Origin of the sequence: Sporosarcina sp. USHLN248, from assembly GCF_037144575.1 — a bacterium.
Taxonomy (GTDB): Bacteria; Bacillota; Bacilli; order Bacillales_A; family Planococcaceae; genus Sporosarcina; species Sporosarcina contaminans.
On the sequence record NZ_JBBCZC010000001.1, the window covers coordinates 1 to 212,181 of the forward strand.

Annotated in this window: 200 protein-coding genes, 1 pseudogene, 2 CRISPR repeat arrays, 1 riboswitch and 3 other annotated features; of the genes and pseudogenes, 143 read left to right on the forward strand and 58 right to left on the reverse strand. The window is 41.2% G+C overall.

Annotation, left to right across the window (positions count from 1 at the left end; all coding sequences use genetic code 11):
* Positions 1–116: 116 nt before the first annotated feature.
* Positions 117–1,010, reverse strand: coding sequence for an accessory Sec system S-layer assembly protein (locus tag WFH04_RS00005; RefSeq protein WP_336821987.1), 894 nt, complete (start codon positions 1,008–1,010; stop codon positions 117–119).
* The gene (gene secA2 / locus WFH04_RS00010; protein WP_336821988.1) at positions 1,007–3,373 is read right to left on the reverse strand and encodes an accessory Sec system translocase SecA2; all 2,367 of its coding nucleotides are present in this window, start codon (positions 3,371–3,373) and stop codon (positions 1,007–1,009) included. Before secA2 ends, WFH04_RS00005 begins: the two co-directional genes overlap by 4 nt.
* 428 nt (positions 3,374–3,801) lie before the next feature.
* On the opposite strand from secA2, the gene WFH04_RS00015 reads away from it, so the two are divergent.
* Positions 3,802–4,845: a glycosyltransferase family 4 protein gene (locus WFH04_RS00015; RefSeq protein ID WP_336821989.1), complete on the forward strand. Its 1,044-nt coding sequence runs from the start codon at positions 3,802–3,804 to the stop codon at positions 4,843–4,845.
* Between the two features lie 167 nt (positions 4,846–5,012).
* On the opposite strand, the gene WFH04_RS00020 is transcribed toward WFH04_RS00015, so the two are convergent.
* Both WFH04_RS00020 and WFH04_RS00025 read right to left on the reverse strand, forming a co-directional pair.
* Positions 5,013–6,077 carry an LCP family protein gene (locus WFH04_RS00020; protein ID WP_336821990.1) on the reverse strand — a complete coding sequence of 355 codons (1,065 nt, stop codon included), beginning with the start codon at positions 6,075–6,077 and terminating at the stop codon, positions 5,013–5,015.
* A gap of 174 nt (positions 6,078–6,251) precedes the next feature.
* Entirely contained in the window at positions 6,252–6,884 is a 633-nt protein-coding gene (locus WFH04_RS00025) for a YigZ family protein (RefSeq protein WP_336821991.1), read from the reverse strand.
* Positions 6,885–7,026: 142 nt separating this feature from the next.
* On the opposite strand from WFH04_RS00025, the gene WFH04_RS00030 reads away from it, so the two are divergent.
* The 4 genes from WFH04_RS00030 to WFH04_RS00045 all read left to right on the forward strand — a co-directional run bounded on the left by WFH04_RS00030 (position 7,027) and on the right by WFH04_RS00045 (position 10,286).
* Positions 7,027–8,184 carry a sensor histidine kinase gene (locus tag WFH04_RS00030; RefSeq protein ID WP_336821992.1) on the forward strand — a complete coding sequence of 386 codons (1,158 nt, stop codon included), beginning with the start codon at positions 7,027–7,029 and terminating at the stop codon, positions 8,182–8,184.
* Between the two features lie 19 nt (positions 8,185–8,203).
* Complete coding sequence (locus tag WFH04_RS00035) at positions 8,204–8,878, forward strand: response regulator (protein ID WP_336821993.1); 675 nt, start codon at positions 8,204–8,206, stop codon at positions 8,876–8,878.
* Between the two features lie 309 nt (positions 8,879–9,187).
* Positions 9,188–9,775, forward strand: coding sequence for a nuclear transport factor 2 family protein (locus tag WFH04_RS00040; RefSeq protein ID WP_336821994.1), 588 nt, complete (start codon positions 9,188–9,190; stop codon positions 9,773–9,775).
* Positions 9,776–9,926: 151 nt separating this feature from the next.
* Positions 9,927–10,286, forward strand: a complete 360-nt coding sequence (locus WFH04_RS00045) for a YhjD family protein (protein WP_336821995.1) — start codon at positions 9,927–9,929, stop codon at positions 10,284–10,286.
* Here WFH04_RS00045 and WFH04_RS00050 read toward each other — a convergent pair.
* The 3 genes from WFH04_RS00050 to WFH04_RS00060 all read right to left on the reverse strand — a co-directional run bounded on the left by WFH04_RS00050 (position 10,255) and on the right by WFH04_RS00060 (position 12,823).
* Positions 10,255–10,803 carry a competence protein ComK gene (locus tag WFH04_RS00050; protein WP_336821996.1) on the reverse strand — a complete coding sequence of 183 codons (549 nt, stop codon included), beginning with the start codon at positions 10,801–10,803 and terminating at the stop codon, positions 10,255–10,257. The genes WFH04_RS00045 and WFH04_RS00050 overlap by 32 nt on opposite strands.
* Before the next feature lie 241 nt (positions 10,804–11,044).
* Positions 11,045–12,214, reverse strand: a complete 1,170-nt coding sequence (locus WFH04_RS00055; protein WP_336821997.1) for a M20 metallopeptidase family protein — start codon at positions 12,212–12,214, stop codon at positions 11,045–11,047.
* A 96-nt stretch (positions 12,215–12,310) separates the two neighbouring features.
* Positions 12,311–12,823: an antibiotic biosynthesis monooxygenase family protein gene (locus WFH04_RS00060; RefSeq protein ID WP_336821998.1), complete on the reverse strand. Its 513-nt coding sequence runs from the start codon at positions 12,821–12,823 to the stop codon at positions 12,311–12,313.
* 213 nt (positions 12,824–13,036) lie between these two features.
* Between WFH04_RS00060 and hemE the strand changes: the two genes are divergently transcribed.
* From hemE to WFH04_RS00080, 4 genes are all read left to right on the forward strand, one after another.
* Positions 13,037–14,077 (forward strand): uroporphyrinogen decarboxylase, encoded by a 1,041-nt coding sequence (gene hemE, locus WFH04_RS00065; protein WP_336821999.1) that lies wholly within the window; start codon positions 13,037–13,039, stop codon positions 14,075–14,077.
* A gap of 33 nt (positions 14,078–14,110) precedes the next feature.
* Positions 14,111–15,043 (forward strand): ferrochelatase, encoded by a 933-nt coding sequence (gene hemH, locus WFH04_RS00070; RefSeq protein ID WP_336822000.1) that lies wholly within the window; start codon positions 14,111–14,113, stop codon positions 15,041–15,043.
* A gap of 25 nt (positions 15,044–15,068) precedes the next feature.
* Positions 15,069–16,487, forward strand: coding sequence for a protoporphyrinogen oxidase (gene hemY, locus WFH04_RS00075; protein WP_336822001.1), 1,419 nt, complete (start codon positions 15,069–15,071; stop codon positions 16,485–16,487).
* Positions 16,488–17,032: 545 nt separating this feature from the next.
* Positions 17,033–17,899 (forward strand): glycerophosphodiester phosphodiesterase, encoded by an 867-nt coding sequence (locus WFH04_RS00080; RefSeq protein ID WP_336822002.1) that lies wholly within the window; start codon positions 17,033–17,035, stop codon positions 17,897–17,899.
* Positions 17,900–17,982: 83 nt separating this feature from the next.
* Here the strand turns inward: WFH04_RS00080 and yhfH (WFH04_RS00085) are convergent, their stop codons facing one another.
* Both yhfH (WFH04_RS00085) and yhfH (WFH04_RS00090) read right to left on the reverse strand, forming a co-directional pair.
* Positions 17,983–18,108 carry a protein YhfH gene (gene yhfH / locus WFH04_RS00085; protein WP_336822003.1) on the reverse strand — a complete coding sequence of 42 codons (126 nt, stop codon included), beginning with the start codon at positions 18,106–18,108 and terminating at the stop codon, positions 17,983–17,985.
* Positions 18,109–18,271: 163 nt separating this feature from the next.
* Positions 18,272–18,397 carry a protein YhfH gene (yhfH, locus tag WFH04_RS00090; RefSeq protein ID WP_336822004.1) on the reverse strand — a complete coding sequence of 42 codons (126 nt, stop codon included), beginning with the start codon at positions 18,395–18,397 and terminating at the stop codon, positions 18,272–18,274.
* Between the two features lie 416 nt (positions 18,398–18,813).
* On the opposite strand from yhfH (WFH04_RS00090), the gene lplA reads away from it, so the two are divergent.
* Positions 18,814–19,806 (forward strand): lipoate--protein ligase, encoded by a 993-nt coding sequence (lplA, locus tag WFH04_RS00095; RefSeq protein ID WP_336822005.1) that lies wholly within the window; start codon positions 18,814–18,816, stop codon positions 19,804–19,806.
* Here the strand turns inward: lplA and WFH04_RS00100 are convergent.
* On the reverse strand, positions 19,803–20,156 hold the full coding sequence (locus WFH04_RS00100; RefSeq protein ID WP_336822006.1) for a hypothetical protein: 354 nt from the start codon (positions 20,154–20,156) through the stop codon (positions 19,803–19,805). The genes lplA and WFH04_RS00100 overlap by 4 nt on opposite strands.
* Before the next feature lie 109 nt (positions 20,157–20,265).
* Here WFH04_RS00100 and WFH04_RS00105 point away from each other — a divergent pair, with 109 nt between their 5' ends.
* The 6 genes from WFH04_RS00105 (at position 20,266) to WFH04_RS00130 (ending at position 28,619) form a co-directional block, all read left to right on the forward strand.
* Positions 20,266–20,970, forward strand: a complete 705-nt coding sequence (locus WFH04_RS00105; RefSeq protein WP_336822007.1) for a response regulator transcription factor — start codon at positions 20,266–20,268, stop codon at positions 20,968–20,970.
* Positions 20,967–22,055, forward strand: coding sequence for a sensor histidine kinase (locus WFH04_RS00110; RefSeq protein ID WP_336822008.1), 1,089 nt, complete (start codon positions 20,967–20,969; stop codon positions 22,053–22,055). The genes WFH04_RS00105 and WFH04_RS00110 overlap by 4 nt, the downstream gene beginning before the upstream one ends.
* Positions 21,973–22,743, forward strand: coding sequence for an ABC transporter ATP-binding protein (locus tag WFH04_RS00115; protein WP_336822009.1), 771 nt, complete (start codon positions 21,973–21,975; stop codon positions 22,741–22,743). Before WFH04_RS00110 ends, WFH04_RS00115 begins: the two co-directional genes overlap by 83 nt.
* Before the next feature lie 24 nt (positions 22,744–22,767).
* The gene (locus WFH04_RS00120; protein ID WP_336822010.1) at positions 22,768–24,690 is read left to right on the forward strand and encodes an FtsX-like permease family protein; all 1,923 of its coding nucleotides are present in this window, start codon (positions 22,768–22,770) and stop codon (positions 24,688–24,690) included.
* 503 nt (positions 24,691–25,193) lie between these two features.
* Positions 25,194–26,747, forward strand: a complete 1,554-nt coding sequence (locus WFH04_RS00125; protein ID WP_336822011.1) for a fatty acid--CoA ligase family protein — start codon at positions 25,194–25,196, stop codon at positions 26,745–26,747.
* 174 nt (positions 26,748–26,921) lie between these two features.
* Positions 26,922–28,619, forward strand: coding sequence for a methyl-accepting chemotaxis protein (locus WFH04_RS00130; RefSeq protein WP_336822012.1), 1,698 nt, complete (start codon positions 26,922–26,924; stop codon positions 28,617–28,619).
* A 340-nt stretch (positions 28,620–28,959) separates the two neighbouring features.
* Here WFH04_RS00130 and WFH04_RS00135 read toward each other — a convergent pair whose 3' ends face one another.
* Positions 28,960–29,841 carry a LysR family transcriptional regulator gene (locus WFH04_RS00135; protein WP_336822013.1) on the reverse strand — a complete coding sequence of 294 codons (882 nt, stop codon included), beginning with the start codon at positions 29,839–29,841 and terminating at the stop codon, positions 28,960–28,962.
* 100 nt (positions 29,842–29,941) lie between these two features.
* Here WFH04_RS00135 and WFH04_RS00140 point away from each other — a divergent pair, with 100 nt between their 5' ends.
* From WFH04_RS00140 to WFH04_RS00170, 7 genes are all read left to right on the forward strand, one after another.
* Entirely contained in the window at positions 29,942–31,027 is a 1,086-nt protein-coding gene (locus tag WFH04_RS00140; RefSeq protein ID WP_336822014.1) for a citrate synthase/methylcitrate synthase, read from the forward strand.
* 77 nt (positions 31,028–31,104) lie between these two features.
* Positions 31,105–33,081, forward strand: coding sequence for a S9 family peptidase (locus WFH04_RS00145; protein ID WP_336822015.1), 1,977 nt, complete (start codon positions 31,105–31,107; stop codon positions 33,079–33,081).
* A 29-nt stretch (positions 33,082–33,110) separates the two neighbouring features.
* Positions 33,111–33,638 (forward strand): GNAT family N-acetyltransferase, encoded by a 528-nt coding sequence (locus WFH04_RS00150; protein WP_336822178.1) that lies wholly within the window; start codon positions 33,111–33,113, stop codon positions 33,636–33,638.
* Positions 33,639–33,772: 134 nt separating this feature from the next.
* Positions 33,773–34,489, forward strand: a complete 717-nt coding sequence (locus WFH04_RS00155; RefSeq protein WP_336822016.1) for an ABC transporter ATP-binding protein — start codon at positions 33,773–33,775, stop codon at positions 34,487–34,489.
* On the forward strand, positions 34,486–35,514 hold the full coding sequence (locus WFH04_RS00160; RefSeq protein ID WP_336822017.1) for an ABC transporter permease: 1,029 nt from the start codon (positions 34,486–34,488) through the stop codon (positions 35,512–35,514). The genes WFH04_RS00155 and WFH04_RS00160 overlap by 4 nt, the downstream gene beginning before the upstream one ends.
* Before the next feature lie 13 nt (positions 35,515–35,527).
* Positions 35,528–36,172 (forward strand): TetR/AcrR family transcriptional regulator, encoded by a 645-nt coding sequence (locus tag WFH04_RS00165; RefSeq protein ID WP_336822018.1) that lies wholly within the window; start codon positions 35,528–35,530, stop codon positions 36,170–36,172.
* A gap of 816 nt (positions 36,173–36,988) precedes the next feature.
* Positions 36,989–37,273: a late competence development ComFB family protein gene (locus tag WFH04_RS00170; RefSeq protein ID WP_336822019.1), complete on the forward strand. Its 285-nt coding sequence runs from the start codon at positions 36,989–36,991 to the stop codon at positions 37,271–37,273.
* An 18-nt stretch (positions 37,274–37,291) separates the two neighbouring features.
* On the opposite strand, the gene WFH04_RS00175 is transcribed toward WFH04_RS00170, so the two are convergent.
* A complete protein-coding gene (locus WFH04_RS00175) occupies positions 37,292–38,119 on the reverse strand; it encodes a flagellin N-terminal helical domain-containing protein (RefSeq protein ID WP_336822020.1) in 828 nt (275 codons plus the stop codon).
* A 117-nt stretch (positions 38,120–38,236) separates the two neighbouring features.
* On the opposite strand from WFH04_RS00175, the gene WFH04_RS00180 reads away from it, so the two are divergent.
* Positions 38,237–38,656, forward strand: coding sequence for a flagellar protein FliS (locus tag WFH04_RS00180; protein WP_336822021.1), 420 nt, complete (start codon positions 38,237–38,239; stop codon positions 38,654–38,656).
* 264 nt (positions 38,657–38,920) lie between these two features.
* On the opposite strand, the gene WFH04_RS00185 is transcribed toward WFH04_RS00180, so the two are convergent.
* Positions 38,921–39,697, reverse strand: a complete 777-nt coding sequence (locus tag WFH04_RS00185) for an enoyl-CoA hydratase-related protein (RefSeq protein ID WP_336822022.1) — start codon at positions 39,695–39,697, stop codon at positions 38,921–38,923.
* 136 nt (positions 39,698–39,833) lie between these two features.
* Between WFH04_RS00185 and WFH04_RS00190 the strand changes: the two genes are divergently transcribed.
* The 15 genes from WFH04_RS00190 (at position 39,834) to WFH04_RS00255 (ending at position 53,778) form a co-directional block, all read left to right on the forward strand.
* Positions 39,834–41,066 (forward strand): EAL and HDOD domain-containing protein, encoded by a 1,233-nt coding sequence (locus WFH04_RS00190; protein WP_336822023.1) that lies wholly within the window; start codon positions 39,834–39,836, stop codon positions 41,064–41,066.
* A 129-nt stretch (positions 41,067–41,195) separates the two neighbouring features.
* Positions 41,196–42,041, forward strand: a complete 846-nt coding sequence (locus tag WFH04_RS00195; RefSeq protein ID WP_336822024.1) for a DegV family protein — start codon at positions 41,196–41,198, stop codon at positions 42,039–42,041.
* 434 nt (positions 42,042–42,475) lie between these two features.
* Complete coding sequence (locus tag WFH04_RS00200; protein WP_336822025.1) at positions 42,476–43,855, forward strand: ATP-dependent helicase ComFA; 1,380 nt, start codon at positions 42,476–42,478, stop codon at positions 43,853–43,855.
* Positions 43,852–44,472, forward strand: coding sequence for a ComF family protein (locus WFH04_RS00205; protein ID WP_336822026.1), 621 nt, complete (start codon positions 43,852–43,854; stop codon positions 44,470–44,472). The genes WFH04_RS00200 and WFH04_RS00205 overlap by 4 nt, the downstream gene beginning before the upstream one ends.
* 11 nt (positions 44,473–44,483) lie before the next feature.
* Positions 44,484–44,903, forward strand: a complete 420-nt coding sequence (locus tag WFH04_RS00210) for a TIGR03826 family flagellar region protein (protein ID WP_336822027.1) — start codon at positions 44,484–44,486, stop codon at positions 44,901–44,903.
* A gap of 364 nt (positions 44,904–45,267) precedes the next feature.
* Positions 45,268–45,531 (forward strand): flagellar biosynthesis anti-sigma factor FlgM, encoded by a 264-nt coding sequence (flgM, locus tag WFH04_RS00215; protein WP_336822028.1) that lies wholly within the window; start codon positions 45,268–45,270, stop codon positions 45,529–45,531.
* A 26-nt stretch (positions 45,532–45,557) separates the two neighbouring features.
* Entirely contained in the window at positions 45,558–46,055 is a 498-nt protein-coding gene (locus WFH04_RS00220) for a flagellar protein FlgN (protein ID WP_336822029.1), read from the forward strand.
* 10 nt (positions 46,056–46,065) lie between these two features.
* A complete protein-coding gene (gene flgK, locus WFH04_RS00225) occupies positions 46,066–47,604 on the forward strand; it encodes a flagellar hook-associated protein FlgK (RefSeq protein ID WP_336822030.1) in 1,539 nt (512 codons plus the stop codon).
* An 18-nt stretch (positions 47,605–47,622) separates the two neighbouring features.
* Positions 47,623–48,519 (forward strand): flagellar hook-associated protein FlgL, encoded by an 897-nt coding sequence (gene flgL / locus WFH04_RS00230; RefSeq protein WP_336822031.1) that lies wholly within the window; start codon positions 47,623–47,625, stop codon positions 48,517–48,519.
* Between the two features lie 59 nt (positions 48,520–48,578).
* Positions 48,579–49,133 carry a DUF6470 family protein gene (locus WFH04_RS00235; RefSeq protein WP_336822032.1) on the forward strand — a complete coding sequence of 185 codons (555 nt, stop codon included), beginning with the start codon at positions 48,579–48,581 and terminating at the stop codon, positions 49,131–49,133.
* Positions 49,134–49,215: 82 nt separating this feature from the next.
* Positions 49,216–49,659 (forward strand): flagellar assembly protein FliW, encoded by a 444-nt coding sequence (gene fliW, locus WFH04_RS00240; protein WP_336822033.1) that lies wholly within the window; start codon positions 49,216–49,218, stop codon positions 49,657–49,659.
* A 1-nt stretch (position 49,660) separates the two neighbouring features.
* Positions 49,661–49,882, forward strand: coding sequence for a carbon storage regulator CsrA (gene csrA, locus WFH04_RS00245; protein ID WP_336822034.1), 222 nt, complete (start codon positions 49,661–49,663; stop codon positions 49,880–49,882).
* A gap of 275 nt (positions 49,883–50,157) precedes the next feature.
* Positions 50,158–51,204, forward strand: coding sequence for a flagellin N-terminal helical domain-containing protein (locus tag WFH04_RS00250; protein WP_336822035.1), 1,047 nt, complete (start codon positions 50,158–50,160; stop codon positions 51,202–51,204).
* Positions 51,205–51,676: 472 nt separating this feature from the next.
* The gene (locus WFH04_RS18295; protein ID WP_408020150.1) at positions 51,677–52,318 is read left to right on the forward strand and encodes a hypothetical protein; all 642 of its coding nucleotides are present in this window, start codon (positions 51,677–51,679) and stop codon (positions 52,316–52,318) included.
* Between the two features lie 1,298 nt (positions 52,319–53,616).
* A complete protein-coding gene (locus tag WFH04_RS00255) occupies positions 53,617–53,778 on the forward strand; it encodes a hypothetical protein (RefSeq protein WP_336822036.1) in 162 nt (53 codons plus the stop codon).
* Between the two features lie 421 nt (positions 53,779–54,199).
* Positions 54,200–54,503: direct repeats of the CRISPR family, unit length 33 nt; unit sequence GTCACTCCCTGTATGGGGAGTGTGGATTGAAAT.
* A 198-nt stretch (positions 54,504–54,701) separates the two neighbouring features.
* On the opposite strand, the gene cas7c is transcribed toward WFH04_RS00255, so the two are convergent.
* The 4 genes from cas7c to cas3 are packed head-to-tail and all read right to left on the reverse strand — an operon-like array spanning position 54,702 to position 60,024.
* A complete protein-coding gene (gene cas7c, locus WFH04_RS00260) occupies positions 54,702–55,625 on the reverse strand; it encodes a type I-C CRISPR-associated protein Cas7/Csd2 (protein ID WP_336822037.1) in 924 nt (307 codons plus the stop codon).
* A complete protein-coding gene (gene cas8c / locus WFH04_RS00265) occupies positions 55,610–57,241 on the reverse strand; it encodes a type I-C CRISPR-associated protein Cas8c/Csd1 (protein ID WP_336822038.1) in 1,632 nt (543 codons plus the stop codon). The genes cas7c and cas8c overlap by 16 nt, the downstream gene beginning before the upstream one ends.
* Positions 57,219–57,887 carry a type I-C CRISPR-associated protein Cas5c gene (cas5c, locus tag WFH04_RS00270; RefSeq protein WP_336822039.1) on the reverse strand — a complete coding sequence of 223 codons (669 nt, stop codon included), beginning with the start codon at positions 57,885–57,887 and terminating at the stop codon, positions 57,219–57,221. Before cas5c ends, cas8c begins: the two co-directional genes overlap by 23 nt.
* Before the next feature lie 13 nt (positions 57,888–57,900).
* A complete protein-coding gene (cas3, locus tag WFH04_RS00275) occupies positions 57,901–60,024 on the reverse strand; it encodes a CRISPR-associated helicase Cas3' (protein WP_336822040.1) in 2,124 nt (707 codons plus the stop codon).
* A gap of 544 nt (positions 60,025–60,568) precedes the next feature.
* A CRISPR array of direct repeats spans positions 60,569–62,099; the repeat unit is 33 nt; unit sequence GTCACTCCCTGTATGGGGAGTGTGGATTGAAAT.
* A 536-nt stretch (positions 62,100–62,635) separates the two neighbouring features.
* Here cas3 and WFH04_RS00280 point away from each other — a divergent pair.
* From WFH04_RS00280 to WFH04_RS00305, 6 genes are all read left to right on the forward strand, one after another.
* The gene (locus tag WFH04_RS00280) at positions 62,636–64,252 is read left to right on the forward strand and encodes an ATP-binding protein (protein WP_408020151.1); all 1,617 of its coding nucleotides are present in this window, start codon (positions 62,636–62,638) and stop codon (positions 64,250–64,252) included.
* Positions 64,239–64,931, forward strand: coding sequence for a response regulator (locus WFH04_RS00285; protein ID WP_336822042.1), 693 nt, complete (start codon positions 64,239–64,241; stop codon positions 64,929–64,931). The genes WFH04_RS00280 and WFH04_RS00285 overlap by 14 nt, the downstream gene beginning before the upstream one ends.
* Before the next feature lie 140 nt (positions 64,932–65,071).
* The gene (locus WFH04_RS00290) at positions 65,072–66,073 is read left to right on the forward strand and encodes a Bug family tripartite tricarboxylate transporter substrate binding protein (protein WP_408020152.1); all 1,002 of its coding nucleotides are present in this window, start codon (positions 65,072–65,074) and stop codon (positions 66,071–66,073) included.
* 54 nt (positions 66,074–66,127) lie between these two features.
* Entirely contained in the window at positions 66,128–66,577 is a 450-nt protein-coding gene (locus tag WFH04_RS00295; protein ID WP_336822043.1) for a tripartite tricarboxylate transporter TctB family protein, read from the forward strand.
* Positions 66,578–66,595: 18 nt separating this feature from the next.
* Positions 66,596–68,122 carry a tripartite tricarboxylate transporter permease gene (locus WFH04_RS00300; RefSeq protein WP_336822044.1) on the forward strand — a complete coding sequence of 509 codons (1,527 nt, stop codon included), beginning with the start codon at positions 66,596–66,598 and terminating at the stop codon, positions 68,120–68,122.
* Positions 68,123–68,367: 245 nt separating this feature from the next.
* On the forward strand, positions 68,368–69,969 hold the full coding sequence (locus WFH04_RS00305; protein ID WP_336822045.1) for a gamma-glutamyltransferase family protein: 1,602 nt from the start codon (positions 68,368–68,370) through the stop codon (positions 69,967–69,969).
* Between the two features lie 441 nt (positions 69,970–70,410).
* On the opposite strand, the gene WFH04_RS00310 is transcribed toward WFH04_RS00305, so the two are convergent.
* Together WFH04_RS00310 and WFH04_RS00315 are read right to left on the reverse strand one after the other, a co-directional pair.
* A complete protein-coding gene (locus WFH04_RS00310) occupies positions 70,411–72,408 on the reverse strand; it encodes a methyl-accepting chemotaxis protein (RefSeq protein WP_336822046.1) in 1,998 nt (665 codons plus the stop codon).
* A 556-nt stretch (positions 72,409–72,964) separates the two neighbouring features.
* Positions 72,965–74,938 (reverse strand): methyl-accepting chemotaxis protein, encoded by a 1,974-nt coding sequence (locus WFH04_RS00315; protein WP_336822047.1) that lies wholly within the window; start codon positions 74,936–74,938, stop codon positions 72,965–72,967.
* A 140-nt stretch (positions 74,939–75,078) separates the two neighbouring features.
* On the opposite strand from WFH04_RS00315, the gene WFH04_RS00320 reads away from it, so the two are divergent.
* From WFH04_RS00320 to WFH04_RS00410, 19 genes are all read left to right on the forward strand, one after another.
* Positions 75,079–75,783 (forward strand): gamma-glutamyl-gamma-aminobutyrate hydrolase family protein, encoded by a 705-nt coding sequence (locus tag WFH04_RS00320; RefSeq protein WP_336822048.1) that lies wholly within the window; start codon positions 75,079–75,081, stop codon positions 75,781–75,783.
* A gap of 160 nt (positions 75,784–75,943) precedes the next feature.
* Positions 75,944–76,312, forward strand: a complete 369-nt coding sequence (gene flaG, locus WFH04_RS00325; RefSeq protein WP_336822049.1) for a flagellar protein FlaG — start codon at positions 75,944–75,946, stop codon at positions 76,310–76,312.
* 15 nt (positions 76,313–76,327) lie between these two features.
* Positions 76,328–77,797 carry a flagellar hook-associated protein 2 gene (locus WFH04_RS00330; RefSeq protein ID WP_336822050.1) on the forward strand — a complete coding sequence of 490 codons (1,470 nt, stop codon included), beginning with the start codon at positions 76,328–76,330 and terminating at the stop codon, positions 77,795–77,797.
* Positions 77,798–77,855: 58 nt separating this feature from the next.
* On the forward strand, positions 77,856–78,257 hold the full coding sequence (fliS, locus tag WFH04_RS00335; RefSeq protein WP_336822051.1) for a flagellar export chaperone FliS: 402 nt from the start codon (positions 77,856–77,858) through the stop codon (positions 78,255–78,257).
* Positions 78,254–78,607, forward strand: a complete 354-nt coding sequence (gene fliT / locus WFH04_RS00340) for a flagellar protein FliT (protein WP_336822052.1) — start codon at positions 78,254–78,256, stop codon at positions 78,605–78,607. The genes fliS and fliT overlap by 4 nt, the downstream gene beginning before the upstream one ends.
* Positions 78,608–78,982: 375 nt before the next feature.
* Positions 78,983–80,449, forward strand: coding sequence for a methyl-accepting chemotaxis protein (locus WFH04_RS00345; protein WP_336822053.1), 1,467 nt, complete (start codon positions 78,983–78,985; stop codon positions 80,447–80,449).
* Positions 80,450–80,532: 83 nt separating this feature from the next.
* Positions 80,533–82,014, forward strand: a complete 1,482-nt coding sequence (locus tag WFH04_RS00350; RefSeq protein ID WP_336822054.1) for a methyl-accepting chemotaxis protein — start codon at positions 80,533–80,535, stop codon at positions 82,012–82,014.
* 348 nt (positions 82,015–82,362) lie between these two features.
* Positions 82,363–82,926 carry a ribosome hibernation-promoting factor, HPF/YfiA family gene (gene hpf, locus WFH04_RS00355; RefSeq protein ID WP_336822055.1) on the forward strand — a complete coding sequence of 188 codons (564 nt, stop codon included), beginning with the start codon at positions 82,363–82,365 and terminating at the stop codon, positions 82,924–82,926.
* Positions 82,927–83,671: 745 nt separating this feature from the next.
* Complete coding sequence (gene secA, locus WFH04_RS00360; protein ID WP_336822056.1) at positions 83,672–86,176, forward strand: preprotein translocase subunit SecA; 2,505 nt, start codon at positions 83,672–83,674, stop codon at positions 86,174–86,176.
* A 642-nt stretch (positions 86,177–86,818) separates the two neighbouring features.
* Positions 86,819–87,920 (forward strand): peptide chain release factor 2 gene (gene prfB, locus WFH04_RS00365; RefSeq protein WP_336822180.1). Its coding sequence is split into 2 segments (ribosomal slippage): positions 86,819–86,890 and positions 86,892–87,920, totalling 1,101 coding nucleotides; the frame shifts between segments, so codons are not numbered across the junction.
* 252 nt (positions 87,921–88,172) lie between these two features.
* Complete coding sequence (gene cccB / locus WFH04_RS00370; protein WP_336822057.1) at positions 88,173–88,505, forward strand: cytochrome c551; 333 nt, start codon at positions 88,173–88,175, stop codon at positions 88,503–88,505.
* Between the two features lie 466 nt (positions 88,506–88,971).
* Positions 88,972–89,658 (forward strand): cell division ATP-binding protein FtsE, encoded by a 687-nt coding sequence (ftsE, locus tag WFH04_RS00375; protein ID WP_336822058.1) that lies wholly within the window; start codon positions 88,972–88,974, stop codon positions 89,656–89,658.
* A complete protein-coding gene (ftsX, locus tag WFH04_RS00380; RefSeq protein WP_336822059.1) occupies positions 89,648–90,532 on the forward strand; it encodes a permease-like cell division protein FtsX in 885 nt (294 codons plus the stop codon). Before ftsE ends, ftsX begins: the two co-directional genes overlap by 11 nt.
* 126 nt (positions 90,533–90,658) lie before the next feature.
* A complete protein-coding gene (locus WFH04_RS00385; RefSeq protein ID WP_336822060.1) occupies positions 90,659–91,951 on the forward strand; it encodes a murein hydrolase activator EnvC family protein in 1,293 nt (430 codons plus the stop codon).
* A 152-nt stretch (positions 91,952–92,103) separates the two neighbouring features.
* Positions 92,104–92,754 (forward strand): hypothetical protein, encoded by a 651-nt coding sequence (locus WFH04_RS00390; protein ID WP_336822061.1) that lies wholly within the window; start codon positions 92,104–92,106, stop codon positions 92,752–92,754.
* On the forward strand, positions 92,751–93,347 hold the full coding sequence (locus tag WFH04_RS00395; RefSeq protein ID WP_336822062.1) for a redoxin domain-containing protein: 597 nt from the start codon (positions 92,751–92,753) through the stop codon (positions 93,345–93,347). Before WFH04_RS00390 ends, WFH04_RS00395 begins: the two co-directional genes overlap by 4 nt.
* Before the next feature lie 71 nt (positions 93,348–93,418).
* Complete coding sequence (locus tag WFH04_RS00400; protein ID WP_381482344.1) at positions 93,419–94,864, forward strand: S41 family peptidase; 1,446 nt, start codon at positions 93,419–93,421, stop codon at positions 94,862–94,864.
* Positions 94,865–95,758: 894 nt separating this feature from the next.
* Positions 95,759–96,928 (forward strand): PDZ domain-containing protein, encoded by a 1,170-nt coding sequence (locus WFH04_RS00405; RefSeq protein WP_336822064.1) that lies wholly within the window; start codon positions 95,759–95,761, stop codon positions 96,926–96,928.
* Between the two features lie 19 nt (positions 96,929–96,947).
* Entirely contained in the window at positions 96,948–97,211 is a 264-nt protein-coding gene (locus WFH04_RS00410) for a CsbA family protein (protein ID WP_336822065.1), read from the forward strand.
* 59 nt (positions 97,212–97,270) lie between these two features.
* On the opposite strand, the gene WFH04_RS00415 is transcribed toward WFH04_RS00410, so the two are convergent.
* Positions 97,271–97,582, reverse strand: a complete 312-nt coding sequence (locus WFH04_RS00415; RefSeq protein WP_336822066.1) for an AzlD domain-containing protein — start codon at positions 97,580–97,582, stop codon at positions 97,271–97,273.
* Positions 97,582–98,307, reverse strand: coding sequence for an AzlC family ABC transporter permease (locus WFH04_RS00420; RefSeq protein WP_336822067.1), 726 nt, complete (start codon positions 98,305–98,307; stop codon positions 97,582–97,584). The genes WFH04_RS00415 and WFH04_RS00420 overlap by 1 nt, the downstream gene beginning before the upstream one ends.
* 179 nt (positions 98,308–98,486) lie before the next feature.
* On the opposite strand from WFH04_RS00420, the gene WFH04_RS00425 reads away from it, so the two are divergent.
* From WFH04_RS00425 to WFH04_RS18430, 10 genes and pseudogenes are all read left to right on the forward strand, one after another.
* Positions 98,487–99,104, forward strand: coding sequence for a TVP38/TMEM64 family protein (locus WFH04_RS00425; protein WP_336822068.1), 618 nt, complete (start codon positions 98,487–98,489; stop codon positions 99,102–99,104).
* 127 nt (positions 99,105–99,231) lie between these two features.
* Entirely contained in the window at positions 99,232–99,381 is a 150-nt protein-coding gene (locus tag WFH04_RS00430; protein WP_336822069.1) for a hypothetical protein, read from the forward strand.
* A gap of 794 nt (positions 99,382–100,175) precedes the next feature.
* Positions 100,176–103,667 (forward strand): helicase-exonuclease AddAB subunit AddB, encoded by a 3,492-nt coding sequence (addB, locus tag WFH04_RS00435; RefSeq protein WP_336822070.1) that lies wholly within the window; start codon positions 100,176–100,178, stop codon positions 103,665–103,667.
* A complete protein-coding gene (gene addA / locus WFH04_RS00440; RefSeq protein WP_336822071.1) occupies positions 103,651–107,370 on the forward strand; it encodes a helicase-exonuclease AddAB subunit AddA in 3,720 nt (1,239 codons plus the stop codon). The genes addB and addA overlap by 17 nt, the downstream gene beginning before the upstream one ends.
* Entirely contained in the window at positions 107,367–108,545 is a 1,179-nt protein-coding gene (locus WFH04_RS00445; protein WP_336822072.1) for a DUF418 domain-containing protein, read from the forward strand. Before addA ends, WFH04_RS00445 begins: the two co-directional genes overlap by 4 nt.
* 119 nt (positions 108,546–108,664) lie before the next feature.
* Positions 108,665–109,564 carry a fumarylacetoacetate hydrolase family protein gene (locus WFH04_RS00450; protein ID WP_336822181.1) on the forward strand — a complete coding sequence of 300 codons (900 nt, stop codon included), beginning with the start codon at positions 108,665–108,667 and terminating at the stop codon, positions 109,562–109,564.
* Between the two features lie 74 nt (positions 109,565–109,638).
* Positions 109,639–110,013, forward strand: coding sequence for a YisL family protein (locus WFH04_RS00455; RefSeq protein WP_336822073.1), 375 nt, complete (start codon positions 109,639–109,641; stop codon positions 110,011–110,013).
* 39 nt (positions 110,014–110,052) lie between these two features.
* Entirely contained in the window at positions 110,053–110,175 is a 123-nt protein-coding gene (locus WFH04_RS00460) for a hypothetical protein (RefSeq protein WP_336822074.1), read from the forward strand.
* A gap of 190 nt (positions 110,176–110,365) precedes the next feature.
* Positions 110,366–111,823, forward strand: a complete 1,458-nt coding sequence (locus tag WFH04_RS00465) for an alpha-amylase family glycosyl hydrolase (protein WP_336822075.1) — start codon at positions 110,366–110,368, stop codon at positions 111,821–111,823.
* A gap of 313 nt (positions 111,824–112,136) precedes the next feature.
* Positions 112,137–112,442, forward strand: a pseudogene (locus WFH04_RS18430) (IS5/IS1182 family transposase); the annotation flags it as partial.
* 141 nt (positions 112,443–112,583) lie between these two features.
* Here WFH04_RS18430 and WFH04_RS00470 read toward each other — a convergent pair.
* Together WFH04_RS00470 and WFH04_RS00475 are read right to left on the reverse strand one after the other, a co-directional pair.
* On the reverse strand, positions 112,584–113,441 hold the full coding sequence (locus tag WFH04_RS00470) for a DegV family protein (protein ID WP_336822076.1): 858 nt from the start codon (positions 113,439–113,441) through the stop codon (positions 112,584–112,586).
* A gap of 26 nt (positions 113,442–113,467) precedes the next feature.
* The gene (locus tag WFH04_RS00475) at positions 113,468–114,277 is read right to left on the reverse strand and encodes a Cof-type HAD-IIB family hydrolase (RefSeq protein ID WP_336822077.1); all 810 of its coding nucleotides are present in this window, start codon (positions 114,275–114,277) and stop codon (positions 113,468–113,470) included.
* 212 nt (positions 114,278–114,489) lie between these two features.
* Between WFH04_RS00475 and WFH04_RS00480 the strand changes: the two genes are divergently transcribed.
* The 4 genes from WFH04_RS00480 (at position 114,490) to WFH04_RS00495 (ending at position 118,662) form a co-directional block, all read left to right on the forward strand.
* Positions 114,490–115,257, forward strand: a complete 768-nt coding sequence (locus tag WFH04_RS00480) for a prolyl oligopeptidase family serine peptidase (RefSeq protein WP_336822078.1) — start codon at positions 114,490–114,492, stop codon at positions 115,255–115,257.
* A 50-nt stretch (positions 115,258–115,307) separates the two neighbouring features.
* Positions 115,308–115,616 (forward strand): metal-sulfur cluster assembly factor, encoded by a 309-nt coding sequence (locus WFH04_RS00485; protein ID WP_336822079.1) that lies wholly within the window; start codon positions 115,308–115,310, stop codon positions 115,614–115,616.
* A 292-nt stretch (positions 115,617–115,908) separates the two neighbouring features.
* On the forward strand, positions 115,909–116,394 hold the full coding sequence (gene rraA / locus WFH04_RS00490) for a ribonuclease E activity regulator RraA (RefSeq protein ID WP_336822080.1): 486 nt from the start codon (positions 115,909–115,911) through the stop codon (positions 116,392–116,394).
* Positions 116,395–116,514: 120 nt separating this feature from the next.
* Entirely contained in the window at positions 116,515–118,662 is a 2,148-nt protein-coding gene (locus WFH04_RS00495) for an ATP-dependent Clp protease ATP-binding subunit (RefSeq protein WP_336822081.1), read from the forward strand.
* 479 nt (positions 118,663–119,141) lie between these two features.
* Here the strand turns inward: WFH04_RS00495 and WFH04_RS00500 are convergent, their stop codons facing one another.
* Positions 119,142–119,327, reverse strand: a complete 186-nt coding sequence (locus WFH04_RS00500; protein ID WP_336822082.1) for a DUF2929 family protein — start codon at positions 119,325–119,327, stop codon at positions 119,142–119,144.
* Between the two features lie 187 nt (positions 119,328–119,514).
* On the opposite strand from WFH04_RS00500, the gene WFH04_RS00505 reads away from it, so the two are divergent.
* The 3 genes from WFH04_RS00505 to WFH04_RS00515 all read left to right on the forward strand — a co-directional run bounded on the left by WFH04_RS00505 (position 119,515) and on the right by WFH04_RS00515 (position 122,151).
* Positions 119,515–120,447 (forward strand): beta-ketoacyl-ACP synthase III, encoded by a 933-nt coding sequence (locus WFH04_RS00505; RefSeq protein ID WP_336822083.1) that lies wholly within the window; start codon positions 119,515–119,517, stop codon positions 120,445–120,447.
* Between the two features lie 140 nt (positions 120,448–120,587).
* On the forward strand, positions 120,588–121,826 hold the full coding sequence (fabF, locus tag WFH04_RS00510) for a beta-ketoacyl-ACP synthase II (RefSeq protein ID WP_336822084.1): 1,239 nt from the start codon (positions 120,588–120,590) through the stop codon (positions 121,824–121,826).
* 106 nt (positions 121,827–121,932) lie between these two features.
* Positions 121,933–122,151, forward strand: a complete 219-nt coding sequence (locus tag WFH04_RS00515) for a YuzI family membrane protein (protein ID WP_336822085.1) — start codon at positions 121,933–121,935, stop codon at positions 122,149–122,151.
* Here the strand turns inward: WFH04_RS00515 and trpS are convergent.
* Positions 122,108–123,094, reverse strand: coding sequence for a tryptophan--tRNA ligase (trpS, locus tag WFH04_RS00520; RefSeq protein WP_336822086.1), 987 nt, complete (start codon positions 123,092–123,094; stop codon positions 122,108–122,110). The two genes, WFH04_RS00515 and trpS, sit on opposite strands and share 44 nt — an antisense overlap.
* Positions 123,095–123,149: 55 nt before the next feature.
* Positions 123,150–123,379 (reverse strand) — a binding site (T-box leader).
* A 167-nt stretch (positions 123,380–123,546) separates the two neighbouring features.
* Between trpS and WFH04_RS00525 the strand changes: the two genes are divergently transcribed.
* From WFH04_RS00525 to pepF, 5 genes are all read left to right on the forward strand, one after another.
* Entirely contained in the window at positions 123,547–124,752 is a 1,206-nt protein-coding gene (locus tag WFH04_RS00525; RefSeq protein ID WP_336822087.1) for a putative glycoside hydrolase, read from the forward strand.
* Positions 124,753–125,150: 398 nt separating this feature from the next.
* Positions 125,151–125,549 carry a transcriptional regulator SpxA gene (spxA, locus tag WFH04_RS00530; protein WP_336822088.1) on the forward strand — a complete coding sequence of 133 codons (399 nt, stop codon included), beginning with the start codon at positions 125,151–125,153 and terminating at the stop codon, positions 125,547–125,549.
* A gap of 410 nt (positions 125,550–125,959) precedes the next feature.
* Positions 125,960–126,613, forward strand: a complete 654-nt coding sequence (mecA, locus tag WFH04_RS00535) for an adaptor protein MecA (RefSeq protein ID WP_336822089.1) — start codon at positions 125,960–125,962, stop codon at positions 126,611–126,613.
* A 236-nt stretch (positions 126,614–126,849) separates the two neighbouring features.
* Positions 126,850–127,989, forward strand: a complete 1,140-nt coding sequence (locus WFH04_RS00540) for a competence protein CoiA (RefSeq protein WP_336822090.1) — start codon at positions 126,850–126,852, stop codon at positions 127,987–127,989.
* A gap of 50 nt (positions 127,990–128,039) precedes the next feature.
* Positions 128,040–129,863: an oligoendopeptidase F gene (pepF, locus tag WFH04_RS00545; protein ID WP_336822091.1), complete on the forward strand. Its 1,824-nt coding sequence runs from the start codon at positions 128,040–128,042 to the stop codon at positions 129,861–129,863.
* 629 nt (positions 129,864–130,492) lie between these two features.
* On the opposite strand, the gene WFH04_RS00550 is transcribed toward pepF, so the two are convergent.
* From WFH04_RS00550 to WFH04_RS00560, 3 genes are all read right to left on the reverse strand, one after another.
* On the reverse strand, positions 130,493–131,296 hold the full coding sequence (locus WFH04_RS00550) for a DsbA family protein (RefSeq protein ID WP_336822092.1): 804 nt from the start codon (positions 131,294–131,296) through the stop codon (positions 130,493–130,495).
* On the reverse strand, positions 131,293–131,685 hold the full coding sequence (locus tag WFH04_RS00555; protein WP_336822093.1) for a globin domain-containing protein: 393 nt from the start codon (positions 131,683–131,685) through the stop codon (positions 131,293–131,295). The genes WFH04_RS00550 and WFH04_RS00555 overlap by 4 nt, the downstream gene beginning before the upstream one ends.
* Positions 131,686–131,767: 82 nt before the next feature.
* Complete coding sequence (locus WFH04_RS00560) at positions 131,768–132,466, reverse strand: lytic transglycosylase domain-containing protein (protein ID WP_336822094.1); 699 nt, start codon at positions 132,464–132,466, stop codon at positions 131,768–131,770.
* Between the two features lie 146 nt (positions 132,467–132,612).
* On the opposite strand from WFH04_RS00560, the gene WFH04_RS00565 reads away from it, so the two are divergent.
* From WFH04_RS00565 to WFH04_RS00580, 4 genes are read left to right on the forward strand one after another with little or no spacing between them, the layout of a single operon-like run.
* Entirely contained in the window at positions 132,613–133,005 is a 393-nt protein-coding gene (locus WFH04_RS00565; protein ID WP_336822095.1) for a UPF0738 family protein, read from the forward strand.
* A gap of 16 nt (positions 133,006–133,021) precedes the next feature.
* Positions 133,022–133,723: a GTP diphosphokinase gene (gene yjbM / locus WFH04_RS00570; RefSeq protein ID WP_336822096.1), complete on the forward strand. Its 702-nt coding sequence runs from the start codon at positions 133,022–133,024 to the stop codon at positions 133,721–133,723.
* Positions 133,614–134,495 carry an NAD kinase gene (locus WFH04_RS00575; protein WP_336822182.1) on the forward strand — a complete coding sequence of 294 codons (882 nt, stop codon included), beginning with the start codon at positions 133,614–133,616 and terminating at the stop codon, positions 134,493–134,495. The genes yjbM and WFH04_RS00575 overlap by 110 nt, the downstream gene beginning before the upstream one ends.
* Entirely contained in the window at positions 134,495–135,397 is a 903-nt protein-coding gene (locus WFH04_RS00580; RefSeq protein WP_336822097.1) for an RluA family pseudouridine synthase, read from the forward strand. Before WFH04_RS00575 ends, WFH04_RS00580 begins: the two co-directional genes overlap by 1 nt.
* Here the strand turns inward: WFH04_RS00580 and prpE are convergent.
* Positions 135,391–136,131, reverse strand: a complete 741-nt coding sequence (gene prpE / locus WFH04_RS00585; protein WP_336822098.1) for a bis(5'-nucleosyl)-tetraphosphatase PrpE — start codon at positions 136,129–136,131, stop codon at positions 135,391–135,393. The genes WFH04_RS00580 and prpE overlap by 7 nt on opposite strands.
* 88 nt (positions 136,132–136,219) lie before the next feature.
* Between prpE and mgtE the strand changes: the two genes are divergently transcribed.
* A complete protein-coding gene (mgtE, locus tag WFH04_RS00590) occupies positions 136,220–137,593 on the forward strand; it encodes a magnesium transporter (protein WP_336822099.1) in 1,374 nt (457 codons plus the stop codon).
* Positions 137,594–137,628: 35 nt separating this feature from the next.
* Complete coding sequence (locus WFH04_RS00595) at positions 137,629–138,066, forward strand: hypothetical protein (protein ID WP_336822100.1); 438 nt, start codon at positions 137,629–137,631, stop codon at positions 138,064–138,066.
* A 331-nt stretch (positions 138,067–138,397) separates the two neighbouring features.
* Here the strand turns inward: WFH04_RS00595 and WFH04_RS00600 are convergent, their stop codons facing one another.
* The gene (locus tag WFH04_RS00600) at positions 138,398–138,958 is read right to left on the reverse strand and encodes a CotY/CotZ family spore coat protein (RefSeq protein ID WP_336822101.1); all 561 of its coding nucleotides are present in this window, start codon (positions 138,956–138,958) and stop codon (positions 138,398–138,400) included.
* A 129-nt stretch (positions 138,959–139,087) separates the two neighbouring features.
* Between WFH04_RS00600 and WFH04_RS00605 the strand changes: the two genes are divergently transcribed.
* From WFH04_RS00605 to WFH04_RS00635, 7 genes are all read left to right on the forward strand, one after another.
* The gene (locus tag WFH04_RS00605; RefSeq protein ID WP_336822102.1) at positions 139,088–139,486 is read left to right on the forward strand and encodes a hypothetical protein; all 399 of its coding nucleotides are present in this window, start codon (positions 139,088–139,090) and stop codon (positions 139,484–139,486) included.
* Positions 139,486–139,941, forward strand: a complete 456-nt coding sequence (gene spoVAC, locus WFH04_RS00610) for a stage V sporulation protein AC (protein WP_336822103.1) — start codon at positions 139,486–139,488, stop codon at positions 139,939–139,941. The genes WFH04_RS00605 and spoVAC overlap by 1 nt, the downstream gene beginning before the upstream one ends.
* Positions 139,935–140,939 carry a stage V sporulation protein AD gene (locus tag WFH04_RS00615; RefSeq protein WP_336822104.1) on the forward strand — a complete coding sequence of 335 codons (1,005 nt, stop codon included), beginning with the start codon at positions 139,935–139,937 and terminating at the stop codon, positions 140,937–140,939. The genes spoVAC and WFH04_RS00615 overlap by 7 nt, the downstream gene beginning before the upstream one ends.
* A gap of 9 nt (positions 140,940–140,948) precedes the next feature.
* On the forward strand, positions 140,949–141,311 hold the full coding sequence (spoVAE, locus tag WFH04_RS00620) for a stage V sporulation protein AE (RefSeq protein WP_336822105.1): 363 nt from the start codon (positions 140,949–140,951) through the stop codon (positions 141,309–141,311).
* Between the two features lie 79 nt (positions 141,312–141,390).
* On the forward strand, positions 141,391–141,522 hold the full coding sequence (locus WFH04_RS00625; protein ID WP_336822106.1) for a YjcZ family sporulation protein: 132 nt from the start codon (positions 141,391–141,393) through the stop codon (positions 141,520–141,522).
* A gap of 18 nt (positions 141,523–141,540) precedes the next feature.
* Positions 141,541–141,792: a stage VI sporulation protein F gene (locus WFH04_RS00630; RefSeq protein ID WP_336822107.1), complete on the forward strand. Its 252-nt coding sequence runs from the start codon at positions 141,541–141,543 to the stop codon at positions 141,790–141,792.
* Between the two features lie 79 nt (positions 141,793–141,871).
* The gene (locus tag WFH04_RS00635) at positions 141,872–142,183 is read left to right on the forward strand and encodes a hypothetical protein (protein ID WP_336822108.1); all 312 of its coding nucleotides are present in this window, start codon (positions 141,872–141,874) and stop codon (positions 142,181–142,183) included.
* Between the two features lie 55 nt (positions 142,184–142,238).
* Here WFH04_RS00635 and WFH04_RS00640 read toward each other — a convergent pair whose 3' ends face one another.
* The 3 genes from WFH04_RS00640 to WFH04_RS00650 all read right to left on the reverse strand — a co-directional run bounded on the left by WFH04_RS00640 (position 142,239) and on the right by WFH04_RS00650 (position 144,001).
* The gene (locus tag WFH04_RS00640) at positions 142,239–142,673 is read right to left on the reverse strand and encodes a GNAT family N-acetyltransferase (RefSeq protein ID WP_336822109.1); all 435 of its coding nucleotides are present in this window, start codon (positions 142,671–142,673) and stop codon (positions 142,239–142,241) included.
* A 3-nt stretch (positions 142,674–142,676) separates the two neighbouring features.
* Positions 142,677–143,192, reverse strand: coding sequence for a YjcG family protein (locus WFH04_RS00645; RefSeq protein WP_336822110.1), 516 nt, complete (start codon positions 143,190–143,192; stop codon positions 142,677–142,679).
* Between the two features lie 86 nt (positions 143,193–143,278).
* Positions 143,279–144,001: an alpha/beta hydrolase gene (locus WFH04_RS00650; RefSeq protein WP_336822111.1), complete on the reverse strand. Its 723-nt coding sequence runs from the start codon at positions 143,999–144,001 to the stop codon at positions 143,279–143,281.
* Positions 144,002–144,172: 171 nt separating this feature from the next.
* Here WFH04_RS00650 and WFH04_RS00655 point away from each other — a divergent pair, with 171 nt between their 5' ends.
* The gene (locus WFH04_RS00655; protein ID WP_336822112.1) at positions 144,173–144,736 is read left to right on the forward strand and encodes a phosphatidylglycerophosphatase A family protein; all 564 of its coding nucleotides are present in this window, start codon (positions 144,173–144,175) and stop codon (positions 144,734–144,736) included.
* 269 nt (positions 144,737–145,005) lie between these two features.
* On the opposite strand, the gene WFH04_RS00660 is transcribed toward WFH04_RS00655, so the two are convergent.
* Positions 145,006–145,449 (reverse strand): NlpC/P60 family protein, encoded by a 444-nt coding sequence (locus tag WFH04_RS00660; protein WP_336822113.1) that lies wholly within the window; start codon positions 145,447–145,449, stop codon positions 145,006–145,008.
* Between the two features lie 369 nt (positions 145,450–145,818).
* Between WFH04_RS00660 and WFH04_RS00665 the strand changes: the two genes are divergently transcribed.
* The 3 genes from WFH04_RS00665 to WFH04_RS00675 all read left to right on the forward strand — a co-directional run bounded on the left by WFH04_RS00665 (position 145,819) and on the right by WFH04_RS00675 (position 149,448).
* Positions 145,819–146,796 carry a TAXI family TRAP transporter solute-binding subunit gene (locus tag WFH04_RS00665; protein WP_336822114.1) on the forward strand — a complete coding sequence of 326 codons (978 nt, stop codon included), beginning with the start codon at positions 145,819–145,821 and terminating at the stop codon, positions 146,794–146,796.
* Between the two features lie 92 nt (positions 146,797–146,888).
* Entirely contained in the window at positions 146,889–147,407 is a 519-nt protein-coding gene (locus tag WFH04_RS00670) for a DUF1850 domain-containing protein (protein ID WP_336822115.1), read from the forward strand.
* Positions 147,400–149,448 carry a TRAP transporter permease gene (locus WFH04_RS00675; RefSeq protein ID WP_336822116.1) on the forward strand — a complete coding sequence of 683 codons (2,049 nt, stop codon included), beginning with the start codon at positions 147,400–147,402 and terminating at the stop codon, positions 149,446–149,448. The genes WFH04_RS00670 and WFH04_RS00675 overlap by 8 nt, the downstream gene beginning before the upstream one ends.
* 67 nt (positions 149,449–149,515) lie before the next feature.
* Here WFH04_RS00675 and WFH04_RS00680 read toward each other — a convergent pair whose 3' ends face one another.
* The gene (locus WFH04_RS00680; RefSeq protein ID WP_336822117.1) at positions 149,516–150,421 is read right to left on the reverse strand and encodes an AEC family transporter; all 906 of its coding nucleotides are present in this window, start codon (positions 150,419–150,421) and stop codon (positions 149,516–149,518) included.
* A gap of 179 nt (positions 150,422–150,600) precedes the next feature.
* On the opposite strand from WFH04_RS00680, the gene WFH04_RS00685 reads away from it, so the two are divergent.
* From WFH04_RS00685 to WFH04_RS00705, 5 genes are read left to right on the forward strand one after another with little or no spacing between them, the layout of a single operon-like run.
* Positions 150,601–151,812, forward strand: a complete 1,212-nt coding sequence (locus WFH04_RS00685; RefSeq protein WP_336822118.1) for a hypothetical protein — start codon at positions 150,601–150,603, stop codon at positions 151,810–151,812.
* Positions 151,813–151,833: 21 nt separating this feature from the next.
* A complete protein-coding gene (locus WFH04_RS00690; RefSeq protein WP_336822119.1) occupies positions 151,834–152,988 on the forward strand; it encodes a hypothetical protein in 1,155 nt (384 codons plus the stop codon).
* A gap of 15 nt (positions 152,989–153,003) precedes the next feature.
* A complete protein-coding gene (locus WFH04_RS00695; protein ID WP_336822120.1) occupies positions 153,004–153,903 on the forward strand; it encodes an ABC transporter ATP-binding protein in 900 nt (299 codons plus the stop codon).
* On the forward strand, positions 153,875–154,600 hold the full coding sequence (locus tag WFH04_RS00700) for a hypothetical protein (protein ID WP_336822121.1): 726 nt from the start codon (positions 153,875–153,877) through the stop codon (positions 154,598–154,600). The genes WFH04_RS00695 and WFH04_RS00700 overlap by 29 nt, the downstream gene beginning before the upstream one ends.
* Positions 154,601–154,614: 14 nt before the next feature.
* Positions 154,615–155,445 (forward strand): ABC transporter ATP-binding protein, encoded by an 831-nt coding sequence (locus tag WFH04_RS00705; protein WP_336822122.1) that lies wholly within the window; start codon positions 154,615–154,617, stop codon positions 155,443–155,445.
* Between the two features lie 34 nt (positions 155,446–155,479).
* On the opposite strand, the gene WFH04_RS00710 is transcribed toward WFH04_RS00705, so the two are convergent.
* Complete coding sequence (locus WFH04_RS00710) at positions 155,480–156,343, reverse strand: YitT family protein (RefSeq protein ID WP_336822123.1); 864 nt, start codon at positions 156,341–156,343, stop codon at positions 155,480–155,482.
* Positions 156,344–156,581: 238 nt separating this feature from the next.
* Here WFH04_RS00710 and WFH04_RS00715 point away from each other — a divergent pair, with 238 nt between their 5' ends.
* The 5 genes from WFH04_RS00715 (at position 156,582) to WFH04_RS00735 (ending at position 162,345) form a co-directional block, all read left to right on the forward strand.
* The gene (locus WFH04_RS00715; protein ID WP_336822124.1) at positions 156,582–157,694 is read left to right on the forward strand and encodes a mandelate racemase/muconate lactonizing enzyme family protein; all 1,113 of its coding nucleotides are present in this window, start codon (positions 156,582–156,584) and stop codon (positions 157,692–157,694) included.
* The gene (locus tag WFH04_RS00720) at positions 157,691–158,380 is read left to right on the forward strand and encodes a GNAT family N-acetyltransferase (RefSeq protein ID WP_336822125.1); all 690 of its coding nucleotides are present in this window, start codon (positions 157,691–157,693) and stop codon (positions 158,378–158,380) included. The genes WFH04_RS00715 and WFH04_RS00720 overlap by 4 nt, the downstream gene beginning before the upstream one ends.
* 400 nt (positions 158,381–158,780) lie before the next feature.
* Entirely contained in the window at positions 158,781–161,009 is a 2,229-nt protein-coding gene (gene helD, locus WFH04_RS00725) for an RNA polymerase recycling motor HelD (protein ID WP_336822126.1), read from the forward strand.
* A gap of 15 nt (positions 161,010–161,024) precedes the next feature.
* Positions 161,025–161,462, forward strand: a complete 438-nt coding sequence (locus tag WFH04_RS00730) for a GNAT family N-acetyltransferase (protein WP_336822127.1) — start codon at positions 161,025–161,027, stop codon at positions 161,460–161,462.
* A gap of 145 nt (positions 161,463–161,607) precedes the next feature.
* Positions 161,608–162,345, forward strand: a complete 738-nt coding sequence (locus tag WFH04_RS00735) for a sulfite exporter TauE/SafE family protein (protein WP_336822128.1) — start codon at positions 161,608–161,610, stop codon at positions 162,343–162,345.
* A 150-nt stretch (positions 162,346–162,495) separates the two neighbouring features.
* Here the strand turns inward: WFH04_RS00735 and WFH04_RS00740 are convergent, their stop codons facing one another.
* Entirely contained in the window at positions 162,496–165,561 is a 3,066-nt protein-coding gene (locus WFH04_RS00740; RefSeq protein ID WP_336822129.1) for a hybrid sensor histidine kinase/response regulator, read from the reverse strand.
* Between the two features lie 19 nt (positions 165,562–165,580).
* Positions 165,581–166,123 (reverse strand): RNA 2',3'-cyclic phosphodiesterase, encoded by a 543-nt coding sequence (thpR, locus tag WFH04_RS00745; RefSeq protein ID WP_336822130.1) that lies wholly within the window; start codon positions 166,121–166,123, stop codon positions 165,581–165,583.
* 127 nt (positions 166,124–166,250) lie between these two features.
* On the opposite strand from thpR, the gene WFH04_RS00750 reads away from it, so the two are divergent.
* Positions 166,251–167,048 (forward strand): HAD family hydrolase, encoded by a 798-nt coding sequence (locus tag WFH04_RS00750; RefSeq protein ID WP_336822131.1) that lies wholly within the window; start codon positions 166,251–166,253, stop codon positions 167,046–167,048.
* A gap of 11 nt (positions 167,049–167,059) precedes the next feature.
* Here WFH04_RS00750 and serA read toward each other — a convergent pair whose 3' ends face one another.
* Positions 167,060–168,646: a phosphoglycerate dehydrogenase gene (serA, locus tag WFH04_RS00755; RefSeq protein ID WP_336822132.1), complete on the reverse strand. Its 1,587-nt coding sequence runs from the start codon at positions 168,644–168,646 to the stop codon at positions 167,060–167,062.
* Positions 168,628–169,806 carry a pyridoxal-phosphate-dependent aminotransferase family protein gene (locus WFH04_RS00760; RefSeq protein WP_336822133.1) on the reverse strand — a complete coding sequence of 393 codons (1,179 nt, stop codon included), beginning with the start codon at positions 169,804–169,806 and terminating at the stop codon, positions 168,628–168,630. The genes serA and WFH04_RS00760 overlap by 19 nt, the downstream gene beginning before the upstream one ends.
* Positions 169,807–169,862: 56 nt before the next feature.
* Positions 169,863–170,089 (reverse strand) — a binding site (T-box leader).
* Between the two features lie 198 nt (positions 170,090–170,287).
* Positions 170,288–170,493: a binding site (T-box leader), on the reverse strand.
* Positions 170,494–170,637: 144 nt separating this feature from the next.
* Between WFH04_RS00760 and WFH04_RS00765 the strand changes: the two genes are divergently transcribed.
* Together WFH04_RS00765 and WFH04_RS00770 are read left to right on the forward strand one after the other, a co-directional pair.
* Positions 170,638–171,150, forward strand: coding sequence for a DUF3231 family protein (locus tag WFH04_RS00765; RefSeq protein WP_336822134.1), 513 nt, complete (start codon positions 170,638–170,640; stop codon positions 171,148–171,150).
* Between the two features lie 113 nt (positions 171,151–171,263).
* A complete protein-coding gene (locus tag WFH04_RS00770) occupies positions 171,264–173,330 on the forward strand; it encodes a prolyl oligopeptidase family serine peptidase (RefSeq protein ID WP_336822135.1) in 2,067 nt (688 codons plus the stop codon).
* A 304-nt stretch (positions 173,331–173,634) separates the two neighbouring features.
* On the opposite strand, the gene WFH04_RS00775 is transcribed toward WFH04_RS00770, so the two are convergent.
* Positions 173,635–174,612, reverse strand: coding sequence for a M23 family metallopeptidase (locus tag WFH04_RS00775; RefSeq protein ID WP_381481592.1), 978 nt, complete (start codon positions 174,610–174,612; stop codon positions 173,635–173,637).
* A 116-nt stretch (positions 174,613–174,728) separates the two neighbouring features.
* Here WFH04_RS00775 and WFH04_RS00780 point away from each other — a divergent pair, with 116 nt between their 5' ends.
* Positions 174,729–175,046 (forward strand): thioredoxin family protein, encoded by a 318-nt coding sequence (locus tag WFH04_RS00780; RefSeq protein WP_336822136.1) that lies wholly within the window; start codon positions 174,729–174,731, stop codon positions 175,044–175,046.
* Positions 175,047–175,090: 44 nt separating this feature from the next.
* On the opposite strand, the gene WFH04_RS00785 is transcribed toward WFH04_RS00780, so the two are convergent.
* Both WFH04_RS00785 and WFH04_RS00790 read right to left on the reverse strand, forming a co-directional pair.
* Positions 175,091–175,807 carry a glycerophosphodiester phosphodiesterase gene (locus WFH04_RS00785; protein WP_336822137.1) on the reverse strand — a complete coding sequence of 239 codons (717 nt, stop codon included), beginning with the start codon at positions 175,805–175,807 and terminating at the stop codon, positions 175,091–175,093.
* 16 nt (positions 175,808–175,823) lie between these two features.
* Complete coding sequence (locus WFH04_RS00790) at positions 175,824–176,105, reverse strand: AbrB/MazE/SpoVT family DNA-binding domain-containing protein (protein ID WP_336822138.1); 282 nt, start codon at positions 176,103–176,105, stop codon at positions 175,824–175,826.
* Between the two features lie 233 nt (positions 176,106–176,338).
* Between WFH04_RS00790 and WFH04_RS00795 the strand changes: the two genes are divergently transcribed.
* The 3 genes from WFH04_RS00795 to WFH04_RS00805 all read left to right on the forward strand — a co-directional run bounded on the left by WFH04_RS00795 (position 176,339) and on the right by WFH04_RS00805 (position 179,246).
* Complete coding sequence (locus tag WFH04_RS00795) at positions 176,339–177,196, forward strand: YitT family protein (protein ID WP_336822139.1); 858 nt, start codon at positions 176,339–176,341, stop codon at positions 177,194–177,196.
* Positions 177,197–177,261: 65 nt separating this feature from the next.
* Positions 177,262–177,404, forward strand: a riboswitch (SAM riboswitch).
* 92 nt (positions 177,405–177,496) lie between these two features.
* Positions 177,497–178,405, forward strand: coding sequence for a homoserine O-acetyltransferase MetA (gene metA / locus WFH04_RS00800; RefSeq protein ID WP_336822140.1), 909 nt, complete (start codon positions 177,497–177,499; stop codon positions 178,403–178,405).
* A gap of 139 nt (positions 178,406–178,544) precedes the next feature.
* Complete coding sequence (locus tag WFH04_RS00805) at positions 178,545–179,246, forward strand: YetF domain-containing protein (protein WP_336822184.1); 702 nt, start codon at positions 178,545–178,547, stop codon at positions 179,244–179,246.
* Positions 179,247–179,249: 3 nt separating this feature from the next.
* Here the strand turns inward: WFH04_RS00805 and WFH04_RS00810 are convergent, their stop codons facing one another.
* The gene (locus tag WFH04_RS00810) at positions 179,250–180,416 is read right to left on the reverse strand and encodes an NAD(P)-dependent malic enzyme (RefSeq protein ID WP_336822185.1); all 1,167 of its coding nucleotides are present in this window, start codon (positions 180,414–180,416) and stop codon (positions 179,250–179,252) included.
* Between the two features lie 254 nt (positions 180,417–180,670).
* On the opposite strand from WFH04_RS00810, the gene WFH04_RS00815 reads away from it, so the two are divergent.
* From WFH04_RS00815 to WFH04_RS00830, 4 genes are all read left to right on the forward strand, one after another.
* Positions 180,671–181,243 (forward strand): TetR/AcrR family transcriptional regulator, encoded by a 573-nt coding sequence (locus WFH04_RS00815; protein ID WP_336822141.1) that lies wholly within the window; start codon positions 180,671–180,673, stop codon positions 181,241–181,243.
* 51 nt (positions 181,244–181,294) lie between these two features.
* On the forward strand, positions 181,295–181,642 hold the full coding sequence (locus tag WFH04_RS00820) for a DMT family transporter (protein WP_336822142.1): 348 nt from the start codon (positions 181,295–181,297) through the stop codon (positions 181,640–181,642).
* The gene (locus WFH04_RS00825) at positions 181,642–181,956 is read left to right on the forward strand and encodes a DMT family transporter (protein ID WP_336822143.1); all 315 of its coding nucleotides are present in this window, start codon (positions 181,642–181,644) and stop codon (positions 181,954–181,956) included. Before WFH04_RS00820 ends, WFH04_RS00825 begins: the two co-directional genes overlap by 1 nt.
* 66 nt (positions 181,957–182,022) lie before the next feature.
* Positions 182,023–182,907, forward strand: coding sequence for an RluA family pseudouridine synthase (locus tag WFH04_RS00830; RefSeq protein ID WP_336822144.1), 885 nt, complete (start codon positions 182,023–182,025; stop codon positions 182,905–182,907).
* Positions 182,908–182,984: 77 nt separating this feature from the next.
* Here WFH04_RS00830 and WFH04_RS00835 read toward each other — a convergent pair whose 3' ends face one another.
* The gene (locus tag WFH04_RS00835) at positions 182,985–183,617 is read right to left on the reverse strand and encodes a spore coat protein (RefSeq protein WP_336822145.1); all 633 of its coding nucleotides are present in this window, start codon (positions 183,615–183,617) and stop codon (positions 182,985–182,987) included.
* Between the two features lie 168 nt (positions 183,618–183,785).
* On the opposite strand from WFH04_RS00835, the gene WFH04_RS00840 reads away from it, so the two are divergent.
* Complete coding sequence (locus WFH04_RS00840; protein WP_336822146.1) at positions 183,786–185,069, forward strand: glycoside hydrolase family 18 protein; 1,284 nt, start codon at positions 183,786–183,788, stop codon at positions 185,067–185,069.
* A gap of 80 nt (positions 185,070–185,149) precedes the next feature.
* Here WFH04_RS00840 and WFH04_RS00845 read toward each other — a convergent pair whose 3' ends face one another.
* Positions 185,150–185,290 carry a hypothetical protein gene (locus WFH04_RS00845; protein WP_336822147.1) on the reverse strand — a complete coding sequence of 47 codons (141 nt, stop codon included), beginning with the start codon at positions 185,288–185,290 and terminating at the stop codon, positions 185,150–185,152.
* Between the two features lie 305 nt (positions 185,291–185,595).
* Here WFH04_RS00845 and gdhA point away from each other — a divergent pair, with 305 nt between their 5' ends.
* The 4 genes from gdhA to WFH04_RS00865 all read left to right on the forward strand — a co-directional run bounded on the left by gdhA (position 185,596) and on the right by WFH04_RS00865 (position 189,770).
* The gene (gene gdhA, locus WFH04_RS00850) at positions 185,596–186,975 is read left to right on the forward strand and encodes an NADP-specific glutamate dehydrogenase (RefSeq protein WP_381481040.1); all 1,380 of its coding nucleotides are present in this window, start codon (positions 185,596–185,598) and stop codon (positions 186,973–186,975) included.
* 24 nt (positions 186,976–186,999) lie between these two features.
* The gene (locus WFH04_RS00855) at positions 187,000–187,191 is read left to right on the forward strand and encodes a hypothetical protein (RefSeq protein WP_336822149.1); all 192 of its coding nucleotides are present in this window, start codon (positions 187,000–187,002) and stop codon (positions 187,189–187,191) included.
* 282 nt (positions 187,192–187,473) lie between these two features.
* Positions 187,474–188,682, forward strand: a complete 1,209-nt coding sequence (locus WFH04_RS00860; protein ID WP_336822150.1) for an argininosuccinate synthase — start codon at positions 187,474–187,476, stop codon at positions 188,680–188,682.
* 593 nt (positions 188,683–189,275) lie between these two features.
* Complete coding sequence (locus WFH04_RS00865) at positions 189,276–189,770, forward strand: YdcF family protein (RefSeq protein ID WP_336822151.1); 495 nt, start codon at positions 189,276–189,278, stop codon at positions 189,768–189,770.
* 38 nt (positions 189,771–189,808) lie between these two features.
* Here the strand turns inward: WFH04_RS00865 and WFH04_RS00870 are convergent, their stop codons facing one another.
* Complete coding sequence (locus WFH04_RS00870) at positions 189,809–190,603, reverse strand: histidinol-phosphatase HisJ family protein (RefSeq protein ID WP_336822152.1); 795 nt, start codon at positions 190,601–190,603, stop codon at positions 189,809–189,811.
* Between the two features lie 92 nt (positions 190,604–190,695).
* On the opposite strand from WFH04_RS00870, the gene WFH04_RS00875 reads away from it, so the two are divergent.
* The 10 genes from WFH04_RS00875 to rlmN all read left to right on the forward strand — a co-directional run bounded on the left by WFH04_RS00875 (position 190,696) and on the right by rlmN (position 199,372).
* Positions 190,696–191,943 (forward strand): ATP phosphoribosyltransferase regulatory subunit, encoded by a 1,248-nt coding sequence (locus WFH04_RS00875; RefSeq protein ID WP_336822153.1) that lies wholly within the window; start codon positions 190,696–190,698, stop codon positions 191,941–191,943.
* The gene (hisG, locus tag WFH04_RS00880; protein ID WP_336822154.1) at positions 191,900–192,535 is read left to right on the forward strand and encodes an ATP phosphoribosyltransferase; all 636 of its coding nucleotides are present in this window, start codon (positions 191,900–191,902) and stop codon (positions 192,533–192,535) included. The genes WFH04_RS00875 and hisG overlap by 44 nt, the downstream gene beginning before the upstream one ends.
* The gene (hisD, locus tag WFH04_RS00885; RefSeq protein ID WP_336822155.1) at positions 192,532–193,806 is read left to right on the forward strand and encodes a histidinol dehydrogenase; all 1,275 of its coding nucleotides are present in this window, start codon (positions 192,532–192,534) and stop codon (positions 193,804–193,806) included. Before hisG ends, hisD begins: the two co-directional genes overlap by 4 nt.
* Positions 193,807–193,808: 2 nt before the next feature.
* On the forward strand, positions 193,809–194,393 hold the full coding sequence (hisB, locus tag WFH04_RS00890; RefSeq protein WP_336822156.1) for an imidazoleglycerol-phosphate dehydratase HisB: 585 nt from the start codon (positions 193,809–193,811) through the stop codon (positions 194,391–194,393).
* A gap of 12 nt (positions 194,394–194,405) precedes the next feature.
* Positions 194,406–195,122: a 1-(5-phosphoribosyl)-5-[(5-phosphoribosylamino)methylideneamino]imidazole-4-carboxamide isomerase gene (gene hisA, locus WFH04_RS00895; protein ID WP_336822157.1), complete on the forward strand. Its 717-nt coding sequence runs from the start codon at positions 194,406–194,408 to the stop codon at positions 195,120–195,122.
* Positions 195,119–195,883: an imidazole glycerol phosphate synthase subunit HisF gene (hisF, locus tag WFH04_RS00900; protein ID WP_336822158.1), complete on the forward strand. Its 765-nt coding sequence runs from the start codon at positions 195,119–195,121 to the stop codon at positions 195,881–195,883. The genes hisA and hisF overlap by 4 nt, the downstream gene beginning before the upstream one ends.
* Positions 195,880–196,512 (forward strand): bifunctional phosphoribosyl-AMP cyclohydrolase/phosphoribosyl-ATP diphosphatase HisIE, encoded by a 633-nt coding sequence (gene hisIE, locus WFH04_RS00905; protein WP_336822159.1) that lies wholly within the window; start codon positions 195,880–195,882, stop codon positions 196,510–196,512. The genes hisF and hisIE overlap by 4 nt, the downstream gene beginning before the upstream one ends.
* Positions 196,505–197,596, forward strand: coding sequence for a histidinol-phosphate transaminase (gene hisC, locus WFH04_RS00910; RefSeq protein WP_336822160.1), 1,092 nt, complete (start codon positions 196,505–196,507; stop codon positions 197,594–197,596). The genes hisIE and hisC overlap by 8 nt, the downstream gene beginning before the upstream one ends.
* A gap of 33 nt (positions 197,597–197,629) precedes the next feature.
* The gene (locus tag WFH04_RS00915) at positions 197,630–197,821 is read left to right on the forward strand and encodes a hypothetical protein (RefSeq protein WP_336822161.1); all 192 of its coding nucleotides are present in this window, start codon (positions 197,630–197,632) and stop codon (positions 197,819–197,821) included.
* 483 nt (positions 197,822–198,304) lie between these two features.
* The gene (rlmN, locus tag WFH04_RS00920; protein WP_336822162.1) at positions 198,305–199,372 is read left to right on the forward strand and encodes a dual-specificity RNA methyltransferase RlmN; all 1,068 of its coding nucleotides are present in this window, start codon (positions 198,305–198,307) and stop codon (positions 199,370–199,372) included.
* 38 nt (positions 199,373–199,410) lie between these two features.
* Here the strand turns inward: rlmN and WFH04_RS00925 are convergent, their stop codons facing one another.
* From WFH04_RS00925 to WFH04_RS00955, 7 genes are all read right to left on the reverse strand, one after another.
* Positions 199,411–200,835 carry a tyrosine phenol-lyase gene (locus tag WFH04_RS00925; RefSeq protein WP_336822163.1) on the reverse strand — a complete coding sequence of 475 codons (1,425 nt, stop codon included), beginning with the start codon at positions 200,833–200,835 and terminating at the stop codon, positions 199,411–199,413.
* Positions 200,836–201,155: 320 nt separating this feature from the next.
* Positions 201,156–201,536, reverse strand: coding sequence for a hypothetical protein (locus WFH04_RS00930; protein WP_336822164.1), 381 nt, complete (start codon positions 201,534–201,536; stop codon positions 201,156–201,158).
* A 104-nt stretch (positions 201,537–201,640) separates the two neighbouring features.
* Positions 201,641–201,961 carry a YflT domain-containing protein gene (locus WFH04_RS00935; RefSeq protein ID WP_336822165.1) on the reverse strand — a complete coding sequence of 107 codons (321 nt, stop codon included), beginning with the start codon at positions 201,959–201,961 and terminating at the stop codon, positions 201,641–201,643.
* Between the two features lie 72 nt (positions 201,962–202,033).
* The gene (locus WFH04_RS00940; RefSeq protein WP_336822166.1) at positions 202,034–202,348 is read right to left on the reverse strand and encodes a hypothetical protein; all 315 of its coding nucleotides are present in this window, start codon (positions 202,346–202,348) and stop codon (positions 202,034–202,036) included.
* 109 nt (positions 202,349–202,457) lie between these two features.
* A complete protein-coding gene (locus tag WFH04_RS00945) occupies positions 202,458–203,027 on the reverse strand; it encodes an SCO family protein (RefSeq protein WP_336822167.1) in 570 nt (189 codons plus the stop codon).
* Positions 203,024–204,442 (reverse strand): sensor histidine kinase, encoded by a 1,419-nt coding sequence (locus WFH04_RS00950; protein ID WP_336822168.1) that lies wholly within the window; start codon positions 204,440–204,442, stop codon positions 203,024–203,026. Before WFH04_RS00950 ends, WFH04_RS00945 begins: the two co-directional genes overlap by 4 nt.
* Positions 204,442–205,116: a response regulator transcription factor gene (locus WFH04_RS00955; RefSeq protein ID WP_336822169.1), complete on the reverse strand. Its 675-nt coding sequence runs from the start codon at positions 205,114–205,116 to the stop codon at positions 204,442–204,444. Before WFH04_RS00955 ends, WFH04_RS00950 begins: the two co-directional genes overlap by 1 nt.
* A 157-nt stretch (positions 205,117–205,273) precedes the next feature.
* Between WFH04_RS00955 and WFH04_RS00960 the strand changes: the two genes are divergently transcribed.
* Positions 205,274–206,023, forward strand: a complete 750-nt coding sequence (locus WFH04_RS00960; RefSeq protein ID WP_336822170.1) for a FixH family protein — start codon at positions 205,274–205,276, stop codon at positions 206,021–206,023.
* Positions 206,024–206,076: 53 nt separating this feature from the next.
* On the opposite strand, the gene WFH04_RS00965 is transcribed toward WFH04_RS00960, so the two are convergent.
* On the reverse strand, positions 206,077–206,634 hold the full coding sequence (locus tag WFH04_RS00965) for a manganese efflux pump MntP (protein ID WP_336822171.1): 558 nt from the start codon (positions 206,632–206,634) through the stop codon (positions 206,077–206,079).
* Positions 206,635–206,776: 142 nt separating this feature from the next.
* Between WFH04_RS00965 and WFH04_RS00970 the strand changes: the two genes are divergently transcribed.
* The 3 genes from WFH04_RS00970 to WFH04_RS00980 all read left to right on the forward strand — a co-directional run bounded on the left by WFH04_RS00970 (position 206,777) and on the right by WFH04_RS00980 (position 208,726).
* Positions 206,777–207,109, forward strand: a complete 333-nt coding sequence (locus WFH04_RS00970; RefSeq protein ID WP_336822172.1) for an ASCH domain-containing protein — start codon at positions 206,777–206,779, stop codon at positions 207,107–207,109.
* 9 nt (positions 207,110–207,118) lie between these two features.
* Positions 207,119–207,559 carry a DUF2269 family protein gene (locus WFH04_RS00975; protein ID WP_336822173.1) on the forward strand — a complete coding sequence of 147 codons (441 nt, stop codon included), beginning with the start codon at positions 207,119–207,121 and terminating at the stop codon, positions 207,557–207,559.
* Between the two features lie 315 nt (positions 207,560–207,874).
* Complete coding sequence (locus WFH04_RS00980) at positions 207,875–208,726, forward strand: GNAT family N-acetyltransferase (RefSeq protein WP_336822174.1); 852 nt, start codon at positions 207,875–207,877, stop codon at positions 208,724–208,726.
* Positions 208,727–208,773: 47 nt separating this feature from the next.
* Here the strand turns inward: WFH04_RS00980 and WFH04_RS00985 are convergent, their stop codons facing one another.
* From WFH04_RS00985 to WFH04_RS00995, 3 genes are all read right to left on the reverse strand, one after another.
* A complete protein-coding gene (locus WFH04_RS00985) occupies positions 208,774–209,952 on the reverse strand; it encodes a pyridoxal phosphate-dependent aminotransferase (protein ID WP_336822175.1) in 1,179 nt (392 codons plus the stop codon).
* A gap of 213 nt (positions 209,953–210,165) precedes the next feature.
* Positions 210,166–210,900 (reverse strand): hypothetical protein, encoded by a 735-nt coding sequence (locus tag WFH04_RS00990; RefSeq protein WP_336822176.1) that lies wholly within the window; start codon positions 210,898–210,900, stop codon positions 210,166–210,168.
* Positions 210,901–210,977: 77 nt separating this feature from the next.
* A complete protein-coding gene (locus tag WFH04_RS00995) occupies positions 210,978–211,976 on the reverse strand; it encodes an NfeD family protein (RefSeq protein WP_336822177.1) in 999 nt (332 codons plus the stop codon).
* Positions 211,977–212,181: the final 205 nt, after the last annotated feature.

Consider the following 212,181-nt stretch of genomic DNA (forward strand, 5'->3'; position numbering starts at 1 on the left):
GTGCGCCTGGAACGGAAAGCGACGGTTGTCAGGGGTTCCCCATTTATTCTCCAACCAGAAAGGGACTATCACAGAAAATCAGTTTTCACTGACTTTCTGGACAGCCCCTTTACGAATTATTGCGGAACGCGGATTGTCCAGCGGGAGAAATCTGGGTTCTCTTTTTGTACCATCTCTTTCGGGTAAATGAAAGTCCATGGTTTTGAAGTATTCGCTTTAACGGAAAGTGGTGGAAGTGCAAAAGAGCCTTTTGCGACGACATCGCCTGTTGCGTCCACTAATTCCAATGGAAGCTTTTCAATATTAATTTGCTTTGAATGGCCGTTGCGGATGAAGATGGAAGCTGCAATTCCACCGTCTTCTTGTTTCTTCACTTGGAAGCCGGCAAAGTTCACTTCGCGCGGTTTCAATTTTGGCATTTTGTCAACTACTTTAGATAGAGCATCTTTTTGTTCATCGGACAATCCTTTTTCCCAAGCAGGATCCAACTCTAATTTGTGCGGAACCATTGATTGGACGTTAAATGCTAACTTCCAATTTTCTGTCGGCGGCTCTTCGGCAAAAATGTTCTCCTTCGTGAAGACGAATACCCATGGGCGTGAACTTTTTCCTGGAATATCGCCTAACTCTTTTAAATCGAATTCCTGTGAAGCAAGCGTTTTACCGTCTTCATCTAAAAGCATTAATTCTACTGAACCAACAGAAATCGATTGTTCAAGAGAAGAACGGAAGAATGATTTAACGAGCCAGCTGCCGTTTGCAGGTTCAATGTCAATATCGATCCCTGACAATGAAATTTGGTTCGGTTTCAATGGTTCAAGCTCATTTGCTAAAAAGCGAAATACGTATTCCTGCTCTTGCGTAAGGTTCCATTGAGGATGAAGGGAAAGCTCTGTTTCAACTTCATCGGTCCCCGCAGACTGTGCAGCGCCCTCTATAATTTCCTGGGAATCAATTGTACTGTCTGCCCCTGTTTTTTCGGTTTTCTTAAACATAGAAAATAGTTTCATGATTCTTGGGCCTCCATTTGCTGCGAAATAAGCTTCATGAAGTTAATCACTTCAGATGCGATATTTCGGCGTAATTTCTGATAATGTGTTGCGAACAATTGCAATCCTTCCCGCTGGTAAATCCGCATAGGGTCTTCCTGTCCATAGGAGCGTAAACCAATTCCTTCTTTCAGGCGGCCCATGACGTCTAAATGCTTCACCCACATCGTATCAATATGACTTAACATCACTTGCGGAATTAATTGATTGACCTGTTCATTATCAGCGAAAGTATCAAGATATGCAAATAGCTCTGCAACTGGTTGCTCATATATTTTCAGTATATCTTGTGGTTTCTCCAAAGTGCGTGGCAAGTCAAACGGCTCCAATAGCAATCCGTTCAATGTCCGTTCAATTCGATCGAAGTCATACTGATCTGGTGTTTCATTCTCTGGACAACTATCGTATATGACAAACTCGACAGCTTCGGAAACCATCGTTTTCAACTGATCGAAAAGACCTTCGCCTTCAAGGACTTTATCACGCAATGAATAAAGGACGCCGCGTTGGTCGTTGATTACATCATCCAACTTCAAGTTGTACTCACGCATTGAGAAGTGTGCCCCTTCCACAATTCGTTGAGTGCGTTCCGTCAATTCATGGACTTCCGGATTTTCAACAAGCCCTTCTTCGTTCGTTTTCACTTTTTTCATGAATTTTTCCAGATCATCTTTGGCGAAACGTTTAAACATATCGTCTTCAAGGGAAATGAAGAACTGGCTCTCACCTTTGTCTCCTTGACGGCCGGAACGACCACGCAGCTGGTTGTCGACTCGGCGGCTTTCGTGCTTCTCTGTACCTAAGACGAATAAGCCCCCATTTTCTTCTACTCCTTCGCCTAACATAATATCTGTGCCGCGACCAGCCATGTTCGTTGCGACTGTAATATGTCCAGGTTGTCCAGCTTGGGAAATTAGATCAACTTCCTGCTCGACACTTTTTGCATTCAATAGATGATAATTTAAATTATATTTATCTAAATACTGAGCGACTTTTTCGGATTGTAAAATGGATGTTGTTCCGACAAGTACAGGTTGTCCCTTTTTATGACGTTTTGCCACTTCTTTCGCAACCGCTTCATACTTTTGCTCAATCGTTGCAAAAACCTTATCCGGAGAATCTATTCTCGCACGTGGACGATTTGTCGGAATTTGAATAACTTCCATATTATAGACTTCGCGGAATTCTTTTTCTTGCGTTTTCGCTGTACCTGTCATACCGCTTAGCTTTGGATACATTCGGAAGTAGTTTTGGATTGTAATTTGTGCTTGTGCTTTATTTTCATCGGTGATCGGCAGGCCTTCTTTCGCCTCAATCGCTTGATGGAGGCCATCGGATAGTGTTCTGCCTTCCATAATACGTCCAGTGAACATATCGACAAGCTCGATCTTTTCATCGCGGACGATGTAATCGACATCTTTTTTGAATATGACATAAGCACGGACTGCTTGGATCATATAGTGATAGAGTGTTTGGTGCTCCAAGTCATATAGATTATCAATGCCGAAAGCCTTTTCGACTTGCTCGATGCCTTCGTCAGTGAGGGAAGTGGCTTTTGTTTCATCGTCAAAATCAAAATGCACACCTTGTTTAAATCGCTTTGCAAGTCGCGCGGCGATAAAATGTAAATCGGGGTCCGCCTGCATCTTACCTGCGACAATTAAAGGTGTTTTCGCTTCATCGATCAAAACGCTGTCGACTTCATCGATAATGGCGAAATGATACGGGCGCTGCACTTTTTGAGAAGGATGCTGCACCATATTATCCCGCAAGTAGTCAAAGCCGAATTCTGTTCCTACTCCGTAAGTAATGTCTGCCAAATAGGCTTCTTGTTTCGCAGGTCCTTGCATCATCGGCACGTTCAAACCGACAGACAAACCTAAGAAACGGTGAATTTGGCCGATTTGTTCGTAGTCACGTTTTGCAAGATAGTCGTTCACTGTAATGACATGAACTCCTTTGCCTTCCAAAGCTCTAACATAAGACGGCAAGGAAGCGACAAGCGTTTTACCTTCACCAGTAGGCATCTCAGCGATATTGCCTTCCGTTAATACGAGGCCGCCGATCAGCTGTACGTCGAAATGGCGCATGCCTAATACGCGCTTGGATGCTTCGCGAACGACAGCAAATGCATCAGGTACGATTGCTTGCAGCGCTTCTCCTGCCGCTAACTGTTCTTTGAAAACTTCCGTCATATGAGCCAATTCTTCATCTGACATCGGTTCGTATTTTGATTCTAATTTATTTATCTGTTGGACAACTTTACGATATTTGCGAAGTTGTCTTTCGCTTGTTTGATTTGAACGCTTAAACATTGATAACATAATAATAGACGCTCCTTTATGTAACTTGATTCAGCAGAAGTCCCCACTTTTTGTGACGGGGATAAATACAAGACTATGTTTCAAATCAGAGGCAGTTCGACTCCTAACTGATTCAAGCTAAGCCTCCGGCCGATGTTACGGATAGTTTGGGAAGCTTCGAGCAGGCTCGAAAAAATCCGTACGTAATCATGCCTTGGCCTGTTTGATTCCAATGCGGATTCTGTTCTATTTTATCAAACAAAAACTGAAATGACTACCTTGAACAGGAATTGTATAATAATAGTATGGAATGTTGCAGAATAGAGGTCTTGTGAATAGGGTACAGTAGTGGCAAACTGGTCAAATAATAAAGTGGGATGCTTTCCTTTTCTAAACATGCTATAATACTTGTGGCTATCTAAATAATTGTTTTCTCGGGGAGGAAGGACATGTTATTCCTTGCTATGGCTGTTGCATTTGCAGCTTCCATTATACTTACTCCGCTCGTTATGAAATTGGCGTTTAGGATCGGCGCAGTCGATCGTCCGAACTATCGGAAAGTGCATGCAACCATCATGCCTCGTATGGGCGGCATGGCAATATTCGGCGCCTTCATGATCGGTTATTTGGTATTGCGCCCTTCAGACGAGCATGCAGTCGGAATTCTAATCGGAGCCGTTATCATTATTTTAACAGGCTTTCTGGATGATATGTTAGAAATTACCGCCAAAGCGAAATTAGCAGGCCAATTGGTTGCTGCTGGCGTCGCTGTTACATGGGGCGGCTTACAAATTGATTTTATTAATTTACCGTTTTTTGGCCAACTTGATTTTGGATACTTTAGCATTCCAATTACGATCATTTGGATTATTGGAATTACAAACGCTATCAATCTCATTGATGGATTGGATGGCTTGGCGGCAGGGGTTTCTACAATTACACTTATTTCAATGACTGTCATGGCAGTTTTAATGGGAAATGTGTTTGTTGTAGCAACGACTGCAATATTAGCCGCAAGCGCATTAGGGTTCTTATTTTTTAATTTCCATCCTGCCAAGATTTTCATGGGGGATACGGGATCTTTATTTTTAGGATATATGATAGCTGTTTTGGCCCTTTTAGGTTTTAAAAACATGACGGTCATATCTTTGATCATCCCAGTAATTATGTTAGGTGTTCCAATTTCGGACACATTCTTTGCAATTGTTCGCCGAATAAGGATGAAACAGCCTATTTCAGCTCCTGACAAATCGCATTTGCATCATTGCTTATTGCGTGTAGGCTTTTCGCATAGACAAACGGTGTTGATTATTTACGGAATCGCCATTTTATTTGGCGTAGCTGCTGTCCTTTTCTCGCAGGCGACTGTTTGGGGAGCGATTGTTCTCATTGTCGTCATGCTAATTGCGATTGAATTGTTCGTTGAAATTATTGGTTTAGCGGGCACGAATTATCGGCCATTATTGAATCTTGTCCGTATGATTGGAAAATAGTCAATGTAAAATCGGCGATGTACGAGCCTATCGTACATCGCCGATTTTTAGATTCGTTTGGCGGCAAGTATGTTTTGCATAACTGTATAAAGGGAAGCATTTCAGTATAAAGAAAAAGGCTATTCAGGATTGCTTAAAATCCTTAAATAGCCTTTTCTCATATTGAATTAATTTGAAAGATCATCTGAGCTATTTGCTGTTTCGTCTACCGACCCGATATTGCCATTACTATCAGTAAGAGCAGAAGAATCCGGAATCAACCCTAAATGCGATTTTAAAATTTGCCGGATGTTTTCTAAGTCTTGTTCATCTAATTTATAGTAATAGACACCTGTCGACCAATCATCGTAGCCTTTTATTGTAATCGCGTCAATATCAGGCATGCCGCCTTTACCATATTCCCAGAAAGACGTCATTTCTTTAAAGGTCATATCGGTTTTCATATTATCACCGACAGCATCGATGACATCGCCGTATTTCGTGATTGATTTGACGGATACCATTTCCTTAATGATTGCTTGAAGAATCATCTGTTGGCGTTTTCCACGTTCTAAATCACTATCTAACTTACGAGTTCTAGCGAGTGCAAGCGCATGTCTTCCATCAAGAACTTGAAGTCCTTTTTTCAACTGAATTGTATTTTTGTCATTTTCGTCTTTTTCAAGACGGTCATAAGGCACTTCAACTTCAATGCCGCCCAATGCATCGACAACTTCGATGAATGCATTGAAATTCATTTTAATATAGTAGTCGATTGGAATATCCAACATTTCCTCGACTGTTTCAATTGCAGCATGTGTGCCGCCAAAAGCATGTGCATGTGTAATTTTGTCGTTATATTTCACTTTTGGGATATAAACGTAAGCATCACGCGGAATGCTAAGCAGCTTCACAGATTTCTCTTCCGGATTGAACGTAGCGACAAGCAAAGCATCTGAACGGCTATTGGCGTCCCCTTGCATACGCTTTTCACTATCGTCTACACCAATTAATAAAATGGAAACATTGTCTTTGGCAGGTTCCACTTTTGCCTCAGCACGTAGCTCCGATTTCGGTGTTTCCGGCACAGCCTCGAATGCCCGGTCAACAGCCTGTTCCGCTTTTTGTTGCAACGACAGCGCGTAAGCCGCAATAAGTAAAAGAGCGGACAAGGAGAATAGCAAACCGACTTTTATGGCCAGTCGCTTTTTTGACGATTTCTTTTTAAATTTCTTAAAATCTTTTCTTTTCATATCTCGTAAGAGCCTCCAAGAAAATTGGCATTGGATTGCAAATCCGCGCCAACTTATTTAGCCATTATGATGGCTCGACAGTTAAACGGCATATCACAGTCGAAATGCCTATTTCATGCAACTATCAGTCAACTTTCATCATTATACTATTAAATATCTTTCTCGTATACTGTTTCACGCATCAAATTCAAGGAAGATTGTCGAATTCGCTGATATTTCTGCCTGGCCATTCGTCATTTCTGTAATCCAATCGTAAAATTTATCGGTTTCTGCCATTGGAACATACATGACGATGCGCACATTTTCTTCGTAAAGCATTTCTTTTAAAGGATATGGTGATTGCCGCAGTTCGTTTTCAACTTTACCAAGCCATGTATAGTCTATGGTGATATTGACGATTTGATGCAATTTACGTTCGACTACACCAGTTGCTGCGATCCCTTCGGTTGTAGCGCGTCCATAAGCTCGTATTAGGCCGCCTCCTCCTAATTTAATGCCTCCAAAGTAGCGGGTTACAACAACTGCCGTATCTTTTAACCCTTGCTTCTTTAAAACCTCTAACATGGGTACGCCAGCGGTCCCGGAAGGTTCTCCATCATCGTTCGCTTTTTGAATTTGATCGTGCTCTCCAATCATATATGCCGAGCAATTGTGAGTGGCGTTATGGTGCTTTTTTTTAATTTCCTGGATGAACTCAATTGCTTCCTCTTCAGTCTCCACCCGTCTTACATAGGTAAGGAACCGTGATTTCTGTATGACGATTTCACTTTCGCCTTCAAGTTTGACGGTACGATAATCCTCTCTCATTTGCTACACTCCTGTCACTTGTAATACAATCTTAATACGCAAATAGGTATATGATGATATAATATCAAAGTGTATAAGGAATTCAGGAATACTGCAACATACCCTATGTTGTACGATCGAGCAGGATGCGGGAGGGGTTGGATTGGCAGAGAAGACAATCGACATACAAAAATTGGAAAATATATTTGACAATATGGTTAATGTAATGGATAAGTCCAAAAATGATATTTTCACGATCAGTGAGCAAAGTCGTCAAAGTTACCATGACATGCGCAAAGAATTGGAAATCATAAAAGAGGACATTTCCCGGGTAATAACTGAGGGAGATTATTTAGAAGACATGACTCGCCATTCTCGCAGACGGCTCGCCGATGTGTCGAAAAACTTCTTGAATTATTCCGAGGAAGAAGTGCGCCAAGCTTATGAAGTTGCGAATGACCTTCTTGTCCGCCTATCGATCAATCGGATGGAAGAAAAACAGTTACGCGTCCGCAGAGACGAATTGGATCGCCGAATCGTCGCATTGCTTGAGACGATCGAACGAGCAGACCATTTAGTCAATCAAGTAACAACGGTCATTACATATTTGACTTCCGATTTGAAAAAAGTCGGTGAGGCGCTGGAAACTGCTCGTCAAAAGCAAGAATTTGCCATACAAATTATCCAGGCGCAAGAAGATGAAAGAAAGCGCCTCTCTCGGGATATCCATGATGGCCCGGCTCAAATGCTTGCAAATGTTCTGCTTCGCTCCGGCCTGATTGAAAAATCCTTTGTCGAAAAAGGCCCTCAGGCTGCCTTGTCCGAACTGAGTCAATTGAAGGAAATGGTGCGCAATGCCCTCCATGAAGTTCGGCGGATCATATATGATCTTCGGCCGATGGCGCTTGATGATTTAGGGCTAATTCCGACATTGCGAAAATATGTATCGACTGTTATGGAGTATGACAAAGGTGTTACGATCCATTTTATGAATAATGGACAAGAAAGACGATTTGATTCGAACATCGAAGTTGCCATTTTTAGACTTGTGCAAGAATCCATTTCCAACGCCGTAAAACATGGTAATTCAAGGGATGTTTGGGTGAAAGTAGAATGGCTTCGTGATACAATGAATATTGTCGTGAAAGATAACGGTAAAGGCTTTGATCAAAACGAAACGAAAGAAAAATCATTTGGTATTATCGGGATGCGCGAGCGAATTGAACTGCTTCGAGGCGAGATGAAAATTATGTCTACAATCGACAGCGGTACAACAGTGCTATTCCGTGTTCCTTTAGAAAAAAGTAACTTTGTTGAATAGGGATTGGGAGGGAATGACTATGACAAAAATATTGATAGTGGATGATCACCAATTATTCCGTGAAGGAGTAAAGAGAATTCTTGATTTTGAAGATTCATTCGAGGTGGTAGGTGAAGGAGACGATGGCAGCGAGGTAGTGGAGCTGTACCGTCAATTTGAACCTGATGTCGTCCTGATGGATATTAATATGCCAGGAACGAACGGTGTTGACGCAACTGAAAACTTGAAAAATGAATTTCCAGATGCGAAAGTAATTATGCTTTCAATCCATGATGATGAATCGTATGTGTCACATGCTTTGAAATCGGGTGCATTAGGATATATGCTGAAAGAAATGGATGCGGACGCAATCGTTCAGGCGATTAAAGTTGTCGCAGCAGGTGGTTCTTACTTGCATCCGAAAGTGACGCATAATTTAGTTTCGGAATTCCGCAGACTAAGCGAAAGAGAGCATAAAGGCTCGTTCCATCAGAATGACATTCGTCGCCCACTGCATTTGTTGACGAAACGTGAATGTGAAGTTCTCCAATTGTTGACAGACGGACAAAGCAACCGGACAATCGGAGAAACACTTTTCATTTCTGAAAAGACGGTAAAAAACCACGTTTCCAGCATTTTGCAAAAGATGGGCGTCAACGATCGTACGCAAGCTGTCGTAACAGCTATTAAAAACGGTTGGGTTGAAGTGAAGTAAAAATATATTTTAGCTAACAAAGACTATAGGCAAAGTATTTGTTCACTTTGTCTACAGTCTTTTTAAGGTTTTTAGTCATGGGATAGGTGTTTGTCCAACTTGGCTTGAAAACGCTTGCCATGTAGAGGGCAGTTTTATTGTGCAACGTTCTGCATGCCTTTCGAAGGAGAGGCAACAATTTGCAGCAATGATCGCATGACACGCATCCAACAGATCTCGAAGTATGCAAGTGTTTGTCAACAAGATAGGCCATTCTATTTGGAAGGCCTTTTTATTTTGAAGTAGAATGGTGCAGGAGGAGATTATACAATGAAAAGAACGATATTCTTGTCGATTGCAGCTTCCATGCTTTTATTAGGAGCATGTGGCAAAGAGGATGATCCGAATGTGAATACAGGATCAGTTGATGATGGAGAAAAGACTAGTGAATTTGGTTCAATAGATCATGGCATCGATGAAAGCGGAGAAGTGGGGTTCAATTTATCGGGAGAAACAATCGAAGAAGCTACGAACGTCTCGGAAGAGGAAAAAAAATTGATTCTCCAAGCGTTTGATGAGTATATGGCTGCTTTTAACTCACAAGATGTCGATCGTTATATGGAAACGTTATCCAAAAATCCGAAAGGCTTTTCGATTGAAGAAGAACGGACTTATACGGAAGATGTTTTTCAAGAATATGAAGTGAGCAGGGAAGCAACGGATGTAACAATTGTTAAATTTAACGAGGACGAAAATGAAGCACAAGTTTTTGCGAATCTACAAACTGTATTTAAGCAAAAATCAACAGCTTTGGAAACGAAACCGACTGGAAGGCAAGTGACAGTCATGGTGAAAGAAGACGATGGTTGGAAAGTGACTGCTGTCCATTATATTGGTGATGCAGACAAGCCTCAATAGGAATAGAGCCGCTTCGCATTTTATTTTGCGCAGGCGGTTTTTTGTTTTCAGAAAGAGGCACTGGTGAATATTGGATTCCCTAAATATGTTGATATTTTTAAGGTATATGCATATAATAGGAACAAATGTTCTTTCGGGAGGAGGAAATGAGATGCCTTTAATTCCTGCGAAGGCATTGCCTCATTTTGAAAATATGATTTATTTGCCAATGGTCATCATTATCTTGCAACGTGATCGGGAGCTGGTCGAAAAAGGGCCATTCAAATTGAAAGGCCCTTATATCCGATTGATTGACGGTGCGATGAAACAAGTACAGTCCGAATTGCAAGAGACGAAAGCGTATTTGAGACGCCATGATATGAAAGTGCTACGCAATAAGGGAGATGAGCTTTTCACCGAGTATATTTTTATGAATGGCGGCTACGAAGATTATCGTCGATATTTAAATGTTCGGCTACGCAACCGGACAGAGGAATTGCTTAGTGCCTATTTTGCGATGGCAAAAACGTAAAAGGGTTGTATTCGGGAAATAAGTGGGCTGAGCGATTTAAGTCTTTTTGCTTTTTGAAAAAGTCTCTTTCAAGCAGTCCGGCAAAAGTATACTGTCTATAGAGGGTAGTGGCAGAGACGTTCAATTTTACTTTTACTCCATTTTCCAAATGTACCGTGCAGCCTAAATCGTCAGCTACGATATTGCTGATCGCTTGATAGGAAATCCATACATTTTGCTCTGAATGCGGTGATAATGTCGGCAAGAAAATAACAGGAGTGCCAACAGAGTGAGCATGGGCGATGAGTATAGGGACTTTGTGCACGTTCCCTAAGAAAAGTTTAGAGGAATTTTGCAAAATTTGATAAGAACTGCCATAAAATTCGCATGATCTTGAAACGATTGCCAAAGGTTTGGAAGGAACAATAAACGTGTTGTCGCGTTCAATGACTTTCGTATCGAATTGAAATCCGTCTTTTTGCGGCTGCAACATATACGTCTTGTAGGAAATAATATATTTTCCTTTGTTATGATTCATAACCAAATGCCCCCTTTAGTTTTACTTTTATATTCCATTATAAGACAGAAAATTTTAAAAGCAACCATTTTAATGAATAATTTGGACTATAATGTAAAATAAGTCTATTTCCCTGTAAATGAATGGGGAAAAATGATGTAGATAAAACAAAAAAGAATCATCTGTAAATAATGCTTTCAGATGATTCTCGTCATACGCTCTTTCAAGACAAACTAAGGAGTCAATGAATACAGTCTGCTGTTCAAGCTTTGTTTTGATATTCGAGGGCAGCGGCACCTAATGTTTTAGCGGCGATGAGCATTGCTTTTTCATCGATATCGAATTTTGGATGATGGTGTGGATAAGGGGTTTCAGGCTGGGCACCAGTGAAGAAGAACGTGCCGGGCACTTTTTCAAGATAATAAGCAAAATCTTCCCCACCCATTTGTGGCTCCGTTTCAACGACAGCGTCTACGCCAGGTACTGTTTCTGCTACTTCCTTTAAAAATGTTGTCTCGGCCTCATGGTTAACGACAGCAGGATAGCCACGGAAATATTCAAATTGGATTTCACAATTATGGGATAGCGCTGTTCCTTCGACGATACGTCTCATTTCCTGTTCCATCATTTGACGAATTTCAGGTTTAAATGTCCGGACAGTACCACCTAATTTGGCAGAATCTGCAATTACGTTAAATGCATTATCTGCAACAAATGATCCGATAGAAAGGACTGCCGATTCGATCGGGTCTATGCGCCGGGATACGATTTGTTGCAAATTCATGACGAGTTGCGCACCGATTGCAATGGCATCTTTCGTTTGGTGAGGTGAAGCTCCGTGGCCTCCGGCGCCCTGAATGATAATTTCGAACCGATCCGCAGCAGCCATAATAGGCCCGCTTAAATATTCAATCGTCTTCGATGGAAAAAGCGACCATAAATGTGTCCCGAAAATAACATCTACACCGTCGAGACAGCCATCTTCAATCATAGAAATAGCTCCGCCAGGCGCATATTCCTCAGCGTGTTGATGAATGAAAACATATTCGCCTGCAAGATCCTCACGCAGCTCGTTAATAGCCTTAGCCAGTTGCAATAGAGTGGCAGTATGTCCATCATGTCCACAAGCATGCATCACGTTCGGTACTGTTGAACGATAAGGTACATCCTTCTCATCATGAATTGGCAATGCATCAAAATCCGCGCGCAATGCGACCGTTTTGCCAGGCCTGCCTCCTTTAATACGGGCAACGACCCCGTTGCCGCCAACACCTGTTTGGACGTCAATACCCAAGTCTGCGTAAAAATTATAGATATATTTTGCGGTTTCATGTTCTTGAAAAGATAACTCGGGATGCATATGAAGGTATCTTCTCATGACGACCATCTCTTCATAAGCGTTATCCAACTTTTCGAACAGCAGCTCATTCATTCCAATTCCCCCTAAATCATCTCTTTTGTATAATAATTATAAATTATAGCAATACAGCTGGTGGGCGGCAAACAGGTCCGTTTGGAATGAAGGGAGTTATTCGTCATCTTCTTTCGCTACATAAGTCGTAATGTAGGAAGCGCTTGTGAAAATATGAGTCGTGTTGTCGGCATATTCTTTCGTGTTAAGCTGTTCATGTGATTTTTTAAACGCAGCGGAATGCTTCCATAAATCGAAGTAAGAGGACTCTTTCCATTCCGTCAAAACGATATACGTATCCGATTCCAATGGACGTAATAAACGGAAAGCGACAAATCCCGGTTGAGTGTCCATTAGCTCGGCACGTTTTGAAAAACGATGTTCAAAAACAGGGCGTCCCTCGTCGCTCACTGGAATATTGTTGAAAACGAAAAATCCTTCATGCTCAAGTTGCCCCGAAGAGCTGATCACTTCATATTTTCTCGGAGATTGAAAGACGGATTTGCCTTCTGTTTCATGCAATAAAAGTGTGTGGCCTTCGCCGTGCATCATGATGATTTGTTCTTTGGAATGCTTTTCTCGTACAGTGTCCATAAAGCTCCTAGTGCCAGTTGTCATATAAATATTCATCATAGTTACCTCCTATACGATCGTATTCATATTTTCCCCCAATACGGTAAATAAAACAAACATTGACGAAATGATGGCAAAATCGGACGAACAATTGCGCACAATTATATGACAAGAAGGTATAACACTATACATTACAAGCGGAAACGTCTATATTGGTAAGCGGAAACGTCTTAGATTATAATTATTATAAATGAAAGTAGGAATCGATTTATGACAACTTTTAACGATACACTGCTTCGAGCGGCAAGAGGCGAAAAAGTCGGTCATACGCCTGTATGGTTTATGAGACAGGCTGGCCGTTCGCAACCTGAATACCGAAAAATAAAAGAGAAATACTCCTTAGAAGAAATTACACACCAGCCAGAGCTTTGTGCATATGTAACAAAATTGCCTGTAGATCAATATAATGTGGACGCCGCAATTTTATACAAAGATATCGTTACGCCGCTTCCTGGAATCGGAGTAGACGTAAAAATTAAGCCTAATGTTGGTCCGGTCATTTCGAATCCGATTCGTTCAGTGCAAGATGTTCGCAACTTAGGAGAGTTTTCTCCAGAGGAGCATATTCCTTTCGTATTGGATACGATTAAAATTTTAACGAAAGAACAGCTAACTGTTCCGCTTATCGGATTCGCAGGGGCTCCATTTACTTTAGCAAGCTATATGATTGAAGGCGGTCCGTCAAAAGGTTACCATTTAACGAAAGCGTTCATGGTATCCGAATCTGAGGCGTGGTTCGCACTTATGGACAAGTTGGGTGATACGATCATTGCATCCATTACTGCTCAAGTACAAGCGGGAGCGAAAGCAATTCAAGTGTTTGATTCATGGGTAGGGGCGTTGAATGTCGAGGATTACCGCATGTATGTCAAGCCGGTTATGAACCGGATCTTTTCAGAAATCCGCAAGCTGAATATTCCTGTTATTACATTCGGCGTAGGAGCAAGCCATCTTGCAAATGAGTGGCATGACTTGCCGGTGGATGTAGTTGGCCTTGATTGGCGCTTATCGATTAAAGAAGCAGGCGAGCGCGGATTGACAAAAACATTGCAAGGCAACTTGGATCCGTCATTGCTATTAGCTGACTGGAAGGCTATTGAAGAAAAAGCAAAGACGATCATTGAGCAAGGTGTCGAGCATGGGGGCCATATTTTCAACTTGGGCCATGGCGTCTTCCCTGATGTGCAGCCAGCAACATTGAAAAAGCTTACTGAATTTGTACATGAATATAGCGCGCAGTTACGTAAATAACTGTAATTATACTTTTTGAAAGAGGTGTCCCTATTGACAAAGAAAAAAATGGGTCTATTAGTAATGGCGTACGGAACGCCATATAAAGAAGAAGATATCGAACCATATTACACGCACATTCGCCACGGCCGTCCGCCTGCACCAGAGCAGTTGGAAGACTTGAAAAGCCGTTACAAAGCAATTGGAGGAATTTCTCCTTTGGCGAAAATTACGGAAAACCAAGCGAATGCTCTATGCGACAAGCTAAACGCTATGCAAGATGAAATTGAGTTCAAAGTGTATGTAGGACTGAAACATATTACGCCATTCATTGAAGAAGCAGTTGAACAAATGAATAATGACGGTATTAAAGAAGTAGTTTCGGTCGTCTTGGCGCCACATTACTCTTCCTTCTCGGTAAAATCGTACAATACTCGTGCGAAAGAGGAAGCTGAAAAACACGGCATTTCAATTACATCTGTAGAGAGCTGGTACAAACAGCCGAAATTCATTTCCTATTGGGCGGAAAAAGTACGCAGCACGTTTGACAGCATGGAAGAAAATCAAAGAGAGAAAGCATGCCTGGTCGTTTCCGCGCATTCATTGCCAGAAAAAATCAAGCAATTCGGCGATCCATATCCAGATCAATTGGAAGAAACAGCAAAACTGATTGCAGATGCTGCAAATGTGAAACAATACGCAGTTGGCTGGCAAAGTGAAGGCCAAACTGGAGAGCCTTGGTTAGGGCCTGATGTTCAAGATTTAACGAGAGATTTGCATAATGAAAAAGGCTATGAAGCGTTCGTTTATACACCGGTAGGCTTCGTATCGGATCACTTGGAAGTCCTCTATGACAATGATTATGAGTGTAAAGTCGTTTGTGATGAAATCGGAGCTGCCTACTATCGACCTGAAATGCCAAATACAAATCCGCTATTCATCGAATCGATAGCAGATGCGGTTTTAGAACAATTAAAAGAAGCCTGATCACGGATAGGAAGTGATGATGGACATGGATGAACAGAAAAAGAAAGTCGTTGTCGCGGGCGGAGGCATTACAGGGCTCGCTGCTGCGTTTTATTTGCAAAAAACGGCTAGGGAACAGCAATTGCCGGTGGACGTATTGCTTATCGAAGCATCGAATCGGTTAGGCGGCAAAATACAAACGGTCCGACGAGATGGATTTGTCATTGAGCGAGGTCCGGATAGTTTCCTAATCCGTAAAAAAAGCATGGACCAGTTCGCGAAGGACTTAGGCATTGAAAATGAGCTTGTCCGCAACGCGACAGGGCAGGCATATATACTTGTCAATGAAGAGCTTCAGCCGATTCCGGCAGGATCCGTTATGGGCATACCGACAAAAATGGGACCATTCATGAAATCCAATCTATTTTCCGTATCTGGCAAGCTGCGTGTGGCAGGAGACTTTTTCCTGCCGCGGTCAGGGGCAGAAGGCGATCAATCATTGGGAAAGTTTTTTCGACGCAGATTTGGCGGGGAAATAGTAGAAAACTTGATCGAGCCGCTTCTATCCGGGGTATATGCTGGAGACATAGACCATATGAGCTTGCAGGCGACTTACCCGCAATTTTATGAGGTAGAAAAACGCCATCGAAGCCTTATCTTAGGCATGAAAAAAACAACGCCAAAGCAAGTGCCTCAAAAAAATGGACATGGTGCATCAAAACAAGGCGCTTTCCACTCATTTCGTAACGGCTTGGAATCGATCGTGGAAGCTGCGGAGGCGAAGTTAGAACCGGGCTCCGTCTTGAAAGGGCGCCGGATTGAACAAATCGACCGACGAGATGGAAAAGCAATCCTTCAACTCAATAATGGTGAAATCATCGAGGCGGATTCCGTCATTATGGCGACTGATCATATGACGGCAAGCCATCTCTTCGCCCCGCACGGCTTGCTTTCAGACTTGCAAGATATTAAAACGACTTCAGTTGCGACAGTCGCTTTGGCATTCCCGAAAGATGCAGTCGTGCAAGATATGGAAGGCACTGGATTTTTAGTATCCCGCAGTAGCGATTATTCGATCACTGCCTGTACATGGGTGCACCGCAAATGGCCAACAACTACGCCGGAAGGAAAAGTATTGCTCCGAGCATTTGTAGGGCGGGTAGGAGATGAAACGATCGTCGATTTACCGGATGATGAGATTGAACGAATTGTTCTATCGGATCTAAGTAAAATTATTCAAATTAACGGCAAACCTGATTTCACTGTCATTACACGCTTCAAAGAAGACCGGCCGCAATACCGGGTCGGCCATCGGCAACGAGTCGAAGCAGCACGGGCAGAGTTGAAAAGCCAATTCCCGAACGTAAAATTGGCAGGGGCCGCTTACGATGGCGTCGGACTCCCAGATTGCATCAATCAAGGCAAAGCAGCTGTCGAAGAGGTCATAGCCGATTTATTCGGATAAAAAGTTTGTATACTTGGTTCAACCCCCGAAAGTTAGAGTAGTGAATCTAACTTTCGGGGATTTTTTATTTGGCTCGGGGGCGAAAAAGGAGAGGGAGGGGGTGATGAGCTCTCTATCCGAATGGGAATGCGGCAAGATAGAAAGTTCATGTTTTTCGGAGTGCTCTTATATGTGTTTAGTAGTGTTTATATCGATAGGTTAGGGGGAGGTAAGGAAAGTTAGTGAATGAAGGCAATAGTCACTGTTAAGCAATGTATGGGAGTGTTCGCTAATGCGAATGAAATCGTGGTTATGCTGCTTATGTATGCTTTATGCGTTTTTTAATAAGCTTATGAGTAGCTGAATCGGTTTATGTGCTATTCCATTTAACTTATGAGCATTTTCAAAACATTATGCGTGTATTGGGAGATTTATGCGTTGTGTTTCAACTTTTTGCGTTTGATGGCTAGATAAAGGGAGCACTAAAGCATTGAATGGTTTACCCTTTTATTGCACGTTATATTTTGAAAAAGGTAGGGTACATTGAGAGTAGAGAGGATGGTAGGATGAGGAAGATTATGTTAATGATAGGGAGTCTCTTTATACTATCAAGCTGTGTCAATATGAAAGAATGGCGGAGCTCGCTGCCGGAAGATGATTTCCTCATTATCGGCCATAGGGGAGCGTCTGCTTATGTGCCTGAAAACACGCTCTCCTCATTCGAATTGGCTGAAGACTTGAACGCTGATTATATCGAATTGGATGTTCATTTGACAAAAGACGATGAAATAGTCGTCATGCACGATGATGACGTTTCGCGCACGACCGAGGCAGCGGGAAAAATTAAAGATTTCACGTTGGATAAGCTGAAAGAACTGTCTGCAAATAGAAAAAAAGGCGAAAAAATAGTCGCTAGCGGGGCGGATCATGAAGATATTGCAATTCCAACACTATCGGAAGTCTTCGAGCAAATGGGCACCGAAGTTCGCTATGTTGTCGAATTAAAAGACACCGAGCAATATCCGGATATTGAGAGAAAAGTGGTAGATCTGATGAAAAGCTATGATTTGATAGGAACTGATCAGAATGGATTTCCGAAGGCGGTTATCCATTCCTTTGATAAAGAGGCTTTGAAAAAAGTGCATAAATTGGAGGAGAAAATTCCTTTATTGCAGTTATTATCTTTTGATGAAGGAGAAGAAGCGGAGTTATCTCGAAAAGAACTGAAGGAAGTGCTGCAGTACGCTTCGGGCGTAGGGGTGAGCTATAAAGCGGTTACGCCAGTGTTTGTCAATACAATGCACGATAAAGGGTTAGCGGTTTATGCCTATACAGTGAACGATGCAGAGGACGCGCTGAAATTGAAGTCGATGGGTGTCAATGGGATTCATACGAATGAGCCTGATATATTAGGGAATGAAAAAGAGAGCTGAAGCATTTTCTTCAACTCTCTTTTTCATGGGCTCTGTCGACAAATGTGTTGAGAGCAAGTCTCCAAGAGAATAGATGTAAGCAATTATAGAATGTTGCACTCATCGCATTTATTGCTATAGCACTCATGTTGCTCTTCAATTTCTTTTCCGCAGGAGACACAAACTTTTGCTGGCAACGTTTTGAAAAACTCGATTACATTTTCTAACATGCAAAGGACCTCCTTTTCTGATGTGCACTAACTGTTTAATAGTCGTACAGAATTCGTGGGAAACTGGCGGTTATGCAATGCTCAGACCTAAACTAACACAATATCTGTTATATTATAAAATATAATAATGGTTAATTGTAATATAACAGTATGGCGAAAAAAATTAGACGATATTGCATTCGTCGCATTTATTGCTGTAGCATTCGTGTTGCTCTTCAATTTCCTTTCCACAAGAAACACAAGTTTTAGCAGGCAAGTTTTTGAAAAAATCAATTACATTTTCCAACATGAAGTATCCCTCCAATTCTGTTATAATATAAAATAAATAATATATTCTTGTGATATAACAGCGTATAGAAAAAATAGTGTATATCTCATAATATACAGTTGCACCAAAATACGTTCCGTAAACATTTACCGACTTGAGTCAGCACAAATTTGTGGGATGAAAACCGTATCGGAGTTTAAACATCTGCCGACTCAAGGAGAATAATAGTAGCGGTTCGATTAGACTGCATCTCGAAGCTCCAAGGCAGGTCGATTAAGGGCAAACCATTAGGTAATGATCGGTCGTACAACTCCTCTCTTGTTCTATAACTATTTTGATTATTAAGAGTGTATTATAACAGGTAATCAAATGTCAAGACATTAATGAACATTTCGGATAAAATAGAGGGGAATTCATTTACATAGGGAGCGATGAAAGTGTATTTCGTTGACAATAAAGGCATTACTGACCCGCGCATTAATTTATCCATCGAAGAATATATTCTGAAAAATATGGACGTAGACAAAGATTCTTTTTTGCTGTTCTATATTAATGAACCGTCCATTATTATCGGGAAAAACCAAAATACAGTTGAAGAAATCAATACAGAATTTGTTGACGCTAATGGCATTCATGTCGTGCGGCGTCTGTCTGGCGGCGGTGCTGTGTATCACGATTTAGGAAACCTCAATTATAGTTTTATTACGAAAGATGATGGGGAGTCATTCCGGAATTTCAAGAAATTCACAGAGCCTGTTATTAAAGCGCTTGCGGAAATGGGCGTAAAGGCGGAGCTGTTGGGACGCAACGATATTTTAATCGACGGAAGAAAAGTGTCCGGTAATGCACAGTTTGCAACTCAAGGGCGTCTGTATAGCCATGGGACTTTAATGTTTGATACAGAAATTGAACGAGTTGTATCTGCTTTGAAAGTGAAGAAGGATAAAATTGAATCGAAAGGCATTAAATCGATTCGCAGCCGTGTAGCAAATATTTCGGAATTCATCGAGGAGCCAATGACGATTGAAGAGTTCCGCCTAAAAATCTTGGAGTCCATTTTTGGCGGCAAAGAGAACATTCAATACATGGAACTAACCGACGAAGATTGGAAGAAAATCCATGAACTTTCTGCAGAGCGCTATGGCAATTGGGAGTGGAATTACGGAAAATCACCAAAATTCAATATGCAGCATTCCCATCGTTTCCCTGTGGGTGGCATCGATGTTCGTTTGCAAGTTGAAAAAGGGAATATCCAAGAAGTCCACATTTACGGAGATTTCTTCGGAGTAGGAGAAGTTGCAGTCATAGAAGAAAGGTTGAAGTCTGTTCAATACGATCGCGAATCCATTACAAAGGCGCTTGAAGAAATTGATATTCCAAAAATATTAGGCGGCATTACGAAAGAAGAGTTTATTAATTTGATTTATTAATCATAAACGGCTGTTTGGAAGGCTATTATGCTTTTCAAATGGCTGTTTTTTGTTAACTGTTTGTTTACTGCTGGAATGTAATTACTCGTATTAGATGAAAATAGGGTAGCGTATGAAGAAGCGATATAGAGGCTGTTATGTAGGAGCATGCGCAATAAAATGTTCCGGTGTGCCAGTAACGTATTCAAACGCGCCAGTAAATCACATACTTGCGCCAGTACTGTGCACTTCTGCGTCAGTAAATTGATAAGCCGCGCCAGTAAAATGTACTGATGCGCCAGTAACGTATTCAATCGCGCCAGTAAATCACATACTCGCGCCAGTATCGTGTTCTCCCGTACCAGTAACACTTCTCTCCACTCCGGTAATCTTTCATGCTTTTTAATTCTCTACTTTGCAGCTAAGCGAAAACAACGGTTTTGCGGTATAATTAACAGAAGGTAGAAGGAGGAGAGAAAGATGGGGAATCAACGGATTTTCATTGTGGAAGATGATAAGAAGATTGCACATTTATTGGCGGAGACGTTGCGAAAATATCAATATGATGTTGCAATTGTTGAGGATTTTGATGCGATTACGGAAGAATGTTTAGCGTTTGATCCGCATCTCATCTTGTTAGATATTAATTTGCCTTCTTATGATGGATATTACTGGTGCAGGCAGCTGCGTCAGCATACGATGTGTCCGATCATTTTCATTTCTGCCCGTTCAGGCGATATGGATCAAGTTTTTGCGCTTGAAAATGGTGGGGATGATTTTATTACGAAACCTTTCCATTACGAGATCGTCCTTGCCAAAATAAGAAGTCATTTACGACGCGCTTACGGAGAATATGCTCCAATGCAAGGGGAGCGGATGGTGAAGTTAGGCGCGCTCACTTTATATATAGAGCGGATGGAGCTTCATTTGCGGGAAGAAGCCATTCCATTGCAAAAAAAGGAATGTGTCATTTTAGAACTGTTGATGGAGGCTTCACCAAAAGTGGTTTCGCGTGAAACGTTATTGGAAGAATTATGGGATGATCAATCATTTGTGGATGAAAATACATTGAATGTCAATATGACGCGCGTCCGAAAAAAGCTGTCCGATTATGGCGTCCAGTCTGTAATTGAGACGGTGAGAGGCTCGGGTTATCGGTTCATGCTATCTTCGGAGGAATCATGAAGAAGTTATTGCTATTTTTGAGAGAACATACGACATTGCTTATTTTTCAGCTGTTTTTAGTATTGTTCATATTACTGCTATATTGGTTGGACGGCTTTAGAGGTTATAATACGGCGATCTATTCGGTTGTCATGAGCATATTGCTGACAGGCGCTTTTTTAGGAGCGAAATTTATTATGCAACGATCCTTTTATAATGTGATAATGCGCAAGCCGAAGCAAATGGAAGATGCACTGATTCGCCATGTTCAGTCGCCGGAGCATCGACAAACGGCTGACTATATGCGGAGCCTTTACGGGCTGTACCAAAATGAAGTGCAAACGCTATATGCTGCGCAACATCGGCATTTGCATTTCATGAATCAATGGGTGCATCAGATGAAAACGCCGATTTCAGTAATCGGGCTGTTGTTGCAAGAAGATGGTGAAGTGGATAAACGAAGCATTCAAGAGGAAATTGATAAATTGCAGAGAGGTTTAGATGCGGTTCTTGTTAATGCGCGGCTTGAAACGTTTGAAGAGGATATGCAAATTGAACAAGTTGTGCTGAAATGTTTTATACAGCAAATTGTGACGGAGCATAAGCGTCTCTTCATTACGAAAGGTGTGTTTCCCGACATTCAAATCGATGAACACCTGATCGTTCCGACAGATGCTAAGTGGATGAAAGTAGTAATTAGTCAATTTATTACAAACGCAGTGAAATATACGTTTGAAACGAATAAACGGGTCTATTTTACGGCTGAGCAGACGAAAGAAGGCTTTGAGCTAAACATTCGTGATGAAGGAATCGGCATTCCCGCATCCGATTTAAAGCGGGTGACGAAAGCGTTCTTCACCGGAGAGAACGGCAGGATTTCAGGCGAATCAACAGGCATGGGCCTTTATATAGCGAAAGAGATTTGTGAAAAATTAGGGCATCCTTTAACGATTCACTCGGAAATCGGAAGAGGGACTGTCGTGAAAGTATTGTTTAAAAACGGAGAGACAGGTGAGTCCGAAGATGAAGAAACCGATCGTGGAACTGACGGAAGTGACCAAAATCTACGAAGGCAAAGTGATGCATCGGGCGTTGAACGGGCTTGATTTTGAAGTCGAAGAAGGAGAGTTTGTCGCCATTATGGGGCCTTCAGGCAGTGGCAAGACGACTTTGCTGAATATTATTTCAACGATCGACATGCCGACATATGGAAGAGTAGTCATTGACGGCGTAGAACCGGAAGGCTTAAAACAAAACGAATTAGCGCTCTTCAGAAGGCATAATTTTGGCTTCGTCTTTCAAGATATCAATTTGCTGCAAATGCTCACGGTTGAAGAGAATATCGTACTGCCATTGACCCTTGAAGGGCTTCCTTTACCAGAAATGAACCGACGCATCCGTTTAATGGCGGAGCAGTTGAATTTAAAAGGGATATTGAAAAGGCGGCCGGACGAACTGTCGGGTGGCCAGGCGCAACGGACGGCGATTGGACGGGCTTTAATTCATAAACCAAAGCTTATTTTAGCGGATGAGCCGACGGGCAACTTGGACTCGAAATCGGCAAAGGATGTCTTGGAGTTGTTAAGCCGTATAAATGATACGGAAAAAGCGACGATCGTCATGGTGACACATGATCCAATCGCAGCGAGCTATTGTGATCGTGTGCTATTCATTAAAGACGGCGCTTTTTTCAATGAAATTTTGCGGGATGAAAGACGCCAGACGTTTTTCCAGCGCATTTTAAACGTGCTTTCATTGCTCGGAGGAAATGTTAATGATTTGCGGATTTTATAAGCTTATAGGCGGGAGGCTATTGCCATGAATTTCCGACAGTTCGCTTATCGGAATGTTGTACGCAATCGCAGAGTTTACGCAGCATTCATGCTTGCCAGCGTATTTTCGGTCATGGTCTTTTTCCTTTATTCCATGCTATTGTTTCACCCTTCGATTGAAGGAAGCGCGCTTCAGGAAATTTCGATTTTAGGAATGGGAGCAGCCAATATTGTTCTGTACTTCTTTACACTTTTTTTTCTATTTTATTCAATGCGCGCGTTTCTACAAGCAAGAACGAAGGAATTTGGCATTCTGCTCCATTTAGGGATGGAGAAAAGACAGCTTCATAAATTGATTTTCACCGAGACGTTACTCATTGGAACAGCTTCAATCGGTGTAGGCACGTTTTTCGGGTTCATGTTTTCAAAGTTTTTCTTTATGGTCGTCAAGCAGCTCGTTATGTTGCCTGCCTTGCCGCTCTATTTATCTTGGAAACCGTTTGCATTGACGGTCGGCGCTTTTTTGAGCTTGTTTATCATTATCTCGCTCGTTGCTCCCGCGCTCATCCGTATGGAAAGCATCGAGGAACTGATCCGAGGCGATCAAAAGGCGAATGATACGTATGATTTTTCGCCTGTCCGGGGCTTCATCGGTTTCGCTTTATTAAGCCTGTCTTATATAATGGCCGCTTTCACGTCCAACTCGATCGTTATTGGGTTAAGCTTTTTATTGCCGCCATTAGCAACAGTTGGAACATACTATTTCTTTACGGATTCATTGCCGATGGTTTTCCATTATTTCCGTGCGCGGAAAAAATTCTTCTGGCGTCATTTTCGCCTATTGGCCTTTTCTGAAGGTGTCATTCGATTAAAGGAAAATGCACGTATGTTTTTCATCGTAACGATCGTATCAACGATGGCATTCCTATCAGTTGGCATTTTAGCTTCTTTGACGTCTTTTGCCTCTCAATATCGGGAAATGAATCCGTTAGGCCTTGTTTATCAAAGTTTTCCAGGTAATGAATTGGAGCAGCAGCATATTCAGCGGTTAGTGAATGAATTGCAAGAGCATGACATTGATTACAACTATGTTCGATTTCCAGTGCAACAGCAAGTGTCTTCCTACACCGATTACACGGTGTCGATCATCAAATTGTCTAATGTCAATAGGCTTGCACGGACGTTCGACTATGAGCCACTCGCTTTGAAAAGGGGAGAGGCACTATTTTTGCCATCTACCCCATCTGCATTTTCTCAATTGAATAATCGAACCGTTAATACGGTTCTTTTGGAGAGCGGCATTGAGATTCGAATTAGCGGTGCCTATCCTTATCAAATCTTTCCGGCGCATGCAATTGGCATGAATGCCATTATTTTGAATGACTATGATTATGAATTGCTTAGCCTTCAGCAATTGCCAGCTTCCGTCTATTATGCGTTCAATATTCCAGATTGGCAGAGGACGAAGGATATCGGCCTAACGATCGATCGGTTTGTCAACCAGTCTTATTTGAATGGCTTGAACGAGGAACTTCATTTTTCATTCGATAATCCGGGGCTGAATTATTCGGTCCTACGAATTTCGTTTTCGTTGCTATTGTTTGCAGGTTTGCTATTGGCGATTGTCTTTTTGCTTGCTGCAGGCAGCTTCATTTACTTCAGATTGTACACATCGCTCGAAAATGATCAAAAACAATTCGATGTCCTAAGAAGAATGGGCCTCACCGATCATGAATTAAAAAAAATCGTCAACCGACAATTAATCCCCCAATTTTTCGTGCCGTGGGGCGTAGCTATAATGCATAGCTCATTTGCCTTTCTATCCTTACAAGTCATATGGGATGCCTTGGCAGAAATATCGATCGTTCGCGAACTGACAATCGTGTTAGTCGGCTTGACAGTGGTACAAATTATCTACTATTATTTAATTCGCTGGCGTTATTTATCGCATATAAAAGCTCCAAAATGAAGGAAAGCACTTGGCGTAGTTAAGCTAAGTGCTTTCGTTTTTGAATGAAGTGCGCGGCCACATGCTTCCATAAGTTGGATTTATACTCAAAAAAACATATGTAGCAATTGCTGTCTTGCGCATTTATAGGGCGATTGCTTGAAAAAGCATGTGATTTGTTTGCTTCCGCTCTCATACCATTTGAAATTCATCCAGCGCTCGAACCACCACTCGAAAATCACGCCATCCGATCGAACCCTCTCATCCACCGCTCAAAGTACAACACCTCCGCTCGCCCGGACCTATCCAACCTGAATTTACTCACGCAAGACATTTCTACAAAAAATAAAGCTGCTTGATAAGTGAATGTTCTATTGAAATAAAAAAACAGAGAAGTGTGTGCTTTACTAATAGAATCATTGATAGATTTTCTAAAAGTATTGTGAACTTTTAATTTTTCTTATATAATAATAGGAGTTGTAAAATGAATGATGATTCATTCAATGAAAAGGGAGATGGTCAAAATGAATTTGGTAACACGGGTTTATGAGACATCGAAATTGCAACCGCAAAAAACAGCTTATCATTTCATGGGAAAGGACACGTCTTATGCTGAGTTTGATCAGTCGGTGTCGATGTTCGCGTCCGCATTGTTAGGGGTTGGAGTAAAGGAAGGGGACCATGTCGCTTTTTTATTGGGGAATACGCCGCATTTTTTAATTTCGCTTTATGCGACGATGCGGATAGGCGCGACAGCCATTCCGATCAATCCGATTTATTCGCCGGATGAGATTTCTTATATCTTACATAATAGCGATGCAAAAGCGGTTATTACGCTAGATCAATTGTTGCCGTTAGTTGAGAAAGCAGCAGTTGCGTTTCCGACAATTGAGCAATACATCATTTGCGAAACGAGTGATGATGTCGAGGAAAAAATAGAAGCGTTGCCTGAAGCAGCAAAGGAGAAAGTGCAATTGTTCTCCCGCCTGATTGCAACAGGTAAACCGAATTTTGAACCTGTTTCAGTAAATGAAAATGAAACCGCTATCATTCTGTATACGTCGGGTACAACGGGCCATCCGAAAGGTGCTATGTTGACACATAAAAACCTTTATTCGAACGCACGTGATGTTGGGGATTACTTAGGGTTTTCGGAAAATGACCGCATCGTTGCAACATTGCCTGTTTTCCACGTCTTTGCGTTGACTGTCGTCGTCAACGCGCCGCTTTTAAAAGGTGCGACCGTTTTGCTCCTTCCGCGATTCAGTCCGTCGGAAGTGTTCAACACGATAAAATCTGAGCAAGCGACTGTATTTGCCGGTGTGCCGACGATGTTCAATTTCCTTTATCAATATCCAGAAGGCAAAACAGAAGATTTCGATTCAATCCGTCTTGCCATTTCTGGTGGAGCGTCACTACCAGTCGCTTTATTGCATAACTTCGAGGAAAAATTCAACGTGAGAGTTTCAGAAGGATATGGTCTGTCCGAAGCGTCTCCGGTCACTTGCTTCAATCCGCTCGACCGTGAACGGGTACCGGGTTCAATCGGAACGAATATCGTCAACGTAGAAAACAAAGTCGTTGATGAGTATGGGGATGAAGTGCCAGTCGGCGAAGTGGGCGAGCTCATCGTGCGCGGTCCGAATGTCATGAAAGGATATTACAAAATGCCTGAAGAAACAGCAGTTGCAATTCGCGATGGTTGGCTATATACAGGAGATTTGGCGCGGCAGGACGAGAATGGCTATTTCTATATTGTTGATCGTAAAAAAGATATGATAATAGTCGGTGGCTACAATGTGTATCCACGGGAAGTCGAGGAGGTTTTATTTGCCCATCCAGATATTGTGGAAGCCGCGGTTATCGGCGTTCCAGATCCCGATTTCGGGGAAGAGGTGCAAGCGTTTGTTGTATTGAAAAAAGGAGCACAATTGGAAGAAAAGGCACTGAAAGAGTTTTGCGCAAAACGCCTTGCGAAATACAAAATTCCAGAAACGATTGATTTCTTAGATGAATTGCCGAAAAACACGACAGGAAAAATTTTAAGAAGATCGTTGAAACAACATGTGAAACAGTAAACAAACAGCTTTCCTTTCTGAAGAAGATTGGAAAGCTTTTTTTATTCAATAAATAATGTGAAAGTACTATTAAAACGATAATTTTCATCGTTGTCATATAAATTTCTATAGGCATAATCGATCGTGCGTGGTACATTGAAACTATATTATTTTACATTAAAAGGAGACTTACCGATGCGGTGGACAGTAGGAAAAAAGATTTCAACAATGTTCATTGCAATGATAATTTTGATCATTGGAATGGGTTCCGTTGGCTTTATAAGTTCAAGTAAATTGAATCAAAATACTGAGACAACGAACAAAGTTATTGTACCTAAAATCGATACGATCAATGCTTTGGAAAAAAGAATGCAAAATATAATGGCCTTTTCACAACGACATATATTGTCGAGGGATAAAGAGTTCAAAGAGGATTATGAGCGTCAAATCGAGGCCGAAATGGAACAGGCCAATGAAATTGTCGGGACTTATGCGGCGCTTATGGCCGACCAAAACAACAAAGTTTCTTTGTCGCAAGAGAAATGGGAAGAATTCATTTCGCAAATTAATGAAATTTTGGCACTTAGCAAAAAGAAGGAAGTCGAAAAAGCAACCGTAGCTTCTTACGACGCAGTGCTCACGGTCAATTCAATGTTGGATGAGCTTAGTAATTTAAATGAGATTCATAGAAAGGAATTGGAGGAGATTGAACAGGAAGGTGATCAATTATATAATACCGTCCTTCTTGCGTTATCGACCAGTTCAATCTTGGCAGTTATTATCGCCCTTTTTGCAATTCGTTATTTAAAAAGAACGATTCAACGACCAATCATTGATCTGTCGGAAAATTTTAAAAATATGGCAGCTGGAGATCTTTCCATCGATCCGCTTCAAATTCTGACGAAAGATGAAGTGGGTCAGTTAGGACAGGACTTTAACTTGATGTTAAGAAATTTAAATGAATTGATGGCTGAGTTGATAGAAAATATCGATACGCTCTCTTCTACTTCTGTACAATTTGCAACAAGTGCTGATGAATCCGCGAAAGCATCGGAGCAAATTACGAATTCAGTCATCGAAGTATCCGAGGGATCGGCAGCCCAAATGAAGAGCACGAAATTTAGCAGCACGATCGTTGATGAGATGGCAAATCAATTGGATAAAGCGATCCTATCAATTCAGTTAGTTTCCGATTTGTCGGTTGCTACGACAAAATTGTCGAATGAAGGAATGAAACGGATGTCCTCAACGATTGATAAAATGTCGGAGATACAAGAGTCAACAGTCCGCACTGCTTCTGTAGTCGAATCGCTGCATACAAAATCGTTAGAAATCGGAAATATTGTTACGATGATTACGAAAATTGCAGAGCAAACGAACCTACTCGCCCTGAATGCCTCCATAGAAGCAGCTAGAGCAGGCGAACACGGAAAAGGATTTGCCGTCGTTGCTGCAGAAGTCGGGAACTTAGCATCCGACAGCGGTAATGCTGCAGCCCAAATAAGCGATTTAATTAGCGAAATACAGCAAGAAGTTGATGGGGCAATAAAAGCAATGGAAATGTCTAAGACGAATGTGGACGAAGGGCTTGGTATGATTCGTCAAACCGGAAAAGGATTTGAGGACATCTCTCACCATATTGACGATGTTTCACGACAAGCTGTTGACATTGCTGAAATAAGTAAAACAATCAATGACAGTGCGCAGCAAGTGAAACGGCTAATTGATGACGTCGCAGCCATGTCCGAACGTTCTGATGCCAATGCACAAAATATTGTCGCTGCTGCCGAGGAACAGAGTGCAACAATGCAGGAAATCTCCGCTTCTTCCTCAGTCCTTAGCTCGATGGCTGAGACATTGCAGCAAATGGTTTCGAGATTTCAATTGAAATAAATCATATAGGGTTAAGCAATGAAAATGGGTAAATGCTCAACTTGGCACTTCTCATGAAACAGGCAATTTATGCCCTAAGTCGAGCAGTGCCGTTCTATACTATCAATTCACCAAATAAGTCTCATGCCTATACAATGATTAAGGTACATAGCTATGGTCATAGGCATGAGACTGCTTAATCGAAAAGAAGAGTCAGCGTAAACGAACGGAATAGTGCTTCATTTTAATACGACAAATTGAACTCTTCGTTAGATTCGCTGACTCGCGATTAGCTAATGCTTTTCATTACAAAATCACCTCCACAGCATTCTCCCGTTTTCATCTTATTCGATCAAATACCTTATCCAAAATACGATTCCGATATTTCTTGGATGAATTCCTCTTCTAATTCACCTTTCTTTTTCACCAACACATATGAAGATACAGTTGGCAAGTCGAACAGATCAAAATGTGGACGCATGAGCCTGCCTTCCATTAACTCACGACGTACGATCGAGTGCGGAAGAAAGGAGACGCCTAATCCATCCTGTATGAACCGCTTCGCAATATGCGCCTGCGTCACTTTCATTGTCCGGATGCCCGGTATATTTTGATTGAGCAATAATAGAAGCTCTTCCCAATAAACAGGGTGATGGTGGGTAAGCAAATAGTGCTTTTGCAATACTTCAGCAATGTCAATCGGCGGCCCGCTTTCCTCATCGTAGCGGTCAAGAGGCATAACGAAGACGATTGGATCTTTGTAAATGGGAATCGATTCAATGCTTTTCAGCTTTGCATCGACTGCGGAAATGCCTAAATGTGCATCACCGCCATCAACTATTTGCTCAATGAGCTCGGATTCTTCCACGCGGATCGTCAATTCCACTTCAGGGTGCCGATCCATAAACGTACGTAGGAAATATGGCAAGATCGTCTCTGCCATTAACGGGGAAATAGCGACCGTCCAATCAACGCGATAGCCTTGTGAAAAAGCATGCATCCGCTTCACGCTTTCTTGCAAATCGTCAACCAATTGAACAGCCTGTGGATAAAACATTTTCCCAGCAGTTGTCAATGAAACCCGATGATTCACTCGGTCAAACAGTTGCACGCCAAGCCGCTCCTCTAATTGCCGGATATGCACTGTCACACTCGGCTGCGAGAGCATAAGTTTTTCAGATGCTTTTCGAAAATTCAACGTTTCAGCTGCAACGATGAACGTTTTCAACCATTGATAGTCCATTGAAATCACCCTTGATAATAAATTTTAATCAATTTAATTAAAAACATTTAATTTAATTAATTATACAGCTCTATTATGATAGAGAAAAGGAGGAATGGTCATGTTTGCAAAAGGATTGAAGGATGTCGTAGCAGTTCATACGACAATTGCGTCTGTTGATGGGGAGATAGGTGAGCTACGGTATCGCGGAACACTACTTGAGGATATAGTTGAAGGGAAAACATTTGAAGAAGTTGCGTATTATTTATGGAATGGACAATACCCAAGCGAAAACGAATTGCACAATCTCAATGAGAAATTAAGACAAGGAAGGCTGCTACCAAACCATGTCGTATCAATCATCGACGCTCTACCGGCAAACTTGCCGATCATGGATGCGATGAGAACAGCGATATCCGCGTACGGCCATGCGGAATTTAAGGAAAAGCCGATTGAAGATCAGGCGATTGAACTAACAGCTGCTTTGCCTGTCATTGTTGCACGCCATTATCGAAATTCGATTTTTGCTCATGTTATTCAGCCGGATCCTGAGTTATCTCATACGGCGAATTATTTATGGATGCTGACAGGCAATAGGCCTGAAGAAGTGCATGTCGAGGCGCTAAAAACGTATTTGCTTTTGACGATGGAGCATGGTTTGAATGCATCAACATTTGCGGGGCGGGTGACGATTTCAACAGAGTCGGATTTGACGTCGGCAATCACGTCTGCAATCGGCACGATGAAAGGGCCTTTGCATGGAGGGGCCCCGTCAGGCGTCATCGATTTATTGGAAGAAATCCAAACGCCTGAAAATATCCGGGCAATCATTGAAGGGAAATTAAAAGATGGAGAACGAATTATGGGGTTCGGACATCGCGTCTATAAAACAGAGGACCCGCGTTCGATCATTTTACGTGACACATGCATAAAGTTAACTGGGAAAGACCATTGGCTCGATTTGGCAACAGTTGCTGAGAAGGAGATCATCTCTTTATTGGAAACCTATAAGCCGGGGCGCAAGCTGTATACGAATGTTGAATATTATGCAGCGGCCATTATGCGATCGATCGATATGCCACCTGAATTGTTCACGCCGACGTTTAGCATCGCTCGAATGGTCGGATGGACAGCGCATGCGATTGAGCAGTTGAGCGACAATACAATATTCCGTCCGCAATCAATCTATGTCGGTGCAAAAAAATAAAAGATTTCATTTCCAAGAAGGAGAATTGTTACGGGTGGCGAAACATGTAAGTGGAATCAATTAAGGGGGAGTGCCAAATGACGAAGAGAAAAAGTTCTGTAGACGATCTGTTCCACTTGCAATCGGTTACGAATCCGCAACTATCTCCGAATGGAAATGAAGCGGTTTTCATTAAGACGCATATCGACAAAGAGGAAAACAAATACATCTCGAACTTATACCATATCGACCTTAGAACGGATGAAGTGACGCAGTGGACGTACGGCGATCATCGCGTTACTTCGCCAAAATGGTCTGCGGACGGTAAGCAAATCGCCTTTTTATCGAATCGGGAGGAAAAGAACCAATTATTTCTGCTATCTGCCAAAGGGGGAGAAGCGAAAAAGCTTACCTCCTTTGAAAAAGGAGTGTCTAGCTTTGAATGGTCGCCATGTGGCACGAAAATCTATTTCGATGCTCCGGTGAAAGAAGGCAAGACGTTTACTGATAAAGAAAAGAAAGACGAAAAGAAATTGCCTGAGCCTGTACGTGTTACGAAAATGAAATATAAGGCGGACGGAGTTGGTTTATTGCCGCAAGATTCTTATCGTCAAATTGGCGTGATCGACATTGCTTCTGGAGACGTTTCGCAATTTACGGAAGGCAGCTACCAGCATTCTTTACAGGCAGTTTCACATGACGGCAAGAAAATGGTCATCGGCGTAAACCGTGCGGAAAATTTAGATTTTGAATTTCGCCAGCCTCTGTATTTAGTCGATGTCGAGACGAAAGAGGAGACTGTTATTGTCGATGAGATCGGTTATTATGGAGGGGCTCGTTTTTCATTTGACGATCATTACATAGCTTTTGTCGGCTCGGATCGGACTTATCAAAACGCTACGCACGGGCATTTATACGTATATGACACGAGACGCGGCAATCGGATCAACTTGACGGAAAGCGTCGATGCGCCGGTTGGAGATTATACAGTTGCAGATCATCAGCAAGGGGCAAGTGCGCCAAGCGTTGTTTGGACGAAAGACAATCAATTGTATTTCCAATTATCGACAATGGGTGATGTCCGGCTTTATTTTGGAACGCTTGAAGGAGAACTCTACCCTGCTACGCCTGAAAATGAGCATGTATATGGCTATGACGTGAACAGAGATGGAGATTTTGCATTGCTAGCAGTGAGCGATTTAACGCATCCAGGTGAAATTTATAAGCAGACGATTGCGACAGGGGAAAGACAAGCACTTACTTCATTTAATAAACAATTTTTGGATGAAGTTGAACTGATCCAACCCGAGCAAATCGTATTTAAAGGCGAGAAAGATTGGGATGTGCATGGCTGGCTCATGAAACCTTACGGATATGAAGAAGGAAAGAAGTATCCGCTCATCGTCGATATTCACGGTGGTCCGCATGCAATGTTTGCCAATACGTACTTCCATGAAATGCAGCTGCTATCTGCTCAAGGATGGGGTGTCCTCTATATCAACCCACGCGGCAGCCATGGCTATAACCAGCAGTTTGTCGATGCGGTGCGCGGCGATTATGGTGGCGGTGATTTTACTGATATTATGGATGCTGTCGATTATGTGTTAGCCGAAGAACAATGGATCGATGAACAGCGTCTTGGCGTAACTGGCGGCAGCTACGGCGGATTCATGACGAATTGGATCGTCGGCCATACAGACCGTTTCAAAGCGGCAGTGACACAACGGTCGATTTGCAACTGGATCAGCTTCTTTGGAGTATCCGACATCGGCTATTATTTCAGCGAGTGGCAAATTGCGGCGGATATGAAAGACGTCGAGACATTATGGAAGCATTCACCGCTCAAATATGCGGAGAACGTTAAAACGCCTTTACTCATTTTGCATTCGGAAAAAGACTTCCGCTGTCCGATCGAACAGGCAGAGCAGCTATACATTACATTGAAAAGCATGGGGAAAGAAACAGAATTCGTCCGCTTCCCGGATGCAGACCATAATTTGTCTCGGACAGGAAAACCGAATTTGCGCGTTGAGCGTTTGAACGAAATTACGGGATGGTTCGAGAAATACCTATAAGAATTGGAGCAACCTATTTGGCATATACAATGGAGGGCGTAACGATTCGCCCAATTATTGAAGAAGATTTACATTCCTTATGGGAGCAAAGCTTTAAAGAGGAAAACCCCGAGTGGAAAAAATGGGATGCTCCCTATTTTCCACACTCAACGATGACTTATGAAGCATTTTTGGAACGAAAAGATAAAATCGTTGCCCAAGATGATTATTGGGGAATTGAAGTAGATGGCGAGCTAATCGGCATGGTGAGCTATTATTGGGAGCATAAACCATCGCTCTGGCTCGAAATGGGCATCGTCATTTACAATCCGTCTTATTGGAGTGGCGGGTACGGAACGAAAGCGTTGGCGTTGTGGATCGATCATTTATTCAATGAAATGCCGCTCGTTCGCGTTGGCCTTACAACTTGGTCTGGCAACGAACGAATGATCCGTGTGGCTGAAAAGTTGGGGATGACGATGGAAGCGCGCATTCGGAAAGTCCGTTATTGGAACGGAAATTATTATGATTCTATCCGGATGGGTATGCTTCGAGAAGAATGGAAGAAAGAAGATTGATAGAAGAAGAGTTTCCAAGCCGAGCAATTGGCTTGGAATTTTTATATTTAATTAATGAGTGATTACTCACTTTCATTTACGGAGCAAATCGTTTATGATAGTGAGTAATCACTCACTTTGAAAGAGGTGCAAAAATGGCAATTTCTATTCAAAACGTTTCAAAACGTTTCGGAAAGCACGAAGTATTGAAATCCATTAATCTTGAAATTCACGAAGGAGAGATTTTTGGGTTATTAGGGCCTTCCGGAGCAGGTAAAACGACATTAGTAAAAGAGTTGGCAGGTTTGGATGTACCGACTTCTGGCGCGAATTTTCTTTTTGGCGAACGGATGCCATCGCTAAAATTATCGGAGCGGATCGGCTATATGGCACAATCAGATGCCCTTTATGAAGAGTTAACCGCATTCGAGAACTTGCAATTTTTTTCTGAGCTATACCGTTTGCGCGGCAAAAGACAGGCCGAGCGCATAACAGAAGTGATGGAGCTTGTTCAGCTGTCAGACGATATCGGAAAAACGGTATCGAACTACTCCGGTGGCATGAAACGGCGCCTGTCATTGGCAATTGCATTGCTGCATGAGCCTGAGCTTTTATTATTGGACGAACCGACTGTCGGAATTGACCCGGTTTTACGGAAAAGCATTTGGAAAGCGTTTATGGATTTGAAGAAGACAGGAAAGACGCTCGTCGTTACGACACATGTAATGGACGAAGCGGATAAATGTGACCGGTTAGGATTAATTCGAGACGGCCGCCTTATCGCAATCGGAACACCCGCTGAGCTAAAGGAACAAACGAACTCATTGACGATTGAAGAAGCTTTCCTGTCATTTGGAGGTGCAGAAGCATGAGAGTAATGGCGATGGTGAAACGGATATTGAGGCAAATCATTCGTGATAAACGAACAGTAGGATTGCTCATTGTCGCTCCAATATTAGTGCTAACGATGCTATACTTTGTATTTAACGGCGGCGATTACGAACCGAAAGTTGGCCTTGTTCAAATGCCTGAATCAGTTGTTGAGCACCTAAGTGTTGACGGAGTAAGACTAACAACAATCTCAAATGAAGCTGCAGCGAAAGAACAATTGGCCGATCAAGAAATCGATGCTTATCTTTTATATAACGATGAAAAAATGAAAATTGTCTTAGAAGGAAGTGACCCTAACGTCACAGCCGCAACGATGAAATGGCTGCAAGGAGCAATGCCGAAACAACAGCAGGAAGCAAATTCCCAATCGCCGTCAATCGAGTATTTGCACGGTTCAGATAAGATGGGGCAATTCGACTACTTCGGTCCGGTGCTGTTAGGCTTTTTCGTCTTCTTTTTCGTATTCCTCATTGCGGGAGTATCTTTCCTGAGAGAACGGACAAAGGGAACGTTGGAGCGTTTGCTTGCAAGTCCGTTAAGAAAATGGGAAATCGTAGCAGGATATGTAATCGGCTTTGGCATTTTTACGATGATCCAATCGACGATCATCGCTGCCTATGCGATTTATGTGTTGGGCATGGTGATGGAAGGGGCATTTATGTATGTACTACTGACAATCCTCTTGCTCTCACTTACTGCATTGACATTAGGTATTTTATTATCCTCTTTCGCACAAAACGAGCTGCAAATGATACAATTTATACCGATTGTCGTTGTGCCCCAAATATTTTTTTCTGGTTTGTTTAACTTGGAAACGATTGCGAAATGGCTAAGTTGGATTAGCTATGTAACTCCACTTTACTATGCAGCAGACGCATTGCGGGATGTAATGGTAAGAGGGTACGGCTGGTCTGCCATCTATATAGACTTATTGGCAATCGCAGGCTTTTCGCTTCTTTTCATTACAATAAACATCATCATCTTACGTAAATACCGTAAAGTGTAGGAGGACTTTGTCCATGACAGAAGAACAGCGATTTGAAGAAATGCTGAACAATGAGGCTTCTTTGACGGATAAACAAAAGAAAATCCTTTTAGCCGCTACCGAGATCTTTGCGGAAAAAGGATTTGCCGCAACTTCAACAAATGAAATAGCAAAAAAGGCAGGCGTTGCGGAAGGAACAATTTTTCGCCATTACAAGACAAAAAAAGAACTGCTTCTTTCCATCGTCACACCAATGATGCTTAAAATGATCGGCCCTATAATATTAAAAGACTTTAACAAAGTGCTAAACAAGGATTTCGATCACTTTGAGGATTTTTTGCGTGCCATGATTGCAAACCGAAAAGAATTCTTAGAGAAAAATCTTAAAGTCGTGAAAATCTTTTTGCAAGAAGTTCCATTTCATGATGAATTAAAAGATCAATTCATCGAACATGTCGGGAAACAAGTATATGAAAGATTCGTCCAAATCGTTACGCACTACCAAAAAAAAGGCCAGCTTGCTGATATGCCGCCTACAACGGTCATTCGGCTAACGGCCTCCACGATATTAGGATACTTTGCAACCAAATACATCATTGCAACAGACCAAACGTGGGATGACGAAAAAGAGATTGATGGAATGATTCAATTTCTGTTAAAAGGATTGTCTCGTCAATAGCAAACTGCACATTGCAAAAAAGCTCACAGTAGCGTGAGCTTTCAGACTGTAGACAAAGTATTTTTTCACTTTGTCTACAGTCTTTTAAAGGTTTTTAGTTATGGGATAAGTGTTTGCCCAGCTTGGCTTGAAAACGCTTGTCAGACAAGGCGCGAAGTCGAGCGAAGACCCGAATAGAACTTAGGTTCATGAGGGGACGAGCGAGACGAGCAACGCAGTATGCGAGCGTTTGTCAACAAGCTGAAAGCTCACAGTAGCGTGAGCTTTTTTACGTAACGCACAATAAAAGCATCGCCAAGCAGCAAACATCACTCATACTCCAAGCCAGCCGCATTAAAACTCTTCGCTTGCAAATAACTTCTACGTAAAACGGATAAACCCGCTCTCATAGTGCCTCTGAGCTGAGCACAAAAAATATCTCCGCATACGCATAACATCTTCACCAACCGCATAATCCCTGCAGCGACCGCATAAATTTCCTAATCTACGCATAAATGCTCTACTAAGCACATAACTTCTTTCACTTGCGCATAAATCCATTCTCTCACTCATAACCCTGCCCTTCGAACGCATAAAATAACTCTCCCACGCATAAACTTTCTACCAGCAGCATAATCCCCCCAAAAAAACGAATAGGTACCATGCCCGCACGCCTACATCCCTGTATCCATGTATAATCCCATTCTCGCAACGCATTACAAGTCTCAAAACAACAAATATTGGAAATCAATACTTCCCAAAAAGGAATAGAATGGTACAATATAAAATGATTGCAATATACAAATGTGCTATATTCGAAATACTGGGGGTATTTGAATGGGTGTTCACAATGTAATGGAAGATGTAGTGAGGGAAGCGTTAAATCAAAACAGAGCAAGCCTTCACCTAACTTGCGATTGCCATCGTTGCATAGACGATATTATGGCGATAGCGCTTAACCAACTGCCACCGCAATATATTGCCAATGAAATGCATAGCCCATACGTCCGCGCATCACATCAAGCGGATCGTCAAGGAGCAACGAATATTCTTTCCACTGTCGCAAAAGCTGCGCACATTGTTTCCGAGTCTCCGCGTTGCCAAACTACAAAAAAAGAGTAGGGCAATTTGCCTCTACTCTTACTTCGAAAATAACGACATAACCCCTTGAATATTTTGGTTCACTTGGCTAACCAATAAATGATCGCCCTTCTGCCGAATATCCAAGCTGATAAAATTCATCATTTCTTCCGCCATATCGGTATCTTCTAATAATGACAACGACTTCGTCAAATTCGTCTCAAATACAGACGCATTCGCCAAATGATGCTCGACTGATTCCATGTCGGAACCGATGTTTGTCAAATAGCCTGACACTTTTTTGATTGCATCGTCGACTTTCGTTATGAGCGCCTCAGCTTGGTCACGAAGCACCAATGAAGCGCTATTTCCATCACGATCGCGTAGGTCCAAAGCTGTCGCACTTACATCGAATAGATTGATTGTCATTTGCTGTCCAGAATGGGAGCCGACTTGCAGCTTTAAAGATGAATCTTCTCCTAAAATCTTCTTCGTGTTGAACTCCAATTTTTCCGCCGTATCATCTATCGCAGCAAGAATATTGTTCAACTCTTCCTGGCTTGCCAATCGGTCGTTCATCGTCATCGTGTCAGTGGCACTGCTGACAGCTAACTCCCGCGCTCTTTGCAGCAATCCATTGACGTTATTCAGCCCTTCATTCGCCGATTCCAAAACGGACAGGCCATCCAACATATTACTTTGTGCCCGCGAAATGCCGCGAATTTGTGCACGCATTGTCTCTGAGATCGAAAGACCGGAAGCGTTATCGCTGCCTTTTGCAATCTTTAGGCCAGAGCCTAACTTGTGCAAGCTTTTCTCTATCTGGCTGGCATTCCGTTGATAGCGGTTCGTCGAAAACGAGATATGCTCTTGACTTAACACGCGCATAAAATCACCCCAAATCTTCATTCAACTAGTTGTTCTACATTTATATCGACTGAAAAATATTGAAATGAATCCCTTTTTGCCGATAGAAAGGAAAAAGGCAAAACGGAGTGATTCGGCTTGTATACCGAAAACAACATCATAGATATAGAAAAAGCGATCGAGATTTATCGCGAATCAAACATGTCGACGCTCTCCATGATGGAATATGTCATTTTACTGCTAAATGGCTTGCGAAAAAATGTTCAATTATGCGGAGAAGCAATCATAGCGAACAATGCCGAGCAACTAGATCATTCATTGCAAAAAGCGCAGCAATTCATTTTCGAGCTCATGACGACAATTGACCATGACGCAGAAGACAGCGAAAAGCATTTGCTGCTTTATATTCATTTGAATCAATGCCTCGTCAACGTCAAACTGACAAAAACAGATCGTAAAATCGCACATGTCGATGAAATCATTCAACAATTAATCGCCTCATGGGAAGTTGCGAAACAAGTGACGAGACGAAGGAATTTCCAAACGGATCAATTATAGCGATATAAAATCCATCGATAACGTTACTTTTCGTTGCAAAAACGACAACCGCCAATTGAACAACGACAAGTTCAATTGGCGGTATTGAAAATAAGATTTATATGCCGTATATAATTCTTTTTTTTGTGAAAAGAGGTGTTTATGCGCCGTTTTAAAGTGCAAGTTATTCGTTGTTGAATATCGTTGTGTGCTGAACTGAGTTGCTTATGCGTTATTTAATAGAAAGTTTTCATGATAGGGTTGAGAGAAAAACTCATGAGCGTTTTATTTCCCTTTAAACTTCGGCTTCCGCTTCTCGGCAAACGCTGTTAGTGCTTCGATCCGGTCTTCAGTCGGTATTGTTATTTCATACGCTTTCCGCTCAATCGCGAGCCCTGTTTGCAAGTCAGTGTTCATGCCGTGTTTAATAGCAAACTTTGCTTGCTGCAATGCAATAGGGCCGTTCGATAGCAGTGTGTCAGTAAATTGGCCAATCACATCGTCCATTTCAGCAGCAGAAGCAGTTTGCGTCAAAATACCGTATTGCAAAGCTTCTGCCGCATTTAGCTTGCGAGCTGTCAAAATCAATTCAAGAGCTTTCGCTTCGCCAATTAATCTCGGCAATCTTTGTGTGCCGCCAGCCCCTGGGATAATGGCAAGTCCTGTTTCTGTAAGTCCCATGATGGCAGTATCTACCGCAAAACGGAAATCGCAGGATAGCGCTAATTCCATACCGCCGCCGAATGCATAGCCGTTTAATAGAGCAATCGTCGGCTGTGGCAACTGTTCAATTGCTGTAAACACTTCGCCAATTTTATAAATATTCCGTTTCACTTGCTGGTCTGTCAATGTCTTACGTTCTTTTAGGTCAGCCCCCACGCTGAAAGCACGCTCCCCGGATCCTGTGAATAAAACAACACGAATATCAGGATTGATTCGGATGGATTCGACAACCTGTCCTAATTCGGACAACATGTCATAGTTGAACGCATTCATCGCCTCTGGTCGATTAAGCGTTACACGTGCGATATGCCCCTTTTGCTCGAATTGAATCGTTTTCAAAATGATTCCCCCTGTCTTTCGAAGTTACTACGAACATATCATTTTTTACTCGTATGTGCTATGAAAATAGTACTTTTAAAAAGAATAGTAAAAATAATAAGTGTTTGCTATACTGATTGCAGTAAGGGGTGAGGCGATGGGTTTTCATATATTCGTAGGCAGACAGCCGATTTTGGATCGGAATGGGCAAGTATTCGGCTATGAACTGCTCTATCGAAATAGCGAAAAAAATGTTTTTCCCGACGTAGATCCTGAAAAGGCGACCATTCAATTGCTCGTCAATACGTTTCTGTCAATCGGAATCGACCGGGTCGTTGGAAAATCTTTATCATTTATTAACTTTACCGGCGAGCTTTTAACGAAAGATCTATTTACAAGCTTACATCCGGAATGTGTCGTCATAGAAATATTGGAAGACGTTGAAATAACCCCTTCACTTATTACAAGGATCCGCCAGCTTAAACGAGAAGGGTTTCGATTGGCGTTAGATGACTTTGTTATGCAAGAGCAATATGCTATACATACTGAATTGTTTCATTTAATCGATTTCGTAAAAGTGGATTATATGGCAGTTGAAAAGAATGAGCGCAAAAACATAGAAAAATTTATTAAAAGCTATCCGCATATTCGGATGTTAGCTGAAAAAATTGAGACGAAAGAGCAATTCGAAGAAGCAAAGAAGAGTGGATATGATCTGTTTCAAGGGTATTTTTTCTCGAAGCCTGAAATTATTAAAGGGGTCGAAATTCCATCAAACTTCAATTTGCATTTGCGAATTATCGAGAAGTTAAATGAAGAGACGCCAAATATAAATGAAATCGCAAGAATGATATTGCAAGACATTTCACTAACGTATAAGTTGTTAAGATTCATCAACTCTATGCACTTCAGCATTCCGAAAAAAGTTCGCTCCATCAAGCAGGCAATTGTCATTATCGGATTGCGTGGCATGCGGAAATGGATGCGTATCCTAACGCTGCAAGATATTGGTGAGACATCCGGAGAGGGACGTATTAAAGCATTAGTTTCCTTCTCGCTATCGAGAGGAAGAATGTGCGAGCTATTAGCGATACATAAAGGAAAAGACAATACGGATGAGTACTTTTTCGCTGGGATGTTCTCTTTAATGGATGCCATTATGGGAAGAAGCTATGAAGAAATTTTGTCGCTTATCCCACTTTCAGAAACAGTGGCAATGACACTCCAAGGCGGCAAGACAGAAATGACGCCTTATCTTGACCTTGCGATCGCAATGGAACGTTTTGATTGGGAAAATGTCCGAAAACACGCGAAAACGATTGGCATTGAGGATCGGAAGTTAAGTGAAATATCTCGTCAGGCGAACCTCTGGGCACAAACTTTGGATTAAGGTGTATGCTGTGTTACATAAAGACGAATAGTTTACTCTATAGCGAAAAGCCTGAATGTAAACATTGATATGCTCAACATTCCAATTTCAATCAATTTCACGTAGAATGTTAAGCAGGAGTTGATACGAATGAAAACGACAATCGTCACTGACAGCACGGCCTATTTGCCTGCTGACAAAATAAAAGAATTGAATATACATGTCGTTCCTCTAACTGTAACTATTGACGGACAAGCATATGAAGAGGAAATTGACATTACATCGGAACAGTTTTACGACAAAGTGCGTGGTGATGGACCACTTCCAAAAACATCTCAACCGCCAGTTGGACGATTTGCACAGCTTTTTGAATCTTTTGTAGGGGAATACGATGCAGCCATTTCAATCCATTTATCAAGTGGCATAAGTGGCACATATGCTGGAGCTACTCAAGCAGGGGAAATGGTAAAGGGAATCGATGTATATACATTCGACTCGGAGCTTTCTTGCTATATGCAAGGGTTTTACGTCTTGCGTGCTGCAGAAATGGCGAAAGAAGGAGCCTCTCCTGAAACGATTATGGCGGAGCTCAATGAAATGAAAAAAACGATGCGCGCCTACTTTATGGTAGACGACCTGTCCCATTTACAACGTGGCGGTAGACTTTCAGGAGCACAAGCAATCATCGGCGGATTACTACAAGTAAAACCGATTTTGCACTTCGAGAACAAAGTCATTGTACCATTCGAAAAAATCCGTACACGCAAAAAAGCGATGAAACGAATTTCGGACATGCTAACAGAAGATGCAGCCAAAATGCCGTTAGAGGCAGCAATCATCCACGCCAACCAGCCCGAAGAAGCAGAAGCGTGGAAAAACGAATTGTCCGCACAACTGCCAAACGTACAATTTACAATCAGCCACTTCGGCCCAGTAATCGGAACACATTTAGGTGAGGGTTCGATGGGACTTGGATGGGTACAAACAAAAGCGTAGAACGCCGTTTAGCCTCGACAGGCGTTGGAGGGCTTGAACATAAGGCGCTTTTTGCCTTATGCTTCAAGACCGAAACGACCCGAGAGGCTGGCGTTCGGAGCTGGATGGTAACAAAAGCGTAGGGCGGCGTTTAGCTCCGACAGGCGTTGGAAGATAGGAAACTAAGGCGCTCTTTGCCTTAGCTTCCTATCTGAAACGACCCGAGGAGCTGCCGCCCGGAGTCTGGATGATCCCAAAAGCGTAGGGCGGCGTTTAGCTCCGACAGGCGTTGGCCGACTAAGAGCGCCGCGTCCTGCGGCAACGTCGGCACTAATACGTAACGCCTGCATGACTTGCGTCGTGCAGGCCCAAACGACCCGAGCAGCTGCCCCTCGAAGATATAGACGTGGCAAATTGATGATGAAATAAATAACAAACCGAAAGGAGTGTTGCTTATGTCAAAACCATTCGACACCGCATTGAGGGATTTCTTGAGCGGACGTATTTGGTTGCGCATGCACACTCCTTTTGTGCGTGAAATGATCGATGAACATATCGAAGCTGGGCATATCAAAACGATTAAAGGCATCGTTACGAATAAAGGCATGGTGAATCAAACAAGCCACTTTTGCAATAGATGCGAAAATAAAGATCCATCCCGCTTCACGACATTCCATTGTGCTAAATGCGAAGGTCCATGTACATATTGTAGACAATGTTTGAAGATGGGAAGGGTATCTTCTTGCACAGAGTTGATTGTTTGGAACGGCGATCCGATTGAATTTGCGACTGAACATGCAATGTCTTGGCAAGGAAAACTGACTCCTGCCCAACAGCAAGCAGCGGACGATTTAACGATCAGCACGGAAAAACGGAAACCGCATTTAATTTATGCAGTTTGCGGTTCTGGAAAGACTGAAATGCTGTTCGAGCCAATTCACAAAGCGCTAACGGAAGGAAAACGGATTTGCATAGCAGCTCCCCGCGTAGATGTCATTCTTGAATTAGAGCCCCGGCTTAAGCAAGCATTTCCCCTAACATCGATCGAGGCATTATATGGCGGAGCAGAATTGACAGGTGAAGCAGCGCAGCTCATTTTGGCGACAACTCACCAACTTTACCGTTTCCGCCATGCATTTGATGTTATTTTTGTTGATGAGGCGGATGCATTTCCATACACAGCTGACGAAACGTTGCGCAAAGCTGTCCGAAAAGCGGCCAAACGTAATGCGCCGATCCATTTTGTTACAGCAACCCCTTCGGATCAGCTCATTAATGAAATCAGAAGGACAGGTACCGTCACGACAATCAACCGCCGATACCACGGACATCCATTGCCTCTTCCACGATTTATTTCTTTATGGAACTATGAAAAGCAGATTCGCAAAGGGAGACTGCCGAAAAAGTTGAACAATTGGACAATGGAACGTCTTGAAAAACGAGAACCGTTCCTCATTTTCTTCCACAACATCGGTTTAATGGAAATGGCAGAGCCGTTGTTCAAAAAATTAGATGAGCGGATCCGCTCAGTTCATGCCGCGCACCCGGAACGGAAAAAACATGTTCAAGCGCTTCGCAATGAAGAGCTTCCCGGGTTGCTAACGACAACAATTTTGGAACGAGGCATTACAATTCCAAACATCCAAGTGGCTGTTGTAGGAGCTGAACAGAAAATCTTCGATAAAGGAGCACTCATTCAAATTGGCGGGAGAGTTGGCCGAGCTGTCAAATTCCCGGACGGAGAATTTGTACTTTTCCATAACGGAATCACCTATGCAATGGATGAAGCGAAAAGGGAAATCGAAAAATTGAACCGGGGAGGCGTAAGAGTATGAGCGTATGCCTACTTTGTGATCAAACGTTAGAAAGTTCAATTGGGTGGCAAGATTTAATCGGTATTAAAAAAACAATAAATCTTTGCAATGACTGTTCAAAACAGTTTGAACGCGCCGACATAATAGAAGAAGGGGAAACGATTGACAAAATTACTTCTTTATATACATACAACGAAGCGATGCGAGAATTTCTCCATCAATACAAATTTCTGCAGGATATCGCATTGGCACATGTCTTCGCGCATGATTTAAAAAGTGTACTCAATGAAAAAGAAGTAATTATCGTTCCGATCCCGATGCATCCAGCGAAAAAAATTGAACGCACATTTGCGCATGTAGACGAACTGCTTAAAGCAGCGAACATCCCGTTCATTCATTTGCTTGAAAAAGTCAGCACAGAAGTAATGGGAGAAAAGTCAAAAGAAGAGCGGCTCGCCATGAAGCCGTTATTTAAGATCAAACCGGGTATTGAATTAAACAATCAACATTACATACTCATAGACGACATTTATACAACTGGCACGACGTTGAACCAAGCAGCCGCTCTTTTGAAAGAGGCGGGAGCGAAAAAAGTGGAAGCCGTCACACTGATCCGAGCTGAAACAATGAATCAATAGGAGGATACATTATGGCAGAGTTACGAAATTGTCCAACTTGCGGAGAGTTTTTCAACTACACAGGGATTCGCGATGTTTGCGCTAAATGTGCTCGCGATGAAGAAAAAATGTACGAAGAAGTATATCGTTTCCTTAGAAGGCGTGAAAACCGTGCAGCAACAATCGAAAGAATCGTTGAAGCAACCGGCGTAACGGAGGAATTGTTGCACAAATGGGTACGAAAAGGCCGACTGCAACCAGCCCTCTTCCCAAACTTAGGCTACCCATGCGACAACTGCGGCAAGCTCACCCAAAAAGGCAAGCTATGCGACAGTTGCACCGAAGATTTGAAAAAAGACTTGCGTACATTCGAAGCAGCACAAGAATTCCGAGAAGCAGTAGTAGAATCCGATCGAGGCACTTATCTCGCTGAACAGCGTAAAAACCGGTAGTTTAAACTGCCGGTTTTTGCGTTGAATGAATCTTATACAATGGAAAGACTTCGCAACGCAATGTAGAAAGCTCGCATCCCACCGTATTGGGCCTGCATCACGCTGTAGATCATTTTCAACACAAACGTACGGGTCTTGCAACGCAATGTAGATCGTATGCAACACAATGATGAACTGGCCACGCAACGCAAGTAGAAAAATCGCAACACAACATCGCACACATACCTAAACACAATATTCAAACCATCATCCCACTTCATCCGCCAACCGAACCGATTTCCCAATTCGTACGAAAGACCCTAAACCTTCTTGATTTTGAACCGAAATAAGGTACAAGGGAAAAACTTTTGAAAGGAGCGAAACGATGAAAATTAATAAAATGAACATTCCACCGGTTAATCCGTACCGTACAAACCAGGTGAAATCCGAACAGGCGAATAATCAGCCGAAGATGAACCGCGACAAATTGGAAATTTCATCGCAAGCAAAACAACTATCTGAAGTATCCACATTTGCAGCGGAGCGGAAAGAACGCATTCAGGAACTGAAAGCGCAAATCAAATCGGGTGAGTATAAAGTAGAGCCGGAAAAATTGGCTGAAAACCTGATCAAGTATTACAAGAAATAATATTATGAATGAAAGCAGGGATCCGCATGTCCATTGAAGCAATCCTGTCTATACTTGACAACTTGGAGAAATTGCATAAGAGCCTGCTTCGCATCGCGCACGACAAGACAGCACTCATTAAAAGTGGCGATGTCCAAGGAATCGATGCATTACTAAAAGAAGAACAGGCCCATTTGGCCGCCATCGTCCAAATGGAAAAAGAACGCCAGCAAAAGGTCATCGGCTATATGAACGGACAAGGAAGTCCCGTATCGATGAACCCGACAGTATCTGAGCTGATCGAAGCAACGCCCGAACCGGACAAACAACGTCTCAGGGAGGCGAAGGACCGTCTCCTGCATGCGATTCATGAATTGAAATGGCAAAACGACCTCAACCAAAAATTAACATATCAATCCCTTCAATTCGTGAATCTGTCGCTGGACATGGTCCGTCCACGTCCGGAATCGGCAAACTACTCAAAGAACGAAATTGAAGGCAAAAAAGAAGTGAAAGACATTCCGTCTTTCGATTCACAAGCTTAGGAGGAACAACATGCGCTCAACATTTATGGGGCTTGAAACAAATAAACGTGGCCTCTACACACAGCAATCAGCTCTTTATACAACTGGACATAACATCTCAAACGCCAACACTTTAGGCTACTCCCGCCAGCGGGTCAACATGCAGGCGACACCAGGCTTTCCGGGAGTTGGTCTGAACACGCCAACGATGCCTGGTTTCCTCGGAACTGGTGTGGAGGCTGGTTCGATCCAACGAATTCGCGATTCGTTTATAGATCAGCAATATAGACAGGAAGCGAATAAGTTAGGCTATTGGGGAGCAAGGTCAAATGCCATTTCGCAAATGGAAGATATTTTGACAGAGCCTTCCCAATACGGTCTTCAAAAATCTCTTAGCGAGTTTTGGCAGTCCCTTGAGGATCTTTCCGTCAATCCTGAAAACGGAGGGGCGAGAAAAGTCGTTAACCAGCGCGGGATGGCAGTTGCAGATTCCTTTAAATATATGTACAATTCCTTGACGGAAATTCAGTCGGATATCGGAAAAGAAATTGAAATCGGAGCAAAAGACGTTAATTCTTTGCTGAAGCAAATTGCAGACTTAAACCGTCAAATTTCGGAAGTAGAACCAAACGGCTACTTGCCGAACGATCTATATGATGCACGAGACATATTGATTGATCAGCTTTCCGAGTTCTTCCCAATAGAAGTTTCATATGAAAAATCAGGCGGGCGTGCATTGGCGATTGCTGAGGGAAGCGCGACGATTAGTTTGAAAATGAAAGATGGATCTAAGGTTAATTTAGTCCAAGGAAATAGTGCGGGGAAAATCGAAACGAATCCTGCTTCTTTGTCAGCGCAGGAAGGCATCGATGGTTTGAGAATCACTAGACCAAACGGAACTTCTTTAGAAGTTAACCATAGTAATTTGCTTGATAATGGAAAAATGAAATCGTTGATGAATTCATTTGGAGTAAGCGGAACAGACGGTCCGGAAGGTTTATATCCTGATATGCTTGAGCAGTTGAATCGGATGGCTCAAGAGTTTGCTAATGCTTTTAATGATATTCATAGAGGTGGAAGAGATTTAAACGGCAACAAAGGCGATGATTTCTTTACTTCTACGGATGGCAGCGAGATTACTGCAGGCAATATTACTGTAAATGAAGCAATTCAAAAAGATCCTTCTCTGATTGCGGCGTCTAACGCTGATCCCGATTCGGATGATCCGATTAAAGAAGAAGGGAACGGCAACAATGCCAAAAGATTAGCCGGAATGCAATTCGATGAGTTAACTGGGTTGGATAATGCGACAATCCAATCCTACTTCCAAGGCTTAATTGGTCAATTAGGAGTAGACGGTCAGCAAGCGGACAAAATGACATACAATACAGCAACGCTTTTAGGTGCTGTCGAACATCGCCGCGCATCCATCAGTTCCGTTTCGTTAGATGAAGAAATGACGAATATGATTCAATTTCAGCAAGCGTATAATGCTTCCGCAAGAATGATTACAGTGATTGACGAAACATTAGATAAAATCATTAACGGCATGGGTGTAGCCGGCAGGTAAGAAAGGGGAAATAAGTAAATGCGTGTAACACAATCAATGCTTTCAAATAATATGCTTCGTAACTTATCAAATAGTTATTCAAAAATGGGACGATTGCAAGACCAGCTAACTACTCAAAAAAAGGTTAATCGGCCATCCGATGACCCTGTCGTTGCGATGAAAGGCATGGCCTACAGAATGCAAGTGGACAAGGTTGAACAATATCAACGCAATCTCGGCGAAGTACACAACTGGCTTGATACGTCTGATGATGCGCTTGACCAGGTCGGAGAAGCATTAAAACGGCTACAAGAATTAGTAGTCGATGCTGCAAACGATACAAAAACGCAAGAAGATCGTGAGAAAATTTTAGAAGAGATTAAACAATTACGTACGCAAATCCAAGACTTGGCGAATACGAAAGTTGGGGAAAAGCATTTGTTCTCGGGAACTAATACAGGAACCCCACTTTTTATAGACGGAGAAATGGTTGATGTAGACGATTTTCCTGGATTGAATAAGGATGTTTCTATTGGCGTTTTCGATGGAGTTCAACTCGTTGTAAATACTAACGGATCAAAACTTTTTTCGGATATCGATTCTATGATGAACGATATTATCAGCGAAATAGATAGTCAAACTGGCGGAGACACAAACGGCCCAGCTATTAGCAAATTCTTAACTAATATTGACGAACAACAAAACGCCGTATTAGAAGCTCGTGCAGACATCGGTGCCCGCCAAAATCGTGCAGAAATGATGGAACATCGTCTTGACACTCAAGAAGTCATTTCCAAAAAACAAATGTCCGAAAACGAAGACATTGACATTGAGAAAGTCATAACGGAAATGATTACACAAGAATCGGTCCATCGCGTCGCTCTATCTGTTGGAGCACGAATTATCCAACCGTCATTAGTCGATTTCCTAAGATAAAACAATTTTGGAGTTAGGCAACATGTTGTCTAACTCCATTTAACGATAAGGTGATTCGTATGAACATCCCACAGATTCAAATTCAAACAACAAAAGGCATCTTAGGCTTGCAAATTGACAAGCCAATTCAAGAGATTGAACAGCCAAAAGCATCGATGCAGCAAGAACAGCCAGCAGCCATCCTTGAGATGTCGACAACAAGACCGCAACTGTCCTTAGACACAACAGAAGCCCGCGCAGACATTGACCTAAAAGGCCCGTTACGCCGCGGTGACGAAAATGCCCAGTATGGAAGACAAAGCGCAATGGAAGGTATTGCAAGAAGAGCTCAAGAAGGTCAGCAAATGATGCAAATTGAAAATGGCGGAAACGCAATAGTGGATATAATTCGCCAGCAAACAACTCCTGCGCCAGCTCCACTGGGCATCCGTTTTGTAGGAGACAGAACGAAAATCCAAATGTCTTTCCAGAAAGGATCCTTAGACATTAATGTAACACCTCAAAAACCGATATTGGACGTGCAAATAAACAAACCAATCCATCATTACACACCTGGAAAAGTATCTGGAGTGATGGAGCAATATCCTTCTATACAAATTGATATTAAATGGTAAAAGAACGAGAAAATGCTCGTTCTTTTTTGCTAATTAAAATCGTGATAAGCTCAACATATAATAATAAAAAGGAGTAAACAGAATGAACATCCAAACAAAATTCCACGGTGATATTGAAATTTCAACTGATCAACTATGGACTTTCCCAAAAGGCATTCCCGGTTTCGAAAATGAACATAAATTCGTATTGCTTCCTATTGAAGGTAATACTACTTTCCAAGTGTTACAATCAACCAACAAATCAGAAGTGGCATTTGTCGTAACGAATCCATATACCTATGTAGATGATTACTCATTTGAAATCGACGAACCTACAATTGATGCGCTAAAAATAGAAAAAGAGGAAGATGTTTTCGTTTTAAGTGTCCTCACTTTAAAGCAACCGTTTGAAAAGTCGACAATCAATTTGCAAGCGCCTCTTATTTTCCAAATCAACAATCGAAAAGCGAAGCAAATGATCTTAAACGACAACCGTTTTGATCTTCGTCACCCAATTGGCATCGCGATAGAGAAAGGGGCAAAATAATATGTTAGTCCTCTCTCGGAAAGGCAATGAAACAATTAAGATCGGCAATGAGATTGAAATTAAAATAATAGAAGTAAAAGGCGATACAGTACGTATCGGTATTGAAGCCCCGAAAAACGTTGATATTTTACGTGGAGAATTGGTGAAATCCATTTCCGAAACAAATGCGGAAGCAATTACACTCGACAGTAGCCTATTTTCACAGCTTATCAAAAAAGATTAAAAGTACTGACCAGACACAATTCATTGTATACGATGAATTGTGTCTGCAGCTTAGTGAAACATCCAATTATTTGCTACGGAAAAAACCTCTTCAATTCACATTTCCAACATATTCTCCATAAAAACAAAAAAACTTTCAAAAAACGCTAAACTCATAACCTGCTTATCCGATAATAGAATTGTAAGCGGCAGAGAGTTCGGCCGGCTCCTCGCCGTGAGCATAAAAAATGGTTCACAAGGACGTGAACCAAACAAACACTCAAGGAGGAAATAACAATGATTATCAATCATAACATTGCGGCACTTAATACACACCGCCAACTTGGAGCGAACAACACAAACGCTTCTAAAAACTTAGAGAAACTTTCATCTGGTCTTAAAATCAACCGTGCAGGAGACGACGCAGCTGGTTTAGCGATCTCCGAAAAAATGCGTGGTCAAATCCGTGGTTTGGATATGGCTTCTAAAAACGCTCAAGACGGTATCTCTTTAATCCAAACAGCTGAAGGTGCATTGAACGAAACTCATTCAATCCTTCAACGTATGCGTGAACTTGCAGTTCAATCTGCAAACGATACTAATAATGATTCCGATCGTGCGGAACTTCAAAAAGAAGTTGATCAGTTAGCGGCGGAAATTACACGTATTGCTGAAAACACAGAATTCAATACAAAAAACCTTCTTGGCGAAAAAGGTTTTGAAGGAAAATTCCATATTGGTGCAAATACGGGACAAGATATTGATCTTAAAATCAATGATATGGGTGCCGAGGCATTAAAAGTGTTGACAAATTACAAAGCAGCTACTGAGGATGTTACAGTTGGTGCTGCTGCGGATGTTAGCTCTAAAACGCTTCAAAATGATGATGGTGATGCTGTAGCAGTTTTTGTTAATGATGGATATTATGCAATTGCTGACCTCGAAGCAAATGATGCTGGCGATGGTTTTGTAGTAAAAGAAGGCGCGAAAGCTATGGTAACAGCTACAGCAGCTGCAGCTGACGATGCAAAAGTAGGAAAAGCAATTGATATCTCATCTCAAACTTCAGCCTCTTCTGCAATTGAAACTATTAACAATGCAATTGAAACTGTATCTGCAGAACGTTCTAAACTCGGTGCTACACAAAACCGCTTAGAACACACAATCAATAACCTTGGAACTTCTTCCGAAAACCTAACTGCTGCAGAATCACGTATCCGTGACGTCGATATGGCGAAAGAAATGATGGAGTTCACAAAGAACAACATCTTGACTCAAGCAGCACAAGCTATGTTAGCTCAATCGAATCAAATGCCTCAAGGAGTACTACAACTTCTTCGGTAATATGATTGCATGGGCGTCTATATTAGCAATGATATAGATGATCACTGGGTGAATTGCTGGAACATCCTAAGAGCTCTTCTGCCACATCGGAACCGGAAACGGTAAACGCGACGGCCTGAAAAACGAAGAGATTGGACAATCAGCAGCGAAGCCCCTGTCGGGAAACCGTGGGGAACGTTCAACGACTAGGATATACCGTCTAAGGCGAACGCTATGACGATGAAATCCGTAGGGTGTTACGAGTCGTAACATTCGAAGTGCCCAGCCCCTTATAAGCTAGATGAGGGTGAAGATATAGTCTATTCTGTACTCGAAAGATACAGTCGCAAAGCAAGCGAACCAACAACCACAAGGCGTACTTCAACTTCTACGTTAATCTGGTTACTAAAACGCGGTCCGGGATTCCGGCCGCGTTTTTTATTTAAATATGTTTATCGACTAACTTAATCAGTTAAGGATGGAGGTATTTGTTTTGAAAAAATATAAAGTCCTTTTTAAAATAGAACCATTAATTAAAATTGATAAACCAATAAAAATTAATGATACGGTCCTATATTATAGGGGAGAGAATTTAATTGCTGAAATTTATGTTAGGGCAAGCAGTATCAGTGAAGCTGAGAAAATTGCAAACGAAGGTGTTTCAATAGTTGTAAATTCATTGTCTCAGGAATTAAAAAGTAGTGAAATAAAATTTGTATCTCATACAACAATTGATATCGCAGATGATGAAAAAATAATAAAGCATGCTAAAAATGATCTTCTCACAACATTTACTGTTCGTGTACCATTTACACAAGATATGTATTCTAAAGTTAAACGTAATGCGGATGGGGAGTGTGGATTGAAATGCATAGGGTTTGCACGACGCGATATCCCATCTTTGTCACTCCCTGTATGGGGAGTGTGGATTGAAATCAGCAACGGCGAAAGACCGTTATATCGGCAAAATCGTCACTCCCTGTATGGGGAGTGTGGATTGAAATACAACCGTAGTCATCGCTGTAAATACGAAAGCGCGTCACTCCCTGTATGGGGAGTGTGGATTGAAATACAAAACGTGTTAAATATCTACGATAAAAGTAACGGTCACTCCCTGTATGGGAGTGTGAATTGAAATCACGTCGAAGATAGCGTAGGTAAGGTAATATATGTCACTCCCTGTACTGGGAGTGTGGATTGAAATCCCAGCTCTTCACAGATTTTTAAGCAATACATCTGGTCACTCCCTGTACTGGGAGTGTGGATTGAAATACATCTTTGCAACCAGCTTCAGCCAATAATTGCTTGTCACTCCCTGTATTGGGAGTGTGGATTGAAATGACTGGAATCGCCATGATTTACGACCAACCATGAAGGTCTCCCTGCATTGGGAGTGTGGGTTGAAATCTTGAAACCTTGGGCATTTTACCATTTCGACAGTGACACTCCCTGTATGAGGAGTGTGGATTGAAATTGAAATACCCTCTTCTGTTGCTTACATATTGCTTTTTGTAAGTCACTCCCGGTAAAAAAGATGGCAAATGTAGTACATTCCATTGGCTGTAATCAAGCAGTCATCAAGCGAGGGCAGAGCCACCTATCAGGAAACAGGAAGCCCATCATAAAGTTTGTATTGAAATTGTCAGCGAAGTAAACTCATATCTCGACATTTAGGATGCATTGAACGAAGAAGAGAAATTACGAGTAGTGATGTGTATATGGGAGGGGACTGACACGAGTGCTGTTCGCTCATCGTACTGTATAAATATGTAGATAAACCAATAACGTTTGCAACAGCAAGGCCTTCTGCTTCTGTAGAGAGTCTTTTTTTATGTTGAACTATAAAAGGAGACACAGTATTTCTTAATATGAATTTTTGGAGCCTTGTCTTCTATTATTGTCTGGAGAACTTAGATACCGTTGAGGGAAATAGTGATGGAAAACGACTTGACTAACAGGAACATATATTCTATTATAAGATTAATACGAACGTATGTGTTCGTAAAAAGATGAAAGTAGGTGTCTAAATGGGACTTTATTATGTCAATATGAATCCCCAGCCGAATGGGGATCATGAAGTTCATGAGAGTACATGTAAGCGTTTACCTTCCTCTGCAAACCTTAAATATTTGGGGTCTTTTATTAATTGCAAGGGAGCAGTACTTGAAGCGAAGAAGTATTATGCAAAAGCAGATGGCTGTTATTATTGTTCAAATGAATGTCATAAGCGTTGACTCTAAAAGTGAGTAATTAAATTGGATGCGGGTATTATGTTTTTTTAGTGGCTTGCATCCTTTTATCGAAAAACTTTTGATGTAGATAGATAGTCGTTTTTTTCGACAGTCGACGAAGTGACTGAACAGTCAGAACTGGAAATGCCATCTGCTTGATAGACAGGATCCATGGTGTTATCAAGTATAGGGAATAAATAATTTGAAACTTATCATATGGATTAAGCCGATTTTGGTCGTCGATTATAAACTTCAATTTCATTTATCCCATAATAATTGTATGGAAAATTCATTTTCATCAGTAGGGAAGTTGTCGATTGATAATATGATTTTATTCGCCGTGCCATTAACGAACTTTACATAACCATCGTCCTGATACCACCATTTTAATGAACGCTCATTGTTGAAATTGAAAGGAATGAACAGATCTCATCTGTAATCAAGACTGAAGTCTTGGTAATATTTTAAGGATTGAAAGAAACCATTAGGAAAACAAATGATGCTGAACTTGTACGGCATCATTTGAATTAAGCATGTATGGGCAGCTTTTTTTAGGAGCTGCCTATTGTTAATTAGTAGACTGTATGTATTAGTTATTAAAGGTTGGTTGGAGGAAAAATCCATATTGCGCGGACCCAAAGTGAACATGAAAACATAGGGAGGTTCGCGCACAATCGCGCTTGAAACATCCTAAATTGGTAATTAATATGTTGGAATTTGACCTTGTAGTGATATGGAGACACAATATGTAGAATATAGTATAATGGCATATACAATACTTTGCGGTCACTCCCTGTATGGGGAGTGTGGATTGAAATTCAAACTCGCCCGTGCCCGTGCCCACGCGCTCGAGTCACTCCCTGTATGGGGAGTGTGGATTGAAATTATTTCTACGGATCCGATGACTTTCAGAAGCTGAAGTCACTCCCTGTATGGGGAGTGTGGATTGAAATGATAGTATCCGGTCAAGTCGATTGTGCAACGTTTCAGTCACTCCCTGTATGGGGAGTGTGGATTGAAATAAACCGTAATAGACAGGGTCCTTTTCCTCTTGATGTCACTCCCTGTATGGGGAGTGTGGATTGAAATTTTTGTTCGAATAACAGCAAATACTTCAAGGATATTGTCACTCCCTGTATGGAGACCGCTACCTTGACAGGGTATTGGTCTCTATTGTCACCCCTGTATTGAGAAAAAAATAAAACAGTAGGATCAGCCGCCAGCTCACAAAACAAGATTGCCCATTCGTGTTAACTTACGGGCAATCTTGTTCTATTGATATGCTGTTTAGTAGGTAGGTTGTTCTCTTTTCATTGGCACCACCTCATGTAGTGTAACCCCTTCTATATCCAGCTCCTCGATATGAATTTCATAGTCTGAAACATCACGTGCAGCTTCCACTTCTTCTTTTTTCCTGATCTGGATATTGTCGAACAGCATATGGGAAGGAGCGTTGCCGAATTTGCTGTCATGTTCAAACACATACAATCCGCGGGTTGCCATGATTCCTCTTGCGGCGGAGTGGTCGAGATCCCACATATTGACGAGCGCTTCCCAGAATACTTCAAGGTCCTCTTTTTTGACGCCAGTTTGCAATGCAAACGCCGGTGTATAATAGCCATAGGCAACGTAAAGCCCGTATGGCACGTAAGCTTTCCGTCCCATCTGGCCATGACGAGCTTCTGCTTCATCGTCACTTGCTTCTTTTTGGGCATCGTTGGCATTTGTCAAGGCAACCCTTGTGATCGTCATGTCAAAGGGTGTAATGGGGTCGATGGACCGGGCGAATGTCAATTGCATCGGGCCTCGGACTTGTCCTGCATTATATTGTTTTCCAGACATGACGGCACCAAACATGCGAACATCAAAGTAATGTGAACACATCCAGTTCCGTGCATCTTTTATGGTATTTGCAGAAGGCTTTTCATCGTTTTCATATCCTAATGCCTCGTATGATTTTTGCTGTTCACGGGAAAGGATTCCTCGATGTTTCACATAAATATCAAAGCCTACCTGATCACCTCGGGTTATTTGAACGTAATTGCGGATTTTTCTTTTTAGTGCGACGTCCGTGACGAGTCCTTGCATCGTTTCAACGTCAACACGTGGAAGATTGCCGGCATCAGGATCGCCGTTTGCATTTCCGTCCCGCACGTCGAACACTAACATGAAATCATAACGTTTTTCTGGATCATTTAATTGGTGGTACATTCGATTTCCTCCCTTTTTGTCCACAAGTCCTCTTTTTCGTGATAATAGCCAAGTGCAAACTCTGCTTGCTGCGATAAATTCAGAGATGAAGGTAATTCTTCAATAGTATTTAGAAGTTTGCTCAGTCTTTTGTCTAAATTAATTGCACGTCCTTTGTTGTTACTACTGATTTTTACTAGGTGGTATTGGGCGTTTTTAATCAGCATACCTGTAATAGCCCGTGGGACAGTTGAAGCTGAGCCAAAATATCGGCTGCTTAACGTATCTTTTGATCCGGTTGCTTCTCCTTGTATTTTTTCTAAGACTGCAAATACTCTCCCTAACGCATAGGCAGGTGCTGTATTTGTTTTGTCCGTTTTCACCGTCCATTCTCTCCCTTCGTTTTGACTGACTAACCAACTTTTCAAGACAGCTGCATGTGTAGGATACATCGTGCCTTCTGCTTGCACTCGCTTCAGCATGGCAACCAGAATGCGCCCGGGCAAAGGAGTACTTCGAAATGCCCAGTTGAACCAGTCCTGCACATCTATCCGCTTTAGCTGGGTGCTCGGTTTTTGATAGATGGCTCCTGCTAATGTATACAAATTGTACAGACGGCCACGGCCGATTTCCTGAGCCTCCAAAAACTTGATAATTCGTTCTTGAATCACGCCCATCGATTCTTCTAAGAAGCCCCTTACGACAAGACGTCCTTTATTTGCGGATAAGATGAGAAGACAGAAGTTATTAAAATTTGCTTTTTCCTGTCTTCCTTTGAATACTTGTAAATATTGATCTTTTATTTCATTTAGGTTTGCTTCATGCAAGAAAGACATTGCGGTTACAATATTCGCATCGGTTGAATTTCCCCGTAGCCAATAGACATACGTAAGATCTCCCACTGAAAACACATGTTCACCGTGATTTGCATTTGGCTCATTCTGTAAGAAATACTCCAATGCTTGTCCATACTTTTGCTCGCATACATAGCAGGTGGGAGAGATTAAAGAGTTCTTTAGATTGTGAGATTCATAGGCATTTTTATTGGCGGAAATCATTTTAGTTCGTTCTCGGTTGACAACAAAGTTGATGGAATGCCGTTCCATTACTGGGGCCTCTTCTCCGCAAAAGCTACAGTGAGTTACAAAAGATTTGCTATCAGGCTCTGGTTGGACTCGTCTTGACCAAAAACTTTGTACGGTCTTTGATTCATGCAAGTATCGTTCATCATCGATACGAAATACGACAAAGTCACCGTTTTTCATCTTGTCCGGATATGGGATTGGTTGATTTAGTGCTTTTAGCAAGGCTCTTGCATCCCTGTCGTCTGTTTCAGTAACAAACTCTTCTAATAGCTGCATGTAGGCTTTATGGCGGGCTACACTTCTCTCCTTCTCTTGTCCGGTAGGAGACCATCCAAATACGTAGTCAGGTTTATCAACAAATAGGATGGGATTTACTCCGCTGCCCGAACGAGCAATCGTTGGAACAGTCATCTCTATCCGTTCTGCATTGTTAAATGTTAGCTGGTCACCGTCAATATCTACAATCCAATCAATTTTCTTCCTTTGAAATCCAATGGGTGGAAAGAGATCAGGATGCTCTTCAGCGAATTCAATGAGCCGCTTTACGTACATGGCAATTCACCTCCTCGTATAGATGCTGGGGAATATACATAACACCTTCTTGCACCGAAGCGTTGAAAAAGTATGGAATTACGGTTGTCCCGTTTTTCGGATACCGATAATCGAAAAACATAGGTCCGATTTCTTCTGTCCAATTAATCGGTGTATCTGTTGCAGAGACTGGACCGAAATTAGCTGAAAACTCACGTGTACCGAGATACGGTCTTGAAAAACACTGTCCTTTTTGTACACGCCGAGTAAACATTGCCTCATATTTCTCAATTGGCTGTTCTGTATCAAGCTGAAGGACGATTTCCGCACAGATGATATAGGACACATCTTTTAAATACAAACTGTGCCGTAGCTGCCGCATATCATCCGCATACTTATCTTCCGGCTGCTCCATAAACTTTTTTGTAATGGAAGCTTTGCTATCCACTTCGTTTCTAATAATTGAGTGAAAAGTAGGATATTTTAGTGCGGAAATAGAACAGATACGGTATTGGAACTCTGGTTTCCATAGGATCGCTTCCAAAACACCCCGGGCAGCAGAGGCGGTCATGAGTGGATAACTGACCCGCTCCACTTTACCTTCTGGACGTGTGAATAGTGCGCCGTCTCCCCAAACTTTCACTTGAACTTTTGTAGTTCTTCTCAAGCAATTCACCTCCTTAAATTAGTAGAATGCCAAGCTCATCGTTGGAAGGGCCTGTCCAAACAGGAATACCTTTCTCATATTTAATATGGCGCTGCATGGACGAAGGTGCTTGGGCAGTAAAAGGCTGTATTTTTCTCCACCATGATCGTGTTTTATCTTCCTTAAGCCATTGTTCCTGAAATCCACTTGACTGCGGACAAATTACAGTGATACCATGCGAGTCAATCATTTTAAACTTTTTCGCCACTGTTTCAAACTGGAGAATATCCTTCTCCGAGATGGGTGATTTTTTAAAATCTTGATTGAGCACTCTTCTATAATAAGAAGCCATGGCAGCAGAAGAATAAAACACTGAAGTTCCATGCTCTTTTAGTAACCTTTCTAAATGTCGGACTCCCGACTCATAAGAAGGGGAGGGGTATTTTGGTTCTGGCCAAGTAAATAAATATACCTGTCCAAGCAACTCTTTACCGTAACGATTGCATCGACCTGCAGCTTGGATGACGGAAGGCAAAGGAGCCATTTCGCGGAATAAACATTGGAAGGATAGGTTAATTCCGGATTCTAACAACGAAGTTGAGATTACGATTGGACGATTTTTTAGGTCCGCTCTAATTTTCTCAACCCTGTCCACCCGTGCGTTTGCTGTAAGTGTAGTAGACAAATAATATACTGGCCGATCTTGAAATCGTTTGGCTACTAATTTATAAAGCTGCTGGGCACGTTTGCGTGTGTTGACGATAATAAGTGTGGAATCATCTGTTAACTTTTCTGACAGACTTATTTCTGTTAATTCGCCTAATAAAGAATAGCTAACTCTCTGAGGTGTCTCGACAGGAGGAGCAATCGCTTTGGGCAGATGACGCAACATGAGTTCCTGTATTGCTTTACTAGTGGTGAGGGGCAGTGGTGTAGCGCTTACAAGCAAGACGGTCATGCCGAAATGCTCCATTAGTACATCTAACATTTTTAAGATAGAGGGAAGCAGTTGTGAAGGGAGTAAGTGAAATTCATCCAAAATCAAAACGCTTCCAGCTAGACGATGTACCTTACGAAGCTTTCCGGGTTTGTTGGAAAATAGACTCTCGAACAGCTGGACAGTAGTCGTTACGATAAATTTTCGATCCCAATTTTCAATTGCCAACTGTGCTCTGCTTGTTGGATCTTCTTCGGTATAAATGGATTCTGGTAGAAAGGAGCTATGATCTTCAACCACATGTTCTTTTCCAAATAAGTCCCTGTAAAGAGCACTAATTTCCGAAGTCAAGTTAATGAGTGGGAGTGCTGTGATAATCCGGGATTTGTTGAATGTCTTTGCGTGTTCCAAGGCGAACGACAGGCTGGCAAAAGTCTTTCCAAAACCTGTTGGAAGTGTCAGTTCAAAATAAGACCCGGATTCTGTGCCTTTTCGCTCAGCTGCTTTTCTATATGCAGTAAGTTTATTTTCAGGGAATTCCTCAACGAATTCATGAAATTTTTTTTGAAAAAAACGAAATGAAGAACCATAATAAATTCTCTTTGATGATCGTTCACTGTTGAAATAAGCTTCTGTATCCAGCCAATCTGCATCAATAACCGCACTAAATATTAATCGAGTGAAAGCTGCACAATACATTGGATCTTGCCATTGTGGCAAGGCAGGAGTATTTCGGAATACCTCTGCCTGTTCCGCAACGAATTGCTTTACTTCATCAGAAAATCCATCATTAGGAACCTGATCATATAGTTTTACAAATGAATGGTTCATGTCATACAGTCCGCGATGATGACCGGCAATCATGTTTTCTATCAAATAAGCAATGGGTAAGTGTGTTTTCGGGAACTGAGACCTATGCATTGATAGCAGAAGAGCGCCTGGTAGAGCATGTTTGACGGAACCTTTACGAGCATTCGATTGTTGTACGTACAATTGAAAGTCGGGATGTGATTTTCCAATATCGTGGATAAGCGCCACAATTGATGATATCTTTTTTGGATCAAAAGAAAAGGTGAATTCTTCAGTTAGGTGCGTAAGGGATCTAAGGTGGTTTGATAATGTGTGAGGGGCATCAGGGTGATTGTTATTATAATGAGCAATCAAGTTGTCCAGTAATTCAAAGGACGGTGACATGAGAATCACGAACCTTTCTTTATACATTAGTTGGATAGAATATTTCCAAAAAGCGAGTAATCATTCGCAAGTATAGAAGTAGAATTAACAGACTTAAAAGTTATATTTCAACTAACATATAACAAGATTGAAAGAAAGTCAACTAACAATAATAAATGCCCTCTTTCCGAGGGCGTGGTTCAACATCTTAACTAGATTATTTCAATCCACTGCTGCCGAATGAGATGGAAAATAGCTTATTCAGTAACAGGCAACTACCAATTATTATCATTATAATATTAACAGCAATAAAGTTTATTGACTAATTTAATCTGCATAGTTTATTTGAAATTTATAGTTTTAATGAACAGATTACACAGCTATGATGTCAATTACCTAATTCTACGAAGGGAAATGGATTGATTAAAATAATGCGCGAACCTGAAGTGCCCATGAAAACATAGGGAGGTTCGCGCACATATGAGCTTGAAACAAACACTATTTTGGTCATGTTTTGTGGAAAGATAGTCATTCGGTATTATGGAGACACAATATGTAGATTATAGTATAATGGCAGATACAATACTTTGCGGTCACTCCCTGTATGGGGAGTGTGGATTGAAATTCCAGGGGACTTTAATTCATGGATTGGTTATTGGGGGTCACTCCCTGTATGGGGAGTGTGGATTGAAATCGTTACTTAGCTCGTCCCGCAGTTCCGGATAATCCGTCACTCCCTGTATGGGGAGTGTGGATTGAAATTCATTTCGAGTTGGTGGCTGTTTTATTCATGTGGAAGTCACTCCCTGTATGGGGAGTGTGGATTGAAATGATTCGAGGGCCTATTTTAAAGTTTTTTCGGTAATGTCACTCCCTGTATGGGGAGTGTGGATTGAAATCGAAAGAGACTGCTGAGGGTTGGGTAAAAGAAATACGTCACTCCCTGTATGGGGAGTGTGGATTGAAATATCTAAAGGGTATTTTGTGCCTTTTCTCATGTAATCGTCACTCCCTGTATGGGGAGTGTGGATTGAAATGTTTTCCCATCAGCATCACGGCACCTCCCCGCAAGTCACTCCCTGTATGGGGAGTGTGGATTGAAATGCTATTTACCTCGCCTAATCATCCGTATTTCCACGTCACTCCCTGTATTGGGAGTGTGGATTGAAATTAAAGATTGCAGGGGCTGCCAAAGAGGCGGGCGTCACGGTCACTCCCTGTATGGGGAGTGTGGATTGAAATCCCGCAATCATTGCAAGCATATACATACTCTTTGTCACTCCCTGTATGGGGAGTGTGGATTGAAATGTTTTGGATTTCATCGATTGCGAATATGACCCCGTCACTCCCTGTATGGGGAGTGTGGATTGAAATTATTAGATATATAGATTGCGAAATCAATAATAGGTCACTCCCTGTATGGGGAGTGTGGATTGAAATCGAAGAATCCGAAGGAAGAAGCGGAAATCGCAAGCGTCACTCCCTGTATGGGGAGTGTGGATTGAAATAATAAGTTGTTAATTTATTCATATGGTGTGAGTAAAGTCACTCCCTGTATGGGGAGTGTGGATTGAAATATAGCCCGAAACATTTAAGCCCATATGAAAGTGCAGTCACTCCCTGTATGGGGAGTGTGGATTGAAATACGAGAATCGAAACCAAGTAACAGTGAACCATTTTGTCACTCCCTGTATGGGGAGTGTGGATTGAAATCACATGATTGATATATTGTTAGATTGCACCATGTTAGTCACTCCCTGTATGGGGAGTGTGGATTGAAATACATGGGCGCGGCCCGTTACGATATGCACATCGCAGTCACTCCCTGTATGGGGAGTGTGGATTGAAATCGCATCCTCTCCGAAGGTAGCAATCCGCGACGCATCAAGTCACTCCCTGTATGGGGAGTGTGGATTGAAATGATCATGACGGTGAAATATTGCTCGATGTTTCGAGTCACTCCCTGTATGGGGAGTGTGGATTGAAATTTCGCCATGAACACATAGGACAGAGCCGAACCCTGTCACTCCCTGTATGGGGAGTGTGGATTGAAATAATCGTCCATTTGTAACTGTACAAATGGCATTGGAGTAACTCCCTGCATAGGGAGTTAGGATTGAAATGCTATTCGACAAAAAATGGGTTCAGATTCATACTAGTCTGGACGAATTGCAAGTACGGTAAATTCATATACAAATATGTGCGCTTAAGCTCCATTGAGAGAGTCTCATGGAGCTTTTTCTGTGAACATTAGGGGTGTTTATGCGCAATACCATAGGTGTTCTGCGTTTTGTTGGTAAGCTCTGCGTTTTTTGAATGAATTATGAGTTGTTGACTGTTGTTATGCGCCGAATTGATACGTTTATGAGTTGTTGTATGATTTTATGCTTGTTTTCTATGAAAGTAAGATTTCATGCATTGGTAGTGTGTACTCTTGAATGTCCAAGATACCAATCAACCAATGGAGACAGTGGTACAATCTCATTCTCTTTTCCTGAAATATCCTCCTTTACCTCCCTCTTTTATATTCACTTGCAGTGATATCATGGTGCAATAAAATAGAGACAATTCCATCACTTGTTCACGAACAATTGAAAATAGTGTAAAATTTAAAGAGTGCTCTATTATAGAGGTGTACTAACCTCTCCAAGATTGAGAGATGATATCTATGAAACCAAAATCTTTGCAGTCTCGCATATTTTCGTATGGTGCTCTTTTTGTTTCGCTTATTGCAATTATTACTGGCATTTCGTTTTATTTCACGATTTCGCAGGGGATTGAGCAGCAGCTTGGCATACGGGCGCTGAGCATTGCGAAGACGACAGCCGAAAGGCCGGATGTCCGAGCAGGATTCGAACTTGAGAATCCGACTGAAGTGCTGCAGCCGATTGCGGAGGCTGTCAGATTGCAAACGGGTGCAGAGTATGTCGTGATCGGGAATCGAGAAGGCATTCGTTATGCTCACCCAGTTGTCGACCGGATCGGCAAAAAAATGGTCGGTGATGATAATGAACGGGCGTTGCTATTAGGAGAATCGTATATTTCTGAGGCAACGGGTTCTTTGGGGCCTGCGTTGCGCGGAAAAGCGCCTATTTTTGATGAGCAAGGCGAGATTATCGGAGTCGTTTCGGTTGGTTATTTGAATGAAGATATTTCATCGATGTTTTTTCAATATGTCGACAATATTTCTTACATCGTGTTATTGGCAATTGCTCTTGGAATCATCGGATCAAGCGTTTTGGCACGGAATATAAAAAAGGAGCTTTTTAACTTGGAGCCGGCTGAAATTGCAAATTTATTTACAGAAAGGAATGCGCTTATTGAGTCGGTCCGTGAAGGGATCATTATGGTTGACGCAAAAGGGATTATTACGACAGTAAATCCAGCGGCTTATGATACGTTGTCTATTCCTGGTCAGACCGAATTGATTGGCAGGACGATTCAAGAAGTGCTGCCAAATACACTTCTTCCGAAGGTTTTGGAAACGGGGGAGCGGCATCTCGATCGTCCGATGGAAATCCACGGAAAGAAAGTAATTGTCAACCGAGTTCCGATATTGTCAGATGACCAAATTATCGGAGCGGTTTCTACATTTCGTCTAAAATCCGAAATCGACCAGCTTTCGATGGAATTATCGCAAGTGAAGCGGTATACGGAAGCGCTTCGAGCGCAGACACATGAATATAATAATTTTCTTTATACCATTTCGGGGCTTATTCAATTACAGTCGTATGACGAAGCATTGAGTTTAATTCACGATGAAACGGCAGAGCACCAATCGCTTATTCAGTTTGTGACGAAGCGGCTGCAGGATCCATTTCTTGGAGGTATTGTCATCGGATTTTTCAACCGAGCAAAAGAATTGAAGGTACGCTTCCTTCTTGACGAGGACAGCAATTTGAAAGAGCTGCCGGGCCATTTGGAGAAAACCCATTTTGTATCGATCATCGGAAACTTAATGACGAATGCGTTTGAAGCAATCGAGTCTCTTCCAGAGGAAAAAAGGATCGTACGGCTTTTTATATTGGATAACGGTGAGGAAATTTTATTTGAAGTAGAGGATTCGGGCAATGGCATCGCGGATGAGGTGCTGTCCTATTTATTCCAAAAGAAAGTATCGACGAAAGATGTGGAGGACAGAGGATATGGGTTAATGAAAGTGGCAGAGAACGTCGAAGACCTGAGTGGCTCCATTACGTTGGAAAAAGGAGATTTAGGTGGTGCGCTCTTTATCATTTCCATTCCGAAAAGGGGGTTTTTGCATGATGCCAATTGAGATTCTGATTATTGAAGACGATAAGCGGATTGCGGATATTCATCGTCGTTTCATCAATAAGATTGGGGGATTCGAGGTGATTGGCGCTGCGCATAATGGGGAGGAAGCGAAAGAGTGGGTAATCGCATTGCAGCCTGATTTAATATTATTGGATGTCTATTTACCAGATATGTTAGGTACAGAGATAATGGAGTTCATACACGAAACTAGCCCGGAAACGGATATCATTTTTATTACAGCGGCGGCAGAAGTCGATATTGTGAAAAAAGCATATCGCCGTGGAGTTGCCGATTATATTTTAAAACCACTCACATTTGACCGTTTCAAGGAAAGCCTTCTTACATACAAAGCAAAAAGAGAGGCGTTTACAGGTGTTGGTGTTATGCAAGAGGATTCTATACAATTGCTGTGGAATAAAACAATTAGTCAAGCAAGTACAGCGATTGAAACGCCTCCTCCAAAAGGCATCGACCCGATAACGAAAGAGAAAGTTGTCAACCACTTAAAAGAAATCGAAGGTGGAATTACCGCGGAGACGTTAGGCGTTGAAATTGGTGTTAGCCGTTCGACTGCAAGACGTTATTTGGAACATTTAGTGTCCGAAAAATGGGCGTATACGGAACTGATTTACGGCTCAGTCGGACGTCCGGAGAGAAGGTATTTCATTAAAAAACGGTGAACAGTATGAATAAAATGATGTTTACTCACATTATTGAACTTATGAACGCAAACATCGAATATAACCAACCTTCTGATAAATTGATGGTAGCGAATGAAAACGCTATCATCATTTTTTATTTTTAAAGGGGGATGTAGGAGATGTGGAAAAAATTCACGACAATCGCGATGACAGGTGTATTGGCGGTTGGGCTTGCGGCGTGTTCAAAGACGGATGGGGAGTCCATGAATTATCCGGAGCGTAATATAACTATCGTTGCTCCATCAGGGGCTGGCGGTGGTTGGGATCTTACTGCTCGTGCGATTGCGAAGACGATGAATGACACAAAATTGATTGAAAAACCGATTACAGTTGAAAACAAGCCGGGTGGTGGCGGTGCTGTCTATATGGCGGAGTTTGCAACGAAAGAAGCGAAGAATGATTATGCTTTGATGGTGAAATCGCCGCCTTTATTAATCAATAACAACAAGGCTGAAGGGAACAGTCCATACGGTTATAAAGATACGAAGCCGTTGGCACAGTTGACGCGTGATTACGGTGCGATTGTTGTAAAAGCAGAGTCGGAATTCGAGACGCTGAAAGACGTTTTGGAAGCTATTAAAAGCGATCCATCTTCTGTCACACTAGCTGGGGGATCTGCACCTGGATCGATGGACCATCTTGTCGGTGTCTTGCCTGCTTTCGAATATGGTCTTGATCCGAAAACGGTGAAGTATGTCTCGTATGATGGCGGCGGAGAAGCGGTAGCGGCATTGCTTGGCGGCAATGCGGATGTTATTGCGACGGATGCTTCTACGATCGGTCAATATGTGAAATCCGGTGATGTACGCGTTCTTGCTGTCAGTTCAACGGAGCGTTTAGGTGGCGAATTATCGGAAGTTCCGACGTTTATAGAAGAAGGAATTGACGCGGAGTTTACGATCTGGCGCGGAATTTTCGGCCCGAAGGAAATGTCGGATGCTGCAGTCGGTTATTGGGAGGAAAAGCTTAAAGAAATGGTAGAGACGGATGAATGGAAAGAAGAAATAGCGAGAAATGGCTGGGAAAGTGAATACCGCGATGCCGATGATTTCACGAAGTATTTGGAAGAACAAGATCAAGTTATCGTGGAACTTCTCACCGCATTAGGCATGCAAAAATAGTGTTGGCGGGCGGTGTTCGTAGCCGCCTTTTCTTTTAAGGAGGTAGGAAAGACAATGAGTAAAACTTTCGATCGATATGCAAGCATCGCTTTTTTACTAGTTGGCCTTTTATTTGTCATAGAGAGCATGAAAATTTCGGATAGCGCGTACGGATCGGCAGTTGGTCCGAAGATTTTTCCGTTAGGACTTGGCGTAATTTTAATCTTATTGAGTATAAGGTTGCTTTACGAAACTTTCAAATATCAATCTACCGAAGCGGTGAAAGAGAAACTCCAGTATAAGAAGTTTTTCGTCATCCTTATCAGTGCAGCACTATATGCCTTTTTGTTGGAGAAAATCGGCTATGTCGTTTCAACGTTTTTATTTTTGCTAATTGCTTTTCAAACGATGGAGCGCGGTCGAATCGTTCCGAGTTTAATGATCGCTGCTGTTTTTTCATTTGGTGTTTACTATTTTTTTGCGGAATTTCTTGGCGGCTCATTGCCTGGATTCCCTCTACTGTAATGAGAAAGGAGTCACAATATGAGCACTTTGCAATTTTTAGCTGATGGGTTTGCGATAGCATTTCAATGGCATAATCTATTGTTTGCATTTATTGGTGTTGTAATTGGCACAGCTGTTGGCGTTTTGCCAGGTATCGGGCCGATGAGCGGGGTCGCATTGCTCATTCCGGTTACGGCAACGATTACTTCAGGAATGCCGACAAGCGCGGCAGCTGCGAGCTCCATCATTTTGCTTGCAGGCGTTTATTACGGCGCGATGTATGGTGGTTCTACTACTTCGATATTATTAAATACGCCTGGTGAATCGTCATCGGTCGTGACGACGCTTGATGGGTATCAAATGGCGAGGCAAGGCCGGGCGGGAGCTGCATTAGCAATTGCTGCCATCGGATCGTTTGTTGCGGGGATCATTTCTTTAATCGGTCTCGTATTGTTAGCGGAACCGCTATCCAATGTCGCCATCAAGTTCGGCCCTGCAGAATATTTTTCATTAATGCTATTGGGATTGGCCGCAGTGAGTGGCCTTGCAGGAAAGTCGATGACGAAAGCTTTAATAATGACAGTCTTTGGCCTTTTGTTAGGAACGATTGGCATTGACGCTGTGTCAGGAATCGCCCGTTTTACATACAACCAGCCGATTCTATTTTCAGGGTTGGAGTTTTTAACGATTGCAGTCGGGCTATTTGCGCTTGGTGAAGTGTTTAAGACGATATTGGAGCGTGATGGGGAAGGAGGAGCGATTGCAAAAATCAATCGAATTCTCCCGACAAAGCAAGATATGAAAGACAGCTCAGTTCCGATCGTCCGCGGTTCTTTGCTTGGTTTTTTCATCGGTGTACTTCCGGGGGCCGGGGCAACGTTAGCTTCTTTCTTTTCGTATATGACAGAGAAAAAATTCGCAAAACGCCCTGAAACGTTCGGGAAAGGAAATATTGCTGGAGTCGCGGGGCCGGAATCGGCAAACAATGCAGCTTCTGGAGGTGCAATGATTCCTTTGCTGACGCTCGGAATCCCTGGTTCCGGCACGACTGCGATCTTAATGGGCGCTTTAATTATGTACAATATACAGCCAGGTCCGCTCCTTTTCGATGAGCATCCTGAAGTCGCATGGGGGCTGATCGCCAGTATGTTCATTGGAAATTTAATGCTGCTTGCCTTGAACATGCCGCTCGTCCGTGTTTTCGCTAAAGTGATTCAGACACCGAAAAAGTATTTGTTGCCGATCATCGTAGCAATCTCCTTTTTCGGAGTGTACGCTGTGCAATATACGACATTCGATTTATATTTACTGTTAGGATGCGGTGTTGTCGGTTATTTATTGGCAAAAAACGATTATCCAGTCGCTCCGTTAGTGTTGGCGCTCGTATTAGGACCGATGATTGAAAATAACATGCGCAGGGCACTAACGATTTCAAATGGCGATTTTAGCATCTTTTTCACGAAGCCTCTGTCACTTGTTTTTATTATCGCAGCGGCAGCATGGCTTTTAATTCCGCTCCTGCTTAAGATGAAAGGGAGGGCGGTAATTGTAGAGGAAGAAGGATGAGAACATATGTGGATTGCTTTGAAAATGAGCAATCCACTTTTTGTTGGAAAATAACGCTATTGCCTTACAGAATATAATATAGTGATTGTTTTTATAGAGATATGGGTGTTGAGATAAACCTGCAAACGCCTTGTTTTAAACATACATTATTTTTCATTTCTGAATGTCTTTCAAATCTTTTAAACTATTCTATAATTATATACAGAATTATTTAAAAAATAAATGCGCTAATCGGAGGAAAGACAATGGATTATTTATACAACCCCTATACGGCGACGCGCCATACAGCATTCGCGCGAAAAGGGATGGTAGCAACGTCTCAGCCGCTTGCAGCTCAAGCCGGGATTGAAATTATGCAGAAGGGAGGCAATGCGATTGATGCAGCGATTGCAACAGCGGCGGCGCTTACGGTTGTCGAGCCAACTTCGAATGGCATCGGAGGGGACGCGTTTGCGCTTGTTTGGGTGAAAGATCAGTTATTCGGTCTCAATGCTTCTGGACCTGCACCAGAGGCTTTAACACTTGTGGAGATGCAAAAGGCTGGCCATGAGAAGATGCCGATGTACGGGTTTACGCCCATTACTGTGCCTGGCGTGCCTGCAGCTTGGGCAGCCCTTTCTAAGCGTTTTGGAAAGTTGCCTTTAATTGAATCGTTGGCTCCTGCAATCCGTTACGCGGAAGAGGGGTATCCGTTAACGCCGGTATTAGGGAAATATTGGCGGATTGCCTTTCATAAATTCAAAGCGTTGAATTCTTCAGACTTTGATGAATGGTTTAAAACGTTTGCCCCGGATGGACGTCCTCCAGCAATCGGAGAAATGTGGAGGTCGGAAAGTCATGCAAAGACATTGCGGATGGTCGGTGAAACGAATGCAGAGTCTTTTTATAAAGGAGAATTGGCGGATCGAATCGTTGCTCATGTTGCGAACAACGGCGGCTATTTAAGAAAAACGGATTTGGAAAAATACGAAGTAGAATGGGTCACTCCAATGTCCACCAATTATAAAGGATATGATGTATGGGAAATTCCTCCGAACGGGCAAGGGATGATTGCGCTCATGGCACTGAATATTTTTTCTGAAATGAATCCTGCTGTACAAAATGACGTACAATCACTGCATGAGCAAATCGAATCAATGAAAAGAGCGTTTGTAGACGGTAAAGCTTTCATAACGGAAGGGGCTGATATGCCTATTGATGCCGGGTATTTACTGTCAAAAGAATACGCAAAGTTGCGAGCCTTGAGTATCGAAGAGCATGCAACCATTGCTGAACCGATTGAATTGCCAAAGGGTGGGACGGTTTATTTAGCTACGGCGGATGAAGAGGGGAATATGGTTTCATTCATACAGTCAAATTATATGGGGTTTGGTTCGGGAATTGTCGTACCGGAGACGGGGATTGGGCTGCAAAATCGCGGTGTCGATTTCTCGCTTGATCCACATCATCCAAATGTGTTGCGTCCAGGAAAACGTTCATACAATACGATCATTCCAGGCTTTTTGACGAAAGACGGACATGCAGTCGGCCCGTTTGGCATTATGGGTGGGTTCATGCAGCCTCAAGGGCATTTCCAAGTAGTCGTTAATACAATTGATTACAAATTGAACCCGCAAGCTGCGTTGGATGCACCGCGTTGGCAATGGGTAGAGGGCAATAAATTGCTTGTCGAGCCCAATTTTCCGAATTACTTAGCACAGGCGCTCACTCGGAAAGGACATCAAGTTGTGCCAACAATCGACAGTGGATCTTTTGGAAGAGGACAGATCATTTGGAGAAACCAACAAACAGGCGTCTTATCAGGAGGGACGGAGTCGAGGACAGATGGGTCGATTGCAGTGTGGTAGAGTTTTTAGAGGCACTAAAATATGAAGAAATGAGTGGCGATAACCGACGTAAGACTATAAACAATCAATGCAAAGAGGATTGGTTTGCGAAGAGGCTGTTTAAATACCTGGAGAAGTGCTTCTGTTCGTAATTAAAGAAGCGTCCAAAAAGTCGATAAATCGATTTTCTGGGCGCTTTTTGTTTTTGTAATGAGTATTGATGGGTGCAACAAGTGGTCGATATGTGTATTTTCAAGCGGCTTCTCTGTATTTTCGATCGTTTGCCTCGAACTTACGAGAAGTTACTAAGAATCTTCGAGCTGCTTTACTGTCTTTACGATCGGTAACACACTTTACACGATCGTATGTTACTCAACTAATCTTGTTGCTTCGTAATTTTGAGCCCTCTCTGGCAATCGGTTGACGCATCCTCTCTTCATCACATATCATCCACGTAGTCGATCAAATTTTAAACCGATTCACCGCTTTGCTTAATTCCTCGCTCAGGTCCGTCAATGTTTCTGCTGCTTCGGTCACTGTTTGAATCGCTCGTACTTGTTCATCTGTTGACGCATTGACTTCTTCACAAGCCGCCGCTGTTTCTTGTGAAGTGGCTACCATTGTTTGAATGGTTTCGCTAACTTCGTCTTTGTGGACGGCAACCTTTTGGATTTCATGGTAAATGGAATTGATCGAAGTTTCCATCTCGGTCATTACGGAAGTTAATTGATCGAAAGTTACTTCGGTGTCGTTGACGACGACGCCTTGCCGGCGGAAGTTTTCCCTTGTGTCAAACATTTGCTGAGAAACTTGTTTCGCGCCTTCTTGCAATTCAATGACGGTCGCTTTCACTTCTTCCGTCGATCGAGCGGATTGTTCGGCCAATTTACGGACTTCTTCCGCAACGACTGCGAAGCCTTTTCCGTGTTCTCCTGCACGTGCTGCTTCGATGCTGGCATTCAACGCAAGTAGATTTGTTTGAGATGAAATTTCGGTAATCGTTTCCATAACACCGTTGATTGCCTTCACTTTTTCTTCTAACGTGTCAATTACTTCAGCCATCGACTTCATCTCAATCTCCCAGCTACTGAAGGATTGTTTTAGCTCGTTCATTTGTTTTTGGCCGCTGGAATTCATGTCACCGACTTTTGTTGCAAGCTCCTGCATTTGAGCTGCTTTCTTGGTAATGACATTTATTTCCTTACCGAATAATTCAGCTCGTTCAGTAACAGCTTCAGCGTCCACTGCCGAACGGGATGCGCCATTTGCGATTTCTCCGATAGCGTGCGCGACTTCATTGCTTGAGGCGTTCGTTTCCTCTGCAGTTGCGCTTAAGCCTTCAGAATGTGTGCGTACATCCTCTGCTGATTGATTGACGAGAGCAATTACACGATTAGTGTCTTCAATCATTATATTAAAATAATCTCCAAGTTCTCCGATTTCATCTTTTGATTGAATCGTAGATCTGACCGTTAAATTACCGGCAGAAACTTCTTGCATAAGCGCTTTCAGCTTCTGTATCGGTTTCACTGTACGATTGATGACCGGGTAAAGAACTACGATAAATAAAATTAAGATACCGACTTCTATGATGATCATCCATATTTTCAAGGAATTGGATAGCTGATCAATTTCTTTCGTGCTGTATATTGCGGCGATCTTCCATCCTAAGCCGGACACGGTTGCAAATGTATTGATCTTTGAATCGCCATCATGTGTAAACTGAATGTCGCCGCGCTCTTTGCCGTTTTCGTAGTGAAACATCTCTTCAACGTAAGGAGCGTCCATCAGATTCTCTCCTGCAGATTCAGGGTGAACCATCGCTGTCCCTTGTGCATCAAAAAGTGCTAAAAACCCGTTATGACCAATATCTTTCGTAGAAATGGCTGCTGCCAACTGGTCCATTCGAATATCAAGACCTAATACGCCGATGAGCTTACCGTCTTTTTGAACGGCTTTCATGGCGCTAATCGAGTATTCACCCGTCGCGCGGTCGATATGCGGTTCTGTCCAATAGACTTTCTCTGGATTCGCAGCTGCTTCCTGATACCATTCAAATTCTGTTGGGTTATAGTCACTGCCTAAATCTGCTTTCGGAACGGTCAACATCTCTTTCGATGGCAACGCGAAATAAAGCATAGATGTATTGTCATATAGTTTTAGGAATGAATTGAATTCCTTTTCCATGGCGGGTAGGTATTCAGCATAATTTCCATCAGCATCTGCAAAATCCGTCAAATGAGAGGAATTTGATAGTTGTGTAAGCCCTTTCTCATGCAAATCAATGAAATTTTCAACGAAAGCCCCTATTTCATGTATGAGAGTTTCACTTTGCCCAACGATGCTTTCCCTCGTTTTTTCTTTCACGTGTAGAATTGAAAGTGCAGTCATGATTGATATACCGATAATGAACAAAACGGACACTGTAACGATAATTTTAGTTTTAATGGACTTAAACATGGTCGCACCTTCCTTTTTTTAGGTTATTCATACAACCTTTCATTTCGGATTATTAAGCACTATGTTTAGCTATATATAAATAATAATAGTGTTCTTAATTCAGTTAATATATCAACAATAGGAAGAGAGTGTTTTCAGGGATTAATTATTCTTTTCAAGCATTTTAGCAGTCGACAATTGTAATGAGTAAAAAGCAGATGGTTGTTAGAATTGAAAAGCTGTACCGGCTTTAATCGTCCAGTACAGCTTTTTAGTAATAGAGTTTAAGTTAATCGTTTGTATATTGCAGTTGAGAGTGTTTATTGATTACTTTTTGCTTCGAATCGGGCGGTTGGTGTTGGAAACCGCTCGGTTGCTGCTTGTTATCGGGCGTTTGCCGTTGGATATGAAGCGGTTAAAGATAAGTATCGGGAGGTCTCCTTTGTTGATTGATCGGTTATACCGCAATTTGCCCGGTCGCTGCCATGTATCGGGTGGCTGCAGACTAAAAATCGATACAAATATCCTTCAAGCGAAAGCGTTCATCAATCAACACAACACTCCAACAAAAATCGATTTATATTTTAAATTTCTCTACTGCGATGCTTAATTCCTCACTTAACTTTGTTAGCGTTTCTGCGGATTGTGCGACTGATTGGATAGCGTGTAGCTGTTCATCAGTTGAGGCGCTAACTTCTTCACAAGCTGCCGCTGTTTCTTCGGAAGTAGCAGCCATCGTATGGATCGTTTCTGCAACTTCGTTTTTATAGGCAACAACGCGACCAATTTCAGAAGTGACTTCCTCAATCGAAGTTTGCATCTTCTCCATAAGTGAAGTAATCGTGCTGAATGTTGATTCTGTTTCATTGACGATAACAGTTTGCTGCTGGAAATTACCGATTGTTTTCTTCATATTATTTGTCACGATTTTGTATTCAGCTTGCAATTCAAGAATCGTTGCTTGTACTTGGTCTGTTGAAAGCGATGATTGTTCCGCTAGTTTCCGAACTTCTTCAGCAACAACGGCGAACCCTTTTCCGTGTTCACCAGCACGTGCAGCTTCAATACTTGCATTCAATGCCAATAAATTCGTCTGTGCGGAAATGTCCGTGATCGTCTGCATGACGCCTCCGATTGCATTCACTTTTTCGCTCAATGTTTCAATGACCACTGACATAGAGCGCAAATCAGATTCATAGTTTGTAAATGAATGCTTCATTTCATTCATTCGTTCTTTTCCTTCGGTATTCATCGCACCTGTTTTATGGGCTATTTCATTCATCATATCTGCTTTTTCAATGATTTTTTCAATTTGTTTGCCTAAACGGTCAGCTCGTTCTGCAACAAGTTCTGCGTCTTCCGCGGATTTCGCAGCGCCATTTGCGATTTCATTGATCGCGTAGGAAACTTCCATGCTCGATGCGCTCGTCTCTTCGGCTATGGCACTTAGGGACTCGGAATTGAGCAAAACGTTTTTGGCAGATTGTTGAACAGTAGTGATCACATCTTTTGTTTGATGGATCATCGTATTAAAATGCTGCCCAAGATCTCCAATTTCATCTTTTGTACTAATATTTGCCAATACAGTCAAATCGCCATTAGACACTGTATTCATGACATCTTTCATAGAGCTGATCGGTTTAACGATTTGTTTAATGACAAAGTATAATGCGGCAAAAGTAGCAAATACAATGATTGCTGCAATAATGATCATAGAATTCCGCATTTCATTTGCCGTTTTGGCAATGTGCTTCTCTTCATATACAGCTCCGACTTTCCATCCAAAATCAGGAATTGTCGAGAATATATTCAGTCGATCTACGCCTTCTTCATTCTTGAAACGAACTTCTCCAGAGTCCGAAGCGTAGACTTCTTTCATATCAGGCCGTTCTTTGACGTTTTCCCCTTTCAACGTTGGGTGGCTAATGACATTTCCTTCGCTGTCTAATATGTAAGGAATCCCTTCGTAACCGATTTCGGTCGAAGAAATCATTTCGTCTAATTTGGACAGTTGTATATCGAGCGCAACAACGCCAATCATTTTGCTGTCAGCCATAACGGCTTTGGATGCTGTAATGACCCATTCACCAGATGCAGCGTCGACGTATGGTTTTGACCAAGCAACTTCAACTAATACAGTAGCTGCCCTTTCGTACCATTCTCTTGTAGTTGGATCAAAACTCTCTCCCAAGTCTGTATTTGGATAGATCATTACCGATTTGTCTGGCAATGCGAAGTAAACGGATGATACATCAGGATAAATTGCAAGAAATGGCTGCATCTCCTCATTAAAATGCTGAAACGCTTCATTGCTAGTAGATGATTGCAAGCTTTTAGCAGTCGATAAAAATTCGATCCCTTTTCCGTATTGCCCTAAAAAGTTTTCCGCAATATTGCTCATGCCACCGACAAGCGCTTCACTCGATTGAATGACAGTATCTTGCGTACGATCTTTCACTTGTAAGCTGCTAATTGTTGTCATAATTGTAATCCCGATTACAAACAAAACAGTGACAGTTGCAATAATTTTTGTCTTGATTGATTTAAGCAAGGCTGTTTCCTCCAAACCCTTTAAATAAGTATATTACAAAACTATCTTCGGTAAATTACTACAATTGTTTAGTTGGGGAATATTGGGTATAGAGTTGGACGACCATTATTGTAATAAAATAACGAAAAGGAGATGTGTACATGAAACCGGTTATCGGAATTACATGCAATGTAGATGATGAGGATACCCAGCAACTGCAATATGCTTATATAGAGGCGGTCACCCGGGCAGGGGGTGCGCCGGTTATTCTACCAATAGGGATTGACGAAGATGTGATGCAGTACGCATCTTTAGTGGATGGGTTGCTGTTAACTGGAGGAGATGATGTTGCCCCATACTATTTTGGTGAAGACCCGCATACGAAATTAGGTCGTGTTACTCCGGGACGTGATTCAATGGAAATTCGCTTAGCACGTCAAATGTTAAATGCGGATAAACCTATTTTAGGCATTTGCAGAGGAATGCAAATGATAAATGTTATTTTTGGCGGAACGCTTTATCAAGATTTGGAGTCGCAATATGAAAAGTCTTTAATCCAACATAAGCAAATTGCAAAGAGGGGCCATGCTTCACATTCAATTAGAATCTCAAGTGGCAAACTTTTAGAGATTGCCAATATTCACGAGATTTTTGTGAATTCATTTCATCATCAAGCTGTTCGTGATGTGGCAAAGCCATTGCGGATTACGGGAATAGCGAATGATGGGGTCGTAGAAGCGATTGAAAGTGAAAAGCATAAATTTGTAATCGGTGTTCAATGGCATCCGGAAGTGCTGGCAAATAACGGGGACATTCTATCAGAGAAATTGTTTAAAAAATTTATAGAAAGTTGTAGCAATAAATGAGAGATGAAGTAGATCGTAGACTTAACTTAAAGAAAGTCTGGGATCTTTTTCTTATCTATTTCATTTCAATACGTTATTTTGTCTCATTTTGCTCAACTTTTCTTTCGGATAGCCGATACAATTGGTAACGATGTTTCAAGTTTATGGGGAGGTTTGGAATATGGTCGGACGAATTGGGGGAAATGGATCTCAACCAATTGGGGCGAGGATGGAAGGCGCTCTGGTAGAGACGGAAGTGATGGTTGCTGAAGTCCAAGCGATATCGGTTGAAGCCCAACAACAATCCCAAGAGGAACGTCATCTGCCTGTTGAAAAAGCGATGCAAATGACAGACAGCATGAATACGTTCTTAGAAAGCGTCAATACACAGCTGCGGTTTAAGCTGCATGATGAATTGAATGAGTATTATGTTACAATTGTCGATTCGAAAACAGACGAGGTTGTCCGAGAGGTTCCTTCAAAGAAGCTCATGGATATCTACGCGGCAATGAAGGAATTTGTCGGACTGCTTATCGACCGAAAAATTTGAGGAGGTTTTTAAACAATGCGAATTAGTGGATTAGCAACAGGAATGGATACGGAACAGATTATTAAAGACATGATGACGGCAAACCGTATACCGTTAAATAAAATTAACCAGAAGAAACAGTATTTGGAATGGCAAGTGGATGATTACCGGAGTGTTAATAGAAAACTAAAAGATTTTTACAATAATATCTTTGATAATATGATCATGTCGAAGAATTTTAGTCATAAAACAGTTTCGATATCTTCACCGAATGATATAGCTATACGTGCAAAAGGTAATATGGAAAACTTTACAGGGACAATTCGAGTGGAACAATTAGCTACGAATGCAACGTTTCAAAGTAAGGCTTTAACAAATGAAAATGGTGAAAAAGCAACTGCTACTACTAAATTAGGTGAGCTAACTGACAGCACAGATCGTTTTTTTGCAATAAAAATAAAGACATCTGACATGGAAGAAGCAGTGGAAATCAGAATGTCGAAAGATGATACGATAGATGCTTTAGTAACTGAGATTTCACAGAAAACAGGGCTTCGAGCATTTTTTGATTCCCACACTGGCCAAATTGGTTTTACTGCCAAGGAGTCAGGAGAAATGAAGGTGGAAATTAGTGGGGTAGATGAAATGGGTGACTTGTCTTCAATAATAGGAATTGGTGATTTTGAGGGAGGGCAAAATGCGAAGTTCACATACAACGGTCTAACAACTGAAAGATCTTCCAATACGTTTGAAATTGATGGCATCGAAATTACCTTGAAGGAAGCTAATAATAAAGATATAACTTTTAACTCTGCAACGGACACAGAAAAAGTCTTCGAAAATGTTGTAAAATTCATCGATGAATACAATACGCTAATCGAAGATCTGAATAAACAAATACGTGAGCCGAAATACCGTTCATTCCCACCTTTATCTGCTGAGCAGAAAAAAGAGATGACAGAAAAGGAAATCGAGCTTTGGGAAGAGAAAGCAAAGAGCGGTACGTTGCGCAATGACTCGGATATATCAAGTTTATTGTCGCAAATGCGGACAGCGCTAATGGGCTCAGTGAATGGACAATCGTTGTCAGATATCGGCATTACAACCTCCAAAGACTACTTGGATCGCGGTAAGTTAGTCATTAATGAGGATAAGTTGAAACAAGCGATTTCCGAGGATCCGAACAAAGTTCATCAACTCTTTGCAAACGATGGAAGTAAGCAAACAGACGGAAAAGATGGTTTTGCCCGTCAATTACGTACAATAGTTGATGCAACTCAAAAGACTATTCAAAAGCGTGCTGGTAAAGTGGGCGACGTGAATGATACGTTTACTTTGGGCAAGAATTTGGATGATATGAACAAGCAAATTGAGCGTTTTGAAGAACGGTTAAAAATGACGGAAGATCGTTTATGGAGACAGTTTACAGCGATGGAGCGGGCAATTCAAAGAGCGAATGCCCAATCGGCAAGTCTTATGAATGCATTTGGCGGTGGCGGTTACTAATTTCTAGACAAGCGGATTCATCCGCTTTGAGAATCCCTTTTAAAGGAGACAAGCAATAATGGCAATAAACAATCCGTATGCAACGTATCAGAACAATTCGGTGAATACGTCGACGCCTGGCGAGTTGACGCTTATGTTATACAATGGCTGTCTGAAATTTATTCATCAGGCGAAGAAGGCATTGGAGACGGGCGATATCGAGGAGAAAAATAAAGCGACGCAGAAGGCTCAAGCGATCGTTTCTGAGCTGATGGTCACCTTGGATACGTCCGTTGCAGTGTCTGAGCAGATGATGACGTTATATGATTTTGTTAATAATCGTTTATTAGAAGCGAATATTAAAAATGAAAGCAAGTTCTATGATGAAGCTGCGGACATTATGACGGAGTTTCGCGATACTTGGAAGCAAGTGATTCAGATCAACCGGCAAAAACAGTATGCGAATATGGATGAAATATGATTCGGCCCGCGATGGTACGCTGGCAAGAAGTAGCTGATCGGCTACTTTATTTGACCAGTCAATCAGGAGAAGAGCAACGTGATGAATTAATTGAACAAATCGAGCGTCTTTTGGACGAACGAGATGAACTGCAACGGGAAATCGTGGCTCCTTTTACTCCGGAGGAAGAATTGGCCGGAAAGGAACTGGTCGCTATTGAACAACGAGTCGTTCAGGCGTTGACTACATTTACGAAGCAGATTCGCTCGGATATTTCAGCGGCTCAGTCGAAAAAAGAGCATATGAAACATTATGTAAATCCTTATGGAAAAGTAGCGCGAGATGGTACTTTCTATGATACGAAACAATAAATAATCATTAAGATTTTAGCTGCACCTTACATGTTAGAACGTTCTAACATGTAAGGTGCAGTTTTTTGATTATAGAAGAAGTACTGCTGGCCAGTTTAATAGTTGACTAATAAATGGTTCAAGTACGATCTTTCCAAATTGATCAATTGTCTTGACGGTATCTATTATAAAGAATTGATATTTCGTAAAAAAATCCTCAACGCTAAGCGATAACACAATTTCAAAACAAAGCATTGGGTCATTTTTATGCGCAATCTTAGTATTCAGAATGGTTAGTTCCACCTATATGAATGACTGTTCATTCATGATAATATTTACTTATTATATTGTCATAATATGATCCTATTAACCTAACTGCTGAAGGGTGTGTCATTATTGAATCTTGAACAAGTACGAATGGAAGATTGGCTACAAAAAAATCGAATCATGATTATTGGTTTCTCTATAGCTGCGGGATTAGGGCTCGTCGCTCAGCTGATACAGCGATCACCGACAGAAATACTACTATCAGTTGCCATTCCGTTTGTTTTGGCATTACTTGCATATGGTATTTCAATAAAATGGCGTCCTTTTTCGACCTATTTGCCTTATGTATTATTACTATTAAATTTTGCAATTGCAATTTCAATTATGTATTTTTCGGAAGCGAACTTAGGTTCGATTGGTGTAGTTGTTTTGTTGTTGGCTCTTTCACCGATTCATGGAAAAATGCGCATTATGATGTTTGGTTTTATATTAAGTATCATTGCAATGATTATGAACAATAGCCTTTTTGTAGATCCACAGTTAGTCGAGACGAGCGGTAGAAATTTAGTTATTTTACAAGTTTTGGCGGGTGTCATTTTACTATTGGTCGTTCGACAAAATGGAAAAGTTTTTGCCCATGTGGAAGAGCTTGTTCAACTTACAGCATCTAAAGCTTTTGAAGAGCAACAGCTGAAAGAAAAAATGGAACATACGGTTAAAACGATTACAAATTATTTGGCGCAGCTAACAGAAAGCTCAGAAACGAATGCTCATTCCCAGCGTGAAATGTTGTTGGCTGTCAATGAAGTAAGTGTGAGCAGCCAGCAGCAGGCAGACCATATTACTGAAATTGCAGAAAACACTGAGCAGGCGAATGAAGCAGTAACGCAAATATTTGAAGGGCTTGGTGGCATTGCGGATCAAGCAGTTAAAGCAGGGGAGCGTGCTGATGAAGGCGCAATAAAAATGGGGGAATTAAAGGAGAAAATCCAGGTATTTATTTTGACATTCAAGGAGCTGCATGAAACGTTCAGCATGCTAACAAATAAAATTGCGGAGACGAATGAATTCGCTGGTTCAATAAAGGCGATTACGGAGCAGACGAATCTATTAGCGCTGAATGCCTCGATTGAAGCAGCACGGGCTGGTGAACACGGAAAAGGCTTTGCGGTCGTTGCTGAGGAAATAAGGAAATTGGCTGGTTTAACGAGCAATACGCTTGAAAAAATCGATCGGAATTTGGGAGAGGTCAATCGGTATACTGAACAGTCCGTTGCGAAGTTGGATGAAGGGTTTGTCCAAATGGAAAGTCAGGCTGTTGTTGCGAATACTTCTACACAGGCTTTTGAAGTGCTTTTTACTGCAATGGAAGGTTTGCAAAAGGCTTTGCACAAGTTTAAAGGGGACTTCCTCCTTGTCTTGGAGAGCAGTGAATTGGTGAAGCGCCGGACGATGGATTTTGCCGCTACCGTGCAACAAAGCACTGCTTCAATAGAAGAACTGAATGCCACATTGACAAATTTAACAGATGAACAGCAGGTAATTGCACAGACGATAGAGAAGACGCATAGGGAAGCCGTTCGTTTATGTGAATAAAGTACGAGGGCATTACTGCATACATTTTTTAACTGTTCAATCGATCGTGATTTCAAATTAACAGATGCCAAGAGGGGAGCGGGATGGCAATGGGGAATGTGGAACAGTTTGTACAGGAGCAATTTGCGAAAAAGAATTTTATTTTATTTGCAACATTGGGGGCTTCAAGTTTCATTGGCACTTTGTTTTATTTATTGACTGGACAAGATGGTTTGAAAACAGTGAGTATGGCGGTTCCGGTAACGATTTCGGTCATTATTTACCTGTTAGCGAAAAGAAGTGAGCTTATCGAAAGGATCTTTCCATGGATTATTATTGGGTTTACAGCTACTGCAGCGATATTCAATGGGATTGCCGGTAATCCTTCATTGGCAACTGCAGGCATTGCGTTTTTCATAGCAGGTATTGCAAGCGTACATGCTTCCATGCGTATTATGTCTTTCGGATTTGGATTGTCGATCATCGTCATGATCGTTTTCCTATGGCAATATCCGCATCAGGAGCAAATTGCTTCGAGCAAAGGAAGTGTCATGTTGACACTGATTTTGTTAGGGGCGGGTTTATTGATTCAGATAAGGCAAACGAAAAAGTTAGAGGCTCAAGTTAGCCTATTTTCTCAAGAGCAAACTGAGCGGGCGAATGAAGAAACGAAGAAGCGTGAGCGATTGAACCATAACGTCGAAGAAGTGGCAAATGATTTGGATTCTATTGGGCGAACGGCAGAGCGGCATTTAGCATCTCAAAAGGAGCTGCTAACCATTATGGATGGATTAGCAGCGGGAGTGGAACAGGAGGCTACGCAAATCGGACAAATTGCTCAGTTTTCACAGGCTGCTCGTGAAGATGTTGCTGAAATGCGGTTAGAGGCGGAGCGGATGTTTGGAGAAACAAGTTATCTGCGAGGGACTTCGGAAGAAATTGTTGACACGATGAGGAGAGTTCGCAAGGGGATGACGGATGTCGAAGAGTTTTTAGGAAATCTGAATCGCTCTTTTACTGCTCTTACGGAAAATATCGAGCGGACGAATGGATTGGCGAAATCAATCGAAACGATTACGGAACAGACAAATTTATTGGCATTGAATGCGTCAATTGAAGCGGCCCGCGCAGGTAACCACGGCAAAGGATTCGCGGTTGTAGCCGAGGAAATACGGAAATTATCATTAATGACAGCTGAAACTTTAAATGAAATAAACGACAATTTGACGGAAGTAAACCGGATGAATAAGGAATCACAGTTAAATTTATCGGGCAGCACAGAGAAGCTTAGGGAGCAGGGCAAGCTGACCGTGTCGGCAGAAGGAAATGTAGAATCGATGCATTATACTTTGGATCGTTTGCATGAGAAGTTCGGACGGTTTGATGAGAAGATGAAAAGAATTGCTGATGAAACGGCCAACATCGGCAAAATGACGGGAGATTTCGCGGAGTTGTTGGCGCAATCGAGTGCTTCTCTTGAAGAGGTGAATGCGACAGTGCATGAGACGGTTCGTGATAATGAACAAGTTGTTGGAACGTTGGAAGGGACGATGAAACGGACGAAGGAGTTGATTGAAGTGCGGTAAAGGGCGTTTAAAATCAATTTTCTGAAAAGTTGAATCGAAAAGAAAGAAAAAAACCTTTTTGTTTGTTATAATAGCAGTAAGGATGAAAAAGCTCATTAGTATGAGCCGGAGTCGTCCTTTTGAATCCACCTATAGACTTCCGGTAAGATGGTAGGTCTGTGCTCTGATTAGGAGCAAGCGCAACGGGGTATGCAGACCTATATATGTAACGTTATCATGTGCAAGAAAATGCTGTACATGCTTTCGTCACATTTCGACAAGTTCTTAATATTTTCTTCAAAATTAAAAAGGGTTTTGGAGAGAATATGGAGAAATATATATCAACGGTTAATTAAAGGAGGAGTTCATATGCTAGACTTTAACATCCGAGGGGAAAATATTGAGGTAACTCCAGCAATTCGTGAGTACGTTGAGAAAAAGGTCCAGAAGTTGGAACGGTACTTCACTGAAGGCGCTAATGCTACAGCCCACGTAAATCTGAAAGTTTACAATGACAAACAGACTAAAGTGGAAATTACAATCCCGATGAAAAACTTGACACTCCGCGCGGAAGAGCGCCACGACGATATGTATGCGGCGGTTGACCTAATCGTTGATAAACTTGAAAGACAGATTCGAAAATATAAAACAAGAGTAAATCGTAAATTCCGTGAACGAGAAGGCGTCGCAGCCTTTTTGCAATCAGTTGAGAGAGAGAAGAACAACAATGACGAGGCTTTGACTGAGGATCAAGAATTCCAAGTAGTCCGCACAAAGCAATTCGATCTGAAGCCAATGGATCAGGAAGAAGCCATATTACAAATGAACATGTTAGGCCATAATTTCTTTATCTTTACAGATGCGGAATCTGATGGAACAAACATTGTGTATAAGCGGAAAGACGGTAAATACGGTTTAATTGAAACAAACTAATAAAGATGACAGGCCCTCGAGTGATTCGGGGGCTTTTTTGCGGGTTTTGGGGGAGTTTATGCGTGTGCTGCTGGTGTTTATGCGGCATTGTAGGAGTATATGCATGTGTTGCTGGCGTTTATGCTGCTTTGTAGGAGTTTATGCGTGTGCTGCAGGTGTTTATGCGGCATTGTAGGAGTATATGCGTGTGTTACTGGTGTTTATGCGGCATTGTAGGAGTATATGTGTGTGTTGCAGGCGTTATGAGGCATTGTAGGAATTTATGCGTGTGCTGCAGGTGTTTATGCGGCATTGTAGGAGTATATGCGCGTGCTGCTGGCGTTTATGCTGCTTTGTAGGAGTATATGCGTGTGCTGGCGGTGTTTATGCTGCTTTGAAGAGTTTAATGCGCGCCGGGCTGGGAGTTATGCGTTTGAGGTTAGTGCTTATGCTGTCTTGAGAGAAATTATATGGTCATTGCATGCGCAATGCGTAAGGGATGGTATTTATGTGTATGAGTTTGTCGGTTATGAGTGTTTAATGTGGTTGATGCGTATCAGACAGCAGTTGTTTATGCGAATAAGGCGTTGCAACGTTTTAGAGCGGAGAACGTCTATAAATTGTTGACTATCGCTATGTTTTATTTGAAGGAAAATTGATTTCTGAGAGGTTTTAGGATAAAAGGGTTATAAATCATTCAGACGATTTGCACGGTGCTTTTTACAGTGTTAAAATGAAGGGTGAACTAAATGAGGATGTGACGTATATGCTTGGCGTATTGAATAAAATGTTTGATCCGAATAAAAGAGATTTGAAACGTCTTGAAAAGATTGCAGATTCGGTTGAAGCGCTTGCAGAAGAAATGGAGCGTTTAACTGATGAGCAATTGAAGGAGAAGACCGCTGAGTTCCAAGAGCGGGTTGCAGGAGGCACTTCACTTGATGATATTCAAGCAGAGGCTTTTGCAGTAGTGCGTGAAGCTTCACGCCGTGTATTGGGGATGTATCCATTCCGTGTTCAAATTATGGGTGCAGCCGCTTTGCATGAAGGGAATATCGCGGAAATGAAAACCGGGGAAGGTAAGACGTTGACGTCTACTCTTTCGGTTTATTTGAATGCGCTTGAAGGAAAAGGCGTCCATGTCGTCACGGTGAACGAATATTTGGCGAGCCGTGACGCGAATGAGATGGGCGAGCTTTTTGAGTTTTTAGGATTAACGGTTGGATTGAATTTAAATAGTTTATCAAAAGAAGAGAAGCGTGAAGCCTATCAGGCCGATGTGACGTATACGACGAACAATGAGCTGGGGTTCGACTATTTGCGTGACAATATGGTTTTGTATGAAGAACATAAAGTGCAACGACCACTGCATTATGCAGTAATTGACGAGGTTGACTCCATTTTGATCGATGAAGCGCGTACGCCATTGATCATTTCGGGGCAAGCAGCGAAATCGGCGGAGCTATATGGATTAGCGAACCGATTTGTTGCGACGTTGAAAAAAGAAGAAGATTACTCATATGATGAGTCGACAAAAGGCGTTGTTTTGACGGAATCTGGAATTGAGAAAGCTGAAAAAGCTTTCGGCATTGAGAACTTGTTCGATTTGAAGCACGTAACATTGAACCATGCAATCAACCAGTCATTGAAAGCACATGCAAGTATGCATATCGATGTTGATTATGTCGTTCAAGAGGGCGAAGTAGTGATCGTCGATTCATTCACCGGACGTCTCATGAAAGGTCGTCGTTATAGCGATGGGCTTCACCAAGCGATAGAGGCGAAAGAAGGTTTGGAAGTTCAAAATGAGACGATGACGCTTGCAACGATTACGTTCCAAAACTTTTTCCGTATGTACGATAAGCTTGCCGGCATGACTGGTACAGCGAAGACGGAGGAGGAAGAGTTCCGTAATATTTATAATATGAATGTAATTGCAGTGCCGACAAATCGTCCGATTGCACGTGATGACCGTCCTGATTTGATTTACGCAACGATGGATGGAAAGTATAAAGCGGTTGCCGAAGATATTAGGGATCGCCATAAAAAAGGCCAACCAGTTCTTGTCGGAACAGTCGCAATTGAAACGTCCGAAATCATTTCAAACTTCTTGAAAAAGTATGGAATTCCGCATAATGTATTGAATGCGAAAAACCATGGTAGAGAAGCCGAAATTATTTTACAAGCAGGTCAAAAGGGTGCAGTGACAATTGCGACGAACATGGCGGGCCGTGGTACGGATATTAAATTAGGTGATGGTGTTAAAGAACTTGGCGGCCTTGCGGTTATTGGCACAGAGCGCCATGAATCGCGCCGGATCGATAATCAGCTTCGCGGTCGTTCTGGGCGTCAAGGAGATCCAGGTGTAACACAGTTTTATTTGTCTCTTGAAGATGAATTGATGCGCCGATTCGGTTCAGAGCAGATGAAAAATATGATGACGAAATTAGGTATGGATGATTCCACGCCGATTCAATCGAAAATGGTAACACGCTCCGTTGAGTCAGCTCAGAAACGGGTTGAAGGGAACAACTTTGATTCTCGGAAACGGTTGCTGCAATACGACGATGTCCTTCGCCAACAGCGTGAAATTATTTATAAAGAGCGAAATGAAGTGTTGGCATCTGAAAATGTCCGTCCAATATTGGAAGGGATGTTGGAAAATGTCATTGAACGGGCAGTTGCAATGCATGCGCCTGATGGTGAAAAAGACTGGAGCCTGAAAGGTCTTGAAGATTTCTTAGGTGCGAATTTGCTGCCGGAAGGTACATTGACCGCAAAAGAAATGGAAGGCAAATCATCTGAGGAATTGATCGAATTGATCCGCCAAGCTGTTATGGAACGCTATGATGAGAAAGAAGAGGAAATGTCCGATGAGCGCATGCGTGAATTCGAGAAAGTCGTCCTTTTACGAGCAATTGATACGAAATGGACTGATCATATCGATGCGATGGATCAATTGCGCCACGGTATCCATTTACGTGCTTATGGTCAAACAGATCCGCTTCGTGAGTATCAGTCTGAAGGCTTCGCTATGTTTGAAGATATGGTAATGGCGATTGAGAATGATGCTGCGAAATATGTAATGAAGGCAGAAATCCGCAACAACTTGGAGCGGGAAGAGGTTGCGAAGGGGCAAGCTGTCAATCCGAAAGAAGATGGTGAGAAAGTGGCGAAGAAGCCGATTCGTCGTAAGGTCAATATTGGCCGAAATGATCCATGTCCTTGCGGAAGCGGCAAAAAATATAAAAATTGTCATGGTAAAGGGTAATTTTTGCATTTCTAATAAATTATGATTGGACGCAAATGGTGCCATGTCATAAAATAAATTAGTGCATCTAATCCATCAGCCTGCGGAGCGATCTGCGGCTGATGGGTGTTTTATGTGACGTGGTTGCATTACTACTTTTCGCTTAGTAGGCTTCATCTCAAGTCAGCTTAAAATGTTTTTAACAGGAAAATTTTATTAAGGCAAATCGAACTCTACGTTGTTCTGACTTCATAACTTGTAATTATGCATGTGTGTCAGTCGGAGGAACCAATGCAGCTAAAATGGTGTAAAGGTGCCTTAATTTCTGCAAATGACGCAGAAATACGGCAAATCGAACTCTACGTTGTTCTGACTTCATAACTTGTAATTATGCATGTGTGCCAGTCGGAGGAACCAATGCAGCTAAAATGGTGTAAAGGTGCCTTAATTTCTGCAAATGACGCAGAAATTAAGGCAAATCGAACTCTACGTTGTTCTGACTTCATAACTTGTAATTATGCATGTGTGTCAGTCGGAGGAACCAATGCAACTAAAATGGTGTAAAGGTGCCTTAATTTCTGCAAATGACGCAGAAATACGGCAAATCGAACTCTACGTTGTTCGATTCTCAATTTGATTTTATTTCAGGAGGAAATTATTATGATGGAATTATCCGATGTTCGCAATGAACTCGACAAAACAGCTAAGAAATTAGCGGACTTCAGGGGGTCTCTTTGACTTAGAAAACAAAGAGGCAAGGATGCAGGAATTAGACGAGGTGATGTTGGAACCGGGATTTTGGGATGACCAAGATCGTGCGCAAAAAGTCATTTCGGAATCAAATGCTTTGAAAGCGTCGGTTGGTGCATTCAATGATTTGAATGCGACGCAGGAAAACTTGGAAATGACACTTGAGTTGCTTCGTGAAGAGGCTGATGAAGAGCTACAAGAGGAATTGGTATCCGAGTTGAAAGATTTCAAGAAAAAAATGGATGATTTCGATTTACAAATGTTGTTGAGCGATGAGTTTGACAGTAGTAATGCCGTTCTTGAAATTCATTCTGGAGCGGGAGGTACAGAGTCGCAGGATTGGGCTTCTATGTTGCTTCGTATGTATACAAGATGGGCTGAAGACCAAGGATATAAGGTTGAAACTCTTGATTATCAAGCGGGAGATGAAGCGGGCGTAAAGTCTGTCACACTTTCAATTAAAGGCCATAATGCGTATGGTTATTTGAAAGCTGAAAAAGGCGTTCATCGTTTAGTCCGAATTTCACCGTTTGACTCTTCAGGTCGCCGCCATACATCATTCTCTTCTGTGGAAGTAATGCCTGAGTTTGATGGGGATATTGATATTGAAATCCGTACTGAGGATTTGAAAATCGATACGTACCGTTCAAGTGGCGCGGGTGGACAGCACGTCAATACGACCGACTCAGCCGTTCGGATTACACATATTCCAACCGGTGCAATTGTGACCTGTCAAACGGAGCGTTCACAAATTAAAAACCGTGAACGGGCAATGAATTTATTGAAAGCAAAATTGTACCAAATCAAGGTTGAAGAAGAAGAAGCGCGTTTAGCTGAAATTCGTGGTGAACAGAAAGAAATCGGCTGGGGCAGCCAAATTCGTTCATACGTATTCCACCCGTATTCGATGGTTAAAGATCATAGGACAAACGAGGAAACGGGAAATGTTGGCGCTGTAATGGACGGAGAAATCGACATGTTCATTAATGCGTATCTACGCTCTAAAATATCTTGATTCGTTTAATGAAAACTATACATTAAAAAGTGCACTTCGGTGCGCTTTTTCTTTTTGGTAAAGGGTTTTAAATTTTCGTTTATGTGTATAGTAAAAGGTAAAGGCAATGCAGGAAAGATCAGTGCAAAGAAAAATAATCCACTTTGTCATCAATTTGATAAAATTGGATGCTTCTATGCAAGTGTTGTTTCCTCATGCTTTGATATAATTAAGGATGAAGTATTCATCATTTTTACGACAGGAGGAAGGAAAATGAAGAACAAGCTAGTAGCGGTAATGTTTGGTGCGGTGCTTGTACTTGGTGCATGTGGCGGTGGAAACAAAACCGACAACAACAATGCTGGTGGGGATACTGCAAGCGGCGTTGATGCGGATAAAGTATTCCAAGCAAACTGTGCGACTTGCCACGGAGGCAATCTTGAAGGACGCGGTAGTGCTCCTGCGCTTGCAAATGTCGGTTCGGAACTATCTGAGTCTGAAATCCATGATATTATCGAAAACGGTACGCCAAACGGCATGCCAGGTGGATTGATTTCCGGAGATGAATTGGACGCTGTTGCAAAATGGCTTGCTGAGAAAAAATAATTTCAGTAATGAAAACACAATGGGCTTCGGCCTATTGTGTTTTTTTATTTGGAAAAGGCAACAGGATAGTATGCTTCAGCGAGTTGTTTTATGCGTGTGGAAGAGTCTTTTGTAGGATATGCGTTTCTGAATCGAATGATGAGTGGCAGGTAGTCAATTTGCGTGTTTACTGTGCTTTATGGGTAAGAGGATGTTGTTTCAGCGTTAATTTAGAAATTTATGTGCTGTTTATTTCTGCTAAGAGGTGAAGTTTTGTCACTTCATGGAATTCTTTGCATTTTTGGAGGGTATTATGAAAATATTACAGAGGTTTAGGTTGTTTTGTAGGGATTTTTGGAGGTTTTTAGTTATTGGAATGAAGAAGACGGGACATTTGAAATATAACTGTAATACCTATTAGTCGTCAGCATGTTATAATATGATTGTCGGCTTTTGGAGAAACAATAATTATTCAGGTGGTTTTTACATGATTGTGATGAAAGATGTGTATAAAAAATACCCGAATGGTGTTGTTGCCGCGAATGGCATCAATGTCGAAATCGGTCGGGGAGAGTTTGTGTATGTTGTCGGGCCGAGCGGGGCAGGGAAATCGACGTTCATCAAGATGATGTATCGCGAAGAGTCACCGACTAGCGGTGATATTGTGATCAACGGAATTAATCTTGCAACGTTAAGGAATAAGCGTGTTCCATATTTGCGCAGGCAGATTGGTGTTGTGTTCCAAGACTTTAAACTGCTTCCTAAATTGAATGTTTACGAGAATGTGGCATTCGCATTGGAAGTGATTGAGGAGACGCCGAGCCAAATCCGCAAAAAGGTGAATGATGTATTGGGCCTTGTCGGATTGACACAGAAGGCGAGAATGTTTCCGAATGAATTGTCTGGAGGAGAACAGCAGCGTGTGTCCATCGCGCGTTCAATTGTGAACGTGCCTAAAGTTGTGATCGCAGATGAACCTACAGGGAACTTAGACCCGGATACTTCTTGGGAAATCATGAAAATATTTGAGCAAATTAATGCGCGTGGCACGACGATTGTCATGGCTACGCATAATAAAGAAATTGTAAATTCGAATCGTCACCGGGTTATCGTCGTTGAAGGCGGCATGATTACGCGGGATGAATATGAAGGGGTTTACGGCTATGAAGGTTAGGACGATGGGGCGGCATTTTCGGGAAAGCTTCAAGAGCCTCGGTAGAAATAGCTGGATGACGTTTGCCTCAGTTAGTGCTGTTACAGTGACGTTGCTATTAGTCGGTGTATTTATCGTCATTATGATGAACTTGAATCAGTTGGCGGACAACATCGAGAATGATGTGGAAATTAAAGTTATTGCTGAACCAGCTGCAGACGCTGAAGCAGTCAAGGTGCTTGAGAAGCAGGTAAGGGAAACGAAGGGTGTTTTGGAAGTCGTTTATTCCTCGAGGGATGAGGAATTGGACAAGATGATCGAGTCGTTTGGGGAAGAGCTGAATCTTTATAAGCAAAGCAATCCATTAGGGGACGCACTTTACGTAAAAGCTGAAGATCCGCATGAGACCGAGGCAATCGCCAAAAAAATTGATACATATGACAACACATATCAAGTCGTCTATGGCGAAGAAAAGGTCGAAAAACTGTTCAATGTGTTAAGTATGAGCCGAAATATCGGACTGGTCCTTATTTTGGCACTGTTGTTCACAGCTATGTTCTTAATATCAAATACGATTCGTCTGACGATTGTAGCACGCGGACGTGAAATTGAAATTATGAAATTAGTTGGCGCAACAAATAGTTTTGTAAGAATACCTTTCGTGTTGGAAGGAATATGGCTTGGCATTTTAGGAGCTATTTTGCCGATGATCATCATTTCAGTATCGTATTACGAATTGTATGAGCAATGGGAACCAAAGTTGCAAAATGAGCTGTTTCAACTGTTGAGTGCAACGCCTTTTATACTCCAAGTGAATGCGTTGCTGCTATTCATGGGTGTATTTATTGGAGTTTGGGGAAGTTTCATGTCAGTGCGCAAGTTTCTTAGAGCCTAACAGAAAACGTTTGAAGTCCTTCACTTATAATGTGTTGGTATGAATCAGTAAGAAAGCTTTTGTGAGATTTGGCATTGGGATAATAAGTCATACAGGACGAAAAGAGAAAAAGCTGAAGGGGGAACTATGAAGTTGAACAAGCGCAGATGGTTTTTGGCGAGCTTTGCTGTATTATTTTTAGTTATGTCACTTGCTGGCGAAACTAATGTATTGGCGAGTACACTTAATGATTTAAAGAATGAACAGAAGGCAGCGAAGGAAAAGAAAAATACTATTCAATCAAACATTCAAAAGAAGGATTCGGCAATTAAAGTCAATCAATCAAAAATTGAAACGATTATGGATCAAATTTTGAAATTGAATGCAGAGATCGAAGAAACGAACGCAAATATGAATCGTGTTATTAATAAAATCAACAAAACCAATGAAGAAATCGATGAATTGAAAGCTTCGATTGAAGATTTGGAACAAAAAATTGCTGAACGGGATGTCGTTCTTCGTGACCGCGTTCGGGCGATGCAAGTGAAAGGCGGACAAGTCAGTTATATAGACGTTCTATTAGGGGCTAATAGTTTTGCAGATTTCATAGACCGTTTTTCAGCTGTATCGACATTGATGGATGCAGACCGTGATATTATGCGCAAACAGCAAGAAGATATTGAGCAATTGGAAGAAGAGAAGGCGCTTGTCGAGAAAAAGCTGAAGCAACTTGAAGAGGACAAAGCAAAACTTGAAAGACTGAAAGCGAATCTTCAAGAAAAGAAAAAGGCAAAGGGCAAGTTGATCGATGAGTTAGAGGCTGAACAAGAGAAGCTTGCAAATGAAAAGAAAGTTTTAGAAGAAGAATTCCATGAGACGGTTGAAATCGAAGCCGAATTGGAGAAAAAGATCATTGCTGAGCAAAAACGCGCTGCGGAAGTTGCTCGTCGAGAAGCGGAGCGTAAACGTAAGGAAAGGGAAGCGGCTGCGGCAGCAAATCCTAATACACTTCCACCAGTATCGAGCGGGTTTTGGACGAGACCTGCGAATGGTCGATTCACCTCTTCATTTGGATGGCGGACACATCCAATCTATCATACGAAGAAACAACATCGGGGTGTAGATATTGCGAATTCCATCGGTACCCCTGTAATTGCGGCAGCTGATGGCGTTGTTTCGTATGCAGGGCGTATGGGAGGACTTGGAAATGTTATTATGATCACCCATTCGGTTGACGGTACAATTATGACGACTGCTTACGCTCATTTATCGAAAATCAATGTAAGTTCAGGACAAGTCGTAGATAAAGGACAGCATATTGGAGCAATTGGAACGACTGGTGCATCTACTGGCCCGCATCTCCATTTTGAAGTGCATATAGGAAACTGGACAGCTTCTGGTCCAAGCGCAGTCAATCCGTTGAGATATGTATCGTTTTAATATGTTTTTAGGTTTATAACATAATATGTTGCTTAGAAGGTTGTTATATCTGCTTTCTAAGCAGCTTTTTTATTGCAACAGAAAAGCAGTTTCCTCGCAATTTAGGAGTCGTTCCTATACCATAGCAAGTATATGGGGAAAGGATATATATAATGGACGTTACAACTTTTTATACAATTGGTAGCTTTACATTTCCTTCTTCCTGGGCAGCAATCATTGTCGCTTTCATTGTGGCATATATTGCTATCCGGATATGGTATGGAAAGCAGCATGCTGTACGTTTAGCTGATGCTTTTTTTTATGTAATCATAGTATGGAAGCTGTCAGTTGTTCTTTTAGACTTTAAAATGATTTTGCGTGCTCCTTTAGGGATCGTATATTTTAATGGCGGGATTGCAGGATTTGTGCTATCTCTTTTATTTGTCATGGTGAAGACGTGGATTGATTGGCATAAGGGCAAGTTGGCTCATGGAGGAATCGAGGCAATGCTAGTTGGCTCGTTCATTGCGCAATCCGTATTTCAAGTAATAGTCGTTTTGTTAAATAAAGGAAGCTTGAGTTTGTTCCTATTGACAATTATGCTGTTCACAGCAAGTTTAATTTATATAATAAAAGGTTTGAGAAAAACGAGTCGGATACCATTAATTTGGTTGTTCGTAGCTGTCCATTTGTTCCTGTCTGCATTTATGCCGCAAGGATTACATAATTTTTCATTGCATGTTACTGTCATGATTGCTGTTTTCTTTTCATTTCTTATTTGGAATGAAGAACGAAAACTTAAGATAAAGGGGGAATCATTTTGAAAAAAACGATTGGCTACGTGATCGCTGGACTTATTATCGGTACGATGATCGTTTTAATGGTGAAATCGAATTTGGAAAAACCAGAACCGATTGATACGGCGCTTACATCAGTAGACGGAGCGGTTTCATTAGGTGATAATGAAGCTGAAGTGGATGCCGGTTTAGGGCAAGGTGATGTGCCGCCGGATTTTGAGTTGACGACGATTGATGGTGAAGTTGTGAAACTATCCGACCTTCAAGGAAAAAAAGTCATTTTAAATTTCTGGGCAACTTGGTGTCCGCCGTGCAAGGCAGAAATGCCACATATGCAAAATTACTATCAAAATAACAAAGATGAGGAAAACGTTGAAATCATTGCTGTTAATATAACAGGTAGCGAGTCAAGAGGCGTAAAGGCCGTTCAAGAATTTGCCGAGTCATACGGATTAACGTTCCCGATTCCTTTGGATGATAAAGGGAAGATTGAAGAACTGTACCAGGTGTACTATTTGCCAACGACTTATATGCTTGAAACCGACGGCCGGATTGCTAATAAGATAGTCGGTCCAATGGATGAAAGAACGATCGAGCAACTTGTAGAAAACTTAGATTAAGAAAAGCCGGATTTCTGTAGTCGTAACAAACTGACTTCATTCATATAGTGGATGGAGGAGGGGTGTTCACATTGCGCAGAAGCCGGTTTTTCTTATTTTTGAGTTTAGCGGCATTGGCAACAGTAGTGTTCATTATTTTGGATGGCTGTTCAGCTAACGGGGAGAGAAAAGTTGGTCAAACTGAGAAAGCTTCGTTTCCTGTCATCAATGAAGCGTACGGTATAATTCAGGAAAATGCGGTATACCCGGTTGAAGGGGACATGCTGATTGAAGGGGCGTTGCGCGGCATGGCTGACGTAATTGGCGATCCGTATTCGACGTATTTATCCGAAGAGGAAGCGGCGTCTCATCGTGAATCGTTGGCAGGGGAGAAAGTCGGAATTGGAGCGGAAATTACCCGTTCTGGCAATAAGTACATTATTGTAGCGCCTGTTAAAGGATCGCCAGCGGAAAAAGCTGGTTTGCAGCCATATGATGAAATTGTACGGATTAACGGAGAAGCATTAGGTGGTTTATCGCTACAAGATGTTGTGAAGAAGATTCGCGGAAAAGAAGGAACAGCAGTTTCGATGACAATTTATCGGCCAGATTTAGGAAAGCATCTTGAATTAAAAGTTTTGCGTGAAGTGATGCCTGTAAAAACAGTGCAAGCGGAATTGATGGAAGAGAGGGGCCAAAAGTTCGGTTACATAGCGTTATCGATGTTCGGTGATGAAAGTGCTAAGGAGTGGAAAAAAGCGACGGATGAGTTGATTGTCGGTGGGGCTGAGGCGCTTTTAGTCGATTTGCGGGGCAATCCGGGAGGCTATTTGCGAGCTGTCGGTGAAATTGCGGGCAGTTTATTGGAAGATGATACAGTTTTCGCGTATATGCAAGATCCTCGTGGAATGTTGACACCACTTGTTACGGGCCCTTCTGAAGAGTTTCAATATGATCCGAAATTAAAGAAAATGCCAATAGTCATTTTGCAAGATAAAGGAAGCGCTTCAGCGAGCGAAGTGCTGTCCGGAGCGATGAAGGATTTGCGTAGAGGGTTTATTATCGGCAATATGAGTTTTGGGAAAGGAACTGTGCAAGATACGATGGAGCTATCCAATGGTGGGGAGATGAAGCTGTCGACCCATAAATGGTTGACGCCGAAAGAGAAGTGGATCCATGGCAAAGGTGTCGAAGCCGATTTGGAAACCGAACAGAATAAATTGTTTACGGAGCATATTCGCTTTTCAACGGAAGTATATTCTGTAGGCGACTATCACGATGATATTGCGTATGCTCAAAGGTTGTTGTCCGGTTTAGGATATACGATAGATCGTGAAGATGGTTATTTTGATGAATCAACAGCTCTTGCTGTACATGATTTCAGAGTGGAATCGCAGGTGGAAGAAGATAGTATTATGGATCGGAAGTTTTTTGGTGCATTACGAGAGAAAGTGGAGGCATATCGGAATGATCGTAAAAATGATAAACAATTACAAGTTGCAGTCGGCTATATGCATCATTTGTTAAGTGGTGATTGAAGTGTGAATAGTGGAATGAAACCTTTTGTAGGCTAACAACTTACAAAAGGTTTTTTGTATATGATGAGGAGGGAAATTATGCGGTGGTGAAACTGAACTATGCGTTTTTGTTGATCGTTTTGCGTTTCTGAAACGAATTATGAGTTGAACAGTGGAGTAATGCGTTAATGGAATATGCGTTTTTGTTGATCGTTTTGCGTTTTTGAAATGAATTATGAGTTGAACAGTGGAGTAATGCGTTTTTGGAATGGAATATGCGTCTTTGTTGATCGTTTTGCGTTTCTGAAATGATTTATGAGTTAAAGAGTGGAGTAATGCGTTAATGGAATGGAATATGCGTTTTTGTTGATCGTTTTGCGTTTTTGAAATGAATTATGAGTTGAACAGTGGAGTAATGCGTTTATGGAATGGAAAATGCGTCTTTGTTGATCGTTTTGCGTTTCTGAAATGATTTATGAGTTAAAGAGTGGAGTAATGCATTAATGGAATGGACTATGCGTTTTTGTTGATCGTTTTGCGTTTTTGAAATGAATTATGAGTAGAACAGTGGAGTAATGCGTTAATGGAATGGACTATGCGTCTTTGTTGATCGTTTTGCGTTTTTGAAACGAATTATGAGTTGAACAGTGGAGTAATGCGTTAATGGAATGGACTATGCGTTTTTGTTGATCGTTTTGCGTTTTTGAAATGAATTATGAGTAGAAGAGGGGGGTTATACGCTTTCAAATTGACGTATACGTTTTTGTTTACCGTTATACGTTTATGAGACGATATATGCGTTTTTTCACTATGTTCTATGTGGATCGGATTATTTTTGTGCAGTTGTTCCATTTATGGGTGTTGATTTGATACAATATAGGATAATAGTTTTCGGGGATTGGATGGTGTTGGAGGATGAATGAAAGTGTCTTATTGGAGCTATTGAAGGCGGTTGCACTGTTTTTTCTGAATCCATTATGGTTAGTGGCAATTTTCGCTGCGATCGGTTTAGGATATTTTCGGGTGAAGCGGGAGCGGCGCAGCTTCTTAGTCCGTTTGCTACCGGGTTTGACGGAGTTGAAACGACTGTTATCAGAGTCTTATATCCATGCAATTGTATTGTCCGTGTTCATTTCCGGTATTGGATTGACGGTTGATATTGGTTGGATTGTTGTGTTTTCAGCAATTGCGCTATTATTGATGTGTACTTTTTATTATCAGATCACCTCTCCGATCTATGCTGTAGCGATTGCGTTTTTTGGATTATATGGCATGCAATATTTTGGGCAGAATTTTGCGTTCCGTGGTTGGTCGTTAAACGACATGGATTTCTTCGGGGAATTGGCAGTGACAATTCCGATTATCGGAGGTTTGTTATTAGTTGCGGAAGGGCTGTTAATTCAAAAACGGGCTGATAAATATTCTTCGCCTTATTTGGTTAATACGAAGAGGGGCTTGCGAGCAGCGGCTTTTAAGTTGAAGCGGCTTTGGCTATTGCCAGTCGTATTTTTAGTACCGGGTGACTTGATTTCCGGCTACGCACCGTATTGGCCACAGTTCACTTTAGGGGCGACTGCTTTCAGTTTTGTTCCGGTTCCAGTCATTATCGGATTTTCGCAAGTCGCTAGAGGGAGTTTTCCGGATGTTTTATTTCCTAAAATGGGACGAGTTATTTGGATTGTCGGTTTAGCTGTCGCGGCGGTAGGAATTGGGGCAATATGGATGCCGATATTAGGCTGGGCAGCTTTACTGATTGGTGTTGTTTGCAGGATTGTTATTACCGTCGTCATTGCGGTACGTGAACGGAAAGGGCATTATGTTGTGTCGCCGCAATCTTCCGGTGTCATCATCGCTGGCATTTTACCTGAGTCTCCTGGAGAAAAGTTGGGGCTTATGTTAGGCGAGTGTATTCGTGCGGTGAATGGCATACAAGTATCTAATGAAAAAGAATTGTACGACGCGATTCAAGTGAACGCGGCCCATTGCCGCTTGCAGGTAATTGGACGGGATGGAGAGGTAAGGCTTATGCAGCAAGTGCTTTATCGCCATGATCATCACCGGTTAGGTTTATTAGTAGTACGATAATCCGGGAAGGGTGTAGGAAATGGATCTTGCAACGTTGGAAACGAAGCTTTTGCTCGCCTTGTTTTTACCCGGTTTATTAGTCATATTTTTCACTCGGGTGACGTTTCACCATATTGTCGGCCTCACATTGACAATTGCGCTCATTGCGGCATCTGTATATGCAGGCTATACACATAATTGGATTCTGTATGTGGCAGATGCAGCATCGCTTACAGTAGGTTTTTGGTATGCGACGCGCATGGTGAAAAAGGCAAGAAAGCATGGAAAGCAAGAAGAAGGCTGAAAATGAAATAAAGTGAAGCTGAAAATACACGTCACCCTTAAAGGAGGGGACGTGTATTTTTATAGAAAAAATAAACTATAAACGGATAGGACTCCAATTGTTCCTAATACGACCGACATGACACCACCGCCGAAAATAGCGATAAGGAATGCAGTGGCGGTTCCGATGATGCCGAAAAGTAGATTACCTTCTTGAACGAAAATAATTGCAGGGAAAATTAATGCACCTAAAACGGCATAAGGAATATTGCGTAAGACACCGCTAACAATTGGGGGCAATTCTTTGCCATCCAAAAATGTCAATGGAATCATTCGTGGAATGTATGTTACGAGCATCATGCCGAATAACATGAACCAATATGTAGCTCCCATCAGTTTGCTTCCTCCTTTTCTTTGAAGGCAAAACTATGTTTCTTTTGATGTTTCGAGTAAATCATTTCTATGAATATAGCTGAGAATAGTGTAGAGATTAATATGGCCCATCCTGTCGAAAGTGACGTCATATAAAGAAGGGAATGGACGAATGCGGCAGTGCCTGCCAGCATAACAACTTTTCGGTTTCCTTTCATGGAAGGCACTAGCAGACCGACAAACATGGCATATAAGGCGATTGACATCGCAGCTTGCAAAAACTGCGGCAAGTTTGCGCCTACGATATGGCCTACGATCGTGAAGAAAACCCAGCTAAAGTAACCGATTAGTAAGGTACCAAATGCGAATGATGTTGAGATTTTGTTTTCTTTCCTTGTCGCTAACATTGAAAATGACTCGTCTGTTACGAAAAATGCATAGATTGCTTTCACCCATTTTGGAGCGCTTTGCATCTTTTCGTTCAGCGATGCCGTCATAAGAAAGTGACGGATGTTGACGATGAATGTATTCATGACGATTAAAAGCGGATCGACTCCAAAAGAGATTAGGTTAAGAGCGATGTATTGGGAAGCCCCTGCAAAGACGAGCAGACTCATTGCAGTCGTTTCAATGAGGGAGAGACCAGTCGTTTTAGCCAATAATCCGAATGTAAGTGCTACAGGAAAATAGCCGATGGCAATGCTCATGCCTGCTTTCATTCCTGAAAGAAATTGATTTTTCATCATTATGTCACATCTTTCTGAGCGATATGAATGAAATTATACTATATTTTTACGAATAGGTGGTATTCTATTAAGGGAAAAGGGAATATTTAAAATAGGCATTCTATGTATAACAGTACCTATCTTTTTATAAATTGTTTGTCGTTGTAGATTGGATTGTGATTTGGTAAGGGTGTGAAAGCATGAATGAATGGTTAAATGTTGATAAAGTAATTGAATTGGCAGAGCAATATAAGGCGTTAGGTCCGTTTATTGGATTGTTATTGCCTTTCATAGAGTCGTTTTTGCCATTTCTCCCGTTATTCGTTTTTGTATTTGCGAATGCAGGAGCTTACGGATTATGGTATGGGTTCATATTATCATGGGCGGGAACTGTAGCAGGTTCTTATGCCGTGTTTTTAATTATACGGAAATATGGGCGAAAACGTTTATTGCGTTTTTTGACAAGGCATGCTCGCGTGCAGCAATTGATCCACTGGGTGGAAAGGAACGGTTTTGGACCGCTGTTCATATTGATCTGTTTTCCATTTACACCGTCAGCGTTAGTGAACTTAGTAGCGGGCTTATCGAATATGAAGAAGAAAAATTACTTAATGATTCTTATGGCCGGAAAGTTTGTTATGATTTTTACCATTAGTTACATCGGAAACGATTTGAAGGCGCTTTTAACAAAACCAATTCGGACAGGCGTCGTCATCGGGATTATCGTTCTATTATGGCTCATCGGAAAATGGTTTGAGAAACGGATCGATAAGCGGGTTGAAGAGGAATCAAGCACGATGTATAAACAGGACGAATAAATCGGGATATTTATTGGAAAACATGTTGTGCTCTAAGAGAAAAGAAGAATGTCCTTTCATGGGCTTTTGTTGAGTCATCAGTCGGTTAGATGATAAGTTCGAGCAGTGATGTGGAGACATCGAGCGATTGGATGTTAGGTTCGGGCAGTTTATCGGAGGAATCGAAGGATTGAGAAGATGGTTCTATCGGTTAAGTAGGGGGATCGATCGGTTAAGTATTTGGCTGGACCGGTTTTGTCGAAAAGGACGCGGGCTGTCGGGAATTTTATTAGAATAGGGCTGCGCGCTGAATGCTTTTGACAAATTAAATGCTTTTCATATTTTGTTTGAGGCAATTATGCGCTTGTAACAGAAGTTGTGCGTTGTTCGCGTTTGTTTATGCGTATCTATGATTGTTTATGAGTGTGCTAAATATTTTATGCGTGCAGTAACGGGATTTATGAGCATGGGTAGGCATATATGCGTTGTTCGCGATTGTTTAGCGTATTTATTAGTGTTTATGAGTGCGCAAAATAATTTATGCGTGCAGTAACAGGATTTATGAGCATGAGGACGCATATATGCGTTGTTCGCGATTGTATATGCGTATTTATGATTGTTTATGAGTGAGCAAAATAATTTATGCGTGCAAAAACAGGATTTATGAGCATGGGTATGCATATATGCGTTGTTCGCGTTTGTTTATATGTATTTATTAGTGTTTATGAGTGAGCAAAATAATTTATGCGTCTTTTACGGTATTTATGCGCCTGTATTGGGAATTATGCGTTTTTCGGACCTACTTATACTTGGGTTGTAGGTTTATTATCGTATAGAAGATGAGACAAGTAGATATTGGATACAGTGAAAAGGTTTCTGTCTTCTTCATCTTTCGGTACAATGAAAGAAAGGAAGATAGGGATTTTTTTACTTAATTTAGCAAAAAAGCTTACGAATAAATTGCAGAAGAAATGCTATTGTAACGTTCGGTAGATTGTATTCGAGGGAACGGTTCCATGGAGCCGATTTTATAGACTGCAGGAACGGTGTACATTTTCATGCGATAGGGCATGCTTGGAAGGAGTGAGTACAGTGTCTTTACGGTTTGTTACAGGCCGGTCGGGTACTGGCAAGACGACGTTTATTGAACAGGAAATTGCAGAGAATTTACAACATGATCCATTAGGGCCTCCAGTCGTTTTGATCGTTCCAGATCAAATGTCGTTTTCAATGGAGCATAGCTTGTCCGTGAATTTTGGATTGAATGGGTTAATCCGGGCACAGGTGTCGACGTTTAAACGACTTGCATGGCGGGTGTTGCAGGAGACAGGGGGCATTACTCGCAAAGAGGTGGATGGATTCGGTTATCGGATGCTTGTGAGAAGCGTGCTGGAAGAAAACCGCGATGATTTAAAGCTGTTCAAACAAGCTGCCAATAAAAGAGGATTTACAGAGAAAATCGGTGACTTGATGAAGGAGTTTAGCCGCTACTGTTTAGATGAAGCTTCTTTGATTGGCTTGCAATCAGATTTGAAAGAGGCGGGAGCACCGCGCACTTTGCAAGATAAGGTGAGTGACCTTTCTTTATTGCAAAGGAAAATTGAAGAGCGGTTAGGTGCGTCATATGTTGATTCGGAAGGGCATTTGGCTTTGTTGGCTTCTCAAATAAAATATTCGGAACTTATTGCAGAAGCCGACGTATATATAGATGGTTTTGAAAGTTTTACAGCGAGAGAGTACGAGATTATTACGGAACTGATGAAGCATTGTAAACGATTGACGGTTGTTTTGCCGATGGAATCCGATTTGTCGGGGCATGCGGATCATGAGTTGTTTTTCAACCCGGTACGCACGTCGATGCGTTTGCAGGAAATTGCGCGCTTGGAGGCCGTTGAAGTGGAAGAAAGGATTCATTTCAATGAAACGCTGCGTTTTCGTAATGAAGAGCTTCGTCATTTCGAGCGGGAAATTGAAAATTACCCTGCGCAACCTCGAAAGTATGAAGGGGCAGTCCGTTTAATTGAAGCGACAGACCGTAGGGCAGAAGTGCATGCGGTTGCGCGCAAAATCCGTGAATTAGTTATGTCTGGGAAACGGTTTAAAGAAATCGCCATTCTTTATCGTCAGCCCGACAAATATGATGAGCTCATTGAGACGATTTTCGGACAGTATGATATTCCGGTGTTCATTAGCAGGAAAAAGCCTATGCTTCATCACCCGCTTATTGAATTTTCTCGTTCGGTACTGGAGGCTGTCACAGGTGGCTGGTCATACGAAGCGATATTCCGTGCTGTGAAGACGGATCTGTTTTTCCCGCATGGTGAGGATCGGCTCATTTGGCGAGAGCGAGCAGATCAGTTGGAGAACTACGTATTGGCGAACGGAATATATGGCAATCGTTGGTTCGATGATACGAGATGGCGTGTGAAGAAGTACCGTGGGCTTGAGAAGTTCACGCAAGTGCAGACGGACGAAGAGTTGGCATTTCAGAAAGAGCTGCATCGAATTCGCGATGTCATCCGTGTTCCGCTTGCGGAATTTGACGGGCGGCTGAAACGGGCGAAGCGGGGCCGTGAAGTTGCAGAAGCACTGTTTTTATTTATGGAATCTTTATCAATCTTCGATAAAATTGTAGATTTGCGGACTGCGGAGGAGCAAAGAGGACAACTGTTAAGTGCTACTGAACACGATCAAGCTTGGGATAATTATATTCATGTATTGGATCAGTTTGTGCTCATGTTTGGCGATCAGGAAATCGATCCAATAGATGCCGCCCGAATATTGGATGAAGGATTCGATACGCTGGAATTTACGCGCATTCCCCCTGCGGTAGATCAAGTGACGGTGACGACAATTGAATTGGCCAGCTTCATGGAAATTGACGTTAGTTTTGTGATCGGAGTGAATGACGGTGTGTTGCCGCAGCGTATTGAGCCGGAAGGAATCTTATCTGATGCTGATCGGGAATGGTTCAACAAAAGTGGATTGGAATTGGCACCATCTGCCAAAATGAAACTTATGGACGAGGCGTATATGGCGTATCGGGCATTTACTGCTTCTCGGGAAGAATTGTATATTTCCTATCCGATCGCAGATGAGGAAGGGAAATCGTTATTACCATCATTTTATATCCCTCGAGTCCAACAGTTGCTGTTAGGTATTGAGTTGGAAATGGTTGTGTCGGATCCATCCGAATTACCGGATAACCGAGCGGAATCAGAGTACATTATACATCCTCGGACGGCATTGCCTTATTTGTCAATGAAGCTGAGAGAAGCGGAGCAGGGCGGTGCACTACCTGCCGAGTGGAGAGCGGTTCACTCTTACTATGAAGAGGACCCGTTATGGTCTTCTGTGTTGCAGTACATAACGAAGCCTATAATGGAGCGGAATAAAACGGAGCGGCTGATGCCCAATCTGACGGAAGGCTTGTATGGTTCGTCATTCGTGTCGAGCGTTTCAAGGGTAGAGTCGTATTATAGCTGTCCTTTCCAGCATTACGCGACGTATGGGCTAGGCTTGCGGGAAAGACAGGAATATACGTTAGAGGCACCTTCTATTGGTGATTTGTTCCACGCGGCATTGAAATGGATTTCGGATGAAGTGATCCGAACGGGAAAATCTTGGACGCAACTGACGAAAGCGGAATGCTTTGGTTTGGCAAAAGATGCAATGGAACAGATTGCGCCTGCTTTTTTCAATCGGATACTACTATCAACGAGCCGCTATCATTATATTCGACGAAAATTGACGCACATTTTGCAGCGGACCATTTTTGCTATAAGCAATCAAGCGACTTCAAGTGTATTCAAGCCGGTTGCAATTGAAGCGTCATTTGGACCTAATGAGCCTTTGCCTTCATTGGATATCCCGCTGCGCCGTGGGAAGGAAATGCGTTTAAGCGGCAGAATTGATAGAGTGGATGCTACGGAAATCAATGGCAAAAAGTATGTGCGAATTGTCGATTATAAATCTTCTGCGAAGGCATTGGATTTGTCGGATGTTTATTACGGAATTTCGTTGCAAATGCTCACTTATTTGGATGTAGCTGTTGAAAATGCGGAGCAATGGATCGGCTTTAAGGCAGATCCTGCTGGTGTTCTTTATTTGCATATCCATAATCCGATGATCCGCACTGAAATGGAACTGACTGAGGAATTAATTGAAAAAGAACTGTTGAAATCATATAAAATGCGTGGTTATTTGTTGGACAATCAAGACGTAGTTATGGGTATGGACGCAAATATCGGCAAAACTTCCACAATCGTGCCTGCTGCGTTGAAGACGGACGGATCATTTACTAAAGCGTCTAAAGTATTGTCTACGGACGATTTGCAAGTCGTTCGGAAGTTTGTAAGACATCGCCATCGGCAGGCGGGAGATGGGATGCTTGCAGGAGATGCCCGCGTGCTTCCATATAAATTGAAAGACCGGATGCCATGCGAGTTCTGTTCGTATCGTTCCGTTTGCCAGTTCGACCCGTCGGACCCGGCGCAAACGTACAGACAATATGAATCGTTAAATCCGGAAGAGTCACTTGCAAAAATGAGGAAGGATGTGTTGGATGATGGACATTCCGATTAAGCCCGCAGACGTGACGTTTACGGACGCGCAGTGGAAAGCGATTTGGGCGAGCGGAAAGGACATCCTTGTTTCTGCAGCAGCCGGGTCGGGCAAGACGAAAGTGTTGATCACCCGGATGATTGAGAAAGTGTTGAATGAAAAAAATCCAATTGACGTCGACGAGCTGTTAGTCGTTACGTTTACAAATGCTGCGGCTGCCGAAATGCGCCATAGAATGGCGGAAGCTTTGGAAGAGGCGATTGCGACCAATCCGGAATCGGTCCATTTGAGAAGGCAATTGAGCTTATTGAATAAAGCACAAATTTCTACGCTTCATTCTTTCTGTTTAAACGTTGTTAGGCAATACGCTTATTTGATCGATATCGATCCGGGCTTCCGCATCGCGGATACGACGGAGGCCGCTTTGCTGCGTGATGATGTCATCGGTGAAGTGTTAGAAGAGGCATATGACGCACCAGATCCAGAGGCGATGTACAGACTTGCGGACAGCTTCACATCAGATCGAAATGACCAGTCGATCGAAACCCTCATCGACCGGCTATACGATTATTCAAGAGTTCATCCATCACCTGAAAAATGGCTGAGGATGATTCCGGAAGAGTATAACATTGCTGAAGATGCCGAAATAGAAGATTTGGCATTTATCGGTCCGTTGAAGACAGCCATTCGCCATTCTTTGGAAGAAGCAATTGCATTGTCAAAGGATATGCAGAGAATCGCAATGATGCCGGAAGGTCCAGAGCCTTTAATTGCAACTGCGGAAGCCGACTTGCTTTGGTTAAATGAAGCGCGCCGCCGGATTATGGAAGGTACATGGGAAGAGACATACACCTTCTTTCATTCATTAACGTGGGTAAAAGCGGGAACAATCCGGAAAAACAGCTGTGATGAAGATTTGGCGAAACGTGCTAAAAATTTGCGTGATACGGTGAAGAAGCTTGTAAATGCATTGAAAGAATCGTATTTCACGAGAACGCCGAAACGTTTATTGGATGAAATTCGATTGATGGCCCCTGCAATGGAAACGTTAATCGAATTAGTGATCGATTTTGGTAAGCGGTATGAGCAAGTGAAAACCGATCGTGGGCTCATCGATTTTTCCGATTTGGAGCATTTCGCCCTTCGAATATTATCTAAAGAGCAGGATGGGAAGCTATTGCCGTCAGACGTTGCACTCGATTATTTGAATCGTTTTGCGGAAGTGCTTGTCGATGAATACCAAGATACGAATTTGCTGCAGGAAGCAATTATTCAATTGGTGAAACGGGGCGGAGAAGCTGACGGGAATTTGTTCATGGTAGGGGATGTAAAGCAATCGATCTATCGTTTCCGATTAGCAGAACCGGGATTGTTTTTAGGGAAATACAATCGTTTTACAACAGAAGGTTCGAACGGTCTGAAAATCGACTTGAATGCAAATTTCCGAAGCCGCAAAGAAGTGTTGGATGCGACGAATTTCGTTTTTTCTCAAGTAATGGGCGAGCGGGTCGGAGAAATTGATTATGATGAAGCGGCGGCTTTGAAATACGGTGCGCGTTATCCTGAAAAAGAAGTTGCTGCCGGGCTGACATTGTTGTATGAGCCTGATGAGGAAGAGTTCGTCGAAGAAGCGGATGAATTGACAGGGCAAAGTTTGAAAAGCTCACAAGCGGAAGCAAGATATATGATCCGCAAAATTAAGGAATGGATGGCTTCTGGCGCGGAGGTGACGGATGCATTTACTGAACGCAAAAGGCCTTTGGAATATAGGGACATCGTCATTTTAATGCGCTCGATGACATGGTCTGGGGAGATTGCCGAAGAGTTCAAGTTAGCGGGCATTCCGATTTATGCAGAAGTATCCAAAGGCTATTTTGAAGCTATTGAAGTAATGATTATGTTGAACACTTTGCGTGTTATCGATAATCCTTACCAAGATATTCCGCTTGCCTCCGTCTTGCGCGCGCCGTTTGTCGGTATGACGGAAAATGAGTTGGCGCAAATCCGTTTAGCCGATAAAAACAAATCCTTTTACGAAGCGTTAAAAGCGTTCATGGCAAAGGGAGGATCGGGCGTAGCTCCCGAAACGCAAAGGAAGTTGCAAAGGTTTTTCATCATGTTTGAAGACTGGCGCAATTTATCAAGAAGAGGATCGTTGGCTGACTTAATTTGGCAAGTGTACACGGATACGCATTATTATGAAATGGTAGGTGCGATGCCGAATGGCAAGCAGCGACAAGCGAATTTGCGTGCGTTGCATGATCGGGCGATTGACTATGAGAAGACGTCTTTCCGGGGGCTGTTCCGGTTTTTGCGTTTCATCGATCGGATGCAAAAGCGCGGCGATGATCTAGGGGCAGCGAGATTTGTCAGTGAAACAGAAGATGTCGTTCGTATGATGACGATCCATTCATCGAAAGGTTTGGAGTTCCCTTACGTTTTCATTGCGGGAGCCGGCAGACAGTTCAATAAGATGGATTTTAATGAACCGTATTTATTTGACCAGCATTTCGGTTTAGCAGTGAAAGCGATCGATCCGGAATTGCGGGTCACCTACACATCCCTTCCTTTTTTAGCAATGAAAGAGAAAAAGGAATTGGAAATGCGTTCAGAAGAAATGCGAATTTTGTACGTTGCAATGACGAGGGCAAAAGAGCATCTTGAGTTGGTTGCGACTGTTAAGGACATTGAGAAGACGATCGGCAAATGGCAAGATGCCCAGCTGTTAGAGCCGGATGAAATGCTGCCAGAGTATACACGCTCCAAAGCGAACGGCTATTTGGACTGGATCGGTCCAGCAGTTGCACGGCATAGGGATTTCATGAAGTTCGGCATGATGGACGGCGGCAAAGTAATCGATGATCCTTCGACATGGTCATTAGCGGCTTATCCTATTACGCATTTCATGGCAGATACAAATATAGTTGAGGATGCGGAGCAGGAAGTACATTCATCCGTAGATGATTTGTTGAATGAACCTGTTGACGAGCAATGGGCGGCTGAAGTGAAAAAGCGGTTTGATTTCGTTTATCCATATATGGCTTCCGTGGCGAAGCGATCGAAGCAAACCGTTAGCGAATTAAAGCGGCTTTCTTTATTGAATGATGAACCTGATTTCGACGATTGGTTCACAACGAAAGATGATGAAGTGAGTTCGCCTTATTTGCATGATCGTCCGGCATTCATGCAGCAACGTACATTATCAGCTGCAGAGATTGGGACGGCGATGCATACGGTTATGCAACATATTGATTTGAAGCATATACCGAATGTTCGGGAAGTGGAGTCTTTTGTTTCTGACCTTGAAATACGGCAGCTGCTCACTGCTGAGGAAGCGAATGCGGTAAGGTCAAATTCGATTGTGCAATTTTTCCATACGCCGATCTTCTCTAGACTGCAGAAATCAGAACATGTGCTTAGAGAGGCGCCGTTTACGTATGCGTATGATGGAGATAACGGTGATCATCAAATTTTGCAAGGGATCGCTGATTGTCTGTTCAAGGAGAAAGATGGATGGGTATTGCTTGATTATAAAACAGACCATATACGGGGGCGTTTCAAGTCGGAAGACGAATTGCAGCAGGAGATGCAACGAAGGTACGGCGTTCAAATGAGCCTTTATAAGAAGGCGATAGAGGCAATTACCCGAATCCACATTAAAGAGATGGTGCTCTATTTGTTTGACGGAGAAAAGACTGTGCATGTTCAGGAGGAATCGATTTGACTTTATTACCGACAACAACGAAGGAGCGTATTGAGTCGTTGGATATGCTGAGGGGCTTTGCACTCCTTGGCATCTTCATCGCGAATATGCTTACCTTCCATACACCTTATTTTTATATTGATCCGCATTCTTGGTTTACGATACCGAGCGATGTTGAATTGTATAAATGGATCAATGTATTTGTGGAAGCAAGTTTTTATCCGATTTTCGCGATGCTGTTCGGCTATGGACTGAATATGCAATATGAAAAAGCAAAACGGAATGGAAAGCCGTTTGCACCAATTATGGCAAAGCGACTTGCGATATTAATGGGATTTGGTCTCATCCATGCGATTTTCGTATGGTCTGGCGATATTTTGTTTACGTATGCTGTGATGGGTTTCATCATGATTGCTGCCATTCGCATACCCAAAAAATGGCTGTTGCCAATCGCTTTCATCATTTATTTAATTCCAACGGCCCTCCTCATTGTAGGGGTTTTGCTCATTGAAAAGGTGAGTCCAGGGGAATTGATGGATGGCTATGTTGATATACAGCAAATTGAATTGGCCATTTCGGCTTATGCACACGGAACATACGGTGAGGCACTCATCTTCCGGACGTTCGAATGGTTAATGTTTGGTTTAACGAGTGCGGTCATGGGTGTCTTTATGATTTTGCCACTCATTATGATTGGGGCTTGGTTTTCGAAAGCGAAATTATTTGAACGAGCTGGAGAATGGAAAGCAAGGATTTCAATCGTGACGGTTATTGCTTTAATCGCAGGTTTCTTCATTAAATATATCCCTTATATGACGGATACGACACAATCCAATCAATTATTGCAACAGCTCATCGGTGGACCAATATTGGCGATCGGCTATGGGGGAATGATTATATTGCTTTGCCAGCTGACTTTTTTCCGGACAGTTTTCCGACCGGTCGCAAAAGCTGGAAGAATGTCATTGACAACGTATTTGACCCAGTCAATCGTTGCTACGATCATTTTCTATGGCTACGGTTTTGGTCTTTACGGAAAAGTAGATTTGGAAACTGGCATGATGATTGCTATAGGCATTTTTGTTCTGCAAGTCATTTTCGCTGAATTGTGGCTCATGAAATTCAAGATGGGACCATTCGAATGGATTTGGAGAAAAGGAACGTATGGGAAAAACGTTATGAAAAAAGAAGGATAAGAGACAGTTTTGTAGAATGAAGAGACGAAGCAAAGCTTTCAGTCTGCTATTTTCATTGTTAGCAGTAGAGTGTGACAACCGAAGTAAGCACATACAAATGAGGAAGGATGAGCTTGTCAATGAAACTTTTGTCGTTCAAATACAAAGGAAAAACACGTTTCGGCCCTAAAGTGAAGAAAGAGGAAGCAGTTTGGGACGTACTATTAATTGCCGAAACATTTGGAGAGAAGGATTTTCCATCTACAATCGTTGAAGGAATCGCATCGGGAATGGAGTTTGTTGAAAAGGTGCGGAAATTGGCGGAACAGGCGAGGGTAAGTGAAAATCCTGAACAATTCAAGTATGCGTTCAAAGATATCGAATGGCTTGCGCCAATCCCGAGAACGCCGAAAAACATCCTTTGTGTTGGAAAGAATTATGCGGACCATGCGGCGGAGATGGGGTCAGATGCACCACCTGAAAAATTGATGATTTTTACGAAATCGCCAACTGCGATTGCTGCGGATGGGCAGGAGCTGCCGATACATTCTGAGGTGACAGAAAATCTTGATTATGAAGGAGAGCTTGCAGTCGTTATCGGTAAAAAAGGAAGCAAAATTCCGAAGCAACTTTCTTATGATCACGTATTTGGCTATACGATCGCTAATGATGTAACCGCTCGGGATGTCCAATACGCTCATAAGCAATTCTTCTTAGGAAAGAGCTTGGACGGTTCTTGTCCGATGGGGCCATACATTGTAACAAAAGATGAAATACCTGATGCTCATCAGTTGTCCGTCGTGACGAAAGTAAACGATGAAGTCCGTCAAAATGGCCATACTTCCGATATGATTTTCAAAATAGATGAATTGATTGCTGAGGTCTCAAAATATGTTACTTTGGAGCCTGGCGATGTTATTATGACAGGTACGCCAGCAGGTGTAGGAAAAGGTATGAATCCTCCTGTTTTTTTGAAAAAAGGCGACACTGTGAAGATTTCGATCGAGGGGATTGGCACACTAGTCAATCGCTTCGTCTAAGACCATATTTCTATTAAGAGAACCAATTTCTATGGTAGGATGTAGAGGAAACAATAATAGATGAGGTGAACAGTTTGGGCTTTTTATCTGACACGACCCATTTCCATATATTTACATGGGTTGTCGGTATTATCGTATTTTTAGTTGCAGCTGTAATGGCGAACGGTTCGAAAGGAAAAAAAATTACCCATATGATCGCACGTTTGTTTTATGTGCTCATTCTATTTTCGGGGATTCTCCTTTTCATAAAAGGCATGGATTATGGTAGAGGCGCTGAATACGGCATTAAATTCCTATTAGGTCTGTTGACGATTGGAATGATGGAGATGGTATTAGTACGATCTCAAAAAGGCAAAAGCGTCGGGGTGCTTTGGATCCTATTCTTTGTCTTCCTATTTGCAACAATGTTTTTCGGTTTTAAACTACCGATGGGATTTGAATTTTTCTAAGAAATACATCTGAGTCAGTCTAAAGGGAGGATGATGAAAATGGCAATTGGCATAGGAGCAATCTTGTTAAGTATTTTGATCGCATTGATGGCTGTTTTTGCAGTTGCAGTGTTTCTCATTTACCGAAAATCTCGTGTGCGAGAAGATGAATGGACAGACTGATGGTAAACAAAAGGCCGGATGGAAAGTGGAAACCCACTGACGATCCGGTTTTTTCTTGCTTTTGTTCTTCTTTATTTCACAAATTCGACCTATTTCGTTGTAGGAAACTATATTTTTATTTCAAAGAATGGCGGGGGGGGTTGTCGTTTGATAAAATGGCAAGAGATAGCTTGTTGAGGAGGCTTTTTTTGTGAAAGGAAGAAGACTGATTGGCGTAGCCGCCGCCGTATTGTTGCTTTTCCAAATTGTTATGCCTGCGACTTCGTTCGCAAAAGGCGAAAGTACAATTGAAGATGAGAGCATTTACGATTTATTGGTGGACCGCTTTAATAATGGAGATGGAAAAAATGATATCGATGTAGATGCACAAGATCCTTTCGCTTTCAATGGCGGAGATTTTGCGGGCATTGCTTCGAGGCTGCAACATATAATTGATATGGGCTTCACACTGATTTCAATTGGCCCAGTTTTCGAAACGGAAACGTATGATGGTGGAAAGCCGCTTTCTTACACGAAGCTGGAACCTCATTTCGGAACGGAAGATGAATTGAAAGCTTTGCTAAAAGAAGTGCATAACAAGAAATTAAAGCTTGTTGCGGACTTTCCTTTAGGCAAAGTAAGTGCAAATCATGAATGGGTAAAAGAGGATAAAATTCCTTCGTTGCCTGCTGAAAATGGCACAGTGAATTGGGATGTAAGCGACAGTACAACTGTCGAAGCATTGACGGAGGCGGTTGTCGAATTTGCTACTTCATATGATCTGGATGGAATTCGACTAACAAAAATTGACGCTTTTTCTGATGAAAATCTGAATTCAATGATATCGGCAATCCGTAACGTAAAGCCGGACATGTATATTTTGACGGACGAAGAAAGCGAAGCCAATTTTGATGCTTCGCCAAATACAACGGTTATGGATGCGCTCCGTCAAACATTTGCAACATCTGATCCAGATTCATCCGTAATGGATGTTTTCGATGAAAGCAATTCAAATGGTATCATTCAGTTTGATGATTTGGCTGGATCCCGACTAACATATGAAATGGTAGAGGCGAGAATGTTTCCTCCTACTCGCTGGAAAGTCGCTGCGACTGCACTATTTACATTGCCTGGCATTCCTCTTGTACCATATGGAACTGAAATTGCAGTAAACGGAAAGGAAGCACCAGAAAGCCACCCGTTCTTCAACTTCAAAACGGATATGGAACTTGCAGAGTTAATAGGCAACTTGAATCTTTTACGCAATCAATCCGAAACATTGCGCAATGGCGACTTTGAGATGCTGCATAATAAAGGTGGATTTTTAGTATATAAACGTTCATCAAAGGATGAGACTTGGATTATCGCGATCAACAATACGACTAAAACGGCGAGTGTCGAAATTCCCGTTTCTAAAATTGGCGATAATAAAAAGCTTCGCGGTTTATTGGATAGCGATTTAATTCGTGAATCAGATGATGATGTTTTCCGAATCGTTTTAGACCGAGAAATGGCAGAAGTATATATTGCTGACGAAGATAAAGGATATAATACGCCTTACTTGATCGCATCCATCTTAGTGTACATTATCTTTTTAGGATTCTTGTTCACTGCCATTAAAAAAGGACGAGCCCGCAGAAAACAAGAAAATTCTATAGAGAAAAAATAAACGAAGGGGCTGTTCAGAAAGTCGGTAAAAAACTGACTTTCTGAACAGCCCCTATTTCTGTTGATGAAATGCGGTGTATCCTTGAAACGTTGCTCATTCCATCAAACTATAAATATACAAAAAAATCGTCCAATCTTGTAAAATAGAAGTGACTAAACCCCATTCTAGAAAAGACGACTTTTATTGCAATCCGAAGATTATTAAGAATGATTATAGCAGAACTGCCATTGGGAATAGAGGAAATGGAAGTAAGTATTTCCAAGCGACACAGACACATCAAGCCCTCATTTAAACCCTATAATACCAACGATGCACCTTCATGCGGATGAAAGAGGATCACATGAAAAACGGTCAACTGAAACCTGCTTACAATGTACAGATGGGAATGGAAAACCAATTCATCCTTTTTTACACAATCACCCTACGTCCCACAGACACCCGCTGTTTCATCCCTCACTTGTAAAAGTCGGAAAAGTCCTCTCTACCAATGCCTAAACGAGTAATTGCGGATGTAGAGTATGGCAGCGAAAAAAATTATCTGTATGCGGTCGGTGAAGACAAGGAGCCACGTTTTGAATTTTTGATTCCATACGGTACATATATCAAAGAACAGACTCGCAAACCACAATCTACTGAAAGTGGCTGGCATCCGTGAGCTACATTCAATAGTAAATGAGAATAATACGAGAACTGGTGGAGAAAAACGAAGCGTTTTTCCCCACCTGTTCTATTTCATAGACTTATTGGACAGCCTCTTCGATTATGATTCCTTCGTTTTATTCAAAAAGAACATGGCAATTGTACCAGGACCCGCATGGGCACCGATTGCCGATCCGATCATTTGAACATTAACCGCTTTCGGATGAAATCTTTCCTCTACGAGTGCTTTCATTTCCAGAGCGGTTGCTTCATCATCACCGTGGCTTATGCCAATCATTTGCTCGGACAGATTAACGCCGCGATCTTCCATTACATCTAATAATCTTTTTAATACTTTTTTGCGTCCCCGATGTTTTTCGATGGGAACTAATTTACCGTTTTCAACGTGTAGCAGCGGTTTAATATTTAATAACCCGCCGATGAACGCGCTCGCTTTGGAAACTCGTCCACCTTTAGCTAAGTAATCAAGATCCTCAACTGTGAATAGATGCTCCATATGCGCAGCCATATATCTTATTTTCCGTTCAATTGTCCGAACGTCATCACCTGCGTCACGTAATCTTACAGCTTCTTCGACTAATAGACCATAGCCCAAAGAAGCACACCGCGAATCAATGATGACAAGATTCATATTCGGATTCACTTCTTTTACTTGATCTTTCATCATAACTGCCGTGTTATACGTTCCAGACAGTTCTGATGAAAAAGCGATGTAAATGCCGTCATCGCCTGATTCGGCCAACTCTTTCCAAGTAGCATGAAGCAGTTCAGGTGAAGCTTGAGAAGTTTTTGGATGGCTCCCATTGCGGATTGCTGCGTATACTTCTTTGGAATCAATTTCGACAACATCTTCATATTCTTTGCCGTCAATCAAGACCCGAAGCGGAAGCAATGTTACATCGTTATTGTCATAAAATGATTTTGGTAAATCTGCGCCACTATCGGCAAAAATTCTCATACATACCCCTCACATTCTTTTCTATATTATTTTAAAAGCAAACGCTCTTCCAACACTTTTGCGATTCCATCTTCATTATTTGTTAAGGTTACTTCATCTGCAATGGATTTCAACCGGTCGATGCCATTGCCCATTGCTACACCGACACCAGCATAATCAATCATTTCAAGGTCGTTGTCTTCGTCTCCGAAAGCGATGATCCGCTCTTTCGGGATACCAAGCCATTTGGATACATGGGATATGCCAACTGCTTTGTTTAATCCATGTCGAACAATTTCAATCACATCCCAAGGAGCCCCCCAGCGTCGATGGTCGATTGCTTCTGCATGGATTTCTGCCAAGTGCTTGCGGATCGGGTCGACTGTTTGAGCGTCAGCTTGGATGAGCAAACTCGTTGGGTCCACTTTCAAGGAATTCCTTAAATCTCCTTTGCTAATAACGGGATCCCCGAAATTGAAAATATCCAATAACTGTTCATCGTGATATTGCATATACACGTCATCCATCACTTCGGCTACGATGTTGTGCGGTCGAAACTCGCGCATTGCTTCAACAACGTCTAACACTATAGGAAGTGCGATCGTTTCATGAATTGTTTGCCAAGAACGATCAGTAGGATGATGAACAAACGCTCCATTGAAATTGACGATTGGCGTTTCAAGCCCTAATTGACGGTAGTACATGGCACTAGCTCGGTATGGCCTGCCTGTTGCAATCATCACTTGATGCCCATGATCTTTCGCCTTCTTCAATGTATGTTCAGTTTTTTTTGAAATGACTTTTTCATCGGTTAGCAATGTTCCATCCAAATCAAGGACGATTAAATGCGGTTTCATATGAATGCCCTCCTCTATAGCTGCCCCTCTTAAAAGAGAGCATAATAATAACGTTTCAAATAAAAAAACCTCTCCAACTAACTAAGATGTAATTGATACTATCTTATCTTTTGAAGAGGGGGTAAGTCAAAAAATTCCGCCATGCGGCCATTCTCTTTGTTTTTTCAATAAAACTTTGTTACGCTCATAAAAAAGAAACAGAAGGTGTTTGCATGACGGTCATTGTAAAAGAAGAGAATTGGAGCAACATTCCATTATTGCATATTGTGGAGGAAAATCTTGAAAATAGCAACCTTCCGACAGCCATTTTCCTACACGGTTTTACAAGTGCAAAGGAACATAATTTACATTACGCATATAATATCGCGAAACAAGGAGTGAGAGTACTTCTTCCGGATGCACATCTCCATGGCGTTCGAGATGAAAATTTGGATGAAGTCCAACTGAGCCTCCGATTTTGGGAAATCGTATTGACGTCGATTGAGGAAATGAAAACTCTCCATCAGGAACTAGCTGCCAGAGGTACGAATAAAATTACCGTTGGAGGTACATCGATGGGGGGCATTACGACATTAGGTTGCTTAACGGTCTATCCTTGGATCGATGCGGCTGCTGTCATGATGGGTTCACCAGGCTTCGTTGAACTCGCAAAAGCGCAAATGTCGCAATTTGAACGACGCGGATTCAAATTGCCGATCACGGATGAAGAACGGAAGTCTTTATTGGATACATTGTCTATATTTGATTTGACGAAGCATCGATCAGCGTTGAATCACAGACCAGTCCTTTTCTATCACGGAGAACAAGATTCGGTCGTTCCTTATGAGCCAACGTTCAATTTTTACAATGCCGTAAAAGAGGATTATGCTGACGATGTAGAGCGATTTCAATTTATCTCTGAACCATCTGCTGGACATACAGTATCAAGATCTGCAATGCTGCGAGCATCCGATTGGCTGGCAAGTTATTTGAAGGAGTAGGCAGAACTTTGCTATGATGAAGATAATAATGGACGGAAAGGGGAATATCAATGAATGATGATATGAAAGGCAGCATCATGGGTGCACTTGAAAATGTGATCGATCCTGAGCTTGGCATCGATATTGTCAATTTAGGGCTTGTATACGATGTGGACTTAGACGATGAAGGCACTGCAAAGGTGGACATGACACTAACCTCTATGGGATGTCCAATGGGTCCGCAAATCGTCATGAATATTAAGCAAGAACTATCTGAGCTTCCTGAGGTGAAAGACGTAGATGTCAATATTGTCTGGAATCCACCTTGGTCACGCGACAAAATGTCCCGCTATGCAAAAATGGCGTTAGGCGTACGATGATCCATCTTGTCTTGTGAGATTAAAATAGATTATTGCTATCAGTAAATGCGGCTCAAGTCGTTTTCAATCACTCGCGTTCTGTTTCTTCTGTCCCATAGCGACAAAGATTCAAGCGATAGAATGCGTGGCGTATTTTTTTGCGATATTCCATTAAGCGGCATTTATTTCAAGCATAGCTTCTATGGAACAAGTTCTATTTATGAAGAAGTTATATGATGGGGAGAAAAGGCTGTTTGACGTTTGTCATTCAGCTTTTTTTGATAAACAAATCGCACTGAAAGGGGAATACAGCATGGAGTTTAAAACTGCAGATTTATGTGATGAATATGCCAAGGAATTATCATTTTGCACAGCACCATTCCATTCATTCGGAAAACGAAAACGTTTTTCAGGTCCAATCGTTACTGTAAGAGCATTTGAGGACAATGTTTTGGTAAAAGAAGCACTTCAATCTTTAAAAGAAGGAGACGTATTAGTCGTAGACGGTGGAGGGTCGATGAGATGTGCAATGTTGGGGGACAAGTTAGGGAGCATTGCGACAGAACGTAAAGCGGCAGGAATCATTATTAATGGTTGCGTTAGAGATTCCGCAGACTTATCAGAAATGGATATCGGCATTTTAGCGTTAGGCACGAATCCTTTTAAAAGCAATAAGGAAGGCAAGGGAGAGCGAGGCGTGTCTTTGTTTTTCGGGGATATCGATTGGGTCGAAGGCCATTATGTTTATGCAGATGAAGATGGTATCGTTGTTGCGAATCGCCAGTTATTGCATTCATAAATATGTTTTATTGATTATCGTGCGGGTAGGAGAATAGAGCAAGCAAAAAAATGTACAGTAACGCTATTTCTCCTTATAATTTAATTAATCAAAGATAGTCAAAGTCAAACAATGAGGTGAATGCAGATGAGAATGGACGGCGTGCAAGAAGACCAACGTACACCGCTTGAACAATTTGGGCGAAACCTTGTAGAAGATGTAAAAAGCGGCAAAATGGATCCTGTTATCGGCAGGGATGAAGAAATTCGTAATGTTGTGCGGATTTTATCGAGAAAGACGAAAAATAATCCTGTATTAATTGGCGAGCCGGGAGTCGGGAAAACGGCAATCGTGGAAGGACTTGCGCAACGGATTGTAAAAGGCGATGTGCCGGACGGGTTGAAAAACAAGCAAATATTTGAATTGGATATGAGTGCTTTAATTGCCGGGGCAAAGTTTCGTGGTGAGTTTGAAGAGCGTCTGAAGGGCGTACTGAAGCAAGTGAAAGATAGCGAAGGGGAAATTATACTTTTCATTGATGAAATCCATACGATTGTCGGTGCTGGCAAAACGGAAGGAGCAATGGATGCGGGCAATATGCTGAAGCCGATGCTTGCGCGAGGAGAATTGTATTGCATCGGTGCAACGACTTTGGATGAATATCGCTTATATATTGAAAAAGATCCAGCATTGGAAAGGCGTTTCCAGCAAGTATTTGTGCGGGAGCCTTCTGTAGAGGATACGATATCCATTTTACGAGGGCTGAAAGAGCGGTTCGAGCTGCATCATGGTGTCCGAATCCACGATCGAGCAATCGTGGCGGCCGCTACATTGTCAGACCGTTATTTAACAGAGCGTTTCATGCCGGATAAAGCGATTGATTTAATTGACGAAGCGAGCGCAATGATTCGCACGGAAATTGATTCTATGCCGCAAGAGCTTGATTCTGTCACTCGCAGAATGATGCAACTTGAAATTGAGGAACAAGCATTGCAAAAGGAGAAGGATGCAATAAGCCAAACCCGTTTGGAAGCGTTGCGTGAAGAACTGCGTGATCTGAAAGATTCTTCTGCTGACATGAGAGAGCAGTGGAATAAAGAAAAGGAAGCATTGCGAAAAATCCAAGAGAAGCGTGAAGAACTGGACCGTTATCGCCGTGAATTGGAGGATGCACAAAACCGGTTTGATCTAAATAAAGCCGCTGAACTCCAATATGGCAAAATTCCAGAGTTGGAAAAGGAACTCCAAACATTGGAGGCGCCACTCGCAAATAGTCAAGATAACCGACTTTTGAGAGAAGAAGTAACGGAGGATGAAATTGCCATGATTGTGGCGCGCTGGACAGGAATCCCAGTGACAAAATTGGTAGAAGGAGAGCGAGAAAAGCTACTGCGCCTTCGTGAAACGCTTGAGGAAAGGGTTATCGGCCAGGATGACGCAGTCCAGCTTGTGACGGAAGCAGTTTGGCGTGCTCGTGCAGGTATTAAAGATCCAAATAAACCGATCGGTTCTTTCTTATTTTTAGGGCCAACAGGTGTCGGTAAAACAGAGCTCGCGAAAACATTGGCCGCCACACTTTTCGATTCGGAAGATCATTTCATCCGAATTGATATGTCCGAGTATATGGAAAAACATAGTGTTTCCCGTTTAGTAGGTGCACCTCCGGGATATATCGGCTATGAAGAAGGCGGACAATTGACAGAAGCGGTAAGGCGCAATCCATATTCAGTCGTTTTGTTAGATGAAATCGAAAAGGCACACCCTGATGTCTCCAATATTTTGCTTCAAATTTTGGATGATGGACGAATTACTGATAGCCAAGGAAGATTAGTTCATTTTACGAATACAGTTGTTATCATGACTTCCAATATCGGTTCAGCCTTCTTGTTGGAAGGCCAGTTCGATTCGGAAGACCATGCGACAGAAGACCTTGTCATGGCTGAACTGCGTCGACATTTCAAACCGGAGCTGTTGAACCGGATGGATGACATTATTATCTTCCATTCATTGTCGGGAGACACCTTCCGATTAATCGCTAAAAAGCTATTGGAAGACTTAGTCAAACGTTTGCAGGAGCAAGAAGTAGAGCTGATTTATAGCGATGCTGTACTGGATTGGATTGTTAAAGAAGGAACTGATCCTGATTTCGGCGCACGGCCTTTGAAACGGTTCATTCAGCGACATGTAGAAACAGCAGTCGCCAAAGAAGTGATTAAAGGTGAATTGAAGGAAGGACAGAAGCTTTCTTTGACGATGAAAGATGGAAAGTTGGATGTGGAAATTGTATAAGATGAAGAAAGACACCTGTCAATCGTAGTGGCAGGTGTTTTTTCGTATGTACTTTTTTATGTAGCGCCCGTATAACTGATTCAAATAGAGCCAGTAAAATCGAGCAACGCGCCAGAAAAACGAAGTGGTGCCAGAGCCCACACGATTGGCGCCAGTAAAATCTATCTATTACACGTCTGAACCCGCATGATCAGTACCTATCGGATGGAAATATAAAAAAACCGTTCTGTGAAAGGAACGGTTTCAGCTTGTTGACAAACGCTCGCATACGGCGTTGCTCGTCTCGCTCGTCCCCTCATGAACCTAAGTTCTATTCGGGTCTTCGCTCGACTTCGCGCCTTGTCTGACAAGCGTTTTCAAGCCAAGCTGGGCAAACACCTATCTCATGACTACAAACCTTAAAAGGACTGTAGACAAAGTAAAAAAGATACTTTGTCTACAGTCTGAAAACCGTTCTGTGAAAGGAACGGTTTCATTTCTTAATGATCTGCTACTTCCTCGTTCCCAATAACCGCAGTTACCATTAAGACAAGAATTGATAAAACAATTGAAGCGATGATGCCGCCTGTGAAGTCAAATACTTCGATACTGGCAATTGAACCAGCTACATAGTTCAACATCGTCACTAAAATGAAAGACCAAAAGAAAGTTATAATATATTTCATCGATATCACCTCGACTTAACAATTTCCTCATTCATCATACCATAGCTTGTACATTCAATAAACAAAAGAATCGGCAAAACTTTTTTTCTTTGGCAAATTAGTGTCATCATATTGAAAAATACTCAATAATCTTTTATAATTAACACCAGGTAATAGGAATAGATAATAAGGAACGGGGTATGAGAAAATGAATGCAGGTCTTCTTGGGATTGGTAAATTTGTTCCTTCCCATGTCGTGACAAACAGCGATTTGGAAAAAAGGATGGATACATCGGATGAATGGATCCGAACAAGAACAGGCATAGAGGAAAGAAGAATTGCTGACAGCGAGACGGATACGTCTGATATGGCGTACGAAGCAGCTTTAAGCGCTATTCAAAATTCTGGGATTGATCCACAGACAATTGGTTTAATAATCGTTGCTACGGTTACGCCTGATCGTCCATTCCCGTCGGTTTCTGCGATGATACAAGACCGCTTAGGGATAAAAAATGCTGCAGCGATGGATATTTCAGCAGCTTGTTCTGGATTCATGTACGGTGTCGTTACAGCGAAGCATTTTATTGAAGCGGGCACGTATGAAAATGTTTTAGTAGTCGGTGTTGAGAAATTATCTAAAATTATGGATTGGGAAGATCGGAATACGGCCGTTTTATTTGGCGATGGAGCTGGCGCTGCAGTTGTTGGTAAAGTGAGCGAGGGACGCGGCATACTATCATTTGAGTTAGGTGCAGATGGCAGCGGTGGAAAACATCTTTATCAAGATTCGCATATTCAAATGAATGGCCGGGAAGTTTTTAAATTTGCTGTGCGCCAAATGGGCGAATCAGCTGTGGCAGTAACAAAGAAAGCGGGCTTGACGACAGAAGATGTCGATTATTTAATCCCACACCAAGCAAATATCCGAATTATGGAAGCATCGCGTGAACGGTTAGGATTGCCGATTGAGAAAATGTCTAAGACTGTTCATAAATATGGTAATACATCTGCAGCCTCAATACCGATTTCGTTGTACGATGATTTAGCTGAAGGTAAATTGAAGGATGATGATATTATCGTATTGGTAGGCTTCGGCGGAGGATTGACTTGGGGAGCCCTATGTATAAAGTGGGGAAGATAACTTTTTCTTCATAGGACTACTGAATAAGTAGCTGATGAATGTACCTTGCCGTTTGGGGTATCACTTTATTAGCGTATGAACGGATCGATATTATACAATAGGTAATAATTTGATCGCAAAAGAGAAGGGGAGTATTCAAGATGGAAAAACGTCGTGTCGTTGTAACAGGGATTGGAGCGGTTTCTCCAGTCGGAAATTCTGCTGAAGCGTCATGGGAAGCAGTGTTAAATGGACAATCTGGAATCGGTCCTTTAACGCGCTTAGATGCAGATCAATTTCCTGTGAAAGTTGCGGCTGAAGTAAAGGATTTCAATATTGAGGAATATATACCTCGTAAAGATGCACGGAAGATGGACCGGTTTACGCATTATGCAATGGCAGCTTCCATTATGGCTATGAAGGATGCAGAATTGGAGTTGGATGAAGAAACGGCATTGCGCACTGGTGTTTGGATCGGTTCGGGGATCGGTGGAATGGAGACACATGAGCAACAGTTTAAAACATTCCTTGAAAAAGGTTATCGACGTGTCAGCCCGTTCTTCGTGCCGATGATGATTCCTGACATGGCTTCGGGGCAAGTATCCATTCATTTCGGGGCAAAAGGCATTAACTCTTGTACAGTGACAGCTTGTGCATCTGGAACGAACTCGATCGGCGACGCATTTGAGGTCATTAAACGTGGCGATGCGGATGTAATGATTACAGGAGGCACGGAAGCACCGATCACTACAATGGCAGTTGCTGGTTTCTGTTCAAATACTGCTCTGTCATTGAATCCTGATCCTAAAAAAGCTTCGCGTCCATTCGATAAAGACCGGGATGGTTTTGTAATCGGAGAAGGTGCAGGTATTCTAATTCTTGAAGAATACGAGCATGCGAAGAAACGCGGTGCGAAAATCTATGCTGAATTGATTGGCTATGGTTCTACGGGTGACGCCCACCATATTACTGCACCTGCTCCTGAAGGGGAAGGTGCGGCACGTGCAATGCAGCAAGCAATCGATGAAGCAGGCATAACACCTGACAAAATCGATTATATAAATGCGCACGGAACGAGCACACCTTACAATGATTTATTTGAAACAATTGCAGCCAAAACAGTATTCGGCGAACACGCCTACAAACTATCAATGAGTTCAACAAAATCGATGACTGGCCACTTATTAGGTGCAGCTGGCGGCTTGGAAGCAATCTTCACAGTGAAAGCATTGCAGGAAGGCATGTTGCCACCAACTATGAATTATGAAACTGCCGATCCGGAATGCGATCTTGACTACGTAGTCAATGAAGCAAGAAAAGCAGATATCAAATATGCGATGAGCAATTCCTTAGGATTTGGCGGACACAACGCTTCACTTGTGTTTAAAAAAATAGATTGAAATAAAAGGTCCTCTGTTTCCTAAGTGAAAAGAGGACCTTTATTATTAAAGTCTTAAAAACAGCCAACGGACATAAGATGGTAGAAAAATAAAAGGGCGTTGAATCATGACAAGAGTATTCCTCTTTCTAATCAGTTACGGAATTATTGTCGTTACTGTATCCAATATGATTCTCTACTTAAATTATTTATCGTTAGGCTATACATATCAACAAATATTCATGTACATTTTGCAAACTGCTGATTTTGCACTTTTTGTCATGGCGGTGATCGTACTGAACCTTACCGTCTTCTTCCGATTCCCATCGCTGCCTCCATTTTCTTAAGTGTCGCAGAGGCAATGGCGTTCGCTTTTTCAGCTCCTAAATCAAGATAGTCATCCAATTTTGGAGAATGCAGCAATTCGTTGTATCGATCTTGTAATGGGGACAAGTGGCCGATCACTGTTTCGGCAACGCCTGCTTTAAATGCACCGTAGCCTAAACCTTCGTATTTTGCTTCCAAGTCTGCAATTGCAACGCCGCTTAATGCCGATTCAATCGTCAACAAGTTAGAGACACCAGGTTTTTCAGCAATGTCAAATTTTACAATGCCATCTGAGTCTGTTACGGCACTTTTTATTTTTTTCTCAATTTGCTTTGGCTCATCTAAAAGGGAAATTGTACCTTTTTTATTTGGATCTGATTTGCTCATTTTTTTCAATGGATCCTGTAATGATTTAATGCGAGCTCCGTTTTTCGGAATACGCACTTCAGGAATCGTCAACACATCACCGTACCGTTTATTGAACCGTTCAGCTAAATCACGAGTGAGCTCAACATGCTGCTTTTGGTCTTCACCAACTGGCACAATATCCGTATTGTAAATGAGAATATCCGCAGCCATTAACGGAGGATATGTTAAAAGACCAGCAGATACGCCTTCTTTGCCTGCAGATTTATCCTTGAACTGCGTCATCCGTTCAAGCTCACCGATATAAGAAAGGCATTGCATCATCCATCCGGCCTGTACGTGGGCAGGCACTTCCGATTGAATAAATAAAACGGATTTTTCGGGATCGATGCCACTGGCGATATAGATTGCAGCTAATGAACGAATCGTTTTTGACAATTCATCTGGATCCTGCTGAACGGTAATCGCATGTTGATCGACGATACAAAAACGGCAGTCGTATTCATGTTGAAGTTCTGTAAATTGCTTGAAAGCACCGATGTAATTCCCTAATGTAACTGTACCGGTAGGCTGTACACCTGAAAAAATTGTTTTCATTAAAAATTCCTCCTCAATATTCCTTGAAAATAAAAAAACACCAATCATCCCTAAAATAAGGGACGACTGATGTAGATCAACCGTGGTACCACCCGAATCAGCCTTCATAAGGCCACTCCACTTCCCTTAACGCGGGTAACGTGATGAGCTACTATGGAATGTTTTGCATCCATTTCGCAAATCAAGCTCAGGAACCCAATTCCTCATGCCGTCATACCTGTTCTCACCAACCACAGGCTCTCTGAATGACTGTCACATTCGTACTATTTCCGTCATAGCTTTTCGAATCGTAAGTTGTCGCAATTATACTATAGGGATCTGTTAAATGCAACAGTGAAATTTGTTATAGAACTTTCGGTGTTTATAGACAAGAAGTGACGGGAATAGACAACTTTAACCTATGTAAAGCTGTGTAAGTTTGATAGAATAATTGAATTGAAAGGATGTTTTCTATGAAAAAAACAGCATTGCTCAGTCGCTTTCTACTGTTAGCTGCTATCGCTTTTCCTTTAAGTGCTCACGCAGCAAATGAGAAAAAAGTAGACGACTTTGCAGAACGTACATATGCTTTTGAGCAATTGGATACTCAGTTACTACATAGTTCATCGCTTTATCGGTATGATTCGGGTCTTGCTTTTCAGTATCCAGATGCAGTAAGGGGAATCTATGTTACAGGTCATTCAGCTGGAGGGGCAAAATTTGAAAAGCTATTACATTTAATTGAGTCAACAGAGTTGAATGCAATGGTCATTGATATAAAAGACGACTTAGGTAACATTACATACAAGCCTACAGAAGATTCCCCGCTCTTTGAATTGGGCATCGGAAAGCCGTATATAAAAGATCCGCGTCAAATGTTAGAGACAATGGAAGAGAAAGAAGTATATCCAATTGCCCGTATTGTCGTCTTCAAAGATAGTGTATTGGCAGAAAAGCGCCCTGATCTATCTTTTATGGATGGAAATGAAGTATGGGCAAATGGACGGGGAGAATCATTTGTCAATCCGTTCTTGAAAGAGGTATGGGATCATAATGTCGATATTGCAATTGAGGCCGCGAAGATGGGCTTCAAAGAAATTCAATTCGATTATGTAAGATTTCCTGAAGGATTTGAAAAACGTCATGAAGTATTGAACTATTCAATGGGAGAGTATAAGGATTCCGATTTGGATCCTGTTCAAAGAAGGGTAGAGGCTGTTACAGATTTTGTGGCATACGCTCGTGAGAAGCTAAAACCTTACGATGTTGATGTATCTGTCGATATATTTGGCTATTCAGCAACTCTGCCTGAAGCACCTGGCATCGGGCAAAACTTTTCGAAAATCTCGGAAAATGTTGATGTCATTTCATCTATGATTTATCCAAGTCATTGGACATCTTATTTCGGAATTGCGAAACCCGATTTGGAACCGTACCGGCTCGTTAACGAATATGCTAAAGTTGAAAATGCCAAATTGGGAGAGTTGGAGAACAAACCGACATCCCGTCCGTGGCTGCAAGATTTCAGCGCTCCTTGGTTAGGTGCAGGCAATTATCTTCGTTACGGCAAGAAAGAGGTCGAAGCGCAAATTAAAGCATTAAATGAGAATGGGATAGACGAATTCTTATTATGGAATGCTGGCAATTCGTATACAGAAGGAGTAGATTATACTCCTTAACGAAAAATCCGGGGCCATCGTAATGGTTTCCGGATTTTTTTAATAAGAAAATGAAACTTTTCGGAAAGTAAAGACGTACTATTAAGTAGGAATTACCTTTTTCAATTTGGACTTACTAAATGAGAACGAAAATAAATGTGTTTGAAGATGTTTATTTAATTCCTCGTTCGGGTATAACAGTAAAGAAGGATAAATTTACATAGCCTAAGGAGCTGTAAGCCCATCAATATTGCGGAAATGTGACAAACTTGACATACCGAACATATTTTTTCTTAAAAAGGTGTATTCATCATTCTCAATAACGTGTATAATAGAACTCAAGATCGTTTCTTTAAAATTATTCTAATTTGATTTAAATACAATATTGAAAGAGCAGACTGAAAGGAAGTGTCCAGCGAATGGGAGTAACATTATTCACCTCACCAAGTTGTACATCTTGCAGAAAAGCGAAAGCCTGGTTGGAAGAGCATGACATTCCATATACAGAGCGGAATATATTCTCTGAACCATTGAATATTGATGAGATTAAACAAATACTTCGCATGACAGAAGACGGTACGGATGAAATAATTTCAACGAGATCGAAAATTTTCCAAAAACTGAATGTGGATGTTGAAAGCTTGCCGTTGCAACGGTTATACGAATTAATTCAAGAACATCCTGGCCTGTTAAGAAGACCAATCATCTTAGATGAAAAGAGGCTGCAAGTAGGTTATAATGAAGATGAAATTAGACGTTTTCTGCCTCGTAAGGTAAGGGCCTATCAGCTGCTTGAAGCGCGGCGAATGGTTAACTAATTCAATTATGTCCGGATGATTTTTTGGGGAGTGCGAAAGCTTGCCTCAAAATAACATTCGTCGGAGGCTTAACTTGAATCAGCTAATTTGGTTCTCGCTGATTTAAAAGAAAATAGAGCAAGCGTATCCCATCACTTTTTGAAGTAGGGATTTCTGCCGAATCAAGTTAAAGAATATAGTAAAGCTGATAGGGAGTCGACAGGCAAAATGCCGTAAACCTATCAGCTTTTTGCATTCCTCTTGCTTTCCGGGCGGATGTTTTCTACAATTCAATTAACGTTATACGTCCCTATAATGAACCCTTTCATATCCGGTAGGACGTTCATATAGTAAGTATAAGAAGCATTGCAGGTTCACTGCAAAAAAATGAAGCGGGCCATTGCCCGTTTGAAGGAAGGGAGAGAAAAGGGATGGAAATAGAGCGCATTAATGAGAATACCGTTAAGTTTTATCTATCATATGTAGATATTGAAGAGCGTGGATTTACGCGGGAAGAAGTTTGGTATAACCGCGATAAAAGTGAAGAGCTCTTCTGGGAAATGATGGATGAAATCAATGACGAGACGGAATTTGAAATTGAAGGGCCGTTATGGATTCAAGTCCATGCGATGAATAATGGAATTGAAGTTACCGTAACAAGGGCGCAGATGACAGACACGGATGAAATGGAAGAAACATTTGGCATGGATGATCCAAGAAAAATGTTCCAAGACCATGCGATGTTTGGGAAGCCTGACCAATTAATGGATGAAACGAACGATGAACCGGAAGAGTGGTTATCTGATATGTTCGTGTTTTCAAACTTTGATGATCTGATTCCATTGGCGAATAAAGTGCACGGCTATACTTTCGAGTCATCTCTCTATTCATTCGAAGATAAATATTATTTATATATAAATTATGATGACGCGGAAATGAATGATGCGAAAAAGACGGATCTATGCAGTGTCATTTCTGATTTTGGATCAGTATCCAATATGACAATTCACCGATTGGAAGAGTACGGTAAAGTGATTATGGACAAAGACGTTTTTGCTAAAATGGAACATTATTTTGGCAGCTGATGAATATAAAGTGCCGCTCCTACGTCGATTATTAGATGATGGGCGGCTTTTTTTTTCGCAAGAAACGATGTTTGCTATATTATAGAGGTGCTATGGTATAGGCCTAGCAATGCACTGTTCCACATGACGCGCTCCACTAATCTATTCAATTGCTTGCAAATAATCTCCTTTTGAAAGACTTGCTCTATGGAGCGAAAATTCATACAATGAAGCAAAGAGGAGTGATGCATATTTTAATGGCACAAATGGAAAATGGAGAGATAATTGTTTTGATGTCGGATATCGAACGTAACGCTTTGCGGCGTTTAAGGAGTCAGCATCAGTTTTATTGCCCACAATGTCAATCAAAAGTTATTTTGAAAGTAGGGGAGGTCGTTATTCCACATTTTGCACATGAGCAAAAGACTTCCTGCAGGGATTCTTTTTCGGAAGGGGAATCACCTGAACATCTATTAGGGAAGCGATTATTATTCAACTTCTTTCAAAACAAAGGATATGCAGTTAAGATGGAACCGTTTTTGCGTAATTTATCACAAAGGCCGGATTTAGTAGTGGAGACTCAAAAGATGTCCATTCCAATTGAGTTTCAATGCAGCCCGATCCCACGCCATAAATTTAGAGAGCGATCGGAAGGATATCGTCTTGCCGGAATGGAGCCCTTATGGATTTTGAATACCCCCGCAAAATTCATAGAACAGCAAAATGGTATTGGTATTTTTCAACTCTCAAAGTTTCATGAGCAATTCTTATTGACCACCCCGAATGAAGGGGACTTACTCTTCTCTTTACATCCCCCAACATCAACATTCCACTATATGAGCAGTCTATTGCATATTGGAGGACAACGGTATATTGGACTTCATAACACTTTACCTTATGAAGCGCAAACATTGCCATTTTCACGTCCTAAAGCTCCTTCGCAATCTATGATCGAGCAATATTATCATTTATATAAAATCCAAAGAAACGCATTTCTGAGTCAGAGAATATTACTAAATAGAAAAGGAATACAGGATCCATTTTTGCGCGGCTGCTATGAGATGCGTCTACATCCAATCCGTTTGCCTTTGCATTTCGGAGTGCCCGTTGCACATAATCGAGCTTTTCGGGAAGCGGATTGTGATTGGCAAATACGTCTCTTATATTTTCTCCATAAAAGAAAAATCGAATGGCGTGCTACTTCAGAAAAAGAACTTTGGTCATTTGCTCGACAATTTGACGAGCCGAACGAAGAAATGGTAGTCGCATGCAAGGAATATTTATCATTTCTTGAACAATGCGGCATTCATAACATAACGGCAGAAGGAAAGAATATTGAAAACAAAATTTTGCGACTTATTTCAGAAAGATATGTTGCAAAGAAGGTTTATAATTGAGAGAATGAAAATGATTCGTTTTCCGAAGGGAATTAAAAGGAGGAATAAACATGACGACTGATTCGAAGAACAAAGTTTTAACACGGGAAGAAGTGAATGTGGAGGAGACTTGGCGTTTAGAGGATATCTTCCCTACAGATGAAGAGTGGGAGAAGGAGTTCAAAGATATTGAAGCACTCGTAGGCAATGCTGAACAGTATAAAGGGACGCTTCGTAATGGGGCGGATGCATTATATGAGGCATTGACATTCCGCGATACACTTTCACAAAAAATGCGTAAGTTGTATGTGTATGCGCATTTGAAAAGTGACCAAGATACAACGAACAACGTTTATCAAGCGATGGAAAGCCGCGCTAAATCACTCTATGTTAAAGTGTCGACAGCGTTATCGTTCTTCTTGCCTGAGCTTCTAACAATTTCGGAAGAAGAGCTGACCAATCTATCTGAATATGATGAAAAACTGAAGTTGTACAAGCAAGAATTTAAAGAGGTTAACGCATACCGCCCGCATGTTTTGCCTGCTGAGCAAGAAGCAATTTTGGCACAATTAAGCGAAGTAACTGGCAGTTCAGCGGAGACGTTTAGCATGCTGAATAATGCTGATTTGACGTTCCCTATGGTGAAAGATGAGAATGGAGAAGAACTTGAGCTTTCTCATGGTCGCTATATCCGTTTCCTTGAAAGCGACGATCCGCGTGTCAGAGAAGATGCGTTTAAGGCGATGTACAGCAAATATGATGAGTTTAAAAACACTTTCGCTTCAACTTTGTCAGGCAACGTAAAGCAGCATAACGTCAATGCGCGTATCCGAAAGTATAATAGTGCACGTCATGCGGCTTTATCGCAAAATCATATACCGGAACAAGTGTATGATAATCTATTGGAAACGATCAATAAAAACATCGGATTGCTGCATCGTTATGTCGCTTTGCGCAAAAAGGTCATGAAGCTGAATGAATTGCATATGTGGGATATGTACGCGCCACTTGTGCAAGATGTAGATATGAAAATTTCATATGATGAAGCGTCTAAAATCATGTTGGAAAGTTTCCATCCGCTTGGCGAAGAGTATAAATCAATTGTCCAAGAAGGATTGGAAAATCGTTGGGTAGATGTTCGCGAAAACAAAGGGAAGCGTTCAGGAGCTTATTCTTCTGGGGCATATGGCACTAATCCATATATTCTCATGAACTGGCAAGATAATGTCAATAACTTATTCACACTAGCGCATGAATTCGGCCATAGTGTACACAGCTATTATTCACGGAAAAATCAGCCGTTCATTTATAGCGGTTATTCAATTTTCGTAGCAGAAGTAGCATCTACTGTGAATGAGGCGATTCTAAATGATCATTTATTGAAAACGATTGATGATGAACAAAAACGTATTTATTTGTTGAATCATTGGCTTGACGGATTCCGTGGAACTGTATTCCGCCAGACGATGTTTGCAGAGTTTGAGCATTTAATCCATCAACTTGACGAGAAAGGTGTTGCATTAACAGCTAATAAGCTTTCCGAAGAATATTTCGCATTGAACAAAAAATATTTCGGCGATGCCGTAGAAGATGATGCTGACATTGCGCTTGAGTGGGCACGGATTCCGCATTTCTATTACAACTATTATGTTTATCAGTATGCGACTGGTTTCAGTGCGGCAGTAGCGCTAAGCCATCAAATTTTGACAGAAGGACAACCTGCGGTAGATCGATATATTAATGAGTTCTTAAAAGCGGGTTCTTCAGATTATCCAATTGAAGTTTTGAAAAAAGCTGGCGTCGATATGACAAGCGCAGCACCGATTGAAGAAGCTTGCCGCGTGTTTGAAGAGAGATTGAATGAGTTAGAAGCATTGCTGGACAAGCATTCATAATGATTATGTTGCCGATATAATTAGTAACAAAACAAAAGTGGACTGCACCCGACAGGAGGATGAAACAGGGTGCAGTTTTCTTATGGATATAATTATTTTAATATAATTTAAAAAGGAAGCGCTTTCATTTGTAATAATGAGAGTCAGAAACAATGATTTATGAAGGAAAAGCTTAACATAGGTGTTTGTTAGCCTATTCAATTGTGACATTCATGTGAAATTTCATGTGAAATGTTGATGTTACTATTATTTTATGATAAATTATAGATGTGAAATAAATCACATACCAAACATACACCCCTTTTGTTTGAACGTGAACATTTCTCCCATTCCCTTTGTAGAAGAGCATCCCTCTCCCCCAGGAGCGGATGCTCTTTTCGTATATGCGTTTATGGAGATTTTTCCAATAGAACTATAGGTCTGTAAATCAGGTATTAAGATGACATACACAAAGGAAACGAATCATTATTCTAACTGCTTGTTTTAATGAGTAACTGTGAACCTATAAAATGAGCGTCGACTCACTTAGTCGGCTGAAAAGGAAAGAGACAATTGGTAGAAAAATATGTTTTTAAAATGAAAAGGCTGCCCGTAAAATCAGTATCCACTGACTTTGTGAGCAGCCTTTTTTAATTTACTTTTTTGCGCCAAATTGTCATTTCCTGAAACGGTAGACGTTCGACATTTTGTTGAAGCAATTGTTTTTTCAGTTCCCGTTCAGCAGCCTTTTCAGAAATACGATAGATTTCCGCGATTTCTTTCGTCGCAAAGGAGTCAAACCTGCAAAACAATTCTTCCAAAGTAGGGGGGATATTAGGTGTAATACGTTGTCCAATTAATTCTTCCAATATTTGTTCATATATTTCATAACTATAAAGTCCATCCACTTTTAACCCTTCGTCTTCAATATTTTCATTGAAGAAAACAAAAGTCGGAGCGTCACATACTTCCATTTCATTTGCCAAGTATAAGTCCACTTGCAAAGAGCGCATTACATTATGCGAAGAAAAGTCAAGTACAAATTCATTGACATCTAATTCCATTTTCTCGGCTATTTCAATTAATACCGATAAAGATGAAACATCACGAGACTTTAAAAAGGTGTATTCATACAACTTGGATAGAAATCGGAAGCCCGCCCGTTTGCCTTGGAACTCGGCAGCTTTAATCGCCAAGCTTGGAAATGATGGATGACTTTTCTCGCTCGCTTTTGGATCCTCTTTTTTATTGAAACATAGGCCGTTTATCTTTGGCAAAGTTGTGCGTAGTGCAATTCGCAGTGTGAAATAACGTTCATACTCGACTTGCAATCTACGAAGCATCGGTTGCAACGCCCAGCATGTAGGGCATAAAGGATCAATGAACGCATATAGTTCAATTGGCTTGGCATATGCGGGGGCATGAACTTCTTCCAATAGAGTTTCCCGATTCACTGCCCATCCTCCTCGCTCCTGTTAACCATATGATTAGCGGTCATAACGAGCCTTTGGTAATAAATATCGCGGAGCTTTCCTTCAAGACCCACTTCATCCATAGCTTCTGCCATGCATGCAAGCCAAGCTTTTGCGCGGGTAGGTGTAATTGGAAAAGGCATATGACGCGCTCTCATCATTGGATGGCCATGTTCTTCTGTATATAAATTTGGTCCACCTAAAAATTGCGTTTGAAATTGTTTTTGTTTTCGTGCTGTTTCTGTCAGATCTTCCGGGAAAATCGGATAAAGGTCTGGATGGACAGCAACTTTTGCATAAAAACGGTCGATAAGTTCCGATAACTTTTCAGCACCGATCTCCTCATAAGGAATCAAAGGTTTTCGAGTCATGTATGTCAATCTCCTTTGTTCTGACTGTATGAACATTTTATCAACCAATCATTTCTTTCACAAATAAATAGCCTATGAACCGTTACACAGTATTGCGATGATAATAGGATAGGACTTTTCCTACATATTGCTGCGTTTCTTTGAATGGTGGAATGCCGCCATATTTTTTCACATTTCCAGGACCGGCATTATAAGCCGCAAGAGCCAATTCAATCCGCTGATCAAATTGATCCATCATTTGACGTAAATATTTTGCGCCACCCATAATGTTTTGCTGAGGATTAAAAGCATCTTGCACCCCTAAAAACTTGGCTGTCATCGGCATAAGTTGCATAAGTCCCATAGCACCTGCACGGCTGACGACTTGATGATTGAAATTCGATTCCTGTTTAATAACCGAAGCTATTAAGTTTTCTGGCAAGTTGTACCGTTCAGCGGCCTCTTTAATAATTTCAGAATAGTCCCCTGAGTAGTTCCTTCCACTATCATATGAATATGTTTCGGAAACTCTCTGCAAAGCATCCGATAAACTTGAAGGCATGTACACTTGGTTTGATCCGGAATATTGAAGGCTTTCCAACGTTTGCAGGCCGCCGAACATTCCAAAAGATTGCAATTGATTTGTTGAGGAACCTGATTCGCCAATACTAAACATCATTTCATTTATCAGATCACTGAACATGGAGGAAGATACGGATTGCCGTTCGGCAAAAGATTGCATCGTCCCCAATGATTGCATCGCTTGTATATCCATCAAAGTTCGAATTGTTTGTGCGTCCAAACGAATCCTTCCTTTCAAAAGTTGTAAGACTAAAGAACTTGCTCTACTTAGTATAGCAAGTCCTGCAAGAAAACGCATGTTACAAACTGCATGAGCGCTTATCATATGGTAGACTGAACGTATGATTATTGAAAGGGAGAAAAGAAATGCGAATTCAAAATAGAGTTATGGATGGAATACAAAAAGGAAATGAGATTCACTTTATACTTCATGATGAAGAAGCTGCTGTCCAATTAGGAAAACCAGCAAACAAAATGATTACCGATTCTGAAGAAATGTCATTCGTCTATTTATTCGATCATGAACATGGATACACGTATGTGCATTTCCCTCAAAATACTTGGGGTCATATGGCAAAGGCATTGCAGCTGGACGGGGATCCAATCATGATTAGCCAAGGAAAATCAATTCCATTGGTAGGATTTAAAGACGAACTGACAATGCTCATTTTTAATATAGAGGGGAATGACAATTATGGGGAGGCATTCACATCTGCCGTCGAGCACCAATTCCATGACCTCCTGCAAAATGTAGAGTGACATAGGAGGGTTCTTCATGAATGAATGGAAACAATTTCTTGCACCATACAAGCAAGCCGTTGCAGAGTTGAAAGTGAAATTGAAAGGTCTGCGTGCGCAATATGAATTAGAGAATGTACATACACCGGTAGAATTTGTTACTGGCAGGGTAAAGCCGCTTGCAAGCATTTATGATAAAACGCTTGAAAAAGGAATCGCATTCAAACCGTCAGATGCACTGGCGGCAGAACTTCCTGATATTGCAGGACTGAGGATTATGTGCCAATTCGTCGACGATATCGGCAAAGTTGTACAGACGTTGCGGAACCGCACCGACATGAGAATCATCGAAGAGAGAGATTACATTTCCAATAAAAAGAAGAGCGGTTACCGGTCGTTTCATATTATTATTGAATATCCGGTACAGACGATCCACGGCGAAAAATCGATTATGGCTGAAATTCAAATCCGGACATTGGCAATGAATTTCTGGGCTTCAATCGAACATTCATTGAATTATAAGTATAGCGGAGAATTGCCTGATGAGATTCGCCATCGTCTTGAAAGGGCTGCTGAAGCTGCTTTTCGTCTTGATGAAGAAATGTCGCTCATTCGAGATGAAATCCATGATGCGCAAAAGTATTTCAGTGCTTTTAAAGAGACAGCGGAACGCGATTACCAAATACGCAATGAAAGGAGGAATGATCATAATGAAATTCGCAATCCAGACAAGAAGTGACGATTTGTCGAAGCGGCTAACTTCTGAGGCAAAGGATTATTTAAAGGATTTTGGGCTTGTCTATGATGAAGAAGAACCAGATATCGTCTTATCGATCGGGGGGGACGGAACGCTACTGCATGCTTTCCATAAATATATCCACAGATTAGAGCATACAGCTTTCATCGGAATTCATACGGGTCATTTAGGTTTCTATGCGGACTGGAAGCCTGAGGAGATGGAGAAATTAGTATTGTCAATCGCGCGCAAGGAATTCAACGTCATTGAGTATCCTTTATTGGAAGTCATGATCAATTACAGATATTCCGATAAAAGCGCAACATACTTAGCCTTGAACGAATCGACTGTTAAATCGCCTGAAGTAACTTTAGTCATGGACGTAGAATTGAACGGAGAGCATTTTGAACGATTCAGAGGTGATGGCCTTTGCATGTCGACGCCATCAGGATCAACAGCATATAATAAAGCATTGGGTGGCGCGATCATCCATCCGTCCTTTTCAGCTATGCAGCTAACAGAAATGGCTTCTATTAATAACCGAGTATTTAGGACGGTTGGGTCGCCATTAGTACTGCCTGCTCACCATCGATGCATATTGACACCGGTAAATGGTCCGGATTTCATGGTGACAGTTGATCATTTACAACTTCTTCACAAAGATGTAAAGTCTATTGAATATAAAGTTTCGGACAAAAAGGTTCGTTTTGGAAGATTCCGTGCTTTTCCGTTTTGGAAACGTGTCCATGATTCTTTCATTGCGAGTGATGAATGATGGACACGCGTTTCAAATTAATTTATACTGTGGAATTTGGTCCTTTGCTACTAAGAGAATTTCTGCATAGTAAAGGGATCTCCAAACGAACATTGACTGCTACGAAATACGAAGGTGGATGCATTACCGTAAATGGCACAGAGCGGACTGTCAGGCATATCGTGGAAAAAGGAGATGTCGTGACGATTCTATTTCCACCCGAAAAGCCGAGTGCGGGATTAATTCCTCAATCGGGTCCGCTGTCAATTATTTATGAAGATGAAGCGATCATGATCATTGACAAGCCGGCAGGACAAGGAACAATTCCTTCAAGAGATCAGCCTGATGGTACGATAGCAAACTTTGTAGCAGGGAAATTTGCTGATGAACAAATTCCCGCCACAGCACATGTTGTGACGCGATTGGATACTGATACATCAGGACTCATTTGTATGGCGAAAAATAGACATATTCACCATTTGTTAAGCGATCAAATGATTCAGTCCCATTTTAGCCGTAACTACATAGCATTGGCTGAAGGGCATTTTGAGTCAGATTATTATCAAATTGAACAGCCGATCGGAAGGAAAGAAGGCAGCATTATTGAACGTACGGTGCGGGCCGACGGGCAATATGCTCGTACAGATGTCACGGTTTATGGCCGTTATTATGCAAGCGAAGTGGAATTTGCGCAAATAGGATTAAAATTGCACACAGGAAGAACTCATCAAATCCGAGTTCATATGCAATGGCTTGGTCATCCGCTATTAGGTGACGATCTTTACGGTGGCTCTTTAACATTAATTCAAAGGCAGGCGCTTCATTGCGCTGAACTGTCGTTTTCACATCCATTGACCGGTCTGCCGCTCAAATTTTCTGCTCCTTTGCCAGAAGATTTGCAGTCCCTCTTAATAGATCAATAAAATTCAGTGAATTTCTCAGGGTTATAAGGCTGTTTGGATGGAACAGAAACAATTTCCATGCTTGGATATCTGACAGCTGATAATTTCCCACCGAATACACAGCCAGTATCTATATTCACGCTGTTATTGACAAATCTTACTTCTTTTACAGGTGTGTGGCCATAGACGATCATTGCTTCGCCATTATATGATTTTGCCCAATCCCTTCTAACCGGCCTGCCGTCTGGAAGGGTTTCGCCTGTAATATCACCGTAAAGGACAAAGGTTTTAACTTTTTTTGAAAATGGTTTTCCGATGAACTGTTCAGGAATCCCTGCATGTGCGATAATAAGTTTTCCGCCGTCTAACGTTTCATATAAAGGAAGCGCTTCGTAAAATGCCTTATATCGTTGTAAAAAACGACTTTGTTCATGTGGAGACAATTTGTATAGTTCGGCTGTAGTTGTTTCCAGGCCGTGTTTTTGCTGAACAGTATTGCCTAATGCAAAACGGTAAAGTTTATTGCAATGATTTCCCGGGGAATAGATTAATTTACGGGCATCTTGCAAAGCGAAAAGAAACTGCAGCGTCGGAAGAGAGGCAGGTCCACGATCCATAGCATCTCCTACAAATGCCAATTGTCTACCTTCTTGATGTACTGGCAAACCGGAGTCAAATGTATAGCCTAATTTTTGAATGAGTTCCATTAACTCGTCGTAACAGCCATGGATATCACCAATTATGTCAAATGTCATCGTAGGTCCTCCTAAATGTAAGTTTAAATAGTATCTTACCGTATAGTTGTGCAAACATGCATGTCGGAATGGAAAGGAAGGTGCAGCCATGACTGTAAATGAACAAGAAAGAGATGGAGTTATCGTAAATGAAGGAAAAATGATCGAAGCTTTAATGCAGCAAGATATCCGCGCTTTTCGGGAAGAGTATTTATTAATTCACCCATATGACCGGGCAGTTTTCTATGAAAAAGTGGATGCGGCGCTTCGTAAAATTATGTATTATTTTCTTTCGCCTAAAGAGTTGGCCGAAATTTTTGAGACTAGTGAAATAGATGATAGTGAATATAAGGAGTTCCTTCAGGAGATGGACACGACGTATGCGGCGGATATGATTTCCTATATGTTCGTTGATAACGCGGTAGATGTCCTGAAAGAACTTGATAAGTCACAAATTGCCAGCTATTTAACATTAATGGATAAAGAAGCGGCTGCTCAAATTAAATCCCTTTTACATTACGAAGAGTATACTGCAGGGTCAATTATGACAACGGAGTACGTCTCTGTTCCTGAAAACTCAACTGTACGTTCAGCGATGACGATTTTGCGCAACGAAGCGCCATCCGCTGAAACGATTTATTATGTGTTCGTCGTTAGTGATGACAATAAACTCACAGGTGTTGTATCTTTACGTGATTTAATTATTGCCGATGAAGATGCATTAATTGGATCGATCATGAATGAGCGTGTTGTAAGTGTCATCGTCTCCGATGATCAGGAAGATGTTGCCCGGACAACGCAAGACTATAATTTATTGGCGGTGCCTGTCGTCGACTTTCAGCAGCATATGTTAGGTATCATTACAGTAGATGATGTAATCGACGTATTGGATGAAGAGGCTTCCGATGACTATTCCAAGTTAGCCGCGGTTGCCAATATGGACACTTTCGATAAAAACTCATTTTCAGCAGCGAAAAAGCGTATACCTTGGCTTATTGTCCTACTAGTGTTAGGAATGCTTACTGCAAACTTAATCGATATGTTCACTGAAACAATATCACAAGTCGCTTTATTGGCCGCATTCATTCCACTTATTGCCGGAACTGCCGGAAACAGTGGAACACAAGCGTTGGCAGTTGCCGTTCGCGGGATTGCTACACGTGATATTGAAGAGGAAAGCAAGTTCAAATTGTTATTGAGGGAAGCGGGTACCGGGATTATAACCGGACTCATATGTGCTATTTTTGTTATTTTGCTCATTTTTGTTTGGAAGCATGAATTTGTAATTGCATTATTAGTTGGGGCAGCAATTTTAGTTTCCATTTTCGTTGCAACAATCTCAGGCTCCTTCATCCCGCTTTTTATGCACAAAATGAAAATTGATCCTGCAGTTGCATCGGGTCCTTTCATTACAACGTTGAATGATGTTATTAGTATAATTATTTATCTCGGTTTAGCAACAACATTCATTAGCAGCTTGTAGACGTAACGGCAATTCCTCGATGTAGAACTTCATGCGTGTTAGGCGCATATACTACTGAAAAAGGGGGAATTGCCATTACTTATAAAGAACCATTGCTGTTTATATCAGGTCCGCCGCCCGTTTTTACAAAGATAACGATTCAAAAAATTGAAGAGGAGAGCACGTCCGTCTTTGTAATGGATGAACTTACGGAACATGAGCAAATCGAAGTAAACCCTTCCCCGCAACATGAAACGCAACATGAAATCGAAAATCCTGTCATATTAAATAAAATTACGTATTTAAGTGAGCCGTTTCAGCGGCAAGTATATCAGCCATTGCAGTTTGTCATTGAAGGGGAAAAAGTAAAGGGCACCATACAAAAAATAGAAGATGGCTCCGTTTGGATCAATTGTAAGGATGAATTGAAAAAAGTGGAAATTAAACATATTGAAGAAGTTTTGTGGCGCGGCCATCCATTTGACAGAGTGTAAAGGGATGAGGAACTAAATATTCATTTAGTCCCAGCTTGTTGACAAACGTCCGCATACGGCGTTGAGGCCAGCAGGACGTGGCGTTCTTAGGTTGCCTTCCTTGGCAAGCGTTTTCAAGCCAAGATAGGCAAACACTTATCAAATGACTACAAACCTTAAAAGGACTGTAAACAAAGTAAAAGATACTTTGTCTACAGTCTGCGAGACTAAATATTCATTTAGTCTCTATTTTTTATTTTCCATTGAAATTTAATGAATGAAAATCAAGTTTTCGGACCAACATAAAAAAACTGCCCGATTGGATCGGGCAGAGAGCATCGCAGGTTTTGAATCAGTCATCGTCACAATCAATAAATACGTCTCTTACGCATTGTACGCCGCAGAAGCATTTTAAATCAACTGTTACACAAGTGCCAGTAGCTCTGAAGTTCTCCACTTCACATACAGCATCTAAATCAAGTTTTCCATTTTTAAATAGGTCCACTCTTCTTCCCCTGCTATCTCGTGGCTCAAGAACTTGAATTGTTGCACAGCAATTATCAAAGATATTCTGTACTCTGAAGAAAATAGAAAAGCAAGTGAAGCAATCCTTTTGTCGATTTTGTTCATTATTAGAAGAAAGGTCGGCATCCCTCATTCTTCTTCTTTGATTGAACATAGCTTTGAATGGATTTCCTTTTTCGTCCAGTAACATGAAAACACGTGTATTGGCACGGTGTCTTGTCGGATTCGTAAGTCCACCGAGCGGAGTCAAGAAACAGTCTGTTCTGCAATCGTCACAGTCGACATCCTCTCGGATATCCTGCACGCGTTTGATCGCACGAACAACCTCACAAATACAGTTGTCGTGTTTTCGAGCAGTTCCGACTTCTTCATTTCTTCCACATCCCATTCATACCACCTCCTTTTCTCAACTCTCTATACCTTATGCACCTATGTAATTGCGAACAGGGCATATGCACTGGATATGAATAAAAACAAGCATGAAAGCCATACTTTGAAAAAAGGGGGATGAAATCGCTTGATTCGTAAAATAATGATCCTTTGCCTTACGGTTTTACTCTTATCCGGATGCGTGCCAAATGAAATTCGAGTGGAAAATCATACAGGAGAAAACGAAGGCAAAGCGGAGGAAATATTTAAGGATGATACACGCCTAAAAGCAGTAGCCGCACTCTTTCATGAAGATCAATTATTAGTTGGCATCCGAGTAAAAACGTTTTCAAGGTTTACAAAACGTAAAATTGCAAAAGAGATCAAGAAAGAGTTGGAAAAAGAGTATCCTGAAATGGAAGTAACTGTTTCGGCGGATAGCAAAATCTTAATGGAAACATCGAAGTTGTTGGACAAACAAGAGGAAGATAAAAAAATAAAGAAAAAAATAAAGCATGTGATTTCGTTATCGGAGGAAGAAACGTGATGGATAAAAAGAAATATGGAAAATTGGAGCAAGAAATGTCTCCAAAAACACCCCTTTTAAAAAATATGGTAAAAGCGTTTTTGACGGGAGGCACAATTTGTTTAATCGGTCAGTTTATTGCTCTATTTTATATTACTTTTTTTGATTTCACTGAAAGGACAGCAAGCAATCCGACCGTTGCAACGATGGTGTTCATTGCCATGCTATTGACGGGCTTCGGGGTGTACAAAAAGATTGGACAGTTCGGGGGAGCGGGGAGTGCAGTTCCGATTACTGGTTTCAGCAATGCCGTCGCTTCTGCAGCGATCGAACATAAATCAGAAGGCTATGTTTTAGGAGTTGGGGGCAATATGTTCAAATTGGCAGGCTCTGTCATCTTATTCGGAGTCTTTTCTGCATTTGTTGTCGCTCTCATTAAGACGATCCTTGTGAAGTTAGGAGTCGTTTCATGGTGAAAAAAGGTTTATTGACGTTTTCTTCAACGCCTTCAATTGTTGCGACAGGAGTCACTGCTGGTCCACTTGAAAAAAAGAAAAGCCCTTTCCAGGGCGGTTTCGATAAAATTTACGATGATGAACGTTGTGGCGTTGATACAAATGAACAAGCTCATGGAAAATTGATGGAAGACGCAATATTAATTGCTCTCAGTAAAAAAAAGAAAATCCCTAACGATGCAGATTTTTTGCTCGCTGGAGATTTAGTTAACCAAATGACGCCCACCAATTTTTGTGCCGCTACAGTAGGCATCCCTTTCATCGGACTTTTCTCGGCATGTGCTACATCCGTCTCGTCACTCCTCCTATCCGCTTTATTAACAGAAGCAGGCATGTCCAAAATAGCAGTTGCAGGATCCTCAAGCCAACATAATGCAATTGAGCGGCAGTTCCGTTATCCGATTGAATATGGCGTACAAAAAGCAGATACAGCCCAGTGGACTGTGACAGCAGCAGGCGCAGCTGTTATCGTTCCTTACCGTGAAGGCAATCCTTCCATTACAAAAGGGACGATTGGCGCTGCGGTAGATTTCGGCTTAACCGACCCGCTAAATATGGGGGCGGCAATGGCTCCTGCGGCGGCAGATACTTTACAGCGTCATTTTGAAGGACATGGCACAACTGAGGACGATTATGACCTAATTATGACCGGGGATTTAGGGAAAACAGGGTTTGAAATATTTAAGACTTTGGCAGGCAATCAAGGGGTAAAACAGTTTGAAAACTTTAGAGATGCCGGCAAAGAATTTTATGGAAACCACCCCGACTTCTTCTCTGGAGCAAGTGGAGCGGGGTGTTCGGCAGCTGTCTATTTTTCCGATGTATACAATAAATTGAAGTCAAATAAATATAAGAAAGTGTTGCTTATTGCTACAGGGGCATTACTTTCCCCGATGTCCTATCAACAGGGAGATACAATCCCCTGTATAGCACATGCTGTTGAAATCCAAATGAAATGAGTGATCCGATTGTTATCGATATATATTACATCTTTTATTGTAGGCGGTTTAATTTGCGTAATCGGTCAACTTTTGTTTGACGTAGCTAAGCTAACGCCGGCACATACACTTTGTGCATTAGTCGTTGCCGGCTCAATAATGGACGGCTTAGGTCTTTATGAACCGCTTATCGACTTTGCGGGTGCAGGAGCTACAATTCCGATCACTTCATTCGGGAATTCTTTAACACATGGCGCCATGGCAGAAGCAGAGAAACATGGCTTAGTTGGTGTATTAACAGGAATGTTTGAAGTGACAAGCTCGGGAATCAGTGCAGCAATCATCTTCGGGTTCATCGCTTCTTTCATATTTAAGCCAAAAGGCAATATTTGAAAGAAAAAATAATGTGCAAACGCCCCCTTCTTTCCTCCATTATCCGCATAGGATACATGGAAGGGAAGGAGGGATTTTTATGTTTGGAGGATGCTATTCTAACTATTATGACGGTGGCGGATATGGAAGAGGCGGATACGACGGCTCAACATTTGTTTTAATTGTCGTTCTCTTCATTTTGCTGATCATCGTTGGATGCAGTTTTATATAAGAGAGGGGAATTGACATAATGAACGATTCTTTTTTTAGAAAAATAGAAGCAAAGACCGGTGTACCGATGGAGGAGGTTTTTGCATTAGCAAACGCGATTCAGTTTGCCGATTTTAAAGATGAGAGGCAAGTTCGAAAAATTGTGCGCAAGGTTGGACAGCTTGCAAATAAGCACGTACCTCAACATGTAGAAGATGATTTGGTCCGTTCAATCGTCAATGATGGTAATCAGGTCAATTTGAACGATATTCAAAACATGTTAGGTAATTAATCTAAATCATGTTTCATACAATGGAAAACGGGTATAGAGCTAACAAACTATAATAAATTGAATGACGAGGTGAGTGCGCATGGGATACCTATTGCCGATACAGCCGATTCAGTCTGAAATATATGCAAATCGGACAATCGGAGAAGAGAAACAAACAAACTTCGCTTACATTAATAGAGTGAGAAAAGTGAATCTATCTCCACAAATGATGGAAGAGTTCGATAAAAAACTTCAGTATGAGCAGCAAAGAATCGGTGAGCAAAGGAATCGTGCCACGACTTCCTCTATGCCTCCCTATCAAAAAGGATTTATCCATCCAAATCCTGCAAACTTGTCTAATAGAATTGCAAGAATTGTAGGCAAGGGTATGGTTGTAAACGAATATATTTGATTGTTTTTCAATAAGAAACCCGTCCAGCATACGAGGACGGGTTTCTTTATTGCATTTAAGCTTCGATATCTTTTTCCATTGCACGGTGAGGGATATCAGCATCCATAAATTCAGGCGAGGTGACGACATAGCCTAATTTTTCGTAGAAAGGAATTGCGTAAGATTGGGCATTTAAAACAATTTTTTTCATTTTTGTTTCTTGCGCTTGCTTTTCAAGGGCTTTCATCGCTAAATTACCTAAATGTTTTCCTCGGTACTCTTTTAAAATGCATACCCGCTCAACTTTTCCGATTCCTTCTTGGATCTCGCGGATACGGCCAGCTCCAATTGGACGTTCGTCTTCATAGACGACGAAATGGGTTGCTGATTTGTCAAACTCATCTATTTCAAGATTAAGAGGAACTCCTTGTTCTTCTACAAAGACTTTCTTCCGTACGAAAAAAGCATCGTCCCGTTCTTTTTCCGTGCAAGCGATTTTCACTTCGAACAATTCTTATTTATCCTCATCTAAACGGAATGTCTCATACACAGTCCATGAGCCGTCTTCCAGCTGATAAAGCAAATGAATTCGGTCAATCACTTCGGTATGGTCTACACCGATCATTTTCAATTGCCCGATGATGTCGTCATGTTCACCGGAGCTCAGTTTTTGGGCAATTGTAATATGGGGGACGAAGGAGTATTCTGGCGGATCACCGAAGAAATCTTCGTTCAAGTCTTTATGAAGAGATAAAATTTCTTCATTCGGTGTCACTTTAAAATAAATTGTATTCGTAATAGGTGCAAATGTGCTTACTTTAGAGACGTTTAACTCGAATGGGCTATGCTTTTCAGTAACTTCATGAATCGCTTTTGCCACTTGTTCGATTTCCTTGTCGTTCGCTTCAAATACACCTTTAATCGTCATATGAGGCGTAATTAGAGAATAATGAGGATCATAGCGTTTCCGATACCCATTTGCAAGATCTTGAAGTTTCTTAGAAGGAAATGCAACAATGCCATATTTCATAATGAAAGACCTCCTTGTTATTGTTTAGTTCACACTTCATATTGCCAATTATAGCAGGTGAACAGGAAATTGTCCGTTTATAATCATTAATAATGGAAATTTTCCCTAATTGCACGGGGAATATCTTGTTGCCAAAATTTCCAAGTATGCTCACCATTAAATTCTTCATAGAAGTACGGAAACCCTTTTCTTTTTATTAATTTATTTAATTTCCGATTTGGTGTTAAGAAATCCTGTATGCCATCTGAGGTAGTTTGCACTTCCGTTTCCCCATCACCGATAATATGGTAGATAGAAAGGGAAGAAGGGTCCTTTGCTGCTTCAACCTTGTCCAGCACATAATCGTCAACATAAGGGGAATGCAAAATGACTTTTCCGAAACAATTCGGATATTTCAATGCGGTGAGCAGTGAAATTGTAGCGGCCAACGAATCGCCGATTAAAGCTCTTCCGTTTCCTACTTGGTATGTCGGATAGTTTTGATCGATATATGGAACAAGTTCATGAGCTAAAAAGCGAATATAATCCAAATGTCGGTCGCCTTCAGGATGATACATCCTTCGGCGCTCTTTCACACTTTTGTAAGGAACGCCTACAATGATCATGTTTTCAATTTCTCCTTCATGAACTAACTCATCTGTTACGCGTCCAAGGCGCCCGTATTGAAAATAGTCTTTCCCGTCAGACGCGATCAGCACTGAATATTTATATAAAGGAGAGTATTGGTGAGGTAAATGGATAAGAAGTTGCATTTCCTCATTCAGCGATTCGCTGAAAAGATTTACCTCTTCTATCTTTCCGTAATTCATACAAATGCTTCCTCCTCTTCAGGTATGTAAGAAGATTGTAACATATTGCCGTAAACAGGTATAATGCTTAAAAGACCGCAGAAAATTCAAATGGTTTTGCGGGTTTAAATAAACAGCCTTTCAATTAGACATCATTAGATGTGTTCGAAGGGATGGAAAAGAGGGGACTTCATGTTTACAGGAAAAAATATTGTACATTCAGATGTCGTCACAAAAGCTACAAAGGATGCTTTGCTTCGCAGAGGAGTGACGCTTGAAGATGTAGCTAAAATAGTTTATGAAATGCAAGTGCCATACAATGAAGGACTGGATCTTGATGAATGCATTGATTCAGTCGAAAAGGTTTTGCGGAAAAGGGAACTTCAGCACGCGATATTGGTAGGCATTGAATTGGATGAGTTAGCAGAGCAAGGGAAGCTTTCGGCACCGTTGCAGCAAATCGTCGATTCTGATGAAGGCCTTTTCGGGGTGGATGAAACAATCGCATTAGGGGCAGTTTTCACATATGGCTCAATCGCCGTTACGACATTCGGCCATCTTGATAAAAACAAAATTGGGATTATTAATGACTTGGATACGAAAAAGGGCATCGGAGTGCATACATTCCTTGATGACCTTGTCGCAAGCATTGCTTCCTGTGCAGCTTCACGCCTCGCCCATCGCAAAAGAGATTTGGATGAAGCGGGCATTACGTATTTGGAAGCAAATCAGGCATCCGAACAGAATAGCTTGTAGATGAAAAAAGAATGGCGATTCATGAAGACATTGCAAAAATCCTTAAAACTTCATTTCGAAACTTAAATGTCGAGTGCTCACGTACCGTATAGTTGACGACTTTCTACGACCTTGAGTACGAATTTTGCCAAAATGGATAAAAGATTTTGGCAATTAAAAGGCAACTACAAAACGAATTGCTTTACTATTAAATGGCATAAATGAAATGGAACGAAGAAAGAGGAGTAAGCTGTTCATTAAACAGAATACGCCTCTTTTTAATGCAATCGCTAATAAATTTTCCTTTGAAAACCAACCATGACACGGTCAATTGGCACCCACCCAATAAACGTTGGTTGTTGCCAGCCTATGGCAGCAGGTAACTTCTCTATATCAAGATAATGATCAATTCTTACTTTATCCCAAGCATGGATCACTTCTCCGTTACCTATCGATAATCCAACATGCCCCCAATTTTTTCGCTCGCCGCTAATTGTTCCGAAGCAATCATAAAAAACAAAGGTTCCTTCTGGAGGTATGCCTGTTTGCATATTTGTTTTATACAAATCAGCAGATTCTTTTGCGGTATCTCCGCCAAAGATTTCAATATTATTGCTTCTTTCCAAAGCGTCCTCAACAAAAGCTAGGCAAATGAAGCGGTAGTCTTCTGAGCCTAAATGTTTTTTTGCCCACTTGATTGCATTGTTACAATAGTAATCATATATTTTATTCATTCGCTATCTCCTTTGCATCGATGTAAAGTACTATATTCAACCAAATGGGCTCCACTTCCTTCTTAATAATTTTATTATTAGTATTCGATTTATAGTACCTTACGATCTAAGATGCATTAATTATACGATAGGACTTCACGACCGATTTGTGAGTAATTAACCTGTAATTGAAAGATGATTTAATTTAGGTGTTTGTTGTTTTTATCTATTAAAGGCTATTCGAAGTGAATGATTAGAGTGAAAAGTTTGAACTGATAACGCTTGCAAATTACAGACTATTTTTTATAGAACGTTGACAAATGAGAGCCCTTTCATGTTAGAATGGTTTCTAAGTTAGTAACTATCAAACTATAAAAGGGGAGAAACTGGATGAAGAAACATAGAATTAGAATTCTTGCATTCATTTCATTAATTGCAGTACTCGTTCTTTCTGCATGTAACTCGGATAATTCAAGCAATGGGTCCGGTTCTAACAAAACGAAAGAGGATTATGATTACTTAAGTATTTTGACGGGTGGGACGCAAGGAACTTACTATGCGCTTGGGGGCGCTCTTGCTGATATGATCGGTTCCGATACTGGCATCAAAACAACGGCAGAAGTTTCACAGGCATCCGCTGCTAATATGACAGCGCTAAAAGACGGAGACGCTGAAATTGCATTTGTTCAAACGGATATCGCTTCTTACGCTTCAAAAGGTGAAATGATGTTTGATGGTGAAGTGATCGATAACGTATCTGCAATCGGTGCACTTTATCCCGAAACAGTTCAGTTAGTAACGACTGAGAAAACGGGCATTAAGTCATTTGAGGATTTGAAGGGCAAAAAGGTTTCTGTCGGTGCTCCTGGTTCCGGTACTTATGCGAATGCGGAGCAATTGCTTGAAGTACACGGCTTGACAATGAAAGACATTCAGCCGCAAAACCTTGACTTCGGAGAATCACAAGAAAGCTTGCAATCCGGTCAAATTGATGCAGCATTCATCACTGGAGGAACTCCGACTGCTGCTGTCGAAAGTTTGAATGCTAATTCAAAAGTATTCGTAGTACCTGTAACGGATGAAAAAGCTGATGAGTTAATTGAGAAATACCAATACTACGCAAAAGAAGTCATTCCAGCAGGCACTTATGGATTGGCTGATGACACACCAACAGTATCTGTCGGTGCGATGTTAGTCGTTCAAAACGAGCTTCCGGAAGATCTTGTCTATGAAATTACAAAATCAATCTATGACAATGCTTCAAAATTAACACATCCGAAAGGTGCCTTAATTAAGGCTGAAACAGGACTTGATGGAATTGGAATTCCTGTACATCCGGGTGCGCAAAAGTATTTTGACGAGCAATAATAATTGAATAAGCATGTATCATGACGGGGCGGTGAGGCATAAAGCTTCATCCGTCCCATTCTTTCATTGCGAATGAGAAAGGAAGAAGGCGGATGAACAAAAGGATTTTGCTTTCACTCATTCTAGTAATCGTGCTTATAATTGTCCTCGTCATTTTTCTGCCTCTTTTCAAGGTTTTTACATTTTCTGATCATCGATCGGATCATCCAAAAATCTATTACATACTAATGGAAGATGAGCAGGCATTCGAGATTCGATATGTCCACTCCATTTTTCTATCGAATGTGTTTGAGCAATATAGAGTGACACCTCGCGGTCAAATACAATTTTTATCGATGAACTATGAGGATGTCGGTATAGGTTTGCCGGGCTATGCCGAACAAGGCGAAACATTAACTGTGGAAGATGGAATCTATACATTAACCTTTGAAAATCGTGTAGTAGATTCGTTTGTGCTTTTTGTTGGTGATGTCGATGCAGACTTGGCATTCAGATATAAAGGTGAAGAAGTAAACTTGAAAAAACATTTGACAAAAGGAAAATCATACCTGTTCGAAGTAGAGCGGATCTCTTTATACGATATGATGAAAGGAGTTAAGCTGAATGGTTAATAAGGATAAAAAACAACAAGATCCAAAAATAGAATTAGAGACGAATGCTGTGCAAGCGGATACATTGAGTGAAGAAGAACAGCTTGAAATCCTTCAAAAATATGATCCTGAATCAAATACACGGGATTTAGTAGGAATCTTAAAATGGGTTGTTTTCGGAGGGCTATTAGCGTTTTCGATCTTTCAATTGTACACTTCCATTGGCGCACCGTTCACTGCTTACATACAGCGGTCGATTCATCTTGGGTTTGCATTATCGCTTATTTTCTTGCTGTTTCCAGCTAAAAAGCAGCCTGGCGTGAAAAGGAATAAGGTCCCGTTTTATGATATTATCCTATCTTTGATTGCGATTGCTGTGGGGCTTTATTGGCCATTGTTTTATGACGAACTTGTGTTCAGGGTCGGGCGTGTATCTTCGATGGATTTGATCATTGGTATTGCAGCAGTTCTCTTGACGTTAGAAGCCGCTCGGCGTGCAGTTGGAATGCCAATTACAATCATTTCGACAATCTTTTTGGTGTATGCATTTTTCGGTCCATATTTCCCGGGCTTTTTGGCACATAGAGGCCAGGACGTTAATAGTCTTGTCCAATTAATGTTTTTCACGACAGATGGAATTTTAGGTACGCCGATTAGTGTATCTGCTACCTTCATATTCGTCTTCTTACTCTTCGGTGCTTTCTTAGTGAAGACCGGGGTCGGAAACTACTTCAATGATTTGGCTGTCGTATTGGCTGGTAAATTGACAGGTGGACCAGCAAAGGTTGCAATTTTCTCAAGTGCGCTTCAAGGGACGATTTCTGGAAGTTCAGTCGCAAACGTTGTCGGTTCAGGTTCATACACGATTCCGATGATGAAAAAGTTAGGCTACCGCAAAGAATTTGCGGGTGGAGTTGAGGCAGCTGCTTCTACAGGTGGCCAAATCATGCCTCCAATCATGGGGGCTGCAGCGTTCTTGATGGTTGAGTTCATCGGCGGTGTGACGTATTGGGAAATTGCGAAGGCTGCAGCAATCCCTGCGTTGCTTTATTTTACAGGAATTTGGATTATGACACATTTCGAAGCGAAGCGTGTCGGCTTACAGGGAATGTCACCCGATCAAATACCTGATCGTAAGGCGACATTAAAAAAGATTTATTTGCTGCTTCCTATTTTGGGGATTATACTTTTCTTATTATTAGGAATTCCAACAATGAAAGCTGCTCTATTAGGTATCGTTCTTACATTAGTCGTAAGTGCATTTGATAAATCGACTAGACTTGGAATTAAGGACATTATTTATGCGTTAGTGGATGGAGCAAGAACTGCTTTGGCTGTTGCAGCTGCTACTGCGTGTGCTGGTATAATTGTTGGTGTCGTTGTGAAAACGGGATTAGGTTTAAGTTTGGCAAATGGGTTAGTATCCGCGGCTGGTGGAAATATCGTGTTAACCTTGATCTTTACAATGTTTGCCGCGCTAATATTAGGAATGGGCTCGCCGACAACAGCAAACTATGTTATTACTTCTACAATTGCTGCACCGGCTATTATTCTTTTGCTTATGGGCGGAGAAATGGGGCCAGGAACAACAGTGCCCGTTGTCGTTGCGATTTCGGCTCATTTATTCGTTTTCTATTTCGGAATTATCGCGGATATTACGCCTCCAGTAGCGCTAGCCGCCTTTGCTGCATCAGGAATTTCAGGAGGAGACCCGATCAAAACGGGTGTAAACTCCGCAAAGTTGGCGATTGCAGCATTCATCATTCCGTATATGTTCGTATTCAATCCAGCGTTATTAATGATTGATTCCTCACCGCTTGAAATCATATGGGTCGTTATTACAGCTATTACCGGGATGGTAGCCATCGGTGCAGGTATGATCGGTTATTGGTACAGGAAATGCAATTGGATCGAACGGATTATCATTGTAGCAACTGGATTGCTCTTAATCTTCCCGGAAACAATAACAGACATTGTTGGATTAGGAATTTTCCTTGTCCTATTAATTATTCAGGTGAAAACGAAAAACAATCCAAACAAAAATGAAACGATTACTGCGTAACGAAGGAAACCCCCGTCACTGGCTACATAGCCGGGCGGGGTTTTTATTGTTTAGAAATACATGCAGATCAAATACCGATGAAAAATAATATGACTGGAATCGTGACGATGCTAAGCAATGTCGTAATAAACGTTGTGAAAGAGACTAAATCTGGCTCCGTGCCAAACTGCAGCGCAAACATTGTCGTGTTGGCTGCAGCTGGCATGGAAGCTTGAATAATCATTACATTCCGAAGCGTATCGTTGACAGGCATAAAGAATAAAATTGCAGTAGCAACTATTGGTGAAATGAACATCCGAAGTATCGCTACAGCAGTGACATAGTGATAGGTCACTTTTTTTCGGACAATTGTCGCTAACTGCATGCCCAATACTAACATTACCGTTGGAATGGAAGCATCCGCGACTAAGCTGATCCCATCCATAAAGAGGCTCGGAATGCTCACGTGCATTAAATTCAATGCAATCCCAAATGCTGCCGCGTATATAAGCGGCATTTTAGCCACTCTTTGCAAAGCGTCTTTCCAATTGGCACGTTCCTGGCCACCGATGGATGCGAAGAAAATACCGAATGAATTCATTAAGAGAGACTGAAAGACCATCATGATAACCGCATAGTCAAACCCGATTGCACCTAACGCGAAAAGCACAACCGGTGCGCCATAGTTACCGCTATTCATAAAAACTGCTCCTAATATCATAGCAGACCGTTCTGATCTAGTAGCTTTCATTGCAAAAGATAAAATCCAAACTATGAAAAATAATACAATCGAAAGAATTACAGAAAACAAGATGATATAAAAATAATCCATTGTGAGAGGATTCGTGTAAAATGTCCGAAAAGATAGGAAAGGGGACATTAAATATAGCGCAGCTGTTGAAATTGTCCGAATATCAAAACCAATAAGTTTCTGTCCTGCATAGCCAACTGCAAATATGAAAAAGACAGGGAAAATAACAATCAATAAGTCCATAATGTCCATCTCCAAAAGAGGTATTTTCTCCAGTGTAAACTTTTCATGATAGGAGCGCCATGTAAAATTGTATTGAAAACTGTTGCTAATCTCGATATAGTAGACTGAAAGAACAAAAAATTATAAAAAATTACTCTGCATAGAAAAATGAGAGGGAAAAAATAAAAGGGGAAGCTGTGATGAATCGAACGTATATAAAACATGAATTTCTGATTACTTCGAGGAGTAAGCGCAATTTACCGTTTGTGTTGTTTATAGGTGTATTGCTGTTGAGTTATTGCTTTATTATTTTACCGAATAAGGAAACGAAAGAGACGTTCTCTGAAGAAGAAATGAGCAATTATTTGGCTGATCTCGATGTGGAGCAAAAATTGAGAGAAGCAAAAGGGACAACTGGAGTTGTATTCCATACCGGAGTGCCAGTCTATGGCAACAATGACTTTTACATGAGGTTGTATGGTGCAATGCTACAAGCCCATGAAGACGGGAATTTTACGAGGTTCTTGCATTTACGTGCATTTTCACTTGATGGAAACCCATCCGATTATATGCAGGACACTCATTTATTTAAGCAATCTCCATTTCCGGGAAAGGATCGTATGCATTTGTATTATCAGACGACGATGCGATACGATGACTATTTATCAAACGATTATCCGATAACATTCGGATTGATGTATGAAAAAACAGGTTTGCAAGCATTACAAAAGTTTTTACAGGAAAATGGCATTTATATAATGCTTTTCTGTGTCATTTTTTTCAGCAGTGATATTTTGACACGAGATCGAAAATATCGAACAGTTTTAATAGGTTTACCGTTATCTTGGTATCGTCAATTGAATTTAAAATCGTTTGCAGCTTTTATGTATTCTACATTGATTCTTCTTGCCATCCTTCTCATTGGTGTAATTTGTATGACGCTACAATATGGTTTCGGTTATTTTGATTTGCACGTACCGATTATGACAGCACAACAGAGATTTACTTTGGAAGAGTATGATGTCATTTCCATCGGCAATTTTTTAGCGAAAACGTTGATCGTCGTGCCGCTCTTATCGCTGCTATTCATCCGGCTCAATGTCATTTTAAGTTTATTGTTTAAAAATGAATGGATCGTCCTCATTGTTAGCAGTCTTATTCTTTTCTTAGAACGATTTTATTTTTCAAGAACGACTAGGGAATTATTCGGTATCGATATCAGTTATTTCCCGCAAACATATTTTGATATTGGGAATGTATTGACCGGGGAGAAAAATTTTCTAGTAAATATTGAATCAATCACTTATACGAAAGGTATTGTCATTTTGCTCATAGCCTTCGTGCTAATTGAAATACTTGTATTCTTCATGTCAAAAATAGTGAGTAAGAGACAGTTTTACCAACTTGGATAAAAATAGAGGAAGGATTAAGCTATGTTCTTAACTTATTTAAGATTTGAATGGAAGCTTCTATTACAAAGTAGGAAAAATAGTTTGTTAGGTGTTGCCGTCATTATATTTTTCCCGTTGTATTATTTGCACTACAGCCAATTGGATATTGAAGATATGCAGTTTTTGAAGAATGAAGAAGCGGGTCACATTCAAACAATTTTCAATGCTTTTCCGGAAGAATTGAGGGAGACCACAGAAGGTGAGAAAATTTATAACAACTTGACACAGCAATCATCACTAATTAATATGCAGCGATTTTATTTGTGGAAAAAAGAAGACGATGCAAAATATATAGAAGATGGACTTCTGTTAAATGAACTGCGCCTTGAACTGCATGATTTAGGCAATAAGGGAATTCATCCTAATTACATTGTTCCAAAAGAGGAAATTTATAAGGAAACGGCTCGTTTGCAGTATTATAGAGAGCATAAGCTGTCGCTTCAGCCGGATCCTTTCGTAGCAAGCAATTATTTGCCTGTCGCCATTGATCAAGTAAGTGGATTATTGTTTTGTCTATTCGTCCTTCTTATGGGAAGCAGCATGATGCTGCATGATCAACAGAAAAAAACAGTAATGTCTGGATTTCCGATATCGTTCATGCAAAAAATGCATGGCAAGGTGCTTATCCATTTTATACAAATTATGTTTTTTATCATTGCTGGTGTATTTGTAGGAGGGGCTTTCGTTGCCTTAAAGGCAGGTTGGGGAAATTTCAATTCCCCTGTCCTTATATACGAAGGCGGACAATTTATTACAGTATCTGTGTCGAGATATTTCCTTGATATGCTCATCGCTTTTGCTCTCATCACTTTGCTTTTGCTTTATGCAACTGCATTTTTGAACAACATGACAAAAAATTTGTATGCAACTGTCTTAACGCTGCTTGGCATTATTGTGCTTCCAGATTTGATGGCTACTGCAGGTATAACTGCAGATTTTTTACAGCCGATTAAATTTATTGATATTGGTTCGGTATTGAGCGGGGAAGCGGCTATGAAGTTTGGCAATGACAAAATGGATTTTAAGCATACGTTTGCATGGCTCCTTATTTTAAACGTAATTGTTGTTTTCCTCTTATATGGGTGGAACAAATGGAAACATGTGCGAAAACTGAAATCCTCTTTGAATTCAATTTGAGTGGGGGAACAATCATTGTTGACATTAAAGGATGTTTCAAAAGCGTATAAAGATAAAGTCGTATTAGACCGATTGAATTTCGTTGCGGAAAAAGGAGAAATCATTGGCGTTGCAGCTCCAAATGGAACTGGTAAAACAACAATGTTTAGCGTAATGGCCAACTTTATAAAGCCTGATTCAGGGCAAGTGATCTTTGACGGAAAATGGGCGTACCGGAATGAAAAAGAGGAATTATCAATTCATAAAATGCTTACGACTTTTCCTGAACAAAAAGATTTGTTTGAAGAACTATCAGGCGTTGATCACTTGAAGCTCTATGCGAAAATGTGGACGGGTTCGACAAAAAGAGTCCAACCAATCATCGAACGCTTAGATATGGGGCATTATGTCAAAAAGAAAGTCCGTACGTATTCGTTAGGTATGCGGCAACGCCTATGCTTTGCAATGATGATGGCGGCTAATACGCCAGTCATGCTTATGGATGAAGTAATGAATGGCCTTGATATTTCCAATGTGGCTCTTATATCCGATTGTCTTATGGAAATGAAAAAGGAAGATAAGTTGATTTTTGTAGCTTCTCATTTACTAGAAAACTTAGATTTATATGCAGATCGTGTCATTTTTCTAAAAGCAGGCACGATTGTACATGAACAAAAATTCACCGCTGATCAAGAAACATTTTTAAAAGTAGAAATGGATCTATCTAAGTACAATAAAATAAAAAAGGAAATGAAGCTGCCGGATCGTCATCAATTCATTGCACATCGCTTGCTTTGCATTCCACTTCAAGGCATGAGTGCAGCTGAGCAAACGAAAATGATAGAGCATATGCTTAGCTTTCATGAGAAGGAATTGACAGTCGGGCCATTAGGGACGGTGGAGTATTATGAAAAATACTATGCTGAAACAATTTGAGCAACAACGTGTCATTTGGTTTTGTATGCTTGCTATGTCGATTTTGTTCTACACTATCCTTTCCGGCTGTCAGTTTACTAAAAGCAAATCTGTTGAAAAAGAATTGCGGTATGTGGAAAATTCTGAAATTATTGGTGCGGAAAAAGAAAAATTAATCGGCAAAGTTCATGAAGCGATTTATGAAAAGATGGATAGAAGTAATACGGGCGCCGAGTCAGTAAATATTCCACTCGTTCCGCAAGAAGGAGTGGAAATTAATCTACCAGATGGAAGGTATACAATAACAGGGCATCCTGCGGGAAATATCTTTTTATACGATCGTGCCGGAGACCTCATTTTTCGAGAACTCGTCGGCAGCTATGCAGGTGTCAGCAGCTTGACGATTGATATTGCAGAGTCCTATACGTTGCGGGCTGACGGCGGATATGATTCCATCAACATTACTCCGACGACAACACAGCTTTTAAATGACTTATCTGCGGGGATTTGGCATGTAGGTATAGATATAGAACCAGGCATATACAAAGCAACAACAGCTTATGGTTTAGGATATGTTCAAATTTTTGAAGAGGGGAAGGAACCTCTCCTTTACGAGTTTTTAGGTGGGAACTTAGCGAATACAGAAAGTGTTTTACAGCTTAAGGAAGGTCAAATTATCCGGGTCACGAAGATGAGCCAACTTGAGCTTCGAAAATGAAAGGAGGAAATAGGGTGGAACACATCATTGACTTACAGCAAGTTTCATTCCGAAGAGGCGAACAACAAATTTTGAAAGAGATCGACTGGAAAATCCGGCAAGGGGAACATTGGGCGATATTAGGGTTAAACGGATCTGGCAAGACTTCTTTATTGTCAATCGTATCAGCCCACCAATTCCCGTCAGAAGGTGAAGTGCACGTATTAGGAAACCGATTTGGTGAGACGAATTTGCCAGAATTAAGAAAGGAAATCGGTTTCGTAAGTAGTTCATTGGAAAGATTTTCTCAAATGTTTCAAAATGACACGGTCGAACGTGTCGTTGTAAGCGGAAAATTCGCCAGCTTCGGCTTATATGAGCAGCCTTCTGTGGAGGATTATCGTCGGGTAGATGAGTTACTGCAGGATTTCCGATTGAGTTATTTGAAGGGGAAGCGCGTCAATTTATTATCCGAAGGCGAGAAAAGGCGAATTATGATTGCCCGCGCATTAATGAACCGACCGCAGATGCTCATTATGGATGAGCCGTGTTCTGGCCTTGATATTTTGTCGCGAGAACAATTTTTACATACATTATCAGTCGTAACAAAAAACGGTTGCCATGTTATTTATGTTACACATCACATTGAAGAAGTAGTGGAAGAAATTACCCACGTCCTACTATTGAAAGAGGGCGAGATCGTGGCAGCAGGGGAGAAAAATGCCGTTTTGACAGATGAGCACTTATCTCAAGCTTATCAAGTGCCCGTTCGCGTTTTATGGGATGAGGGAAGGCCGTATTTGACAGTAAATAAAATGGAAGCGTTGAAACGCGTCGAAGAAGAGAAAAATTTAAAAACCGTATGAAAAAAGCCTTGCAGACGGAATTGCAAGGCTTTTTTTAATGGATAGCAGACTTGAAAGTCGCACCCAATGTTTCTTGCGTATTCATAATTGTAAGGAATGCGGAAGGGTCTACATCCCGTACTATTTGTTTTAGCTTAGAGAGTTCGAGACGCGTGACGACAACGTAAATGATGTCTTTTTCATTGTCATTAAATCCACCTTTCCCATGCAGCTTCGTAACAGTGCGTCCAAGGCGTTCATGAATTGTATCGCTTAACTCCTCATACTCATCTGACACAATAATAATTGCTTTCGTGTCTTCCAAACCTTGTATCACTAAATCAATTGCTTTAGATGCGATGTAATAAGTAAGGATAGAATACATTGCTTTTTCCCAAGACATGACAAACCCAGCCCAAGCAAAAATGAATATATTGAAGAACATAACGAACTCACCGACAGAATATGGAATTTTCCTCGTTAATAAAATCCCTAAAATTTCGGTGCCATCTAAAGCTCCCCCATTCCGTATGACGAGTCCTACTCCAGTACCTAATATTAAGCCGCCAAATACGGTAGCCAAAAGCGGATCAGTTACAAAAGGTCCAACTGGTTTCAACGGGAATTCAATGATTGCCAATAAAATAATTGCAACTGTGGATGAAATGAAAAAGTTTTTGCCGATATGTTTATAGCCAAAAAATAAAAACGGCAAGTTAATCACTAAAATGAGTATCCCAAACGGCAGCCCGGTTATGAAATTCAAAATAAGTGAAATACCGATTATTCCGCCGTCAATAACGGAGTTCGGTATGAGGAATAGCTCCAAAGCTACCGCTGCTAAAGTTGCCCCTAATGTAATAAAAAAATATCTTTGGATTAAAGAACGCAATTTTTCTTTTTTATGTTCTTTCTTCATAAAACGCTCTCCTTTGTATAGTTATCTGCGATATGCATAAAGCGTTATCATGTTTTTTAGTGTACCATTATCATTAATCACAACAAAGTATAAATTCTTCGTGTATGATTCATTGGATATTGCAGTTGCATGTTATCTTGCATTTTATTCACTCGATTTATGATTTAAACTGATCGGAAATTGCGATTGAGTGATACAATAGTTCAAGAATAGTAACGTATTGAAAGGATTATGAAAAATGAAAATTACTGAGATTGAAATCTTCGCGATTCATTTACCATTGCATGAACCATTCATTATTAGTTATGCATCTTATGACACAATGCCTTCAATCATAGTGAAGTTGACGACGGATAACGGGATGATCGGCTATGGTGAAGCTGTTCCGGATGATCATGTTACTGGCGAAAGCTTTGAAGGCACTTTCGCAGTATTAAAAAATACGATCGCACCGAAACTAATCGGCATGAATCCCGCACATATAGAACGGATCCATGAGCGAATGGATGCTGAAATTTACGGTGCCCCAGCTGCAAAAGCAGCGATTGACATTGCGTGCTATGATGTTGTCGGAAAAGCATTAGGAGTGCCCGTGTATGATCTGCTTGGCGGCAAATACCATGACGAATTCCCAATTACACATGTACTAAGCATCGGTTCCCCAGAAAAAATGGCGAAAGAGGCGGAAGACCGAGTTGCTGAAGGATACCGTTCATTGAAAATGAAAGTTGGAACGGATGTATTGGGAGACGTAAAACGAATTGAAGCTGTCCGCAAGAGTGTTGGTGAAGAAATTGCAATTCGAGTTGATGTCAATCAAGGATGGGTGAATAGCTCAAATACTTTAAAGGCTTTGAATACATTAGAGCACTGTTCCCTTGATTGGCTTGAACAGCCTGTGAAAGCGGATGATATTGACGCAATGGTGGAAATTAAATCGAAAACGCATGTGCCTCTCATGATCGATGAAGGATTGAAAGGTGCAAGAGAAATGCGTGAAATTATTGCAAAAAGAGCCGCAGACAAGGTAAATATAAAACTGATGAAATGCGGCGGTATTTACCCAGCAATGAAGTTGGCGCATATGGCTGAGATGGCGGGAATCGAATGCCAAATCGGCTCTATGGTTGAATCTTCAGTTGGATCAGCAGCGGGATTCCATGTAGCATTTTCTAAAAAAATCATTACGAGCGTTGAATTGACAGGACCGCTTAAATTTAGTGAAGACATCGGAAACCTTACTTATCACGTCCCATTTATCCGGTTAAACGAGCAGGCTGGATTAGGCGTTGATGTTGATGAAGAAGCATTACATCGCATGACTGCTTATTCGGAGAAAGTTATCGGATGACAAAACAATATGAGCTATTAAATGGCAAAATTGTCACGACCGCGTATTTGGATGAAAGTGCTCTAAAGGATTTACAAATACTCCAAAATAAAGTGATTGCATCTTTATCGAACCCGTCATCGTTACAGCCATTATCGGATGAAGAATTCAAATTTATTCTTCAAGGTAAAGGTGCAATTTTAGGTGCCTTCCATCACGATCAATTAATCGCATTCCGGGCAATTTTGCAGCCTGAAAACGACGAGGAGCATTTAGGCAAGGATGCGGGTTTGTCAGACGAGCAATTGCCGTATGTAATATACTCCGAAATATCAAATGTCGATCCAGATTATCGAGGAAACCATTTGCAACAATTGTTAGGCAAGCAAATAGTGCAATCAATCGACCGTGACCGGTATCATTATATTTGCGCAACAGTAGCGCCATTCAATATTGCAAGCTTAAAGGACAAGTTTTCTTTAGGTATGCATATCGTTGCTTTGAAAAATAAATATGGCGGGTTGCTGCGATATGTTTTTATGAAAAACTTATTAAAGCAGGAGATGGCTGTAAGAGAAATACAAGAATGCAAGTTCGTTGACATGTCTAATACTGAATTGCAGCAAACTTTATTGGTAGATGGCTGGATTGGAACGGGTATCGAAGAGTCTAATGGAGGCTGGATGGTCTGCTATGAAAAAAGATGAGAGCGTCGTACGGGCGGTCTCATCTTTTTGGAAAAAATATAGATTCACAAATGAATCGCTCGATAATGGTTCTTAACTGCTCGAAATAGGAAGCCAACCTCTCGAATCCTTGTCGCCGCGCTCGAAGCTGACACCAACCGCTCGACTACCAAGCCAACAAGCTCGAAGCTGCCGGGAGCCAGCCCAAACAGTCTATAAAACCATTCGAAATAAAGTTAGAGTTGATAGATTTGATTCAAACAATAGGGCAAAAGCTTTCAAAGCTGCTGATAATAATTCTGAAAAATGCTATTGCCCAAAACATTCTAAAGTGGTACAATCGAATTCCGTCTTTATTATCCCCAACATCTCACCAACAAGAAGCAGGACGCAAATAATACACAAAATGGAGGACCTGTCTATGCAGAAACATCCTGATTTTGAGTTTGAATTGCAGCGGCTTGACTACACGAAACAGTACATGCAGAAACTTTTGGAAGAGTCTCAACGTGATGTAAAATCCTCGCAAGATGAAATTCGCCAAGCAATGGCAGACTTGGACTACTTAGATTCCAGTATGAGTTATATTAATATTTTGACGAATGCGCGTTTTTTTGAAATGGCACGCTCTCAAAAAGAAGGTTTGGAGGCGATTCGGCAGAAACCGTATTTTGCCCGTATCCATTTCCAAGCAGAAGGGGAAAAGGACGAATTCCTTTATATCGGGAAAACCTCTGTTTTTCATCAAGAAACGCAGGAGCCGATCATCGTCGATTGGCGGTCACCGGTTGCGAATGTCTATTATGATGGCAGGTTAGGTGATCTTACCTATAAGGTAAGAGATGAGGAAATTAACGGTCATCTTTTTTCGAAGCGCCAGTATAAGATTGAGGAAGGCGAATTATTGGATGTCCTTGACATTGATTTGACGACAAATGATGAATTGTTGCAGGATGCGCTTTCCGGCAAAGCCGATGTTAGGCTGACAGAAATTGTGTCGACGATTCAAGCTGAGCAAAATGAAATTATTCGTGCAAACTTGAAACAGCCGATTATCGTACAAGGTGCGGCAGGAAGTGGTAAAACAACGATTGCACTTCATCGGATTTCCTATTTCCTCTATACAATGGGGCCACTCGATTTTCCTCCTGAAAAGCTTATGATATTAGCACCTAATAAACTATTCATCGAATATATTAGCGATGTGCTTCCAGAATTAGGGGTAGGGAAAATTTGTCAAACGACATTCACAGAGTACATCTTAGCCTCCACAGGAATTAAGCTGAAAGTAAAAGGTTCAAATGACACATTAGAGCAATTGATGGAGAACGACATAATCGACGAGAATACGCTTTTCATTTCCCGTATGAAAGGTTCATTGGAATATCGGGAAATTATGCAAAGATACGTTGAAATGATTGAGCATCGTACAGCAAACCTATTTGAAGATGTGTACATAGAAAAATATAGAATTATTAAGGCTTCAAGATTAAAAAGATTATTTCTGAAAGATTTTCGTTATTTGCCGATTGAAAAGCGTATTGAACGGATTAAACGTATTATGCAAACCGAGGTGAATCGAAAAAGAAAGCAATTGTACAAACTTTTATCGGATAAATATGAGGAAGCATTGGACAAAGCTTTGTATGGCATTCGGGACGATGAAAAGCGAAAATCGATGATTACTAAAATTATGGATGAACGGGATACAAGACTTCCTTCGATTGAAAAGGAAGGTAAAAAGACAGTTGCAACGTACTTCCGCAAATTTAAAAAATTCAATGTGAAAAATTTGTATAGAGAATGGTTGACGGATCCACAATTACAGAAAGAATTATCATTCCATTGGTCTGATGCCGATCGGGATGCTTTTTTGGCTGCTCATCAAGCTGAAATCTGGGAAATTGAGGACTTGGCCGCATTGTATTATTTGCATGCGAAGCTTAAGGGAATAGCGGATGAATGGAAAATGCGCGTCGTGTTCATTGATGAAGTACAGGATTATAGTTATTTTCAGCTTGCAGCATTACAGGATGGTTTGGAGACAGATATGTTTACGATGGTTGGCGATCTAGCTCAAGGGATCCATAGCTATCGGGCGCTCACCTCATGGGAACCGGTCAAAGAATTGTTCCCCCGTGCCACCTATACGACTTTGCAAAAAAGTTATCGGACAACGATTGAAATTATGGAGTTGGCCAATGAAGTTCTTGTAAAGATGGATGAAGATTTGCCTCTCGTTGAACCTGTCGTGCGACATGGCATCGCACCAAAATTTTATCAGATGGAAGCGATCGATCAGGAAAAAATATCGGTCATTTACAATGAAATTATCGAACGAGGACATCGTTCGGTAGCATTACTATGTAAGACACATTCAGAGGCAAAGAAAATCTATAAACAATTGAAAAAAACAGAAATGCTCGTTCAATTATTGGAAGAGGAATCGGAAATTGATGGGGATTGCCTATTGATCGTACCTAGTCATTTATCGAAAGGGCTCGAATTTGATGCGGTGTTGATCGCAGATTTCGAAGATCCATTTCGGAACAATCCGATTGATCGTAAATTGCTCTACGTTTCGATGACGAGGCCGATGCATGAATTGCATTTGCTTTCTTCATCTATTGAAAAAGTGATAAAAGGATGAACGGGAGAGAGGCCATTGATTCAAATTGCAGCGTTTTGGCGAATGCCAGATGAAGAAATAATGCAGGGAATATTAAACGTGCATGATGAAATCTTTCAAAATGCGACCGATTTGGAAAGAAAAATAGTAGAGAAACATAACGTCTTAGTCATTGCTGCTGTCGATTCGGGAAAAGTAGTTGGCTACAAAATTGGTTACGAACAATCTCCGGGGCGCTATTATAGCTGGTATGGCGCCGTCCAAGAAAAGTATAGAGGGAAGGGCATCGCCTCTAAGCTTATGAAAAAGCAGCATCAATTAATTGCTGAGGCAGGCTATTCAATGATTGAAACGAAAACAAGGAATAAATGGAAGGAAATGCTTATCCTTAATATTCAACACGGGTTTGATATAGTCGATACTTTTGTCGACAGTGATGGCATTCATCGAATTACTATGGAAAAAACGTTGTAAAGCTATAAAATCGAGTACGATTGACCGTCTCCTTTGGCAATGGGGATGGTCTTTTATAATTTATTCTTATCACTTTTTATAAAAACATTTGAATTTCCTTATGGAGTTGACAGCGTATAATAGAAGTATGAATGGAGGTGCTCGGATGGAATGGGTAGTACTTTACTTTATCGGATTTATTGCTACGACTTTGGGAACGTTGGCAGGGGGAGGTGGTTTAATCAACTTGCCAGTCATGCTTTTATTAGGTATTCCAATCCACTCAGCAATCGGCGCAAATAAGGTTTCGAATACAGTTAGCTCCTTTTCAAGCTTTTTCGTATTGCTAAAGCGAAAGCGGATTTCCTTGAAGGATTGTATATGGATTATGCCGCTTAGTTTGGCAGGTGGTGCAGCGGGAGGGCTTATCGCGACGAAACTGTCCGGACAGCATTTATATATACTCGCCATTATTCTTTTGCTGTTTGCATTTATTACATCCTTCTTAGGTAAAGGAGATTTCTCAGGAGAGGAACGATTGAAATTAGGAAAAGTGAGCATTCCCGGGCTATTTGGCATCGGTATGTATGATGGACTTTTCGGACCCGGACAAGGCACACTCATGCTGTATTTGTTCAGTTACTTAAAAATATCTTATATCCAAGCGGTAGGCTACGTACGGTTTGCAACCTTTTTTAGCTGTTTAGGTGCAGCGGTTACGTATATTGCATCGGGAAATATTATTTGGCCATTAACAATTGCGCTTCTTTTAGGTTCTGTAACGGGCGCTCAATTAGGAGTCCGTATCGCGGAGAAAATCAATCCAAAATACGTCAAACCGATATTACGTATAGTGACGATTGCGTTAATCATACAAATCGTCATCGAAAACGTTCATATTTAAAAAAGTCTTCGTCAGAACCAAGCAGTTTTTTTAAAAAACCGAAAAATGGAAGAATCCATAAAACCAGAACGATAAGGATGCGCTCAATTCGAGTTTCCTATGAACGTTCTGGTTTTTCTTTAGGTAAAACAGTTTTCCCTCGTCTCTTGTTTATTGAACAAAGATAGCGGAGCGTTGTTTTGGGATTTGAAATGAAACGATTGTCCCTTTATGCAATTCGCTTTCAATTCGAATGCTTTTTCCGAATAGCTGTTTAAGTCGGCGATTGGCGTTGCCAATACCAATGCCATATTGATGTTTGTTTGAGCCTGATAGAAGTTCCTCTATTTTTTCGGCTGTCATTCCAATACCGTTATCTTTAATGGAAATGATATCGTAGTCTTCATAATTCGAGACCGAAATTGTAACTGTGCCGCCTTCTTGTTTATTTAGAATGCCATGATTCAAGGCGTTTTCAACAATTGTCTGGATCGTAAGCGGCGGAATCAAAATGTCTGAAAGATTTTCTAAATCATAAACAACTTTGAGCCGATTGCCAAACCTTTCTTTTTCAATATAAAGATAGGAACGTACGAGATCGAGTTCATCTTCAATTGGAATTAGACTGTTTGTATTGTTCATATGGAAACTTCTATGCAAATAGTTTCCAAATTCATGCAGCAACGCAGTCATGCGGGAAGAATCCATTTCACCTAATGACGCAATCGTGTTTAACGTGTTATAGAGGAAGTGCGGCTTTATTTGAGCTTGCAAATAGGCTGCTTCCAAACGGAATTGCTCTTGAATGGCTTGATTTTGTGTAAGTAGAGCATGAACACGGGCTTTGAGTTCAAGAGCATTTGCCGGTTTAGTTACGTAGTCGTTTGCTCCTGCAAGAAAACCCGCGTAAATATCCGTTGCTTGGTTGCGAGCCGTCAGCAGCAAGATTGGAAGCTCGGCAATTGTAAATTGCTTGCGGATTTCCTTGCAAAGTTCATAGCCGGACATTTGCGGCATCATAACATCAGAGATGACTAAATTCCAATTGCCGCTTTCAATCAGTTTTAAAGCCTCTATTCCATTTTCTACGGTTTTGATGTGATACAGTTCTGACAGCATATTGCTAATCACTTTCAGATTAACCGGATCATCATCAACAATTAGGATGTTCCCTGATAAGTTGACTTGATCAGCTGTAACCTCTGTTTCACCCTTTACTTTATTATCTACAGAATTTTTTGGTTGAGAAATCGGCTGCACTTCAATTAAAGGTGCTTCGCCGATAGATAACGGCAATATGAAAGAGAAGGTAGTTCCTTTGCCGATTTCTGATTGAACCGAAATTTTGCCGCCATGCAGCTCGACTAATTGTTTAACAATATTTAAGCCGAGTCCGATTCCTTCATGGCCTGTCGTTTCAGAATGCGTATAACGATTGAAAATGCGCTCCATATCATACGGACTCATTCCAATGCCTGTATCGGAAATAAAAATAGTCGCTTCTTTCTGATTATGAGTGGCATGTATTGTAATGCTTCCTTCATCAGTGAATTTAACAGCATTATGCAGTAAATTGAAAAGGATTTGGACAATCCTTCCTTCGTCCGCTTGAACAGGCGGAAACGTTGTCGGTATATCGATTGTAATCTTTAGTTTGTCAGTGTTTTTCATGAAACGGATCATATCAACGACGCCCGAAGAGATACTTTGAATATTGACTGGTTTTTTGTTTAATTGAACACGACCTTCATCCAATCTGCTTAAATCCAATAGATCATTTAAAGTGAAGGCCATACGATTTCCGATCTGAAGCAGCAGTTCCAAATTCTCTTTCTCTTTCTTAGATAGATTGGAAGATTTATTTTCAAGCATCGTCTGGGCGATATTTAAAATGCCGTGTAAAGGGTTGCGTAGCTCATGTGACGTGTTCGCTAAAAAAATATCCTTTTGGATATCTGCTTCTGCTAGTTTACTATTTTGCTCACTATTTTCTCGAACGACTTGCATATGGCGCCTGAAAAGCAATAATGCAATGACAACTATTGAGACAATATAGTCGACTGGATAATATGGAATATTAATTACCCTCGTTTTAATGGCAGTACCCCAAGCGCCATTTGAAATAAAACAGAACAGATAAAACAAAATAAACACTCCGTCAATATTTCCTTTTCGAATCGATGAAATAGTGGGAAATATGAGCCGCACGGCAATAAACGCTGCATAAATAATTAAAAGCATTATCATCGGTAACGAATAAAGTGCTGGAGTTGTCAATAAAACAATTGATAATGGAATGAATAGAATGACCAATACGTTTGAAACCCTCGATTTTATTTTAAAAAGGGCATTAATGAGTTGTAAGGTTGATAGCAATAGACTGATGAGAACCGTAATGAGCAGTTTAATGTAAAGGTCATTTTCGATCGGCAAATGCAATAAAACATGATCGTCTATTAAAATGACAAAGCCATTGAGGAAAAGCATTAAACTGAAATAGAGCAATTCTTTTTCATAGTACCCTTTTCCAATGAGGAAAATAGCGATTGCATAAAAGCTATGAATAAAAAAAATCATACTGACGAGCAATTGCAATGCTTGAGAAAAAGATGTATCCTTTGCAATTGCTGGCTGTAAACCGAAGTGTATGGAATCGATCAAACCGCCTGAAATTTTATTGTCAAAGTTGGAAACTTGAATACTTAAGTCAATTTCTTTCTCGTCTGTTGAAAAAATGTATGTCATCGGACCTTGCTTTTTTATTTTTTTGATCGGTTGTTGATCAGCATTATTCTCTTTATTTAGTAAAATTCCATTGACATAAATATTAGCGAAAGCTTCCACTTTTTTTAATTGGATGCCATAAATCGTTTCTTCCTGTTCTGGCAGCAAGATTTTGAGTGTATATGTGCCATAGCCTAACGCATTTTGATTGTGTGGATGTAGTTCGTTTTTCCAATTCATCGGCACCTTTATATATTGTTCGTTTAACCGGTTAGTAGATAGATTGTCAATGACGAATTCTGAAGGATAAAACGCCCATTCACCATTTAATGATATCGTTTCTCTTTCTGTTAATGTTTCTCCGCGCAAATCAACAATCCCTTTTTCGGCTATCTGGTGGTCAGGAGAATTGAAGTAAAAAAACCACCCAATTCGCAATGACAATATGCATAATAGGAACCCGATTATTGTAAAGAAGATTTTTTTAGTAGGAACATCATTTTTTGAAATCAAAGCTTTTAATCCCCCAACATTATCTCAACTGAAAAGTGATCGTTTCCTCATACTTAGGATTTTTTGATGGATGAATTGTAAATAAAGAAAAATGATCAACTTGAAATTGAACGATATCAATTGCTTCTTTCTCTATTTGAATACCTACGTCACTTTTCCGTTTTTTCGCAATTGTAATATGTGGCGTATAGGGTTTTTTATCCTCCAACCCGACAGCTTCTTTCACATTACTGGCGACTGTTCGTTGCAAATCGGATAGCTCATCGGATGGGCTGATCGAACAGTAGACGACCCGCGGATCTTTCGGTAAACCAAAATAAGAAAGTCCATCAACAAATAAATTGAAGCTTTCATGATTTTCTGCAGTTCTTTGCAACATTGACTGCAAAGAGGGAAGTCTGTCTTCTGAAAGTGCACCGATAAAAAATAGGGTAATATGGAGGTCATCCAAATGTGGGATGACTTTATAGGATTGTGGCAGTTTATACTTTTCTCTTAATTGTACAACTGTTTCTTCAATGGCTGTCGGGGCTTTTATGCCGATAAAAAAATGACGATTCATTCTGATTTGCCTCCTCGCTCGATAATGGTTTCATTATAACCAATGTATCTCTTTTATAGCATCTTTTCATTTTTAAAAGTCGGAATTTTATTTCGTGTATAATTAAATTTGAAGGGAGAGGTCGTAAATGGTCAAGACAATTATTTTTGACTTGGATGATACATTATTATGGGATAAAAAAAGTGTAGCAACCGCATTTGAAAAAACGTGTAAAGAAGTAGAAGGGCAAATCGATGTAGAAGCTACTCGCTTGGAGAGTGCAGTGCGCGAAATGGCGAGGAAGCTTTATGCAACGTATGATACATATGCTTTTACACAAATGATCGGCATAAATCCATTTGAAGGGCTATGGGGGACGTTTGACGATGCTGGCGAAGGCTTTAAGAAAATGAATGCGATGATTTCTGAATACCAACGCTCTGCATGGACAGAGGGACTTGCGAAGTTGGGCATTCGTGATGCTGAATTAGGAGAAAAATTATCTAAAAGGTTTATCGAACATCGCAAGCAATCACCGTTCGTCTATGATGAAACGTTTTCCGTACTGGATCGGTTGAAAGGGAAATATCAATTAGTGCTATTGACGAATGGGGCACCTTCTTTGCAATATACCAAATTGGATGCTGTACCAGAACTATCGACCTATTTTGACGAAATTATCATTTCAGGAGACTTTGGCATCGGGAAGCCTGATGCAACGATTTTTCAACACGTGCTTTCATTGACAGACACAAAAGCAAATGAGGCGTTGATGGTCGGAGACAATTTACTAACGGATATTTTAGGGGCAGCAAGCACCAATATAAAAACTGTATGGATTAACCGGGAAGGGAATGGCCCGCATCCAGATATTATTCCGGTATATGAGATCGATCATTTGGAGAAATTATTCGATATTATCGAAAAAATTAGAGGCCATCATTGAGGCCTCTAATTTTACAAATCAATCGCTTTTACCGCAAAAATATCTTCCAATGCAATCAGCCTTTCAATTTCTTCGGGCTGCACAACATTATCGACAGTCAGCATCATAATGGCATCGCCGCCGGCAGCTGATCGGCCGACTTGCATTGTTGCAATATTAATGTTTTCCATCGCTAAAAGTGTACCTACTTTTCCGATTGCACCAGGCTGATCTTTATGTTCAATATATAGCAAATGACCTTCCGGTACGATATCAACGACATAATCATCCACTTTAACAATTCGTGCGCCTAACCCATTCAATAAAGTTCCGGCAACACGGTGTGTCGTCGTTGCCGTTAGTAACTCAACGGTTATTAAATGCAGGAATCCTTTAGCGGTCGTTGTTTTATGTTCATTTACTTTTACTCCGAAACGGTCCGCCATGAATTTCGCATTGACATCATTGACGTGTGACCCTAAATTTCGCTTCAAAATTCCTTTCACTGTATTTCTTGTTAAAGCCCGGACATCATAATTGGCAAGCTCCCCAGCGTATTTAATATTGATTTCTTCAACTGCTTCATTGGTCATCCTTGATAAGAAAACACCCAATTTTTCGGATAGATCGAAGAACGGCTCAATCTTTGAAAGAACATCTTTTGAAACAGATGGCAGGTTGACTGGATTGCGTACTGGATCGCCATTGAAAAATGCGACGATATCATTGCTTACATCAATCGCCACACTTTCTTGCGCTTCAACAGTGCTTGCCCCCAGATGCGGCGTAGCAATTACTTGCGGCAATGTGAGCAATTTATGATCGAGAAAAGGTTCTGTTTCAAAAACATCTAACGCAGCGCCAGCTACCTTGCCGGAAACAATCGCATCGTATAATGCCTCTTCGTCAATGATGCCGCCGCGTGCACAGTTGATAATTTGAACACCGTCCTTCATTGCAGCAAATGCCTCTTTGTTTAATAAATGCTTAGTTTCTTTCAGTAAAGGTGTATGGACGGTAATGAAGTCGGCAGCACGTATGACGTCATCCACTGTTCCAAAATCGATGCCCATTTTCTGCGCTTTTTCTTTCGTCAAAAATGGGTCATACGCAATGACGTTCATCCGTTGCCCTTTTGCGCGCGCTGCGACTTCTGCTCCGATTCGTCCAAGCCCGATGATTCCTAAAGTTTTATTTTTCAGTTCAACGCCGATGAATGTTTTTCGATCCCATATGCCATTTTTCAATGCATTGAAAGCTTGTGGGATTTTTCTTGCAAGAGCGGTCAACATCGCAATTGTATGCTCTGCAGCTGAGTTTGTATTGCCATCGGGTGCATTGACGACAATAATGCCGTGTTCTGTAGCAGCTTCCAAGTCAATATTGTCAACCCCGACACCTGCGCGGCCGATTATTTTTAGCTTTTCAGCTGCCTCGATTACTTTCCGAGTTACCTGTGTTTGGCTTCTAACGATGAGCGCATCGAAGTCTTTTATTTTTTCAAGCAATGCATCCTCATTTAATCCAGTCGCTACTTCAATTTGGATATTTGTAGCCTGCTGCAACGGATAAATTCCGTCTTCGCTGAGCGGATCGCTAATCAAAACTTGAATTGGCATTTATTTTCCCGACCTTTCTTTACATAAATTTGCTGAGCCGCAGCTACACCTGCGCCTAATTGAACTTCCTTGCCGATCCTATTCATGCCGATTTCCATCATGGCAATTGTTTGAAGAACATCGGCAGGCGAACAAAAACCCATATGACCCACTCTGAAAATTTTGCCTTTTAAATGTTCTTGGCCTCCCGCAACAGAAAGCCCAAACTGTGATTTGATCGTTTTACGGAACAACTCTGCGTCAAAGTCATCTGGCTGAACTGCCGTAACAGTCGGAGAAGCATCTTTATCTTCTGTCAAAAGTGGAATATTCAGTGCACGGAAAGCGGCTCTTGTCATGTCCATCATCAATTGATGGCGTGCGTACACTTCCTCCAGCCCTTCTGCTTCTAATAAGTTCAAAACTTGTTCAAGTCCAAACAATAAAGAAATGGCAGGGGTAAACGGCGTTGTATCTTTTTCATAGTTATTCTGATATTTAGTGAGATCAAAATAAAAACCACGGTTTGGATTTGATTCGATTACATTCCAAGCACGTTCACTAACACTGATGAAAGTCAGCCCTGCAGGCAGCATAAATGCTTTTTGAGAACCGGTTACAACGATATCGATTTGCCACTCATCCATTTTTGTTTCAACGCCTCCTACACAAGAAACGCCGTCTACGATAACGAGTGCATCTGACACTTCCCTGACGATCGCACCTAACTGATCGATCGGATTCAACACACCAGTCGATGTCTCACAATAGGTAGCGAAGACAACTTTTATCTCCGGATACTGTTCCAAATAACGTGTAACTTCTTCCGGATTAAAAGCTTTGCCCCATTCATAATCCATACGATGAACATGAATCCCATATGCTTCACAAATTTTAGCGAATCGCACACCGAAAGCGCCTGTAACGATGACAAGCACTTCATCGAGAGGACGGACAGAATTGACAACTGCCGCTTCAAGCCCTGCAGTGCCGCTGCCTGCAACAATAAGTACATCTTGTTTAGTGCCAAACACCTTATTCAGGCGAGGTTTAATGGATTGCAGTAATTCCGAAGTTTCTATGCCGCGATGACCAATCATCGGCTGGCTCATTGCTCTTTCCACACTTGGTGGAATTGGCGTTGGTCCTGGAATGCGTAAAAATTGTTGATCGAATAACATAAAATCTCCTCCTCAAAATAAAATAAAAAAAGCCTTTCATCCCCTTGCAAAAAGTTGCAAGGGGCGAAAAGCTTGATAAGCTTACGCGGTGCCACCCTCATTCACTGCTATTAATCGCAGTCTTCGTTCAAATGCGTAACGTGCATGAATCGGATAAGCCTACTGAAAAAGTTCAGCTTATCAGCTCGGGAGTGCTGAAATCCATAGAAAACGCTAATTTTCACCAACCATTAGCTCTCTGAAGAATCCTTATTGGAAAACGTATCTCCGTCACAACAGATACTTTATTGAATTTTCAACTATCATAGCATACATAAAACGTTTGTCAATGGCATAGTTCGGTATTTCGTTGAATAAACATTAGATTTCAAAGTAATTATTATGAAAACCCATCCAAAAACGAACAAAAATCATCATTTATAAATAAACATACGTTACCAAATAATGGAATAAAAAAGCTTTTCACTCCTCGCCTAAAAAAGCAAGGGGCGAAAAACACGCGGTGCCACCCTTTTTTGCTGTAAAACAGCCTTCATTGATGCGTAACGTGCATGAAGCGGATGATCATACTTCAAGTTCTGATCACCTACTCGGAAGTGCTGCTTTCCAAAGAAACGACTGATTTTCACCACCCATCAGCTCTCTTAACATTCCATTTGAAAAGATTGTCTTCTTCATCGTAGTTAATTAAAAAATATTATATAGTATGATACACGTTTTTTACAATAAGTCAATCACTAAATTAAATATTTTTTATTTCATACATAAAAATCGACTTTCATCACAAAATAAAATTGGCAAGTAAAGATACATGGAAAAGAGGAGAACAAAATGGGTATTTTAAATGGCAACCCTAAAGAAGAGCCGTTGCATTATGGAGAAGTAATTGGCTGCTGGGCATATGTTGGAGCGAATAATGGCATGATTAGTGGGTATGAAGCATTCATTAACCATGCAGGGGACAAAGATCTGATCGACTTGTTGAAAGAAGCTGTTGATACGATGAAAGCTGAAAACAAGGAAGTGCAAAGAGTATTAAAGGAAAATGGGATAACACCTCCACCATCGCTGCCGGAACGTGGCAAGGCAAGTGCAGAGGATATTCCGATGGGTGCGAGGTTCATGGATCCTGAAATTTCAGCTGCAGTTTCGATCAATGTCGGGCAAGGACTCGTATCTTGTAGCCAAGTGATTGGTCAAAGCATTCGCGAAGATATAGCGATGATGTTTGGCAAGTTTTTAACTGACAAATTGGCGTTTGGAATGAAGTTGTTGAATATGAACAAAGAAAAGGGCTGGGTGATCCCGCCTCCATTGCATATGGAACCACAAAAGAAGGATTAAAACAGAGGAACAGTCGGTAAGAATTTGCCGGCTGTTTTTTATTCGAGATGTGAAACTTCGGAATTGTATGGTAAAATGGCAATTGTATAATAGTTAGGCGGAGGGGGAGTATTATGGGGGTACGAACAAATGAAGAGGTAACAATCGAAAATTTTCATGGAACTGAAGTAGCAGATCCATATCGATGGCTGGAAAATCCGAATGATGAGAAAGTCAAGCAGTGGGTAGATGAGCAAAATGCTGTTACAAAAGAATTTTTATCGTCATATGAACAAAGGGAGCAAATAAAAGAGAAGCTAACAAGCCTCTGGAATTATCCAAAGTATTCAGTGCCGCATAAAGAGGGTGAATACTACTATTTTCATAAAAATGATGGCCTTCAAAACCAAGCCGTATTTTATCGGACGAAGGATCTTGAATCAGAGGATTTAGAAACGGTCTTAGATCCAAATACGATAAATGAAGAAGGAACTGCTGCGATTACAAATCTCTCCTTCACAAAAGACGGAAGGCGTTTGGCGTATGGAATTTCGTTGAACGGAAGCGACTGGCAGGAAATACGCGTTAAAAATTTGGAGACGATGGTGGATGAACCTGATCTTCTCCGTTGGTGCAAGTTTAGCAGCATCGCATGGAATGAGGAAGGAACCGGATTTTATTATAACCGTTTTCCCGAGCCGGGCACTGTTTCTGCAGGAGATGAAAGCAATTATAATAAAGTCTACTATCATAAAGTCGGTACTTCACAAGATGATGATTCATTAATATACGAAGACCCTAAAAACAAGGAATTGTCGTTCAATCCTTCCTATTCGGATGACTATCGATATTTACTATTAACAGTGTGGAAAGGGACGGAAAATAAGAGCCGCATTTATTATAAAGATTTGATAGAAGGCGGCGAATTCATCCATTTGCTTGCAAAAGATGATGGGGAATATAGTTTTATAGGAAATGACGGTAAGACTTTCTATTTTGTGACGAATCATGACGCACCAAAAGAGAAGATCATTGCTGTTCATTTGGATCATCCTGAAAAAGAAAATTGGAAAGATGTAATTAGCGAGCAAGAAGACGTTCTTTCATTCGCGAAGATGATTAACAACCAATTTGTCGTCTGTTATTTGCACAATGCGTATTATAAATTAAAAGTATTTTCAACAACTGGAAAACTTCTAAACGAAGTTCCATTACCGGATTTTATATCGATTTCGAATGTTACAGGAAAAAAAGAGGAAGATGTAATGTACATCGGCTATACGTCGTATTTGACCCCTCTTACGATTGCAAAATATTCCTTTGAAAATAGTAATTTGCAAACAATCTTTGAGCAAGTGGAGTTGTTCGATACAACTGATTATGAAACAATTCAAGTGTTTTATCCATCGAAAGACGGAACAAAAATTCCGATGTTCCTCACATGCCGAAAAGGACTGCAATTGAACGGGGAAAACCCGGTGCTTCTTTATGGCTATGGAGGCTTTAATGTGAGTTTGACTCCATCATTTTCACCGGCACAACGATTATGGATTGAACAGGGAGGCATTTACGCGGTTGCTAATTTACGCGGCGGCGGTGAGTTTGGAGAAGAATGGTATAAAGCTGGAACATTGGAAAACAAACAAAATGTATTCGATGATTTTATTGCAGCTGCTGAGTGGTTAATTGCGAAAAACTATACGAAAACAGCGAAGCTTGCCATTATGGGAGGCAGCAACGGTGGACTGTTGGTCGGTGCATGCATGACGCAGCGTCCAGACTTGTATGGAGCCGCAGTATGTCAAGTGCCGGTTACGGATATGTTGCGCTACCATAAATTCACGGTCGGGAGATATTGGGTAACGGACTATGGCAATGCAGAAGAGAATCCGGAGCATTTTGAGTTTATGTACAAATATTCTCCATTGCATAATGTGAAAAACGGAACGGCCTATCCGCCAACACTTATTACAACTGCTGATACAGATGATCGAGTTGTCCCATTGCATGCGAAAAAATTTGCTGCGACATTGCAGGAAGCTCACATTGGTGACAATCCAATTTTATTGCGCGTCGAAAAAAATGCAGGCCACGGGCTCGGTAAACCGACCGTTAAAATCATCGAAGAACTGACGGATGTTTATACTTTCTTGAATAAAACATTGAATAACAAATTTGACATAGAAACAGGCTACCAATGATGAAGGTAGCCTGTTTTGTTTAGGTTCTTGTAAGTCTATACTATCATTACGTTAATAAACCGTTCTCGTGCAAAGTAAGTGAGTGTCCCGCGCTGTTCGAATGCAGTACGTGCCAGTAAACAACCGACCTAAGCCAGTAATGCTGTAAAACACGTCAATAAACGGCTCTAATGCACCAGTAAATCAAGCAGTCACGCCAGTAAGTGAGTAGCCTGCGCCAGTAATAGAACAGCTGTGCGAGTTATGCATTTACTGTCCTAACTTCAAGTTTCCATCTGCTCTATAGTTATTGCCCCACATGTTGTTATCGATTTCTTTCCCATATACGCAATGATGGGTAAGGATCAAATGACCATTCGATTCGCCCGTTGTATTTATACATGCCGTAATGGAGGTGTGGAGGGAATTTTCCAGATGTGCCTTCTTTTCCGTAGCCAGAACTGCCGACGAAGCCGATGAGTGTGCCTGGTTCGACGATATCGCCTTCTTTTATTCCTTTATCATAATACGCCAAGTGGGCAAAGTAATGATACGTATTATGGTTGTCCCGGATACCGATGCGCCAACCGCCATAATCGTTCCAGCCCATAATTTCAATGACACCGTATGAAGTGGACAATACGGGAACGCCATAGCCGGCGAAAATATCTGTACCTTCGTGAATTCTTCTGCCGCCCCAGCCGCGGCTTGAACCCCATGTTCCACGGTATGTGTAATGATGGCCTTTAGCTATTGGAAATGTATGTTCATCCAAGTTGATTGTTTCAAAATGCTCATACAACTGAGCGATTGTGTAAATTTGTTTGACTGTATCTTCACGTTTGTAATATTGCCATAAAGCAGCTTTGAATTCGTTTTCTGATGGGCCGAACTGGCGCAAATGATTAGCCATTGTCATTAATACATCTTCAGGTTGATTGAAATCAGCGACTCCATCTCCGTTTCCATCTACGCCATGTCCTCCGAAAAATGCAATGGAGTCAGGGTCGGTATCCTTGAGATGAGGGTTCAATGCTCCTCTCCAATATTCATCTGAAAATAGGATGGCAATTAATCCATCTTTCTTCGGAAGATCGTTCCGTACTTGCTGGATATTCCGTTCGTATTGGTCAATGGCAGCTAAATGATACCATGGCACTATTTCATCAGCGAATTGAAAATAAAGCGCCATGCGTTGGTCGTAAATTTCCTCTTGAGTCAATTCTTGCGAAGAGGAGACAGAAGGCATAAAAAATAATACAAACATAATGATAATAGAGATGTATATACAATGGCGGCTCAAGAGAAACCCTCCTTTTTCATTCACTATGTTTCCCCGTTTTGCAAATTTCATGAATTGTACCTTCAGGGAGAAAGAGATAGAATGAACTTAGGTAAAGAAAGAAGGAGCTGATAGGAATGGAGAAGTTGCAATCGAAAGAGCAATTTGAGCAATTGAAAAATGAGGAAAGAACTATTTTTATGTTTTCGGCGGATTGGTGTCCAGATTGCCGTGTCATCGAACCGATTCTACCTCAAATCGAAGCGGATTATCCGGAATATGAATTTATTTATGTCGATCGAGATGAATTTATTGAAATTTGTCAGGAGATGGACATTTTCGGAATTCCAAGCTTTATCGCTTTCCATAATGGGGAAGAGGCAGGAAGATTTGTAAGCAAGGATCGTAAAACGAAAGAGGAAATTGAATCGTTTATTGACAGTTGCTCAGCATAATTAAAAAGATATCGATCCAGTCTATTGTGGATCGATATCTTTTTTTATGGAAAAAATGAAACCATTTCCTCCGGGAAATCGGTAAAAATCGCTTGCACTTTTGCTTCTTTTAATAGAGCGGCATGTTCTGGATCATTCACTGTAAAAGCCCGAATAGGCACTTGCTGTTTGATTATTTCTTGCATAGATGGTCGAAGTGCAGTCGGAAAGAGAAGATGAAAAGCATCTGCCGGTATTTGTTGTAAATAGGAAAGTGGATTCACTAACACTTCCATAACAAGTGCTCCCGTTTCGATTTGTGGCATTAAATTTTTAGCTGTTTGGATTGCGCTATGATCGAAGGAAGAAAGAATCACTCTCGATTCAATTCCCCTTTCTTGAATAATGTCCAATACTTTTTCTACCATGCCATCATAAGGGAAAATATCCGATTTTAGCTCAATATTAAGCAAATGTTCCGTTCGTGAAAATACATCTAATACTTCGGGAAGGGTTGGGATTTTTTCACCGCTGAAATCAGGGGAAAACCAACTGCCAAAGTCAAATTCTTTTAGCTCGGATAAAGTTAAATCTTTAATGAACCCCGATCCATTCGATGTTCGATCTATCGATTCATCATGGATGACAACAAGTTGTCCATCAAATGTCATATGAACATCGAATTCTACACCTCTCACTGGAAGGCGCGCCGCTTCTTTAAAAGCGGCAATCGTATTTTCGGGAAAATTGCCTGAAGCACCCCGATGGGCGAAAATATCCATCAATGCTCCCCCTCGATCATTTCCATTGCTCTTTCTTTTCTGCGATTTCTTTTTTTAAGATTTCCGCACCTTTAGGACTGATATACATGCCATTAGAAAGCCGTTTGTTTTCAGGAGTAATTTCACCAGTGACGATACAAGCTTCATCTACAACATATTTTCTTAACACAATCATATCGTCATCAACGAATATTTCCATTGGTGCACCTTTCTCTAACTTTAACGTATTTCTAAGTTCTTTAGGAATAACGATACGTCCTAAGTGATCGATTTTCCTTACAATCCCTAAACTTCGCATAATATCCTCCCTCACATTTGGTTTTCTTGTAATCAAGTATACTAAAGTTTTATAAAAGATACAAAATATAGAATAGTATATATTTATTTTTCCTATTTATACTATTCCTTTTATAAAGGTTTTAAAACTTCATACTCATTGAAAGTATTTGATTAGTAGGTGAGCTTTTGAAAATAGTTATAAAAAGGCTAATTTCTGTTAGAATAAGTAAGTCTAAGAAAGGAGAAATTACGATGTCATTCATTCATAAAAAATCCGTTGTATTTGACTATATACAAATTATTATCGGTTCTGCTTTTGTTGGCTTGGCTTTTAACATTTTCTTGCTTCCATCGAAAATTGCTGCTGGAGGCGTTTCAGGAATTAGCACCATTCTATATGAATTATTCGGTTATGAGCCTGCGTACGTCCAATGGCTTATTAATATTCCGCTAATCGTTTTAGGCTTGATTTTAGTTGGAAAGGAATTTAGCGCCAAAACAATTGTCGGTACATTTTTTGTTCCATTTGTCATTTGGCTATCGAAAGATTTGTCGGTCAATATTGACAATCCATTGCTAAGCTCTATTTACGGCGGTATTTTGCTCGGTATCGGACTCGGAATTGTTTATCGGGGAAATGGGTCAACTGGGGGAACGGCGTTAATTGCTCAAATTCTGAAGAAATATACCGGAATTTCAAGCGGTTTCTCACAGCTCATCGTAGATGGGATCGTTGTTGTCACATCAGCTTTTGTCTTTAATTTTGAATTAGCTTTATATGCATTAATGTCAATCTATGTGACGAGTAAAGTAATCGACTTCGTACAGCTACAAACATCACCGACAAAATTAGTTTTGATCATTACCGAAAATGAAAAGAAAATTAAGTCCATCATACAAAATGAAATCGATCGTGGATTTACAAAAGTGAAATCGACCGGGGGATATTCCGACAATGAGAAAACGATGATCTTATGTGTCGTCGAACAGTCTGAGGCAGTTTATTTGAAAAAACTGTTGCAAACTGCAGAGCCGTCTTCATTTGTTATTTTCCTCAATGCATCTGAAATATTAGGATTAGGCTTTTCGAAAGCAAAAATCAGCCAATAGCCGCTGCCGGAAAATAGATGTATACAAAGTTATGAAAAATGGTATAATGGTCTTCAATTGAATAATTCTTATCAAGAGAAGCTGAGGGATTTGGCCCAATGACGCTTCAGCAACCTCTGCGATTGCAGGAAGGTGCTACCTCCAACAAGACGTTCGGTTTTCCGAACGATCGGCTTGCCAATGCGAGCTAATTCTTGAAAGATAAGAACGATGAAGCTGACAGAAACCCTCGTTCCTATCTAACGGAATGAGGGTTTTATTTTGGTTTTGTAGCTTTTTTAGAAAAAGGGGGAAAAGACATTGCCGATCAACATTCCATATAATTTGCCAGCACGTGAATTGTTGAAAGAAGAGAAAATATTCATTATGGACGAAAAAAGAGCAACAAGCCAAGATATACGTCCTTTGAATATCATAATTTTAAATTTGATGCCTGAAAAGGAAAAAACGGAATTGCAACTTTTGAGATTGTTAGGAAATACACCTTTGCAAGTGAATGTATCGTTTTTGAATACAGCTACCTACGAATCAAAAAATGTTAGCAAAAGCCATTTGGATGCTTTCTACTCGACTTTCGACCAAGTCCGACATAGAAAATATGATGGCTTGATCGTTACGGGTGCCCCAATTGAGCATTTGCCTTTTGAAGAAGTCGCCTATTGGAATGAACTCCAGCGCATTATGGATTGGTCGACAACAAATGTCACATCCTCTCTCCATATTTGTTGGGGAGCACAAGCGGCATTGTATCATCATTACGGCATACAAAAACATAGATTGCCCGCAAAATTATCAGGGGTTTTTCATCATACTTTATCAGATCAAACGGTAAAGTTGACTCAAGGATTTAACGATATTTTTGAAGCGCCACATTCGAGGTATACGACAGTATCGATTGAAGAAATCGAAAAAAATCCGGGGCTTCATCTTCAATCTGTCTCGGAAGAAGCCGGAGCTTTCATCGTGTTGTCGAATGACGGTAAGCAAATTATGATTACTGGACATCTTGAATATGATGCTTCAACGCTATCCGAAGAGTATGAACGCGATGTTAAAAAAGGTATTGAAGTGAATGTTCCGAAAAATTACTTCCCAAATGATGATCCATCTCAAAAGCCATTGAATACTTGGCGATCCCATACGCATTTGTTGTTCTCTAATTGGCTAAATTATTATGTTTACCAAGAAACACCGTATCATTGGAATTAAACATTGCAAGCCATCCGCTAAGCTGGATGGCTTTTTTTATCAAAAATTAAATACTCGTTACGAAGAGAAAGATTCTCTCGCATAATAAACTATATTGGTGACACACTACTTTTCAAGTGGAGGTGTCCAATTCATGAATATGGATGAATTTTTCGAGTTTAGTTTTTGGGAAATGATCATTAGAGCAACGATTGCTTTTGCTGTGCTCTTAGTATTGGCAAGATTGATGGGGAAAAAACAAATATCACAATTGACATTTTTCCATTACGTTACAGGAATTACAATCGGTTCAATTGCGGCGGATATTGCAGGGGAATCGGAAACGCCTTTTATGAATGGTTTAATTGCAATGATTTGGTGGGCATTGTTAACTTTGCTCATGAATTATATTGCTCTCAAATCGAAAAAAGCGAGAGTGTTATTGGATGATACACCATCGATTCTCATTCACGAAGGTCGACTGAATGAACAGGAAATGAAAAAAGTAAGAATGACTTTGAATGATTTAAATATGATGCTTCGAGAACAAAGCGTTTTTTCTGTCTCAGATGTAAATTATGCGATTCTCGAAACGAACGGCAAACTAAGTGTATTGAAAAAGGCGGGGCAGGAAGCGGCCACTAAAACAGATGTGAAAGCTTCCGCAAAAGATCCGAAATATATTCCAACTGAGATCATTTCCGATGGGAAATTGATTCAAAAAAATTTAACGGAACTTAATTTAACGGAAGAATGGGTCATGAAACAGTTGAAAAAGAAAGGCATCGGCCAAATCGATCAAGTTTACTATGCAGAAGTATATGGTGATGGAAGCTTATTCGTCGATGAAAAAGATGATTGATCGTTATCCGATAGGGACCGCAGGAAGCATTGAGACGCCTGACTCAATTGCAGCTTTACTTACAGCCTTCGACACTTCTGTGACAACTCGTTCGTCGAATGGGTCGGGAATAATAGTATCTTCGCTCAGTTCCATATCCGTTACTAAAGAGGCGATAGCGAAAGTCGCTGCCATTTTCATATGCTCATTTATTTCCTTTGCTCGTACATCAAGCGCCCCTCTAAAAATGCCAGGGAATGCCAAAACATTATTCACTTGGTTCGGATAATCGGACCTGCCGGTTGCAATAATGCGTGCACCATATTCCTTGGCAACAATCGGCATAATTTCTGGAACCGGATTGGCCAAGCCGAATATAATCGGATTTTCTGCCATACTTTGGACCAGCTCTTTCGTCAATAAATTCGCTACGGAAACACCAATGAATACATCTGCATCCGAAAGGGCATCTGCCAATGTACCGGTTAGATCGGTTGGGTTTGTCATTTGGGCAATTTCTGTCTTTATGTGATTCATTCCATAGGGACGATTGTTGTAGATCACTCCTTTAGAATCGCAAATTGTAACATGGTTGCATCCGAGGTTCAAAAGTTGCTTTACGATTGCAATTCCTGCTGCACCAGCTCCATTGACAACGATTTTAACATTGCTGACCGATTTATTGACGATTTTTAAAGCATTTAATAGCCCCGCAGCAACGACGATTGCTGTGCCATGCTGATCATCGTGGAATACCGGTATTGCACATTCTTTCCGTAAGCGCTCCTCTATTTCAAAGCATCGGGGTGCTGATATATCCTCTAAATTAATGGCACCAAATGTAGGGCTTATTTTTTTGATTGTGTCCACGATTTCGTCGATGTTTTGTGTAGAAAGGCAAATTGGAAAAGCATCTACGTCGGCAAACTTTTTCAACAACAATGCTTTTCCTTCCATAACCGGCAGAGCCGCTTCCGGTCCAATATCGCCAAGGCCTAATACGGCACTGCCATCCGTTACAATAGCCACTAAATTACCTTTAATTGTGTAGTCATACACACTCTCCATATTTTTCGAGATTTCAATGCATGGTTCAGCAACACCCGGAGAATAAGCGAAGCTTAAATCCACTTTATTCTCCAAAGGGACAGTTGAAATGATTTCCATTTTTCCCTTGTGAAGCCTATGCATTTCAAGCGATGAATGATACCCTTTATTCAAATTATCCACTCTCCTTTTGAATTTTTGGAATATAGTTATAAATTATTACCACATTCTACTGAAATTGCAATAGCGAATAGTAAGTCAAGTCGTAAAATTATGTTTATTTAAGCGTTTACATTCCTATTGTAATAAGCTTGCTGGTAATGAAAACTTTTTTTGCAATGGCTTTGCACATATGTTAATATGAATGACAGTCATTCATTGTGAAGGGAGATCATTAAATGGATAAAAAAAGCAAGATTGTCCTATCGGCTATAGAAGTTTTCAGGCAAATTGGCATAGAGAAGACAAAAATCTCCGATATTGTAAAAGCAGCGGGAATTGCTCAAGGTACATTTTATTTGTATTTCCCTTCAAAATTATCATTAATGCCGGCTATAGCGGAAGTAATGGTAGAAAAGACAATGGAAATTGTCAAAGATCAAGTGGATGAGCAACAAGACATTTCTGTGCAAATGAAGCAACTGATCGATGCAATTTTCAAAGTGAATGAGGAGTACCATGAAATCCAAGCGCTTATTTATTCGGGACTTGCTTCTACTGAACATTTGAAGGAGTGGGAAACTGTTTATGCGCCATTTTATAATTGGATTAGCGAAGGATTGAAAAAGGCGAAAATGGAAGGGAAGATTCGCCAGACAATTCAGCCAGACAGAACTGCAAAGCTGATTATAGGACTTATTGAATCGGCTGCAGAGCAAATTTATCTATATGATGTGAATAAAGAAGACGAGGCGAAAATTCAAAAGGCAGAGGTATATGAGTTTTTAAAACATGCCTTATCAATTGGTTAAGTTTTTTCACATTAAAATGAATGACATTCAGTCATAATTAGGAGTTTTATTATGAATAAATCATGGATCTATGTGGGTTTAACAAGTTTTTTCGAATTAGTATGGATTTTTGGGTTTAACGTAGCAAGTGTGTGGTGGCATTGGATTCCGATTGTAATTTTCATTTTCATCGATTTTCATTGCTTGGCGAAAGCTTGCGAAAATTTGCCGACTGGCACAGTGTACGCTATTTTTGCCGCTATTGGCACAGTCGGTACAGCTTTAATGGACGTGTTCTTCTTCGGTGAAAGTTTAAGTGGCGGGAAAATATTGTTCATTGCCATTTTAGTGATCGGCGTCATCGGGTTGAATTTATCCGATGCCCGAGAGAATAAAACTGAGAAAGGAACTGTTCAATAATGGGTTGGCTATATGTAATAGCAGCGTCAATCAGTGAATTTATAGGAGTCATTGGATTAAATCAGTATAGTGAAAAGAAAACTTTATGGCATGCGCTTCTATATGGAGGAGGATTTGGGGGCGCTTTTGCTTTTTTATATTTTTCATTCAACTACTTACAAGTGAGCACTGCATATGCCGTTTGGATCGGGGTCGGTACAGCAGGTGCAGTATTCATAAATATGGTGTTTTTCGGTGAGTCGAAAAGCTTCGGTAGGATTTTCAGTGTAATGCTCATTATTATCGGCGTTGTCGGATTAAAAGCACTATCGTAATAAAGCCTGAATTTGTCAAATGAGCATTGTTTAGTGGATAATGAACAAAGTGAAGGAGGTTTTAGTATGAAGAATAAAGATCGTACCTTCAGCTATCGTGCTACCGAAGAGAGCGAACTATTGCCTTTATTGCTAAACATCATATCCAATAAAAGCCGAAATTCGATTAAATCTATTTTAGCAAGAGGACAAGTTTCTGTAGATGGACAATCGATTACAAAGCACAATTATCTTGTCCAGGCTGGCCAGTTAGTGGAAATAGTGGACAATTGGGCGGCTATTGGTGAAAGCAGCTTATCAGGCATTTCGATTCTTTTTGAAGATGAAGACATACTTGTCATAGAGAAGGAAGCAGGTTTGCTTACGGTGGCAGGTAAGGATAAAAGTGAACGCACGGCTTATAGTGAATTGATGAATTATGTGAAGCAAATAAATCCGCGCAACCGCATTTTTATCGTTCATCGTTTGGATCGCGATACATCAGGCGTGCTCATTTTTGCAAAAAGCGAAGAGGTTAAAAAACAGCTGCAAGATAATTGGGATGACGTTGTAAAGGAACGTTTGTATACTGCGTTAGTGGAAGGGAATTTGAAAAAGGAAAAGGGTACAATTCAATCCTATCTGAAGGAAACGAGGACTTATAAAGTATACTCAAACCCGACAGATAATGGGGGACAGCTATCGATAACCCATTTCCGTAAAATTAGAGGGAATCGACAGTTCACTTTAGTTGCAGTTGAACTCGAAACAGGAAGGAAAAATCAAATACGAGTTCATATGCAAGACATTGGACATCCGGTTGTGGGCGATAAGAAGTATGGTTCTACAGTCAATCCGATCAAACGATTAGGATTGCATGCGACTGCTTTGACAATACTTCATCCGCGGACAGGTGAAATTATGCGTTTTGAATGTGAAGTACCTACAAGTTTTGTGAAAAAATCATTATAAATAGCAGAGGAAGCTCTCCGGAACATCCGGTGCTCCTCTGCTTTTTTATTGCGCATTTGCATGTTTGTTCAGCGTCATTATTGGATCTGTTGGTTTGGTAATCCTGGCTGGCCAGCAGTTGCATATGAGTTGAGCACTTGCTGCATATCTTGCTCTGTAAGCTGCGGAACTTGATAGTAATGATGTTTGTTTTGGTATATCGATAACTCATACGCCATTTCAATACAGTTTGGTACTGAATCGGCTAATACCCGTCTGACAACCGGATTTGTCGTTTCGAGTGCAGCGGTCGTCTTTGCGGTTGCAGAAGTTTTCGCTGCGCCTAAAAGAAATCCTGATATCATTTCATCAGTAATTTCATTAGCGTTTTGGATCGGCTTTTTAGGCTGTGAAGGCTTCATTCCATAAATGAAATCATTTCCTGTCTTCATTTTGTACGATCCAGTTGGATGAGATGGATCTTTACCGGTTTTAAAACATTCGACAGTAATATTGTACTCGTCTAATGTGAACCGATATTGGCGATCTAAAATGTCGAGTAGCTCGGGGTCTTTTACATGGGGACGTAGAATCATCGCCTGATTTAGTGCGGCAATTGTTCCAGACAACACTTCATGGACATCGAATAATTCATGTCCGCCGTGGTTCATTTGAGGCGGCACTTTTCCGGTTTGCATATTTTGATGCGTTTCACCGAATTGATTTTGCATGAATGTATACCCTCCTTATGATGACTTTCAAAATCGTATGTAGTATGGCTATTTAACGAAGCATTATGCACAATTTTAGAGTTGTATTTGTTAAAAGCGCATATTTATCGGTAAATGAAAATACGATGGAGTAGAGGATAATTTGTCGATGAAAGGCAGAGGATAATTATGCAAATCCATGTAGTGCAAAGAGGACAAAGTTTGTATGGAATTGGTCAAGCATATGGCATACCCTATGAGGAAATTGCACTTGCAAATGAACTAGTGGATCCTTCCCGCATTACAGTCGGGCAAGCTCTTGTCATTCCGATCACTGGAAATTATCATTATGTGCAACCTGGACAATCATTATATATAATATCGAGAATGTATGGCATGTCAGTTGCAGAATTGGCAGCAGTTAATGGAATTTCTCCGACAGGTATTTTACATGTCGGTCAACGACTCTATATTCCACCAAGACCGAAAAAAGAAATTGAGGTTTTTTTGTATGTAGAGCCAAGAAATCCTGTTAGCGAGACGATGATCAATGAAGTGAGAGCGCGTCTAAGAAATATAACCTATCTCGGCATGTTCAGTTATGAACCACAAAGGGACGGAACATTGAAGCCGCCTCCGCAATCGACCATTACTGAAATTGCTACAGCAGGTGGAGTGTTAAATGCAATGGTCGTCAGCAACTTGGAAAACTTTGCTTTTAGTGCCGATTTGGCTCATGAATTGTTTACAAATCAAACGGCACAAAATAGGCTTTTCGAAAATATTGTTCAAACTGCCAAACGAAATAATTTCAGTGATATCCATTTCGACTTTGAATTTTTAAGGCCAGCAGATCGGGAATTATATAATGGTTTTTTGAGAAATGCACGTTCGAGATTCCATTCCGCAGGTCTCACTATATCGACAGCACTTGCTCCAAAAACATCAGACGCTCCAACTGGTATATATGGAGCAATCGATTATAGAGCTCATGGAGAAATTTGCGATTTTGTTACTTTGATGACGTATGAATGGGGCTACTCTTATAGTGAGCCACAAGCTGTGAGCCCAATCAATCAAGTGCGCCGAGTTGTAGAATATGCAGTGAGCGTCATTCCGAGAGATAAGATTTTCTTAGGGCAAAATTTATACGGCTATGATTGGACCTATCCATATCCGCCTGAGAGTGGCGTAGCAGCCAGGGCATTAAGCCCGCAGCAGGCTGTAAACTTGGCAATCCAAGTAAACGCGGCTATCCAATATGATGAAGTTGCCCAGGCGCCATATTTCCTTTATTGGGATAGCGACGGCGTTAGACATGATGTTTGGTTTGAAGATGCAAGAAGCATACAAGCGAAGTTCAATTTGCTGAAAGAATTTAATTTGCGAGGGATGATGTATTGGAAATTAGGTTTAGCATTCCCGCAAAATTGGCTATTGCTCATGGATAATTTTACAATTCGAAAAGGATGAGTAAACGTTGAAAGGCTGTCGGGACAGAATTATCTTCTTCCAGACAGCCATTCCGTTTTTTCAGTAAAACGTTTTTAGGATTATTCTTTTGAAATGTAATTCAGCAAGTTTTGGAATGCCTCTACATCAGGATTGATCAATAGAGCAGGTAGGAATGCAAATGTCAATAAAATCATAAGATTCGCACCAACGATTGCACGCAGTAGTTTGGTGAATTTCATAACGCATCTCCTCTTTCTCTTCGTTGTAGATTTTCCAAAGCATAAAGGGAAACAATTGAATCCAAGACTGGGCTTTTGAGTAGATTCATAATACTCTATGTTCAGAACTTTGTAAATGATTATATTTTCCATGAAAAGGACACAAAAAGAGCATTATATTTCCTCTTGAACGAGAAAATTGTTGTATAAATTCATATTTTCGGTGATAATACATAAAACGAAGAAATAATTTCGAAATATCAATTAAAGAGTGTGTAAAAGGATTCAAGCATTCTTCAATATTTTTCAAGAAAGGGATGAGGCGGATGACAAATATGAATACAATTCAAGAAAACCGGAAACGTGCGAATGACTATGTTCATGAAGTATATGAGTTGGTGAGGAAAAGGAATCCGGACGAAAAGGAATTCTTGCAAGCTACGAGGGAAATTTTTGATTCACTCAGACCGGTGTTTGCCAAACATCCTGAATATATACGAAATGGTATTTTAGAGAGGATTACTGAGCCGGAGCGAATTATTTCTTTTCGAGTCGCGTGGGAAGACGATAAAGGAAAAGTCCATGTGAATCGGGGATTCCGTGTCCAATTCAATAGTGATTTAGGGCCGTATAAAGGCGGAATCCGTTTTCATCCTTCCGTTAACAGCAGTATTATGAAATTCCTCGCATTTGAACAAATCTTTAAGAACGCATTGACAGGCCAGCCAATTGGGGCAGGCAAAGGCGGCTCCGACTTTGATCCAAAAGGAAAATCGGAGAGAGAGATCATGCGCTTCACACAAAGTTTCATGACTGAGCTAAGCAAACATATAGGACCAGATATTGATGTGCCAGCAGGTGATATTGGCGTCGGCAAACGTGAAATCGGTTATATGTTTGGCCAATATAATCGGCTGAAAGGCGGCTATGAAGCAGGCGTCTTTACAGGAAAGGATCCCAATCATGGCGGCAGTTTAGGACGAAAAGAGGCAACAGGCTATGGGACGGTCTATTTTGTTGAGGAGATGCTAAATGAGCATAATCTCTCCTTCAAAGATAGCACTGTCATTGTTTCTGGTTCAGGAAACGTGTCAACCTATGCAATTGAAAAGGCCCAGCAGTTGGGTGCCAAAGTAGTTGCTTGCAGTGATTCGAGCGGTTATATTTATGATAAAAATGGCATCGATCTTAATACAGTAAAACGTTTGAAAGAAGTAGAGCAAAAACGTATTTGGGAGTATACGAAAGAACATCCTGAAGCAGAATACTATGACAATTGCAGTGATATTTGGTCCATACCATGCGATATTGCACTGCCTTGCGCTACACAAAATGAAATTGACGAAATGGCAGCACATATACTAATTGCCAATGGTTTGAAGGCATTAGGTGAAGGAGCCAATATGCCGTGTACAATCGAAGCGATCGATATTTTCTTGGAAAACGGTGTTTTATTCGCCCCAGCAAAAGCTGCCAATGCGGGTGGGGTTGCCGTATCCGCTATGGAGATGTCCCAAAACAGCATGCGACTCGGCTGGACTTCCGAAGAAGTCGATGAGCGCCTAAAGACCGTTATGTCCAACATATATGAAAGCTGCAAATCAGCGGCAGAGCAATACGGCGAACCTGACAATCTCGTAATGGGTGCCAACATTGCCGGTTTTCTAAAAGTTGCCGATGCAATGGTTGCACATGGCATACGATAATCGTTTATGAAAGCTGTTTGATCAATGAAACGAAAATTGGTCAGACGGTTTTTTGTTGTAAATAAATCGTATTGGCAAATACCATTAGGTGGGGATCACTGGAAACGTTTCATTACTGGCGTGAACCATAGTTTTATTGGCGCGTGTAGCAATGTTACTATCGATAGCCATTTGAATACTGGCGTAGATGGCAATTTTACTGTCACAATTCCTTGAGAATACTGGCGTAGTTGTCATGTTTATTGCCGCAATACCTGTAAATACTGGCATAGTTGTCATGTTTACTGGCGCAACCTCTTTGTTACTGTCGCAAGTAGCGATATCGCTGCAAGGTCCTCTCCATCCCCGAATGCTTTCCAAATCGAAAGGTTTAATTAAAATAGCTTTTTCATATAAATGCAAACAAATCTATTGATAATTAATTTGATTATGTTATTATAAAAATACTTACAAATGAATAAAAATACATACGGCTGTATAAAAAGGAGGACGAAATGAATGGGAAATAAAAAAGTTGTATTAGCATATTCTGGTGGACTGGATACTTCAGTGGCTGTCCAATGGCTGTCGGATAAAGGGTATGATGTAGTTGCATGCTGCTTGGATGTTGGTGAAGGAAAGGATTTAAAGTTTATTCAAGAGAAAGCATTACAAGTCGGTGCGGTGAATAGTTATGTGATTGATGCGAAAGAGGAATTTGCGCAGGAATATGCATTATTAGCATTGCAAGCCCGTACGTATTACGAAGATAAATATCCGTTAGTTTCTGCGTTGTCACGTCCGTTAATTTCAAAAAAATTAGTGGAGGTTGCGCATAAGGAAAATGCAACGGCTGTTGCGCACGGCTGCACTGGAAAAGGGAACGACCAAGTGCGTTTTGAAGTCGCAATTAAAGCGTTAGATCCGTCGCTTGAAGTAATCGCGCCTGTCCGTGAGTGGAGCTGGTCGCGTGAAGAGGAAATCGCATATGCGAAAGAAAAGAATATCCCAATCCCAATCAACTTAGATAGCCCATACTCAATCGACCAAAATTTATGGGGACGCAGCAATGAATGTGGAATATTAGAAGATCCTTGGGCAGCGCCTCCTGAAGATGCTTTTGGACTAACGTCATCGATCGAGAATGCACCGGACAAAGCTGACGTAATCGAAATTGCTTTTGAAAAAGGTGTGCCAGTAAGTATTGACGGCAATAACTACCCATTAAGTGAATTGATTTTGAAACTAAACGAACTTGCGGGCAAGCATGGCGTCGGACGTATTGACCATGTAGAAAACCGTCTCGTCGGCATTAAATCTCGTGAAGTGTATGAATGTCCCGGTGCTGTCACTTTATTGACTGCTCATAAGGAGCTTGAGGATATTACATTAGTGAAAGATGTTGCTCACTTCAAACCGATCGTTTCACAAAAATTGAGCGAGTTGATTTATAACGGCCTATGGTATTCTCCATTGCGCGCTGCTTTGGAAGCATTCATCAAAGAAACTCAGCAATACGTCAACGGGGTTGTCCGTGTGAAATTGTTCAAAGGGCATGCGATCGTGGAAGGAAGAAAATCATCCAATTCCCTTTACGATGAAAAGTTAGCAACGTATACATCCGATGACCAATTCGATCAATCCGCGGCAATTGGCTTCATTCAACTATGGGGCTTGCCAACAGAGGTGCATAGCACCGTAAATCAACAGCAAAAAGTGAAAAATTAATTCAAACAAATCTCCAGACTGTAGACAAAGTATTTTTTCACTTTGTCTACAGTCTTTTAAAGGTTTTTAGTTATGGGATAAGTGTTTGCCCAGCTTGGCTTGAAAACGCTTGTCAAGGAAGGCAACCTAAGAACGCCACGTCCTAGAGGTGCCTTAATTTCTGCAAAAAACGCAGAAATACGGCAAATCGAACCCTTCGCCGTTCGATTGGCAACGGTTGCATGACTCGCTTCCTGCGGGCCCGCGCGAAGTCGAGCGAAGACCCGAATAGAACTTAGGTTCATGAGGGGACGAGCGAAGGAAAGGCAACCTATTTATGCTGTCGTAAAGGTGCCTTAATTTCTGCAAAAAACGCAGAAATACGGCAAATCGAACCCTTCGCTGTTCGATTCGCAGTATGCGAGCGTTTGTCAACAAGCTGAAACCTCCCGTCATGCAGGGAGGTTTTCTATTGGAACTTTCCATCTCTTTACTGAGTCCTTTTTTATGAATAAGAAAAATAGGTGATAAGGTTGATACGTAAAAAGATGTGGTTCAGCATCGGAATTATTTGTTTCATAGCTGTATTTTGCTACATCCTAACAGGACGCTGGATGGAATCGGGAAAGTCTCCGGTCGCTGACGGTACGAATGAGTATGCCATTGTTTTAGGTGCAAAAGTGAACGGAGAAAAACCATCGCTCACTTTGCAATATCGTTTGGAAGCGGCACTGTCGTATGCAGAAAAGCATCCGGATGTCATCTTTGTTCTGTCTGGTGGGCAAGGTCCTGATGAAGGAATTAGCGAGGCAGAGGCAATGCGAAGGTTTTTGACGGGTAATGGTATTTCAGAAGAGCGTCTTTTATTGGAAACGAATTCGACTTCGACATATGAAAACTTAACTTACTCAAAAGAATTGCTGCCAAAGGGTGTCAAGGATATCACAATTATTTCAAGCGATTTCCATTTGGCGAGGGCGAAGTGGCTTGCCGATTCCATTGGACTGTCCGCAGATGTGATCCCTGCCAAAACGCCTCTTAGTACGAAAGGGAAACATGAAATACGCGAGCGGCTCGCTTTAATGAAAACGTATGTAGTCGGACATTAAATTCCGCCTTCGTTCGATGCGAACAAAGGCGGATTTTTTTATAATTGATCGATCGGATGAAACTGCGGTTTTCGATTGGAAAAGGTAGCAATATAACGGAATCCGATAGACTTCAGCAAATCAATCGATTCTTTAAATTGGAAAGCGATGTCCTCGGGTTTATGGGCGTCCGATCCTAACGTGATGATTTCTCCGCCGCATTGCTTGTACAATTTCAAGACGTCTTCGCTTGGTAATCCGTGAGATAACCCGTAGCGAACGCCGGACGTATTTAACTCGATCCCTTTACCTAAAGGAATGATCGTTTCAAAAATGCTTTGCAACAGTTCATGGAAAGGATGGCTTGCCCGTTCCTTCGCATATCGTTTAATAAGGTCAACATGGCCCAACACAGAATAGTCTTCAAAGTTCTTGACGCAATAAAGAAGTTCTTCATAATATGCTTGGAACGCTTCGTCAATTGTTTTTCCTTTAAACAGCTCCCCGTAATGCAACCCTTTTCTCTCCACTGTATGCATCGAACAAATGATGAAATCAAACCGTTCCATTTTCAATAAATCTTCATAACGCTCTAAAATATGAGGCTGGATTCCAATTTCTATTCCTTTTTTAATGCGGATCTGCCCGTCATAGCGTTGCTGCAATTCGTTAATTTTTCTTGCATACGACCGCTTATCAATATCAAAAACAAAATCGTCAACGGGATAATCATAATCAATATGCTCGGTAAAGCAAATTTCCGACAACCCCTTTGTAATAGACTCTTTCACCATCTCTTCCATTTCTGCGCGGCAATCCGCAGAAAAAGCGCTATGCATGTGATAATCAAACATGTAAAATCCCCCTATCAGTTGACAAATTAAAAGAATAGATTTATAGTACTTTATAACTTTAGCGTAGTAAAGTGAGAAAGTGGGTGAATGAAATGAAAATAGACGAAACATTTGAGCGAGTCTCGGAATTGATGAGCGACCAATTCTCGAAATATGGCTATCGCCGAATGAAAACAGCCGCATTTCAACCGTATGAGCTTTATGAAGACGAAGATAGCTTTGTAAATCGCAAAGATATGGTGAAAGTTATCGATTCAGATGGAGAAGTACTCGTTTTGCGTCCAGATGTCACGATTCCGATTACAAAAGAATTGTCTCATGGCAATGATCGGCTGACAAGTGAGCACCGTTTTTATTATTTACAGGAAGTATTCCGGAAGCCTTTCAATAAGGACGGGAAAATTGAAAAGACGCAGGCTGGAGTTGAGTATTTTTGTGAAAGCTCACCGGAAGCGGATGCAGAAACGATCGCGTTGGCACTGCACACATTAAAGGAATTATCTTTTTCAGAAATGAAAATAGAAATCGGGCATACGGTGTTTTTTAATGAGTTGCTGAGCGGTTTGCGATTGACTGACTTGGAAAATCGTCAAATAAAGGAGTTCATACAGGCAAAGAATATCACTGAAATTAGCCTGTTATTAGACAAACTTGGGTTAGTGGAAGAGAAAAAAATAGCAATTGAACAAATCCCCTTTTTGTACGGCAAGCCCAAAGATGTTTTAAAAAAGGCATGGAATCTTCCTCTTACAGAAGAAATGGCAAAAACGCTTTCGTATCTTGAAGAAGTATACCGGCTCCTATCTTTGTATGGATGGAAGGACGATTTGACGATTGATTTCGGTTTGATCAATTATATGCATTATTATTCGGGGATTCTATTTCAAGGATTTGTGGAGCAATACGGCAAGCCGGTGTTAATGGGCGGTCGCTACGATTTTTTAGGAAAGCAATTCGGAGCGGATCTTCCTGCAATCGGGTTTGCTTGCGAAGTTGAGTCGATTGTAGAGGCGTTAGGAGGTAAGGAAAATAGTAACTCTCATAATGTCGATCTGTTCCTTGTTTATGACTCAGTCAAATTGGAAGACGCTATACATATAGCAGATACGTTGCGCAAATTAGGATACCGGGTGCTATCCGTTTCCGTTGAGAAGGAGCGTTTCATAAATTGTCAATCAAGCAATTACGTTCGGCTTACGTCTGGTGGGAATTTTATCAAACATCGTGAAACAGAAATCATGTTTTACAAATTGGATGATTTATTGGCATTGTTAAAAGTGGAAGGGGACGTTTTATATGAAACTGTTGACGATCGCAATTGCAAAGGGGAGAGTCGCTGACGAGGCGATTCAGCTAATCGAGCGGACAGGGTTGTATTTTCCCGACTATCATAATGAGAGTCGCAAGCTTTTGTTTACGGATGATCGTAAGCATATCAAATTGATATTTGTTAAAGCGGTCGATGTGCCAACATACGTGGAAAAAGGAGCAGCTGATATCGGTTTGGTCGGAAAAGATGTTTTAATGGAAGATCCGAAAGAAGTGTATGAATTAATGGATCTTGGTATTGGTAAATGCAAATTATCCGTAGCGGGCTTTGTAGGCGCTGAAATAACGGAATCTTCCTATCTATCAGTTGCTTCAAAATATCCGAATGTAGCGAAAGCTTATTTTGAAGAAATGAATATACGTACGGACATCATTAAGCTCAATGGTTCAGTAGAATTGGCACCGCTCATAGGTATGGCGGATGTCATTGTCGATATCGTTGAAACAGGAACGACATTGAAAGAAAACGGCTTAACTGTTTTAGCGGATATTGTAGATATAAGTGTAAAGCTGATTGTCAATAAAGCGAGCTATGCAATTAAGACGGATGAAATTCAGCAGTTTATGAAACATTTATATGCAGGGCTGGAGGTTCGCATATGAGAGTGATCGATACTGAAACGTTTTTAAAGGAATGTAAACTGAAGAGCAGCCAAGATGTAGATTTTGAGTTGGATCGTACTGTCCTTTCGATCATTGAAAATGTGAGGAAAAAGGGTGATGCTGCTCTACATAGTTATACTGAACAGTTTGACGGTGTGCTGCTAACAGAAATTGTAGTTTCGGAAAATGAGTTCATCGAAGCGAATGAAGCTGTCTCAGAATCTTTTCGTACTGCGATTCGGCGGGCAAAGGAAAGAATTACTGCATTTCATTTCGAACAGAAAGAACGCTCATGGTTTATTGGAGAAAAAGACGGGGTTCTATTAGGGCAGCAAGTGACACCGATCGAGCGAGTCGGAATTTACGTTCCTGGGGGCAAGGCGGCGTATCCCTCGACCGTGTTAATGAATGCGTTGCCTGCAAAAATTGCAGGAGTTGAGCAAATTGTCATTGCCACCCCTCCGCAGCCGGATGGCAAAGTGAATCCATACGTTTTGGTCGCAGCGAAAGAAGCCGGGGTCGATCGGGTATATAAAATGGGCGGTGCACAGGCGATCGCGGCATTGGCATATGGAACAGAAAGTATAGAAAGAGTGATGAAAATTACAGGGCCAGGAAATGCATATGTTGCCCGAGCGAAAAAATGGGTATTTGGTGATGTGGCGATCGATATGATTGCAGGGCCAAGCGAGATTTGTATAGTAGCAGATGAAACGGCAAAGGTAGAATACGTAGCTGCTGATTTGCTTTCTCAAGCGGAACACGATGAGCGTGCTACTGCTATATGCATTACAACGAATAAGAAATTTGCGCATAAGCTTTCCAATGAAGTGCAAAAGCAGTTGCTAAATTTAGAACGAGCCTCAATTGCGGCATCGTCAATTGAGGCTCAGGGAAGAATTATCGTTACGAACTCTATTGAAGAGAGCTTGCAGCTATTGAATGACATTGCCCCCGAGCATTTGCAACTAATGGTTAACAAGCCGATGGAGCTATTGCCTAAAATTTGCAATGCAGGTGCGATTTTTTTAGGAAATTACTCGCCTGAAGCGTTAGGGGATTATATGGCTGGACCGAATCATACGTTGCCGACAAGTGGAACAGCAGCATTTTCATCTCCGTTGGGCGTTTATGATTTTGTAAAAAGATCAAGCATAATCCATTTTACAAATGAGGCTTTTAACATCGTTGCGGAGGACGTTGTGCAATTGGCTGCAGCGGAAGGATTAGCAGGGCATGCGAATTCAATAAGCATACGTAAGGGTGGATGAAAATGAGACAACATAGCGTTGCGAGAAAAACTGCGGAGACGTCAATTGAACTCTTTTTTTCGATCGATGGCACCGGCCAGACGAATATTCGGACAGGGGTAGGTTTTCTGGACCATATGCTCGTTTTGTTTGCGAGTCATGGACGGTTTGATTTGACCGTTGTTTGCGATGGAGATCTTGAAGTAGATCAGCACCATACAGTGGAAGATGTCGGTATCGTATTAGGGCGGGCGTTTCAGCGAAGCATTGGCAGCAAAGAAGGGATTGAAAGGTATGCGACTGTGACTACGCCGATGGATGAGGCTTTATCTGCGGTCTCTCTCGATATTAGCGGCAGGCCATACCTTCATTACAACGTGGATGGCTTGAAGGAGAAGGTCGGTCAATTCGATACAGAGTTGGTGGAGGAGTTTTTCTTGGCGTTCACGAGACATGCAGGTGTAACGTTGCATATTAATTTGAAGTATGGAAAGAACAGCCACCATATTATCGAATCGATTTTCAAAGGAGTCGGAAGAGCCTTGCGGATCGCAAGCACTATTGATCCGCATAGGAAAGGTGTTCCATCGACAAAAGGAGTGCTATAAGGGGGAATAGAAATGATATTATTTCCGGCAATTGATGTAAGAGGCGGCAAATGTGTCCGACTCATTCAAGGAGACTATGGTCGAGAAACGATTTATCATGATGCGCCTGTAAAAATGGCGTTAGAGTGGCAGAGCCAAGGGGCGGAGTGGATACATATCGTCGATTTGGACGGCGCAAAAACAGGAGATTTCGTCAATCGGAAAACGATTGAACAAATTCTTCAAGAAGTGAATATCCCTGTTCAGGTCGGTGGCGGCATCCGCTCGATGGATCGGGTCGATGCATTAATCCGTTTAGGAGTGAGCAGGGTCATTATCGGAACTGCAGCTATTAAAGATCCGAATTTCGTTGAAGATGCTGTTCGGAAATATGGCGATCGGATTGCTGTTTCAATTGATGCCCGAAATGGGTACGTTGCGACGGATGGATGGCGTAATGTCAGTGAAGTGAAAGCTGTAGACCTTTTGATGAAGTTAGCCGCAGCAGGCGTTCAAACGGTTGTCTACACAGATATTGCGAAGGATGGAATGCTGTCTGGACCGAATTTCAATGAACTGCAGATTATGAATGAAGGAGCAAATGTCAATTTGATCGCATCTGGCGGCGTTTCATCAGAACAGGATATTGTAAAGCTGAAAGAGATGGAACTATATGGTGCAATTATCGGGAAAGCCCTATATGAACAACAAATTGCATTGCGATCAGTACTGGAGGTTGGAATGAAATGACTGTAAACCGAATACTCCCATGTTTGGATATTGACAATCGCAAAGTCGTAAAGGGTAAGAATTTTTTAGGCGTTAAGGAAATTGCGGATCCTCTTTCTTTGGCGAAAAAGTATGTTGCGGATGGTGCGGATGAATTGGTGTTTTACGACATTTCAGCATCTGTCCAAAACCGCGGCATGTTTTTGGATCTGATAGCAGAAATCTCAGCGGAAGTGCCGATTCCTTTTATTGTAGGGGGCGGTATTCGGGCAGTAACGGATATTGAAGCAGCGTTGAATGCTGGAGCCGATAAAGTATCCATTAATAGCGCAGCGCTTCACAATCCGGAACTAATACACGAAGCAGCAACACGTTTCGGTTCGGAACGGATTATCTTATCGATGGATGTGAGAAGGACAGGTGACGGCGCGTGGCATGTTTTCGCACAAGCCGGTATGGAAAACAGTGGTGTAGACGCAATCGAATGGGCAAAAGTAGGGGCGTGTTTAGGAGCAGGTGAAATTGTTGTAAACAGTATTGATGAAGATGGTGTGAAGGAAGGATATGATTTGCAATTGACAAAGACGATTGCTGAAGCAGTCGATATTCCCGTCATTGCAAGTGGTGGCGCAGGTAAAATGGAACACTTCCAAGAAGCGTTCACAGAAGGCAAGGCGGCAGGAGCGCTAGCAGCTTCGGTTTTTCATTTCAATGAAATTAATTTAAATGATTTAAAGACATTTTTGGTAAATGACAGCGTTGCAGATAAGGTGGATGTATGATGGAAAATGTTCAGTTTCATAACGATGGGCTCATACCGGCAATCGTGCAAGACGTACGTACCGGTGAAGTGCTAATGTTAGCCTATATGAACAACGAAGCACTGAAGAAGACAGTTGAGACAGGGGAATCTCATTTTTTCAGCCGGTCGAGGCAAGAACTATGGCATAAAGGAGCAACATCGGGCAATCGGCAAGTCGTCAAGAGGATTTCGGTTGATTGCGATCGGGATGCAATTTTACTGGAAGTTGAACCGATCGGGCCAGCTTGCCATACAGGAGAGACGTCATGTTTTTATACACCGCTATACGGCGAGGGGCGTTCGATCCGCAATGTCGTCCATGAGATTGCTGATGAAATAAAAGACCGCAAGGAGAACCCTGTTGAAGGATCTTACACATCGTATTTATTCCTAAAAGGCATTGACAAAGTGCTGAAAAAGATTGGAGAAGAGTCGGCAGAAGTTATCATCGGAGCGAAAAATAGCGACAAGTCCGAGCTATCCAACGAAATAGCGGACTTGCTTTACCATTCGCTCGTTCTAATGGAAATTTCCGGTGTAACAATTGAAGATGTGAAAGCAGTCTTAAGGGAGAGAAGGACGAAGAAAGAAGCGGTGCGCAATGGTTAAGCTTTGGAGCAGTATGGCTAAGCGAGCGATGCCTTATATTCCAGGAGAGCAGTTAAATAGAGCGGATACAGTCAAATTGAATACGAATGAAAACCCGTATCCTCCAAGCCCATCTGTAGTTGAAGCCATTAGAGGAGAGACTGGTGATGCTTTACGGCTTTATCCATCACCGACTGCAGATCGGCTGCGCAGTACAATAGCGGATTATTATGGTGTTAAAGATGATGAAGTGTTCGTCGGAAACGGTTCGGATGAAGTGATCGCATTTTCCTTTATGGCATTTTTTGAGCCGGGCCGGACAATTCGTATCCCGGATATAACCTATAGCTTTTATCCAGTATATGCAAAGCTTTTTAATATTCCTTATGAGGCAGTTCCTTTAAATGAGGATTTTACTTTGCCGATAGAATCTTTTTATCAATCGGAAGGCGGTGTTATTTTTCCAAATCCGAATGCCCCAACAAGTTTATATATAGACCTAAAATACATCGAGCATATTGTGGAAGAGAATCGAGGGAGGGTAGTTGTGATCGATGAGGCGTATATCGACTTTGCAGGCGCTTCTGCGGTCGGACTTATTCGCAAATATAACAATCTTTTAGTCGTTCAGACAATGTCCAAATCAAGATCGTTGGCAGGAATGCGTGTTGGCTTTGCAATCGGTCATCCGTCTTTAATGGAAGCGTTAACCCGTGTCAAGGATTCTTTTAATTCCTATCCGATCGATCGGCTCGCAATGGTTGCAGCGGAAGCATCGTTTAAAGATCAGGTCTATTTCGAGAAGACGAGGAGAGCAATTTTAGTAACGAGAGAACAAGCGAAAAAACGTTTGACGGAATTAGGGTTCGATGTGCTCCCATCTCAAACGAATTTCCTTTTCGCTACTCATCTAACAGCTGATGCAGAGGAATTGTCGGTGCGCTTGAAGAATGATGGAATTTTAGTCCGTCACTTTAACAGTCCGAGGATCGAGCGATACTTAAGGATTACTGTTGGTACCAACGACCAAATGGCTATTCTGTATGAACGGTTGCAGCTGCATCTTAAAAACATAGGCGACTTGTCTGTTCAAAAACTGCTATAATGAGAGCAGTTCAATGGAAAGGGTTGCATTTGAATGAATTTTCCAAAGTTCATAGACGTAGCGTTAATTATCTTTTTAGGTTATTTTGCAATTGACCGTTTTTCGAAAGGCCAAACAGGCATCGCGATAATGTTCACTGTTCTGACGTTGATGAATGTTTTTGTATTAACAATGAAGATCAAACAGGATCGCGCAATGGCGGAACAGAATAGAAATGGAAAATGAACTGCATGCTTATATAGCTGCAGTTTCAGACTGTAGACTGAGTACTTTTTCACTTTGTCTACAGTCTTTTTAAGGTTTGTAGTCATGAGATAGGGGTTTTCCTATCTTGGCTTGAAGACGCTTGCCAAGGAAGGCAACCTAAGAACGCCACGTCCTAGAGGTGCCTTAATTTCTGCAAAGAACACAGAAATACGGCAAATCGAACCCTTCGCTGTTCGATTCACAGTATGCGAGCGTTTGTCAACAAGCTGAGCTGTAGTTTTTTATTTGGAAGGAAGGTTTGAATGCACCAGAGTCAAGCTGTACTTGAAATGATAGGCGACTGCTGATAAAACGGTCCGAAACACGAGGCATCGCTTGTAGCTTGAAAAAATCATTAGGAAGTTACGCATAGAGTAAGCAAGCCATTCAACTCGCAGCTTTCCATATCCACTTCATTATGCTATACTGACTGAATGCAAATCTGATAAGTGAGGAATTGACATGAAAAAATCAATTTACGGATTGACGTTAGATCAACTGACGGAATGGTTGATGGATCAAGGACAAAAAAAGTTTCGTGCTGCGCAAGTTTGGGATTGGCTTTATAAAAAGAGAGTTCAATCGTTTGCGGACATGTCGAATATAAATAAAGAATGTATCCAGCTATTGGAAGAGAACTTTACAATTCAAACATTAGAGCAAGCAGTTAAGCAAGTTTCTGAAGATGGAACGATCAAGTTCTTATTTAAATTGATGGACGGCAACTTGATTGAAACGGTGCTAATGAAGTTCCCGTATGGCTATTCGGTTTGTGTGACAACACAAGTCGGCTGCAATATTGGCTGCAGCTTCTGTGCGAGCGGATTATTAAGAAAGAGCCGTGATTTGGATGCAGGAGAGATAGTTGGCCAAATTATGAAAGTGCAGCAGCATCTTGATGAGGCAGGTAACGGTGATCGTGTCAGCCATATCGTTGTCATGGGGATTGGCGAGCCATTTGATAATTACACGAATTTGATGAATTTCTTGCGTGTCGTCAACGACCAAAAAGGATTGTCAATTGGAGCGCGTCATATAACAGTATCAACGAGCGGTCTCACTCCCAAAATTCGCGAATTCGCTGAGGAAGATATTCAAATTAACCTGGCTGTATCGCTCCATGCACCGAATAATGAACTGAGAACACAAATTATGAAAATTAATAAGGCGTATCCAATCGAAAAATTGATGGAAGCGATTGATTATTATTTGGAATCAAAAAATCGAAGAATTACATTTGAATACATTATGCTTCAAGACGTCAATGACCATGTTGAAGAAGCCCTGCAATTGGCGAAGTTGCTACAAAACAAACGTCACTTGTCATATGTGAACTTGATTCCGTATAATCCTGTCGACGAGCATGACCAGTATCGGAGAAGCAAGTCTGAAGATATTAAGGTGTTTTATGAAACGTTGAAAAAGAAAGGCATTAACTGTGGCATGCGCTTGGAACATGGCACGGATATTGATGCAGCTTGTGGTCAATTGCGAAGCAAGCAAATAAAAAAAGAAAAAGCGAAAGCTTAAAAAACCGAGTGCCCTTCAAGCAGGCACTCGGTTTTTCTTTAATTGATGGTCATTTTCCGGTTTTCTTCGCTAATCAGTTCGCCGTTTTCCGAAAGCGGAGCGAATCTTGCATTAAAGAAACGAAGTGTAGGAGGTTCGTATACCATTTTCAATCCACAAATCGTCTCTCTCTTTTCATATAATTCGATTATAGAATCTGCTACGACATCCATATGATTATTTGTATAAACGCGGCGGGGAATCGTTAAGCGTACTAATTCCAAATATGGCTTATTATGCTCGCCAGTTTCATTGTTTCTGCCTGCTGAAATGATTCCGCGTTCCATGCTGCGGACGCCGGAATCCAAATAGAGTGCTGCCGCCAATGCTTGTGCCGGAAAGTCCTCCTGCTGTAAATGCGGCAAAAATGCACGTGCGTCAAGGAAAACAGCATGGCCTCCGATCGGTTGGACGATCGGGATGTTTGCATCGATGAGCTGTTGGCCTAAGTAACGCACTTGGCCGATCCGGTGTGCGATGTAATGGTCATCTACGGCTTCACGGATGCCAATCGCCATCGCTTCCATATCGCGTCCGGCCATGCCGCCATATGAAGGCATTCCTTCGTACACAACGACAAGTTCACGTGAACGGATATAGAGCTCTTCATCATTCATCGCCAAAAAGCCACCAATATTAACGAGACAATCCTTTTTGCCGCTCATCGTACAGCCATCCGAGTAGGACATCATTTCTTTTAAGATGCTTGCGACAGTACGATCTTCGTAACCGTCTTCACGTTCTTTAATAAAGTAAGCATTTTCAACACAACGTGTCGCGTCAAACATTACATCGATTTTATGTGCTTTGCACAATTCATAGACTTCTTTCAAGTTCTCCATGCTGACGGGCTGCCCGCCGGCTAAGTTGACCGTTACTGCAACACAAACATATGGGATTTTGTCTGCCCCCACTTTATCGATCAAAGACTGCAGTTTCCCAATATCGACATTCCCTTTAAAAGGATGATCGACAGCGGGATCATGCGCTTCGTCAATAATGATATCGACGAAAGTGGCTCCGTTCATTTCCTGATGGGCTCTTGTCGTTGTGAAATACATATTTCCAGGTACGTAATCGCCTTGTTTAATTTTCAATTGGGATAAAATATTTTCTGCCCCTCGCCCCTGGTGGGTCGGCAAAACATATTGATACCCGTAAACTTCACGTACCGCAGACTCTAACCTTTTCCAACTTTTGCTTCCCGCGTATGCTTCGTCGCCAGTCATTAGCGCTCCCCATTGCTCATCGCTCATTGCGGTCGTACCGCTATCGGTCAGCAAGTCGATATAGACATCCGCTGAGTCTATTAAAAAAGTGTTATAGCCTGCACGATTAAGAGATTCTTTACGTTCATCATATGAAAGCATCGATAATGTTTCTACACTCTTAATCTTATAAGGCTCGGCTATTCTTCTCGCCATAAACAATACCCCTTTCTATTTTATTTCTCCCCCCGAACTTAACTATAGTATGTAAAAGATTCATTTTCAATGTTTTTTCATTATTTCGACAAAACAAGACAAAAAGACAAGCAGCTCGATGCTTGTCTACTGTCTTATAGGGGCTTGTAGTTTTGGAATAAGTGTTTGATCAGCTTGGTTCAAAAAACGCTTGACTTGAAAGTAGTCTAAGTGGGCGACATTACAGAGCCTTAATATCCGCAAAGGGCGCAGAAATTAATGCGAATCGAACTCTTCGTTGCTAACAAACTGAGACAAGTAGTTCGACGCTTGTCTACCATTCAATTCGGATTTTCTTTGTTTTTGCGCAACAAATAAAGGACTGCTTGAACAATCGCGGCAATGCCCAAGCCAAAAGTTGAGATGATGAATAGTGACAATATCCCCAATAAATCGCCCATACCATCCGTATCCATTATGATGCTTCTAAAAAACTCAGCAAACCCTAAAAAGAGGGCGATTAGAAAAATATAAAATGCTGTTTTTAATTTATAGAACAACAAGAGTGCAGCTAAAATACCGACTGTCAGGCTGAACACACCGAAGGCCAAATAGTTTTTCACGCCTAAATCGACACCTAACAAAGTACGCACGCCTAATATAAGCAGCACGAAAGAGGTCAGCCCTGTAAAAAAGCCAATCTTCCATAATTTATTCTCCATTGAATCCACCTGCTTTCAATATATATCATACCGAAAGTAGGTTCATTTGTGTAAAAGAAAGCAAAACAAAGAGCCTCGCAATTAAACGAGGCACCCCATTACACTTATTTTTTCGCGATGATTACTAACTTTCCATGGTCAAGCTCACGCTCAGCGTCTGCTGCTTCTTCTGCAGTTAAGCCAGCCGCTTCCATTTTACTGCGGAGTTCATCGCCGCGTGAAGTGAACATATTTTTCATGCTGTCAAGAAAACCTTGTTCCTTCATGCCGACCTTTTCTGTATCAAGTGCATCGGTAATATCATCCGAACGCTTTTTATCGTGCGCAAAAATGTAAATGTCGTCATGAGTAAATCCTTGAGTTGTTAAATTTTCAATTTCCTGTTTAGCTTGTACTGCATTTTCTACAATTCGTTTCATAGTCATGTATATACCCTCCTACATCGTTTGTTGTATGTATACCTCAAAAGTAGGTAGGATAAACAAAAAGTAGATGGATTAGATGTATTGATCGCCTTTTAATCTCCGATACGCCTTGATGAAATCCATTGGATCTCTTTCGACACCATATGTGAAGACACCTTGATTTGTGTGCAAATAGAAAAGACCGGTCCCGTTTGAAAAGGCTTTAAAGGACATATCTTGGATATTTTCCAAAGGAAAGTGGTGCTTAGGTGTAGTAACGGCATCCACATACAGAAGGATCATAAAATTTGATTGGCGATGTTTTTGCTGGAACCAGTCAATTGACCTTTCGACCGTATAATAGGACAAGGTAGAGATGATCGTCTTATCTTTATTCAGCGGAAGCATCCTCCTTTACCGTGAGAGTTCGTTGGATTTGAATCGATATGCAAAATCCTTCGATTATATCATTCCCTACATCGTAACAGTTTTTTCACTGCCAAATCAATTGTGCTCATTATTTTTGAAGACGACGAATGTCATCCATCATTCGGTCGGAAAATGACTCGTCAACTAAATTATACTCATCGACTATATAGCCGTTTTGGTCGATTAGATAAAAATTTGTTCCATGGATAACTTGTGACGAGTTATTTGGTTTTTGGACAATCGTTTGAAATTGGTTAAGCGCAATCTGTTCAATAGTATTTTGAGAATATCCCGTTAATAGATGCCAATTGTCGTCATCATCCGTATATTGATCGATATATTCTTTTAATACTTCGGGTGTATCAACGTCTGGATCGACAGTGAAAGAGACGAATTCAATAGTATCCATTCCTTGATCCTTAAACTTTTTTTGCAGCTCCGCCATTTCAAATGTCATAGGGGGGCATACTGTTTTGCACTGTGTGAAAATGAAATCTGCCACCCATATTTTCCCTTTAAGATCTTCTGAACCATATGGGTTGCCCGTTTGATCTGTAAATGAAAAAGATTCAACTTGCCGTCCTGTTTTTACTGAAGTGTTGCACGCAAACAAAAGAAGCGAAGAAGTTAATAGTAAAACCCATTTATATTTCTTCAATTTGTTTTCCCATCTTTCTGTTCATCTAATAAGCCGATAAAGTCTATCCTCACTGTCGTGCCGGAGGAGCTATCGCTTTCAATGGTCATTTTCCCTCCGTGAAGGCGAACAATTTCCTTCACGATGGAAAGCCCTAAACCAGTGCCGCCAGTCGAACGGTTCCGCGCTTTATCGGTGCGAAAGAAACGTTCCCCGATTCTGTCAATGTCTTTTTTATCGATGGCAATGCCGTCATTCGTAACTTGATATTCAATTTTCTTGCCATTCTGCTTCAAAGAAATAAAGACAGTTCCTTCTGTTGTTGAATATTTTATTGCATTGTCAATCGTATTGTAAAAAACTTGTTGAATGCGTTGCAGGTCACCCATGAGGATGACGTCTTCGTCTATATCCAACTGCAAAGTAATCTCTTTTTCTTTCACATGTATTGCGAATAATTCGAGTGTATCCTTTACTAGCTGAGCCCCGGCAATCGGAGCAGGGATGATTTTATAGAGCTCTTCCTGTAGGTGGTTCAGTTCAACAAGATCATTGATGAGCTTGTTCAACCGATTCGTTTCTTTTTCGATTGTCGTCAAATATTCTTTCGCTTCTTCAGGCGAAGTATAAATTTTTTCCTTGAGTACATGAGTATAACCGCCGATATAGGTTAAAGGCGTCCGTAGCTCATGGACAATATTCGATGTAAATTCTTTTTTTCGCTTCTCTTGCTCCTCAAGAGATAAGCTCATCAAATTGAAAGCATGCGTAAGCTGCCCGATTTCATCGTGACGGTTCGTTTCAATTCTTCGACTGTAATTGCCTTTCGACACTTCTGCAGATAGTTGCTGCAGCTCTCGTAAAGGATTAAAAAGGGATTGCCATACTCGGTTGATCGCCAAAAATAAAATGAAGAAAAATAATGTCCCTACAATTACTAATAACGGAATGCTCTCTCGGAATACATCTTGAATCGCAGCTAAAGGAACGTAAATATAGATGAATCCAATGAGCCCATTTTCTCCTTTAATCGGGAAGATGGCACCTAAAATTTCACGATCCAATTCTTGTACATATCCTTCTTTCATGACGTAAGAGCCTGTTTCCAAAATGCTCTTGTCATCTTCGTCAACCAAATTTTCATAGTTAATTTTATATGGAAAGTAGGATGATAAGTCATCTAAGCGATCAACGACTATAATTTCATATTCGGAAACGACATTATACCACTGAATTTTCTCGATAATTTCATCTGTTAATTCTCCGTAGTGATAGTGTGAAGCAGTCCGTTGACCTTGATAGATGATCGATTGTTCAATACTATCGAGGTATAGCTTCGTATAGAGGAAATGGATGAAAAAAAACGAAAAAAGAATCGTAAAGGCGATACTTGAGATGAGCAGAGTGAGTATTTTCTTACTCAAAGTCATATTCATTAGCGTACCTCGAATTTATAGCCGATTCCCCATACTGTTTCAATCATTTGGCCATATTCGCCCATTTTTAAGCGCAATGTTTTAATATGTGTATCAACTGTCCTGTCTGTACTTTGGTGATCTTCACCCCAAACGATGTGCAATAGCTGTTCCCTGGAAAATACTCTCCCTTTGTTTTTCGCCAATGTTTGGAGGACACCAAATTCTTTCAGCGTCAATGACAAAGGCTCATCATTTAGCGTGACGGTATGTGCGTGTGGATCAATGACTAAAGGCCCGATTTGAAGACTGTCGGTTACAGTAGACCGATAGCTCCTGCGCAAGACAGACTCGATGCGAGCAAGTAACTCTCCGGGCATAAAAGGCTTGACAATATAATCATCGCCGCCTAATTTCAAACCATGAATCTTGTCCCATTCTTCACCTTTTGCCGATAAGAAAATAATGGGAATGTCATGATCTTTGTTTAGTTCTTGTGCAAAAGTGAAGCCATCCATGAATGGCATCATTATGTCCACAATGCACAAATGGGGACGTACGCTATCAATTAAGGAAAGTGCATGGGCACCATCTGTAGCCTCTGCAACCTCATAACCATCCTTTTCCAAGAAAGTTCTAATTAGTTGCCGCATTTGTGGTTCATCATCAATAATGAGTATTGTATATGGATGCATTCAAACGACTCCTATCCATAATTTTCTTTAGTATTATTATCGTTTGGATATGTGAAAATAATATGAAGGCGCCAACTTCACAATTACTTCAAAATTACCTTATATTATCATACTGAATATACAACATTTCGTTAAGCGAAACGGGAGGAAGAGTTGATTGAAGAAAAAAACGCTTGGAATACTTACAGTACTGCTACTGCTCATTTTGTCGGCATGCAGTTCGAAAGAAGAAAACAATGCAGATGCAGATGTAGAAGTATACCCACTTGAAGTCGATTTGACTGTTACTGAGAAAGTCGAAGTGGGAGATACTGTACAAATGGAAGCAATCGTCACGTATGGCGATGAAAAAGTTGCTGATGCAGATGAGGTTGTCTATGAAATTTGGGAGGAAGGAAAAAAAGACGAATCGTATAAAATTGAGGCAACAAATGAAAAAGATGGTTCATATACAGCTGAAACCTCCTTTGATCATGACGGTTTATTTCACGTGCAAGTCCATGTAACCGCGAAACAATTGCATACAATGCCTGTCAAAGAAGTGACAGTTGGCAATGGCGGTCATTATGAAAATAGCGGCGAAGAACATGATCACGGTCATGCAGAAGGATTTTCTATGCATTTCAATGAACTTGACGGCGTTACAACAGGGGAAGAAATCGATTTAACAACCCATATACAAATGGAAGAGAAGCCTATGGAAAATCTCAATGTCCGCTATGAAATTTGGAACGATGCTGAAGAAAATGGAAAACATGAATGGGCCGATGCGTCTGAATCTTCTGCTGGAGAATATAAAGCTTCCTACCAATTCGATCAAGCAGGCACTTATAAAGTACAAATACATGTGAAAGACGATGAAGATTTACATGAACATGAGACGGTTACAATTGAAGTAACTGAATAAGGAAAAGCCCCTCCACAGCTTCGATTCGGAGCAGAGAGGGGCTTCGTGCTTCATTATATAAAAATTTCATAGACGCCGATGAATATAAGCAATGCACCAGCGAATATATCTGTATATTTGCCGAACAATGAATTGCCGATCCGATAGCCGATCCAAGTTCCAATAAGAACCGATAAGAATGAAAATAATCCGATTGATATCGATGCGAACAAAGCTGATACACCAGTAATACCTGCACTAAAGCCAATAGTCAAGCAGTTGAAAGATAAGATAAAACCTAATAGTATGGATTCTTTCAATGTAATATCCTTCACCTCTGCAATAGATTGAGGTTGTTCTTTTTTCAGCGTACGCAGCGATGCAATAATTAACGAAACGCCAAGCCCTATGAGCAGTATGCCGCCAATCATATTCGCTGCACTATTTGTAAGATAATGGGATAAAAAGTTGCCTAATTGTATAGAGACAAACGCGCAAAGCATAGAAATGAGTGAAATAATACTATTATAGATAATTGGAATCCTGTTTGATTTTAATCCATAAGCAACACTGATTCCCAAATTATCAAGGTTTGCTGCAATGCCGATTAAAATGATGCTGAGCAATTGCATATAATCCCTCCGCAATTGTGTCATCTTCTATCTATATGATTACAAAATGACATGATATAGGTAATGGATTTTTTAGGACGGAAGAGGTATTTTCTGAGAAACATGTTAAAATGGTAAGAGAACTTCATAAGGAGAGATTGTAATGTCAAATTATCCTGAGAAAACTTGTTCAGTAGAAAGATTAGTGACAGTGCCTGCAGATGTACAAAAAGTGTTAAATGGCGAAAAAACAGCAACACGGAGAAACGGTGTCTACGCTTATCCTGGAGAGATTATGGTCTTGGAAGGGAAAGAGTTCAAAGTAGATAAGCTGTATGCTCAAACATTAGGTGAACTAACGGATGAGGATGCGAAGCGTGAAGGATACGCCAACTTGGAACAATATAAGCAATCGATCCTTGCTTTACATCCGAAAATGCCGTGGATACCGAAAATGTCCGTCTGGGTTCATGAATTTAGCCCGGTAGAGAAATGATAAATTGAAATGAAAACGATCTACGGAACGATCGTCTTTATCCATGTCGTCTCCGCGGTAATTGCAATCGGTCCGCTATTTCTATTAGTGCCGATCATTAAGCGTCTGCGAAGCGCCGAGTCAACAAGTGAAGAAGCTTTTTTGAATATCATTCGGGTCACCATTAGAATCGTTATGCATGCTGGACATATGCTAGTCGTTTCAGGAGCATTGCTCATTTTAATAGGGCCTTGGCCTTGGCACACACCATGGGTAATTGCGACATTGGTCGTCTTGTTGCTATCCGGCGTTTTTCTTTCGACCGGCTTTACACGAGTATTAAGAAATTACAATGAGCCGGGTTTTAATAAAGAGAGCATTTTATCGCGCTTAAACCGGACGTCTTGGATCTATATTGCGCTTATGCTGATCATGCTATGGTTAATGGTGCAAAAACCGATTCTCTGGTGACGTATTACATAGTTGTAAAGGAGCTATCAATAAGTCAGTAATAATTGACTTTGTAGATGGCTCTTTTTTGATACTAAAATCCTGTTACTGTTGCTGTTGGGTAGATGCTTAATTTGAAGATGACGATAAAAGTCATCCATTTCCATCTCTACAGAAGGTATATACAAATTGCAACAACGACAAAAAATACAAAAATGAACTTTCACCTTTATCTATTATATTTTGACGGTTATCAGACAGTCCTTTTTTATTTTTTTAAAACAATCGTGACAATTCTTCTCTCTACATGTATAATTCTGAAAAAGGAAATGGGGAATGGCGATGAAATTCTATCGGTATGAGGATGCAGAACAGTTTGCATTGAAAGCGGAACCTATCGTAGAAATGCAGGAAGATGTGTTCAGTCTGTTTTATGGCGTATTGCAAGCCATTAAAGCTGGCAAGTATGCAGATCCCTTTATGGCGACTGTAGAAAAGGATGGCCAAGTAGTTGCATTGCTGCAAATGACGCGGCCGCATCCTCTTAATTTAATAATTGTAGATGAAGAAAATGTGGAGAGAATTACTGAATTTATTGCAGTGCAGCTTCTAATGAATGCGGTTGAAGTGCCGTCCGTTATAAGTTTAAAACCGTGGGCTTTTTCATTTGCACAGCAATGGGAAAGAAAAACAGGAAAGTCACATTCAGTTTTAATGGACCAAGGAATCTATCGTTTGGACGAGGTAAATGAATCGCTTGAGGCCAGTCCGGGGAACTGGAGGTACGCGGAAGAAAAAGATATCCCACTCATCGAAAAATGGTTTTCGTTATTTGAACAGGATACAAATTTACCGCAGTCTCCCGAATCTATCGTGAAAGAAAGAGTTGCAACGTTTGTTAAAGAGAGGGAAGTATTTCTTTTTGAAGATGGTAAGAAAACTGTTTCGATGATGAAAAAATCCCGTCCAACAAAGCATAGTGTTACTGTATCACTTGTTTTTACACCGAAAGAAGAGAGAAAAAAAGGATATGCTCGGACGATGGTAGCTGCCGGGTCGAAGGAGCTATTGAAGGAATTTGACTATTGTGTCCTCTATACCGATATGCTGAATCCGACTTCAAATAAAATTTATATGGAAATCGGCTATCGTCGCATTGCAGATTCCGTTCATATTGGTTTTCATTAAAAATACAAAAGCATAACGGTGCCATCTATGCACCGTTATGCTTTTGTTTATGCTTTAATGGATTGAAATATCCCTAAAGATTCAATCCTGCTAACAGCCTCCCGAATCCGTTCTTCGCTTTCTAATAGGCCGACACGGACATATCCTTCACCGTGTTTCCCAAATCCATGGCCGGATGCTACGACAACGCCCGCTTTTTGCAGTAAGAGATCAGCGAATCCTTCGCTTGTATAGCCGGCTGGAACTGGAAGAAAAGCGAAGAAAGAAGCTTTAGGGGCTTTTATATCCCAGCCGATTCTTCTGCATTCGGAAATTAACACGTTTCTGCGCTTCTCATAAAGTGCTGTCAAATCTTTCACGCATTGTTGGCTTTCAGTCAATGCTGCAATGGCGGCATATTGTATACCTGGAAATATGCTGATGAATAAAAGACTTTGCAAATGGTTTATTGCTTCGATCATTTCTTTATTGCCGACAGCGAAAGCGACTCTCCAGCCAGCCATATTATACGTTTTAGAAAGTGTGTACATTTCAATTCCAACTTCTTTTGCTCCTTCTGCTTGTAAGAAGCTGACCGGTTTTTCTCCGTCAAAACCGATTCCACCATATGCGAAATCATGCAAAATGAAAATGTCATTTTCTTTTGCAAAGGAGATCGCCTCATCGAAAAATGGAATGGTTGCTGTTGCGCTTGTAGGGTTATTCGGATAGTTTAAGTACATCATTTTTGCAGCTTTCTTCTGGTCGTCCGATAATAAATTGAAATCTACAAGGAAATCATTTTCTTCAAGCAAAGGCATCGTCTCATACCGAATATTGGCTAAACTAACACCCGATAAATAATCTGGATAACCTGGATCGGGAAGAAGTAGAAGGTCTCCTTCATTCATGATTGCTAAAGGCAATTCAACTAAGCCGATTTTTGAACCCCCTAAAATGGCTACTTCTGTTTCAGGGTCGACATTTACGCCATATTCTCTTTTATAAAAATCGGCTACTGCTTTCCGCAGCTCATATATCCCTTTGAAAGGAGAATATCCATGATTTTCTGGACGCTCCGCAGCTTGCTGTAGTGCATGGACGATATGAGGAGGAGTAGGTTGGTCAGGGTTTCCTCTGCCTAAATTAATCACGTCTTGTCCATTTGCTTTTGCAGCTTCTACTTTTTTAACCAAGGATGAGAAAAAGTGGGGGGGCATGTCTTTCAACCGGTTTGAAATCACCATATCACAACTCCATTTTCATATATTTTCAACTTATCAGACATAGTTGATTCTATATTACTATATGCGAAATGGAGAACACAATAGAATCATTGAAAATAGAGAAGAGAGGATTCTATTTAATAATGAATAGCTCTCCATGAAAAAACGTTGAAACAAAATCTGTTTCAACGCCATATTAATAAAGTTTAGTTTAAGTAGAGAGTGTGCCGATATTTATTCGCTTTGTTCCATAAGGAAAGTGAGCAAGTGCAACCAATGATCAGCTTCTTTTTTAATTGCTATGTATTCGGATGAATCCTTTTTCAACCGTTTATCGATATTAGAATAAAAACGAATCACTCGAACTGGCTGTTTTGCATCATCTATTATAATTTTCATTTCAAGTGTAGAGACTTTGCGGTGGATTACTTTTCTTAGTTTGGAAAAGCTTTGTTGCTGGTGATCGATTGTTTGACCTAAAGCAGTAATTTTCTCTCCAGTTTTTTCATTTTGATTTATTGCCCCTTTTTGAAGCATACCATTTTCATATATTTCTATTGCCAATAAATTTTCATAGCGATAGCTTGAAATGTCATAAGGCATATTAAGGTACGCTCTCTTAACAGGAGCTTGTCCACTTTGAACCGGAGACCAAAAATAAATTCGGCGTTTCTTCTCATCAACTGCTATTTTTGACAGCAAATCATAAGAAATGAACGCATGCGATTCTACATAAGAAGTATCTTTTGGCACGATTGACTGTAAATGATCAATTTGCTTTTTCTTTTCTTTTTCCTCTGACTGATTCGAAAGATAGAGAAATAGGACAGCGAGACCAAAAAAAATGAAGAAAATGATATATCCAGGCAAATAGATTTGCTGATTCAACAGATAGATTAGCGCCAATATGCCGATGATCGGTGAAAGACATCCTAATTTAATATACCATTTCGACTGGGTGGAAGGCACAAGGAACCCCTCATTTCTAAATTTGAAAATAAACTTAATTCTATAATATCTGATGAGCCGCACTAACACAATAGCACTCAGTCATTGCTGTCTGATTGATTTCCCATAGCTTTTCGGTTTTGCTCTACAATTTTTTCAAAATAAGATTGAGGTCTCCTTTCAGAGTCTATCTTATGGTCCTCGGAACTTTGGTTATCATTTAATTGTAAGTCTGATCCAATATCCTGTTCATTAAAAGAGAGCTTGTATTCCTCTTCTATTTCAAATTCGGGATGTTTTTCTCTTTCGGAGTATATTTTAAAGTTTTCGGAACGAGAAAATTCTTCGCTTTCTTTACAAGCATTGCTATCAAAAGGACTGTTTTCATCGGCGTCATAATTTTTTATTTCTACAAGACGATGCTCCTGTTCAGTGATCGGTTGATCATTAATAATCATTTGAAGTATTGAGTACCAATATTCAAATTCTCGTTTATATCTGTCATATTCCGCACTGTTCGTATTTAATGCATTGTGCGGCCGGTGATAGAAGCGCAATAAATGAAACGGATAAATCGTATCACTAAATTGCAGTAAAAGTTCCATCGTTTCTACTTTATTATCTTCTGCCGTCTTTGAACCTTCTACGAATTTCAATTGGTTGCGGCCATATTCGGTCATTTTTACGTCATATAGATCTTCAAAATCATATTCATAAATAGTATAGGGCATACGGTAATAGGGTTCTGTAATGATGTTGCCATTTTTTCGTTTTGGCGCCCACATATAAATTTTCCTTTTTACATCATCGATTGCAATTCTTGAAAGGAGATCGTATGAAGTATAAGCTTGAGCAAAATCTTTTTTGACGTTGTCAGGCTGAAATGACATAAGGAATTCTTCTTGTTCTTCTTTTCTTTTTGTCTCCATATTATATGCCTTTACCCATAACACAATTGACAAAATGGTTAGGAGAACAAATGCAATAAGGCCATGCCAAAAAGAGATTTTAATAGAAAGGAAAATAAGAAGAGCGACTGCAATCATAACAAGTAAAAAGCCAATTCCAGTTAACCAATTTGTTTTTGTAGATGGCATAGATTTTTACTCCTTCCAATTTCAGTTCGTGCATCGGCAGAACAAATTATGCTTATATGCATCTACGTTATAAGAAATGGAAAGTTTCATGAAAAAAGGGGCTGTCCAGAAAGTCAGTGAAAACTGATTTTCTGTGATAGTCCCTTTCTGGTTGGAGAATAAATGGGGAATCCCTGACAACCGTCGCTTTCCGTTCCAGGCGCAC

Excerpts from the sequence above, each read along its gene's own strand:
- WFH04_RS00780 (WP_336822136.1), top strand. The coding sequence starts at position 174,729 with ATGGAGAAGTTGCAATCGAAAGAGCAATTTGAGCAATTGAAAAATGAG.
- WFH04_RS00420 (WP_336822067.1), bottom strand. The coding sequence starts at position 98,307 with ATGATGAAAAATCAATTTCTTTCAGGAATGAAAGCAGGCATGAGCATT.
- WFH04_RS00555 (WP_336822093.1), bottom strand. The coding sequence starts at position 131,685 with ATGACTCGAAAACCTTTGATTCCTTATGAGGAGATCGGTGCTGAAAAG.
- WFH04_RS00525 (WP_336822087.1), top strand. The coding sequence starts at position 123,547 with ATGAAAAAAACAGCATTGCTCAGTCGCTTTCTACTGTTAGCTGCTATC.
- WFH04_RS00295 (WP_336822043.1), top strand. The coding sequence starts at position 66,128 with ATGAGTAAAACTTTCGATCGATATGCAAGCATCGCTTTTTTACTAGTT.
- WFH04_RS00150 (WP_336822178.1), top strand. The coding sequence starts at position 33,111 with ATGGAGGGCGTAACGATTCGCCCAATTATTGAAGAAGATTTACATTCC.
- WFH04_RS00680 (WP_336822117.1), bottom strand. The coding sequence starts at position 150,421 with ATGGACTTATTGATTGTTATTTTCCCTGTCTTTTTCATATTTGCAGTT.
- WFH04_RS00580 (WP_336822097.1), top strand. The coding sequence starts at position 134,495 with ATGGACACGCGTTTCAAATTAATTTATACTGTGGAATTTGGTCCTTTG.
- cccB (WP_336822057.1), top strand. The coding sequence starts at position 88,173 with ATGAAGAACAAGCTAGTAGCGGTAATGTTTGGTGCGGTGCTTGTACTT.
- WFH04_RS00235 (WP_336822032.1), top strand. The coding sequence starts at position 48,579 with ATGAACATCCCACAGATTCAAATTCAAACAACAAAAGGCATCTTAGGC.
- rlmN (WP_336822162.1), top strand. The coding sequence starts at position 198,305 with ATGAAAAAATCAATTTACGGATTGACGTTAGATCAACTGACGGAATGG.
- yjbM (WP_336822096.1), top strand. The coding sequence starts at position 133,022 with ATGAATGAATGGAAACAATTTCTTGCACCATACAAGCAAGCCGTTGCA.
- WFH04_RS00460 (WP_336822074.1), top strand. The coding sequence starts at position 110,053 with ATGGCAATTGGCATAGGAGCAATCTTGTTAAGTATTTTGATCGCATTG.
- gdhA (WP_381481040.1), top strand. The coding sequence starts at position 185,596 with ATGACAAATATGAATACAATTCAAGAAAACCGGAAACGTGCGAATGAC.
- yhfH (WP_336822004.1), bottom strand. The coding sequence starts at position 18,397 with ATGTTGGAAAATGTAATTGATTTTTTCAAAAACTTGCCTGCTAAAACT.
- spxA (WP_336822088.1), top strand. The coding sequence starts at position 125,151 with ATGGGAGTAACATTATTCACCTCACCAAGTTGTACATCTTGCAGAAAA.
- WFH04_RS00625 (WP_336822106.1), top strand. The coding sequence starts at position 141,391 with ATGTTTGGAGGATGCTATTCTAACTATTATGACGGTGGCGGATATGGA.
- WFH04_RS00155 (WP_336822016.1), top strand. The coding sequence starts at position 33,773 with ATGGCAATTTCTATTCAAAACGTTTCAAAACGTTTCGGAAAGCACGAA.
- WFH04_RS00765 (WP_336822134.1), top strand. The coding sequence starts at position 170,638 with ATGGGTATTTTAAATGGCAACCCTAAAGAAGAGCCGTTGCATTATGGA.
- WFH04_RS00785 (WP_336822137.1), bottom strand. The coding sequence starts at position 175,807 with ATGGATATTTTCGCCCATCGGGGTGCTTCAGGCAATTTTCCCGAAAAT.
- WFH04_RS00415 (WP_336822066.1), bottom strand. The coding sequence starts at position 97,582 with ATGGGAGCTACATATTGGTTCATGTTATTCGGCATGATGCTCGTAACA.
- WFH04_RS00660 (WP_336822113.1), bottom strand. The coding sequence starts at position 145,449 with ATGAATAAAATATATGATTACTATTGTAACAATGCAATCAAGTGGGCA.
- WFH04_RS00825 (WP_336822143.1), top strand. The coding sequence starts at position 181,642 with ATGGGTTGGCTATATGTAATAGCAGCGTCAATCAGTGAATTTATAGGA.
- serA (WP_336822132.1), bottom strand. The coding sequence starts at position 168,646 with ATGCCAATTCAAGTTTTGATTAGCGATCCGCTCAGCGAAGACGGAATT.
- WFH04_RS00750 (WP_336822131.1), top strand. The coding sequence starts at position 166,251 with ATGGTCAAGACAATTATTTTTGACTTGGATGATACATTATTATGGGAT.
- WFH04_RS00690 (WP_336822119.1), top strand. The coding sequence starts at position 151,834 with ATGTTCTTAACTTATTTAAGATTTGAATGGAAGCTTCTATTACAAAGT.
- hisG (WP_336822154.1), top strand. The coding sequence starts at position 191,900 with ATGAAACTGTTGACGATCGCAATTGCAAAGGGGAGAGTCGCTGACGAG.
- WFH04_RS00320 (WP_336822048.1), top strand. The coding sequence starts at position 75,079 with ATGAAACCGGTTATCGGAATTACATGCAATGTAGATGATGAGGATACC.
- WFH04_RS00450 (WP_336822181.1), top strand. The coding sequence starts at position 108,665 with ATGAAACTTTTGTCGTTCAAATACAAAGGAAAAACACGTTTCGGCCCT.
- yhfH (WP_336822003.1), bottom strand. The coding sequence starts at position 18,108 with ATGTTAGAAAATGTAATCGAGTTTTTCAAAACGTTGCCAGCAAAAGTT.
- WFH04_RS00685 (WP_336822118.1), top strand. The coding sequence starts at position 150,601 with ATGAATCGAACGTATATAAAACATGAATTTCTGATTACTTCGAGGAGT.
- WFH04_RS00130 (WP_336822012.1), top strand. The coding sequence starts at position 26,922 with ATGCGGTGGACAGTAGGAAAAAAGATTTCAACAATGTTCATTGCAATG.
- WFH04_RS00410 (WP_336822065.1), top strand. The coding sequence starts at position 96,948 with ATGGATCTTGCAACGTTGGAAACGAAGCTTTTGCTCGCCTTGTTTTTA.
- WFH04_RS00305 (WP_336822045.1), top strand. The coding sequence starts at position 68,368 with ATGGATTATTTATACAACCCCTATACGGCGACGCGCCATACAGCATTC.
- hisF (WP_336822158.1), top strand. The coding sequence starts at position 195,119 with ATGACTGTAAACCGAATACTCCCATGTTTGGATATTGACAATCGCAAA.
- WFH04_RS00615 (WP_336822104.1), top strand. The coding sequence starts at position 139,935 with ATGGTGAAAAAAGGTTTATTGACGTTTTCTTCAACGCCTTCAATTGTT.
- WFH04_RS00040 (WP_336821994.1), top strand. The coding sequence starts at position 9,188 with ATGAAAAGAACGATATTCTTGTCGATTGCAGCTTCCATGCTTTTATTA.
- WFH04_RS00115 (WP_336822009.1), top strand. The coding sequence starts at position 21,973 with ATGAAGAAACCGATCGTGGAACTGACGGAAGTGACCAAAATCTACGAA.
- prpE (WP_336822098.1), bottom strand. The coding sequence starts at position 136,131 with ATGACATTTGACATAATTGGTGATATCCATGGCTGTTACGACGAGTTA.
- WFH04_RS00950 (WP_336822168.1), bottom strand. The coding sequence starts at position 204,442 with ATGAATATGACTTTGAGTAAGAAAATACTCACTCTGCTCATCTCAAGT.
- WFH04_RS00175 (WP_336822020.1), bottom strand. The coding sequence starts at position 38,119 with ATGCGCGTGTTAAGTCAAGAGCATATCTCGTTTTCGACGAACCGCTAT.
- hisD (WP_336822155.1), top strand. The coding sequence starts at position 192,532 with ATGAGAGTGATCGATACTGAAACGTTTTTAAAGGAATGTAAACTGAAG.
- WFH04_RS00220 (WP_336822029.1), top strand. The coding sequence starts at position 45,558 with ATGTCCATTGAAGCAATCCTGTCTATACTTGACAACTTGGAGAAATTG.
- WFH04_RS00790 (WP_336822138.1), bottom strand. The coding sequence starts at position 176,105 with ATGCGAAGTTTAGGGATTGTAAGGAAAATCGATCACTTAGGACGTATC.
- WFH04_RS00405 (WP_336822064.1), top strand. The coding sequence starts at position 95,759 with ATGAATGAAAGTGTCTTATTGGAGCTATTGAAGGCGGTTGCACTGTTT.
- WFH04_RS00565 (WP_336822095.1), top strand. The coding sequence starts at position 132,613 with ATGCGAATTCAAAATAGAGTTATGGATGGAATACAAAAAGGAAATGAG.
- WFH04_RS00650 (WP_336822111.1), bottom strand. The coding sequence starts at position 144,001 with ATGAATTACGGAAAGATAGAAGAGGTAAATCTTTTCAGCGAATCGCTG.
- WFH04_RS00940 (WP_336822166.1), bottom strand. The coding sequence starts at position 202,348 with ATGCTTCCGCTGAATAAAGATAAGACGATCATCTCTACCTTGTCCTAT.
- WFH04_RS00105 (WP_336822007.1), top strand. The coding sequence starts at position 20,266 with ATGGGGAATCAACGGATTTTCATTGTGGAAGATGATAAGAAGATTGCA.
- WFH04_RS00815 (WP_336822141.1), top strand. The coding sequence starts at position 180,671 with ATGGATAAAAAAAGCAAGATTGTCCTATCGGCTATAGAAGTTTTCAGG.
- WFH04_RS00125 (WP_336822011.1), top strand. The coding sequence starts at position 25,194 with ATGAATTTGGTAACACGGGTTTATGAGACATCGAAATTGCAACCGCAA.
- WFH04_RS00975 (WP_336822173.1), top strand. The coding sequence starts at position 207,119 with ATGAAAACGATCTACGGAACGATCGTCTTTATCCATGTCGTCTCCGCG.
- WFH04_RS00925 (WP_336822163.1), bottom strand. The coding sequence starts at position 200,835 with ATGGCGAGAAGAATAGCCGAGCCTTATAAGATTAAGAGTGTAGAAACA.
- WFH04_RS00505 (WP_336822083.1), top strand. The coding sequence starts at position 119,515 with ATGAATGCAGGTCTTCTTGGGATTGGTAAATTTGTTCCTTCCCATGTC.
- mgtE (WP_336822099.1), top strand. The coding sequence starts at position 136,220 with ATGACTGTAAATGAACAAGAAAGAGATGGAGTTATCGTAAATGAAGGA.
- cas7c (WP_336822037.1), bottom strand. The coding sequence starts at position 55,625 with ATGTACCACCAATTAAATGATCCAGAAAAACGTTATGATTTCATGTTA.
- trpS (WP_336822086.1), bottom strand. The coding sequence starts at position 123,094 with ATGAAAACAATTTTTTCAGGTGTACAGCCTACCGGTACAGTTACATTA.
- WFH04_RS00005 (WP_336821987.1), bottom strand. The coding sequence starts at position 1,010 with ATGAAACTATTTTCTATGTTTAAGAAAACCGAAAAAACAGGGGCAGAC.
- WFH04_RS00210 (WP_336822027.1), top strand. The coding sequence starts at position 44,484 with ATGGCAGAGTTACGAAATTGTCCAACTTGCGGAGAGTTTTTCAACTAC.
- WFH04_RS00120 (WP_336822010.1), top strand. The coding sequence starts at position 22,768 with ATGAATTTCCGACAGTTCGCTTATCGGAATGTTGTACGCAATCGCAGA.
- WFH04_RS00540 (WP_336822090.1), top strand. The coding sequence starts at position 126,850 with ATGGCACAAATGGAAAATGGAGAGATAATTGTTTTGATGTCGGATATC.
- WFH04_RS00500 (WP_336822082.1), bottom strand. The coding sequence starts at position 119,327 with ATGAAATATATTATAACTTTCTTTTGGTCTTTCATTTTAGTGACGATG.
- WFH04_RS00485 (WP_336822079.1), top strand. The coding sequence starts at position 115,308 with ATGAATGATGATATGAAAGGCAGCATCATGGGTGCACTTGAAAATGTG.
- WFH04_RS00700 (WP_336822121.1), top strand. The coding sequence starts at position 153,875 with ATGAAAAATACTATGCTGAAACAATTTGAGCAACAACGTGTCATTTGG.
- WFH04_RS00865 (WP_336822151.1), top strand. The coding sequence starts at position 189,276 with ATGGAATCGGGAAAGTCTCCGGTCGCTGACGGTACGAATGAGTATGCC.
- hemE (WP_336821999.1), top strand. The coding sequence starts at position 13,037 with ATGACAACTTTTAACGATACACTGCTTCGAGCGGCAAGAGGCGAAAAA.
- WFH04_RS00020 (WP_336821990.1), bottom strand. The coding sequence starts at position 6,077 with ATGAAAAGAAAAGATTTTAAGAAATTTAAAAAGAAATCGTCAAAAAAG.
- WFH04_RS00470 (WP_336822076.1), bottom strand. The coding sequence starts at position 113,441 with ATGAGAATTTTTGCCGATAGTGGCGCAGATTTACCAAAATCATTTTAT.
- WFH04_RS00630 (WP_336822107.1), top strand. The coding sequence starts at position 141,541 with ATGAACGATTCTTTTTTTAGAAAAATAGAAGCAAAGACCGGTGTACCG.
- WFH04_RS00875 (WP_336822153.1), top strand. The coding sequence starts at position 190,696 with ATGAAAATAGACGAAACATTTGAGCGAGTCTCGGAATTGATGAGCGAC.
- WFH04_RS00135 (WP_336822013.1), bottom strand. The coding sequence starts at position 29,841 with ATGGACTATCAATGGTTGAAAACGTTCATCGTTGCAGCTGAAACGTTG.
- flgK (WP_336822030.1), top strand. The coding sequence starts at position 46,066 with ATGCGCTCAACATTTATGGGGCTTGAAACAAATAAACGTGGCCTCTAC.
- fliW (WP_336822033.1), top strand. The coding sequence starts at position 49,216 with ATGAACATCCAAACAAAATTCCACGGTGATATTGAAATTTCAACTGAT.
- WFH04_RS00770 (WP_336822135.1), top strand. The coding sequence starts at position 171,264 with ATGGGGGTACGAACAAATGAAGAGGTAACAATCGAAAATTTTCATGGA.
- WFH04_RS00575 (WP_336822182.1), top strand. The coding sequence starts at position 133,614 with ATGCGCAAAAGTATTTCAGTGCTTTTAAAGAGACAGCGGAACGCGATT.
- hisB (WP_336822156.1), top strand. The coding sequence starts at position 193,809 with ATGAGACAACATAGCGTTGCGAGAAAAACTGCGGAGACGTCAATTGAA.
- cas3 (WP_336822040.1), bottom strand. The coding sequence starts at position 60,024 with ATGTATAAAGAAAGGTTCGTGATTCTCATGTCACCGTCCTTTGAATTA.
- WFH04_RS00145 (WP_336822015.1), top strand. The coding sequence starts at position 31,105 with ATGACGAAGAGAAAAAGTTCTGTAGACGATCTGTTCCACTTGCAATCG.
- WFH04_RS00515 (WP_336822085.1), top strand. The coding sequence starts at position 121,933 with ATGACAAGAGTATTCCTCTTTCTAATCAGTTACGGAATTATTGTCGTT.
- helD (WP_336822126.1), top strand. The coding sequence starts at position 158,781 with ATGCAGAAACATCCTGATTTTGAGTTTGAATTGCAGCGGCTTGACTAC.
- WFH04_RS00735 (WP_336822128.1), top strand. The coding sequence starts at position 161,608 with ATGGAATGGGTAGTACTTTACTTTATCGGATTTATTGCTACGACTTTG.
- ftsX (WP_336822059.1), top strand. The coding sequence starts at position 89,648 with ATGAAGGTTAGGACGATGGGGCGGCATTTTCGGGAAAGCTTCAAGAGC.
- addA (WP_336822071.1), top strand. The coding sequence starts at position 103,651 with ATGGACATTCCGATTAAGCCCGCAGACGTGACGTTTACGGACGCGCAG.
- WFH04_RS00665 (WP_336822114.1), top strand. The coding sequence starts at position 145,819 with ATGAAGAAACATAGAATTAGAATTCTTGCATTCATTTCATTAATTGCA.
- WFH04_RS00205 (WP_336822026.1), top strand. The coding sequence starts at position 43,852 with ATGAGCGTATGCCTACTTTGTGATCAAACGTTAGAAAGTTCAATTGGG.
- hemY (WP_336822001.1), top strand. The coding sequence starts at position 15,069 with ATGGATGAACAGAAAAAGAAAGTCGTTGTCGCGGGCGGAGGCATTACA.
- WFH04_RS00495 (WP_336822081.1), top strand. The coding sequence starts at position 116,515 with ATGCAGATGAGAATGGACGGCGTGCAAGAAGACCAACGTACACCGCTT.
- WFH04_RS00045 (WP_336821995.1), top strand. The coding sequence starts at position 9,927 with ATGCCTTTAATTCCTGCGAAGGCATTGCCTCATTTTGAAAATATGATT.
- WFH04_RS00830 (WP_336822144.1), top strand. The coding sequence starts at position 182,023 with ATGAAGAATAAAGATCGTACCTTCAGCTATCGTGCTACCGAAGAGAGC.
- thpR (WP_336822130.1), bottom strand. The coding sequence starts at position 166,123 with ATGAATCGTCATTTTTTTATCGGCATAAAAGCCCCGACAGCCATTGAA.
- WFH04_RS00995 (WP_336822177.1), bottom strand. The coding sequence starts at position 211,976 with ATGCCATCTACAAAAACAAATTGGTTAACTGGAATTGGCTTTTTACTT.
- WFH04_RS00840 (WP_336822146.1), top strand. The coding sequence starts at position 183,786 with ATGCAAATCCATGTAGTGCAAAGAGGACAAAGTTTGTATGGAATTGGT.
- spoVAC (WP_336822103.1), top strand. The coding sequence starts at position 139,486 with ATGGATAAAAAGAAATATGGAAAATTGGAGCAAGAAATGTCTCCAAAA.
- WFH04_RS00720 (WP_336822125.1), top strand. The coding sequence starts at position 157,691 with ATGACAAAACAATATGAGCTATTAAATGGCAAAATTGTCACGACCGCG.
- WFH04_RS00965 (WP_336822171.1), bottom strand. The coding sequence starts at position 206,634 with ATGCAATTGCTCAGCATCATTTTAATCGGCATTGCAGCAAACCTTGAT.
- csrA (WP_336822034.1), top strand. The coding sequence starts at position 49,661 with ATGTTAGTCCTCTCTCGGAAAGGCAATGAAACAATTAAGATCGGCAAT.
- WFH04_RS00140 (WP_336822014.1), top strand. The coding sequence starts at position 29,942 with ATGTTTGCAAAAGGATTGAAGGATGTCGTAGCAGTTCATACGACAATT.
- WFH04_RS00060 (WP_336821998.1), bottom strand. The coding sequence starts at position 12,823 with ATGAATATTTATATGACAACTGGCACTAGGAGCTTTATGGACACTGTA.
- WFH04_RS00820 (WP_336822142.1), top strand. The coding sequence starts at position 181,295 with ATGAATAAATCATGGATCTATGTGGGTTTAACAAGTTTTTTCGAATTA.
- flgM (WP_336822028.1), top strand. The coding sequence starts at position 45,268 with ATGAAAATTAATAAAATGAACATTCCACCGGTTAATCCGTACCGTACA.
- WFH04_RS00035 (WP_336821993.1), top strand. The coding sequence starts at position 8,204 with ATGACAAAAATATTGATAGTGGATGATCACCAATTATTCCGTGAAGGA.
- WFH04_RS00425 (WP_336822068.1), top strand. The coding sequence starts at position 98,487 with ATGAATGAATGGTTAAATGTTGATAAAGTAATTGAATTGGCAGAGCAA.
- WFH04_RS00955 (WP_336822169.1), bottom strand. The coding sequence starts at position 205,116 with ATGCATCCATATACAATACTCATTATTGATGATGAACCACAAATGCGG.
- WFH04_RS00050 (WP_336821996.1), bottom strand. The coding sequence starts at position 10,803 with ATGAATCATAACAAAGGAAAATATATTATTTCCTACAAGACGTATATG.
- WFH04_RS00475 (WP_336822077.1), bottom strand. The coding sequence starts at position 114,277 with ATGAAACCGCATTTAATCGTCCTTGATTTGGATGGAACATTGCTAACC.
- WFH04_RS00675 (WP_336822116.1), top strand. The coding sequence starts at position 147,400 with ATGGTTAATAAGGATAAAAAACAACAAGATCCAAAAATAGAATTAGAG.
- WFH04_RS00080 (WP_336822002.1), top strand. The coding sequence starts at position 17,033 with ATGAGGAAGATTATGTTAATGATAGGGAGTCTCTTTATACTATCAAGC.
- cas8c (WP_336822038.1), bottom strand. The coding sequence starts at position 57,241 with ATGTACGTAAAGCGGCTCATTGAATTCGCTGAAGAGCATCCTGATCTC.
- WFH04_RS00715 (WP_336822124.1), top strand. The coding sequence starts at position 156,582 with ATGAAAATTACTGAGATTGAAATCTTCGCGATTCATTTACCATTGCAT.
- flaG (WP_336822049.1), top strand. The coding sequence starts at position 75,944 with ATGGTCGGACGAATTGGGGGAAATGGATCTCAACCAATTGGGGCGAGG.
- fliT (WP_336822052.1), top strand. The coding sequence starts at position 78,254 with ATGATTCGGCCCGCGATGGTACGCTGGCAAGAAGTAGCTGATCGGCTA.
- WFH04_RS00160 (WP_336822017.1), top strand. The coding sequence starts at position 34,486 with ATGAGAGTAATGGCGATGGTGAAACGGATATTGAGGCAAATCATTCGT.
- WFH04_RS00980 (WP_336822174.1), top strand. The coding sequence starts at position 207,875 with ATGGCGATGAAATTCTATCGGTATGAGGATGCAGAACAGTTTGCATTG.
- WFH04_RS00165 (WP_336822018.1), top strand. The coding sequence starts at position 35,528 with ATGACAGAAGAACAGCGATTTGAAGAAATGCTGAACAATGAGGCTTCT.
- WFH04_RS00300 (WP_336822044.1), top strand. The coding sequence starts at position 66,596 with ATGAGCACTTTGCAATTTTTAGCTGATGGGTTTGCGATAGCATTTCAA.
- WFH04_RS00110 (WP_336822008.1), top strand. The coding sequence starts at position 20,967 with ATGAAGAAGTTATTGCTATTTTTGAGAGAACATACGACATTGCTTATT.
- WFH04_RS00760 (WP_336822133.1), bottom strand. The coding sequence starts at position 169,806 with ATGTTATTCGATCAACAATTTTTACGCATTCCAGGACCAACGCCAATT.
- WFH04_RS00635 (WP_336822108.1), top strand. The coding sequence starts at position 141,872 with ATGGGATACCTATTGCCGATACAGCCGATTCAGTCTGAAATATATGCA.
- flgL (WP_336822031.1), top strand. The coding sequence starts at position 47,623 with ATGCGTGTAACACAATCAATGCTTTCAAATAATATGCTTCGTAACTTA.
- WFH04_RS00055 (WP_336821997.1), bottom strand. The coding sequence starts at position 12,214 with ATGAATGAGCTGCTGTTCGAAAAGTTGGATAACGCTTATGAAGAGATG.
- WFH04_RS00655 (WP_336822112.1), top strand. The coding sequence starts at position 144,173 with ATGTTTACAGGAAAAAATATTGTACATTCAGATGTCGTCACAAAAGCT.
- WFH04_RS00645 (WP_336822110.1), bottom strand. The coding sequence starts at position 143,192 with ATGAAATATGGCATTGTTGCATTTCCTTCTAAGAAACTTCAAGATCTT.
- WFH04_RS00795 (WP_336822139.1), top strand. The coding sequence starts at position 176,339 with ATGTCATTCATTCATAAAAAATCCGTTGTATTTGACTATATACAAATT.
- WFH04_RS00385 (WP_336822060.1), top strand. The coding sequence starts at position 90,659 with ATGAAGTTGAACAAGCGCAGATGGTTTTTGGCGAGCTTTGCTGTATTA.
- WFH04_RS00390 (WP_336822061.1), top strand. The coding sequence starts at position 92,104 with ATGGACGTTACAACTTTTTATACAATTGGTAGCTTTACATTTCCTTCT.
- WFH04_RS00285 (WP_336822042.1), top strand. The coding sequence starts at position 64,239 with ATGATGCCAATTGAGATTCTGATTATTGAAGACGATAAGCGGATTGCG.
- WFH04_RS00935 (WP_336822165.1), bottom strand. The coding sequence starts at position 201,961 with ATGACTATGAAACGAATTGTAGAAAATGCAGTACAAGCTAAACAGGAA.
- WFH04_RS00805 (WP_336822184.1), top strand. The coding sequence starts at position 178,545 with ATGGATGAATTTTTCGAGTTTAGTTTTTGGGAAATGATCATTAGAGCA.
- WFH04_RS00810 (WP_336822185.1), bottom strand. The coding sequence starts at position 180,416 with ATGCATAGGCTTCACAAGGGAAAAATGGAAATCATTTCAACTGTCCCT.
- WFH04_RS00985 (WP_336822175.1), bottom strand. The coding sequence starts at position 209,952 with ATGGTGATTTCAAACCGGTTGAAAGACATGCCCCCCCACTTTTTCTCA.
- WFH04_RS00195 (WP_336822024.1), top strand. The coding sequence starts at position 41,196 with ATGAAAACGACAATCGTCACTGACAGCACGGCCTATTTGCCTGCTGAC.
- WFH04_RS00600 (WP_336822101.1), bottom strand. The coding sequence starts at position 138,958 with ATGGGATGTGGAAGAAATGAAGAAGTCGGAACTGCTCGAAAACACGAC.
- pepF (WP_336822091.1), top strand. The coding sequence starts at position 128,040 with ATGACGACTGATTCGAAGAACAAAGTTTTAACACGGGAAGAAGTGAAT.
- WFH04_RS00170 (WP_336822019.1), top strand. The coding sequence starts at position 36,989 with ATGGGTGTTCACAATGTAATGGAAGATGTAGTGAGGGAAGCGTTAAAT.
- hisA (WP_336822157.1), top strand. The coding sequence starts at position 194,406 with ATGATATTATTTCCGGCAATTGATGTAAGAGGCGGCAAATGTGTCCGA.
- WFH04_RS00870 (WP_336822152.1), bottom strand. The coding sequence starts at position 190,603 with ATGTTTGATTATCACATGCATAGCGCTTTTTCTGCGGATTGCCGCGCA.
- WFH04_RS00330 (WP_336822050.1), top strand. The coding sequence starts at position 76,328 with ATGCGAATTAGTGGATTAGCAACAGGAATGGATACGGAACAGATTATT.
- mecA (WP_336822089.1), top strand. The coding sequence starts at position 125,960 with ATGGAAATAGAGCGCATTAATGAGAATACCGTTAAGTTTTATCTATCA.
- WFH04_RS00480 (WP_336822078.1), top strand. The coding sequence starts at position 114,490 with ATGACGGTCATTGTAAAAGAAGAGAATTGGAGCAACATTCCATTATTG.
- WFH04_RS00025 (WP_336821991.1), bottom strand. The coding sequence starts at position 6,884 with ATGAGAGAGGATTATCGTACCGTCAAACTTGAAGGCGAAAGTGAAATC.
- WFH04_RS00710 (WP_336822123.1), bottom strand. The coding sequence starts at position 156,343 with ATGAAGAAAGAACATAAAAAAGAAAAATTGCGTTCTTTAATCCAAAGA.
- WFH04_RS00280 (WP_408020151.1), top strand. The coding sequence starts at position 62,636 with ATGATATCTATGAAACCAAAATCTTTGCAGTCTCGCATATTTTCGTAT.
- hisIE (WP_336822159.1), top strand. The coding sequence starts at position 195,880 with ATGATGGAAAATGTTCAGTTTCATAACGATGGGCTCATACCGGCAATC.
- fabF (WP_336822084.1), top strand. The coding sequence starts at position 120,588 with ATGGAAAAACGTCGTGTCGTTGTAACAGGGATTGGAGCGGTTTCTCCA.
- WFH04_RS00970 (WP_336822172.1), top strand. The coding sequence starts at position 206,777 with ATGTCAAATTATCCTGAGAAAACTTGTTCAGTAGAAAGATTAGTGACA.
- WFH04_RS00190 (WP_336822023.1), top strand. The coding sequence starts at position 39,834 with ATGGGTTTTCATATATTCGTAGGCAGACAGCCGATTTTGGATCGGAAT.
- secA (WP_336822056.1), top strand. The coding sequence starts at position 83,672 with ATGCTTGGCGTATTGAATAAAATGTTTGATCCGAATAAAAGAGATTTG.
- ftsE (WP_336822058.1), top strand. The coding sequence starts at position 88,972 with ATGATTGTGATGAAAGATGTGTATAAAAAATACCCGAATGGTGTTGTT.
- WFH04_RS00855 (WP_336822149.1), top strand. The coding sequence starts at position 187,000 with ATGAAACGAAAATTGGTCAGACGGTTTTTTGTTGTAAATAAATCGTAT.
- WFH04_RS00310 (WP_336822046.1), bottom strand. The coding sequence starts at position 72,408 with ATGTTTAAGTCCATTAAAACTAAAATTATCGTTACAGTGTCCGTTTTG.
- WFH04_RS00290 (WP_408020152.1), top strand. The coding sequence starts at position 65,072 with ATGTGGAAAAAATTCACGACAATCGCGATGACAGGTGTATTGGCGGTT.
- fliS (WP_336822051.1), top strand. The coding sequence starts at position 77,856 with ATGGCAATAAACAATCCGTATGCAACGTATCAGAACAATTCGGTGAAT.
- WFH04_RS00930 (WP_336822164.1), bottom strand. The coding sequence starts at position 201,536 with ATGGAGAATAAATTATGGAAGATTGGCTTTTTTACAGGGCTGACCTCT.
- WFH04_RS00015 (WP_336821989.1), top strand. The coding sequence starts at position 3,802 with ATGTTATTCCTTGCTATGGCTGTTGCATTTGCAGCTTCCATTATACTT.
- WFH04_RS00860 (WP_336822150.1), top strand. The coding sequence starts at position 187,474 with ATGGGAAATAAAAAAGTTGTATTAGCATATTCTGGTGGACTGGATACT.
- rraA (WP_336822080.1), top strand. The coding sequence starts at position 115,909 with ATGGAGTTTAAAACTGCAGATTTATGTGATGAATATGCCAAGGAATTA.
- WFH04_RS00915 (WP_336822161.1), top strand. The coding sequence starts at position 197,630 with ATGAATTTTCCAAAGTTCATAGACGTAGCGTTAATTATCTTTTTAGGT.
- WFH04_RS00250 (WP_336822035.1), top strand. The coding sequence starts at position 50,158 with ATGATTATCAATCATAACATTGCGGCACTTAATACACACCGCCAACTT.
- hpf (WP_336822055.1), top strand. The coding sequence starts at position 82,363 with ATGCTAGACTTTAACATCCGAGGGGAAAATATTGAGGTAACTCCAGCA.
- WFH04_RS00200 (WP_336822025.1), top strand. The coding sequence starts at position 42,476 with ATGTCAAAACCATTCGACACCGCATTGAGGGATTTCTTGAGCGGACGT.
- secA2 (WP_336821988.1), bottom strand. The coding sequence starts at position 3,373 with ATGTTATCAATGTTTAAGCGTTCAAATCAAACAAGCGAAAGACAACTT.
- hisC (WP_336822160.1), top strand. The coding sequence starts at position 196,505 with ATGGTTAAGCTTTGGAGCAGTATGGCTAAGCGAGCGATGCCTTATATT.
- WFH04_RS00845 (WP_336822147.1), bottom strand. The coding sequence starts at position 185,290 with ATGAAATTCACCAAACTACTGCGTGCAATCGTTGGTGCGAATCTTATG.
- WFH04_RS00670 (WP_336822115.1), top strand. The coding sequence starts at position 146,889 with ATGAACAAAAGGATTTTGCTTTCACTCATTCTAGTAATCGTGCTTATA.
- WFH04_RS00835 (WP_336822145.1), bottom strand. The coding sequence starts at position 183,617 with ATGCAAAATCAATTCGGTGAAACGCATCAAAATATGCAAACCGGAAAA.
- WFH04_RS00350 (WP_336822054.1), top strand. The coding sequence starts at position 80,533 with ATGGCAATGGGGAATGTGGAACAGTTTGTACAGGAGCAATTTGCGAAA.